Annotated in this window: 222 protein-coding genes, 4 tRNA genes and 2 pseudogenes (2 of these 228 running past the window's edge); 115 read left to right on the plus strand and 113 right to left on the minus strand. The window is 37.8% G+C overall.

The window, feature by feature from the left end; translation table 11 throughout:
* From N0B29_RS05950 to N0B29_RS05985, 8 genes are all read left to right on the plus strand, one after another.
* On the plus strand, window positions 1-812 hold the 3' portion of the coding sequence (locus N0B29_RS05950) for an NADP-dependent isocitrate dehydrogenase (RefSeq protein WP_263832787.1). 1,426 nt of this gene lie to the left of the window's left edge; the window shows 812 of its 2,238 coding nt (coding positions 1,427-2,238); its start codon lies beyond the left edge, outside the window; it ends in the stop codon at window positions 810-812.
* Between the two features lie 32 nt (window positions 813-844).
* On the plus strand, window positions 845-1,798 hold the full coding sequence (gene mdh, locus N0B29_RS05955) for a malate dehydrogenase (RefSeq protein ID WP_263832788.1): 954 nt from the start codon (window positions 845-847) through the stop codon (window positions 1,796-1,798).
* A gap of 124 nt (window positions 1,799-1,922) precedes the next feature.
* Window positions 1,923-3,092 (plus strand): ADP-forming succinate--CoA ligase subunit beta, encoded by a 1,170-nt coding sequence (gene sucC / locus N0B29_RS05960; protein ID WP_263832789.1) that lies wholly within the window; start codon window positions 1,923-1,925, stop codon window positions 3,090-3,092.
* Between the two features lie 2 nt (window positions 3,093-3,094).
* Complete coding sequence (sucD, locus tag N0B29_RS05965; RefSeq protein WP_263832790.1) at window positions 3,095-3,967, plus strand: succinate--CoA ligase subunit alpha; 873 nt, start codon at window positions 3,095-3,097, stop codon at window positions 3,965-3,967.
* A 93-nt stretch (window positions 3,968-4,060) separates the two neighbouring features.
* Window positions 4,061-4,378 carry a 4Fe-4S dicluster domain-containing protein gene (locus N0B29_RS05970; RefSeq protein WP_263832791.1) on the plus strand — a complete coding sequence of 106 codons (318 nt, stop codon included), beginning with the start codon at window positions 4,061-4,063 and terminating at the stop codon, window positions 4,376-4,378.
* A gap of 9 nt (window positions 4,379-4,387) precedes the next feature.
* A complete protein-coding gene (locus N0B29_RS05975; RefSeq protein ID WP_263832792.1) occupies window positions 4,388-5,521 on the plus strand; it encodes a 2-oxoglutarate synthase subunit alpha in 1,134 nt (377 codons plus the stop codon).
* The gene (locus tag N0B29_RS05980; RefSeq protein ID WP_263832793.1) at window positions 5,521-6,354 is read left to right on the plus strand and encodes a 2-oxoglutarate ferredoxin oxidoreductase subunit beta; all 834 of its coding nucleotides are present in this window, start codon (window positions 5,521-5,523) and stop codon (window positions 6,352-6,354) included. The genes N0B29_RS05975 and N0B29_RS05980 overlap by 1 nt, the downstream gene beginning before the upstream one ends.
* A gap of 10 nt (window positions 6,355-6,364) precedes the next feature.
* Complete coding sequence (locus N0B29_RS05985; protein ID WP_263832794.1) at window positions 6,365-6,922, plus strand: 2-oxoglutarate:acceptor oxidoreductase subunit OorC; 558 nt, start codon at window positions 6,365-6,367, stop codon at window positions 6,920-6,922.
* A gap of 84 nt (window positions 6,923-7,006) precedes the next feature.
* On the opposite strand, the gene N0B29_RS05990 is transcribed toward N0B29_RS05985, so the two are convergent.
* Window positions 7,007-7,306 carry a hypothetical protein gene (locus N0B29_RS05990; RefSeq protein ID WP_263832795.1) on the minus strand — a complete coding sequence of 100 codons (300 nt, stop codon included), beginning with the start codon at window positions 7,304-7,306 and terminating at the stop codon, window positions 7,007-7,009.
* Window positions 7,307-7,333: 27 nt separating this feature from the next.
* Window positions 7,334-7,408, minus strand: a tRNA-Gly gene (locus tag N0B29_RS05995).
* Between the two features lie 322 nt (window positions 7,409-7,730).
* Between N0B29_RS05995 and fumC the strand changes: the two genes are divergently transcribed.
* From fumC to N0B29_RS06015, 4 genes are all read left to right on the plus strand, one after another.
* Window positions 7,731-9,122 carry a class II fumarate hydratase gene (gene fumC / locus N0B29_RS06000; RefSeq protein ID WP_263832796.1) on the plus strand — a complete coding sequence of 464 codons (1,392 nt, stop codon included), beginning with the start codon at window positions 7,731-7,733 and terminating at the stop codon, window positions 9,120-9,122.
* A 109-nt stretch (window positions 9,123-9,231) separates the two neighbouring features.
* Window positions 9,232-9,729 carry a thioredoxin domain-containing protein gene (locus tag N0B29_RS06005; RefSeq protein WP_263832797.1) on the plus strand — a complete coding sequence of 166 codons (498 nt, stop codon included), beginning with the start codon at window positions 9,232-9,234 and terminating at the stop codon, window positions 9,727-9,729.
* Window positions 9,730-9,881: 152 nt separating this feature from the next.
* Entirely contained in the window at window positions 9,882-10,574 is a 693-nt protein-coding gene (locus tag N0B29_RS06010; protein WP_263832798.1) for a response regulator transcription factor, read from the plus strand.
* A gap of 26 nt (window positions 10,575-10,600) precedes the next feature.
* A complete protein-coding gene (locus tag N0B29_RS06015; RefSeq protein WP_263832799.1) occupies window positions 10,601-12,406 on the plus strand; it encodes a sensor histidine kinase in 1,806 nt (601 codons plus the stop codon).
* A 22-nt stretch (window positions 12,407-12,428) separates the two neighbouring features.
* Here the strand turns inward: N0B29_RS06015 and N0B29_RS06020 are convergent, their stop codons facing one another.
* Window positions 12,429-13,733, minus strand: coding sequence for a TolC family protein (locus N0B29_RS06020; protein ID WP_263832800.1), 1,305 nt, complete (start codon window positions 13,731-13,733; stop codon window positions 12,429-12,431).
* Between the two features lie 129 nt (window positions 13,734-13,862).
* Between N0B29_RS06020 and N0B29_RS06025 the strand changes: the two genes are divergently transcribed.
* From N0B29_RS06025 to N0B29_RS06040, 4 genes are read left to right on the plus strand one after another with little or no spacing between them, the layout of a single operon-like run.
* Window positions 13,863-15,020: an HlyD family secretion protein gene (locus N0B29_RS06025; protein WP_263832801.1), complete on the plus strand. Its 1,158-nt coding sequence runs from the start codon at window positions 13,863-13,865 to the stop codon at window positions 15,018-15,020.
* Window positions 15,021-15,027: 7 nt separating this feature from the next.
* Window positions 15,028-16,641, plus strand: coding sequence for an ATP-binding cassette domain-containing protein (locus N0B29_RS06030; protein WP_263832802.1), 1,614 nt, complete (start codon window positions 15,028-15,030; stop codon window positions 16,639-16,641).
* Complete coding sequence (locus N0B29_RS06035) at window positions 16,638-17,756, plus strand: ABC transporter permease (protein WP_263832803.1); 1,119 nt, start codon at window positions 16,638-16,640, stop codon at window positions 17,754-17,756. Before N0B29_RS06030 ends, N0B29_RS06035 begins: the two co-directional genes overlap by 4 nt.
* Window positions 17,753-18,832 (plus strand): ABC transporter permease, encoded by a 1,080-nt coding sequence (locus tag N0B29_RS06040; protein WP_263832804.1) that lies wholly within the window; start codon window positions 17,753-17,755, stop codon window positions 18,830-18,832. The genes N0B29_RS06035 and N0B29_RS06040 overlap by 4 nt, the downstream gene beginning before the upstream one ends.
* Window positions 18,833-18,937: 105 nt before the next feature.
* Here N0B29_RS06040 and N0B29_RS06045 read toward each other — a convergent pair whose 3' ends face one another.
* Both N0B29_RS06045 and N0B29_RS06050 read right to left on the minus strand, forming a co-directional pair.
* Complete coding sequence (locus tag N0B29_RS06045) at window positions 18,938-19,543, minus strand: MarC family protein (RefSeq protein WP_263832805.1); 606 nt, start codon at window positions 19,541-19,543, stop codon at window positions 18,938-18,940.
* Between the two features lie 71 nt (window positions 19,544-19,614).
* Complete coding sequence (locus tag N0B29_RS06050) at window positions 19,615-20,586, minus strand: HD-GYP domain-containing protein (protein WP_263832806.1); 972 nt, start codon at window positions 20,584-20,586, stop codon at window positions 19,615-19,617.
* 223 nt (window positions 20,587-20,809) lie between these two features.
* Between N0B29_RS06050 and N0B29_RS06055 the strand changes: the two genes are divergently transcribed.
* Both N0B29_RS06055 and N0B29_RS06060 read left to right on the plus strand, forming a co-directional pair.
* Entirely contained in the window at window positions 20,810-21,415 is a 606-nt protein-coding gene (locus tag N0B29_RS06055; protein ID WP_263832807.1) for a hypothetical protein, read from the plus strand.
* Window positions 21,416-21,427: 12 nt separating this feature from the next.
* Window positions 21,428-22,087 (plus strand): DUF1847 domain-containing protein, encoded by a 660-nt coding sequence (locus N0B29_RS06060; RefSeq protein WP_263832808.1) that lies wholly within the window; start codon window positions 21,428-21,430, stop codon window positions 22,085-22,087.
* 44 nt (window positions 22,088-22,131) lie between these two features.
* Here the strand turns inward: N0B29_RS06060 and N0B29_RS06065 are convergent, their stop codons facing one another.
* The 11 genes from N0B29_RS06065 to murJ all read right to left on the minus strand — a co-directional run bounded on the left by N0B29_RS06065 (window position 22,132) and on the right by murJ (window position 34,348).
* A complete protein-coding gene (locus N0B29_RS06065; RefSeq protein WP_263832809.1) occupies window positions 22,132-23,403 on the minus strand; it encodes a 4Fe-4S dicluster domain-containing protein in 1,272 nt (423 codons plus the stop codon).
* A gap of 60 nt (window positions 23,404-23,463) precedes the next feature.
* The gene (locus N0B29_RS06070) at window positions 23,464-24,141 is read right to left on the minus strand and encodes a YggS family pyridoxal phosphate-dependent enzyme (RefSeq protein ID WP_263832810.1); all 678 of its coding nucleotides are present in this window, start codon (window positions 24,139-24,141) and stop codon (window positions 23,464-23,466) included.
* Complete coding sequence (gene rseP / locus N0B29_RS06075; RefSeq protein ID WP_263832811.1) at window positions 24,131-25,189, minus strand: RIP metalloprotease RseP; 1,059 nt, start codon at window positions 25,187-25,189, stop codon at window positions 24,131-24,133. The genes N0B29_RS06070 and rseP overlap by 11 nt, the downstream gene beginning before the upstream one ends.
* A complete protein-coding gene (gene pgsA, locus N0B29_RS06080) occupies window positions 25,189-25,731 on the minus strand; it encodes a CDP-diacylglycerol--glycerol-3-phosphate 3-phosphatidyltransferase (RefSeq protein ID WP_263832812.1) in 543 nt (180 codons plus the stop codon). Before pgsA ends, rseP begins: the two co-directional genes overlap by 1 nt.
* Window positions 25,728-26,495 carry an enoyl-ACP reductase gene (locus tag N0B29_RS06085; protein ID WP_263832813.1) on the minus strand — a complete coding sequence of 256 codons (768 nt, stop codon included), beginning with the start codon at window positions 26,493-26,495 and terminating at the stop codon, window positions 25,728-25,730. Before N0B29_RS06085 ends, pgsA begins: the two co-directional genes overlap by 4 nt.
* Complete coding sequence (gene dapA / locus N0B29_RS06090) at window positions 26,495-27,388, minus strand: 4-hydroxy-tetrahydrodipicolinate synthase (RefSeq protein WP_263832814.1); 894 nt, start codon at window positions 27,386-27,388, stop codon at window positions 26,495-26,497. Before dapA ends, N0B29_RS06085 begins: the two co-directional genes overlap by 1 nt.
* Window position 27,389: 1 nt before the next feature.
* Entirely contained in the window at window positions 27,390-28,649 is a 1,260-nt protein-coding gene (locus N0B29_RS06095) for a M16 family metallopeptidase (RefSeq protein ID WP_263832815.1), read from the minus strand.
* 48 nt (window positions 28,650-28,697) lie between these two features.
* Window positions 28,698-29,762 (minus strand): quinone-dependent dihydroorotate dehydrogenase, encoded by a 1,065-nt coding sequence (locus N0B29_RS06100; RefSeq protein ID WP_263832816.1) that lies wholly within the window; start codon window positions 29,760-29,762, stop codon window positions 28,698-28,700.
* A 74-nt stretch (window positions 29,763-29,836) separates the two neighbouring features.
* Complete coding sequence (locus N0B29_RS06105) at window positions 29,837-31,552, minus strand: ABC transporter ATP-binding protein (RefSeq protein WP_263832817.1); 1,716 nt, start codon at window positions 31,550-31,552, stop codon at window positions 29,837-29,839.
* Window positions 31,553-31,554: 2 nt separating this feature from the next.
* Window positions 31,555-32,952 carry a cysteine--tRNA ligase gene (cysS, locus tag N0B29_RS06110; RefSeq protein ID WP_263832818.1) on the minus strand — a complete coding sequence of 466 codons (1,398 nt, stop codon included), beginning with the start codon at window positions 32,950-32,952 and terminating at the stop codon, window positions 31,555-31,557.
* The gene (gene murJ, locus N0B29_RS06115) at window positions 32,939-34,348 is read right to left on the minus strand and encodes a murein biosynthesis integral membrane protein MurJ (RefSeq protein WP_263832819.1); all 1,410 of its coding nucleotides are present in this window, start codon (window positions 34,346-34,348) and stop codon (window positions 32,939-32,941) included. The genes cysS and murJ overlap by 14 nt, the downstream gene beginning before the upstream one ends.
* Window positions 34,349-34,480: 132 nt before the next feature.
* Here murJ and N0B29_RS06120 point away from each other — a divergent pair, with 132 nt between their 5' ends.
* The 9 genes from N0B29_RS06120 to N0B29_RS06160 all read left to right on the plus strand — a co-directional run bounded on the left by N0B29_RS06120 (window position 34,481) and on the right by N0B29_RS06160 (window position 44,141).
* Window positions 34,481-36,412: a flagellar assembly protein A gene (locus N0B29_RS06120; protein ID WP_263832820.1), complete on the plus strand. Its 1,932-nt coding sequence runs from the start codon at window positions 34,481-34,483 to the stop codon at window positions 36,410-36,412.
* Entirely contained in the window at window positions 36,409-36,966 is a 558-nt protein-coding gene (ruvA, locus tag N0B29_RS06125) for a Holliday junction branch migration protein RuvA (RefSeq protein WP_263832821.1), read from the plus strand. Before N0B29_RS06120 ends, ruvA begins: the two co-directional genes overlap by 4 nt.
* Before the next feature lie 50 nt (window positions 36,967-37,016).
* Window positions 37,017-38,051 carry a D-alanine--D-alanine ligase gene (locus tag N0B29_RS06130; protein WP_263832822.1) on the plus strand — a complete coding sequence of 345 codons (1,035 nt, stop codon included), beginning with the start codon at window positions 37,017-37,019 and terminating at the stop codon, window positions 38,049-38,051.
* A 54-nt stretch (window positions 38,052-38,105) separates the two neighbouring features.
* A complete protein-coding gene (locus tag N0B29_RS06135) occupies window positions 38,106-38,330 on the plus strand; it encodes a type II toxin-antitoxin system Phd/YefM family antitoxin (RefSeq protein ID WP_263832823.1) in 225 nt (74 codons plus the stop codon).
* Window positions 38,323-39,042 (plus strand): EstV family lipase, encoded by a 720-nt coding sequence (gene estV / locus N0B29_RS06140; RefSeq protein WP_263832824.1) that lies wholly within the window; start codon window positions 38,323-38,325, stop codon window positions 39,040-39,042. The genes N0B29_RS06135 and estV overlap by 8 nt, the downstream gene beginning before the upstream one ends.
* A complete protein-coding gene (locus N0B29_RS06145) occupies window positions 39,039-39,308 on the plus strand; it encodes an acylphosphatase (RefSeq protein WP_263832825.1) in 270 nt (89 codons plus the stop codon). The genes estV and N0B29_RS06145 overlap by 4 nt, the downstream gene beginning before the upstream one ends.
* A gap of 6 nt (window positions 39,309-39,314) precedes the next feature.
* Window positions 39,315-40,751, plus strand: coding sequence for a Mur ligase family protein (locus N0B29_RS06150; RefSeq protein ID WP_263832826.1), 1,437 nt, complete (start codon window positions 39,315-39,317; stop codon window positions 40,749-40,751).
* 70 nt (window positions 40,752-40,821) lie between these two features.
* Window positions 40,822-42,930, plus strand: coding sequence for a phosphate acetyltransferase (gene pta / locus N0B29_RS06155; protein WP_263832827.1), 2,109 nt, complete (start codon window positions 40,822-40,824; stop codon window positions 42,928-42,930).
* Window positions 42,927-44,141 (plus strand): acetate/propionate family kinase, encoded by a 1,215-nt coding sequence (locus N0B29_RS06160; protein ID WP_263832828.1) that lies wholly within the window; start codon window positions 42,927-42,929, stop codon window positions 44,139-44,141. Before pta ends, N0B29_RS06160 begins: the two co-directional genes overlap by 4 nt.
* A 45-nt stretch (window positions 44,142-44,186) precedes the next feature.
* Here N0B29_RS06160 and N0B29_RS06165 read toward each other — a convergent pair whose 3' ends face one another.
* Window positions 44,187-44,633: a GatB/YqeY domain-containing protein gene (locus N0B29_RS06165; RefSeq protein ID WP_263832829.1), complete on the minus strand. Its 447-nt coding sequence runs from the start codon at window positions 44,631-44,633 to the stop codon at window positions 44,187-44,189.
* Window positions 44,634-44,717: 84 nt separating this feature from the next.
* Between N0B29_RS06165 and flgH the strand changes: the two genes are divergently transcribed.
* Together flgH and N0B29_RS06175 are read left to right on the plus strand one after the other, a co-directional pair.
* Complete coding sequence (gene flgH / locus N0B29_RS06170; protein WP_263832830.1) at window positions 44,718-45,431, plus strand: flagellar basal body L-ring protein FlgH; 714 nt, start codon at window positions 44,718-44,720, stop codon at window positions 45,429-45,431.
* A 30-nt stretch (window positions 45,432-45,461) separates the two neighbouring features.
* The gene (locus tag N0B29_RS06175; RefSeq protein ID WP_263832831.1) at window positions 45,462-45,905 is read left to right on the plus strand and encodes a hypothetical protein; all 444 of its coding nucleotides are present in this window, start codon (window positions 45,462-45,464) and stop codon (window positions 45,903-45,905) included.
* Between the two features lie 49 nt (window positions 45,906-45,954).
* Here the strand turns inward: N0B29_RS06175 and N0B29_RS06180 are convergent, their stop codons facing one another.
* The 14 genes from N0B29_RS06180 to N0B29_RS06245 form a co-directional block, all read right to left on the minus strand.
* Window positions 45,955-47,196: a type II secretion system F family protein gene (locus N0B29_RS06180; RefSeq protein WP_263832832.1), complete on the minus strand. Its 1,242-nt coding sequence runs from the start codon at window positions 47,194-47,196 to the stop codon at window positions 45,955-45,957.
* Window positions 47,193-48,944, minus strand: coding sequence for a GspE/PulE family protein (locus tag N0B29_RS06185; protein ID WP_263832833.1), 1,752 nt, complete (start codon window positions 48,942-48,944; stop codon window positions 47,193-47,195). Before N0B29_RS06185 ends, N0B29_RS06180 begins: the two co-directional genes overlap by 4 nt.
* Before the next feature lie 68 nt (window positions 48,945-49,012).
* Window positions 49,013-49,894 carry a CDC27 family protein gene (locus N0B29_RS06190; protein WP_263832834.1) on the minus strand — a complete coding sequence of 294 codons (882 nt, stop codon included), beginning with the start codon at window positions 49,892-49,894 and terminating at the stop codon, window positions 49,013-49,015.
* Entirely contained in the window at window positions 49,887-50,696 is an 810-nt protein-coding gene (locus N0B29_RS06195; protein WP_263832835.1) for an ATP-binding protein, read from the minus strand. The genes N0B29_RS06190 and N0B29_RS06195 overlap by 8 nt, the downstream gene beginning before the upstream one ends.
* Complete coding sequence (mshL, locus tag N0B29_RS06200) at window positions 50,689-52,233, minus strand: pilus (MSHA type) biogenesis protein MshL (protein WP_263832836.1); 1,545 nt, start codon at window positions 52,231-52,233, stop codon at window positions 50,689-50,691. Before mshL ends, N0B29_RS06195 begins: the two co-directional genes overlap by 8 nt.
* Complete coding sequence (locus N0B29_RS06205; protein ID WP_263832837.1) at window positions 52,202-52,630, minus strand: hypothetical protein; 429 nt, start codon at window positions 52,628-52,630, stop codon at window positions 52,202-52,204. The genes mshL and N0B29_RS06205 overlap by 32 nt, the downstream gene beginning before the upstream one ends.
* A complete protein-coding gene (locus N0B29_RS06210; RefSeq protein WP_263832838.1) occupies window positions 52,627-53,274 on the minus strand; it encodes a type 4a pilus biogenesis protein PilO in 648 nt (215 codons plus the stop codon). Before N0B29_RS06210 ends, N0B29_RS06205 begins: the two co-directional genes overlap by 4 nt.
* Window positions 53,267-54,793, minus strand: coding sequence for a hypothetical protein (locus N0B29_RS06215; RefSeq protein WP_263832839.1), 1,527 nt, complete (start codon window positions 54,791-54,793; stop codon window positions 53,267-53,269). Before N0B29_RS06215 ends, N0B29_RS06210 begins: the two co-directional genes overlap by 8 nt.
* Before the next feature lie 59 nt (window positions 54,794-54,852).
* Window positions 54,853-55,743 carry a GTPase Era gene (era, locus tag N0B29_RS06220; RefSeq protein WP_263832840.1) on the minus strand — a complete coding sequence of 297 codons (891 nt, stop codon included), beginning with the start codon at window positions 55,741-55,743 and terminating at the stop codon, window positions 54,853-54,855.
* 13 nt (window positions 55,744-55,756) lie between these two features.
* On the minus strand, window positions 55,757-57,082 hold the full coding sequence (hslU, locus tag N0B29_RS06225) for an ATP-dependent protease ATPase subunit HslU (protein ID WP_263832841.1): 1,326 nt from the start codon (window positions 57,080-57,082) through the stop codon (window positions 55,757-55,759).
* Window positions 57,083-57,086: 4 nt separating this feature from the next.
* Window positions 57,087-57,623, minus strand: coding sequence for an ATP-dependent protease subunit HslV (gene hslV / locus N0B29_RS06230; RefSeq protein WP_263832842.1), 537 nt, complete (start codon window positions 57,621-57,623; stop codon window positions 57,087-57,089).
* 5 nt (window positions 57,624-57,628) lie between these two features.
* Window positions 57,629-58,075, minus strand: a complete 447-nt coding sequence (rplI, locus tag N0B29_RS06235) for a 50S ribosomal protein L9 (RefSeq protein WP_263832843.1) — start codon at window positions 58,073-58,075, stop codon at window positions 57,629-57,631.
* Between the two features lie 9 nt (window positions 58,076-58,084).
* Complete coding sequence (locus N0B29_RS06240) at window positions 58,085-58,507, minus strand: rhodanese-like domain-containing protein (RefSeq protein WP_263832844.1); 423 nt, start codon at window positions 58,505-58,507, stop codon at window positions 58,085-58,087.
* A gap of 5 nt (window positions 58,508-58,512) precedes the next feature.
* Entirely contained in the window at window positions 58,513-59,742 is a 1,230-nt protein-coding gene (locus N0B29_RS06245; RefSeq protein ID WP_263832845.1) for an argininosuccinate synthase, read from the minus strand.
* A 156-nt stretch (window positions 59,743-59,898) separates the two neighbouring features.
* Between N0B29_RS06245 and N0B29_RS06250 the strand changes: the two genes are divergently transcribed.
* The 5 genes from N0B29_RS06250 to N0B29_RS06270 are packed head-to-tail and all read left to right on the plus strand — an operon-like array spanning window position 59,899 to window position 63,558.
* Window positions 59,899-60,144, plus strand: a complete 246-nt coding sequence (locus tag N0B29_RS06250; protein WP_263832846.1) for an RNA-binding S4 domain-containing protein — start codon at window positions 59,899-59,901, stop codon at window positions 60,142-60,144.
* Window positions 60,144-61,127 carry an anthranilate phosphoribosyltransferase gene (gene trpD / locus N0B29_RS06255; protein WP_263832847.1) on the plus strand — a complete coding sequence of 328 codons (984 nt, stop codon included), beginning with the start codon at window positions 60,144-60,146 and terminating at the stop codon, window positions 61,125-61,127. Before N0B29_RS06250 ends, trpD begins: the two co-directional genes overlap by 1 nt.
* The gene (tsaE, locus tag N0B29_RS06260; protein ID WP_263832848.1) at window positions 61,124-61,558 is read left to right on the plus strand and encodes a tRNA (adenosine(37)-N6)-threonylcarbamoyltransferase complex ATPase subunit type 1 TsaE; all 435 of its coding nucleotides are present in this window, start codon (window positions 61,124-61,126) and stop codon (window positions 61,556-61,558) included. The genes trpD and tsaE overlap by 4 nt, the downstream gene beginning before the upstream one ends.
* The gene (lptB, locus tag N0B29_RS06265) at window positions 61,545-62,267 is read left to right on the plus strand and encodes an LPS export ABC transporter ATP-binding protein (RefSeq protein WP_263832849.1); all 723 of its coding nucleotides are present in this window, start codon (window positions 61,545-61,547) and stop codon (window positions 62,265-62,267) included. The genes tsaE and lptB overlap by 14 nt, the downstream gene beginning before the upstream one ends.
* A 19-nt stretch (window positions 62,268-62,286) precedes the next feature.
* A complete protein-coding gene (locus N0B29_RS06270) occupies window positions 62,287-63,558 on the plus strand; it encodes an RNA polymerase factor sigma-54 (RefSeq protein ID WP_263832850.1) in 1,272 nt (423 codons plus the stop codon).
* Here N0B29_RS06270 and N0B29_RS06275 read toward each other — a convergent pair.
* The 3 genes from N0B29_RS06275 to N0B29_RS06285 form a co-directional block, all read right to left on the minus strand.
* Window positions 63,555-64,385, minus strand: coding sequence for an adenylosuccinate lyase (locus N0B29_RS06275; protein WP_263832851.1), 831 nt, complete (start codon window positions 64,383-64,385; stop codon window positions 63,555-63,557). The genes N0B29_RS06270 and N0B29_RS06275 overlap by 4 nt on opposite strands.
* A gap of 64 nt (window positions 64,386-64,449) precedes the next feature.
* Window positions 64,450-65,157 (minus strand): arginyltransferase, encoded by a 708-nt coding sequence (locus tag N0B29_RS06280; RefSeq protein ID WP_263833333.1) that lies wholly within the window; start codon window positions 65,155-65,157, stop codon window positions 64,450-64,452.
* A gap of 21 nt (window positions 65,158-65,178) precedes the next feature.
* Window positions 65,179-65,349, minus strand: coding sequence for a hypothetical protein (locus N0B29_RS06285; RefSeq protein WP_263832852.1), 171 nt, complete (start codon window positions 65,347-65,349; stop codon window positions 65,179-65,181).
* Between the two features lie 576 nt (window positions 65,350-65,925).
* Here N0B29_RS06285 and N0B29_RS06290 point away from each other — a divergent pair.
* The 5 genes from N0B29_RS06290 (at window position 65,926) to N0B29_RS06310 (ending at window position 74,546) form a co-directional block, all read left to right on the plus strand.
* Entirely contained in the window at window positions 65,926-67,020 is a 1,095-nt protein-coding gene (locus N0B29_RS06290; RefSeq protein WP_263832853.1) for a protein kinase domain-containing protein, read from the plus strand.
* Window positions 67,020-68,624, plus strand: a complete 1,605-nt coding sequence (locus N0B29_RS06295) for a tetratricopeptide repeat protein (protein WP_263832854.1) — start codon at window positions 67,020-67,022, stop codon at window positions 68,622-68,624. The genes N0B29_RS06290 and N0B29_RS06295 overlap by 1 nt, the downstream gene beginning before the upstream one ends.
* A gap of 285 nt (window positions 68,625-68,909) precedes the next feature.
* Window positions 68,910-72,779, plus strand: a complete 3,870-nt coding sequence (locus N0B29_RS06300) for a YobI family P-loop NTPase (RefSeq protein WP_263832855.1) — start codon at window positions 68,910-68,912, stop codon at window positions 72,777-72,779.
* Between the two features lie 9 nt (window positions 72,780-72,788).
* Window positions 72,789-73,412, plus strand: coding sequence for a hypothetical protein (locus N0B29_RS06305; protein WP_263832856.1), 624 nt, complete (start codon window positions 72,789-72,791; stop codon window positions 73,410-73,412).
* Window positions 73,413-73,421: 9 nt separating this feature from the next.
* Window positions 73,422-74,546, plus strand: coding sequence for a tyrosine-type recombinase/integrase (locus N0B29_RS06310; RefSeq protein ID WP_263832857.1), 1,125 nt, complete (start codon window positions 73,422-73,424; stop codon window positions 74,544-74,546).
* Window positions 74,547-74,563: 17 nt separating this feature from the next.
* On the opposite strand, the gene N0B29_RS06315 is transcribed toward N0B29_RS06310, so the two are convergent.
* Entirely contained in the window at window positions 74,564-74,965 is a 402-nt protein-coding gene (locus N0B29_RS06315; RefSeq protein ID WP_263832858.1) for a hypothetical protein, read from the minus strand.
* Window positions 74,966-75,673, minus strand: a complete 708-nt coding sequence (locus N0B29_RS06320) for a hypothetical protein (RefSeq protein WP_263832859.1) — start codon at window positions 75,671-75,673, stop codon at window positions 74,966-74,968.
* A gap of 144 nt (window positions 75,674-75,817) precedes the next feature.
* On the opposite strand from N0B29_RS06320, the gene N0B29_RS06325 reads away from it, so the two are divergent.
* Genes N0B29_RS06325 through N0B29_RS06380 form a run of 12 tightly spaced genes read left to right on the plus strand, consistent with a single transcriptional unit; the run spans window position 75,818 to window position 86,838 of the window.
* Window positions 75,818-76,060, plus strand: a complete 243-nt coding sequence (locus N0B29_RS06325) for a hypothetical protein (RefSeq protein WP_263832860.1) — start codon at window positions 75,818-75,820, stop codon at window positions 76,058-76,060.
* A gap of 2 nt (window positions 76,061-76,062) precedes the next feature.
* Entirely contained in the window at window positions 76,063-76,749 is a 687-nt protein-coding gene (locus N0B29_RS06330) for a hypothetical protein (RefSeq protein WP_263832861.1), read from the plus strand.
* A complete protein-coding gene (locus tag N0B29_RS06335) occupies window positions 76,746-79,805 on the plus strand; it encodes a hypothetical protein (protein ID WP_263832862.1) in 3,060 nt (1,019 codons plus the stop codon). Before N0B29_RS06330 ends, N0B29_RS06335 begins: the two co-directional genes overlap by 4 nt.
* 34 nt (window positions 79,806-79,839) lie before the next feature.
* The gene (locus tag N0B29_RS06340) at window positions 79,840-80,097 is read left to right on the plus strand and encodes a hypothetical protein (protein ID WP_263832863.1); all 258 of its coding nucleotides are present in this window, start codon (window positions 79,840-79,842) and stop codon (window positions 80,095-80,097) included.
* A 3-nt stretch (window positions 80,098-80,100) separates the two neighbouring features.
* Window positions 80,101-80,523, plus strand: coding sequence for a septation ring formation regulator EzrA (locus N0B29_RS06345; protein WP_263832864.1), 423 nt, complete (start codon window positions 80,101-80,103; stop codon window positions 80,521-80,523).
* Window positions 80,524-80,533: 10 nt separating this feature from the next.
* Complete coding sequence (locus N0B29_RS06350; protein ID WP_263832865.1) at window positions 80,534-81,313, plus strand: nucleotide-binding protein; 780 nt, start codon at window positions 80,534-80,536, stop codon at window positions 81,311-81,313.
* A complete protein-coding gene (locus N0B29_RS06355; RefSeq protein WP_263832866.1) occupies window positions 81,310-81,582 on the plus strand; it encodes a hypothetical protein in 273 nt (90 codons plus the stop codon). Before N0B29_RS06350 ends, N0B29_RS06355 begins: the two co-directional genes overlap by 4 nt.
* 17 nt (window positions 81,583-81,599) lie before the next feature.
* Window positions 81,600-81,755: a hypothetical protein gene (locus tag N0B29_RS06360; protein WP_263832867.1), complete on the plus strand. Its 156-nt coding sequence runs from the start codon at window positions 81,600-81,602 to the stop codon at window positions 81,753-81,755.
* Window positions 81,756-81,779: 24 nt separating this feature from the next.
* Window positions 81,780-84,647, plus strand: a complete 2,868-nt coding sequence (mobF, locus tag N0B29_RS06365; protein WP_263832868.1) for a MobF family relaxase — start codon at window positions 81,780-81,782, stop codon at window positions 84,645-84,647.
* On the plus strand, window positions 84,647-85,048 hold the full coding sequence (locus N0B29_RS06370) for a hypothetical protein (protein ID WP_263832869.1): 402 nt from the start codon (window positions 84,647-84,649) through the stop codon (window positions 85,046-85,048). The genes mobF and N0B29_RS06370 overlap by 1 nt, the downstream gene beginning before the upstream one ends.
* A 3-nt stretch (window positions 85,049-85,051) precedes the next feature.
* On the plus strand, window positions 85,052-85,270 hold the full coding sequence (locus N0B29_RS06375) for a hypothetical protein (RefSeq protein WP_263832870.1): 219 nt from the start codon (window positions 85,052-85,054) through the stop codon (window positions 85,268-85,270).
* A 2-nt stretch (window positions 85,271-85,272) separates the two neighbouring features.
* Complete coding sequence (locus N0B29_RS06380) at window positions 85,273-86,838, plus strand: type IV secretion system DNA-binding domain-containing protein (protein ID WP_263832871.1); 1,566 nt, start codon at window positions 85,273-85,275, stop codon at window positions 86,836-86,838.
* A 21-nt stretch (window positions 86,839-86,859) separates the two neighbouring features.
* On the opposite strand, the gene N0B29_RS06385 is transcribed toward N0B29_RS06380, so the two are convergent.
* The 3 genes from N0B29_RS06385 to N0B29_RS06395 all read right to left on the minus strand — a co-directional run bounded on the left by N0B29_RS06385 (window position 86,860) and on the right by N0B29_RS06395 (window position 88,149).
* Entirely contained in the window at window positions 86,860-87,540 is a 681-nt protein-coding gene (locus N0B29_RS06385) for a hypothetical protein (RefSeq protein WP_263832872.1), read from the minus strand.
* A gap of 162 nt (window positions 87,541-87,702) precedes the next feature.
* Window positions 87,703-87,787, minus strand: a tRNA-Leu gene (locus N0B29_RS06390).
* Between the two features lie 83 nt (window positions 87,788-87,870).
* Entirely contained in the window at window positions 87,871-88,149 is a 279-nt protein-coding gene (locus N0B29_RS06395) for an HU family DNA-binding protein (protein WP_263832873.1), read from the minus strand.
* 164 nt (window positions 88,150-88,313) lie between these two features.
* Between N0B29_RS06395 and N0B29_RS06400 the strand changes: the two genes are divergently transcribed.
* From N0B29_RS06400 to N0B29_RS06415, 4 genes are all read left to right on the plus strand, one after another.
* Window positions 88,314-90,953 (plus strand): flagellin N-terminal helical domain-containing protein, encoded by a 2,640-nt coding sequence (locus N0B29_RS06400; RefSeq protein WP_263832874.1) that lies wholly within the window; start codon window positions 88,314-88,316, stop codon window positions 90,951-90,953.
* A gap of 103 nt (window positions 90,954-91,056) precedes the next feature.
* Window positions 91,057-93,150, plus strand: a complete 2,094-nt coding sequence (locus N0B29_RS06405) for an FtsK/SpoIIIE family DNA translocase (RefSeq protein ID WP_263832875.1) — start codon at window positions 91,057-91,059, stop codon at window positions 93,148-93,150.
* 27 nt (window positions 93,151-93,177) lie between these two features.
* A complete protein-coding gene (acnB, locus tag N0B29_RS06410; RefSeq protein ID WP_263832876.1) occupies window positions 93,178-95,736 on the plus strand; it encodes a bifunctional aconitate hydratase 2/2-methylisocitrate dehydratase in 2,559 nt (852 codons plus the stop codon).
* 56 nt (window positions 95,737-95,792) lie between these two features.
* Entirely contained in the window at window positions 95,793-96,290 is a 498-nt protein-coding gene (locus N0B29_RS06415; protein WP_263832877.1) for an FKBP-type peptidyl-prolyl cis-trans isomerase, read from the plus strand.
* On the opposite strand, the gene ppsA is transcribed toward N0B29_RS06415, so the two are convergent.
* Both ppsA and N0B29_RS06425 read right to left on the minus strand, forming a co-directional pair.
* A complete protein-coding gene (gene ppsA, locus N0B29_RS06420; protein WP_263832878.1) occupies window positions 96,287-98,668 on the minus strand; it encodes a phosphoenolpyruvate synthase in 2,382 nt (793 codons plus the stop codon). The genes N0B29_RS06415 and ppsA overlap by 4 nt on opposite strands.
* Window positions 98,669-98,808: 140 nt before the next feature.
* Window positions 98,809-99,549 carry a MipA/OmpV family protein gene (locus N0B29_RS06425; protein ID WP_263832879.1) on the minus strand — a complete coding sequence of 247 codons (741 nt, stop codon included), beginning with the start codon at window positions 99,547-99,549 and terminating at the stop codon, window positions 98,809-98,811.
* Window positions 99,550-99,685: 136 nt separating this feature from the next.
* Here N0B29_RS06425 and N0B29_RS06430 point away from each other — a divergent pair, with 136 nt between their 5' ends.
* Window positions 99,686-100,570: a helix-turn-helix domain-containing protein gene (locus N0B29_RS06430; RefSeq protein ID WP_263832880.1), complete on the plus strand. Its 885-nt coding sequence runs from the start codon at window positions 99,686-99,688 to the stop codon at window positions 100,568-100,570.
* 18 nt (window positions 100,571-100,588) lie between these two features.
* Here the strand turns inward: N0B29_RS06430 and N0B29_RS06435 are convergent.
* A tRNA-Pro gene (locus N0B29_RS06435) sits at window positions 100,589-100,666 on the minus strand.
* A 115-nt stretch (window positions 100,667-100,781) separates the two neighbouring features.
* Between N0B29_RS06435 and N0B29_RS06440 the strand changes: the two genes are divergently transcribed.
* The 3 genes from N0B29_RS06440 to trmA all read left to right on the plus strand — a co-directional run bounded on the left by N0B29_RS06440 (window position 100,782) and on the right by trmA (window position 104,218).
* On the plus strand, window positions 100,782-102,296 hold the full coding sequence (locus N0B29_RS06440) for a B12-binding domain-containing radical SAM protein (RefSeq protein WP_263832881.1): 1,515 nt from the start codon (window positions 100,782-100,784) through the stop codon (window positions 102,294-102,296).
* Between the two features lie 24 nt (window positions 102,297-102,320).
* Window positions 102,321-103,031 carry a DUF445 domain-containing protein gene (locus N0B29_RS06445; RefSeq protein ID WP_263832882.1) on the plus strand — a complete coding sequence of 237 codons (711 nt, stop codon included), beginning with the start codon at window positions 102,321-102,323 and terminating at the stop codon, window positions 103,029-103,031.
* Between the two features lie 83 nt (window positions 103,032-103,114).
* Window positions 103,115-104,218 (plus strand): tRNA (uridine(54)-C5)-methyltransferase TrmA, encoded by a 1,104-nt coding sequence (gene trmA, locus N0B29_RS06450; protein ID WP_263832883.1) that lies wholly within the window; start codon window positions 103,115-103,117, stop codon window positions 104,216-104,218.
* A 19-nt stretch (window positions 104,219-104,237) separates the two neighbouring features.
* On the opposite strand, the gene N0B29_RS06455 is transcribed toward trmA, so the two are convergent.
* Window positions 104,238-105,419 (minus strand): methyl-accepting chemotaxis protein, encoded by a 1,182-nt coding sequence (locus tag N0B29_RS06455; RefSeq protein WP_263832884.1) that lies wholly within the window; start codon window positions 105,417-105,419, stop codon window positions 104,238-104,240.
* A gap of 166 nt (window positions 105,420-105,585) precedes the next feature.
* On the opposite strand from N0B29_RS06455, the gene N0B29_RS06460 reads away from it, so the two are divergent.
* The gene (locus N0B29_RS06460) at window positions 105,586-106,020 is read left to right on the plus strand and encodes a CoA-binding protein (protein WP_263832885.1); all 435 of its coding nucleotides are present in this window, start codon (window positions 105,586-105,588) and stop codon (window positions 106,018-106,020) included.
* Window positions 106,020-107,231, plus strand: a complete 1,212-nt coding sequence (gene ilvA, locus N0B29_RS06465; protein ID WP_263832886.1) for a threonine ammonia-lyase — start codon at window positions 106,020-106,022, stop codon at window positions 107,229-107,231. Before N0B29_RS06460 ends, ilvA begins: the two co-directional genes overlap by 1 nt.
* A gap of 31 nt (window positions 107,232-107,262) precedes the next feature.
* Here ilvA and N0B29_RS06470 read toward each other — a convergent pair whose 3' ends face one another.
* The 5 genes from N0B29_RS06470 to N0B29_RS06490 all read right to left on the minus strand — a co-directional run bounded on the left by N0B29_RS06470 (window position 107,263) and on the right by N0B29_RS06490 (window position 111,835).
* Complete coding sequence (locus tag N0B29_RS06470; protein WP_263832887.1) at window positions 107,263-107,712, minus strand: hypothetical protein; 450 nt, start codon at window positions 107,710-107,712, stop codon at window positions 107,263-107,265.
* 26 nt (window positions 107,713-107,738) lie between these two features.
* A complete protein-coding gene (locus N0B29_RS06475) occupies window positions 107,739-108,485 on the minus strand; it encodes an amino acid ABC transporter ATP-binding protein (RefSeq protein ID WP_318526695.1) in 747 nt (248 codons plus the stop codon).
* Between the two features lie 8 nt (window positions 108,486-108,493).
* Entirely contained in the window at window positions 108,494-109,579 is a 1,086-nt protein-coding gene (locus tag N0B29_RS06480) for an amino acid ABC transporter permease (protein WP_263832888.1), read from the minus strand.
* Between the two features lies 1 nt (window position 109,580).
* Window positions 109,581-110,735, minus strand: a complete 1,155-nt coding sequence (locus N0B29_RS06485) for an amino acid ABC transporter permease (protein WP_263832889.1) — start codon at window positions 110,733-110,735, stop codon at window positions 109,581-109,583.
* Between the two features lie 74 nt (window positions 110,736-110,809).
* Window positions 110,810-111,835, minus strand: a complete 1,026-nt coding sequence (locus N0B29_RS06490; protein WP_263832890.1) for an amino acid ABC transporter substrate-binding protein — start codon at window positions 111,833-111,835, stop codon at window positions 110,810-110,812.
* Between the two features lie 403 nt (window positions 111,836-112,238).
* Between N0B29_RS06490 and N0B29_RS06495 the strand changes: the two genes are divergently transcribed.
* Both N0B29_RS06495 and N0B29_RS06500 read left to right on the plus strand, forming a co-directional pair.
* Window positions 112,239-114,350 (plus strand): methyl-accepting chemotaxis protein, encoded by a 2,112-nt coding sequence (locus N0B29_RS06495; protein WP_263832891.1) that lies wholly within the window; start codon window positions 112,239-112,241, stop codon window positions 114,348-114,350.
* Window positions 114,351-114,423: 73 nt separating this feature from the next.
* A complete protein-coding gene (locus tag N0B29_RS06500) occupies window positions 114,424-115,788 on the plus strand; it encodes a class II 3-deoxy-7-phosphoheptulonate synthase (RefSeq protein ID WP_263832892.1) in 1,365 nt (454 codons plus the stop codon).
* A gap of 45 nt (window positions 115,789-115,833) precedes the next feature.
* Here N0B29_RS06500 and N0B29_RS06505 read toward each other — a convergent pair whose 3' ends face one another.
* From N0B29_RS06505 to N0B29_RS06520, 4 genes are read right to left on the minus strand one after another with little or no spacing between them, the layout of a single operon-like run.
* Entirely contained in the window at window positions 115,834-116,112 is a 279-nt protein-coding gene (locus N0B29_RS06505; RefSeq protein ID WP_263832893.1) for a DnaJ domain-containing protein, read from the minus strand.
* A gap of 14 nt (window positions 116,113-116,126) precedes the next feature.
* On the minus strand, window positions 116,127-116,747 hold the full coding sequence (locus tag N0B29_RS06510) for a DedA family protein (protein WP_263832894.1): 621 nt from the start codon (window positions 116,745-116,747) through the stop codon (window positions 116,127-116,129).
* Window positions 116,748-116,759: 12 nt separating this feature from the next.
* Complete coding sequence (locus N0B29_RS06515) at window positions 116,760-117,338, minus strand: ATP-binding cassette domain-containing protein (protein ID WP_263832895.1); 579 nt, start codon at window positions 117,336-117,338, stop codon at window positions 116,760-116,762.
* Window positions 117,335-118,570 carry a glutamate-5-semialdehyde dehydrogenase gene (locus tag N0B29_RS06520; protein WP_438874159.1) on the minus strand — a complete coding sequence of 412 codons (1,236 nt, stop codon included), beginning with the start codon at window positions 118,568-118,570 and terminating at the stop codon, window positions 117,335-117,337. The genes N0B29_RS06515 and N0B29_RS06520 overlap by 4 nt, the downstream gene beginning before the upstream one ends.
* Before the next feature lie 117 nt (window positions 118,571-118,687).
* Here N0B29_RS06520 and N0B29_RS06525 point away from each other — a divergent pair, with 117 nt between their 5' ends.
* The 8 genes from N0B29_RS06525 to mnmH are packed head-to-tail and all read left to right on the plus strand — an operon-like array spanning window position 118,688 to window position 127,349.
* On the plus strand, window positions 118,688-119,641 hold the full coding sequence (locus N0B29_RS06525; protein ID WP_263832896.1) for an NAD(P)-binding domain-containing protein: 954 nt from the start codon (window positions 118,688-118,690) through the stop codon (window positions 119,639-119,641).
* 16 nt (window positions 119,642-119,657) lie between these two features.
* Window positions 119,658-122,750, plus strand: a complete 3,093-nt coding sequence (locus N0B29_RS06530; protein ID WP_263832897.1) for a coiled-coil domain-containing protein — start codon at window positions 119,658-119,660, stop codon at window positions 122,748-122,750.
* Window positions 122,751-122,752: 2 nt separating this feature from the next.
* Entirely contained in the window at window positions 122,753-123,451 is a 699-nt protein-coding gene (locus tag N0B29_RS06535; RefSeq protein ID WP_263832898.1) for a tRNA1(Val) (adenine(37)-N6)-methyltransferase, read from the plus strand.
* Window positions 123,439-123,819 carry a YkgJ family cysteine cluster protein gene (locus N0B29_RS06540; protein ID WP_263832899.1) on the plus strand — a complete coding sequence of 127 codons (381 nt, stop codon included), beginning with the start codon at window positions 123,439-123,441 and terminating at the stop codon, window positions 123,817-123,819. Before N0B29_RS06535 ends, N0B29_RS06540 begins: the two co-directional genes overlap by 13 nt.
* The gene (locus N0B29_RS06545; protein WP_263832900.1) at window positions 123,795-125,066 is read left to right on the plus strand and encodes a tetratricopeptide repeat protein; all 1,272 of its coding nucleotides are present in this window, start codon (window positions 123,795-123,797) and stop codon (window positions 125,064-125,066) included. Before N0B29_RS06540 ends, N0B29_RS06545 begins: the two co-directional genes overlap by 25 nt.
* Entirely contained in the window at window positions 125,063-125,851 is a 789-nt protein-coding gene (gene trpC / locus N0B29_RS06550) for an indole-3-glycerol phosphate synthase TrpC (protein WP_263832901.1), read from the plus strand. Before N0B29_RS06545 ends, trpC begins: the two co-directional genes overlap by 4 nt.
* Window positions 125,851-126,342 carry an HIT family protein gene (locus N0B29_RS06555; RefSeq protein ID WP_263832902.1) on the plus strand — a complete coding sequence of 164 codons (492 nt, stop codon included), beginning with the start codon at window positions 125,851-125,853 and terminating at the stop codon, window positions 126,340-126,342. The genes trpC and N0B29_RS06555 overlap by 1 nt, the downstream gene beginning before the upstream one ends.
* Window positions 126,336-127,349 carry a tRNA 2-selenouridine(34) synthase MnmH gene (gene mnmH / locus N0B29_RS06560; protein ID WP_263832903.1) on the plus strand — a complete coding sequence of 338 codons (1,014 nt, stop codon included), beginning with the start codon at window positions 126,336-126,338 and terminating at the stop codon, window positions 127,347-127,349. The genes N0B29_RS06555 and mnmH overlap by 7 nt, the downstream gene beginning before the upstream one ends.
* On the opposite strand, the gene N0B29_RS06565 is transcribed toward mnmH, so the two are convergent.
* From N0B29_RS06565 to N0B29_RS06610, 10 genes are all read right to left on the minus strand, one after another.
* Complete coding sequence (locus N0B29_RS06565; protein WP_263832904.1) at window positions 127,346-128,098, minus strand: energy-coupling factor ABC transporter ATP-binding protein; 753 nt, start codon at window positions 128,096-128,098, stop codon at window positions 127,346-127,348. The genes mnmH and N0B29_RS06565 overlap by 4 nt on opposite strands.
* Window positions 128,085-128,639: an energy-coupling factor transporter transmembrane component T family protein gene (locus tag N0B29_RS06570; protein ID WP_263832905.1), complete on the minus strand. Its 555-nt coding sequence runs from the start codon at window positions 128,637-128,639 to the stop codon at window positions 128,085-128,087. Before N0B29_RS06570 ends, N0B29_RS06565 begins: the two co-directional genes overlap by 14 nt.
* On the minus strand, window positions 128,629-128,910 hold the full coding sequence (locus tag N0B29_RS06575; protein WP_263832906.1) for a PDGLE domain-containing protein: 282 nt from the start codon (window positions 128,908-128,910) through the stop codon (window positions 128,629-128,631). Before N0B29_RS06575 ends, N0B29_RS06570 begins: the two co-directional genes overlap by 11 nt.
* Window positions 128,907-129,554 carry a cobalt transporter CbiM gene (gene cbiM, locus N0B29_RS06580; RefSeq protein WP_263832907.1) on the minus strand — a complete coding sequence of 216 codons (648 nt, stop codon included), beginning with the start codon at window positions 129,552-129,554 and terminating at the stop codon, window positions 128,907-128,909. The genes N0B29_RS06575 and cbiM overlap by 4 nt, the downstream gene beginning before the upstream one ends.
* Window positions 129,555-129,665: 111 nt before the next feature.
* Window positions 129,666-130,601, minus strand: coding sequence for a 4-hydroxythreonine-4-phosphate dehydrogenase (gene pdxA, locus N0B29_RS06585; protein ID WP_263832908.1), 936 nt, complete (start codon window positions 130,599-130,601; stop codon window positions 129,666-129,668).
* Entirely contained in the window at window positions 130,598-131,377 is a 780-nt protein-coding gene (locus tag N0B29_RS06590; RefSeq protein WP_263832909.1) for a pyridoxine 5'-phosphate synthase, read from the minus strand. The genes pdxA and N0B29_RS06590 overlap by 4 nt, the downstream gene beginning before the upstream one ends.
* 75 nt (window positions 131,378-131,452) lie before the next feature.
* Entirely contained in the window at window positions 131,453-131,860 is a 408-nt protein-coding gene (locus N0B29_RS06595; RefSeq protein ID WP_263832910.1) for an SEL1-like repeat protein, read from the minus strand.
* A 75-nt stretch (window positions 131,861-131,935) separates the two neighbouring features.
* Window positions 131,936-133,066, minus strand: a complete 1,131-nt coding sequence (locus N0B29_RS06600; RefSeq protein ID WP_263832911.1) for a cytochrome b/b6 domain-containing protein — start codon at window positions 133,064-133,066, stop codon at window positions 131,936-131,938.
* A 60-nt stretch (window positions 133,067-133,126) separates the two neighbouring features.
* Entirely contained in the window at window positions 133,127-133,498 is a 372-nt protein-coding gene (locus N0B29_RS06605) for a c-type cytochrome (protein ID WP_263832912.1), read from the minus strand.
* A gap of 32 nt (window positions 133,499-133,530) precedes the next feature.
* Complete coding sequence (locus N0B29_RS06610; RefSeq protein WP_263832913.1) at window positions 133,531-135,003, minus strand: NAD(P)/FAD-dependent oxidoreductase; 1,473 nt, start codon at window positions 135,001-135,003, stop codon at window positions 133,531-133,533.
* 202 nt (window positions 135,004-135,205) lie between these two features.
* On the opposite strand from N0B29_RS06610, the gene N0B29_RS06615 reads away from it, so the two are divergent.
* The 6 genes from N0B29_RS06615 (at window position 135,206) to N0B29_RS06640 (ending at window position 139,907) form a co-directional block, all read left to right on the plus strand.
* The gene (locus N0B29_RS06615; protein ID WP_263832914.1) at window positions 135,206-135,427 is read left to right on the plus strand and encodes a hypothetical protein; all 222 of its coding nucleotides are present in this window, start codon (window positions 135,206-135,208) and stop codon (window positions 135,425-135,427) included.
* 6 nt (window positions 135,428-135,433) lie between these two features.
* Window positions 135,434-136,339 (plus strand): Ppx/GppA phosphatase family protein, encoded by a 906-nt coding sequence (locus N0B29_RS06620; RefSeq protein ID WP_263832915.1) that lies wholly within the window; start codon window positions 135,434-135,436, stop codon window positions 136,337-136,339.
* Between the two features lie 194 nt (window positions 136,340-136,533).
* On the plus strand, window positions 136,534-138,225 hold the full coding sequence (locus tag N0B29_RS06625) for an acetolactate synthase large subunit (protein WP_263832916.1): 1,692 nt from the start codon (window positions 136,534-136,536) through the stop codon (window positions 138,223-138,225).
* A 12-nt stretch (window positions 138,226-138,237) separates the two neighbouring features.
* Window positions 138,238-138,699: an acetolactate synthase small subunit gene (ilvN, locus tag N0B29_RS06630; protein WP_025344773.1), complete on the plus strand. Its 462-nt coding sequence runs from the start codon at window positions 138,238-138,240 to the stop codon at window positions 138,697-138,699.
* Complete coding sequence (lpxD, locus tag N0B29_RS06635; RefSeq protein ID WP_263832917.1) at window positions 138,699-139,649, plus strand: UDP-3-O-(3-hydroxymyristoyl)glucosamine N-acyltransferase; 951 nt, start codon at window positions 138,699-138,701, stop codon at window positions 139,647-139,649. The genes ilvN and lpxD overlap by 1 nt, the downstream gene beginning before the upstream one ends.
* A 12-nt stretch (window positions 139,650-139,661) precedes the next feature.
* Window positions 139,662-139,907 (plus strand): hypothetical protein, encoded by a 246-nt coding sequence (locus N0B29_RS06640; protein WP_263832918.1) that lies wholly within the window; start codon window positions 139,662-139,664, stop codon window positions 139,905-139,907.
* Window positions 139,908-139,958: 51 nt separating this feature from the next.
* Here the strand turns inward: N0B29_RS06640 and N0B29_RS06645 are convergent, their stop codons facing one another.
* From N0B29_RS06645 to murA, 13 genes are all read right to left on the minus strand, one after another.
* Window positions 139,959-141,155: an NAD(P)-dependent oxidoreductase gene (locus N0B29_RS06645; RefSeq protein ID WP_263832919.1), complete on the minus strand. Its 1,197-nt coding sequence runs from the start codon at window positions 141,153-141,155 to the stop codon at window positions 139,959-139,961.
* A 123-nt stretch (window positions 141,156-141,278) separates the two neighbouring features.
* Window positions 141,279-142,448: a pyridoxal phosphate-dependent aminotransferase gene (locus N0B29_RS06650; RefSeq protein ID WP_263832920.1), complete on the minus strand. Its 1,170-nt coding sequence runs from the start codon at window positions 142,446-142,448 to the stop codon at window positions 141,279-141,281.
* 69 nt (window positions 142,449-142,517) lie between these two features.
* Window positions 142,518-143,231, minus strand: a complete 714-nt coding sequence (gene cysE, locus N0B29_RS06655) for a serine O-acetyltransferase (RefSeq protein ID WP_263832921.1) — start codon at window positions 143,229-143,231, stop codon at window positions 142,518-142,520.
* The gene (speA, locus tag N0B29_RS06660; protein ID WP_263832922.1) at window positions 143,228-145,072 is read right to left on the minus strand and encodes a biosynthetic arginine decarboxylase; all 1,845 of its coding nucleotides are present in this window, start codon (window positions 145,070-145,072) and stop codon (window positions 143,228-143,230) included. Before speA ends, cysE begins: the two co-directional genes overlap by 4 nt.
* Window positions 145,073-145,083: 11 nt before the next feature.
* Complete coding sequence (hisS, locus tag N0B29_RS06665) at window positions 145,084-146,292, minus strand: histidine--tRNA ligase (protein ID WP_263832923.1); 1,209 nt, start codon at window positions 146,290-146,292, stop codon at window positions 145,084-145,086.
* The gene (gene tmk, locus N0B29_RS06670; protein ID WP_263832924.1) at window positions 146,285-146,869 is read right to left on the minus strand and encodes a dTMP kinase; all 585 of its coding nucleotides are present in this window, start codon (window positions 146,867-146,869) and stop codon (window positions 146,285-146,287) included. The genes hisS and tmk overlap by 8 nt, the downstream gene beginning before the upstream one ends.
* Complete coding sequence (gene coaD / locus N0B29_RS06675) at window positions 146,860-147,342, minus strand: pantetheine-phosphate adenylyltransferase (protein ID WP_263832925.1); 483 nt, start codon at window positions 147,340-147,342, stop codon at window positions 146,860-146,862. The genes tmk and coaD overlap by 10 nt, the downstream gene beginning before the upstream one ends.
* Window positions 147,339-147,866, minus strand: coding sequence for a UbiX family flavin prenyltransferase (locus tag N0B29_RS06680; protein WP_263832926.1), 528 nt, complete (start codon window positions 147,864-147,866; stop codon window positions 147,339-147,341). The genes coaD and N0B29_RS06680 overlap by 4 nt, the downstream gene beginning before the upstream one ends.
* Complete coding sequence (gene flgA / locus N0B29_RS06685; RefSeq protein ID WP_263832927.1) at window positions 147,863-148,600, minus strand: flagellar basal body P-ring formation chaperone FlgA; 738 nt, start codon at window positions 148,598-148,600, stop codon at window positions 147,863-147,865. Before flgA ends, N0B29_RS06680 begins: the two co-directional genes overlap by 4 nt.
* A gap of 155 nt (window positions 148,601-148,755) precedes the next feature.
* Window positions 148,756-148,830, minus strand: a tRNA-Gly gene (locus N0B29_RS06690).
* A 97-nt stretch (window positions 148,831-148,927) separates the two neighbouring features.
* Window positions 148,928-150,553, minus strand: coding sequence for a methyl-accepting chemotaxis protein (locus tag N0B29_RS13015; protein ID WP_318526696.1), 1,626 nt, complete (start codon window positions 150,551-150,553; stop codon window positions 148,928-148,930).
* Window positions 150,554-150,673: 120 nt separating this feature from the next.
* A complete protein-coding gene (locus N0B29_RS06700; RefSeq protein WP_263832928.1) occupies window positions 150,674-151,870 on the minus strand; it encodes a molybdopterin molybdotransferase MoeA in 1,197 nt (398 codons plus the stop codon).
* A 3-nt stretch (window positions 151,871-151,873) separates the two neighbouring features.
* On the minus strand, window positions 151,874-153,142 hold the full coding sequence (gene murA / locus N0B29_RS06705; RefSeq protein WP_263832929.1) for a UDP-N-acetylglucosamine 1-carboxyvinyltransferase: 1,269 nt from the start codon (window positions 153,140-153,142) through the stop codon (window positions 151,874-151,876).
* Between the two features lie 102 nt (window positions 153,143-153,244).
* Here murA and N0B29_RS06710 point away from each other — a divergent pair, with 102 nt between their 5' ends.
* Window positions 153,245-155,152 (plus strand): pilus assembly protein PilZ, encoded by a 1,908-nt coding sequence (locus N0B29_RS06710; RefSeq protein ID WP_263832930.1) that lies wholly within the window; start codon window positions 153,245-153,247, stop codon window positions 155,150-155,152.
* Between the two features lie 60 nt (window positions 155,153-155,212).
* On the opposite strand, the gene larB is transcribed toward N0B29_RS06710, so the two are convergent.
* The 7 genes from larB to N0B29_RS06745 form a co-directional block, all read right to left on the minus strand.
* The gene (larB, locus tag N0B29_RS06715) at window positions 155,213-155,959 is read right to left on the minus strand and encodes a nickel pincer cofactor biosynthesis protein LarB (RefSeq protein WP_263832931.1); all 747 of its coding nucleotides are present in this window, start codon (window positions 155,957-155,959) and stop codon (window positions 155,213-155,215) included.
* 1 nt (window position 155,960) lies between these two features.
* The gene (gene larE / locus N0B29_RS06720) at window positions 155,961-156,755 is read right to left on the minus strand and encodes an ATP-dependent sacrificial sulfur transferase LarE (RefSeq protein ID WP_263832932.1); all 795 of its coding nucleotides are present in this window, start codon (window positions 156,753-156,755) and stop codon (window positions 155,961-155,963) included.
* Entirely contained in the window at window positions 156,748-158,007 is a 1,260-nt protein-coding gene (larC, locus tag N0B29_RS06725) for a nickel pincer cofactor biosynthesis protein LarC (protein WP_263832933.1), read from the minus strand. Before larC ends, larE begins: the two co-directional genes overlap by 8 nt.
* 17 nt (window positions 158,008-158,024) lie before the next feature.
* The gene (locus tag N0B29_RS06730; protein WP_263832934.1) at window positions 158,025-159,284 is read right to left on the minus strand and encodes a lactate racemase domain-containing protein; all 1,260 of its coding nucleotides are present in this window, start codon (window positions 159,282-159,284) and stop codon (window positions 158,025-158,027) included.
* A 259-nt stretch (window positions 159,285-159,543) separates the two neighbouring features.
* The gene (locus N0B29_RS06735; RefSeq protein ID WP_263832935.1) at window positions 159,544-160,104 is read right to left on the minus strand and encodes a Fe-S-containing hydro-lyase; all 561 of its coding nucleotides are present in this window, start codon (window positions 160,102-160,104) and stop codon (window positions 159,544-159,546) included.
* A 10-nt stretch (window positions 160,105-160,114) separates the two neighbouring features.
* Window positions 160,115-160,966 carry a fumarate hydratase gene (locus tag N0B29_RS06740; protein WP_263832936.1) on the minus strand — a complete coding sequence of 284 codons (852 nt, stop codon included), beginning with the start codon at window positions 160,964-160,966 and terminating at the stop codon, window positions 160,115-160,117.
* 161 nt (window positions 160,967-161,127) lie between these two features.
* Window positions 161,128-162,537: a DASS family sodium-coupled anion symporter gene (locus tag N0B29_RS06745; protein WP_263832937.1), complete on the minus strand. Its 1,410-nt coding sequence runs from the start codon at window positions 162,535-162,537 to the stop codon at window positions 161,128-161,130.
* A 128-nt stretch (window positions 162,538-162,665) separates the two neighbouring features.
* On the opposite strand from N0B29_RS06745, the gene N0B29_RS06750 reads away from it, so the two are divergent.
* Genes N0B29_RS06750 through N0B29_RS06770 form a run of 5 tightly spaced genes read left to right on the plus strand, consistent with a single transcriptional unit; the run spans window position 162,666 to window position 167,462 of the window.
* Window positions 162,666-164,852, plus strand: a complete 2,187-nt coding sequence (locus N0B29_RS06750) for a sensor histidine kinase (RefSeq protein ID WP_263832938.1) — start codon at window positions 162,666-162,668, stop codon at window positions 164,850-164,852.
* A complete protein-coding gene (locus N0B29_RS06755; protein WP_263832939.1) occupies window positions 164,849-165,499 on the plus strand; it encodes a response regulator transcription factor in 651 nt (216 codons plus the stop codon). Before N0B29_RS06750 ends, N0B29_RS06755 begins: the two co-directional genes overlap by 4 nt.
* A complete protein-coding gene (locus N0B29_RS06760; protein ID WP_263832940.1) occupies window positions 165,489-166,640 on the plus strand; it encodes an MFS transporter in 1,152 nt (383 codons plus the stop codon). The genes N0B29_RS06755 and N0B29_RS06760 overlap by 11 nt, the downstream gene beginning before the upstream one ends.
* Window positions 166,637-166,915 (plus strand): hypothetical protein, encoded by a 279-nt coding sequence (locus N0B29_RS06765; protein ID WP_263832941.1) that lies wholly within the window; start codon window positions 166,637-166,639, stop codon window positions 166,913-166,915. The genes N0B29_RS06760 and N0B29_RS06765 overlap by 4 nt, the downstream gene beginning before the upstream one ends.
* 46 nt (window positions 166,916-166,961) lie before the next feature.
* The gene (locus tag N0B29_RS06770) at window positions 166,962-167,462 is read left to right on the plus strand and encodes a SixA phosphatase family protein (RefSeq protein ID WP_263832942.1); all 501 of its coding nucleotides are present in this window, start codon (window positions 166,962-166,964) and stop codon (window positions 167,460-167,462) included.
* On the opposite strand, the gene N0B29_RS06775 is transcribed toward N0B29_RS06770, so the two are convergent.
* The 3 genes from N0B29_RS06775 to tgt are packed head-to-tail and all read right to left on the minus strand — an operon-like array spanning window position 167,459 to window position 170,425.
* Window positions 167,459-168,241: a magnesium transporter CorA family protein gene (locus N0B29_RS06775; protein WP_263832943.1), complete on the minus strand. Its 783-nt coding sequence runs from the start codon at window positions 168,239-168,241 to the stop codon at window positions 167,459-167,461. The genes N0B29_RS06770 and N0B29_RS06775 overlap by 4 nt on opposite strands.
* Window positions 168,238-169,302, minus strand: a complete 1,065-nt coding sequence (locus N0B29_RS06780; protein ID WP_263832944.1) for a tyrosine-type recombinase/integrase — start codon at window positions 169,300-169,302, stop codon at window positions 168,238-168,240. Before N0B29_RS06780 ends, N0B29_RS06775 begins: the two co-directional genes overlap by 4 nt.
* Window position 169,303: 1 nt before the next feature.
* Window positions 169,304-170,425 carry a tRNA guanosine(34) transglycosylase Tgt gene (gene tgt, locus N0B29_RS06785; RefSeq protein ID WP_263832945.1) on the minus strand — a complete coding sequence of 374 codons (1,122 nt, stop codon included), beginning with the start codon at window positions 170,423-170,425 and terminating at the stop codon, window positions 169,304-169,306.
* Window positions 170,426-170,467: 42 nt separating this feature from the next.
* Between tgt and N0B29_RS06790 the strand changes: the two genes are divergently transcribed.
* The 10 genes from N0B29_RS06790 (at window position 170,468) to def (ending at window position 180,808) form a co-directional block, all read left to right on the plus strand.
* Window positions 170,468-171,871: a COG3400 family protein gene (locus N0B29_RS06790; RefSeq protein ID WP_263832946.1), complete on the plus strand. Its 1,404-nt coding sequence runs from the start codon at window positions 170,468-170,470 to the stop codon at window positions 171,869-171,871.
* Between the two features lie 216 nt (window positions 171,872-172,087).
* The gene (gene aroB, locus N0B29_RS06795; protein ID WP_263832947.1) at window positions 172,088-173,134 is read left to right on the plus strand and encodes a 3-dehydroquinate synthase; all 1,047 of its coding nucleotides are present in this window, start codon (window positions 172,088-172,090) and stop codon (window positions 173,132-173,134) included.
* Window positions 173,127-174,737 carry a mechanosensitive ion channel domain-containing protein gene (locus N0B29_RS06800; protein ID WP_263832948.1) on the plus strand — a complete coding sequence of 537 codons (1,611 nt, stop codon included), beginning with the start codon at window positions 173,127-173,129 and terminating at the stop codon, window positions 174,735-174,737. The genes aroB and N0B29_RS06800 overlap by 8 nt, the downstream gene beginning before the upstream one ends.
* Window positions 174,718-175,962: a tRNA (N(6)-L-threonylcarbamoyladenosine(37)-C(2))-methylthiotransferase MtaB gene (mtaB, locus tag N0B29_RS06805; RefSeq protein ID WP_263832949.1), complete on the plus strand. Its 1,245-nt coding sequence runs from the start codon at window positions 174,718-174,720 to the stop codon at window positions 175,960-175,962. Before N0B29_RS06800 ends, mtaB begins: the two co-directional genes overlap by 20 nt.
* Complete coding sequence (locus tag N0B29_RS06810) at window positions 175,949-177,610, plus strand: AAA family ATPase (protein WP_263832950.1); 1,662 nt, start codon at window positions 175,949-175,951, stop codon at window positions 177,608-177,610. The genes mtaB and N0B29_RS06810 overlap by 14 nt, the downstream gene beginning before the upstream one ends.
* Window positions 177,597-178,106 carry a pimelyl-ACP methyl ester esterase BioV gene (bioV, locus tag N0B29_RS06815; protein WP_263832951.1) on the plus strand — a complete coding sequence of 170 codons (510 nt, stop codon included), beginning with the start codon at window positions 177,597-177,599 and terminating at the stop codon, window positions 178,104-178,106. Before N0B29_RS06810 ends, bioV begins: the two co-directional genes overlap by 14 nt.
* Window positions 178,103-178,465, plus strand: a complete 363-nt coding sequence (locus tag N0B29_RS06820; protein WP_263832952.1) for a thioredoxin family protein — start codon at window positions 178,103-178,105, stop codon at window positions 178,463-178,465. The genes bioV and N0B29_RS06820 overlap by 4 nt, the downstream gene beginning before the upstream one ends.
* 259 nt (window positions 178,466-178,724) lie before the next feature.
* Window positions 178,725-179,105: a TipAS antibiotic-recognition domain-containing protein gene (locus tag N0B29_RS06825; protein WP_263832953.1), complete on the plus strand. Its 381-nt coding sequence runs from the start codon at window positions 178,725-178,727 to the stop codon at window positions 179,103-179,105.
* Window positions 179,106-179,332: 227 nt separating this feature from the next.
* Window positions 179,333-180,250, plus strand: a complete 918-nt coding sequence (locus N0B29_RS06830) for a glutaminase (protein ID WP_263832954.1) — start codon at window positions 179,333-179,335, stop codon at window positions 180,248-180,250.
* A 9-nt stretch (window positions 180,251-180,259) separates the two neighbouring features.
* On the plus strand, window positions 180,260-180,808 hold the full coding sequence (gene def / locus N0B29_RS06835; RefSeq protein WP_263832955.1) for a peptide deformylase: 549 nt from the start codon (window positions 180,260-180,262) through the stop codon (window positions 180,806-180,808).
* A gap of 1 nt (window position 180,809) precedes the next feature.
* On the opposite strand, the gene N0B29_RS06840 is transcribed toward def, so the two are convergent.
* On the minus strand, window positions 180,810-181,841 hold the full coding sequence (locus tag N0B29_RS06840) for an AraC family transcriptional regulator (RefSeq protein WP_263832956.1): 1,032 nt from the start codon (window positions 181,839-181,841) through the stop codon (window positions 180,810-180,812).
* Between the two features lie 91 nt (window positions 181,842-181,932).
* Here N0B29_RS06840 and N0B29_RS06845 point away from each other — a divergent pair, with 91 nt between their 5' ends.
* Window positions 181,933-182,361: a CopD family protein gene (locus N0B29_RS06845; RefSeq protein ID WP_263832957.1), complete on the plus strand. Its 429-nt coding sequence runs from the start codon at window positions 181,933-181,935 to the stop codon at window positions 182,359-182,361.
* A 50-nt stretch (window positions 182,362-182,411) separates the two neighbouring features.
* Here N0B29_RS06845 and N0B29_RS06850 read toward each other — a convergent pair whose 3' ends face one another.
* Both N0B29_RS06850 and N0B29_RS06855 read right to left on the minus strand, forming a co-directional pair.
* A complete protein-coding gene (locus N0B29_RS06850) occupies window positions 182,412-184,481 on the minus strand; it encodes a bifunctional diguanylate cyclase/phosphodiesterase (protein ID WP_263832958.1) in 2,070 nt (689 codons plus the stop codon).
* Window positions 184,478-185,371: a phosphate/phosphite/phosphonate ABC transporter substrate-binding protein gene (locus N0B29_RS06855; protein ID WP_263832959.1), complete on the minus strand. Its 894-nt coding sequence runs from the start codon at window positions 185,369-185,371 to the stop codon at window positions 184,478-184,480. Before N0B29_RS06855 ends, N0B29_RS06850 begins: the two co-directional genes overlap by 4 nt.
* 154 nt (window positions 185,372-185,525) lie before the next feature.
* Between N0B29_RS06855 and N0B29_RS06860 the strand changes: the two genes are divergently transcribed.
* The 5 genes from N0B29_RS06860 (at window position 185,526) to N0B29_RS06880 (ending at window position 191,838) form a co-directional block, all read left to right on the plus strand.
* Window positions 185,526-186,140, plus strand: a complete 615-nt coding sequence (locus tag N0B29_RS06860; RefSeq protein ID WP_263832960.1) for a TetR/AcrR family transcriptional regulator — start codon at window positions 185,526-185,528, stop codon at window positions 186,138-186,140.
* Window positions 186,137-187,366: a TolC family protein gene (locus N0B29_RS06865; protein WP_263832961.1), complete on the plus strand. Its 1,230-nt coding sequence runs from the start codon at window positions 186,137-186,139 to the stop codon at window positions 187,364-187,366. Before N0B29_RS06860 ends, N0B29_RS06865 begins: the two co-directional genes overlap by 4 nt.
* The gene (locus tag N0B29_RS06870) at window positions 187,363-188,061 is read left to right on the plus strand and encodes an efflux RND transporter periplasmic adaptor subunit (protein ID WP_263832962.1); all 699 of its coding nucleotides are present in this window, start codon (window positions 187,363-187,365) and stop codon (window positions 188,059-188,061) included. Before N0B29_RS06865 ends, N0B29_RS06870 begins: the two co-directional genes overlap by 4 nt.
* A gap of 3 nt (window positions 188,062-188,064) precedes the next feature.
* Window positions 188,065-191,094, plus strand: a complete 3,030-nt coding sequence (locus tag N0B29_RS06875) for an efflux RND transporter permease subunit (protein WP_263832963.1) — start codon at window positions 188,065-188,067, stop codon at window positions 191,092-191,094.
* 261 nt (window positions 191,095-191,355) lie between these two features.
* The gene (locus N0B29_RS06880) at window positions 191,356-191,838 is read left to right on the plus strand and encodes a hypothetical protein (protein ID WP_263832964.1); all 483 of its coding nucleotides are present in this window, start codon (window positions 191,356-191,358) and stop codon (window positions 191,836-191,838) included.
* A 37-nt stretch (window positions 191,839-191,875) separates the two neighbouring features.
* Here N0B29_RS06880 and N0B29_RS06885 read toward each other — a convergent pair whose 3' ends face one another.
* Complete coding sequence (locus N0B29_RS06885) at window positions 191,876-192,088, minus strand: hypothetical protein (RefSeq protein WP_263832965.1); 213 nt, start codon at window positions 192,086-192,088, stop codon at window positions 191,876-191,878.
* 192 nt (window positions 192,089-192,280) lie between these two features.
* Between N0B29_RS06885 and N0B29_RS06890 the strand changes: the two genes are divergently transcribed.
* A complete protein-coding gene (locus N0B29_RS06890) occupies window positions 192,281-192,595 on the plus strand; it encodes a hypothetical protein (RefSeq protein ID WP_263832966.1) in 315 nt (104 codons plus the stop codon).
* 64 nt (window positions 192,596-192,659) lie between these two features.
* Here the strand turns inward: N0B29_RS06890 and N0B29_RS06895 are convergent, their stop codons facing one another.
* The 3 genes and pseudogenes from N0B29_RS06895 to N0B29_RS06905 all read right to left on the minus strand — a co-directional run bounded on the left by N0B29_RS06895 (window position 192,660) and on the right by N0B29_RS06905 (window position 195,953).
* Complete coding sequence (locus N0B29_RS06895) at window positions 192,660-193,313, minus strand: methyl-accepting chemotaxis protein (RefSeq protein WP_318526700.1); 654 nt, start codon at window positions 193,311-193,313, stop codon at window positions 192,660-192,662.
* A gap of 162 nt (window positions 193,314-193,475) precedes the next feature.
* A pseudogene (locus N0B29_RS06900) lies at window positions 193,476-194,669 on the minus strand (FIST signal transduction protein); the annotation flags it as partial.
* 537 nt (window positions 194,670-195,206) lie between these two features.
* On the minus strand, window positions 195,207-195,953 hold the full coding sequence (locus N0B29_RS06905; RefSeq protein WP_263832967.1) for a radical SAM/SPASM domain-containing protein: 747 nt from the start codon (window positions 195,951-195,953) through the stop codon (window positions 195,207-195,209).
* Window positions 195,954-196,314: 361 nt separating this feature from the next.
* Here N0B29_RS06905 and N0B29_RS06910 point away from each other — a divergent pair, with 361 nt between their 5' ends.
* Entirely contained in the window at window positions 196,315-197,166 is an 852-nt protein-coding gene (locus N0B29_RS06910) for a dienelactone hydrolase family protein (protein WP_263832968.1), read from the plus strand.
* Between the two features lie 45 nt (window positions 197,167-197,211).
* Here the strand turns inward: N0B29_RS06910 and N0B29_RS06915 are convergent, their stop codons facing one another.
* From N0B29_RS06915 to N0B29_RS06970, 12 genes are all read right to left on the minus strand, one after another.
* Window positions 197,212-197,862, minus strand: a complete 651-nt coding sequence (locus tag N0B29_RS06915; protein ID WP_263832969.1) for a ferritin family protein — start codon at window positions 197,860-197,862, stop codon at window positions 197,212-197,214.
* 131 nt (window positions 197,863-197,993) lie between these two features.
* Window positions 197,994-198,272, minus strand: a complete 279-nt coding sequence (locus tag N0B29_RS06920; protein ID WP_263832970.1) for a CBU_0592 family membrane protein — start codon at window positions 198,270-198,272, stop codon at window positions 197,994-197,996.
* Between the two features lie 3 nt (window positions 198,273-198,275).
* Entirely contained in the window at window positions 198,276-198,869 is a 594-nt protein-coding gene (locus N0B29_RS06925; RefSeq protein ID WP_263832971.1) for a hypothetical protein, read from the minus strand.
* Between the two features lie 141 nt (window positions 198,870-199,010).
* Window positions 199,011-200,819 (minus strand): menaquinone biosynthesis decarboxylase, encoded by a 1,809-nt coding sequence (locus N0B29_RS06930; protein ID WP_263832972.1) that lies wholly within the window; start codon window positions 200,817-200,819, stop codon window positions 199,011-199,013.
* A 9-nt stretch (window positions 200,820-200,828) separates the two neighbouring features.
* On the minus strand, window positions 200,829-201,773 hold the full coding sequence (hemC, locus tag N0B29_RS06935) for a hydroxymethylbilane synthase (RefSeq protein ID WP_263832973.1): 945 nt from the start codon (window positions 201,771-201,773) through the stop codon (window positions 200,829-200,831).
* Window positions 201,770-202,630, minus strand: a complete 861-nt coding sequence (locus N0B29_RS06940) for a DsbA family protein (protein WP_263832974.1) — start codon at window positions 202,628-202,630, stop codon at window positions 201,770-201,772. The genes hemC and N0B29_RS06940 overlap by 4 nt, the downstream gene beginning before the upstream one ends.
* Window positions 202,581-203,003 (minus strand): FxsA family protein, encoded by a 423-nt coding sequence (locus N0B29_RS06945; RefSeq protein WP_263832975.1) that lies wholly within the window; start codon window positions 203,001-203,003, stop codon window positions 202,581-202,583. Before N0B29_RS06945 ends, N0B29_RS06940 begins: the two co-directional genes overlap by 50 nt.
* On the minus strand, window positions 203,000-204,703 hold the full coding sequence (locus tag N0B29_RS06950; RefSeq protein WP_263832976.1) for a proline--tRNA ligase: 1,704 nt from the start codon (window positions 204,701-204,703) through the stop codon (window positions 203,000-203,002). Before N0B29_RS06950 ends, N0B29_RS06945 begins: the two co-directional genes overlap by 4 nt.
* Window positions 204,703-206,004 carry a glutamyl-tRNA reductase gene (gene hemA, locus N0B29_RS06955; protein WP_263832977.1) on the minus strand — a complete coding sequence of 434 codons (1,302 nt, stop codon included), beginning with the start codon at window positions 206,002-206,004 and terminating at the stop codon, window positions 204,703-204,705. Before hemA ends, N0B29_RS06950 begins: the two co-directional genes overlap by 1 nt.
* Window positions 206,004-206,900 (minus strand): polyprenyl synthetase family protein, encoded by an 897-nt coding sequence (locus N0B29_RS06960; RefSeq protein ID WP_263832978.1) that lies wholly within the window; start codon window positions 206,898-206,900, stop codon window positions 206,004-206,006. Before N0B29_RS06960 ends, hemA begins: the two co-directional genes overlap by 1 nt.
* A gap of 8 nt (window positions 206,901-206,908) precedes the next feature.
* Window positions 206,909-207,373, minus strand: a complete 465-nt coding sequence (locus tag N0B29_RS06965; RefSeq protein WP_263832979.1) for a hypothetical protein — start codon at window positions 207,371-207,373, stop codon at window positions 206,909-206,911.
* Window positions 207,366-207,644, minus strand: a complete 279-nt coding sequence (locus N0B29_RS06970) for a DUF2018 family protein (protein WP_263832980.1) — start codon at window positions 207,642-207,644, stop codon at window positions 207,366-207,368. Before N0B29_RS06970 ends, N0B29_RS06965 begins: the two co-directional genes overlap by 8 nt.
* A gap of 420 nt (window positions 207,645-208,064) precedes the next feature.
* On the opposite strand from N0B29_RS06970, the gene N0B29_RS06975 reads away from it, so the two are divergent.
* From N0B29_RS06975 to N0B29_RS06995, 5 genes are all read left to right on the plus strand, one after another.
* The gene (locus tag N0B29_RS06975) at window positions 208,065-209,327 is read left to right on the plus strand and encodes an O-acetylhomoserine aminocarboxypropyltransferase/cysteine synthase family protein (RefSeq protein ID WP_263832981.1); all 1,263 of its coding nucleotides are present in this window, start codon (window positions 208,065-208,067) and stop codon (window positions 209,325-209,327) included.
* Window positions 209,328-209,336: 9 nt separating this feature from the next.
* Window positions 209,337-209,750 carry an RrF2 family transcriptional regulator gene (locus N0B29_RS06980; RefSeq protein WP_263832982.1) on the plus strand — a complete coding sequence of 138 codons (414 nt, stop codon included), beginning with the start codon at window positions 209,337-209,339 and terminating at the stop codon, window positions 209,748-209,750.
* A 10-nt stretch (window positions 209,751-209,760) separates the two neighbouring features.
* Complete coding sequence (cysK, locus tag N0B29_RS06985; RefSeq protein ID WP_263832983.1) at window positions 209,761-210,690, plus strand: cysteine synthase A; 930 nt, start codon at window positions 209,761-209,763, stop codon at window positions 210,688-210,690.
* A gap of 93 nt (window positions 210,691-210,783) precedes the next feature.
* Window positions 210,784-211,584, plus strand: coding sequence for a GGDEF domain-containing protein (locus N0B29_RS06990; protein WP_263832984.1), 801 nt, complete (start codon window positions 210,784-210,786; stop codon window positions 211,582-211,584).
* A 202-nt stretch (window positions 211,585-211,786) separates the two neighbouring features.
* Window positions 211,787-214,417 carry a valine--tRNA ligase gene (locus N0B29_RS06995; RefSeq protein WP_263832985.1) on the plus strand — a complete coding sequence of 877 codons (2,631 nt, stop codon included), beginning with the start codon at window positions 211,787-211,789 and terminating at the stop codon, window positions 214,415-214,417.
* 56 nt (window positions 214,418-214,473) lie between these two features.
* Here N0B29_RS06995 and mog read toward each other — a convergent pair whose 3' ends face one another.
* The 6 genes from mog to N0B29_RS07025 all read right to left on the minus strand — a co-directional run bounded on the left by mog (window position 214,474) and on the right by N0B29_RS07025 (window position 220,282).
* Window positions 214,474-215,004 carry a molybdopterin adenylyltransferase gene (mog, locus tag N0B29_RS07000; protein WP_263832986.1) on the minus strand — a complete coding sequence of 177 codons (531 nt, stop codon included), beginning with the start codon at window positions 215,002-215,004 and terminating at the stop codon, window positions 214,474-214,476.
* A gap of 2 nt (window positions 215,005-215,006) precedes the next feature.
* Window positions 215,007-215,942: a ketopantoate reductase family protein gene (locus tag N0B29_RS07005; RefSeq protein WP_263832987.1), complete on the minus strand. Its 936-nt coding sequence runs from the start codon at window positions 215,940-215,942 to the stop codon at window positions 215,007-215,009.
* Between the two features lie 5 nt (window positions 215,943-215,947).
* Window positions 215,948-217,240, minus strand: coding sequence for a histidinol dehydrogenase (gene hisD / locus N0B29_RS07010; protein WP_263832988.1), 1,293 nt, complete (start codon window positions 217,238-217,240; stop codon window positions 215,948-215,950).
* Window positions 217,241-217,266: 26 nt separating this feature from the next.
* Window positions 217,267-218,139 carry a 1-aminocyclopropane-1-carboxylate deaminase/D-cysteine desulfhydrase gene (locus N0B29_RS07015; RefSeq protein WP_263832989.1) on the minus strand — a complete coding sequence of 291 codons (873 nt, stop codon included), beginning with the start codon at window positions 218,137-218,139 and terminating at the stop codon, window positions 217,267-217,269.
* Between the two features lie 44 nt (window positions 218,140-218,183).
* Window positions 218,184-219,260 carry a class II fructose-bisphosphate aldolase gene (gene fbaA, locus N0B29_RS07020; protein ID WP_263832990.1) on the minus strand — a complete coding sequence of 359 codons (1,077 nt, stop codon included), beginning with the start codon at window positions 219,258-219,260 and terminating at the stop codon, window positions 218,184-218,186.
* Between the two features lie 209 nt (window positions 219,261-219,469).
* Window positions 219,470-220,282, minus strand: a complete 813-nt coding sequence (locus N0B29_RS07025) for a peptidylprolyl isomerase (RefSeq protein WP_263832991.1) — start codon at window positions 220,280-220,282, stop codon at window positions 219,470-219,472.
* 118 nt (window positions 220,283-220,400) lie between these two features.
* On the opposite strand from N0B29_RS07025, the gene nth reads away from it, so the two are divergent.
* Window positions 220,401-221,042 carry an endonuclease III gene (nth, locus tag N0B29_RS07030; protein ID WP_263832992.1) on the plus strand — a complete coding sequence of 214 codons (642 nt, stop codon included), beginning with the start codon at window positions 220,401-220,403 and terminating at the stop codon, window positions 221,040-221,042.
* 1 nt (window position 221,043) lies between these two features.
* On the opposite strand, the gene N0B29_RS07035 is transcribed toward nth, so the two are convergent.
* Entirely contained in the window at window positions 221,044-221,607 is a 564-nt protein-coding gene (locus tag N0B29_RS07035) for a thioredoxin family protein (RefSeq protein ID WP_263832993.1), read from the minus strand.
* Window positions 221,608-221,610: 3 nt separating this feature from the next.
* Window positions 221,611-222,900 (minus strand): zinc-binding metallopeptidase family protein, encoded by a 1,290-nt coding sequence (locus N0B29_RS07040; RefSeq protein WP_263832994.1) that lies wholly within the window; start codon window positions 222,898-222,900, stop codon window positions 221,611-221,613.
* A gap of 45 nt (window positions 222,901-222,945) precedes the next feature.
* On the opposite strand from N0B29_RS07040, the pseudogene N0B29_RS13020 reads away from it, so the two are divergent.
* The 3 genes and pseudogenes from N0B29_RS13020 to N0B29_RS07055 all read left to right on the plus strand — a co-directional run.
* A pseudogene (locus N0B29_RS13020) lies at window positions 222,946-223,107 on the plus strand (hypothetical protein); the annotation flags it as partial.
* 96 nt (window positions 223,108-223,203) lie between these two features.
* Entirely contained in the window at window positions 223,204-224,103 is a 900-nt protein-coding gene (gene cmoB, locus N0B29_RS07050) for a tRNA 5-methoxyuridine(34)/uridine 5-oxyacetic acid(34) synthase CmoB (RefSeq protein ID WP_263832996.1), read from the plus strand.
* A gap of 110 nt (window positions 224,104-224,213) precedes the next feature.
* Window positions 224,214-224,759 (plus strand): PaaI family thioesterase, encoded by a 546-nt coding sequence (locus N0B29_RS07055; protein WP_263832997.1) that lies wholly within the window; start codon window positions 224,214-224,216, stop codon window positions 224,757-224,759.
* Here the strand turns inward: N0B29_RS07055 and N0B29_RS07060 are convergent.
* Window positions 224,754-225,347, minus strand: coding sequence for an MBL fold metallo-hydrolase (locus N0B29_RS07060; protein WP_263832998.1), 594 nt, complete (start codon window positions 225,345-225,347; stop codon window positions 224,754-224,756). The two genes, N0B29_RS07055 and N0B29_RS07060, sit on opposite strands and share 6 nt — an antisense overlap.
* Window positions 225,348-225,482: 135 nt before the next feature.
* Here N0B29_RS07060 and N0B29_RS07065 point away from each other — a divergent pair, with 135 nt between their 5' ends.
* The 5 genes in view from N0B29_RS07065 to thrC are tightly spaced (at most 33 nt apart) and all read left to right on the plus strand, a layout consistent with a single transcriptional unit that may run on beyond the window.
* Complete coding sequence (locus N0B29_RS07065; protein ID WP_263832999.1) at window positions 225,483-226,250, plus strand: NAD+ synthase; 768 nt, start codon at window positions 225,483-225,485, stop codon at window positions 226,248-226,250.
* A gap of 9 nt (window positions 226,251-226,259) precedes the next feature.
* The gene (locus tag N0B29_RS07070; RefSeq protein ID WP_263833000.1) at window positions 226,260-227,393 is read left to right on the plus strand and encodes a DegT/DnrJ/EryC1/StrS family aminotransferase; all 1,134 of its coding nucleotides are present in this window, start codon (window positions 226,260-226,262) and stop codon (window positions 227,391-227,393) included.
* Complete coding sequence (locus N0B29_RS07075; RefSeq protein WP_263833001.1) at window positions 227,386-228,324, plus strand: tetraacyldisaccharide 4'-kinase; 939 nt, start codon at window positions 227,386-227,388, stop codon at window positions 228,322-228,324. Before N0B29_RS07070 ends, N0B29_RS07075 begins: the two co-directional genes overlap by 8 nt.
* A gap of 33 nt (window positions 228,325-228,357) precedes the next feature.
* Entirely contained in the window at window positions 228,358-229,209 is an 852-nt protein-coding gene (gene argB, locus N0B29_RS07080; protein WP_263833002.1) for an acetylglutamate kinase, read from the plus strand.
* An 8-nt stretch (window positions 229,210-229,217) separates the two neighbouring features.
* Window positions 229,218-230,686: the 5' portion of a threonine synthase gene (gene thrC, locus N0B29_RS07085; protein ID WP_438874160.1), read on the plus strand. The gene runs 28 nt beyond the window's last position; only the first 1,469 of its 1,497 coding nucleotides appear in the window; the start codon lies at window positions 229,218-229,220; its stop codon lies beyond the right edge, outside the window.

The raw sequence follows: 230,686 nt of genomic DNA on the forward strand, positions 1-230,686 counted from the left end.
CTGTTAACAGAGCTCGTTTAAGTCATACACCTGCCATTTTTTGGCTTGATCCCGCACGTGCTCACGATGCAGAAATGATTAAAAAAGTTGAAAAATACCTCAAAGAGTTCGACCTTAAAGATCTTGATATTAAAATTATGACACCCGAAGAGGCAATTCGCGAATCACTCGCACGCATTGTCAAAGGACTCGATACGATTTCAGTTACAGGTAACGTTTTACGTGATTACTTGACGGATCTTTTCCCTATTTTAGAAGTAGGAACATCCGCTAAAATGCTCTCAATTGTTCCATTGATGAGCGGTGGTGGATTGTTTGAAACGGGTGCTGGTGGTTCTGCTCCAAAACACGTTCAGCAATTTATAGAAGAAAATCACTTACGTTGGGATTCCCTCGGTGAATTTATGGCATTAACCGCTTCGTTAGAACACCTTGATAATGTCGTAGGCAATAAAAAAGCTTCTATTTTGGCAAAAACACTCGATGCCGCAACGGGTAAATTCTTAGATAACAACAAATCACCATCATCAAAGGTAGGTGAGTTAGACAATCGTGGAAGCCATTTTTATCTAAGCTTGTATTGGGCAGAAGCCTTAGCCGCACAAAATGAAGATCAAGCACTAGCTGCAGAGTTTAAACCGCTTGCTGAGACACTCAAAGCCAATGAGCAAAAGATCGTTGGTGAGTTAAATGCTGCACAAGGTAACGCTGTTGATATGGGTGGATACTATAAACCTAATTTTGAAAAAACGAGCAAGGCAATGCGTCCAAGTGCTACGTTCAATGCTGCTTTGGATGCACTCAAAGCGTAATTTTTTGATTTACATGTAAAGAAGGAGTCTCTTTGTCACAAGGAAAAAAAGTCTCAATTATTGGAGCAGGAAATGTTGGCGCAACAATTTGTTATTGGCTTGCGATGCGCAAAAGTTGTCGCGAAATTGTGATGATAGACCTCGTTGAGGGCGTTGCTATTGGCAAAGCCCTTGACATTTCTCAAGCTACCAGTCCCGAAGGTAGTCATACGCTCATTAGTGCTTCAAGTGATTATCAACATATCGCTAACAGCGATATTGTGGTGATTACCGCAGGCAGTCCACGAAAGCCTGGTATGAGTAGGGATGATCTTTTGATGATTAATGCCAAGATTACCAAAGGTATCATTGAACAGGTCAAAACTTATGCGCCAGAAGCCATTATTATCACCGTTTCCAATCCTTTAGATGCCATTACTTATGTAGCCATCAAAGCGGGGAATTATCCACGAAATCGCGTTATTGGTATGGCTGGCATTTTAGATAGTTCACGCATGGAGACCTTTATTTCACAAAAGCTTGGATTTGGGTATGGTCAAGTCACAGCGAGTGTTATGGGTGGACATGGAGATGACATGGTTCCGCTTCCTCGTTACTCTTCTGTAAACGGTGTAGCCCTTACAGATTTACTCAGCGATCTTGAAATTGATGAGATTATTGAAAAAACTCGTCATGGTGGAGCAGAAATTGTGGGGTATATGGGAACATCTGCATATTATGCACCTGCGAATTCTACCGTCAAGATGATCGAGGCTATTTTGAGCGACTCTCGCGCTATTTTCCCATGTGCCGTTTTACTAGAGGGTGAGTATGGTTACCATAACACCGTTAACGGTGTACCCGTTGTTTTAGGTGCAAATGGTATTGAAGAAATTGTGGAATTACCGCTTAATTTAAACGAACAACATCAATTTGCAAAAAGCGTAGAATCGGTCAATAAATTATTAGAAACATTGCATAAAAATGAGTTTTTTTTGTCTAATTAGAATCTCGTAACTTAAATTAGAGACAAAAAAAACATATAGTTAGGATTTTTATTGATTATGGTGTGCAGATAACTATACAGTCTTGGGATCGAAAGTTTAATTTAAGTCAATGCAGGGAGGTTTTATGAATATTCATGAGTATCAGGCAAAAGAGATCTTTAAGAGATACAATGTCCCCACACCGAACGGCTATGTAGCCTTTAGTGTTGATGAAGCTGTTGCAAACGCAAAGAAACTTGGTGGCTCAATTTGGGTTGTCAAAGCGCAAATCCATGCAGGTGGACGCGGTCTTGGCGGTGGTGTGAAATTGGCACGTAGTTTAGATGAAGTCAAAACACTTGCAAATGAAATTCTTGGTATGACTTTGGTCACACATCAAACTGGACCTGCGGGCAAACTGGTTCAAAAAGTGTATATTGAAGAGGGTGCAGACATCGCTGATGAGCTTTACCTTGGTGTTGTCTTAGATCGTGCTCGTGAAATGCCTGTCATTATGGCATCCCGTGAAGGCGGTATGGAGATTGAAAAAGTAGCAGCAGAATCTCCTGAAAAGATTATCAAAGTTGCTGTTGATCCTTTTATTGGATTTCAAGCATTTCATGGTCGGGAGTTAGCTTACGGACTAGGTCTTGAAAAAGAAGAGATTAGTAGTTTTATTAAATTTGCAGCAGCACTGTATAAAGTTTATATGGAAAATGATGCAGAGATGATCGAAATCAATCCATTGGTTAAAACAAAAAGCGGTTCATTTATTGCACTTGATGGCAAAATGGGCTTTGATGATAATTCACTCTTCCGCCACCCAGAGATCGAAGCGATGCGCGATGAGAGTGAAGAAAACCCAATTGAGCGTGAAGCTTCAGGTTATGGACTGAGCTACGTTAAACTTGATGGTAATGTTGGTTGTATGGTCAATGGTGCTGGTCTTGCGATGGGTACAATGGATACAATTAACTACGTGGGAGGCACTCCTGCAAACTTCCTAGACGTGGGCGGCGGAGCGAATGCTCAAACCGTTGCTAAAGGCTTTGAGATTATCCTTAAAGATCCAAATGTCAAATCAATCTTTGTCAATATTTTTGGTGGAATTGTAAGATGTGATCGTATTGCGAATGGTATCTTAGAAGCTACCAAACTTGTGGATGTTCACGTTCCTGTGATCGTCAGGCTTGATGGCACAAATGCCAAAGAAGCTGCCGAAATTCTTAAAAATGCCAATATCAAAAATATTATTACTGCAAGCGATCTCAACGATGGTGCTAATAAAGCCGTTGCTGCAGCTAAAGGAAACTAATTATGAGCATATTGATTGATAAAAATACAAAAGTCATCGTTCAAGGTTTTACCGGTAAAGAGGGTAGTTTTCATGCTGAACAATGTTTGGCGTATGGTACAAAAATCGTTGGCGGTGTAACACCGGGCAAAGGTGGCACAGAACATTTGGGTCAACCTGTGTTTAATACCGTTCGTGAAGCAGTTATTGCAACAGGTGCAACGGTTAGTATGGTATTCGTTCCACCTGCCTTCGTAGGAGATGCTGTTTTAGAAGCGGCAGACGCAGGTATAGAGCTCTCTGTCATTATCACAGAAGGTTCACCTGTTCGTGATATGCAAAGAGCCAAAGCGTATGCTGTCAAAAAAGGTATGAAAACCATTGGACCAAATTGTCCAGGAATTATCACGGCTGAAGAGTGTAAAATCGGCATTATGCCTGGCTCCATTTTCAAAAAAGGCAATATTGGCTTGATTAGTAAATCAGGCACATTGACTTATGAAGGTGCAAACCAAGTGTGTAATGAAGGCTTTGGTATTACCACCGCTGTAGGTATTGGCGGTGATCCTATTATTGGACTTTCATACTTGCAACTTCTTCCACTGTTTGAAGCAGATCCTGAGACTGAAGCGATCGTTATGATCGGTGAAATCGGAGGCGATCTTGAAATTCAAGCAGCAAAATTTATTAAAGAGCACATTAAAAAGCCTGTCGTTGCTTTTATTGCGGGTCAAACTGCACCAAAAGGTAAACGTATGGGACATGCCGGTGCAATCGTAAGTGGTAGTGCTGGAACAGCAGCTGAAAAAATGGAAGCGCTTACAAAAGCAGGAGTACATGTCGTCAAATCACCTGCAGAAATAGGAAAAAAGATAGCAGAGGTTTTGAAAAAATAATACATTAAGTCTGCTAGATGTTATAGTAGTGTACAATCTAGCAGTTTGTTTGTTTATAATTCGATAGAGAGCAAAGATAAAGGAGAACGAAGAATGGGTTTAATTACCGCTCCAAGTAATACACCGGTATGGGTTAACGTCTCTAGGTGTAAAGCTTGTGATATTTGTGTCAGTATGTGTCCAGCAGGTGTTTTGGCAATGGTTCAAGCACCAAATTCGACACTAGGATCGATGATAGAGGTTGTTGTTCCAGATGCCTGTATTGGATGTAGGGATTGTGAATTGCATTGTCCTGATTTTGCTATTTACGTAGCAGATAAAAGTGAATTTAAGTTTGCGAAACTTTCAGAAGCCTCTAAAGAGAGAGCAGAAAAAGTAAAGCAAAATAAATTTAGAAAACTGAGCGCATAAGGATCATTGATGGCAAGAGAAGTAATATCAAGCGGCAATGCCTTAGTAGCAAAAGCGGCAGTTGAATGTGGATGTAAATTTTTTGGAGGCTATCCTATTACGCCTTCAAGTGAAATTGCAGAGGATTTAAGCAAACTCCTTCCAAGATATGGTGGAAAATTTATCCAAATGGAAGATGAAATAGCAGGTATTTGTGTCTCTCTTGGCGCTTCTATGAGCGGAACAAAGTCAATGACCGCTTCATCAGGCCCTGGAATTTCTCTCAAATCTGAGCAAATTGGTTACAGCTTCATCACTGAAGTTCCTTTGGTTATCGTTAACGTTATGCGTGGTGGTCCTTCAACGGGTCTTCCAACACGTGTTTCTCAAGCAGACATTGGTCAAGCAAAGTACCCAACACACGGCGATTTTGCTTCTATTTCACTCTGCCCAGGTAGTCTTGAAGAGGCTTACACTGAAACGATTAGAGCGTTTAATATCGCTGAAAAATACATGACACCTGTTTTTGTTCTTTTAGATGAAACTTTAGGACACATGCACGGTAAAGCGATTCTTCCTGATCTTGCAGAGGTTGAGAAGAGTGTTGTTAAACGTGCTGAATTTACAGGTGATCCAAAAGATTATAAACCTTATGCAGCAGCTCCGACAGAGCCAGCAGTTCTTAACCCTTTCTTTAAAGGTTATCACTATCACGTAACAGGTTTGCATCATGGTGACATGGGCTTTCCAACCGAAGATGGTGCTGCATGTGAGTACAACATCGAACGTTTGATGAATAAAATCAATACAAAAACAGATGATCTCGTTCATTACGAAGAGTTTATGTTAGAAGATGCTGATGTCTGTATTATCGCTTATGGAAGTATCAGCCGAGGGGCTAAAGAGGCAGTTATGAAGCTTCGTAAAGATGGCATTAAAGCGGGTCTGTTTAGACCAATCACATTGTGGCCAAGCCCTGCAGCAAAACTGCAAGAAATTGGTAAAAAATTCAAGAAAATCATGGTAACAGAGCTCAATATGGGACAGTACCTAGAAGAGATTCAGCGTGTTATGAAAAGAGATGATTTCGCGACATTGCACAAAGCAAACGGTCGCCCAATCGCTCCACTTGAAATGGTTGCTAAAGTTAAGGAGATGATGTAATGGCATTTAATTACGATAAATATCTACGTGTAGATAAAATGCCAACCTTATGGTGTTGGGGTTGTGGTGATGGCGTTATTTTAAAATCTGTTATTCGTGCAATCGATGCAATGGGTTGGGATATGAACGATGTATGTGTTGTTTCAGGTATCGGTTGTAGTGGACGCTTTAGTTCATATATCGACTGTAACACAGTCCATACAACGCATGGTCGTGCCATTGCTTATGCAACAGGCATCAAGCTTGCGAATCCTGAAAAACATGTTATCGTTGTTACTGGTGATGGCGATGGTCTTGCAATCGGTGGTAACCATACGATTCATGGTTGTCGTAGAAACATTGACCTTAATCATATTTTGATCAACAACTTTATTTATGGTTTGACTAACTCTCAAACCAGCCCAACAACGCCTCAAGGTTTTTGGACAGCAACAGCGAACTACGGTAACGTTGATCCATCATTTGATGCGGCAAAATTAGCGGATGCAGCAGGAGCAACATTTGTTGCGCGTGAGTCTGTACTTGACCCTCAAAAACTTGAAAAAATGTTTGTCGCAGGTTTCTCTCATAAAGGTTACTCTTTCTTTGATGTGTTCTCAAACTGTCACATCAACCTTGGACGTAAAAATAAAATGGGTGAAGCGGTACAAAACCTTGCTTGGATTGAAGGTCGTATTGTAGGTAAGAAAAAGTTTGACCTTTTAAGTGACGAAGAGCGTGTGGGTAAATTCCCAACAGGTATCCTCAAGCAAGAAGAGGGCAAACTCGAATATTGTGACGCGTATGACAAAGTCATTTACGCAGCACAAAATAAAACAACCGTACAGCTATAAGGAGCCCCTGATGAGAAGACAATTACGTTTCGTAGGTGTGGGTGGTCAGGGTGTTATCTTGGCAGGTGAGATTTTAGCGGTTGCAAAAATCAAAGAGGGTGGTTATGGTGTAAAAGCATCTACCTATACCTCTCAAGTACGTGGTGGACCAACAAAAGTTGACATCTTACTTGATGAGAGTGAGATCCTTTTCCCTTATGCAAATGAGGGTGAGATCGAGTTTATGATCGCTACCGCGCAAGTAAGCTTCAATCAATTCAAAAGCGGTGTAAAACCAGATGGTATCATCGTTGTTGAGCCAAATTTGGTTAAAGTAAACGATGAAGATCGTAAAAAATGGAAGATCATTGAGATTCCACTCATTACCATCGCTAAAGAAGAAGTTGGAAATGTTATTACTCAGTCTGTCGTTGCTTTGGCGATTACCGTTGAGATGACACATGTTCTAGCACATGATTTAGTCCGTGATGTCATGCTTTCAAAAGTACCAGAAAAAGTTCACGCAGACAATATTAAAGCGTATGAACTTGGTATAAAATACGCTAAAGAAGCGCTCGCTAAACTTTAATCATTGAGTCATTGACCGTCGGGTTATTATAAGCCCGATGGTCAGTAAACTTTTTTCTACTTCTGCGTTACATGTAAAGCTATTTTAAAAAAACAACCACACCAATAAAACCACTCCAAAGCCAAGATTAAACCAGCTTACGCCATCTTCAAAGAGTTTGATTAAGATTTCATAGTTGTAGCGCTCAAGAGTTGATGGGTGCATTGCCAAGCCATTTTGAGCGTATTGAACAATGTCAACTGAATAGAAATAAGCAACAATTTCAGGCGCAATAAAAAAGAAGATAACACCTAAAATTCCCCAAAGTGATTTTTCAGGTTTCATGTCTGAAAGCACTTTTGTTGTGGCAGGATGGCGTGCAATTTTTTGGAGTTTATCTCTCACGAAGAACCTTTTGGGAAGTTTGAAATGTGGAGCGGGTGACGGGAATCGAACCCGCTACTTTCAGCTTGGGAAGCTAACACTCTACCGATGAGTTACACCCGCATTTTAAAGGAGGCATTATAGCACACTCAGCTATTGATGTCGTCAAAAATAGTTACATGTAAAAGGAAACTTTAGCTTTAGAAGGTAGTTTTCAAAATGCTATTTTTTTCAAACTTGCCTGTGCCATAATGATTAGACTTCTTTCATAACCCATTGAAAAAAGAGTATCGCTTATAGTACATCACTTTTTAAAACTAAAAATATCGCCATAGCTTTGGCTATGACTCAATTTTGAGTTTCAAAAATTAACGCACTCTAAACAAACTCTTTATCTTTTCAAGGGTTATGAAAGAAGTCTATTAAATGCTATAAAGGAGTCATTATGGATTATCGAATTGAAAAAGATACTATGGGCGAGATCAAAGTTCCCAATGAACGTTACTGGGGAGCACAAACTGAGCGTAGTTTGGAAAATTTTAAGATCGGCACAGAAAAAATGCCAAAAGAACTCATCCGCGCCTTTGCACTTTTGAAACGCTCTTTAGCATCCGTCAATCAAAAGCTGGGAAAACTTGATGCTAAAAAAGCAGGAGCAATCATCCAAGCATGCGACGAAATTCTTGCAGGAAAGTTTGACGGTGAATTTCCTCTTGCCATTTGGCAAACAGGCAGTGGCACACAGACCAATATGAACCTTAACGAGGTCATCGCCAATCGCGCGACAGAGATATTGGGAGGCGATTTTAGAAAAGAAAAACTCATTCACCCAAACGATCATGTCAATATGTCTCAAAGCTCCAACGACACGTTTCCAACAGCCATGCATATTGCTAGTGTCATCGAGATCGAAGAGCAACTGCTCCCTTCTTTAGAAAAACTCAAAGAGGCGTTAGAGTCCAAGGAGAAAGAGTTTGGCGGTATTATTAAAATAGGGCGAACCCACTTGCAAGATGCAACACCGCTTACATTGGGGCAAGAGTTTAGCGGTTATCGTAGTATGTTGGAGCACTCTTCTTCGCATATACTCCAAGCACTTGAGTCACTTCGTGAGCTTGCCATCGGTGGAACTGCTGTGGGAACAGGCATAAACGCGCATCCAAAACTCAGCGAGTTTGTCAGTGAAGAGCTGACCAAATTGACAGGCAAAACCTTTGTCTCGTCTCCCAATAAATTTCATGCTTTAACATCACACGATGCACTTGTGTTTGCGAGTGGAGCAAACAAAGGTTTAGCAGCAAACCTCATGAAAATAGCCAATGACATCAGATGGTTGGCTTCGGGTCCCCGTTGTGGTATAGGTGAGCTTTCCATTCCTGAAAATGAGCCTGGAAGCTCTATTATGCCTGGTAAGGTCAATCCAACCCAAGCTGAAGCTGTTACAATGGTTGCATGCCAAGTATTTGGTGCCGATACCGCTATTGCCTTTGGGGCAAGTCAAGGTAACTTTGAGCTCAATGTCTTTAAACCCGTCATCATCCTTAACTTTTTGCAACAAGTTAGGCTTCTTGGCGATGTCATGGAGTCGTTTCGTATTCATTGTGTGGAGGGCATTGAAGCCAATAGTGAGAAGATCGCACACAACCTTCACAACTCGTTGATGCTGGTCACCGCACTCAATCCTTACATCGGTTATGAAAATGCAGCTAAGGTGGCAAAGCTGGCGCATAAAGAGCATTTAAGCCTTAAAGAAGCATGCGTCAAGCTTTCTCTTTTAACGCCTGAGGAGTTTGACCGTTATGTCATTCCTTCCGAGATGATTCACCCTAAAGAGTAAAAAGCAGATACGTAGCGACAAAATAGTGTCGCTACGTTTTACATGTAACATTTTTGAAACTCATGGTATAGCTCTTGCATAAACTCCTTAAAATCTTTAAGGAGTTCTCTTGGAAACCATGGTGAAAGGTGTCAGTAAAATATTGCAGAAAAATGAGCGAAAAATTGGTTCTGAAGCTCCTGCTATCAGCCTTTTAATGCTTGATGGTCAAAGCAAAATCATCGGTATGATGGCAACCAAAGTTCAAGTGATGATTACATTGCCATTTCACAATTCGCTGAGTGATGCGCTTTTAAATATCATCCAAAAATACCAAGATCAAGTATTTATCTATCTCATTAGCGTTCAAGCGTTAGACCAAGAGTTTGATGGATCAAACGCTTCTATAGATTTTGAAGAATTAGCAAAGAAATTTGGTGTGTATGTCGATGAAACACTGTGTGCCAAAGCTATCTTCATCATCAACAAAGATGGTCAATTTGTTTACAAAGAGATTACGCGTGATGTCGAAGATGCGTTTGATCTTGAGATGTTTGAAACAAAACTTCATGAAGCGATTCATTTTAAGAAAAAAGGGCATGTGCATGAGAATTGGATGGGTGCTTGATGTAAGTATTTTTTTTACATGTAAAACAAGAATATGGCTGCATTGTTCGTAAACCAAGCCAATGTGTAGAAACATTTTTTGGATCATTTCAGTCAACTAAAAGTGATATTTGTATGACCGATACGCATCTTTAGATATGCTATAATAAATACATGAACTATGATTTACAGAGACTCAAAAATTTAACAGTGTTGGTAGCAGAAGACGATACGGCAGTTTTAAACGATATGGCACAAATGCTTTCGATCTTTTTTAAAGAGGTATTACAAGCATCTAATGGCGAAGAAGCCTTTAGACTTTTTGATGCGAACAAGCCAGATATGGTTTTAAGTGATATTCAAATGCCTTTAACGGATGGGGTATCATTTGCTAAAAAAATAAGAATGATCGATGCTACAACACCGATACTCTTTATAAGTTCGTATTCTGAAGGTTCAGCACTTATACAAGCTGTCAATTGCGGGGTTGACGGTTATATTGTGAAGCCTATTGAACTGGAAGAAGTACTACAAGCCATTAGCAAAAGTCTAAGACGTACAGAGATACCAAAAAAAAATATAGTTTATTTTAAAAACGCTCTAGTCTATAACTATGCTACAAAAGTGTTGACGCAAAATGGTCTTTGCATTGATCTTGGAGCGAAAGAGCATGCTTTGCTTTCTCTTTTCTTACAGAACCGAAACAGAACGCTTACAAAAAAAGAAATCGTGGATGAGATCTGGTCTTTGGATGAAATATCTGACAGTGCTTTTAAAAGTCTTTTAACCCGTTTGCGTAAAAAAATAGGCGAAGGAAGTATCGAAAATGACAAAAATAATGGTTGGAGATTAGTATTAGACTTATAGCTATTTTGCTAGTGGCATTCTTTCACATGGCATACGCATACGATACGATTGAGGTATTTAATAAAAATATTAATGTTGTGCATTCGGGTTATTATATCTCCGATAAAAATATTTCTGCAAACGAAGCCTATACGCTTTTTACGTCTAATGCTTTTTACGATCTACCACAAAAAGCTAAAAGTTTTGGATTTGATACCAAAAGTTATTGGTATGCTTTTGTTGTTTCCATCGATAGCAATGCTTCAGAGCGATTTTCTTTGGATATTAGAACACCGAGTGTTGATAAGTCAGAACTTTACGCTTTTTCCAACAACGCTTTAATCAAACATGAGCTCAGTAGCGCATTTGCACCAGAGTCAAAACGCACCATTAAGGAGTTTTCAACTCAATTTGAACTTCTTGATACCAACAACACCATTACGTATTTACTCAAAATCGACACGAAAGCGCCACGGTTTTCTGCTTTTGCTTTTGGATCACAAAGTGAAATAAATGAGACATGGTCTATACACGCTTTTATTTTTGCATTGACTACGGGGATCTTTTTATTTGTATCTTTTTTTAGCCTTGTTTTATATGCTAAGTTGCAAGACAGAATCTATCTTTTTTATGTGCTCTATATTTTTGGACTCTATGGCTCTGTTGTTATAACGTCTGGTCATGCCAAGCCTATAGTGCAATTACTTCCTGTCGTAGGACAGTTTTTTGTCATTATGATTTTACAAGCTCAACTTGTCGGGTTAACTTTTTTTAGCGAAAAACTTTTAGAGACAAAATCAAAGATACCAAAAATCGCAAACGTTATAAGATATTTACTGTATATCAATATAGCACTTTCCCTTGCTTTTCCTATCAGTCCATTGTTCAAAGCGCTTAGTTTTGCTATGACTATAGCTCTTTTTATTGCGCTTTTAGTTGCAGCCATCAAAGTATTTACTAGGGAATCCAAAATAGTGCTTTATTATTTAATTGCCACAGGCATAGCATTGGCGCTTATGATTGCTTTTACGCTCATGCATCAAGGCGTTATCTCTTATGGAGTGTTTAGTTCTAATTTTCTAACGCTAGCTTTGATTTGGGATATGACATTTTTATCTTTGGCCATTGTGAATAGAATAGAGTTGTTGCAGCGTGAAAGTATGGAAAATGAACGCATTTTAACGCTTAAATCCAGACAAGAGACTTTAGGAGAACTCACAGGCAATGTCGCACATCAATGGCGAAGCCCCTTGTCTAAAATTGGTGCCATCGTCTCTTCCATGCGTGCAAAACTAATGTTTTCCGAAATATCAAAAGAGGAAACCTTGGATGATCTTACAAGGGTCTCTAAAATTTTAAAACATCTTTCAACAACGATAGAAACCTTTCAGTCTTTCTTAATTGCAAAAGAGAAGCAAGAGAAATTTAATGTCTCACATACCCTTGAAGAAATGATACATTGGGTTCAAACGAAAGAGATAGAACTACGTTATACGTTTGAACCAGAGTGTTTTGTACTTGGTGAACAGAACGAAATTTTACAAGCTATTTTGGCCATTATTCAAAATGCCAAAGAGGCGATCATAGAGTCTCATGTAGAAAATGGGTATATCAGCATAAATCTTAGTAAAAATGAATCAGATGTAATCCTCACCATCAAAGACAATGCGGGTGGCATTAAACTGATACCGATTGAAAAAGTCTTTGCTCCGTATATGAGTACCAAACAAAATGGCACTGGCATAGGACTGCTTTTGGCAAAGACCATTATAGAAAAGCGTCACAAGGGTAAATTATGGGTCAAAAATGACGATGAAGGTGCTGTCTTTACGATTGAGTTGCCAAGTCACTAAAAAGTATTTACATGTAAAGGTTTTACAGATTTTGGGTAAGTGCTTTTTTCTCAAAAACACTCCAACCACACTCTAACCAGAGGCGTGCAGTTTGGTTAAAGAGTTCACTTTGCAGTGTTGCCACTTTAGCTTTTGTCGTCGCTAAGGTGGCGATGGCACGGCTGAGTTCATCGGCACTGATGAGTTGGTTGTCAAAGCGACCTTGTGTGAGGTTGGTGTATGATTCGCTGGCTTTCGCTTCAAGTTTGGCACTTTGTAACTGAGCTTCGAGTGTTTTGATCGTTAACTGGGTATTTTCTACCTCTAAACTCACTTGTTGTTTGTACTCTTCAAGATTGAAAAACGCGGACATTTTGGAAGCACGTGCCGCATCGATGTTGTGCGCATCGCTAAAGCCATTAAAAAGATTCCACGAAGCACTCAGCCCCACATAGCTTTTATCGGCATTGGTGTAACCATCGCCATTTAGTTCAAGTGAGTCACCTTGTCGTTTTAAAACGCCTACCATTGCAAGTGTTGGGTAGTTTTTACTTTTGGCTAACTCTACACTGCTTTGCGCGACATCCATTGCTTTTATCATTACATGTAAATCTTCGCGTTCATTTAAAGCCATCTCTTTAGCGACATTTTCGCTTGGTACTTCAAAAGCGTGAAGCGTGTTGCCTGAAAGTGTTTCTATTTTGGTATTGACAATAAATGAGAGCTGATTGAGAAGCTGATTTTTTTGATTTTGATGGTGAAGCAGTTGTGCTTCAATGTCATACTTTTTAGCCTCAATAGCGTAAAGTTCGCTTTGTGCTAGCAGTCCATTGTCATAAAAACCTTTGGCTTTTTTATAGGATTGATTCATGGCAGACTGTGAACTCAAAAGTGCCTCAATAACGTTTTCTTCTGCAACGATGGTACTGAAAAGTTGGGTGACATGCATGGCAAGATTGCGTTTGAGATTGGTCACTTTGAGGCTTGCTTGCTCACTTTCCAATTTGGCTTTATCGATGGCGGCTGAGATAGCAAAACCCGTAAAAAGTGGATAGCTTAAAACCAGTGCGCCTTCAAGATGTTGCCTTGTTCCAACATCGGCTTTTGTGACAGGAAAAGAGGGAAGGTGTAGGGTCATGTTTGGAATTTCATTAAACTCAATGGCACTCAGTGTTGCATCAAGGGAAGGAAGGTTTTTACTTTGCGCTGCTTGGTAGAGCGACTGAGATGCGCCCTCAAGTTCTTTAGCACTTTTAAAGCTATTGCTTTTTTCCAACAAATTTAAAAGTTCAGTGTAGGTTTGCGCGTTAAGGCACAAAGGGAGTAAAAAGAGAAGTAAAAGTCGCATGAAACGTCCTTGCGAAACATCATGATTGTGAGGTTAATAGTATTGCTTATCCTATTAATCCGCTCTTAATTAGGTCAAAATATAACAAATTAGTTATATAATAGTTTTCTCTTCATCCAAGGAGCGTGAATGTTGGAAAAAATCAAACAGTATCGTTTAGGGGTGGCTATCTTAGCCTTGGTTTTAATGGCTTCGGGACTCATCGTCAATAAACTCAGCGCTCCCAAACTTGCCGAAAATCTCGTTCAAGGATCAGGTCGGATGGATGGTGATTTGGTCAATCTTAATGCCAAGTATGCAGGACGCATCGCTACTTTAAACATTCATGAGGGAGAACACGTTTCTGTTGGGCAAAGCATCGCCGTTCTTGCAAGCCCTGAGTATGAAGCGCAAAAGGCACAGATCGAAGCGCAAATCAATGCTAAAGCGCAGGAGCTTAGTGCAAAAAAGACAGAGCTAGAGATTGCTTCTAAAACCATTCCTGAAACACTTTCAAAAGCCAAAGCAAATTTTTCTATCAAACAACATCAACGTGAAGAACTGGGTAAAAACATCGCTTCTCAAACCAGTGTCCTTGCACAAGATAAACGCGATTTAGAGCGCATTAAAAACCTTTATGAGCAAAATCTCATCGAAAAACGCCAAGTCGAAACGGCAACTTTAAAACACCAAACCAGTGGAGATTTTCTTTCAAGCTTGCACCAAAAACGAGAACAACTTAGCCTTGCGATTAATGTAGCAAATAGCGAGCTGATCGAAGCAACAGCGCATCAAAAAACTTTACATGTAATGTCTCAAGGACTTGAAGCTTTGCGTTCATCCCTCAAAGCCTTAGAAGCTTCCAAAACACAGATCGAAGCGGTCATCAATGAGATGACACTGCGTTCTTCCATTGATGGTGTGGTCGTGGAAAAAATAGCCAACCAAGGTGAAGTCATCGGTGCTGGGAGTGTCGTGGCAACCCTGCTTGATCCAAACTCGCTCTACCTTAAAATCTTTGTCGATACTAAGCAAAACGGAAATCTCAACGTAGGCAATGACGCTGTTATTTTTTTAGATGGAAAACCCAATGAACCCATCCTCGCAAAAGTCGTGCGCATCGAGCAAAAAGCGGAGTTTACGCCTAAAGAGGTGAGCGTTCCGAGTGATCGTATTCAGAGAGTTTTTGCTTTACATGTAAAACCACTCTCAGTTCAGCCCACCTTAAAACTTGGCATTCCTGCTGTGGGTGTTGTCTCAATGGATGGTAAAGGTCTGCCGATGAGTTTGAAAAACGTTCCTGAATGAGCAAATCATGGAATTAAGTGTTGAGAATGTCCGTGTTTATCATAAAAAAAATTTAGGCATTGCTGGGGCTAGTTTTTCCGCCCTTGAGGGTGAGATCATCGGCTTTATTGGAGCAGATGGTGCGGGCAAAAGCTCACTCATTCATGCCATAGCGGGGGTCATCCGTTTTGAAGGTGATGTCACATTTAATGGTGTAACCTACCATTCTCCAAAAGAGGCAGAACCGCTTAAACCTTCCATTGGACTTATGCCTCAGGGCATTGGTTTGGTACTTTATGATCTACTCACCGTCGATGAACACTTACGTTTTTTTGCCAATATTCACAACATCAAACAAGATGCCACTTTTCAAGCGTACAAACTTCGCCTCTTAAAGATGGCAGGACTGGATGCCTTTCAAGACCGACAAGCAGGCAAACTAAGTGGTGGCATGATGCAAAAACTCTCCCTTATCTGCACTCTTTTACACCGTCCTAAACTTTTACTGCTGGATGAGCCTACCACGGGTGTTGATCCGCTGAGTCGCATTGAGCTATGGGAAATTCTTGACGAGATACGTAAAAGTGAAGGGACGATTTCCATCATCAGCACCGCGTACATGCAAGAAGCCGCAAAGATGGATAAAATTTTACTTTTTGATGAACAAGAGATCATCGCACAAGGCACTTCAAGCGAACTTTTAGACTCTGTTCGTGCCATGAGCTATGTCGAAGGGATTAAAACGCAAGAGCCGTGTATTCGCACCCTTCATGCGACCTATTGTCTCACGCCTTTAGAAGCAGAGCACGCAGAGCCAAGCCTTGAAGCACTCTTTTTTGTCAATGCCCTTCAAAAGGGCAAAAAGATGCCACTTATCGAGATTACCAACAAAGAGAAAACCGTTGACTTACCCGATGTCGTTATGGAAGCCAAAGGTTTGACCAAAGTTTTTGGTAGTTTCACTGCCAATGAAAATGTCGATATGACACTGCATAAAGGCGAAATTTTAGGGCTTTTAGGGGCAAATGGCGCAGGTAAAACAACGTTTATCAAGATGCTTTTAGGGCTTCACCCCATCGATGGAGGCGAGCTCACACTGCTTGGAAAGTCGATTCAAACGCAAGAAGATCGTCAGGCGCTTAAAGCCAGCATCGGTTATGTCAGCCAGCACTTTGCACTTTACAATGACATGAGTGTCGAGGAGAATCTGCTCTATTTTGCTTCCATGAGAGGCATCACTATGAATGTTGCGAAGAGTCGCATTGCACGTTATGCCCTAGAATTGGGCTTTGATGAATACCTCAATGCAATGCCTCAAGAGTTACCACTCGGCATCAATCAGCGTTTTTCACTTGCCTCTGCACTCTTGCATGAGCCTGTCATTTTGTTTCTCGATGAGCCAACCTCAGGTGTCGATGCTATCGCACGAGCAAAATTTTGGGAGCTTCTCAGAGCGCTTAAAGAGCGTTGGGAAATCGCCATTTTAATTACCACACACTACATGAGCGAAGCAGAATTTTGCGATCGTGTGGTGTTATTGCGCCAAGGCAAAAAGATCGCCGATCATACCATTGCGGAGTTTTACGCAGAACATCCCAAAGCGCAAAGTTTTGAAGAGATTTTCTTGGAGTACTACCGATGAAACTGGGTGTTGTTAAAGCGTATGTGCTCAAAGAACTCACGGAGATTATAAGATCACGGCTCATCATCATGGTTTATTTGATGCCAACGATGGTGTTGGTTTTGTTTGGCTATGGCATTCGTATGGAAGTAACAAGTGCTCGCACACTCATCATCGACAATGACCAGAGCCACTATTCGCAGCTTCTTGTGAGCAAGTTTGAACACTCCAAATACTTTGATGCTACCATCGAAAAACGAGGCGAAGCTAAGGCTCTTGATGAAATTCACAAAGCAAAAAGCGACATACTCATCATCATTCCTGAAAGCTTTGAAAAACGACTTCTGCACAGGCAAGCCACACAAATTGGCGTGTTTGTCGATGCCGCCTTCCCGATGCGAGGCTCAACGATGGAGAGCTATGTCAAAGGTGTTGTTCTTGATGCTGCTAGCCAGATGTTAGAGCGTTTAGGGGGCAATGTTCCAACGATTAGCATTAACCAGCGTACACTCTTTAACCAAGCGATGCGTGATGAAGATGCCATCGTTCCAGGGCTCATTGGGCTTGTCATGCTTATTGCCCCTGCGATTTTGAGCGCACTATTGATCGTTAAAGAGAAAGAGAGAGGGACTATCTTTAATTTTTATGCCTCACCTGTCTCTAAAGGGGAGTTTATCGCTGCGAAGTTGATTCCTGTTTTTTTGCTGCATTCCATCAATATTTTTATTCTATTTCTCTGGGCAACGTACCTGTTCGAAGTGCCATTTCGAGGCAGTTTTTTGCTCTATTGGCTCACGTCTGAGCTTTACTTGGTGATTAGTCTCTCCATTGGTATGCTCATCTCCATCATCACACGCACGCAGATCGTAGCGGTGGTTCTAACGGTCATTGTCACTATCATCCCAGGGTTTTTGTATTCAGGTATTTTGATGCCAATCTCTTCGATGGTGGGTGTTTCTCGCTATGAAGCACACGTTTTTCCTGTTATGTACTACAACCACATTCTCTACGATGTCTTTTTAGTGGGTGAGGGGTTGGCTTCGTCTAAAACAGTGACGTACATTTTCATCTTGGCGTTGTATGCTTTTTGTATGCTCACCCTTGGTAGTTTTTTGCTCAAAAAGGAGCTACGATGAAGATCTTTTGGGCAGTTGTGGGGAAGGAGTTACTGAGCTTCATACGCTCATGGCAGTTAGTCTTTGTAGTGCTGTATGCCTTTAGTTTTGAAGTGTACATCGCAGGCAGTGGCATCGAGCTTAAACCTCGTAATATCGCCGTGGGTTATATCGATGCAAGCGGAGGAGGGCTAAGTCAGAAATTTTTGAGTTACTTCCACGCCCCTGAGTTTTTAGAACCTATTTTATTTGAATCGCAAGAAAAACTCTCTCAAGCGGTGTTTGATAAAGAGATAATGGTAGGCTTAGTGTTTGATGATACCTTTGAACAAAATTTTCGCAAAAATCATCATACTAGCTTGCATGTTTTACTTGATGCTACAGCCGCTTCGCAAGCCTTTACGGCGCTGAGCTACTTGCAAAACATAGCGATCAATTTTACAGCACGGACTTTTCCAGTCGAACTTGTAACGCACAAACTGTTTAACGAAAATGCAGACAATCATACCTTTATGGCGCTTACGGAACTGCTCTCTATTGTAACGCTTTTATCGGTTATTTTAACAGCGGTTGTGTTTGTAAAAGAGAAAGAAGATGGCACATGGGACATCATGCTTTTAATGCCAGTGAATGCAAAAATCATTATTCTCGCCAAATCTTTCTCGCAGGTTATCGTTGTTATGGTGGGTATTGTTATTTCAGTAGGGTTTGTGATCTTTGGTGTTTTTGATACGCCTATCAATGGCTCATTTTTCGCTTTTATGTTACTGAGTTTTCTCTATGCCTTCACGGGGACTGGCATTGGGCTTTTCATTGCTGCGATTGCCAAAGATGTAATGCAAGTGGCTCAACTTTCCATCGTCATCATGTTACCACTCATTTTTCTCAGTGGGGCATGGACGCCGATTTATGCAATGCATCCGCTATTGCAGAAGTTTTCACTGATCTCTCCACTACGTTATTACATTGAAGGAACGGAGAGTATTTTCTTTAGAGGAACCCCTTTTTTAGAGCTATATCCGTACTTTTTAGGGGTAATATTGGTGGGGAGTGTGGTGTATCTGATAGGATTTCGTAAGATTGGGCGGTTGTTTTGATTTAACAACGCCAAACAAGCCAAACTTGTTTGACTACGTTACACTAGATACTAAAGCTTGCCAACTCACGTTGGCAGAATCGTTTGATGTATTTACATGTAAAGATTAATGTAAAAAGTTTTTGATGCCTGTAAAGATAAGTTGAGCTGAGAGTGCTGCAAGCACAAGTCCCGTGACTTTACTAAAAACAACAAGTCCCGTACGACCAATGAGTCTTTCAATATGCCCTGAAAGATACAGCAACAATCCAATACTAAAAATAGCCGATAAAAGCGCACTTGACCCCAAGAGCAAGTCTTCAACACTGTTCATATCTGCACCCATGACCATTAAAGCACCCACAGTTCCGGGTCCTACAGTGACAGGAATCGCCAAAGGGACGACGGCATGTTTTAAGATGTCTGTTTTGCAGGTAGGTTCTGCGTTAATGTCTTTTTGCACCAAATCAACAGCGGTTAAAAAAAGAAGTGCACCCGCACCAATACGAAAGGCATCAAGGGTAATGCCAAAAAGTTCAAAAATATATTTTCCAAAAAAGAGAATAATCAGACACGTGATTGAAATGGCAAGGGTTACTTTAATTGCAAGGCGCTTTTTGTCGCTCTCATCAATGCCCTTTGTCATCGATAAAAAAATAGTCGTAACAAAAAAGGGTGTCATAATGAAAAAGAATTTAACATAAATCGCAAAAAAAGCTGAGAGGTTACTCATAGGATTCCTATTTATTTTTTGGGATTGTATAGTGTTTTGCGTGAAGAAAAGGTTAAAAGAGTTTTTAATGACTAATTGTGTGTGCAGCTTTTTCCTATGAAGCGTATAAAGTCATAGAAGAGTTTTTCATCAAAATCATTGATCATCTCTTGTTTCATCATTTGAAGAGACTTGAAAGAGCTAAAGGCATTTTTGTAGGAACGCTTTGTTGTTAATGCGCTAAAAATATCACAGAGTGAAATTATTTTTGCAAAATCATTGATCTCATGCAGTTTTAAACCATCTGGGTATCCATTGCCACGAGCTTTTTCATGATGGCTTCGTACACCCATAAGAATATCTTCATTGATTTCATCGTGAAATTTGAGTACATCATAGCTATGGCATGGGTGGCTCTTCATTAGTGAAAATTCTTCATCTGTCAGTTTTCCATTTTTATTTATAATTTCATGTGGAATTTTGTTTTTACCAATATCATGCATCATTGCTGCATATCCAATATTGCGAAGATTTTCAAATGAGAATCCTAAATAATTTGCAAAGCCTATGACAAAAACGCTTACATCGACGGAGTGGGTATAGGTATAGTAATCATGTGAGCCTATACTCATCATGCTTTTAATGGATGTGTCATAATTTAAAATAATGTTTATTGTATGATCGACCAATGTTTTGGTTCGTTCTAAAGATTTTTTAGACTCAGGGTTCTTTAAAAGATCGTTGATGGCGTCTGAAGTACTTTTGTAAACCAAGAGAGATTTTTCATTGAGCGGAATTGTATCATCAGATGAAATTTTTTTTAAATAGGACTCTATGTGGTTATCGTATGATGGTTTTTCGGTAAGATGGATATAAAAATATTCTGATAAATCATTGGTGTTTTTGATGTTATCCGTTAGCTTTTCAGGATATATATCGCCTTTTTCAACAATCAGATGAAACTTATTTTCTCTTTCTAAATAAAGATTGAAATCAAGTTGCATCCCAGGTTTAATAGCACATAATGGTATATTATGAAAAAGCGGTTCACTCAAAACGGACATACATTTAAGCCTTGTTGGACTCGAATTTTAAATACAAACAAATAATCCTATCAAACTTTCAATCACAAATGAGACACATTAAATCAATGATTTGTGACCATTTTATAACTTTATCCATGACATCGGCATTTTGAATAATGAAATACGACTTGTATGGGTACAAAAACTTATAAAGAAGCGCGTAATAAACACTTTTTCAGTTCCTCTTTGGCAGAATGATCACATGAAAAAAGAGATACTTTACCTAATCGAATACTTAGCGAAGAGCGAAAATGAGCAAGAGAGAGCTTTTTATGAACTGTTGGTTCAAAACCTCGCTTCACAAGAACTTTATTCGCCTACAAAATTTACACAAGCGCAAATTGGCTCATTGATGTCTCGACAAGGGTTTTGTGCTCCTTCACATTTTGTTGAGGGCACAAAAGCACTTGATGCCGCTTTTGAAGCTGCTTTGCCTAAACCACTGCAAGAAGCAAAGAAAAGCCTTTTTATGACACTTTTAAGTGTTAACTTTCCTAAAAAGAAAGGATTTTTAAGTGTCTCACTAGACCTTTTTCTCTCTCAACTTGAGCCTGTAGAAAAAAGCATTTATGAAAATCTTTTGGCCTATGTCGCTGGACTCAACCGTGCCCTTGCGCTTTTTTTTATTTTAGGCAAAGAAGATACACAAAACTTTACACCAGAACATTTAGTGACATTTGCGGAATCTTTACATGGTAAGCTTTTGGAGTTTCTTTTTAATGAAGAAGAAAAAGCCTTACTGAGTCAAGGTCTTAAAGAGTTGCTTGGTGTTTACCTTAGCCTATATGGCAAATATCTTTACATGTAAAAGGATTTGCAGATGAAAGAAGATGAAAAAGAGCTCAGTTGTGCCGAGTGTGGAACGCTGAACTGTCATAAGCACGAAAGCCGTTATCCTAAGTTTTGTTTGACGACCAATGTCGATGAGAAGATGCTAGAAGAGTCTCTTGAATGTTATAAAGATGAAGATGGAATTGATCGTAAAATTGCGCTGGCAGCCGCTGACATTGAGGGTAAGTACTATGGACAGCTCACACGCGTTGAAGAGATTTTGGCATTTGCAAGGCGCATTGATGCGAAGAAAATTGGCATTGCCTCATGCGTAGGACTCGCAGCTGAGTCAAAAGTCTTTGCAGAAATTCTCAAAGTTAACGGCTTTGAAGTTTTCATGGCGATCTGTAAAGTAGGCTCACGTGATAAATGTGAAATAGGACTCAAAGAAGAGCAAAAAATTCGCCCCAATACCTTTGAGCCTATGTGCAATCCTATACTTCAAGCTAAGTATCTAAACAAAGCCAAAACAGATCTCAATGTCATTATGGGTTTGTGTGTTGGTCATGACTCGCTTTTCATCAAATACGCCAAAGCAACGACAACGTATCTTGTTGTAAAAGACCGTGTTTTAGGGCACAACCCTGTCGTTGCACTTTACACCACAGGTACATACTACAAAAAACTTTTAAGCCCAAAAGAGTACTAAATTCTTTACATGTAAAGAGCAAGTTCAATAAACTTGGCTTGTTCTTATTTTATATTTGCCAAAAGTTTTGCAAAATAACGCGATTTGATCTGTTCACTTGCCATGATCTGTTTAATTGGTGGCAGTTTGAGCAGGACTCCTAAAATAGCTGCCATAGCGCGGTGGTTCCAAAGTGCTTGATTATCAAAAATGAGATCTTGCAGTTTCCCTCGCTCTATCGCCATCATAACCGTTTTATGTGCGGTATTGATGGGTGTAATGATGCGTTTAGCACGCTCTTTGAGAGAGATAACATGATCTTTGCACGTCGTGACACATACCCCACAACCCAGACAGCGATTTTCATCCAGAGTCGCTTTCATTTTTTTAGGTTTTTGCGGATCGTGTGCTGAAACCATTGAGATAGCCTCCACAGGACAAGCCTGAGCGCATTGGCAACAACCATTACATGTCAGATCAATTTCGGGTAAAAAATTGGTGGTTTCCACAGGATTTAAAAAAGCAAAACGACGAGCGGCGGTGAGAGCTTCACAACAACAACTACAACAGTTGCAGATAAAATTAACTCCGCTTTGAGCATTTTCTCCAAACTGTACCAACTTATGCTCTCTTGCTTTCTCTAGCAGTTCTAACCCTTCACTTTTTTCTACGAGTCTTGTGTAGCCATATTTTGAAAGAGAATGTGCAGTGTTGCCAAATGTCATACAAATATCGATAGGAGCGTCGCAAGCCGTTCCTAGATGTTGTTTTTTATGTCGGCAATAGCACATGCCAACACCCATATATTTGGAACTTTCAATGATATGTGAAGCACGTTCATAATCAAGCACATGTAGGCTATTTTGAGGCGAGAGTGCATTTTCATTGACAAAGGCTCGACCAGGTTTTGTCTCCCCCGTAAAGAGTGCTTTGATGAACTCCTCTTCTACACTAAGGTATTGGTAAAAAAGCTTCGAAATAACGGTTTGATCGACATGCCCACCTGTGCGCATTAAGGTAAACTCAAAAAAACCAGCCATAGGAGGAGGGAGCACATACGTAGAGCTTCCTTCTTGTTCAATGTCAAGAAGTAGTGCTTTTGAGCAGAGCGTATCGAGTGTTTTTTGTGCTTCTAAAACAGTTACTTTCCAAATTTGGGCAGCCGTTTGAGTCTTAAAAGGCTTAATGGGAAGAAGTGAAACTAACTGGGCTTCTTTGGGTGTAAAAAGAAGGCTTAGAATTTCATAGAGGGTTTGTGAAGGAGGCGCACCTAAAGGAAAGCGGTTGAGTCTTTCAATAAGATGCGTATAACCTTCACGGGATGTGAGATGTGACATGGCAAACTCCTTATCACAGAGGTATTTAAAACAATAGTCTCAAAATCCTTATGGAGAGCTTTATTTAAATAGAATGCTTCCTAATCGAACCATATTAGATCCGCAGGCAATGGCAAGTTCAAAATCAGAGCTCATTCCCATAGAGCAGTATTTTGCACCATGAGCTTGCAGTGATTCGTAAATTTTATGTGTCGTTTCAAAGCTTTTTTGGATGATGGCAGTATCTTCACAGTGAGCGCCGATACTCATAACGCCTTTTAGATGAAGATTTTTACATGTAAGCATGATTTGCTCATACACTTCAAATGCAACCTCAGGCATTACACCTGCTTTTTGGTCTTCATACGCACTGTTAATTTGAAGTAACACATTCATCGTTTTATTCTTTACATGTAAACGTTTATCCATCTCTTGAGCAAGCTCTAATGAGCTTAATGAGTGCATTAAAAAAGGATCAAGATCAATGAGTTGATTGATCTTATTGGTTTGTAAGCGTCCGATAAAATGCCATTCTAGAGGCAAATGCGCAAGTGCATGAACTTTATCGCTCATGTCTTGTACTTTGTTTTCACCAAAAGAGCGTTGACCGATGTTGTACATTGCTTCAATCATCAAAGGCGTTGCGCTTTTACTTGCCGCTACGATTTTGACGATGTGATGTTGGCTTACATGTAGGCGCGCTTGCTCAATACGAGTGAGAATTTCATCAAATGTGTTTACAAAATTTTTAGTTTCCATTAGTTAACCTGTAAATGTCATTAAAAATGCTAAAAGCCATGAGGCTCAACAGTAGTACCCAACCAGCCGTTGTCATGTTTATAAGAATACGTTCATTAGGTGCTTTTTTAGTGATTAGCTCGTAAGTATTGAACATAATATGTCCACCATCAAGAGCTGGAATAGGCAAAAGATTGATGACACCAAGATTGACTGAAATAAGAGCAATTAAGGCAAAAAGTGCGACAAGCCCAGCGGCACTTGCTTCTGATGTCACTTGAACAATAGAGATAATGCCACCCAACTCTTTAGGTGAGACAACACCTTCAACAAGTTTTTGCAGACTTGTTAAAATGAGTGTCGTTGCTTTGGCAGTTTGATCATAAGCAAAACCAAAAAGTTCATTGGCGCCATAAACCACTTCAATCGTTTTACCACTTGGTGCAACCCCAATCATTTTCTTTTGCTTTGTTTCGCCAAACATATTTTGATATTCACTAATTTTAGGGGTTAAAAGGAGTGTTTGCACACTTCCTGCACGTTCCACTTTTAGCTCGATTTTATCCATGCTTTTTTGAATGATTGCACTGACTTCATCCCACGCCTCAATCACAATACCATTGATCATGACAATACGGTCATTTTCCTGAAGTCCCGCTTCAAGGGCAGGGGAGTTTTCACTGATTTTACCAATGATAGGCGCGTATTTGCTAACCCCCATTGCTCCGACAGCCATAAAAAGAAGAAACGCTAGTAAAAAATTTGAAAAAGGACCCGCAAAAAGAATGATAATACGCTTCCATGGTGCTTTTGTGTTGTAGCTGTCCGCATCATAGCTTACTTTAGTGGGATCACGGTCGTCTTGCCCTTTCATCTGCACATATCCACCTAGAGGAATCAGCGAGAGGCAATACTCTGTGTTACCGACAATTTTTGTGAAGATTTTTTTACCAAATCCGATGCTAAAAACTTCAACGTGTACACCAAAAAAACGAGCAGCTAAGAAGTGACCCAATTCATGGAAAAAAATAAGAAAAGAGAGAACTAAAATGGAAGTAAGTGTTCCCATTAATGGCTCTCTTTTTTAGTGTATCCGATGATGTATTCATAGCCTGAGTAGAGTGTTAGAGCAACGGCTGCCCAGAGTAAAAGGTTTGCATAAGGCCAGTTCATCATTAAAAAGCCAATGGCGATCATCTGAAGAACGGTTTTGACTTTTCCAGCCATACTTGCCGCAATATCCTTACCTTCGCCCATTGCCGCTACACGAAGACCTGTAATGAAAAATTCGCGTGTAAGGATGAGAAAGATCGCCCATGGATTGGCTCGATCTATCATCATTAGACCAAGAAATGCCGCTAAAGTGAGCATTTTATCAGCTAGGGGATCTAGAATGGCGCCTAATTGTGTCATTTGATTCCAACTGCGCGCAATGTAGCCATCGAAGAAATCGGTAGCGCTTGCGATCACAAAAATCAAAGCCGCAAAAAAGTCTATCCAGCTTGGATGTAAACTTGCAAAAAGAGGCAAGTCACGATTGACCAAGAGGACAAACATGAGTGGTGCTAAACCTATGCGTAAAGAGGCTAAAAGATTAGGAAGGTTCATCATTTAAACGTTGTTCCACCATCAATTAACATGGTATGCCCTGTAATCCATGATGCCTTATCTGAACAGAGAAACAGACATGCGCCCGCTAAGTCTTGTGGTTGACCCATACGACCCAAAGGTGAAAGTTTAGCTGTAATGTCGCGAACTTCTTCATAGTTTGTAAATGCTCTTAAAGCATCTGTTTCAATGGGGCCACCACTCACGGCATTAACGCGAATTCCCATGCAACCAAGTTCAGCCGCAGCGTAACGAACCATGGTTTCAACAGCTGCTTTTGCGGTACCATGACCTGCATAGTTTTCAATGTAAACGAGGTTACCTGTTGATGAAAGAGAGATGATACTTCCTCCACCCACTTTTTCCATACGTTTTGCTGCTTCTTGAGCGCCTACAACAAATGCGTTAACGGTTGCCGTAAAGATGTTATTGATACCACGAGGTTTAAGTTTCATAAACTTGGTATATCCACCTACAACAGGACGACCTGAGATGATCGCATTAGAGATAAAAAAGTCAATACGATCAAAATCTTTGTCGATCTCTAAAAAAAGATCTTTGTAGGTCTCTGGTTCTAAAATATTGAGTGGATAAGCTTTTGCTTTAATGCCATATTTTGTTTCCAAGTCTTTTACTTGCTCTTTTGCTAACTCTTCATTTGAGTTATAGGTAAATGCAACATTCACACCTGCTTGGGCAAATTCATAAACAATGGCTTGACCGATACCTCTAGTACCGCCGCTAATGACAAGTGTTTTCCCCTTCATTAAAATCCTTTAATCGTATATTTTTTGAGTGTATTTTCAATACGTTTCATATTCTCGTTGCTTGGCGCGCAGAGTGGTAGACGATATTCCAATGTTTCAAGCAAGCCTGCGATATACATTGCCGCTTTTATAGGAATAGGGTTACTTTCACAGAAAAGAGTTTTGTTGATCTCATAAAGTGAGTCATTAATGGCTTTTGCTCCATGAAAATCGCCTGCTAGTGCTAAATGCGTAAGCTCCGAGATTTGATCTGGCAAAATGTTTGATGTCACAGAAATAACACCTGACCCTCCATTTGAGAGAATAGGGTAGTTAATCGCATCTTCACCGCTAAAGACAGCCAATTTGGGCTGATGAGCCAGTAAATCAACACAACGATCAATAGAACCCGTTGCTTCTTTAACGCCAAAGATATTTGGGCATGCATCATAGAGTCTAAAGATGGTATCAGGGAGTAAATCACAGCCTGTACGTCCCGGTACATTGTATAAAAGGACGGGAATATCTACAGAGCTTGCAATGGCTTTATAGTGTTGAAAAAGACCTTCTTGCGTTGGTTTGTTGTAGTAGGGTGTAACTGAAAGAATACCGTGTGCGCCATGTGCTTGTGCAAACTTAGCCAATCCAATGGCTTCATGGGTTGCATTGCTTCCAGCCCCTGCAAGGACTTTAACATCACTTTTTGAGCAGACATCAACAGCAATTTCGATACAACGGCGGTGTTCGTCGTGATCAAGTGTTGCACTTTCACCCGTTGTACCCACAGGAACAACAACATCAATGCCATTTTTAATCTGTCTTTCTATCAATTTTGCATAGTGAACTTCATCGAGTTTTCCATTTTTAAATGGTGTAATAAGCGCGGTCATCGCTCCTTGTAACGAGTGGTGCATCTTAATAATCCTTTCTTAATATCACAGTCGTAGAGGACTGTGGGAGTAAATATTTGTTAACAGCTTTGATTATATCTTCTTTTTTGAGCTTATTGATGCCCTCTTCATAATTTAGTAACGGGGTAATGTCCCCCTTGGCATAGTAAGAACCAAACAGTGAGGCTAACTCACTTGAACTTTCTAAATTATGAATAAAATCGGCTTTTGTATTGATCTTTATCTTTTCAATATCTTTATCGCTTACATTGCCTTTTTTTAGACTATCAATAATTTTTAATATCTCTGCTTCAACGCTTTCCGCTTTCACACCGGGGTTACAGACTGCTAAAAACAGAAAGATCGAAGGATCTTTCGCTTCCATAGCGTAGCCGTAGATTTGGTTGACCAATTGTTTTTCATCCACTAAAGTACGGTGGAGCTTACTGCTCTTTCCACTACTTAGAAGTTCACTTAATGCTGAAAGTGCAACTTGATCTTCATGTGTGAAGTTTGGAATCTTATAGGCAATCGCTACCATTTCCACTTCACTCTCTTTTTTAATAAGAAGGCGCTTTGCACCATCTTGTTGTGGTTCAACTTGATGATGTGCGGCAGGAATTGGCATTGTATTTTTTATTTCACCAAAATACTTTGCAACATTGTTAAAAACAACTTCGGGCGTAATATCACCAGCCACAACAACGATGGCATTGGAAGGTTGATAATATTTGGAGTGAAAACTACGAATATCTTCAATGCTCCAGTTTTTAATATCCTCTTTAAATCCTATCGGTGTCCAGTGGTAAGGATGATAGGTAAATGCATTATTAAAAAGTCTAAAATACAAATAGCCAATCGGCGAGTTATCGGTTCTCCAAAGTCTTTCTTCAAGAACAACATTGCGCTCTGGTTGAAACTCTTCATCGGTAAGTTTAAGATTTTGCATGAGTTCTGCAAAAAGCTCTAAAGATTTTGGTAAATTCTTCGAAGAGCTTTTGATGAAATAATGCGTATAATCAAAACCTGTTGAAGCATTATTGACACCACCAAATCCTTTGACGATTTCATCAAATTCACCTGTTTTAAGGTTTTTTGTTGATTTGAAATTGAGGTGCTCCAACATGTGAGCGATGCCGCTTTTTCCCATGATTTCATTGCCGCTTCCGACTTTATAAAAAATGTCTGTGGTAATGACATCACTTTTATTGTTCATAGGAATAACAACAATTTGTAGGCCATTCTCCAACGTTTTGGTAAAGTGCTCAGGAAGAGAGTTAGCCATTAATGCTCCTAAAAATGTTAAAAATAGTAGTAACTGTTTCATGCGTTATCATCTCCTGTCGCTTCCTATAACTTCGCTAATATGACTAAATCCATCTCTTTCCATACGCTCTAAAATGCCTTGATTTATCGCACGGTTGAGTGAAGGACCTTTGAAAATAAATGCGGTATAGATTTGAATCAAACTCGCTCCTGCTTTGAGTCTTCTATACGCTTCATCCGCAGAATCAATACCGCCAACGGAAATCAATGTTGTTTTGCCAAAAAATTCTTTAGCAAGTGCGTCAAACATCGCAAAGCTCTTTTCGGTGAGCACCTTACCACTAATGCCACCAAAATCTTTTGCATTTGGAAGCAAAGAGTAGTCGATGGTTGTATTGGTTGCCACGATTCCCGCTGCACCATTTTCAAGAGCAGTTGAGCTTACATGTAAAGCATCAGACACCGCTAGATCAGGTGCGATTTTAAGCAGAACAGGTTTACATGTAAGCTCTTTTGCCATCACAAAAAGATCTTTAATAAACTGTTCATTTTGTAAATCTCTAAGGCCTGGTGTGTTAGGCGAAGAGATGTTAATGACCAAATAATCGCTCAAGTCTTTAAAACGCTTAATCAGTTTTTCATAGTCTTTAAGCGCATTTTCGGCTGATGTTGTTTTGTTTTTACCAATGTTAGCACCTAATGGTGTGGCAAAAGGGTAGAGTGATTCTAATCGCTTACCGACTTTGTACATGCCTTCATTGTTAAAACCCATAGCATTTTGAATGGACTCTTGCTCAACATAACGAAACAGTCTTGGTTTGGCATTGCCACTTTGAGGCTCAGGTGTAATCGTACCATACTCAATGTGCCCAAATCCAAGGGCTGTAAGCATTTTGATCATGGTAGCATTTTTGTCAAATCCTGCACCAAGACCTAGAGGATTTAAAAATGTTGTTCCCAAAAGTTCTTGTTCAAGGCGTTTGTCATGAATAAAAAACTGTTCTGCTATGGGTTGGAGAATAAAAGGTGTATAGTTTGCGCCATTTTTAAAGAAAAATTCTGCAATATGGTGCGCATTCTCTGGCGAGAAATTAAACATGAATTTTTTCATCAAGCCATAATAATCAAACATCTTTTATTTCCTTCAATATAAAGTACGCGATTATACTCCATAAAAGATAAAAGATGGTTGATTTTAGCCTATTGCTAGTGCTGTAAGCCTTTGAGATTAAGATACTCTTTGGAGTTTGCGAGTAACTCTTCATCGCTTCCAATAGCACAAATTTTGCCATGTTTAAGAAGCGCGATTTTATCTGCTTTTTTGATGGTGCTCAGACGGTGTGCAATGACAAAAGTGATTTTATCTTTGATGAGATTTTCAATCGCTTCGGTAATTTTTTGTTCACTTTGTGTGTCTAGTGCAGAAGTGGCTTCATCTAAAATAAGCACTTGTGGATTAGTGTAAATCGCGCGTGCTATGGCAATGCGTTGCCTTTGTCCGCCTGAGAGATTGGTTCCAAATTCATCTAAATGCGTGTAAATTCCCTCACTTAGGCTTTGTACAAATTCATACGCATTGGCTTTTTGCAATGCATCAATGACTTTAGCCTCATCAATCTCTTTGCCATAAGCAACGTTTGCTGCAATGCTATCGTGAAAAATATAGACGCGTTGGGTTACCATCGCAATATTGTGACGCAAATCGTGCAGATCAAATGATTTTAGATCCATACCATTAATTTGTATAGTGCCAGATTTTGGATCGTAAAAGCGCATCAGCATATTCATTAAAGAACTTTTACCACCACCGCTATCACCGATGAGAGCGATCATTTCGCCTGCTTTCGCTTCAAGTGTTACATCATTTAAAGCTTGTTTCTCTCCATAAAACAGTGAAACATTGTTAAAAGAGATCGTATTGATTTTTTGAGGTAAAGATTCTGTTCCCGATGGAATAGAAGGTCGTTGATCCAGCAAGAAGAAAATACGCTCACTTGCCACTAAGGCGTCTTGCATTCGATTGTAAAGACCAGAAATTCTCTTAATTGGGGTATAAAGCATAAAAAGGGCTGTTAAAAAAGAGAAAAATGCACCTACACTCATGCTTCCTTCTATAACCTCTTTACCGCCCACTAAAATAACAACAGCAACGCCGATAGAACCCAATGTTTCCATGACCGGGCTAACAAGTTCGTTGACTTTAACCGATTTCATGGTGAGTTTAAAAAAGCGTTCATTATCTTTTTGAAAAAGTTCATGCTCATAAGCTTGGGCATTATTGGCTTGAATAATTTCAATGTTATTGAAAATTTCACTTAGTTTTGCCGTAATATCAGATATTTTTTCTTGTGATTGGCGTGAAACTTTCTTCATTTTTTTAGAGAGAATACTCAAAGGATAAACAGCCAAAGGCATAACGACCAGCGCATAAAAAGCAAGTTCATAACTTTGATAAATCACAACACCAATCAGACCAAAAATAGTAAATGTTTCTCGTAAAAACTCAGGAATGAGATTGGAAACAACGGTACGTACACGTTCAACGTCGTTCGTATTACGGCTAATAAGTTCACCTGTTCGGTATTCATGGAAAAATGAGAGGTCAAGTTTTAAAAGATTTTCTAAAATATTTTCACGAAAACGTCTGATAATATCATGCCCAATATAAGCTGTGTAGTAAGCTTGCATATACCTACCAGCCTCTTTGATCGCATAAACGGCAATAATGGCATAAGGCAAAAGCTGTAGCATCTCTTTATCTTTTGCAATAAAAATTTCATCTAAAAGAGGTTTTACAAGATAAGCAGAGTAAGCCGTACCACCACTGGAAAGTCCCATACCAACAATAGCCAAAATAAAATAAGGTATGTAATCTTTAAAAAAAGGAGAAAAACGCTTTAAAACATCTTTAAGGCTATACATTTTTAATTCACCTTTTCCCATTGCGTACCTGTTGCTGTATCCATTAGCTGTATCTGTTTGCTTTCAAGAAGGGAACGAATTTCATCTGCTTTAGCGAAATCTTTCGCTTTTTTAGCCTCGGTTCGCTCTTGTATTAGTGCTTCAATCTCTGCTTTTTCAGCCTCGCTAACACCCATTTGAAAATAGACGTAAGGATTGTAGAGACCGATACCAAGTAACGATTCAATCCAGATCAGATTGGCATGAGTGATGGCTTTAAAAGCTTTATCTTTAGGGTTAGAATCGAGCATTTCATTGGCGTAAGAGATCATTTCATCTAAGCTTGCCAGTGCTTTTGAAATGTTCAAATCATCACTCAGTGCTTCAAGCATGAGTTCTTTAAAGCTTGAAGAAACTTCACTTGGCGTGATTTCAAAAATTCTTTTTTTAAGTCGGTAGAGTTTATCAAGTCGTTTTTTTGTGTTTAAAAGATCCTCTTCCGCAAAGTTAAAGTTAGCCCTATAATGTGTCGCAAGGAGGTAAAATCGAAGCACCTCTCCGCTATAGATAGCAAGAGCATCTTTAAGAAAAAAGCTATTGCCCAATGATTTACTCATTTTTTCACCACTGATCGTGACAAATCCGTTGTGCATCCAGTATTTGGCAAGCTCTTGATCGCTTTTACATCTGGTTTGTGCCGCTTCATTTTCATGGTGAGGAAAGAGAAGGTCAGCACCTCCTGCATGAATATCGATTTGATACGCCCCACTGCTTGCAAGATGTTTTTCTATCATCGCTGAACACTCAATGTGCCACCCTGGACGGCCCACTCCAAAAGGAGCAGGGTAACTTGGTTCATTCGCTTTGGAAAATTTCCAGAGTGCAAAATCTTTTTGATCTTTCTTCTCTTCTTTTTGCTCTACTCTTGCTTGTGTTGCATCTTCTTCAATAGAACGATGACTTAAAGAGAGGTATTTATGATCTTTGGAAGTATCAAAATAGATTCCATCGCTTGTTGCATACGCAACCTTTTTACCGAGCATTGCATCGATAAATGTGATAATCTCCAAAACCGTTTCTGTAGCCTTTGGTTCAATGTCTGCGTCGTTTACATGTAAAGCGTGCATCTCGTTTTTATAGCGTTCGATATAAAAAGAGGTGATCTCTTCAAGTGACTTGCCACTCTCTTTCATTTTGTGAATGATTTTGTCATCAATGTCAGTAAAGTTTTTTACAAAAGTCACGCGATAACCAAGTGCTGTAAAGACACGACGTAAAAGATCAAAAGCGATGGCACTCCTGGCATGTCCTAAGTGTGCATCATCATAGACGGTTGGTCCACAAACATAAATCTTTACTTCGTTTTCCTTAATAGGTACAAACAGTAGTTTTTTCTTCACAACTGAATCATAAATAAACATGAATTATTTCCTTTAACCAACTTAGCACACCCCACTCAAGGAGTAGCACTAAAATCAAAATAAGTAATTTTTTATTATAAAGTATAGCGAAAAATTTTCGAGCACCAAAGGATCGGATCGTAAAAAAGAGTAAAACATAAGCCGCAAGTGAGCCTGCAAGCGCAAGTCCAGCTGCACCCATAGGCTTGATAAGAGCAAATGAAAAGACAAGGTTTGACCCGAGTGAATACATCGCGATAATGGCAGCTTCTCTTTGTCTCATGCCTGCATAAAGCCAAAGTGAGAAGAGTTTTGCAAGTCCAAAAGGAATTAATCCTATCATGTACATGCCCAAAACCCAAGCGGTCGTTAGACTATCTTCGTGTGAAAAAGAGCCGTGTTCAAACAAAAGCTTGACGATCTCGTAACTTAACATGTAACCACCCATCGTAGAGGTTGTCAGTAGAAAAGCCAAGACCCAAAAGCCTTGAGAAAGTAGTTTTGATGCTTCTTCTTCGTTGTTCGCTTTAAGTAATCTCGTGATTTTTGGGAAAATACCCGTGGTGAGGGCAATCGCAAAAAGAGCGAGAGGAAGCTGAAAAATACGGTTTCCATAGTAGAGATAACTGATACTTCCTGTCACTAGAAAACTTGCCAATGTTGTGTCTACAAAAGAGACAATTTGAGGAGTGGAATTACCAATAATTGAGTGCCAAAAGGAGCGATTAAAGCTTTTATTAGCTTCGTTAAGTGCTTCATCTCTTTTATGACGATGTTTAAAAGCAACGACAAAAAGTTTTAAAAAGTTATCTTTTTTTAGGGCAACCACATGGATGGCAACTTGCATTAACCCACCCACTAAAACACCGTAACTTAGAGCATAAACAATGGTTTTACGATCATAATTTTGAAACAGAAGAAGGGCTCCTATCATACCAATATTAAGGAGTGCCGTAGAAAAAGCACTGACGGCAAAATGGTGTTTATACTGTAAGAGTGAGCCAAAAAGCGTGACACAAAAAATGAGGGGAAGATAGTAAAAATTGATTGCAACAAAAGGTGCTGAGAGTGCTACGGTCTCTTCATCAAATCCAAAAGCAATAATTTTTGCAAAAAACTCGCTAAATAGGGTGACGATAAGAGAGAATACGATTAGAAAAAGTAGAAAGCGTACAAAAATAGTATACGTAAAAAGTGATTTACGTGGTGTTTTGATAAAGCTAGGGATGAAGCTCTGTGTAAAAGCACCTTCTGCAAAGATACGGCGGAAAAGATTAGGAAATTTAAACGCCACAAAAAAGATGTCGCTATAGATGTTTGCGCCTAAAATTGAAGCACTCAGCATATCGCGAATAAAGCCAAATATACGAGAGACAAGGGTTCCGATACTGTTTGTAAAAAATGATTTAATAAGCATGGCGTATAGTATCTAAAAATGGTTTAAACAATATTTTTATCTATTTTTTGCTAAGATTTCCTAACATTTTAAGCAACATTGGTCGATATTAACACAGAGTTTAGAACTCAACACAAAAAACAGAGGTGCACATTGGGGCTATTTGATAAGATTAAAGGTAACAATACGGACGGAACAACACAAAGTGATGGTGATACGTCTGAATTTAAATCCATTGTAATAGACACTATCAATGTTATTAAAGAACTTAAAAATGTTGCTGCTGCAAATCACCTCAAACCGACAGAGCTTTCTTTTAAGCTTCTTCGCACCACAACTTATTATAGCGATGAAAAAAGCGAAAATAATGAAATGAATGAAGAAGAGTTAAAGCTTTTACTCGATGATAGCTTTTTGCTCAACCCAAATCTCAAACTTACACAACATTATCGTGTTGAAATTTATAAAATTGCTGATCAAGAAGATGATCACACAATTTTGCCCGATATAACACTCAGTGGCAATAAAAGCCTTACCAAAATCATCGCTATGGTTGCGCAAAGTCATGATGTGAAGTACACTTCAAAACTTGAAGAAAAGATGATTGAAGATATTCAAATCAAAAAGATTAAAGCGGGTATTTTAGTAGGTATTCGCGATCAAAATATGTATAAAGAGGTCAAAAAAATTGTTGCCAATATTAGAGTTAATGGCATCATAGATCAAAACCAAACTTTTGTCGTATGCCAAGGTGTCGATGAAGTGCCTTCCATCAATGATGACCTTATCTATCACTATAAGAAGAAAATCAATGCTAAAAGTTCAGATGGCAAGGTTGATTATTCTAAGAGAGGGTTTGTGCTAGCGGTTGAAAAAGATGAGTGTATTATCGAATACATTAAACCGCAAATGGGCACACCTGGTCGTAATTGCAGGGGCGCTTATATACCTGTAAAAGAGCCTCGTAAAGCTAACGATATTCCTATTGGTATTAGTGCTAATCTGACTAAAAAAGAGAGTGAAACAAGTATCAAATATATTGCCAATCGTGGTGGTTATGTTAATTTCGATAAAGGCAATTATGACATTCAAGACCAGATGGAAATCAACGAAATCAGTTTTAAATCCACAGGTTCAATTGATGCCAATCTTGGCTCAAATATCAAGATCAATATTAAAGAAAGCGATATTCTCAAAGATGCTATAGGTGCAGGTATGAGTGTTGAAACGACCGAAGTGCATGTCCAAGGAAATATCGGTAGTGGCGCAAGAATTAAAGCTAAAATTGCTGAAATTGGCGGACAAACACATCAAACTGCCTATATTGAAGCCGATAAAATCATTATTTCTGTACACCGTGGTGAGGCGAATGGTTCTGATGTCGAAATCGACCGTTTAGAAGGTGGCAAAGTTATCGGTGATACAGTACATGTAAAACAGATGATTGGTGGTGAGATCATCGCTAAGGTTGTTAAAATCGATAATCTTATGTCCAATGCAAAAATCACAGCTTCAGAAATTTTGGAAGTGACGGAGCTTAAAGGAACCAATAATAAATTTATCATTGATCCAAGTGTTACCAAAGAGTTTAATGAACTGATAGAATCTATCAATAAAAAAATTCAAAAACTCGAAGAAGAACTCAAAGCCTTTCCTAGGCAGTTAAGCGCTAAAAAAGAGTTTATTGAAAAAAATAAGCCAATGGCTGAAATGGTAAAAGACAAAATTATGGAGCTCAAACGTACAGGCGTTGAACCTCCTGTAACTCTTTTTGCAAAGATTAAAGATTTTCAAGAAAAAGTGATTGATTACAATACCTTCTTGCAGACATTCAAGGATAAAAAAGAGGAATTGCAAGAATATCGTGATGAGTTAAATAAAGTTCAAAATAAAGTCTTCGCCGCAAAAATTATCAACCATTCGGCATGGAAAGAGTTCAATGAGGTACGCTTCAGACTGATTTCCCCTCCTAAAGATGTGACTTATAACCCTAAAGAGCGTGAAATTGCTCGCGAAATTACCTTGAAAGATATGGGTAATGGAGAGCATAGAATCATTCGCTCAGGTGAGTATAGCAGCAAATGATAGTTGGCATTGAAGGAAAAGTCGTCAAAAAAGAGGTGACGTTTGTTTATATTAAAACGTCCTCTGGGCTTACGTATAAAGTTTTTGTTTCGTTGTCGTGTATTGGAAAAATTAACACAGATGTTATAGCTTTACATGTAACGCAAATTATCAGAGAAGATCAACATAGCTTGTATGGTTTTATAGATGAAAATGAGAAAAAAGTATTTGATACACTCATTAAACTTAATGGCATTGGCCCATCAACAGCCCTTGCCGTTTGCTCAACGCTCAGTCCTGATGATTTTGCACAAGCACTAGTGAGTCAAAATGTTCAAGCTTTTCAAAAAGTTCCTGGCATTGGACCGAAGAGTGCAAAACGCATTTTAGTAGAACTGAGTGATTTTTCATTGCAATTAAGCCTTGATGAGCATAGTTCAGGAAGCATGGTTGAAGCTTCTTTGGCACTTGAAAGTCTTGGATTTAAGAAAGAGATGATCAAAAAAGCACTGAGCAGTTGCCAAGGCTCAGATACCCAAACACTTATCAAAGAAGCTCTTAGAAAATTAAGTTAGGCTCTTTGCAAAAAAGTGTTCTTAAAATTAACGCTAACAAAGGAAAAGAAATGACTGTAGCCGTTTTATTTGGCGCCCAAAGTTTTGAACATGAAATCAGCGTGGTAAGTGCCATTGCTCTAAAAAAAGTACTTAAAAGTGATATCGTTTATATTTTTTGTGATTATCATCGTGATTTTTATTTAATTCCTACGGATAAAATTACCTCAAAACGCTTTAGCAGTGGTGAGTATAAAAAAGACAGATCACTTTATTTAAAGCAAGGTGGTTTTTATGCTAAAAAAATGATTGGTGAAGAAAAAGTTGCTTTTGATGTGATGATCAACCTCGTGCATGGACAAGACGGTGAAGATGGAAAGTTAAGCTCCATGCTTGATTTCTTTGGTGTACCATACATTGGACCTCGAACGGAAGGCAGTTGTATCAGTTACAATAAACTCTTTACTAAGTTGTATGCTAAAGAAGTAGGGGTCAATGTTTTGGATTATCAAGCATTGCGCAAAGGAAGTAATGAGACCATTAGAATTCCTTACCCTTTCATTGTTAAACCTTTGCGACTTGGAAGCTCTATTGGTATTGGTATCGTAAAAGAGGAAAAAGAGCTCTCTTATGCACTTGATGTTGCGTTTGAATTTGACGATACTGTTTTAATTGAGCCCTTTATCAGTGGTGTAAAAGAGTACAATCTTGCAGGATGCAAGACGAATGTATTTCATTTCTCTATTATTGAAGAGCCACAAAAGGAGGAGTTTTTAGACTTTGATAAAAAGTATTTAGACTTTTCGCGTACCAAAAGAGTGAATGAAGCTACACTGGATACTCAAGCAGAAGAGGGCATTCGTGAAGCGTTTGTTAAGCTTTATGATCCACTCTTCTTAGGCGCACTGATTCGTTGTGATTTCTTTGTCATTGATGGTGTCACCTACCTTAATGAAATCAACCCAATCCCTGGTAGTATGGCAAATTACCTCTTTGATGACTTTGATAGTATTATCAACAATCTCTCGAAATGGTTACCAAAAAGTATCTCTATGCCTAAAGAGTACCGCTATATCAACTCTATTCAAGCAGCTAAAGGTAAGTAAAAGTCTTGTTTATGTAGGATATTACATAAAATTTTGCACAAAGGCACTTTCTTGATGACCTATGCTAAGAATGAGATAATGACGGCAACTGACATGGTGCGCAACTTTAGCTCTGTGTTAGGAAGCCTCAGTAAGGGCGAAAACAAGCGTGTTGTTATCGTAAAAAATAACCGTTTTGAGGCGATTATGATTACGGTGGACGAGTATGAAAAAATGAGCGAAGCGGTTAATATTTTGGAGAAAATTTACGCCAGCACAAAAAAGAAGAGTGATGGCTAAGAAAGAGATTGTATTTCAAAATAGTAACTATTCACTCTCTTATGAGATCCTCAACTTTGGGAAACCTCAAACAATCCTCTTTTTGCACGGATGGGGAAGTAACAAAGAGATTATGAAACAAGCGTTCGGGCAGACGTTTTCTTCGTATCAACATCTTTATCTTGACCTTCCTGGTTTTGGGCACTCTTCGATTGAAGCTGTCATCGATACTGGAACTTACTCTGATATTGTTCATGTCTTTTTGAAGGCGTTACATGTAAAACCTTTTATGGTTGTTGGTCACTCCTTTGGAGGCAAAGTTGCGACGCTTTTAAAACCTGAGGTATTGGTTTTACTCTCAAGTGCAGGTATCGTAGCACCAAAGTCATTTAAAGTAAAAGCAAAGATAGCGCTTTTTAAAATGCTCAAACCTTTCTTTCCTAAAAGTTTTTATCGCTTTTTTGCAACGAAAGATGTGGATGGCATGAGTCAGACAATGTATGAAATATTAAAACGTGTTGTTAATGAAGATTTTAGTGAACAATTCCTTACCTGTAAAGCCAAAACATTTATTTTTTGGGGTAAAAATGATGCCGCCACCCCTTTGGCGAGTGGAGAAAAAATGCATACTTTAATAACGGGGAGCCATTTCTTTCCATTAGAAGGAGATCACTTTTTCTTCTTAAAACAGAATAAACAGATTGAAAAAACGCTTTTGGAGATTGGATTTTGAATACGTATAGATTAATGGTTACTGGACGCGTACAGGGTGTTAATTATCGCCGCTTTGTGGTCGATATGGCACATGCTTTGAATTACGTTGGGTATGTTAAAAATAGGAATGATGGAAGCGTTGAAGTGGTTATGAATTGTGAGTATGAGGAAGACTTGGAATTTTTTATAAGTAAGCTCTATGATGGCTCAATGTTTTCAGACGTTCATGATGTTACATGTCAAAAGATTGATTATTTGATCTTTGATGATTTTGAAAAGAGATAAGAAGGCATGGATCAAATTATCACAACGGTGTTTCACCTCTGCTTCATTTTAGGTATGGGGTTTTATTTTATGACGGCGATGCAATGGTACAGTTATAAAGTTGAGCGTATTTTATTTCACTATAATCGCTATGACTGGCATCTCTACTTTTTTGTACTTCCACTTATGGGATACTATTTTCTAGAGGGCATTTTTCTCTACATTTTTGGTGCGCTTTTTCTCGTATTGCTTTTTGTATGGCAGTCAAAGATGGACAAAAAGCTTGTTTGGACAGCGCGAGTTCAACGCTTTTTCCTCTTTTTAGTTTTAGCAACATTGTTTCAAGACCTTCTATGTGGATTTTTTCCATCATGCCTTAAATTGGGTGTGATTATTCCTTTAGCTATAGCACAGCTTGCAAGCATGACTTATGAGAAGATGCTTTTTATGAGCTTTCAAAAAGAAGCGCAAAAGAAACTGATGACAAGCAGTAAACTTAAAGTCGTTGCCATTACGGCAAGTTATGGCAAAACGAGTATCAAAAACTTTTTAGCACAAATTCTCTCATCACACTTTAATGTCTATAAAACACCTCGCAGTGTTAATACCTTAGGCGGAATTATAAAGGACATCAATGAATCTTTGCCTGAAGAATGTGATGTTTATATCGTAGAAGCGGGTGCACGTGCTCGTGGTGATATTGATGAAATCACGCGACTTGTTAATCCCCATATTGCAGTGGTTGGGTGTATTGGTGAACAACATATTGAGTATTTTAAAACATTAGAGAATATTCGCAATACAAAAATGGAGATTATTAACTCTTCGAGGCTTGAGAAAGCTTTTGTGCATGAAAGTGCCAACATTAAAGAGACTGAAACTATTGTCTCTTTTGGTTCAGAACTGAGTGATATTGAAGCAAACTTAAATGGACTTTCTTTTTCTATGATGTTAGATGGTATTAAAGAGCACTTTACATGTAAACTTTTGGGTGATTTTAATGCCATCAATATTGCCGCAGCCATTCATGTGGCTCGCAGCCTTGGTCTTTCTACTGAGCAGATTAAAACAGCAGTATCCAATCTTGTCGGTGTTGAGCATCGTTTACAAAAGATTGAAGCGGGCGGTAAGCTCATTATTGATGATAGCTTTAATGGCAATTTAGAAGGCATGTTAAGTTCTTATGATCTTGTTGCAAAACATGAGGGACGTAAAGTTATCATCACTCCTGGTATTGTCGAGAGTACAGAAGAAGCCAATACGACACTTGCAAAAAAGATTGATGATGTTTTTGATCTTGTGATTATTACAAGTAAAGCTAATGTGAAAATTTTAGATTTACATGTAAAGAAAGCCCAGAAAATTATCCTTTCAGATAAATCCAAACTCCAAGAAACACTTGCGCAGCAGACAAATGTGGGAGATGTGATACTTTTCTCCAACGATGCACCAAGTTTTATCTAAAAAATTTATTTTATTATACGAATGTTATACGATCTAAAGTATTATAAGCGATAAATTTGAAAGGAGTGAGATGAAAACGAAAAGTTTGTATATCTCATCGCTAGCGCCAGCAGCGGGAAGTTTGGTTGTTGCGATGGGTATTATGGAGCTGTTAAAAGGGCGTCTTGGTAAAGTAGCTTTTTTTCGCCCTGTTATTTTAGATGGTAACGAAGTCGATAAAGATATTGATTTTATGTTGGAACATTATGCTTTGGGTATGGATTATAAAGATACCTATGGATATACTGTGCATGAAGTTGAGAGTTTAATTGCCGAAAACAAATACAATCACGTTTTAGAGAATCTCATTGATAAACTCAAAATCCTAGAGAGTCAGTATGATTTTGTTCTCATTGAAGGACTTAATCAGTCTAATTTTTCTCAGACACTTGACTTTGATATTAATCTCTCTATTGCTAAAAATCTTAGCAGTCCTTTTATTAGTGTCCTCAAAGGGAAACACAAAAGTGTTAAAGAAGTATTGGATGAAATTCATATTGAAGCAGAAGCAATCAAAGTTGCTGGATGCCAACACTTTGCAACGTTTGTTAATCGTTTAGGCGAAGCAGAATCTGAAGAGCTTAAAGCGCTTAATAGCGAAAATCCAATTCAAAAATCTCCAGTTTATTTTCTACCTGAAGTCCCAGAACTCGATACGCCAACCGTTGCTGAGATCAAAAAGAAATTAGGCTGTATGCACATATACGGTGAAGAAAAAGACCTTAGACGTGTTGTGAAGCAGAGTAAAATTGCTGCAATGAAGCTCGATAACTTTTTAGAGTACATTGAAGATGGCGACTTGGTTATTACTTCTGGCGATAGATCAGACATTATTGTAGGCTGCCTTAGTACCGTATTTTCCAACAATTATCCAAATATCTCTGGTATTTTACTAACGGCGGGAATGATGCCACATAAGTCTATTAATAAACTCATAGCTGGTTTTAAAGATCTTTCCATTCCTATTTTAAGTGTTGATAATGGTACGTTTGATACAGCGGTCAATGTCGCAAAGGTTCCAGCGACCATTACCCCTCAAAGTGTACGAAAAATAGCCCTTGCCATGGGTATATTTTCATCTAATGTCAATATTGACGAGATAGAAAAATCAATTAATGCTGAACCTTCAACAAGCTCTATTACCCCCATTATGTTTGAGTATGCCTTGTTTGAGCGAGCACGAAGAGATCGTAAAAAAATTGTACTTCCTGAAAGCGATGATGAGCGCATTTTGCGAGCAACCGAGATTTTATTGCGTCGGGATGTTGCTGATATTATTCTTTTAGGTGTTGAGGCAGACGTACGTCGTAAAAGTGCAACACTTGGACTTGATATTAGTAAAGCAACCATTATCGATCCTTTAACATCACCACTGATGGAAGAGTTTGTAAACTCTTTCTATGAAATGCGTAAAGCCAAAGGTTTGGCATTAGATGTTGCACGTGATAGTATGATGCTCAAAAATTACTTTGGAACCATGATGGTCTATCTAGGTTATGCCGATGGAATGGTTTCTGGTGCTATTCACACAACCCAAGAGACGATTCGCCCTGCACTTCAGATTATCAAAACCAAACCTGGTATTTCGATTGTTTCAAGCCTTTTCTTTATGTGTTTAGACACAAGAGTTCTTGTTTATGGTGATTGTGCCGTCAATCAAGACCCGAATGCGGAAGAACTTGCACAAATTGCAATCTCATCAGCCGATACGGCTAAGATGTTTGGAATCGAGCCAAAAATTGCAATGCTTTCTTATTCTACAGGCGATTCAGGTAAAGGTGAAGAGGTTGAAAAAGTACGCTTGGCAACCAAAATTGTCAAAGAGACTCGCCCTGATCTTTTGGTGGAAGGTCCTATTCAATATGACGCCGCTATTGATCCAACCGTTGCTAAAACGAAGCTTCCTAACAGTAAAGTTGCTGGTGAGGCGACTATCTTTATTTTCCCAGATCTTAATACGGGTAATAATACTTATAAAGCCGTTCAAAGAAGTTCAGGTGCTGTGGCAATTGGTCCTGTTTTACAAGGGCTTCGTAAACCTGTAAATGACCTAAGCCGTGGTTGTTTAGTTCCTGATATTGTTAACACCGTAGCCATTACAGCCATTCAAGCACAAACCAACGATGGAGCAAATAAGTGAAAATTCTAGTCTTAAATGCGGGTAGTTCTTCAGTTAAATATCAACTTTTTAATATGACCAATAATGATGTCCTCGCGAGTGGTATCATTGAACAAATTGGCGAAAAAGAGTCGATGGCTAAAATAAAATATAAAGATGCAAGCGGTACTGAGCATAAAAGAGAACAAAAGTGTTCCATCAAAGATCATGATGAGGCTTTACAATGGATGAGTGAAGCTTTGATCCAATCGAATGTGATTAAAGATCTTAACGAACTTGATGGCATTGGGCATCGTGTTGTTCAAGGCGGTGCATCATTTCATGAACCTGCTATGGTCAATGACTACGTTATGTCTGAAATTGAGCGATTGATTCCGCTTGGACCTTTGCACAATCCTGGACATCTTGCTGGTATGAAGGTTTCTGTTCAACAAAGCCCTAATGTGCCGCAAGTTGCTATTTTTGATACAGCTTTTCATGCAACACTACCAAAACATGCTTATATGTACGCTATTCCATATAAGTACTATGAAGATCTACGTATTAGACGTTATGGTTTTCATGGAACATCACATCGCTATATTGTTAAAGAGGCCGCAAAATACCTCAAACAAGATGTAAACACACTTAATGCAATTACACTCCATTTGGGTAACGGTGCGAGTGCAGCGGCGATTGAAAATGGTAAAAGTGTTGATACTTCTATGGGTTTAACGCCACTTGAAGGCTTAGTCATGGGAACCCGCAGTGGTGACATTGATCCTGCGCTTCTTTTCTATCTAGCACGTAAACGTGGGCTTAGTATAGATGATCTTGATAAAATGCTCAACAAAGAGAGTGGATTAAAAGGCATTTGTGGCAATAACGACATGCGTGAGATTACACAAATGGCAGAAGAGGGCGATGAAAGAGCCAAACTTGCATACGATATGTTCAATTATCGTTTGAAAAAGTATATTGGTTCATACAGTGCTGTTCTTGGACGGGTTGATTGTATTGTATTTACCGGTGGCATTGGCGAAAATGCAAGCGGTGTACGTCTTAAATCATGTGAAAACTTAGAAAATTTAGGTATCAAAATTGATCCAGTACTCAATGAAATGCGCTCAAGCGATATTATGCAGATCAGTACACCTGATAGTAAAGTGAAAGTTTTGGTTATTCCAACCAATGAAGAGCTTGAAATTGCAATCGAAACGCTAGAAATGATCGAAGAGCATCATCGTAAATAACAAAAAAATTTACATGTAGAGATTTTCTCTACATGTAAAAACTGTTTAGGCTAAGATCTCTTTTGCAATGGCATTGATTCTTTTTCCATCAGCTACACCTTCACATTCCGCAAGTACACCTGACATGATCTTTCCAATCTCTTTAAGGCTCGTTGCACCAGAGGCTTGAATATGTTTTTGAACAATGATTTTGAGCTCTTCATCGCTTAGTTGCTTTGGCAAATAGCTTTTTAGAATGGTTGCTTCTGCAATTTCTTTATCGTATAAATCAACTCTACCTGCTTCTTTAAACGCCGTTGCTGCATCATCACGTTGCTTGAGTGATTTTTGGATGATTTTAATGATATCTGAATCGCTGAGAACTTTTCGTTCATCCACTTCAATTTGTTTAAGTGCGCTCATCAAAAAGCGGATAGCATCACGTTTAAAATTGTCTTTACTTTTCATCGCCTCTTTAAGATCATCTTGGAGTTTTACTTTGAGTTGTGACATCTTCTTTCCTTGGAACTTAATTTGCTTTAGTAGGAGGGTGTATTTTATAGTATAATAGTAAAAAATAGAATAAAATGGAGTTGTATGAGAGTTATTACATGTAGCTTGGTAACTGCTCTTTTTTTGGCAGGGTGTTCTGTCCACCCCGCTGATCCAAAGATTAGTATGAAAGCACCTGTTTACGTTGACGAGACTCCTTCTCGTGTCAATGAAACGATGCCTGCAAATCCAGGTAGCCTTTTTGGGCAAGGTGACAATCCCTTGTTTTCCGATCTTAAAGCAATGCATGTTAATGATGTTGTCACTGTAACCATTACAGAAAAAACAGCACAAACATCTACAGGCAAAAAAGCTCTTACCAAACAGAGTAGTGATGCTTTGGGTGCGGGAGTCTCTTTATCAACTCCTTTTGGTGGGGATATAGGTGGCGTTGCGAGTAGGGTAATGGACAAAGCGGCTGGAATTGGATTTACAACAAATTCAACAAATTCATTTACGGGTAATGGAAGTAATACTCGAAATGAAAGTTTTGCAACGACTATTTCTGCACGAGTGATTAAAATCTTAAATAATGGTCATTATTTTATTGAAGGTAGTCGAGAGTTGTTAATTAATGGAGAAAAGCAAATTATTCAAGTGAGTGGTGTCATTCGCCCTTATGATATTGATAAAAATAATAATATCGATTCAAAATACATTGCTGATGCTAAAATTCTCTACAAAACAGAAGGCGATATTGATCAAACAACAACGAAGCCATGGGGTAGTAAATTTATGGAAACCATTTGGCCATTTTAGTGCATTATTTATAATTATAAAGGATATTTATTGGAAAGCGCAAACCCACCTAAGTTTATTGAGAGAGACAAGATTTTTAAAGCAAAAGACGTTATTGTAGCGCTTAAATATTTTGGTGCTAGTTTTGATAAACTTAAAACAAATACTCCCAATCGTGCTCGTGCTATTGTTTTAGGTTATAAAGCATGGCGATTAGGGATTAATGAAGAACAGTTACGTTCAGCGATTGGTCGTAAAATTGATGACAAAGAGATTATTGAAGTCTTAGAATATAAAGAGAAAAAAAGTATTCGTAGTTGGAGTATTTTTACAAAAATTAAAGAAGATGACTATAAAATCAAAGTAGAGCGCTTGTGGTGTAAAAAACTAGGTGCTTTGTGTTTGATTGCAAAAATTGGTCAAAAAGAGTTAATTGAACTCTCCCAAGAGAAGTTTAAAGACAGTTTAGATTGTACTATTCCTAAAGAGTTTTAAAAAATAAAGCCTTACCTTTACATGTAAGGCTTTATTCATTCTTCGTGTATTAGGATTTAACGGCCTTTGCCATATCCCACATCGGCATAAAGATTCCAAGTGCCATCAAAAGTACCATAGCTGCGATAAAGCCTAACAAAATAGGTTCAATATAACTTGCAATATTGTCGATAATTTGACTAAAGCGTGATTTGAAATAGAGTGTCACTTTTTCCAGCATTTTATCCAGCGTACCACTTTGCTCGCCTGCTTGAATCATTTGGATAAGCATACCTTCAAAAAGCCCTGTATCTCTGAATGATTCTGTTAGCGAAATACCTCTTTGCACAGAGATTCTAACGGCAGAAAGTCTTTTTTTAAGATGGGTGTTTTCAAGTGTTAATAAAGCAGTATCCAGTGCATCTGCAATGGGTATACCCGCGCGAATAAGCTCTGTAAAAACAAGGCAGAAACGACTGAGAGTAGCATAGAAAATGATATCACCAATAAGATAAACTTTGAGGATATATTGATCAAATGTCTTCTTAAACTCTTCATTATTATTCAATAAATACTTAAATAAAACAATAGTACCAACAATACCTGCGAGGAGATAAAGTCCATAATGATTGATAAGGTTTTCCATAAAAAGAAGAATTTTTGTAGGAAGTGGTAACTCTGCCTTAAGTTGGGCAAAAATTTCTTTAAATTTTGGCACAACGTAAATCATTAAAATAGAAAATGCTATCGCAATCGCTATAACAACAGTAATAGGGTAACGCATTGCTTTTTTAAATTTTTGTCTATTCTCTTCAATTTCTTCAAGAATTTCTGCCAATTTTTCCAAAGACTCTGCCATATTACCAGTACTCTCTCCCAGCTCAACCATTGCTAATGTGACATCTCCAACTTCTTCACGGTATGTCATCAGTGCTTGTGTAAGACTAAGTCCGGAGTTTAGATCATCATTTACGCTGTTAAAAATTTCTTTGAGCGTTTTATCAACAGTAGCATTAGCTACCTCTTTGACGCTATCATGGATTGATATACCAGCATGAGTCATAACACTTAATTGGCTTATTGCTGCAATAAGATTTGGCATTTTAATTTTTTTACGAAAAATAGCTCCAAGGAATTGAGTTTTAAGTTCACTCATTTGATCTTCAAGGGGTGCGGAGGTCTCTTTAACATTTAAAATGACACCAGGTATTTTTACTTTTGCAATAGAAATAGCATCATTTCGATTGGGTGATTTAATAACAGTTTTTTCTTTTTTCCCTTTAGAGAGATAGTTGACCTCAAAATATTTCATACTTTTGCCACCCTTGCAATTTCATCAAGAGAAGTAATACCATTTGCAGCTCTTGTGATGCCATCTTGATACATATCAATAAAACCCTCTTTAATAGCTTGCTCTTTGATATCACTTTTAGAAGCACCTTGTGCAATCATGCTTGAGATTTTTTCACTAACGGGGAGAATCTCAGAGATCATTTCACGTCCCAAATAACCTGTTTGTGAACATTTTTCACAACCATTATTTTTATAAAATTGATAGTTTTCAGGAAGCATTGTATGAATTTCATCATAGGCAGTTTTTGGAAGCGTATACTTCGTTTTACAATAAGGACAAAGCTTGCGCACCAGCCTTTGTGCTTCTATAGCGATCAAGGAGCCGCTAATAAGATAAGGCTCAATTCCCATATCAACAACCCTCGTTACGGCACTAATGGCATCATTGGTGTGGAGTGTTGAAAAAACTAAGTGACCTGTAAGGGCTGCTTGAACTGCAATACGTAATGTTTCAGCATCGCGAACCTCACCAATCATGATAATATCAGGATCTTGTCTTAAAATTGAACGTAAGGCAGTTGCAAACGTAAGATTTGCTTTTTCATTGACTTGTACTTGTTGTGTTAAGTTTAGTTGGTACTCGACAGGATCTTCAACCGTAATAATTTTACTTTGAACACTCTTGATAGCATTTAGAGCAGCATAAAGTGTCGTTGTTTTACCGCTTCCCGTTGGTCCTGTAACAAAAATAATACCATAAGGAGTACGCATAGCTTGTGCAAACTTTGCATACGTTTTAGGTTGCATTCCTAGATCTTCGATTTTAATCATCACTTTGGATTTATCTAAAATACGAATAACAATGGATTCTCCATTAATAGTGGGAAGTGCTGAAATCCTAAAATCGTATTCTCGACCAAGAATTGTTGCTGAGAAACGTCCATCTTGTGGCTTACGCTTTTCAGCAATATCCATATTGGAAAGCAGTTTCATACGTGAAGCAAGTGGTGGATATATGTCTTTATCAAAAATAAATGTTTCAGTGAGCATACCATCAATACGACTACGTACAATACAGTTATTCTCTGTTGGTTCAATATGAATGTCACTTGCTCGTGCCAAAATAGATGTTTTGAGAATAATTTCGATTAGTTTTAAAATACCTGAAGACTCTTGTGGGTTTTCAGCAGCACTTGAAGTAATCTCTTTACGAATTTCTCCAATTAATCCTTTAATGCTCTCACCAAGTTCCATTTTGACAAGATATTTATCAATTTGTGATGGCTCAGAAATAATAATTTTAAGAAGTTTTCTTGGAAAAATCCTCTGAACACCTTCTTGAGCATTGATATCTAAAGGATCTTTGAGTGCCACAAAAATATTAATTTCGTCTTCCTTGATAGGAAGTGCTTTATATTTTTTAAGTTGAGCAAAAGGAAGTTTTGAAGCTAATCGGTAGTCTATATCGATTGAATCAAGATCAAGATACTCATAATTAAGATTTTTTGCTAATGCTTGTAGAAATTTTTCACTATCAATCGCAAAATTTGCATTAACATCTTCTAAGCTTAAATAACCTTTTTTAAAGAATTCAATCACCAAAATAAGCAAATCTTCTTTAGTAAAAAAGTTATTTTCTAAGAGAATTTCTCCTAAAACTTTATGACTATTTTGTTTTGTCTCTTCTTTAATTTTGGCAGCACTATTTTCGTCGATAATACGGTTATGAATAAGATAAGTTAAAAGTGTTGTTGTAATATCGCTCATTTTCTCTACCACTGTGTATAAATTTTTACTATTGTACCATTTCTCAAACGAAGAAACCAAATTCTAATTTAGTCAATAACTTCACCAACATTAATCTGATTGAGTAAGCTTTGTGCCGCTTTTGATTTGTTGTTTTTTAAATAAGCTTTAAGTGCCAAAATAGCATCTTCTTTATGCCCTAATTTGAGTTTTGATTTAGCAAACCATATCCAGCTTTTTTCATTTTCAGGGTCAGTATTATTAGCAATCAATGCCCATTTATTGCTTTCGTTATAGTTCTTTGTTAAATAATATTCCTCTGCGAGCATCAGTGCAAAAGTTATATTATGTGTTTTTTCAAATTTATCTTTTAGGTATTGAATAGAATTGACTTCATGTGTTTCAATTTTAATAACCCCTTTTGGCTTAGGCTCTTCAAGTAGAGGAGGGGGCAGCAGAGATGCATCAATTTTATCTTCTTTTGATCTATAAAAACTTTCTTCATCAATAGTATTAGGTGCTTTTCGCATTAAAATTTTATTTTCAAGTTCTTCTTCTTGTATTCCTGCATTTGTTTTTTTATCTGTCATATCAGGAGTGTATGATGTCTTTTTTTCTACATTACTTTTACCAATAATAGGAAGTTGGAGAAGAAGTGCCTGCTCAGCTTTTTCTTCGATTGCAGGTGTTGGTACATATTTTGTGCTACTATTGATATCAGGAACAATGGGTTGTTGTTCCAGTGTAGTGTGATTAATATCAGCAATTTTTTGTTCAGCTATAGAAAGAACAACGGGTTCTTGTTCTTTTATTTTTGTTTGAGGCGAGAACGTAGGGTAACCATAAAAGAAGAATCCAATAAAACCAATAGACAAAATTAATACAGCACTAATGAGATAATGTAGCCGTTGTTTCAGCCTATATTTTAAAACTTTCTTTTCGAGTTCTGTAATTTCAATTGCACTAAGCATGGATCATTCCTAAGCTTATTCCAGCCATCTCAAGATATTTTACATGTAAAGCATTACTCTTAATTTGTGATGGTTTATGGTGGTCATAGTATTCTAAAATTTCAAAGAGTTTATACATTAATTTATTAATCGTTCTTAAATTGCCTCCTGTGAGTTTAGCAATAAGTTTGTAATGTTTATCTTTAAAAAGGTTCAGGTATTCAAACCGATTGTGAAAAAGAAGCTTTTTTTCGATATATGTTTTAATTTCATTTTGTGAAGCATTATCTATTTCAATTGTTTCCCAAATACGCGTTTGAAAATAATCTTTGGCCAGCACATCTTCTTTTTCTGTTTTATGCACCGTAAACAAAAACTTAAACAAACGAGAGTCTGCCATAAGTCTGATTTTTTCAATTAAGTCTGTCGGATAGAGTTGTGCCTCATCAATTAAAACAGTAATAGCTTGATTTGTGGATGTTATGTGTTTACTGACAAGTGCTAAAAATTCATTGTAATTTGAAAAATCAGGAGAGGTTTTTCCAAAAATATGTTCATAGAGTGCTTTTATAAAGATTTTTTCTTCAAAAAATGGCCGTGGAAAAAAGATAATACGTTTTTTTGATCTTAGATCATTATAGATTTTTTGCAGTAAAAACGTTTTACCAGTTCCTGGCTTTCCATAAAAAAGAATAAGCTTTAAAGGCTTATCCAAAGTCTGTACCAACTTATCATAGGTTGTTGCAGACTTATCTAAGTTTACATAATCAAAAATTTCACCATCTACAAAGATGGTTTTTAGATCGCTGTAATGGCTATTCATATATCTTTTGACTGTAGCCAAGATCTTTAAGTGTAGCTTTATCAGTACCTTTTACGCCCATGATACGAGGCGTAATAACAAAAACAAGCTCATTTGTAGACAGTGTGTCCGCTGAATGCTTAAAAGCTTCTCCTAAAAGAGGTATGCTACTGAGTAAAGGGACACTAGAGTCTTGTTTGCCTTTATTGTTTGTGATAAGACCACCTAAGATAATGGTTGAACCATCTTTAACTTTAACAACTGTTGAAAGTTTTTTCTCTGATGTATCTGGTGCAATTTCACGTGCCGAACCTGTTGCTTGTCTGACATCGTCATCGGTATATTTAAAATTACTAACAGAAGGGTTGATTCTAAGAATAATTTCATTATCTTCAGAAATTTCAGGAGTAATGTTGAGTAATACACCAATAAAAATTGAATAATTAGTATATGTTGTTGCCAATGTTGCCGTACCTGTTGTACTTGCTGCATTGGTGGTTTCTGGTACACGGTAATTAACATTATCACCAATTGTGATAAGTGCTTGTTGATTATTCATTGTCAATACTTTTGGACTTGAAACAACTTTTGTTTCTCCGCTAGAGCCTAAAAAATCGATAAGTCCTGAAATATTAAAAATACCATCATTTACAACTGTTAAATTGTTCAAAAGATTTGGATTTCCAGTCAGTGCAGCATTGGCACCTACTGCAGCATAAGGATCAGCATGATACGCATTTAGTTTATTGCTACTATTATTAAACATAGTTGTGCTATTGAGACTGAGTGAGAATTTACTCCAATCAACACCTGTTTTATTACTACTGCTAAGCGCAACAGAAACAATAGAGACATCAATGAGTACTTGCCTATGAAGTCTTTCTTTAAGAACGTCTATGTATTCACCAACACGATCTAACTGTTTTTTAGTAGCTGTGACAGTGATCATGCCAGCATTGGCATTAATAATTGGAGCTGACGCTTTGTAGCTTTCTGAACCTGTATTAATAACGGATGTTAACTCTGTTGAGATGGTTTTCCAAAAATCAAAAGACTCATTAGATGAAATAGTATTTTGTCCTTGGCTCGTTGTATTTTTGGTTCCAGTTCCACTAGCTTCAGTTGGTGTTGCATCCACTGAAGCATTAATAACCGCTTTTCCTTCACGAATAGATGAGATATAGTCAACCTTGAATGATTTAGTTGAAAGTGCAGAAATTTTTAAATAGTTTTTATCATAAGTATAAAAAAGGTCATTATCTTGGATAACTATTTGAAAGACTTCATCTAAGGAGAGATTTTTAATGTTAATACCATTCAAGTTTTTTGCAAGTGCTTTTTCAGCTTCTGTATCTTTTACAACAATGCTAAAATCACATACCTCTGCTAACTCTGAAAGGAGTTCCAATCCTGTTGCTTTGTTATTAGTTTTAATGTTAAAAGTACGATATTCACATGCTTTATTTTTTTCTGCGGCTTGAACGGGCGAAAGAGCTATAGCTAAGATCGCAGCCAATGCAATAAATTTATTTGGTAAATATTTTAATATTGCTCTCATTTTTTGTCCTTAGTGCAAGTTCTTTTTTTTCAATTTCATTTTGGAGTATAACACTATCACGCGTAATTTTAACAAGTTTATAGGATCCAACTGAATCATTTTTTGCGTACCAATTACCATTAATTTTTGCTTTTTGATCAAATGTCGCTTCTAAGATATAAACAGTTATTTCTGAAGTCGCATTTGAATCACTATTAATTAGCTCTGTATTACTATTGATAAAAGGATTTTCAAGCTTATCAATCATCGTAACATCTGCACCTGACCTTCGCTCAGCGATTTTTTCAAAAATCTTATCGTATTCTTGAACTTCACTACCTAAAGACAAGCCGCTTTTAGCACTACTAATACTAAGCGCTAAAAGTAGTCCCAATGTGGTTCTAAATAAAGTTTTCAATACTTCATCCCCCAAACAGCAATATTGAATTGACCTTCAATATTTTTTTTACCTGTACAATTGAGCTCGTAAATATCGACAACGAGTTCACTCTCTTCAATAGCATTCATAAATTTCATAGTATTCGCAAATGAACCGCTGAAATCAACTTTTAGCGTTAAAATCTGTTCTATTTTTTGAATACTGGGTTCATTGATTTTATTTTCAATCACTTTAATACGAACAGAATTTTTTTGAGCTAATTGAGTAATAGAGTGAAGGAATTTAGCCCAGTTTTCATCATTGAATAGCAAATAAGAAAGTTCTTTAAGCTTATTGTCTACATAGGCATTCGTATAAGTTGTTTTTTCTAAAAGAAGCTTTGCATTTTCAATATCGTTTTTTACTTTTTTAATTAAAAATGTAGTGTCACCATCTCGTGAGACAGATGCTAGATAGGCTTTTTCATCGTGAAGTTTTTTTTCAATTTCTTTAGCATTACGTGAGGATTGGTTAAGCATTTTTTCTGTAATAGGGAAAAGATAACTATAAAATATAAATCCGATAAGTGCAAATACCATCGCAAAAATTAAATACGTTTCACTGCTTTTTTTACCTTGGAAGAAAAGATCAATTTTATCAAAAAGAGTATCGATATTATTCATCGTTCAATCCTATTGAGATTTTACTAGTATAGAGTTTAATTGTGTCATCTTGTAAAATTTTTTCTGTGTTGATCTTATATTTTTTTAAAGCAGTTAAGTCTTGGATAAATTCTGTGATTTTTTTCTCACTTTTATTTCTCACAAAAATATTAAGCTGTTTTTTCTTAAATTCAATTGTTTCAACTTTACAATCATTTTGATTAGAAAGTTGAAATATTTCTAAAAGCATAAGTGCTTTCATTGGATAGGATATTTTTTTATTATAAATTTCACTTAATAATTTTTTTCTAAATTCAAATTTTGTTGTTTCATTGTTAACCAATCCATCAATTTTCTCTTTTTCTGTTTTTAAAAGAGCTAGTTGTTGCCTAATTTCAGACGTTTGTTTGAAAAGGTCATTGTATTCACTTGTTTGCTGTACGATTCGCAAGCTTAAAAAAGAGTGGTAAGCAAATTGATAGGCAGGATAGGCGAGACTAATGATAATACTTGCTGCCATGATTCCAAGAAGTTTTCCTGATGCTCTGTATTTAAGCGGAGGAGGTCTTTTGTAAATCGAGAAATTGAGAGTATCGTCAGGAGTTTCCATATAAAGCTGAGCACTTAACATCATTAAAATATGGATTTGATCAATATACCACTCTTTTGAGTTAATAGCGATACTGAAGTTAAATTCAAATGCTTCTAACCCAAGATAACTTTTACCATACTCTTCTATTCCAGAAAATGAACCAATTTCTGATCCTAGATAGATACGATCAATAAAATCAATATTATAAGAGCGCTTTGTAAAAACTAAAACATCATTGATATAAAGAAAAATCTCGCCAAAAAGTTGCATTAAACTTTGTTGATATTGGCTATTGGTTGCTCTTAATCCCTCATTTACAAGTAGTTTATAAAAATCTTCTTCATCGACTCTTTCGCCAATAAGTTCACAAAATTTTTCATTAATTTCTTTAAGAGAATAGTGTAAAGATTTTGAGTAAATGTATTCTCCACCTTTATAAATTGCTAAAAAAGCATCTGTTTTTTGAAAATAAACAAAACAGTGCGTTCCCTCTGGCTCAATAAAGTTTTTACGGTAAAGTGCTTTAACGAGAAAAGGTGCAGTGGTTACATAATCGATGTAACGTGTTTTTTCTTTGATAGGGGTTAATTTTGTATGTATAAGGCTGGCATCAATAATAAAAATATTAAATGATCTATTTTTGGTATCTTTAGATTCAGTTTCAATGTAACTAATAATATATTCTATAGCTGAATCAAGGGCTAATTCATCATAAACTTTAATTTCTATGGCATCTTTTAAATCGCTATCAGGGATGTTGCGGCTAATGTCAATCGTTGCACTAATAACGTCTCTTGTTTGCAAATATGAGATAAAAAAAGCATCTTTATCGCTTTTTTCAAGCTTATTGAGTTTAATTTCGTTTTTAGAATAGGCATAAGAAACAAGCGACAAAGGGTCTATAGATACAATTTCTGAGCTATAGCGTCTATCCTCAGGTGTGGCCATATTTAAAACCTCTTTATTTTAAAAATTATCGTTATGATAACGATTACAACATAGTAACTTTATTCTACTATATAACCAATTTTCTTCAACATTTCTTTATCTTGGCTCCAGCCTTGTTTAACAATAACGACGAGTTTCAAAAAGACACGTTTTTGGGACAGAGATTCAATCAATTTACGAGCACTTGATCCGATTCGTTTGATGGTTTGACCATCTTTTCCGATAACAATCCCTTTTTGGCTCTTTTTATCGACAATAATAGTAGCATAAATATTATCGATTGTCTCTTTTTCATCGACTTTATCTATAATTACATCAGCAAAATAGGGTATTTCATCACTTGTATTCTCAAAAATTGCTTCACGGATAAGCTCTTTGTAAATATCACGAGAGCGCTCTGTGGTAAGAATTTCAGTATCATAAAGATAAGGATGTTCTGGCATATATTTTGAGATAGCTTCCAAAAGATAGGATTGTGAGATTCCTTTTTTGACAGAAACAGGAATAAGTGCAACAAATCTATCTTGATAGGCTTGATATTCTGTGATTTTATCAAAAAGTGCAGATTGTGAAACGCTATCTGTTTTTGTCAAAAGAACCATATGTGGAATATTTGCTTTATTAAGTCCTAAGAAGTCAATATAGTTTTGAACACTATCACTTGCTGGGGCTAAAAATAGAATCAGATCGCAATCACCCATTGCTTTCATTGCCTCTTCAAGCATGAATTGATTAAGAAGTCTCTCTTGCTCGTGAATACCAGGCGTATCAATAAAAATAATTTGTGTATTTTCATGCATTGCAATAATATTAAGACGTTTTCGTGTGGCATTGGCTTTATGCGAAACCATTGCTAGCTTTTCACCCACTAACCAATTGAGAAGTGAGCTTTTGCCTGCATTGGGTCTGCCAATAACGGCAACATATCCTGTTTTTGTTTTTTCGTTCATTTTGCTTCTTTAATTATAAAATATAGCGACTGCTATCTTCACTCTCGACGATCGCATCGAGTTTTTCATGCACTAGTTCTTTGGTTACATGTAATGTTTCGCCATTGTGTTCATCAGCACTGTAACTGATATCTTCGAGCACTTTTTCGATGATGGTATGCAGTCTTCTAGCACCGATATCTTCGGTTTTTTCATTGGTGATTTGCGCAATTTTAGCAATCGCTTTAATTGCCTCATCTTCAAACATTAATTCCACACCTTCCGTTTTTAACAGCGCTTGATATTGGCGTAGCAAAGAGTTTTTTGGTTGCGTTAAGATCTGATAGAGTACTTCTTCTGTAAGTGAACTCAATTCTACGCGCAATGGAAAACGACCTTGAAGCTCTGGAATCAAATCGCTAGGTTTACTGAGATGAAAAGCACCTGCGGAAATGAAAAGAATGTGGTCAGTTTTAATGCTTCCATATTTGGTGTTGACATCACTGCCTTCAACGATAGGGAGAAGATCTCTTTGAACACCTTCTTTGCTAGGATCACTTCTATGAGATTGTGAAGAATTAACTGCAATTTTATCGATCTCATCGATAAAGATAATGCCACCATTTTGAGCACGTTCTCTCGCTTCACTTTTAACTGCTTCCATATCTAAAAGTTTTTCACTTGCCTCTGCTTTTAAAGCTTCTTTGGCATCCTTGACTTTCATCTCTTTTTTAATGTTGTTTTGTCCGGAACCTAAAATTTTAATGAAAGATTCTTGCACTTTAATCATTTCAGGAGGTAAGGATGAATCTCCTAAATCGCTATTATTTTGAGAAATTTCCACTTCGATTTTAAGCTCATCTAGCTCTCCATCGCGAAGTTTCTGGCGCATTTTTTCAAAACTTTTTTCATAGTCAGCTTTTTTTTCTTCACTCACCCCTTTAGGCAGAGGAGGAAGAAGTTTTTCAACAATCGTTTTTTCTACATGTAAAGCAATATCTTCTTGGTTTTTCTCTTTATGCTCTGCTTTGACAAGGTTGATGGAAGCCATCATAAGATCTCGCACCATGGACTCAACATCGCGTCCAACAAAACCAACTTCGGTGTATTTACTCGCTTCTACTTTAACAAAAGGCAAAGAGAGCATTTTTGCCATACGGCGTGCAATTTCCGTTTTACCCACACCTGTTGAGCCAATCATGAGAATGTTTTTTGGCATAACTTCTTCTGCCATTTCACCCTCAAGCTTAAGTCTTCTATAGCGATTGCGAAGAGCAATAGCAATGGATTTTTTTGCATTAAATTGCCCGATGATATATTCATCCAAGTAGGCGACAGTCTGCTTTGGTGTTAAATTCATGAAGTTATCTCTCTAAAACAAATGTTTTGATGTGATCATTGGTATAAATACACAGTTCACTAGCGATTTTCAAGCTCTCTTTTACAAGGGCTTCTTCATCAAGATTGGCATGACGATCAAGTGCGCGAGCTGCAGAAATGGCGTAGTTCCCGCCACTTCCAATGGCTGCAATTTTACCATCTTCAGGTTCAACCACATCACCTGTGCCACTTAAGATAAAGATATGATCGCATGTTAGAACAATCATCATAGCTTCTAAGCGACGTAACATTTTATCTTTGCGCCACTCTTTAGAAAACTCGATGACTGACTTGTACAAATCGCCTTTCTTTTGCTCCAAAATACTTTCAAACATATCAAAGAGGTTGAAAGCATCTGCCGTACTTCCAGCAAAACCTGCTAAGATTTTGCCATTGTAAAGCTTTCGGATCTTGGTGGCATTGTTCTTAAGCACGGTATTGCCAAAGGTGACTTGTCCATCACCGCCAATAACCGCTTTATCTTTACCTCGACATGCAAGGATGGTGGTTGCTTCAAACATAACGTTTATTCTCCAAGAATAATAAGTTTCAATACAGCGTGAATGCCGTGCCCTAGTTTAATGCTTACGTCAAAATTACCCGTTGTTTTGATCGCATGTTCAATTTCGACTGTTTTTTTGTCGATTTCAATGCCATGTTGTTCTTTAAGTTCATGCGCGATTTCATCTTTAGTCACGGCACCAAAAAGACTACCGTTGGCTCCAAGTTTACGTTTAACGGTAAGTTTCAACTCCGCTAATTTTTTTTCAATAGCTTTCAGATTTGCAATCTCATCAGCTTCGTGTGCTGCTTTTTTGCGTTGGTCTGATTCGTATTTTCTCATGACTTCGTTGGTCGCAAGAAGGGCAAAACCTTTACCAATCAAGAAGTTTTGACCATAACCGTCTTTTACTTCTTTGATCTCACCTTTTTTGCCTAAGTCTTTAACATCTTTAATCAATAAAACTTTCATTTTTTATCCTTAAGAGCGAGTATTTTTGGGAAGTGGGGCATTTTTCAGTTTTTCACCATGAAATGCATCAATGCCCCCACTAAGATGGGCGATATTACTAAAGCCCATCCGTCGTAAAATAAATATCATTTGAGATGTGCGTCCACCGACATGGCAGTAAAAAATCAGAAGCTTACCTGAGAGCTTTTTCAGCTCTTCCATATGTTGATGAATGGTCGAAGTTGGTAAAAGCATGTCAGTGCCTTTGATACTTGATTGCGAGTACTCATGCATTTCTCTAATGTCAATGAGCACAAAATCAAGCTTTTTTTGGGCTCTTAAATTTAGCATTACATGTAACTCTTCACCACTCACTTCACAGCTTCGTGTTACGGTTTTGACTAAATTCATCATTGCTTCATCACTCCATTCATCTTCACACACTTCATCCATAAGGTTTAAGCTTTACCTTGGTTTTTTCTGTTTTTTCCGCTAATAATAAAGCGTAATGCATTAAGCTTTATAAAACCTGCTGCATCTTTTTGGTTATAGACTTCGTCTTCTTCAAACGTACAGAATGCTTCGTTGAAAAGATTATTGGTTTTAGAATCTCTTCCGATAACAGAAACATTACCTTTGTAAAGTTTGAGCTTAACTGTGCCATTTACTGTCTCTTGTGATTTATCGATGGCTGCTTGCATCATCTCACGCTCTGGAGAGAACCAGAATCCATTGTAGATGGTTTTTGCATAACGAGGCATGATTTCATCTTTAAAGTGCGCTGCTTCGCGGTCAAGTGTAATGCTCTCAATCGCTCTGTGAGCACGAAGCATAATCGTACCACCAGGTGTTTCATAGCAACCTCTACTTTTCATACCGACAAAACGGTTTTCAACGATATCAATACGGCCAATGCCATGTTTACAGCCGATTTCATTAAGTTTTGCTAGCATGGTTGCAGGACTTAGTTTAACACCATTAAGTGCAACTGGATCACCTTTTTCATAAGTGATTTCAATGACTTCTGATTGGTCAGGTGCATTTTCCGGGCTTACTGTCCATCGCCACATATCTTCTTCTGGCTCTGCTGCTGGGTTTTCAAGCACGAGTCCCTCATAAGAGATGTGAAGCAAGTTTGCATCCATAGAGTAGGGTGATTTACCCGGTTTTTTCTCAATACTGATGCCATTTTTCTCTGCATAGGCAAGAAGTTTTTCACGAGAGTTTAGATCCCACTCTCTCCAAGGTGCGATGATAACAAGGTCTGAATTCATGCTAAGGTAACCCATCTCAAAACGAACTTGGTCATTTCCTTTACCCGTAGCACCATGACTAACGCCATCAGCGCCTACCATTGCAGCAATTTCTGCTTGGCGTTTTGCAATAAGCGGTCTTGCGATAGAAGTTCCAAGAAGATATTCACCTTCGTAAATTGCGTTTGCTCTAAACATCGGGAATACATAATCTTTTACAAATTCTTCTTTTAAATCTTCAATAAAAATATTTTCAGGTTTAATGCCCAAAGAGATGGCTTTTTTGCGCGCAGGCTCTAGCTCTTCACCCTGACCGATGTCGGCAGTGAACGTTACAACTTCACATTTGTACTCATCTTGGAGCCATTTTAAAATAATACTGGTATCAAGTCCACCGGAGTATGCTAAAACTACTTTTTTGACATTTTTTTTCATAATACGAATCCTCACAGAATTTATAGAATTGCGTGATGGTAGCGCAACTTTGTAAAAACTTTGCTTATACCCTACGGGTGCCTTACATGTAAAGCCTAAAAAAGCAAGTTTAAATATTCTTTTGCTAGAATGAGCGTTAAATCCTAAGGATGGGGTATGAGAGTCGATAAATTTTTAAACAGTGTCAATATTACGAAGCGTCGAGCCGTATCGGAAGATATGTGCAAAAATGGTGTCGTAAGCATCAATAACGTCGTAGTAAAACCTTCTAAAGACGTTAAAGTGGGCGATATTATTACCATTAATTATCTTGAAAAAACAGTCAAATATGAAGTTTTGCAAATTCCTGAGAGCAAAACGATTCCAAAAACGAAACAAAACGAATACGTAAGGGAAATGTGATGAATTACCAAGAGGCCTATAAACAGTTTAATGCGCTCTTTGAAAATGAGCTAAGTCCAGAAGCAGCAGCTCAATTTTTAGTGGAACTCTATGAGCGAGGTGAAAGCTTTGAAGAGATCGCTGCAGCTGCCAAAGTTATGCGCGAGCATAGCGTTAAACTCGATATTCCAGAACATTTGAAAGCAGAAATTATTGACATCGTAGGAACGGGTGGCGATAAAAGCGGTACGTTTAATATTTCGACTACAACGTCTATCGTCCTAGCCTCTCTTGGCTGTAAAGTCGCCAAACATGGTAGTGGTTCTGCAACCTCACTTTCAGGGAGTGCAGATGTCCTTAAAGCACTAGGACTTAACCTTGCATTAACGCCTGAAAAACAGATCAAAATGCTTGAAGAGTGTGGTTTTGTTTTTATGTTTGCGATGAACCATCATCCGTGTATGAAACATATTATGCCAATTCGTAAAAGCCTCTCACACCGTACCATTTTCAATATGTTAGGACCGCTTGCCAATCCCGCAGGTGCTCAAAAACAGATGATTGGTGTTTTCCATGTGGATTATATTGAGCGTTTTAGCAAAGCTTTAAGAGAACTAGGAACACTTAAAAGTATGGTCGTTAGTTCACTCGATGGCTTAGATGAAGTGAGTATTTGCTCACCTACGCGTTACACGATGATTGAGGATCAAATCATCACTGAAGGTGAAATCGACCCGCAAATGTATGGCTTTAAACTAGCGCCGTTAGAAGCCATCAAAGGCGGTGACAGTGTCCAAAATGCTGAGATTACACGTGCCATTTTACGGGGTGACGAAAAAGGGGCAAAATTAGATGTTGTTCTTTTAAATGGAGCATGTGCTTTGATGATTGATGGCAAAGCTAGAGACATGCAAGAGGGCATTGAGATGATGAAAGAATCGATTGCAAGCAAAAAAGCTTGGGATAAGCTCGGCGAGATTATCAAACTCTCTTATCTTGTATGAGTCAAACGTCTTATGAGAAAGTGTGTGACTTAGCACACTTGGAAAGTTTTGCTAAAGAGATACAAACGGAGCTTGGAAGCTCAGGTGTATTACTGCTTCGTGGCAATCTTGCAAGCGGAAAAACGGCTTTTGTGAAAGCATTTGCTAAAGCTTTAGGTATTGATGAGGCTATCTCTTCACCGACATTTTCGATTTTGCATGAATACGCGGGAAAACTTTTTCACTATGACATCTATCAATGTGGAACAGATGGATTTCTCAAAAGTGGATTGATCGAAAAATTTGACTGTGAGGGGTATCATCTCATTGAATGGGGTGATAGTGCATTTGAAAAACTATTGCATCATTTTGGCATAGGTTACAGTACAATTGACATAGAAACAATGGATTTAAAACGCAATTACAAGGTTCATATAAATGCATACGCTTAAAGTTCAAGAATTACAAAAAATGATTAAAAAAACAGAGATTATTAAAGGTGTTTCGCTGGATGTTCAAAGTGGCGAAGTTGTAGGTCTTTTAGGTCCCAATGGTGCGGGTAAAACAACTATGTTTTATATGATCTGTGGGCTTATTGATCCAAGTGCTGGTGCTGTTTATTTTGACGACCACGATGTCACCAAAATACCTTTACATGTAAGAGCAAAACTAGGCATTGGTTACCTTCCTCAAGAATCAAGTATTTTTAAAGACCTCAGTGTTGAAGAGAACATTATGCTTGCGGCTGAAATTGTTTATCCCAATAAAGAAGATGCGATGAAGCGTGTGGAAGAGCTTTTAAATTTGCTCAATATTGAACCGATTCGTAAACGTAACGGTGTAAGTCTAAGCGGAGGAGAACGCCGTCGTTGTGAGATCGCACGCTCTTTAGTTTTACAACCTAAATTTCTTCTCTTGGATGAGCCTTTTGCGGGTGTCGATCCTATCGCGGTGGCAGATATACAAGGCATTGTACAAGAGCTTGCACAGCTTGATATTGGTGTTTTAATTACCGATCATAATGTTCGTGAAACGCTTGCAATTTGTGATAGAGCGTATGTCCTCAAAGATGGTGCATTGCTAGCAAGTGGAAGCAGTGAAGAAGTCGCACAAAATAAACTGGTGAAAACCTATTATCTTGGCGAAGATTTTAGATTTTAGCGCATAGGGGAGATGGGTTTTGAAACTTAGGGTTTCTGGCACACAAACAACCAAACAAAAGTTCTCCTCGACACTTAGAGGTTGGCTTCCAATACTCCAAGCAAATTTGGATAGCCTCGTGGAAACACTGGAGCCTTTTGTTCAAGAAAATCCTTTCATCAGCGTCAAATCAGGCTCAGAAACCCCTGATAAACGCTTTGAAAAGAAAAGCTTTTTCTCTGAAGTGGCTAAAACATCCGTTTCCGATACCATTGAAGCGTTAACACTCGATAAAAAATCTCTTTTTCAAACACTCAGCGAACAGGTCAATCCACCGCTTTTTCCTACGGAAAAATCACAACGTATCGCCTACGAGATTATTGAAAATATCAATTCTGAGGGTTATTTTGAAGTTCAAGCTTTGGCTGAAATCGCAAAAAAATTGGACGTCAAACCAGAAGAAATTGAAAAGATAAGACAGCGTTTTGCTTATCTCGATCCTTTGGGTATTGGTGCTTTAGATGTAAAAGAGACCTTTTTATTTCAACTACAAGATCTCTCTTTGGAAGATGATCTTTATACGATGGTTGAAAAGCTCATCATCAATTTTGAAAACATCGAATCTTTTTGCAAAGAGCCACTCTTTCATGAAGCACTAAATATCATTAAACGCTTCCGAAATCCCCCCGCTATTGATTTTTTAGAAGATGAAAAAGAGGTCATACCTGATATTTTTATCTATGATCTTGAGGGAGCCATTGAAGTAAGGTTGAATGATGCTTACTATCCTGAGGTGATTATTGACACCGATGGACTCGATGAAAATCATAGTTTTGTTTCGCAGAAAATCAAAGATGCTAAAGATCTCATTGATGCTCTTGAAATGCGCAAAGCAACACTTTATAAGATTGGTTTGATGATCGTTGAGTATCAGTATGATTTTTTCTTTGGAAAAGCTATAAAGCCTATGAAGCTCAAAGATTTAGCGGATGATCTAGGGCGCAATCCCTCAACGATTTCGCGAGCGATAGCAGGTAAATACCTCTCATGTTCACGTGGTGTCATACCACTGAAACAGTTTTTTGCAACAGCAGTGGAAGAAGATATTTCTAACAGTGCGATTAAAGAGTATATGATCGAGTTAGTTAAAAACGAGAGTAAACTCAAGCCACTCAGTGACATCAAGCTTCTAGAACTGATTGAGGGAAAATTCAACATCAAAATGGTGCGACGAACCATTACAAAGTACCGTCAGCAGTTTAACATCGCAAGCTCATCAGAGCGCAAAAAACTCTATACTCTTAAATTTTAAGCGCTTTTTGCTTCCAAGTGTTTAAAGTGCATTTTGAGCATTTCATAGGCATTTTGTACTTCTTGAAACTTTGCCACATACTTTACATGTAAATCTCCATCGTACAAACCGCAACTATCTGGATGATACTTCTTAACAAGGGCTAGATAGTTTCTGCGAATAATTTCAAATGAATCTTCAAATTTACAACCTAAAATGCCAAAGTACTCCTCAAGTAAAGAGAAGAGGGCGTTATGGCGACTTCTTTTAGCACGTTTTGCGATAAAACTCTTTTTATACGCTAGAAAATCTTCCATAGCATAAGAAAATTCAACAAAACAGCCAAAAAGCTCTTTTTGTGCCAAAAGTTTTTCCAAAAGACGCACAGTCACATCTGAGTTTGGATAAAGCGTAATCGTGCCATTTTTAGGGCGAATTCTGACCAAATGGTCTTTAAAATAGCTTTTAAGATACGATGCAAAAAGGGTGTTGTGTGATCCCATGTGAAAGACAACAGCGTAATTATCTTCAATGTCAATATTAATGTTCATTTTTTGAAGCACTTGATTGGATTTGAGAAGAGAGATTTTAATGCTTTTATCGAGGGAATTTTCAATTACATGTGATTGCTGTACATTGCCTGTTTTACGAAGATATATTTTACTGATAAGTTTCAAGAAATAACGACGTTGTACTAACTCATCTTGTTCTTTAAAGATAATCATCTTATCTTTACGTCCAATCTTCTTTTGAAAGTTTTTATCAGCAATATTTTGAAGGTAATAAAACGTTTTTGAATCTTCTTCTATCGTAAGGGCAAGCATATCATGTGAAAGTGAAAGGTGCATCGATCCATCCTTTTTGTATCAAGTTATTTACCTTGAAGCAAAAAGAATTCCAAGTTTTAATAAGTTATATCCAGATAGCATCTTCATCTAAGTTTGGATTGCCTTGAAGAATCTGATAAGGCTGATAAGAAGCTTTGTATTTCAGGCTTTGGCAATCTTTGACATAGTAGCCAAGATAGATCCAGTCTAGATCATACTCTTTGGCTACTATGATCTGCTCATAAAGAGAAAGTCTGCCTAAAGAGAGCTTTTCAAAGTCAGGGTCATAGTAAAAATAAATCGAAGAGATACCATCATCGAGAAAATCTATAAGATCAACGCCGATAAGTTTTTCTCCATGAAAATAGAGGACTTCCTTGCCAAAATTATGGGCACCGCTGACATAGAGTTCATGGTAGCTTTGTGGTTTGAGATTGTAGTACTGCCAACCACGTTTATGTTCCATAAATCGGTGGTATTTATCGTAAAGTTCCAAATGCTCAGTGCTAATTGTAGGGGATTGTATGACGTAACGAATGCCCTCGGCCTTTTTAAAAGCACGCTTTGCCGAGTGTGAAAAATCATAATTTTTTACATCAATACGAAGACTTAGACATGATTGGCAGCTCTGACATTGTGGTCTTGAATAATAATGTCCAAAACGTCTCCATCCACGCTCAATAAGAGATTGATTAAGCTCCATTGTTGCATTTTCAATATATTTGTATTCCATGCGCGTTTTACACCCATCTAAATAGGAGCATTTAGTTTCTAAAGTGGAAAATTCAATCATGCGTGAGAAGGATGTCATGGATTAGTGTAGTTTTTTGACTCCAGAATTTTGCATAAATTTTTCAAATTGTACGTGTAGCTTTTTCTCTTTTTCTTCTTTTTGCTCAACAATGAGTTTTTCTTTACTGCTTTTTTCTTCTTGGTTCATTTTTTCTTTAAGAGATTTGAGGTCATCAAATAAATTGCCTTGCATTGCATGCCTTTACATGTAAAGATAAATAGGGTTGGATTATAGCAAATTTTCATACAAATAGGTTTAGGAAGCTAAAGTATTTATGTATTTATAAAAGAAAATAGGAAATAAAAAGGAGGGTGGTACCTGAGGCCGGACTCGAACCGGCATATGTCTCCATACTAGATTTTGAGTCTATATTTTATCTTTTTCTATTTATTCTTAAAAACTATCAAAATACTTCAAGATACCTTATTTATAGGGATCTTAAAACAACTCTATTTTTTATTTCTTTACATTTTTTTACATTAAATAATAAACTTTGTAGTAAAATTGTAGTAAAAATTTTAAAAGAAGCAAATCTTAAACCCCCTTGACATATTTAACCTATTTGATTAATATTTACAAGATATATGAAAGGTACCAATTGGAAAAAAGAGTTGCACATTATGACTTACAATCTATAAAAGAGCTGATTAAAGATAATCAGTTCTTTATAACAGGAAGTGCAAGAAGAAAAAGTAAATCGTATTTCAATGGTAAATAATAGAGAACTTTGTAAAATATATAGATATACTACACATAAGGCACTAATGCATGTTGGATGATGGCGTAGACGTAAGCGGATTAGCAGCATATAATATGGTTGGGCGGACAATTAAAGACAAATGGGAAGTCAAAGAGTTATTGACAAAAAGACCAGAGGATACAGGTTCTTATTTCTCAGTACCATATATCGTCGAAAAAGACGGAGTCAAATACTTCATGAAAGCTTTTGATTTTGGCCGTTTTCTATCCATGGCTCCTCCGAAGCATGATGGATCGCAACAAGAAACATCTGAAATTTTTGCAAAAATGATTAATGCTTATCGATACGAAAGGGATCTGTCGCTTCACTGTCAAAGTAACTATGTAACCAAAGTTGCCTTTGTCGTTGATTTTAGCGAAGAATTCATCGAAGGGTATACAGCAGGTTTTGTGCCGTGCTTAATTTTTGAGGCAGCTGACGGTGATGTGAGAAAAGCACTGCTTGCTTCGGCCAGACTTGATGATGCCTGGAAATTTAAATCCCTCCATGATATTGCCGTAGGCCTTAAACAACTCCACGCAATTGACGTCTCTCACCAAGACTTAAAACCCTCTAATATCTTGATATACAACAAAGAACAAGAAAGCAAACTATGTGATCTCGGACGCTCTGTATGTCATAGCATATCAGGACCTTACAGCAAATTAGATTTTACTGGTGATAGAAACTATGCTCCTCCAGAGATTTGGTACTATTTTTCTGATCAAGATTGGCACAAACGTTCTTTTGCAATTGATTGCTATATGCTTGGTAGCCTCATTGTGTTTTATTTCACAAAAATCAGTATGTCGGCACTTTTAATAAACCACATACCACAATCTTTCCATTTTGCGGTTTGGAAAGGTGATTTTAAAGAGATATTGCCATACTTGGAAAAAGCATTTGCTGAGTCATTGGATGTATTCGAAAAGAGCATAAATGATTCATATTTCAAGAAAAACTTAAGAATACTTGTTGAACAATTATGCGAACCAATGCCAGACAAAAGAGGACATCCTGCCAATATTAAAAAGGGAAGAAACCCCTATAGCATGGAAAGGTTTATTTCGACGCTTGATCTACTAAGGCATAAAGCCGAAATTCGTGTAAAAAAAGAATTGTAATGATTAGTGTTAGCACAGAACATGACAGACATGTAATTCCCAATTGGAGGAGCTTTGGTTCCACTGTGTCCTTGGGGGAATTAGATGCGTATCAAACTGTTGAAAGAAATTTTCCAAAAGTGTACGATATCGACGAATACATCATCGATTTTCAAATTAATAAAACAACCGTTCATGCTTCAGAGCTCATCAGTGCTGCGATCGCAAATAATCGATTAGAAGCAAAAGAAGTTGAAGAAGCAGCATATCTTATTTTAAAAAACAGTGATAAAGTAACAAGCTTACAATTTGATCTTGCAAAACAGATTCTCTCTCCAGAACTTTTACATAAACAGTATATAAATCATCATCATGAAGAGGATTTACTACGATATTTTGAAGATCATGAAACAAGGATTAAAGACAAAATCAAATGTGCACGAGATTCATTAAAACAATTCAACTTTAATCCTGTTTTATATGTTGAACTGTCGCGCTATTATTCAATTATTGGAGAAGAAGCAAAATCAATACACGCAATGAAAATAGCGATGCATCTAGCAAAAAACAATCGTTTTGTTTTTAGATGTGCCACAAGGCTTTTTGTGCACTATCATAGTGAAAAAAACGATTATTTAGAGCAAATGCAACGATATCTGCAAAAAACGCCGATGGTATCCCATGATCCGTGGTTGATGTCCGCAGAAATATCTTTGTCTACACTGTTAGATAGAAGCTCAAAGTTTGTAAAAAAAGGAATAGGAATTATTGACTCAAAGAACTACGCTCCTTTTAGTTTGACTGAGCTTGCAAGCAATATTGCTACGATCGAAATGTTTCATGGTAGCCGCAAAAGAAGCAAAACATTATTCAAAGAAGCGTTAAAAGCTCCAAATGACAATACTCTCGCACAAGTCAAATGGGCTTTACGTAAAGACCCATCGCTGGAGGGATCTTTACAGGTATCGTTGGATAGTTTCGATACCAAGAAAAAATTTGAAGCGCTAACCTATGATTCATATTTTGGAAGAAAAGATTTTAATGAGACACTAACGCAAGCGATTCATTGGCTAATCGATCAGCCCTTTTCAAAAGATGCGGCGATGTTCGGCTCCAATATAGCAGCGACACTAGTGAGCGATCAAGACAAAGCGATCGCACTCGTTAAAGCTGGTCTTTTAAGCCATCCTGATGATCCAGGGTTGATCAATAATTATGCGTACTCTTTATCACTTGATAATCGTCCGGATGAAGCATTGGATATGCTCAATAAAATGAAAGCAAGCAATATTGCAGAAGAAACAAAAATATGTTTAAAAGCGACACGAGGGCTTGCCCTATTTAGAACGAGACAGCATGAGCGAATAGAAGAAGGAAGAGCGCTATACCAAGAAGCGATCTCTGATACAAAGAAAATGAACAATTCTAATCTGAATTGGACGGCGATTATAAACTATGCTCGAGAGGAACTTATCCACGACTCAAAAAACGCTGTTGAGATTGTAAAGTTGCTTGACATGATTCCTTCGGAGACAAAGAACCCTTCAATTGATTTCCTAAAAAGTGATTTGATGGGTCAATGTCTCGATACGATGAAAAGTCTTGTCGCAAATAGCCCTAAATAAGAGCTATAAAAGAGCTGCTTAAAGATAGGCTGGCTGCTTATTATCATTGGGATAATGAACAATGCTTACAACAAGCGATATGGGTTACTCAACAAAATCAAGTAGATATGGAAGCCATTAAGCAATGGTCACTCAAAGAAAAATCAGAACAAAAATATTTAAATTTCTATCACAAACTTAAAATTAAAAATTAACGCAATACTATTTCTGAGCTAGTCACTAGGAAATATAAAGAACATTACACTATGATGTAATCGTTCATTTAAAGTAAATACTGAGGCAACAATGTCAAACAATAGCACTCAAGAAGTGGAAGAAAAAGAACTGAAAAGACACAAATATAAAAGTTTAGCACCAACAATTTTATCATCTAAAGAAATTGCAAAAAAAGAAGAATACTTTAATATACTAGAAGATGCTTTAGATGATGAAAATACAAATAATATAGCCATTACCTCACCATATGGTGGAGGTAAAAGTTCTTTTATTAGAACTTTTATTTCAATACAAGAAGATGAGGGAAAAGCAAAAAAAACAAATACACAAAATTTACCTCTTCTGCTCTTTGAAAAATTACATTTAAAAAAGTATAAATATAAGTTTTTACATATTTCACTTGCCTCATTTGGAGAAAAAGACAAAGAAGGCAATATTATTAACGCCGAGCAAGAGAGAATTGAAAAAAGTATATTAGAGCAAATGTTTTTTGGTGAGAAATGGAGTCACTTAAAACATTCTGGTTTTAAACGAATAAAAAATATCAATCCATTAATAATTATGATGCATTTAACTCTACTTATCTCATGGATTATTGTTTTTTTGTCTTTGTGGAATATAGGTATTTTAAATAGTTTTTATAAAATATTGACGCCTCCAGACATGTTCTTTTTTTCTATAATAATTGGATTTGTCATTCTTTCTTTAGGAGGACTTCGCACATTATCAGAGTTAATTACTTATTTTAAAATCAAAAAACTAGTATTTTTTAAAGATGTTGAAATTGAGATAACTGGTGATGATAAATCCGTTTTAAATAGATATATAGATGAAATATTATATTTCTTTGAAGAAACAGAGTACAACGTAGTTGTCTTTGAAGATCTCGACAGATTTGAGAAACCAGAAATATTTAGAAAACTAAGAGAGATAAATCTTATTATTAATAAATCAAGAGTTCTAAGAAAAAAACTTAAACAAGTTAGTTTCATTTATGCAGTAAAAGATGAAGTTTTTGATACTGAAGCAAGGACTAAATTCTTTGATTACATTATTCCTCTAGTGCCTGTTATCAGTTCCTATAATTCATATATAAAATTGAAAGAAGAACTAGGTACATTCCTTTATGATAAATCTAAAAAAAAGTCCATTTCTATAGACGATAAAAGAACACAAGGTCAAAAATATATTAGTAACCAGTTACTTAAAAAAATATCTTATTATATAACCGATATGAGGCTGTTAATAAATATAACTAATGAATTTAGGCTTTACCATTCGCAATTAGATAGTACAATTATCATGGATCAGCTTCTATCTATTATCGTTTTTAAAAATATTATGTCAAGTGAATTTTCAAAACTGCAAAAAGATGAAGGCACTTTATTTTCTCTATTTAATAAAACAAAAGACTTTATTATTGACAAGCAAATTGAAATAATAGATGCAAAGATTGCGAATCTTAAAAGAGAAATTACTGAAACACAAAATACATTTTTATTTAGTATTCAAGAGTTAAATAGCATTTATCTCATGGCTGTACAACAATCTACTAGAACCCTAAATACTATTTATAAAATCTATATTGAAGATGAAAAAGATTTTATTGACGTAACAGAACTTTTAAAAAATGCTGATTTCTTGCCAATAATATTTAAAAACAAAAATCTTCAATGTCAAGATTTATATAATAATTCTTTTTCAATAAGTCTTGATTTACAACAAATAGAAGAATATATACCATCAAAATTATCATATAGAAGCAGACTTGATCAGATAAATAATCAAACGTCGTTATCTGATATTCGAGATGAAATAGATGAACTAGAAAAACAAAAACAAGAACTAAAAGGATACAAATTAAGCCAAATACTGACTAGTCCTTTTTTCAAAGACTCAATGAATCAAATGACCGAAAAAGAAAAAGAAACACAACTCCTTGAAAATCCTCTTATTAAAATACTTCTTCAAGATGGGCTTTTAAATGAACAATATCACACATTAATATCCTATTTTATGACTACTGAGGGAGAATTACAACTACAAGACAAACAATTTTTAATGTGGGTATTACAAAGAGAGAAGAAAAAACTTTATGATTATCAGCTTACAACACCAAATAAAGTTGCGGAAGAACTTCAAGAAGAAACGGTCATTCACTATAGTGTTTTAAATTTTGATTTATTTAATGAAATTTTATCCAATTTCGCTAAATATTCAAAAATAGAAGCAGAAAATAAATCACTATTTACAAAATTTCTTACTGCTATAAAAGAAACAACAGATGAATATTTTGTGTCTTCCTATTTTGGACATCTTCGAGAACTCAATAAGCAAAACGAAATCAATGAACATATAAAAATATTAGCAGAAAATTGGGATGGATTATGGAACTATTATGTACATGGATATCCTCCGGGAAGCATACATGACTTTTTGTACAAGCTTTTTGAAGTATGTTCAATTGAAACCATTAAAAAACAAGACTACGCTGGTAGAATTAAAAGACATATTGAAAATGATTTAGATTTTGAAGTATTTTATCTTAGGAAGCATGATGATCAAAAAAAAGCTAAAGAGGCACAAGATAGACTTGTCGCTTTTTTGCAAAAAAACAATATTACTTTACTTAATTTAGGAAGATTAGCGGCGGATGAGCGATTACTACAAAAATTTTATGAATCTAACCTGTATATGTTAAATGCAAAAAATGTCTCAGTTATTCTTTCGGGACAAAATGCGACATATACTAATATTTTAAAATCACAAAAACAACAATTGATAGAACGAGTTAACAAAAATTTAAACAATTATCTTAAAAATGAGCTTTTGGAAATAACCGATCCGTATGAAGACGCTAATGTTATGCTTGATCTTATAAATGCAGCTAAGATTACTGGTGGCATTGAGATTGAAAAAGATACCCTAGAATCTCTAATTAAAAAAAAGATTTTTTGTATCGACGATATTAATAAAGTCATGTGGGATGATAAAAAAATTATAGAAATCTTATATGCCAACAACAAAGTTTCATTCTCATGGAAAAATATTGTTTCTTATGCTGACAAAATATCTGATGGGCAAGTAGATGAAACATTATTCAGTTTTCTACAAAATAGTATTGAAAGCGGTACTCTACAAAAATATCCAGATAATGAAAATTTTGATAAAAAATTAGTGGATAAGTTGTTTTATAGTTTAATTAATGAGGAAAGTGACTATGTAGAAGAATATGATTTAACAAAATCATTAATGCTTTTATGCCCTCAATATAAATACCTTAGATCTGATTTTACAAAAATTGATGACAATAATCTTAGATTGATTATTGAACTAGAACGAATAGAATTAACTCCTACTCATTTTGAAAGAATATGGGAAAAAGGAAGTCATAATAATGCAATTGAACTAATAAAAAGGAATTTTGATTATTTTATAAAAAGAATTGATACCTATGATATAAATTCTGAACAATTAAAGAGCTTCCTTGATCAAAGCATCTTAATTGTCGAACAAAAAGAAAAAATACTTCAAAAATTAGATAGTTCTTTAATTAGCAACCAAGATGAAGCGAAATCTATTTATAGATTTTTAACATCAAATAAATTTAATAATTATTATAAATTTCATGCATGGATAATGCAAACGATATCTATGATTAACCATGGCAAGCTAAGCTTACAATTACTACTTTTAGAAATAAAATCTTTAAATGAAAAAGAATTAAGAGATGCTTTGATATTGATAAAACACGAAAAAGATGTTTATTATCATATCGCAACATATGGGAAGGATCTCAGGAGAAATGATATATATTTAGAGATTACTGACAATACAATGTTACTGATAACAGAACTTAAAAAGCGAAATATGATTTTAAATGTTATTGAACGTAAAAATTGTTATCGATTTAGTATTAAAATAAGAAATAAATTATAACTATTTGAAATGAAACAAAAAATAATTAAAAATAAGATTTTAGATATATTTTCATTCCTCCCTTTTGGAGGTGCAAAACAATCAGATAAAGAAGATTTCTTTACCTCTGAATATCTAATAATGGGTCATTTTACTTCATCCTTTTTACTAACTAATATTTTAAAAGAGGGTTTACAACCTCCAAGTGTTACAACTATTTTTAGTAATGCTGAACAAAGTAAACCAGGAGATGAAAAAAACATATATCTTATTGGACATATTGATGATATTTATAGTCAAAATGCTGTAAAAAAATATGGGGGAGAAGAAATATTGATTCTTGTGCAAATTAAAAGAGAAAATATAGAACTTGATGATTTCCTTAACCACTATTCTTCAAGAGGAATAATGACAAATTCACAAGAAGAGATTTATGAAGTTTTTTCACAAACTATAAGCCCAGAATGTTGTACAAAAATAGGCATTAGTCCTAACCAAATCATAGAAGTTTTAGATGTTAATAAAATAAGAAAACATACAAGAAACATAGTCCCGATAAAAAATAGAGTACACATGAACATGAATGATTTGTTACTCCATGGCATTAATATAGAAAAATTAAGATATGCCTACAAACATCATTGCATAGTATAAAGGATATGAATGCTTAAATCTGTAGGCGGAAAATATGAAGGCGTGTGGATAAACGAACTTAAAAATGGAGATGTAAGCTATTATATCAATTATCGAGATGCCGATGGTAAACCTACACGAACATTAGTTGGTAAAAAAACTTCTGCTAGTGATTTTACTGCTAGAGATGCATATGCAAAACTTATTGAAGTTAAATACAAATTACAGCACGAAGAAGCACCGAAAATATCTGCTGGTAGAGTTAAAAAAGTAAAATTTGATGATATTTGGGGTAAATACCTTGAATGGGCTAAAAATAATAAAAAAAGTTGGCAGACTGATTCATGGAATTATGAGAAACACTTAAAGCCATTTTTGGGAAATAGAGCAGTCAAAGAGATTAAAAGTACAGACTTCGAATCATTTAAAACTGAAATGGCTTCTAAAACAAACGCTAAGGGTGTAAAAATCTCAAACGCAACTGTAAAGCATCAGTTAGTGCTAGCTCGCCATATTGTCAACTATGCGCTCAAAAATGACCTAATCAAGGATTATACTAATCCTATCGCAAATGGTCGAGTTAGAATGCCTCAAATTGATAATGCAAGATTAGCTTTTTTAACAAAAGAACAGGCCAAAGAATTACTTGAAATATTGTGGACATTAGATCGACAAACTTATCATCTAACTAAAATTTTACTGCTTACTGGTGCACGTTTAGGCGAAGTCACATCACTTCGATGGCAAGATATTAATTTTGATACAAATACGATTTTCTTTAAGAAGACGAAACGAGGTAATGAAAGGCATATTTATATAAACGATAGTCTTATAGAAACTCTTAAAGAGCTATCAGAAAATCAAAAAAGTGATTTAATCATTAGCACTTCAACGGGAGGTCAATTACTTAAAATGCCAGCTCATTTTGATACGGCGATTGAAGCTGTGATACCAGGTAATAAAAATAAAGAGGCTAAACAAAAAATCACAGCTCATAGCTTGAGACATACTCATGCTAGTTGGCTCGCAATTAGTGGACTTGATATCTTACAAATTAAAGAGCAGTTAGGACATAAAACAATTGAAATGACAATGAGATATGCCCATTTGATACCAAACAAAAGACATGAAGCAACAAAAATGATTAATATCTAAAAATATCTAAAAACTTTTTATCCTAATGTTCGGTCAATAGAGCGTGCAGGTTGCGCTTTAGGACGACGAATATAATTCGATGCTCCATCTTTTGACAGATTATCTTGTTCTACAAAGCCAGAAGCATCAACCACTTGAAAGAAATATTCCCCATTAGGTTGTGTAACCTTCAAAACAAAAAGACCATTAATGGGTCCATCAACAAGGGTATAAGTTGTTTTGTTTTTAAGTAAAATCGCAAATTGTTTTGTGATTTTATAATATTTTTTTTCATATTTATAAGTTATTATTAAAAGCGAATCATAAGGAGTAGTAGAAGAATCATTAAAAACAAGTTCTTCTGCTATAAAGAACGCTATTTGATTTTCATCTAGGTTTGTAACTTCATATTCTTCAATTTCTAAATTTTCATTTTCCATTTACTTTGCTCCATTGGAGAGATGAATTAGCTTATCTAAGATGAGTATAGCATTTTTATCTTCTGTACTATAAACAAAATTATGAAATGCAATCATTTGCTGCTTAAAATATTTATTAAAAATATGCTCATACGAGTTTGCAATGAGAGCCTGATGATAATAATCAAATTCTTGCAAATTGACAACTGTATTAGTATAGTCAAGCATAGAATTGGAAGGATAGTCTTTTAACATATAGTTTTCATCTGATGGCTCTATTAAAACACTTATATTTATAGAGTTTAAAAAATCAAGTAAATGTGTTTGTATAGTTGTTTTGATATATGCATATTCATTAAAATCAAGACAAGAAAAATAAAAATCATGAAAATTTTCTATTTTTTGTAATTCATTGAATAAGTTTAAGTTGTGCGTATAGTTATTAAAACTGTTCTGAATAGATACATTAATATTTTTATGTAAATACAAAAAGACAATATAAGTATCAATAAAATTAATATTTTGTAATTGTTTAATAGTGTTATTATAAAGTAAATCTGCAATTTTTATATTTTCAAGTTTTTGCATTTTACCAGTTTGTATAAATTCTTCTAATTCTTCTTTTTTAAAATATTTTAGGAAAAAACTCAGTCCTCTTTTTTCTTCTTTTTTCCAATTCGAAATTGTATTTTGATGAACATCAAAAAGCTTAGATATTGTCTTTTGCATCAAATTACCTTTATTTGTTATTTTGATATTGTAATTATACAAAAAAATCAAAAAATTTGTTATTAGATATTGACAAATAAAAAATATTGGTATAAAATTCTATTAATAAATACTAAAAATAACAAATATTGTTAAAGGCTAGAGATGAATGATAGACAATTAATTTGTGAAATGCTTGTAAATCGATATGGAATGAGTTTTGACATAGCAACTCTTGCAAAAGCGATAGGTGTAAGTAAATCAAAGTGCGATCAATTTTTTATGAAATTTAGCGACGAGCAAGTTATAAAAAACAATATTCTGCCTCGTTTTAAAAAAATTGGTAGGCGTCGTATTTGGACTGCCATGTCAGTAGCATCTTGGCTTTGTGAAACTGAGAAGGCTTGATGATGACAACTCCAAAAGCTTTTTTGCATCCTACTAATTTTAGACACGAAATACCAGTTAAGCGCTTGATGAATGATTTGCCTGGAGGTATTGGATATGGTGTCGCAATGCTTGTCATCGAAACCCTTGCAGGACAGCCTGACATGAGATACCCAGCCGAAGCAGTTGATCTTCTTGCACATGATATAGGAGTTAGTATACCAATACTAAATACCGTCTTAACGACGTATGGACTTTTCGAAGAAGTTCGCGACGAAAATGGTAAAAGCTATATATGTCCAAGTCTGAATATATGGCAAGAACCATATCTTAAAAAAGTAGAGATAAATAGCTTACGAGGGAAAAAAAGTGCAATAAAAAACCAACTTAGGCTTCAATTGCAAATCGATGAATTAAATCACACTTTGAGTTCAAGCGACTCAAGTCAACAATTAATTAATAAAATAATCAATAAAAAAATAAAAAATAAATCTCTTAACGGCGAAACAAGAGAGTTAAAAGCACACCTAATAGACAAATATAATAATACTAATGCAAAATGGGAAGGTGTAGCAGGTTATAAAAGTCTATCTATAATAAATGGCTACCTGCACAATAACGTAACAGGTAAAGATTTGGCCCCTGAGGCAGCAATTGAGGCGTGGGGAAAGCTTGCACAGCAATACGCAACAGAAGGAGCTAAAAAATGATAAAAACACTCCTTATATTGATAATCTTTTTATCAATTGCAAATGCTGCCGAATGTTCATACCAATATGTTTATCAACAAAAATTAATTTTTGATAAGACTGGAAATTCACAATCAGAATGTGATGCCATTAAAGCTGAAAAAGAAGCTCTTGTTGTACAATATGAAGGGACAGCATCCTCATCTGCAACAAATAGTAGTGATTCAGGAACATCATCTAGCAGTACAACTTCATCTGGTGCATCTAATACGACTACTGCAAAGACTACATCGAGTAGTGCATCTTCATCAAGTGGACAGTCAGTCAATACAACGGGTGGATGCGGAATGCCTCCATCATTCTTAAGGTCATCAGATGCAATGTCTTTTTCTGGAAACACTTTAAACAAGGGACTTAGCTCTGTACAACAAAGCGATTTTGATAATGTTGCTTTTAAAAGTGGTGATTCAGGGAATTTTTCAGGATTTACTTGTCCCCAAGCTTCAGAAATAAAAGATGCAACATTTCCTAAAAATCTTGTTTCTGAAGATGGACAAAAAGCATATTCTGTAAAAATCACAGGTATAAATTTTTACACAGGTGCATATACATGTGAGTATAGCTTTTTAAAATCAAAAACATTTTATACCGTAAAAAGAGTTAATAAAGCATGCGCACAAGACGCCGAAGCAATCAATAAGGCAATTGCAAAAGGTGATATAAACGCCCTTCCTAACCTTACATATAGCCAGAACTATGGTATGCATACTTTCAACGAAGGTACGATCAATGCATCGGATGAGTTTAAACAAACATATTCAAACCTTTTAAAAGGAATTGCTGATTTAAGCAAATCCGAATCACAAGTTGCCCCAGTTGATGTTGGCGGTTCTTTGGATTCTCACAGCAACCACACGAATACATTACCTTCTTTATTCTTGGGTATTTTAACTGGCGATATGGAATTTTTAGACAACCCTGTTATTGATGCTAGCGGTAAAATTAGAATTCGTAATACCTCTGTTAATTCTTCTCCAATAGAAGTTACAGACCTTAATTCACTGCAAGATAAGTTTGTTTCGGTTTTTAAAAGCCTTGATGCTCAATTCTGGGGATTTTATTATTATCTAATTGCCAACATATCTCACGCTTTTAATCATATCGTTACGATGATTTTTGGACTTGGCACAGTAGGAATATTCGGTTACGCGTTTTTTAGACGCTCAATTGATCGAGACAAAGAATCTGGGGCTCAATTTCAATTTGATTTTAAAAACAATTTTATCTCAGCAATAAGTGCACTCATTTTATTTACTGCACCTATTATTCCTGCTGACAAAGGAATCCCAAGCGCATTTCTATATCAGCCTTCTACGGCTCCTTCTGCTGCCCAACAAGAAGAAATCCTAAAAAACGCTACTGTTGTTCAAGTCGGTGTGCGTTATATCTTCCAGCTTGGAACTTATTGGGCAAACTTAATTCATGATTATTCGATGTTTGCTTATTTAAAATTTATTAGTGCTTCGTATGGCTATTACGATGCAAGTGAAATGAAGAAAAACTTTAAAGATGACATGTCAGAGTTTGTAACAAAAAGCGTACTTTTAAAAAAAGAAATGGACTTTTTTGAAAAAAGTTGTGGATCAAATTACTATTCTCATCTCTCAAGCAATCATTCATTGCCAGATTACTATGGTGGTGTTGATACAAACATTAATTATTTAAAAGATAACCCACTTGGGTTTGATAGTGTTGATTATGGCACATGCGCTGCAATGTTTCAAAAAATGCAACAAGCGAGTAGTGATAACTTTGTTAAATACAAAGAAATTATTAAGGGTTATAACGCAGCTTCTGACAATATGCAATCTTTTCTTGATAGTGATATGGAGGAAATTAATGGCTTCCTTACTGCAATTGTTAATATTAGTAATAAGTTAGGATGGGTTAGTGTAGCTCTTGTCCCTAGTATTACAGACATCCTAGAAACAAAAAAAATATTTACATTTTCAAAGCGAAGTGAGAATAATGAAATTATTGATGCTGTTGGAAAGATGGAAGTACAAAAAGTTGATTTGGTAAAACGAAATGAATTAGAAGCAGGAAAAAGCCAAGCAATTAAAGAAGATGTAAATGTTGAAAACAGCAGCGATAACTGGAGATCAATAAAATCTTTTATTGACAAAATCGATGGTATGAGTGGAAAAATTGGAATCGGTGTTGGTTGGACAATGGGGCAAGCTATTTCAGGCTTTGGTTATTTTATGTTTCCAGGTTTTGGTGAACTTTATGCAGGCATTGAAAAAACTACAATACCAATGGCTCTAGCGAGTGCAACAACTAATGCAGCAAGCTCTTTAATCAAATTTATGCCTTCTGGTGCAAATTTAATTATTAGAGGAATCACAAAACTCGAAAAACTTGAAATTATAAAAGAAACAAAAGCACAAGATGGGAAAAATATAGTAACTTTTCTAATTACTTATATAATTTGTCTATTTTTGTATATTACATTATTTTCTATCTTTGCAGTTGCGCTCGTAACACTGTTAACAATCTCAAAAATAATTTACTATTTCATTGAGGTCATTATTGCTGTTTTTATTTCAACGGCAGTAATGCTTTGGGGACTCATTTTTGATAAAACAAGTTCTTCTTCAACAATTGGTGAATTCTTTTATAAAATTGTCTTATTGGCGCTATCTCCTATAAGCATCGTTCTTTCCATTTATGCCTTTTTATTCGCTAAAGGCGCAATGTTATGGCTGTACCGCCTGATTGCAGAATTTATATTGTTTTCATCCAAAAATATTATTCTGAAATTGGACTCAAAAAATGAAGGTATTTCAAATTTTACTGGGATAGATAACATCTTAGCAGGAATACAAGCATATGGTGTCTATAACATGGGTGAGATGCTCTTAGTTTTCTTCTCAATTTTTATTGCTTACACGATTATTATGCATTTTCATGACTGGGTTCTAAGTTATTTTGGTCATAAAGGAGGTAGTGCGGTACAAAAAAGTTTAAATAACGTCTTTAGTGACGTAAAACACAAAGCGACAACAAGAATTTAAAATACACAAAATTATACATAAAAAAGGAGTCAAAGTGAAAAAACTAGAAATAAATCGAAATGATATTATCGAACAAGCTAGGCAATTAATAGTTGCTTGCGCGGCTTTTTTGGCATGGGTAGACACACCATTTATCTTTATTTACGCACTATTTGGTTTTCCTCTTTCGATATATGTATTTACCAAAACGAAAAAAGATAAAAATGAGAATATGCCTAAAAAGTTTTTTATTTTGAGCATGATTGGTCACGCTTGTGGCTTTTTGTTTTTTCGTATTGTGATAGGAATGTAATCTATGAAATTTGAAACAGCAGATCAAACATACGCATTTTTTGAAGAGGCGAGAGTTGTATTAGCAACTCTTGAAGACAAAATAGAAAACTTCAATAAAGCTTCTCAGCGATTTGAAAATGCACAAAATGAATTTTCAAACATTGAAAAAAACATTGAAAATATCGGTAAAAGAATTGCTGAAAAAATACATGTCACTACTATTCAAGAGCATTTAATTAATAGTGTAAAAGTATTAAAAAATGCGGATGATGAGATTATTGAGATAACTAGACTTATTCAGCAAAGAAGAAAAGATGAAAGATCTAATTTGATTATTATACTTGTATCTTCATGTGTAGCTACACTCTTTACATGCGGAATTTTTATAGCGTTTGAAGCGGCGAATAAACCTCTTTTCAATCTTATCTATCAATTCGTTCATTAAGGAGAACACCATGAAAAATATCGCAATTATTAATACCAAAGGTGGCGTAGGTAAAAGCACCCTCGCTTTTCACGTTTTACCGGCCATTTTATCGGATAGAAATTTTGAGATTATCGAGATCGATAACAACAATAAAACGACTACGGCGTTTTTAAATACACAGATTCTCAAAGGGAAAATCATCTCGTTAAATATTCAAGAGGGTACGCAAAAACTTGAGGAACTCGTCGTCACCAATATGCTCGATGAGGACAAGATCAGCGTGATTGATGCCGGTGGTGGTGATGATTCACTGAAAGTAATCCATACATTTATTGATCAAGACTTGATAGCCGATACACTTTTTATCATCCCTTTTATGCCCGATTTCGTTCAGCTTAAAAACCTCGTAGATACATACAACGTTTTACCGTCTGAAGCAAAAATTCTAGTGGTGTTAAATAACGCGGATCTCAGTGATCCTGATCATCTTATGTTCGTCAAAGGTAACGAGGACTTTGAGATCCCTGATATCTCATCTACCTTTACGCACTTTGCTGTTTGTCCGAAAACTCCACTTTTTTCTTATGCCGCTTCACGCAATAAAGAGACGATCAAAGATCTTGCTCTACTCGCAAGCCAATATAACAAAAACGAGATACTTGAGTATGCGAAGACAAAAACAAAAAGCGATAAAGACAAAATGACGAAGATCTATCGCAATTGGAAAATTTCACGTAACGCGAAAGACTATCTCGAGAGTGAAGCGATCGCACAGCTAAAAAGCATTGTTTTGGGAGAGCAAGCATGAAGTACGAAGATTGGATTGCAAAGAACACGCCCTTAAAGCGTGTCTCTTCTCTTGAGCCTTATCGAGATGAAATTCAAAAACTCGTGAATTTAAACTACACGCATAATCAGATCGCTGATTATTTACAAGAAGTAAGAGGCCTTGAGATATCAAGGCAGCAAGTTCAAAAGTTTCTCTCGAAAAAAACAACCAAAGAAAAAGCGGTGCAAGCTGACAAAAGTGAAACACCGAAAGTCAGTTTAGAGGATAAGTTCAAAGGATTCCTCTAGGGCTTAAAAGATAGGTAATGCAACCTCGTGCCACCGTGATGCTACCGAAAGCAATCGTATGCAACCACTTGCTACTCAATGCTATCGAAAAGCTACCAAGTGCCACCAAAGAGCAACTCAAAGGCAACCGAGAAAACATTCACACCCAACGCCACGTTAATGGCACGAGGTGAAAAAAAGACGAAAAAGAGACAAAAATGCTTTCAATTGCAAATATGAATAGCGCGCAAGCGGCTCATTATCATGCAAAAGATCAAAACTACTATCAGCAAAATAAAGAGACAAGCGTTTGGGCTGGCAAAGGTGCTGAACGTTTAGGCTTGAGCGGTGAAATAGATATCAAAAAATTTGAGCGATTATGCTTTGGTATTCATCCTTGCGAAGAACGCACTCTTGTTGATATCAGTGAAAGAGCGGGAACGGATCTAACCTTTTCTGCTCCAAAATCCGCATCGATCTTATGTGAATTAGGTGATGAACGTACCAATCAACTCATACGTGCAGCACATGATCAAGCGGTGCAAACCACACTGTCATTTGTAGAAGATCATTATGCGCAAACAAGAGAACAAAAGGACGGGCATAGAGAAGCAATCTCAACCGGTAATCTCATCATCGCTAAATTTCAACACGATACCAGTAGAGAAAATGACCCATCATTGCATACGCATTGCTTTATCGTCAATGCAACGCAGAAGGAGAACGGTGAATGGAGAGCGTTGCACAATGATAAGCTCTTCACTCACAAGATGTTTTTAGGTCAGACGTATCGCAATGAATTGGCCAAAAATCTTCGAGACCAAGGATTTGCTATTGAGGTTACAAATGCCAAAGAGGGATTCTTTGAAATTCAAGGTGTTTCCAAAGAGCTGATCAGTGAATTTTCACAAAGGCGTGAGCAAGTCCTCGAGAAATACGAGGAGCTAAAAAAGCAATATCCTGGTCTCGAGGGAGAAAAACTCAAAGAGATGGCAACAACCGGCAGCCGAAACGTGAAAGATAAAAACGCTGATCGTAACGTCATTAAATACAACAATATCGAAAGAGCCAAAACCATTGTCACCGGTAAAGATTTGACCTATCTCAATCAGCTTAATAGCTCACATGCCAATCATGAACATCAAAAATTAACGGCTAAAGATGCGGTGGATCTTTCGATTCGTATTCAAAGCGAAAAGACGAGTGTATTTAATCGTGAAGATGTGATGAAAAACGCAATGAAGCTTTCGTTAGGCGAACATTCACTGAGTGCTATGCAGAATGCTTTTGATGATCATGTAAATGAGCGATCGATTGTGCAATTGGATCAAAATGCCTACTCTACACCAGAGCTCTTGCAAAAGGAGTTTGAGATTGTTGCAATGGCAAAAAACCGCACAGATCCTTTAATCTCTGCTCAACGCGTGGAGCAGTATCTAAGCCATACGCCTTATAGCCTCACAAAAGGACAACAAGAAGCGTATGCACACATTCTCTCAAGCAATGAGTCTATTTCAGTGATCCAGGGCGATGCTGGTACGGGTAAAACGTTTATGCTCAAAGCCGTTAGAGAAACGCTTGAAAGTCAAAAACAAAGTAGCAATCTACGAGGACTCGCTTTTACTGGAAAAGCCAGTGAAGAGCTTGAGCGTGAAAGTGGTATCCCCTCTACGACGTTACACGCCTTTTTTGTGAGTCCACCGGCGGAAAAGAATATGGTTTATATCGTAGATGAGGCGTCAATGGTCAGTTCGTTACAGATGCACCACTTATGTGAGATTGCTAAAGAAAACCATTCAAAAATTGTGTTTATCGGTGATCAAAAGCAGTTCCAATCTCTAGGTGCTGGCAATATGTTTTCGCAGCTTCAAAAGCAAAGTGATATTCGTATCGTCGAAATGACTGAGAATAAACGCGCGCAAACAGAATTGATGCGATCGCTTTATTCGTCTATCAAGAGCAAGGATTTAGAAGAGGCGTTTGGCATTTTAGAAAAGCACCAACGCCTTCATGAAACAACGGATCTCGAGAGGATCAAAAACGAATACCTCAAAGATCGTCATGATACGTTACTCTTGGTTGATACAAACGCGAATCGTAAAGCTTTAAATGAGTTAATCAGAGCGGATCTCGTCGCTCAAAATGAAGTCACACAGTCTCAACCGTTATCTATCAAAGAGGCAATCAATCTAAACGAGATTGAAAAACACTACTCGAGCAATTATCAAGTAGGTCAAATTGTTGTCGCACAAAATGCGTTTCAAGGATTTAGTGCCGGGCAAGAAGGGATGATCACCGCGATTGATCATCCATCCAATACGATCACGGTTACCAAAGATGAGCAAAGGATCAAAATTGATCTAAGCAAAGCTCACGCTCAAGCAATTCAAACTTTTGCTATCAAAGAAAAAGCATTTGGTGTCGGCGACAAAATCGTTTTTACAAAAAACAATCGAAACCTCAAGTTTAGAAATGGTGAGGCCGCTGTGATCCAAGCAATTCATGGGAATATCATCAAAGTGCAAAAGGGAAATAAAGAGTTGGCGTTTGATGCTTCCAAGTATCCTTATATTGATCATGGATACGTGATTACAGCGCATAAAAGCCAAGGTCAAACTACTAGTAGGGTTATCGCTTTCACGAATGCACAAATGGCCAATTTAAACCGCTTCTACGTGCAAATTACCAGGGCAAAACGTGATGCCTTGATCTATACCAACAGCATAGCAACACTCAAGGAGAATACACAAAAAACGCAAATCAAAACAAGTACCCTAGATTATTTTAGGTCGGCAATGCAGCATGAGGCACATACAAATCACAATTACGAAAGGACATTCAATGAGCAAAAAGAACGAAGAATATCAAGAGGATCAACTCTTTCAATACTGGGAGACTATTGCACAAAGCTCAAAATTGCACTCGCAGATCTTAGCCGACATTTTGGCATATTTAAAGGAGATCGACGAGAGATTGAAAGCACTCGAGGCAAAGATCAAATGAAAAATATCTTAATTGATAATGTTAAACAAAACAATAAAAATATAAATCGAGAGCAAACTTTGGAGAAAAAAAGGAGCCGCTAATGCACTGCCTATTTTACTATGAAGATTATCTTATAGTGTGCACTGCTACTAAAATTTCAAATACTGATCTATTAAGACAATGTACTTCACTCATATTGTCTAAAACATATTGCGATATCTGTACGTTAAAGCAGGGGAGTGTAAAAAAAATTGCTCTTTTATCAACTACAAAATCTGATATTAAACTTTCTTTTTATCGATTACCAAATGGCTTTCTTGATACATTGCCATATCAAGAAACTGAGTTGATTATAGAATCTATCATTCAGCAACACAAGCTAGCAATTAGTAATAAAGATAACTCTACATCTGTTTTACAGGATAAAGATATTTTTAAAATCTATTTTGACATGTTAAATGTTGTCGATGCAAAATTTATGAAAATCTATACTGGAGAGTGAAACATGATTATGGAAATTCTAAAAACTATTGTAGGTATTATAAACAAGATTAGTGGTATCGGCAAAGAAACAAATCACGAAGTGGCAGAAGATGAAGAAAATGCTGAGAAAAGAGATTGTGAAGAAGAATTAGAAAAAAAGTCAGACAATGAATATAAAAATATTCTCATTGGCAAAAATCAAGCACATTTACAACAAAATCATTCTTTGACAAGGTACTAGACATGAGAATAGAGACAGCAACTTTTTTAATTCTGATAGCTGCTAATACGATAATATCTTACCAAGTTCAAAAAGAATTGGGCATTCATAAAGCTCTTATTTTTACAATACTGAGTTTTTTTGAGTACATTATTTGGCATATGTTCATTAGAGAATACTCAAAAATAAACGATAGACTTTTTGATGTCAAAAGTTGGCTTATGGGCAGCTATGCAAACTTTTATGGGCAGAGTGAGGGCAACAGGTGGACACCTTCATGGTTAGTAAAACAAAAGATGAAAAATGGAGATCTTTTCATTGACAAATTTAGGTTTGATGGAAGTGTATTAAGAAATTTCAAATTTTTTAGTTTCAAAAAATGGTTTAATAATTTTGATTGTTACATGATTCCTTCTGATTTAAAAAAAGGTGGAATTGTTTTCGGAAGCATGGGCGCTGGAAAAACAGAATTGTTTCATTCGATTCTATCTCAACCAGAATTTGATAGAAAATTTATATATGACAGTAAAGGCGATTTTACTCAGAAACATTACAGATCAAATAGAGATATTATTTTGAATCCATATGATGCCAGAGGGCATGTTTGGAATCCGTTTGAAGAAGCCAATACAAGTCCTTTTGTTGTTGGTATATTTATGACAAATCTATTTAACGCAATTGCTGGAGATAAAAAAGATTTCTTTAGTGCAGGTTCACAAGACCGTTACATGGAATTATTTAATAGCATTCAATATATGGATTCTAAACTGACAGCAAAACAAAAATTTGATTTATTTATTAAACTTTTAAAAGAGTATTTTGAAGCACCTCAAACACAATCACGCACAAGTGAAGCAGATATAGCAAGCACGATGAAGCTTTCATTTGAATTTTTTGATTATATGAATTTTTGTATTCAAAATGGAAGTCCAACTTTTACAATTCACAATTATTTATCACAAAAAAATTGTGACCTATTTTTACTGTCAAGAGATGATCAAAAGTCAAAATTAACAGCATTTTTTACTGGATTTTTAGCTGCATTCGTGGCTGTCATGTTGTCTCAAGAAGATAGAGATTCTTTAACCCTTTTAGCTCTCGATGAGTATCTTTCTTTTGTAAGGAATATGGATAGCGAAACAATCGAAAGTTTGCATGTAAGAATTCGAAGTAAAGGTGGTTGTCTTCTGCCTGGAGTTCAATTTTTTCCTGATGATCATTTATCCGACGGTCTTACTCAGAAAATATTAAATTCTACAACTTATTGGTTTTTATTCCAGGGCATTGATGAATACACATTAAATAAAATTGGTTCTACTGTAGGTAAAGTCAGATATAAAAAAGAACAAGCTAAAGATATTCGTGCTGAACGCTTTGCTAATAAAGATTACTCCATTGAAGAATCTGACTTGCTCAATATTAGTATTTTTCATTCATTGGGAGAAAAATACGAACACATCACATTTATACCATCGAGGAAAATTTTATATAAAGGGTATACGCCACAAGTCAAACTGAAAAATAGAAATGAGAGCTTTATTCAGAGTGAGAATATTGCTAAATTTTATCAACAAAAGTCGAGAGCTTGAAGAGCTCGCATAATCTTGACGTTATTGTAATTTTACTGCTGTAGTTGTTGTATGATAATGATGCTTTGTATCTGTTTTTACTGTTTTTGTTGTAACGCTTGAATATGTGTTTGAAGAAACAGAATGATTAGTCGAAAATGCAATAAGGGCATCTGCCCGTAATGAATAAGCTTCTTGAACTAAATCTTCAGGAATACCTTTTTCATTATTGAGACTTGATGATAAAAATCCTAATGATATAAATTTTTCATTATTAATGTTAGTAAGACTAGTAACGTGTAGCATATTTTTATAGAGTAATAGCTCTATTGCTTCAATCGATAACGGCTGAGCTTTTTGATAAAAAAATTCTTTGATAGCTTTAAAAAAACCATTAGAGCCATAAAACAAAATAATTAAGCCAATAATACCTCCTGCAGCAGCTCCACCACCACTTCCACCACTTAAAAGCATGATACCTATAGCAACAAGCATCATTATTAAGGATGTAACAATATATTTAATGAATTCTTTCAATCGCCACTTCGGATCACTTTTAAATTTTTGCTCTATCGTTTCTTGCTGTAATGCATGAATCTTAGATGCCTCTTTTTTAATAAGGTCAAAATCAATCTTTTGAAGAGGAGGGTGAGGAATTTCTTTGGGAACTGGCAAAGGTAATGAAAGTAATTTTTGAGGTTCTAACAACTCTATATCAACCATTTTTTTCCTTCTAAAAACTAATTCAAGAGGCAAATTGTAATGATGACAAATTATAACATAAAATATTACTAAAACTATTGTAGTAAAAATGTAGTAAAAAAAGGATTTTTTTGAAACTTAAAAAGAAAGGAAATAAGCTTTAAAAACTCGATTTAAAGGGGATGGTACCTGAGGCCGGACTCGAACCGGCACATGTCTCCATACTAGATTTTGAGTCTAGCGCGTCTACCAATTTCACCACTCAGGCACAATAATTAAGAGTTGGAATTATACAAAAAAAAGCTTAAACATCAGTAAAACTGTATGTTTAAGCTTTTTGAGGCGAAGAAATTAAGCTTTTGCTACAACGTCTTTAAGTTTTTTACCAACTTTAAATTTAACGGCTGTAGTTTTAGCTACGTCAACGACTCTATTTGTACCAGGAACTCTAGCTTTTCTAGCAGCTCTTGTAGCAGTACTGAATGTACCAAAACCGATAAAGCTTACATCTTTGCCAGCAACTAGTGCTTCAGTGATTGCTTCTAGAGCTGCATCGACAGCTTTTTGACTATCTTTCTTAGAAAGACCTGCTTTCTCAGAGACCGCTTGGATAAATTCCGCTTTTTTCATTGCTCATTCCTTAATATAAAGTGTTTGTGCGAGGATTGTACAATTTTTTTTAAAAAAAGACAATAATATTTTTTAAAAAGTTAAAGAATAGTGCCAAAAAGTCGATATTTTCTACAAGGAATTAAAATTGCTTATGTCAATAAAGAAAATTTTTGGAGTAAATCATGAGAGTTACAAATTCACTTTTATTTAATACATCTCTTCGTAACTATCGCATTTCTACAGAGAAATTGTATGATATAAATCAACAGATATCTACTAAAATGAAAATACAAAATAGTTATGAAGATACAAGTGTGTATGTAGATGCTATGCGTCTTAGTAATGAAATTGATACTCTAGCACAATCTTCTGATAGCAGTAGTAAAGCTAAAACATTCGCTGATAATACGGATTCTACTTTATCAAGTTTTAATACATCACTGGATCAATTTAAAGCAAAACTTGTTCAAGCTTCAAATACTTCAAATTCTTCAACAAGCTTACAAGCACTAGCTAATGACTTACAAGGTATCAAAGATCACTTAATTAACTTGGCCAATACTTCTATAAATGGTCAATTTTTATTTTCAGGTTCAGCATTATCTCAAAAGCCAATTGCCAGTGATGGTACGTATAAAGGTAATGCAGAAAATTTGACAGCAATGATAGGTTCTGGTGTCGAGCTTCCTTATAATATTACAGGTCAATCTCTTTTCTTGGGAAAAGATACAGATTATAACAGAGTGGTTTCTACTAATATATCAATGTACAATCAATCAAAATTACACCCTGATGTTATGACCAGTGATAGTCAAAATGCAGCCTCCTCAAAGGTATATTTGAAAGATACTGATACTATTCGTGATCTTGTTGGTGATACTAACAATAATGCAACAGATGACTCTAAGGCAGTTTTTTATCTCTCTGGTCGAAAAAGTAATGGCTCAACATTTTCTAATGTTATATCTCTTGACACCAGTTCAAAAGTCTCTGATTTGTTAGACAATATAGGAAATTCTTATGGCAATACGGCAACAAATAAAATTGTAGATGTCAGTATGAATGCGCGTGGTCAGATAGAAGTCAAAGATTTGAAATCTGGAAGCCAACTTCTTGATATGAATATTTTTGGTGCTATTGACCGTAATGCTCTCCCTGGTGAAACGGGCAATGCAAAACAAGTGATGAATGTAGATAACCTGTTGACAAAACCAAATGTTGATATTATTGCGTTTAATAAGAGTAACTATGAAACAACTGCTTCTAGCCCTGATTTAACGATGCGCTCTGTTGCTGTCGTTTCAGGCACAGATGCCATAGATTTTCCAATAAAAAATGTATCGAGTTCAAATATTACACCAACAACACTTTTAAATGGCATTTTCCCCTCTGATGTTGATCATATTGATTTTGGAGGAACATCATTCTCAATTAATGGGAAAACGGTGCAAGATTTGATGACAGCTATTGAAACAGAGTATGGGTTAGGTGCAGGAGATGTTACATTATCAGGTGGTCGTATGCTTGTTAATGATCCTACCAATACATTTTCTGCTTTTTTAGAACCTAAAAATGCTTCCAATGCATTAGCACATGGTGATCCGCTTCCTGATGCAATGAACTATGCACGAAGAGGCTTTGAAAAAGATGGCAATACGCTTTCAAGTAATGTTTCACAAGTCGTCAAGAGTACAAGTGATTTTGCAACGGCAAGTACAAAACTTGTTGATGTTGCGGGGGTAGACAGCTTAAATGGTAAGCAAATGGTGCTTAATTATACCGATAAAAATGGTGTCAAAAGAACAGGCACGCTTAATCTAGATATCGCCGATACAACATTTTCTATTGATTTAAATGGAGATGGAAACACGACAGGTGCAAATGAAACTTTTTCTATTTATAATGGTCAAGGAGACCCTTTAAATTTAAAAACGACTGCTGACAAGATGACATACCAACAACTTAATGATCTCATCAGCATGGCAACTTCGGGTAATTTACCAAAACAAGGTGTTTCTACCACGGCTCAAACGGCAATTAACAATGCAATTGCTTTTGGAGTAGCCGCAGATGCTGTCAATCTTGCTGCTCAAACGACAATAGCCAAAGCGGGTGTTTCCACTGAAACGGCTAGTTATATTCAAAAAGCTATTGATGCGGGTATTATAAGAGACAATCCTGCATCAACCGCAGCTGAAGTGGCAAAAGCGACTACTGATTATAACAACGCCATTGGGGACGCTAATATTGCAGAATATAATTATGCTGTTGGAACCGCCAAAAATAGCGTTGAAGTCAATTTAGATTATCAAGGGAAAATGACTATTAAAGATAAAACAACTTCTGAATCTAAAATCGACTTTACCATGTATGACAAAAGTATAACTGATTTTACAGGTGTTGGAAGCTCTACACTCACGTTTATGGCGAATAATGCAGTCACGATTTCTAATCCATCAATCGACATGTTTAAACAAATGGATGAAATGATAGCAGCGGTTCGCACGGGGGCATTTCGTATGGATTCGACATCGGATGATCCGCGAAATATTGGTATCCAAAATTCACTTGCACAACTTGATCATATCGCAGATCATGTCACAAAAGCACAAACAAAAATCGGTGCTCTCACCAATGCATTGAATGATGCTAATACAAGATCTGAAATACTTAGTGTTAATGTTAAAGCAGTACAAGATAATGTCATAGGTGTTGATACAGCAGCAGCTTACTTGGAATATCAATCTATTACAACTTCATATCAAGCAATGTTATCGACGATGTCGAAGATAAATTCAATGTCTCTTTTAGATTACATGTAATAATCTGTTATAATATCAACTCTATATTATTACATGTAAAGGATCTGCTATCTTAAAAGAGACTCTTTTTATCATTTTTATTGCCATTGCATTATTTTTAGGTGTGGCAACTATTTTACCTGATGCTTCTGTTGTTGGAAAATTTGGTGCCTATCTTGGCACATTGAATCAGAGTACATTTGGTTATGTTGCTTTTATCTATCCCTTCTTATTGATTTTTCCTTCTTTCTCACTTTATAAAGAGAGTAAGCTTACTGAACGTCGTATTGGAGTATTTCTTGCCTCAGCAATTTTGATTTTTGCTGTTTTGATGGCTCAGTCGATTCTTGTTAAAAGCGTCTTTATGGGATCATTCGGTCGATCAATAGTGGATATGCTTATTAGCTTTATTGGCATTATGGGCGTTTGGCTTTTTATTATTGCCATTTTCTTACTTTCGATGACTTTGCTTGTCGAGTCAAGCATTAGTGATTTTCTCACGTTCATGAAACCAACATTTACCAAAACAAAAATCAAAGAGTATAAAGCAGAACCAGAAGAAAAGCGTATTCCTGAAAAGACAAAAAAAGAGATGTCGTTGAAAGAACGCATCAAGCTTGAAGACAAAGTCATGTTAGATGATGATACTCCTGATGAGAATCCAGCGATTATAGAGCCGCTTTATCCTGAGAACAATGAACCTAAAAAACCACTCGTTCGTCTTAAAAGTGCTAAAAAAGTTGAGATTTTAAGCGAAGTAGCGGAGAATACGAAGCTTCTTTCTGAGATTGATCAAGGCGAATGTGACAAACCAAAAGACTTTAAACTTCCGCCTCTCTCTTTTTTAGCCAATCCTCCAGCAAAAGCTGTTCATGTCAATGAGAATGAGATTGACCAAAAGATTCAAGATCTTTTAGAAAAACTCAGACGTTTTAAAATTGAAGGCGATGTTGTACGTACCTACTCAGGTCCTGTAGTTACAACCTTTGAGTTTAAGCCGGCGCCTCATGTAAAAGTTTCTCGTATTTTAACGCTTCAAGATGACCTTGCAATGGCATTAAAAGCCAAAACAATTCGTATTCAAGCCCCAATTCCTGGAAAAGATGTTGTGGGTATAGAAGTTCCAAACCAAAAGATAGAGACCATTTATCTCAAAGAAATTTTAGAGAGTGACATCTTTAAAAAGTCTTCTTCTCCACTAACCATTGCTCTTGGAAAAGACATCGTTGGTAACGCATTTGTTACCGATCTTAAAAAACTTCCACATTTATTGGTGGCTGGAACAACAGGTAGTGGTAAAAGTGTAGGAATTAACGCGATGCTACTTTCGTTGCTCTATCGCAACTCACCCGATACATTACGCTTTTTGATGATCGATCCTAAGATGTTGGAGTTTTCGATTTATAATGACATTCCACATCTATTAACACCTGTTATTACAAAACCAAAACAAGCGATTGTTGCACTTGCCAATATGGTAGGAGAAATGGAGCGACGTTATCAGATGATGAGCCGTTCAAAGACAAAAAATATTGAAAATTACAATGAAAAGGCTAAAAGTATTGGTGTTGAGCCACTGCCTTATATTGTGATTATTATTGACGAATTAGCTGACCTTATGATGACCAGCGGTAAAGATGTTGAGTTTTATATAGCACGACTTGCTCAAATGGCAAGAGCAAGCGGAATTCACATCATTGTAGCGACACAAAGGCCTTCTGTTGATGTTGTGACGGGTCTTATTAAAGCAAACTTACCTTCTCGTATTAGTTTTAAAGTAGGGCAAAAAATCGACTCAAAAGTCATTTTAGATGCTATGGGAGCAGATTCTTTGCTTGGAAACGGCGATATGCTTTTTACACCTCCAGGTACTTCTGGACTCATTCGTTTACATGCTCCATACACCTCTGAAGACGAGATTGATAAGGTGGTTGAATACCTCAAGAAACAGCGCCCTGTCGTATATGACGAAAGTTTTTTAAGAGAGAGCGAAGAGGGTTTTTCAGCTGGTGCTGGAAGCAAAGATAGTGGTGATTTAGATGAGCTTTTTGAGGACGCAAAAGCCATTGTCCTTAATGAAAGAAAGAGCTCAATTTCTTATATTCAAAGAAGATTGAATATTGGCTATAATAGAGCTGCGACGATTGTAGAGCAACTGGAAGCGATGGGAATACTTTCATCACAGAATGCAAAAGGTCAACGCGAAATTATTGTTTAACTAATCAACCACAAGGAGTCAGTCACAATGAGTTTTTTCCAAGCGTATGAAGCAGAAGTGAATGAAAGAGCAAAGTTAGGTGTTCCTCCTTTACCTCTTGATGCTAAAAAAACAGCAGAGGTAGTCGAGCTTTTAAAGAAAGAAGAGGGCGATCAAGCCTTTTTAAAAGACTTAATTGCAAATCGTGTTCCACCAGGAGTGGATGAAGCCGCTTACGTAAAAGCAGCTTTTTTGAATGATGTGGCTCAAAAAAAAGTTACATGTAAAGCCATAACTCCCGTTTATGCGATAGAGCTTTTAGGTACTATGTTTGGTGGGTACAATGTTCAACCGCTTGTGGATGCTCTTAGCTCCTCAGATGCCGCTGTGGCTCGTGCAGCATGCGATGCACTGAAAAGTATCGTTCTTGTGTATGGCTCTTTCAACGATATTGAAACACTTGCAAAAACTAACGCTTATGCTAAAGAAGTTCTTCTTTCTTGGGCAAATGCTGAATGGTTTACGACAAAACCAGCTATTCCTGAAAAAATTACCGTAGCCGTTCTAAAAGTAGCGGGTGAAACCAATACCGATGACCTTAGTCCTGCAAGTGAAGCGTTTACAAGAAGTGACATTCCTCTTCATGCCAATGCTATGTTGGTTAAAAGACTTCCAGGTTCTATTGAGAAGATCAAGGAATTGATCGCAAAAGGATACGAAGTTGCTTATGTCGGTGATGTTGTAGGAACGGGAAGTAGCCGAAAATCAGGTATTAACTCGATTCAATGGTTTATGGGAAGAGACATCCCCAATGTTCCTAATAAAAAAACAGGTGGCTTGGTCATTGGAACGACCATCGCTCCAATTTTCTTTAACACAGCAGAAGATAGCGGTGCGCTTCCAATTGAAGTGAATGTTGAAGGCTTAGAAACAGGCGATATTATCGATGTTTATCCACTTGCGGGGAAAATTGAAAAAAATGGCAAAGTGGTGGCAACTTTCAAACTTGCTCCTAACACTTTAGCCGATGAATACCGTGCAGGTGGCAGAATTCCTCTTATCATTGGACGAGGTTTGACAACCAAAGCGAGAGCAAGCCTTGGTATGGGTGCTGAGAATATCTTTGCAAAACCAGAACAACCAGCAGAGCAAAAAGGTGTCGGTTATACGCTTGCTCAAAAAATGGTTGGGCGAGCTTGCGGTGTTGAGGGTGTACGTGCAGGTATGTATGTTGAGCCTCAAACATTAACTGTCGGTAGCCAAGATACAACAGGACCAATGACCAGAGATGAGATCAAAGAGCTTGCCGCTCTTGGCTTTAGTGCTGATCTTGTTATGCAAAGCTTCTGCCATACAGCCGCTTATCCAAAACCGAGCGATGTTAAACTTCATCACACTCTTCCAGCATTTATTACCTCACGTTCAGGTGTCAGTCTTAGAGCAGGGGATGGCGTTATTCACTCATGGTTAAACCGTATGGTGCTTCCTGATAGCGTTGGAACAGGTGGAGACAGTCATACACGTTTTCCTATTGGTATCTCTTTCCCAGCAGGTTCCGGATTGGTCGCTTTTGCTGCTGTTACGGGAAGTATGCCGCTTAATATGCCAGAATCTATTTTGGTACGCTTCAAAGGTGAATTACAACCTGGTATTACCCTTCGCGATCTTGTCAATGCGATTCCGTATTATGCGATTAAAAAAGGTATGTTGACCGTTCCTAAAAAGAATAAAAAAAATATTTTTGCAGGAAAAATCCTTGAGATCGAAGGACTACCAAAACTCAAAGTTGAACAAGCTTTTGAACTGAGCGACGCTTCGGCTGAGAGAAGTGCGGCAGCGTGTGCTGTAGCCTTAGATGTTGAGCCAATCGTTGAGTACCTTAAATCTAACATTACACTGCTTGAATCAATGATTAAAGCGGGCTATGCTGACGCTAAAACATTGCAACGTAGAGCAGATAAGATGAAAGCATGGATCAAAGAGCCTAACCTTCTTAAAGCAGATGCTAATGCACAGTATTCTGAAATCATTGAAATCAATCTTAATGAGATCAAAGAGCCGATTTTGGCATGCCCAAATGATCCTGACGATGTTGCAACACTAAGCGAAATCTTGGCTGATGCAAATCGTCCTAAGAAAATCGATGAAGTTTTTGTAGGAAGTTGTATGACAAACATTGGTCACTACAGAGCATTGGGTGAAGTCCTTCAAGGCGAAGGTAAAGTTCCAACCACACTTTGGATCGCACCTCCTACGAAGATGGATAAAGAGCAATTGACTGCTGAGGGTTATTATGCGCTCTTTGGCGCGGCAGGCGCTCGTATTGAAATTCCAGGCTGTTCACTCTGTATGGGTAATCAAGCAAGTGTTAGAGAAGGTGCTGTCGTCTTTTCAACATCGACCAGAAACTTTGACAACCGCATGGGACCAAACTCAAAAGTTTACCTTGGTAGTGCCGAGCTCGCTGCTCTTTGCGCACTTTTAGGGAGACTTCCAAGCGTGGAAGAGTATATGAGTTTAGTGCCTAAAAAACTTGCAGGTAAGACAGATAAAGTCTACAAATACCTCAATTTTAACCTCATAGAAAACTATCAACTCGGCAATTAATACCCCAAAAGCCACTCAAAAAGAGTGGCTTTTACTTTTTACATGTAAGGACTCTTTTGACTATACAAAAAAATTGTATTGTAACCCTCGACTACACTGTTTTCGACACTGAGAACAACCTTTTGGACAGTGGTGCTCAATCACTTGTCTATCTGCATGGCGGCTATGGCGATATATTTGAAAAAATTGAAAAAGCGTTAGAAGGCAAGAGTGTTGGAGAAAGCATTCACATTCAACTTTCCCCAAAAGAAGCCTTTGGTGAGTATAGACAAGAGTTAGTGCTCATTGAAGATCGTAGCCAGTTTGAAGATGATTTAGAAGTAGGGCAAAATGTTGAAATGGTCTTTAGTGAAGATGATGACGATGAAATTATGCTGGCTTATACGGTTATCGATATTTTAGAAGATCGCGTTATTTTAGATGCAAACCATCCTCTTGCTGGTGTAACAATCATTTTTGATGGAACCGTCATTGGTATAAGAGAAGCTACGAGTGATGAGATTGAGCAAAGACTCCTCACTCAAGAAGAGTCCTTATTTGCAATGCAAAATTAGCGTAAACTCTCTTCCAAATTTTCAACCACTTGGTGCATTTTATAGAGTGAATCAGGGTTGAGAGAGATCGAATCTATCCCATTTTTCACTAAAAACTCTGTAATTTCAGGGTAATCAGAAGGTGCTTGCCCGCAAATACCGATGTATTTTCCTCTAGCTTTGCACGCAGCTATTGCCATTTTAAGCATTATTGTTACTGCATCATTGCGCTCATTAAAAATATGAGCGATTTGTCCGCTCTCCCTATCGACACCTAAAACAAGCTGTGTAAGATCGTTTGAGCCAATGGAATAACCATCAAAGATTTTTAGAAACTGATCGGCGATGATGACATTGGCCGGTATCTCGCACATGGCATAAATTTGTAGCCCATTAATGCCTTGCACTAAGCCTTGAGCATTCATAATGTCAATAACTTTTTGCCCTTCTTCGGGTGTGCGAACAAATGGAATCATAATGATGACGTTGGTAAGCCCCATATCATCTCGTACGCGTTTGAGCGCTTCACATTCCAACGCATACGCCTCTTTATAACTTTCATCATAGTATCTGCTTGCACCTCTGAAGCCTATCATAGGGTTTTCTTCCTCGGCTTCGTAAGCAAGACCTCCAAGCATATTGCGGTATTCGTTGCTTTTAAAATCGCTGGTACGAATGATGACAGGTTTGGGGTAAAATGCTGCGGCAATCATACCAACACCTTCGCTGATCTTTTGAAGAAAAAACTCTTTAGCATCGGTGTAAGGGTTCATAAAAGCCTTAATAGCTTCTTCATCTTGCACAGGGCTTCCCTTGTGCATATTCACGAGTGCCATCGGATGAGCATTAATGGAATGCGTCATTATGAACTCCATCCGTGCAAGCCCTACACCATCATTCGGCATTTTAGCAAGATTAAACGCTTCAGCGGGATTGCCCACATTCATCATCAGTTTGGTCTTTGTATGCTTTAAAGAACTGAGGTCTATCGTTTTACATGTAAAGGCAATTTCACCCTCGTATATGTGTCCTTCATCGCCATCAGCGCAACTAACGGTTACTTTTTGAGTATTGCTCAGTACTTCAGTCGCATTACCACAACCAACCACTGCTGGCACACCGATTTCACGCGCAACAATAGCAGCATGACACGTTCTGCTACCTCGATTTGTAACAACGGCTGAAGCCTTTTTCATGATAGGTTCCCAATCAGGATTGGTCGTATCGGCAACCAAAACATTACCTTCTTTAAAGAGAGCAAATTCTGAGGTATTATGAATGACTTTGACTTCGCCACTGCCTATTTTATCGCCGACGGCACGACCAGAGGTGATAAGCTTCAAATCTTTGGTGCTACTCAAGGCGTATTTTTCGATGGAGATGTTATTTTGGAGTTTACTTTGAACCGTCTCTGGACGTGCTTGGACGATGTAGAGTTTGCCATCAAGGCCATCTTTTGCCCACTCAATATCCATCGGACGTTTATAGTACTCTTCAATAATCAGTGCTTGATGCGCTAAAATCAACACTTCTGTATCACTGATCGAAAAATGTTTTTGCTCTTCTTCTGTTGTGGGCACATTGATAGTATGGGCTTCATCGCTATAAAGCATTTTCTCTTTTTTACTGCCTAGTGAACGTTTTAAAATGGTATTGAGCCCTTTTTTAAGGGTTGGTTTAAAGACGAAGAACTCATCGGCATTAACCTTGCCACTTACCACATTTTCGCCCAGTCCCCAGATAGAATTGATTAAGATGAGATTTTCAGAGCCACTCTCAGTGTCGATGGTAAAGATGACACCACTGCTGGACATATCACTTCGCACCATTTTTTGAACACCGACTGAGAGAGCGACTTTAAAATGGTCAAATCCACGACTTGTTCGATAACTAATGGCACGATCCATAAATAACGAAGCGTAGCAACGCTTTACACACTCTAAAAGCTTCTCTGACGTGTTAATGTTCAAAAAGGTCTCTTGTTGTCCTGCAAAGCTAGCATCGGGTAGATCTTCAGCAGTTCCTGATGAGCGCACGGCAACGTCGATGTTTTCTGAGCTATATTCTTGAGAGAGCATGTGGTAAGCACTTTTTAGCTCTTTGATAAGCTGTTCAGGAAGTGTTGATGCCAAGATAAGTTCACGAATGGCACGACCACGTTCTTGAAGCGAAAGGGTATCGGAAATATCTAAACCTTCTAAAAGCTTTTCGATCTTTTCTTTAATGCCATTTTCTTTGAGTAACAGGTGGTAAGCCTCGCTGGTTGTCGCAAAACCATTGGGGATTTTGATACCTTTGGTCGATAGCTTTTGGTACATTTCACCCAAACTAGCATTTTTGCCGCCAACAAGGGGAATATCGCCGATATGAAGTTCATTGAAGAAACGAATAAAACGCATAATAACCTCCCATACGAAAAGTTATACCTATGGTAGCACAAATTATAATTAAGAGTGCTATAAAAAAGAGATTACATGTAAGAGTGAAAAAGTCCACAACAAAAGCTAGTGGACTTTTTTAGATGAGGGAATAACGTATTTTAGGGCAAGAATGTATACATGATAGACAAATACCCAGCCACTTGGTAATGGTCATCTACAATAGGGCTTTTATAGATCGTTTTGTCAAATTTTTTGTATTCGACATTCGCAATGATTGACCATGTCTCGCTAAAGGCAAAGATTTGTGTTAAACCAATAAAGGGGTTGATCGCACCATCTGCATGGTAGCTTGGTCGTGCAAAGGTTGCCTCTTTTGCTTTAACACCGTAGTAATAATTGCTTTTCTTATCACTGAGGTATTCTGCGCCAGCATAGAGGGATAAACCTGAATTTTCTGTCTCTAAAAGAGTGTAGTTATACGCGGTATTGATAGTGTAGCCATCTGTAGTACCGCTGACATCACGCGAAACCGTACCGCTTAAAAAGCTATTCTCAAAATTGTATTTCATTCGAAGACCGCCTTCTAAGGACATATTGCGATTGTCCATACCTTTTAAGTCATTACTATCTTTACTTTTATAGCCTGCCAGTACGGGAAGTAGGATAACTCCAACTTGTAACGTTTTGGTATCGTAAAAGTTATATCCCATATTAATGCCTTCAATAAAAGCGCTTTTGTACGTAAGCTCAATATCAGGCAAGGGTATCGTAACACTTGAAACGCCTTTATAGGGGCTTGTACTGGTTGAGACACCAACACCTACTTGCAAGGAAGGATCATCTGTTGCATATAAATGTGTGAGTAAAACAGATAGCAATAGAATAAGCTTATTTTTCATTATCAAATCTCCGTCTTAGTTTGAATGCGGAAATTGTATACAATAGCAATGTCTTTTTTATAGTAAAAAAGCGAACTCTTGATGTCAATTTTTAGTATATAATTCGATGATTTTTTGAGCTTTTTGAAGGAATAATATGTTTTTAGATACGGGAATGCCACCGCATGGTGATTACGCCAAAGCATTTCCAAAAAATCCAGCTCTTTTGCCTTATATCCATTCGTATGTCTCTATTATCAGTGAAGTAGAAGATACGAATGAGCAGTATATTACACGCTTTTTCCCATCTTTCATGACGCAGTTTGTTTTTGATTTTTACGGAAGTCTGAATGAAGTTCTTGAAGAAGGAAGTGTCCAACTGGACATTGACAAAGGAACCTATGTTAAAAGTGGCATTGGAACATGGATGGACTTTTTTCAAAAAGAGAGTTTAGCCTCTAAGCGATTGGTGAAAAGCTTTAAAGTGACGCTTTATCCGCATGTTCTCTATGAAGTGTTTGGAATTTCTCCTTTTGAAATTAAAGATGAATCTTTGAGTATCTGTGATATCTGGGGGAAAGAAGAGGGTGAATTTCTTTTTGAAGAGTTAGAGGCAATGGGTACAGCAGAAGCAATGATTGCTGTATTTGAGCGCTACTTTATAAAACAGTTATCGAAGAAACATCTTTTCCCAAAAAATATTTCACCTTATCTTATGGAAGGACACGCCTATCCAACGTTAAAAACATTATCTAAAGAGTGTGGCTATAGTGAACGATGGATACAAAAACAGTATCTTGAAGTCTTTGGTGAATCGTTTAAACATATACAAAACAATGTACGTTTTATCAAAACATTACGATTGATGAATAGCGCTGTTTTAAGAGGAGAAAGTAACCTGAAATTTGCTTCTATAGCGTATCAATGTGATTATTTTGATCAAACTCATTTTATTAAAGAGTTTAAAAAATTTACAGGGCTAACACCCTCGTATTATTTTCATACATTTAGAGAAAAAATTCCACTTTCATGGCTATGGTGAAGTTTTCAAGTAAGAAAATGGTCGGAGTGACAGGACTCGAACCTGCGACCTCTACCACCCCAAGGTAGCGCGCTAGCCAGGCTGCGCTACACCCCGACACATTTAAGAATTTGGATTTTAACCAAGATAACCAAAAAGTTTTATTATAATAGAGAGATCAATATTGAACAGATATATGAATCGTTTTTATACAAATCAACAATGGTACTTCATGAAAGAAATTCTCTTAACCACCTTTAACGCGCGTTATACGCATACTTCCATTGCACAACGTTACCTCTTTGCGAATCTTGAAGAGCTTCAAGGCAGAGCAAAAATCTTAGAGTTTGTCATCAACACTCAAGTTGTCGATGCCGCAGAAGAAATCCTTAGTTATAATCCAAAAATTGTAGGCATTGGAGCGTATATTTGGAATGCGTTGGAAGTGCAAGAGCTTATAACCATTCTTAAAAAAGTAGCACCGCATGTTCTCATCATTTTGGGAGGACCAGAAGCGAGCCATTTTCCTCACAGAGTTGATTTTAGTGGAGCAGACTACATCATCCAAGGGGAGGGTGACATCACCTTTTATGCACTATGCAAAGCACTTCTTGAAGGCAATAAACCGAATGAGCGCGTCATCAAAGCACCTATGGTTGACTTAAATGCCATCAAACTTCCCTATGATTATTACACAGACCACGACATCCAAAATCGTTACTGTTATGTCGAAGCTAGTCGTGGATGTCCCTTTACGTGCGAGTTTTGCCTCTCATCGGCTGATAAAAAAGTACGCGATATAGAGATAACACGTTTCATAGGTGAACTGGAAAAACTTTGGCAAAGAGGAGTTCGAAATTTCAAGTTTATAGACCGAACTTTCAACCTAAGCATTGAAAATGCAACAAAGCTTTTGGACTTTTTTCTCTCAAAAACAGAAGAATACTTTGTCCATTTTGAAGTGATACCTGACCATTTTCCAAGCTCCATTAGAGAGAAAATAGCACAGTTTCCTCCTGCTGCACTGCAGCTTGAAGTGGGCATACAAACGCTTGATGCTGAGATTTCCAAAAACATACATAGACGACTCAATATCCCAAAAATCGAAGACAACCTTGCTTTTTTACAACAGCAAACCCATGCACATTTACATGTAGATTTGATTATCGGTTTACCAGGGGAAAGTTTAGAGGGTTTTGGGTGCAATTTAGACAAGCTCCATTCCCTTACACAGTGTGAAATTCAAATAGGCATCCTCAAAAAGCTCTCTGGTACAACCATCTCAAGGCATGATGAAATCTATGGCATGGTGTACTCAGATAAACCGCCTTATGACATTTTGCAAAATGATCTTATCTCGTTTAAACAGATGCAAAAGATGAAGCGTTTTGCTCGTTTTTGGGATATGGTCTACAACAGCGGTAATTTTAAAAAGAGTGCAACACATATATGGCGTGAAGGAAAAGTATACGAAGGTTTTTATGCGTTTAGTGAATGGCTATACCAACAAACAGAATCCACATGGCAGATTTCACTGGATCGTTTAGCGCAACTCATTTTTCGTTACCTTTGTGAAGAGATGGGGCACGAAGAAGAGCGTATCAAAGCGATGCTGATTGAAGATATTATGACGGTACGTGGTCGCAAGATGCCTTCGTTTTTGCGCGAAAATTATGTGCCTAATGTTGAGCAAAAAGAGGGAAGCGCAAAGCTCAATAAACGTCAGTTAAAACATGCCACAGTATAATGGCGATTTTTTCAAGGAGAGAGAATGAAAATTGATAAAAGTTGGTGGACAGACATTATTAGTGTTTTGTTTATTGTGGTTTCGTTTGTGTTGCCAGAGCCTTATGCGCATTGGTCACTTCTAACAGGACTTTTTGCCTTTTCAGGTGCGATAACGAATCAAATCGCGATTCACATGTTGTTTGAAAAAGTACCTTTTTTGTATGGTAGCGGTGTGATTCAGCTTCAGTTTGAGGCGTTTAAAGCTTCGATTAAAAACTTGATGATGGATCAGTTTTTTACCAAAGAGCAGTTGGATGCTTTTTTTGCCAAAGAGGAAAAAACACTTGATTTAAGCCCAGTGATTGCCGAAGTGGACTTTTCACCTGCCTTTGATGCGCTTACCAAAACCGTTATGGAGTCATCTTTTGGGGGAATGCTTGGTATGTTTGGAGGTGCGAGCGCATTAGAGGGGCTTAGAGCACCTTTTAGTGAGAAACTCAAAGATTCTATCATCGAAATCAGTGAAAGTAATGTATTTCAACAAAAAATAGCACAAACCATACAAAATTCATCACTTAGTGATGATATGCTCATTACCATAGAGCAAATGATTGATGCAAGGCTAAATGAGCTGACGCCTCAAATGGTTAAAGAGATCGTTCAGAATTTTATCAAAGATCATTTAGGCTGGTTAGTGGTTTGGGGTGGATTTTTTGGTGCATTAATTGGTCTTCTTTCAACATTAGTTTTATAAGTACTCAAAAGGGTTGTTTTAACGAATTTAAAAAGTAAAATATATATAATTTTACATAAAATAATACATATTAAAGAGGTTTTATGGAGTGTTCGTATTTTGGAAAGTGTGGCAGTTGTACGCTTTATACAATGGACTATAACGCGCAGTGTGCGCATAAACAAGAGGTTATGCGTACGCTATTTGCACCTTTACATGTAAAAGAGTTTGACTTCTTTGCATCACCCTCAGAACACTACCGTGGACGCTCTGAATTTCGCATTTGGAAAGAGGGCGATACGATCAGTTATGCTATGGGCGCTGTCGATAAAAAAGGTGCTGTGTGTATTGATGTCTGTCCTAAAGTTGAGATGAAAATTTACACTTTGATGCCCAAGCTTTTAAAGCAAATCGAAAGTTCACCATTACTTCGTGAAAAGCTTTTTGCCATAGAATTTTTGGCCTCCTCTGAACATCTTTTAGTGACTCTTATTTATCACAAGCCTTTACATGTAGAATGGGACAATGAAGCTAAAATGCTTGAGCAAATGTTTGGCATTTTTGTCATTGGCAGAAGCCGTGGCATCAAGCGTGTACTGACGCAAGATTTTGTAGAAGATCGTTTTGATATTGCCAGTAAAACTTATCGTTACCACATTATTGAAGGAGGCTTTTCCCAACCCAATCGTTTGATGAATCAAAAGATGATTAGCTGGGTTTTAAGCCATCTTGAAAACTGTGAAGATTTGTTAGAGCTTTACTGCGGTTATGGCAATTTTACCATTCCAATGGCTGAAAACTTCAAAAAGGTTTTAGCTACTGAGATTTCTAAGACGTCTATTGCCTCAGCACTTCAAAACTGCAAGTTAAACGATACTCATAACATCACTTTTTTACGCATGAGTGCTGAAGAACTAACCTCTGCTTTAAAAAAAGAGCGTGAATATAACCGCTTAAAGGGCATTAACCTTGATGATTACACTTTTTCGCATGTCTTTGTTGACCCGCCACGTTCTGGCATGGATGAAGCAAGCTTGGCGTTTATCTCTCAGTTTGAGAATATCATCTACATTTCGTGCAACCCAGAGACGCTCAAGCGAGATTTGGAAATGCTTACATGTAACTATACCATAGAGCATTTTGCATTGTTTGATCAGTTTCCAAATACCGAACATTTGGAGTCTGGCGTCATTTTAAAACGAATCTAACCCTTTTACATGTAAAGGGTTAGATTTTAAATTGATTGAGATTAGAAGAGAGCTCATTGGCTTGATTTAACAAATTTTTTGATGCACTACTTAGTTCTTGAATATTTGTGCTATTTTGCAATGAAACATCATACATGTGTGCAACATTTTGTAAAATTGTTGCTGTGTCATTAGATAGTTTTTGAGTGACACTTGACATATTTGATGACGCGATGGACGCTTGTTTCATAACCGTTTCTGTTGTGCTAATTTGTGTTTGGGCTGTTTCTGAATGGTTGACGATTTTTTCGATAAATGCGTAATTGTCATTCATTTGACCACTCGCATCAATGATATTCTGTACGATAACGCTAATCGTGGTATTAATCTCTGCAAGGCTTTTTTGTGTTCGCTCTGCAAGATTGCGAACTTCATCTGCAACAACTGCAAATCCACGTCCATGTTCTCCTGCGCGTGCTGCTTCAATCGCAGCGTTAAGCGCTAATAAATTGGTCTGATCAGCAATATCAGAAATAACAGTCAAAACACTTTTAACTTGATTAGCGTCAGCACTGAGTTGATTCAGTCTTTGAACCGTTACAGACTCAACCTCAGAAGCTTTTTGAATATCATCTGCCAACTGTTTAATCTCTTTCGTCGTATCATTAAGTGTCTGTGAGGCTTCAAAAATATCGCTACTCGTCTCTTTTGCACTCAGGGTTGACTGCTCTAACTCACCTTTCATTACATCACTTAAACATTTAGTTGTTTGAACAAATTTTAGTTCATTGTCAATGCGTTGTTGAAGTGTTTGGGCAATGCTTGCAAAGTGATCGGCCATTATGCTGCTCTCGTAAGAAGCTTTTGTAGCAGCGATAATTGTCTGATGAATTTTTTCAATAAATTTATTGATATTACCAGAAAGCTCTGCAATTTCATCGCGTGATTGGATGGTAATACGTTTGGTTAAATCACCGCTTCCAAGGGCAAGGTCGAGCGTAATAGCTGAAAGTGCGTCGATAGAACGTGAAATGCTCAATGTCATAATGCGCGTAAAAATAAAAAAGAAAACCATTCCTAAAAGAGAACCCGATACCAAAATGATGCGATTGGTGCCTTCTAACAAAAGAGCAACTAAAACAGTATTTCCCATAAATCCAAAGAGCGTTGCAAGTGCTAAAATCCAACCTTTTGTTTTAATACTAATGGCATTGAGAAACATTATTTTCCTTAGTGTTTAGATGTGAGATGGCTAGATTATAGCACAGGATAAACGACATTGACATGACATATATCAAGGTCATTTGACAATATTATACATCAGGGATAATCACGACAAAAGCTAGGAAGTGCTACACTTTTAGCTTAAATTTTTTAAAGGAGCAATAATGGAATGCGACATTTCAAATATTAGCATGCCTGGTGATGCAGGCATTAAAGACATTTTTTCGATGTGTAAGAGTATTGCCATTATTGGTTTATCTCCTGATCCAACCAAAGATAGCCATAGAGTGGCACGCTACTTGCAAAATCATGGGTTTAAAATCTATCCGATCTACCCCAAAGAAGAGATCATTTTGGGTGAAAAAGTTTACCGAAGTCTTTTAGACATTCCCGAAAAGATTGATATGGTAAATATGTTTCGCAAACCGGAAATTGCGAACAGTCTGATCGAAGAGATTTTAAAAAAAGGTGACGTGAAAGTCTTTTGGTTACAACTGGGCATCATCAATAATCAAGCTTGTGTAAAAGCACAGGAACACGGCATAAAAGCTGTACAAAATCGATGCACCAAAGTAGAATATGAAAGGTTAATGAAATAATGATAGCTCTTAGTGAAATAATAAAAGCAAAACGACAATTAGGCAATATCGTCACAAAAACACCTTGTTCTTTGGCACCTCATTTAAGCGAAGAGGTGGGCGCACAAGTCTTTCTAAAAAAAGAAAATCTCCAAATTACAGGGGCTTATAAACTTAGAGGTGCATACAATAAAATTGCCTCTTTAACCAAAGAAGAGCGTGCAAAAGGCGTTATTGCAGCAAGTGCTGGCAATCATGCCCAAGGTGTCGCATACTCCGCTCGTAGCTTTGGCATCAATGCTACCATCATTATGCCTGAAGCAACACCTCTTTTAAAAGTTACCGGCACAAAAGCGCTTGGGGCTGAAGTCATTTTGAGTGGTGATAATTACGATGAAGCGTATGCTTATGCGCTCACTTATGCCAAAGAGCATGGATTGACGTTTATTCATCCTTTTGAAGATGATGTTGTCATTGCAGGACAGGGAACGGTTGCGCTAGAAATGATTGACGAGATCAATGATCTTGACATTGTGGTTGTTCCCATCGGTGGAGGAGGGCTTATCAGTGGTATGGCTTCAGCTATCAAGCAGATAGACCCAAAAATTAGAGTCATTGGTGTTAATGCTTCGGGTGCGCCTGCGATGTATGAGTCTTTTTATGCCAAAAAAGCGATCAATTCCAAAAGTGTTCGCACCATCGCAGATGGTATAGCAGTTCGAGATGTAAGTGAATCAAACCTTGCTCACATTTTAGAGTGTGTCGATGAAGTCGTTACGGTTGATGATGAAGAGATCGCTGCGGCTATTTTGTTCCTCTTGGAGCGTCAAAAACTCGTAGTTGAAGGCGGCGGAGCGGCAAGTGTTGCAGCCATTATGCATCAAAAATTTGCCTACGATAAAAATATGAAAATAGGGGCAGTTTTGAGTGGCGGAAACATCGATGTTCAAATGCTTTCTATCATTATCGAAAAAGGTCTTATCAAGTCACATCGTAAAATGAAGTTGGTCATTACACTCATCGACAAACCAGGATCACTGATGCGTCTGACAGATCTGTTTAAAAATGCCAATGCCAACATCATTCAAATTGATTATGACCGTTTTTCAACGAAACTTTCGTATGGCGATGCGCAAATTACCATTATGCTTGAAACCAAAGGTATTGAACATCAAGAATCAATCCGTGGACTTTTGAAAGAAGCAGGGTATCCGTTTACAGAAGAGGTTTAGAAGAAGAAAGTGAGGTTTTAAGCCTCACTTTTTAATCAAGTTGTTCGTAAGCTTCCAAAAGGCTTTCACGAAGCGCGTCTGCAAGTGCTTCTCCATCCACACAGTACTCTTTAAGAAAATCATCTAAATGACTCAAGAGTTCAAAAAGATCGGCTTCGATCTCTTTAGAACTCTTCTTCTTAGCCATCATGGTTTCAAAAAAGACCAATTTACGTATAAAGTTTGAAAGAAGCTCAAGTGCTTCTTCTTCATTTTTCCCCTCTAAAAGTTTAAAAGGGCGTTCGGCTGATGTTTTAGAACTATCAAGACTGTGTTTGATTTCACGCACATTCTCTTGGATAATGGCTGAAAATTTGGCATAGCGTTCGTATGAATCTGCATCTGCAAACGTGTCAAGTTTACTTGTCAATTTACCTATCTGCTTAACCAAAACGAACGCAACCATCGCAACTATCATCAAAACCGGAATCAATTGCTCCATTTCTTATCCTTACATGTAAAACAAAATCAGTGCGATAAGATTTGCTCCAAAAAGAGTTTAAGACGATCAGACTCAGGATTTTGGAAAAACTCTTCAGGTGTATTTTCTTCGACAATTTGCCCTGCATCCATAAAGATAATCCTGTCGGCTACCTTTTTTGCAAAGCCCATTTCGTGGGTAACACACACCATCGTTTTATCTTCGCGTGCTAATTCTATCATAACATCCAAAACTTCAGCAACCATTTCAGGATCAAGTGCAGAAGTTGGTTCATCAAAAAGCATGATTTTAGGATTTTTACATAAACTACGTGCTATGGCAACACGTTGTTGTTGTCCACCAGAGAGTTGATTTGGGTATTTGTGTGCTTGATTGGCAATGCCTACACGCTCCAAATATTTCATTGCCATAGCTTCAGCCTCTTTGCGTGGCATTTTTCTAACCCAAACTGGGGCAAGCGTAAGATTATCTAAAATTGTTAAGTGTGGGAAGAGGTTAAAGTGTTGAAACACCATTGCAACTTCTTCTCGAATCGCTTTGATCTTTTTAACATCATTAACAAGCTCGATGCCATCAACAATAATCTGTCCCTCTTGAAATTGCTCAAGATAGTTGATACAACGAATGAGGGTTGATTTACCTGAACCTGATGGTCCACAGACAACTATGATCTCACCTTTTTTAATGGTAAGGTTAATATCTTTTAAAACGTGAAAATCCCCGTACCATTTGTTTAAGTTTTTAATTTCTATGATTTCTTTTCTATCTTTCATCTTCTATCCTATCTCAAATTGGTATTAAATCGTTTTTCAAGCTTTTGGCTAAAGTTAGACATGGAATAACAAAAGAACCAAAAGATAAAGGTAACAAACACATAGCCTTCCGTTTCATAGCCCAACCAATACGAATCAGCAGCACTTAAACGCACCATTGCAAGTAAGTCAAATAGTCCAATAATAAGTACGAGCGTGGTATCTTGGAAGAGGGCAATGGAAACACCTACAAGGTTAGGAATAGCCACTTTTAACGCTTGAGGCAAAATAACCAAAAACATTTTTTGCCAGTAAGAAAGCCCAATAGCATCGGCCGCTTCATATTGACCTTTAGGAATGGACTGAAGACCACCACGTATATTTTCAGCGATATAGGCCGATTCAAACATAGCAATACCAATGAGTGCGCGAAGCAGTTTATCGAAGCTCATACCCTCAGGAAAGAAGAGGGGCAAAATAATAGATGACATAAAAAGAATGGTAATCAATGGTACACCTCGAATAAATTCGATGTAAGTGACACTGATGCTTTTAATAATAGGTAAATGTGATGCACGTCCAAGGGCTAAAATAACACCAAGAGGAAAGGCAGCAGCTATACCAACGGCTGCGACCATAATGGTAAGCATCAAGCCACCCCATTTATCGGTAGGCACAGCTTCCATGCCAAAGAATCCACCGTGTACTAAGAAAAAGCCAACAATAAAATAAAGATGCGCTAAGACAAGCTTAATCGATGGACTTTTTAAGTACTTAAAAGATGCTGCTAAAACAAAGAAAAGCCCATAAATAGTATTGACTCTCCATCGAAGTTCAGAAGGGTAAAAACCATACATAAACATATCGATCTTCATGCGAATAAAAACCCAACATGCTCCTCCGCTGACGCAATCTTCACGCGTAGTACCTGCAAAATTAGCATTAATGTATGCCCATTTAATAAAAGGAGGAATGACCCAAAAAAGAATCATTACACCAAGAAAAGTGAGTGCAACATTCAATGGCGATGAAAAAAGATTTTCACGCACCCAATGTGTTGCTCCTTTTGTACTTGAAGGAGCTTTTCGTTCTTGTTTTTTTTCATATATTGCCATATTAACGCTCCTGAATCTTCATTTTATGGTTAAACCAGTTGAGTATGGCAGAGACAACCAAACTGATGATGAGATAAACGAGCATCGTCATCGAAATAATCTCAATGGCTTGTCCTACTTGGTTAAGTGAAGTACCCGCAAAGACTGTAACAATCTCAGGATACCCAACAGCAGTTGCAAGTGAGGAGTTCTTAATTAGATTGAGATATTGATTAATAATTGGAGGAATCGCGATACGTATAGCTTGTGGCAAAACAACAAGCTTCAACGATTGATAAGGGCTAAAACCCATAGAAGCTGCCGCTTCTTTTTGTCCATGACTCACGGCTTCAATACCTGAACGTACCGCTTCAGCAATAAACGTAGCCGTATAAATAGTAAGCGCAAAAGTTAGCGCTAGAAATTCAGGCGAGAGTGTTTTTCCCCCTTTAAAGTTAAACCCGCGAAGTTCTGGAAAACTAAAATCAAGATGAGCTCCGCTGACAAAATAAGCTACTATTGGGAAAAGAATGAACATTCCTAGAGCATAAGGGAGTACTAAAAAATCGTCTCCGGTTGTTTCTTTGCGTTTATTTGCCCATGAGTTAAGCGCAATCGCACCAAATAACGCACAAAGCAAACTTGCAAGTATTGCAAAAAAGGTTGTATTGTAGTCAGGAAGCGGGAAGTAAAGACCTCGATTATTAATAAAGATGATTTCAAAAAAGCTATAACTCTGCTTGGGACTTGGCATGGCGCGCAGTACGACGTTGTACCAAAAGAGTATTTGAAGAAGAAGTGGAATATTTCTAAAAAAGTCGATATATGCTTTTGCCAACTTTGCGATAAGCCAGTTTTTTGAAAGCCTTAAAATACCAATAATAAGTCCTACTATCGTAGCACAAATAATACCAACAAATGCAATAATAAGAGTATTAAGCAATCCAACAATGAAAACGCGCCCATGCGTATCTTCTTCAGTGTAGGAAATAGGGGATTGATCAATACCAAATCCTGATGTACCATTCAAAAAGCCAAAGCCTGTTTGAATGCCTCTTTGTTCTATATTGGCGACAGTGTTGGTGCCAATATACCACAAAAAAGCAACCAAGCCAATAACTGTCAATAATTGGAAAAGAATTCCTCGAATCTTTTGATTTCTCAAAAGTGCTAACATACGTGTCCTTTATACGTTAAGATTGAGGGCAGATAATCCTACCCTCAGTGTTTTACTGTTTCTTAAATTATTTACTATCTAAAAGGAGGAGCGTATTGTAAGCCACCTTGGTTCCAAAGAGCGTTATAACCTCTTTTAATTTTAAGAGGAGACTCTTGTCCAACTGTTTTTTCAAATGATTCACCGTAGTTACCAACTTGCTTGATAATGTTATAAGCAAAATCTTTTTTCAGACCTAAGTTTTCACCCATTTGACCTTCAACACCTAAAAGACGTTTGATGTCTGGATTATCAGATTTAAGCATTGCATCAACATTTTTACTTGTTACACCTGATTCTTCAGCTGTTAGCATTGCATAAGATGTCCATCTAACGATGTCAAACCATTTACCATCGCCTTTACGTACCACTGAACCTAATGGCTCTTTAGAGATAACTTCTGGAAGAACAATAGACTCATCAGGTTTTAAAAGTTTAATTCTCAAACCGTAAAGTTGTGATTGATCAGAGGTAAGTACATCACATCTTCCACTCTCATAACCTTTTAAAACTTGGTCATTAGTATCATAAGAGACGAGTTTGTATTTCATTTTGTTTGTTCTAAAGTAGTCAGCTACATTTAGCTCAGTAGTAGTTCCTGTTTGAAGACAAATAGAAGCACCATCAAGTTCTTTTGCACTTTTAACACCTAGCTTTTTGTTAACCATAAAGCCTTGACCATCATAATACGTTACACCTGTAAAGTTAAGACCTAAAGAAGTATCTCTTGTTTCTGTCCACGTTGTATTGCGTGAGAGCATATCGATCTCACCTGATTGAAGTGCTGTAAGTCTCTCTTTTGCGTTAAGAGCAATATATTTAACTTTCTTAGCATCACCAAAAATAGCAGCAGCAACTGCACGACATTGATCAACATCGATACCTTTATAAATACCATCACTACCTACTTCAGAAAATCCTGGTAAGCCACCATCAACACCACACTTAACAAAACCTTGTTTTTGTACTTCGCTGAGTGTATCAGCACTTAGTGTTGAGCCTAAGCTCAAAACAGCAATTGTTGCTAAAGAGATTTTAGCGAATTTAGAACGTAACATCATTATCTTCCTTTCTAAGTTGATATGCATAGAATTCTAACACTAAATTTCCAATTTTGGCGAAAAAATTGCCTATTTATTAATCAACATGCTCATGTGTGTAAAATCTCTATATTTTTCGGCAATATTCCATTTTTGCATAGTAATTGGTTATTTTTTAATCACCTACTAGATTGACAATTATTTTTTATTTTTTGTATAGTACAGCGTTATTTTTTTAAATATATAAAGCTTGAAACTCCCTATTATAGGAGGTTTTATTTTTTAACTTTGAGAGGTACACTGAAAGACTTTATGTTTTTTTATTGCTACTATGCAGAGATCAAGATTAATGAACTGCATAAATATCAAAAATAAATCACTTTATATGATTAATAAATAATCAAATTTACCAAGGAGTTTCCCTTTGTTGTCATTCAAAGATAAATGTATTATCCTGCCAAAGTGGCTTAGAAATAAAGCGATGCTCAGTGCTATTGAAACAGCATTTGAGGGAATTGCACAGACGCGTAAGCGCATTATGATTGAATGGGCGAATGAAATATGGCGCGAAGTGGAGAATACAACAATTCTTCTAGAGCAAGAAGAGAATGATGTCATCTCAATATTAAAAGAGCAAGAGAAACTAAGTGAATCAATCTTGGAGTATTATGTTTTAAACAGTGCTAAAAAAATGCTCTTTAGCTCAAGCAATCGTTTACTGAAAGAATACCGATACGATGAAAGCGCCTTTTGTGAAGCTATTGACTCTGTTTTTCTTAGCTCAACACAGCTCTTTTTTGGACCCTATGTTGATGATGACACACTTACATTTAAGCCTAAAGCTTCGTCTTTTCACGATCGTGTAACACTTGCATTTATCAAAAATTATAAGGTAAGAGATGAAAATTTTGTTTTGATTGCACGTGTTTCAAACGACACTCTAAGTGATCTTATTCAGCGGGAAGCAGGGCATATTTTCAAAGAATCGGGCGACAACTATCTTTTCATGACAGAGCCTTATTTTAATAAAAATATTAAATTAGGCACAGCTCTTTCTCGCTCGCGGTTTGAAGATAACACGTTTAGCTTTGGTGAAAACCTTAAAGAAGGTGTCCATACAGAACAGGGTATTATTTCTATTAAACAACATACAGAATTTGAAATTGTCTTTAATGATCCAGCAACGGGATTATTACACCTAGGCGTTGCCAATACAATCAAAAAAGGCACCAATCTTTTCTGTGCCTATCCTGGTTATCCTGATTATCGAGGTATTCCTGTTATTGGAAAAGGTATCACTTTCAGTTTGCCTTATAGTTTAGATAAATGGGGTATGATGTGTGAAGGTGACCTTTTAGAAGTCTATGACATCATGCAATTTCGCCACAAGATTTACGCAAAAATGGCGCTTTTAATTGGTATTCTCATTCCTAGCAGTTATCTTTTAGTCTCCACCTTCCTACCATTTTTGAGCCGTTTTGAAGAAGTAAGTGTTATTACAGTGGCCTCATTATTTATGATCCTAGGAACAATGGGAAATGAATTATCTGACTTTTTTAGTAAATATGCCTCCTTACGTGTGCTGTTGCAAGGCTTTGTTGAAGGTGATGGCGATATTACAAAGCGAGCAGATCTCACAAAATTTAATAAAGATGAGAACAGACGTACCGCTATCTGGATCAATAGTGTCATCGATATCTTTGATACAATTCTAAAGAAGACAAAAACATCACTTCTTAACCTACTCAATCTTAATCAACACCTTACAAACACCATCGTAGTCACGGGCAAAAAAATTGAACAGATTGGTGTGAGTATTCAAAATATCGTTTCACACATACAAACGCAAAACAACTCCATACAAAACTCGGTTAATAAAGCTGATGCAATGAGTCACAAAATTGCTCAAACACAAACACAAGTAGCAGCAAGCCTTGGCAATGTAGAGTCTTCCATCAGCAATATTAAATCAATTGCAGGAGAGACAACACAAATTATCTTTACATTAGAGCAAAATGTAGCCGAAGTTTCATCGATGATAGAAACGATCAAAGATATCACCGATAAAACCAATCTTCTCTCTTTAAATGCAGCAGTTGAAGCAAGCCGCGCAGGTGAGCAAGGACGCGGTTTTGCTGTTGTTGCAGAAGAAGTGCGAAAGCTTGCAGATATGACCGATAAAGCAACCGTACGTATTGAAACTATCGTCCATAGCATCAATGAAAATGTCAATGAAGCACTTTCCAGTATGCAAAACGTCAATAATACAGTTGATAAAGGCATAGAAATTTCAACCCAATCCCTTCATAGTATTGATGCAATTTTATTAGATCAAAAAGAGGTCATTTTAGAGATGAAAGATGATGTCTATAAAATTTATGAAGATTCAAAAAATACAATGTCACATGCCAATGCTATCAGCAGTGAAGTTCGTGAACTTACACATCTAAATCATCAAGTTAAAACCATTTCAGATAGTGTGACACATCATGTTAATTCACTCAGTAAAACTGTAGGGCAGTTTAAAACTTCATGAAAGCTCATATTCCTTCAATTGTCTTTAAAGCCAATATCATTATAATAAGACAAAATTCAATTAAGGGTCGTTTATGAGTTCTTGGACGCGTGCATCATGGAGAGAAAAACCAATTAAGCAACAACCATTGTATACTAATCAAGAAATGCTGAAAAGTGTTGAGCAAGAACTAAGTAAATATCCTCCGCTTGTCTTTGCGGGTGAAGTAAGACAACTTAAAGCTTCTTTGGCTGACGTTGTAGCAGGTAAAGCTTTCTTGCTTCAAGGTGGAGATTGTGCTGAGAGTTTTGCAGAGTTTAATGCTGTCAACATTCGCGATATGTTCAAAGTTATGCTTCAAATGGCTGTTGTTTTAACCTTTGCTGGAGGTTGTCCTATCGTTAAAGTAGGGCGTCTTGCAGGTCAGTTTGCCAAACCACGTTCATCTGATTATGAAGAGATGGATGGCGTTTCACTTCCAAGTTACCGTGGTGACATCATTAATGACATCGAATTTACCGAAGATTCACGTGTTCCAAACCCAAAACGTATGCTTAAAGCCTACAACCAATCAGCCGCAACAATGAACCTTCTACGCGCATTTTCACGCGGTGGTTTGGCTGACCTTCACCAAGTCCATAAATGGACACTAGGCTTTGTTTCTGAGAGTCCTTTAGGTGAGCGTTACCAACATCTTTGTGACCGTATCTCTGAAACATTGGCGTTTATGGAAGCGTGTGGCATCACTTCTTCTAACACACCAAATATCAACGAAACGGTCGTTTATACTTCACATGAAGCGTTACTCTTAAATTACGAAGAGGCGCTTACGCGTCAAGATAGCCTTACAAATGACTGGTACGACTGTTCGGCACACATGCTCTGGATCGGAGATCGCACACGTGATGTTGATGATGCGCATGTTGAGTTCCTTAGAGGTGTAAAAAATCCTATCGGCATTAAAGCAGGACCTACCATGACGGCTGAGAGTTTAATGAAGCTTATCAACAAACTCAACCCTGAAAATGAACCAGGACGTCTCAATATTATTGTGAGAATGGGTGCAGACAAAATCGAAAAAGAGTTCCCAAAACTTGTACGTGCTGTCAAAGAAGCAGGCGCAGAGGTTCTTTGGAGTATTGACCCAATGCATGGCAATACCATTAAAGCATCCAATAACTACAAAACACGCTCATTTGATGAAGTATTACGTGAAGTCAAAGGCTTCTTTAAAGTTCATGAAGAAGAGGGCACTTTCCCTGGTGGCGTTCACTTAGAAATGACAGGTCAAGATGTTACTGAGTGCATCGGTGGCGCACAAGATATTACCGAAGAAAAACTAGCACACCGCTATCATACACAGTGTGATCCTCGCCTCAACGCTAACCAAGCTTTAGAGCTTGCTTTCCTCATCGCAGACTCGCTTAAAGCAGCACGTCAAAGATTTCTAGCACACTAAAAACTTCTTTGCATGTAAAGGTTAATAAAACCTTTACATGCAAACTTATCTTCCACACAACCAATCGCTCTTAGAATATGGATATTGCTTTTTAAACTCTTCCTCATCAAAATCAAACCGATAATTTTCCATATATGCTTTAACTAATTGATACGCATCGTTAATCTCTTGAAACTTTGCTGTATCACCATTGGGTGAGTCTGGGTGAAACTCTTTTGAAAGAGCAAGGTAGAGTTTATGAAGGGTTTTTTTATCGGTTTTGGCGACAACGCCCAAGGTTGAGAGTGCTTTTTCAAAATCATTATACTCTAAACCTTGAATCATGGTCTTTCCTTATTTTACAACTTTTTTAAGCGATGCTTTCGAGCTTTTCTTTTATGAAGCCATATATAAATCACCGCAGTAATTACAATAAAAATAACCACCGCAATGGTTATAGTATGCAAATGCTCATTAAGTAGCGCCTCATTTTGACCGAAAAAATAGCCTAAAAAGGTCAAAATACTCACCCAAATTCCAGCACCAAAGCCAGTGTAAAAACAAAAAAGCCCTAGATTCATTCGAGCCAAGCCTGCGGGCAAAGAGATGTAATGGCGGATGACGGGAATCAATCTTCCGGTAAAAGTTGAGAATGAGCCATGTGTTTTAAAAAAAAGTTCTACTTTTTCCAAGGTTTCAGGTGTAAAAAAGACGTAATGCCCGTACTTTAAAATGAGTTTTCGCCCAAGCTTTACAGCTAAAAAGTAGTTAATGAGTGCTCCAGCAATACTGCCTAAAATACCAAGCAAAATGACAATCCATAATGTCATCTCACCTTTGGCACACAAATACCCAGCAGGTATCATGACTACTTCGCTTGGAAGCGGAAAAATGCTACTTTCAATCAGCATCATAAAAAAGATACCCAAATAACCTAAAGCGCCAACAGTTTGAACAATCCAATCAATAATAACGTGCATTCTAGTCCTAATTTAAGATTTTAACTCAATGGTGCTATCACTGCACCATGATGCTAAATTTTTATCGTGGGTGATGAGCAAAATGCCCACTTGGTCTAAAAACTGCATCAAAAGTTGCATGACATGTAAGCCTGTGATGTTATCGAGTGCAGAAGTGGGTTCATCGGCTAAAAGAAGTGAGGGTTTCATCAACAAAGCCCTTAAAATAGAACACCTTTGAAGCTGACCACCGCTGAGTTGATGTGGCTTTTGTGTCAGGACATCTGTATCAAGATCGAGGGAATGACAGAGTTGGCGTAAATCATGCAAAGGGGCAACATCACTGATTTGATTGATGATCGTGTAGGTCGGATGAAACGACGTATAAGGGTCTTGGAAAATTTGCGAGAGTTTTGAAGCGGTGATAGTACCGCTTTTGGCTTTCAGATTTCCTGCAATCAACTCAAAAAGTGTACTTTTTCCACTACCACTCTCACCCAAGATGGAAACAACTTCTCCCACCTTTACATGTAAAGAGAAATTGTCGTATAAAAGCTTGGAATTGGGGTAAGCGAAGCTTAGGTTTTCAATGCGTAAAACCTCTTGGCTCATGCGCGAATCTGCCCTTTACCATAGACTTTAAACTTGTAGGTTGTAAGGTCATTGATGCCCATAGGTCCACGGGCATGAAGCTTGTTGGTACTGATGCCTACTTCTGCGCCAAAACCAAATTCACCACCATCGGTAAAGCGTGTAGAAGCGTTCGCATAAACACAGGCTGCGTCAACTTCGTTTAAAAAACACTCAACCATACTGTAGTTTTCACTCAAAATGGCTTCGGAATGAGAAGATCCAAACTCGGCAATATGCGCAATGGCTTCATCCATATTCTCAACAATCTTGATGTTAAGGGCGTTACAAAGATGTTCTGTATGGTAATCTTCATCGCTTGCAAGCGTTACATGTAAAAGTCTTTGCGTTTTCTCGCACCCCTTAATCTGCGCACCGGTAAGTTCAAGCGCCTCTTTCATGCGAGGTAAAAAGCTTTTTGCAATTGCTTCATGCACCAAAAGCGTTTCGAGTGAATTACACGCACTTGGACGTTGGCATTTGGCATTCAGTACAATCTCAATAGCTTGCTCTAAATTTGCCTCTTTGTCCACATACGTATGGCAAACACCTTTGTCGTGTTTGACCACAGGAACGGTAGCATTTTCACTGACAAAGCGAATGAGCGCTTCACCACCACGAGGAATGATGAGATCAACGAATTTGTCCATCTTAATGAGTTTTGCAACACCTTCGCGACTGGCATCGGGTAGAAGTGAGATAATCTCTCTTGGAAGGTGGAATTTTTCCAAAACATCTTGCAAAAGTGAAGCGATGATAGCATTGCTGTAAAACGCCTCTTTACCACCTTTAAGCACGCAGGCATTGCCACTTTTAAAGCAGAGTGCAGCGGTGTCACTGGTGACATTAGGACGACTTTCATAGATGATACCCACCACACCAATAGGAATACTGACTTTTTCGATTCTGATGCCACTAGGAACAACCCAGCCCTCAAGTACACGACCGACTGGCTCTTTAAGCGCTGCGATTTCGCGGATCGCTTTTGCCATTTCAGCAATTCTTTTGGTATTGAGTAAAAGCCTATCAACAAGAGCGGAGCTTAGATTATTTTTCTTTGCTTCTTCTAAATCTTTTTCGTTTTCCGTTATGATGATGTCACTGTGTGCTTCCAAAGCATCTGCCATGTGCGCCAAAACATCTATTTTTGTTTTGGGATCAAGCGTCGCAATAATACGACTAGCAGATTTGGCACGTTTGAGAAAAGTTTGCACGTTTCTTCCCTTAGAATGGTATTTAATAGAGATTTTACCACTTTTGTATTTAATATGCCATAAGTATGTTTGGAGTATAATAATTAGCATTAGAAGAGAATAATACAAGGACATAAAATGCAACAGATTTACGACTTAGTCATTATTGGCGGTGGACCTGGTGGTATTGGTGCAGCAGTTGAAGCTAAGGTACTGGGCATCCAACATATTATGATGATCGAAAAAGGCGAAAACCATTCCCAAACGATCCGTAAATTTTACAAAGATAATAAACGCGTTGATAAAAACTACAAAGGTCAAGAGATCGAGCTTAAAGGATCTATTGATTTTCGTGATGGAACCAAAGAGAGCACATTAAACTATTTTGACTCGCTTCTCGATAAAGGTGAAATTGACTCAGCATTTAACAGCGAAGTAGAGAGCATTACCAAGGAAGAGGGTGAATTTCACATCGTAACAACCAAAGCAGGTTATAGGGCAAAACATGTCATTGTCGCTATTGGCACAATGGGCAAGCCCAATAAACCCGATTATACACTCCCCATTTCACTCAAAGATCGCATCAACTTTAACTTAGACAAGTGTTCTCAAGGCGAAAAGCTTCTTATCGTCGGTGGCGGAAATTCAGCCATTGAATATGCGATTGAGCTTTCTAAAACCAACAATGTTACGGTCAACTACCGCCGTGACACCTTTAGCAGACTCAATGAGATCAACCTAAAAATGATTCACGAATACAATGGTCAAGAAAAACTTCGTCTGCGCCTTGGTATGGACATTGTTTCAATCGAAAATGAAAATGGCTTGGTAAAAGTCAATTTTACCGATGGCTATTATACGATTTACGATCGTGTTGTTTATGCCATTGGTGGTACAACACCGGTTGATTTTCTCAGAAAATGCGGTATTTCCATGGATAGCGAGGGGAAACCAGAGTTTGATGAGAATTTTGAGACCAAAACAAAAGGGCTATATTTAGCAGGTGATATTGCCGTAAAAAGTGGTGGAAGTATCGCTATTGCCCTTAATCATGCATATCACATAGTGTCACATATCTTAAATTCAAAATAATTAAGGCATTTCAGTAATGGCAAAAATTGCTCTCTCTTCTTCGCAGATTTTAAATATTGCACTTGGTATGGTTATCGTTGTAGGGGGCTTTACCACCTATCAATACGGAAATTTTGGTGGAGTCTCTTTTGATGAACTAGGCGAAAAATACATCAGTAAAAGTGATGTCAAATTCAGTGATTTACCACTGGGTATGCAAAAGCGTTATATTGATAAAGAAGCTACCATTGAGCAGAGTAAAGAGGGCAATTTACTGGAAGATGAGTACCTTGACGAGCAAGGCAAGCCAATTCCAGAATCAGAGATTACCAAGCAAGATTACAAACGGATGATCAACAAACTTCAAAAGACACTTCTCTTCCTACAACACGATAATCTTTTGATGGCAAATGAAAAAAATGAACTTTCCAAAAAGCTTGAAGAAGAACAGAGCGATCTTGAGGAACAACGCAATCAATGGACCAACAAAAACACTGAACGTCTCAATGAAGCTGAACAACAGCATTATCGAAACATTAGCGATCTGACGATGAAAATCAATGAACTTCAAAAAGAAAATGTTGTTATTTCACAAAAAGCCAACATCGAAGCCAATACCTTAAGAGGGCAAATTGAAGAGTTAAAAGCTAAAGCTGTTGAAGATGAAGAGAAAAAACATGTAGCCATCAAAAAAGCACGTGAAGAAGAACAGGCAAAACTAGGCGACTACAAAGAGAAAATCAAGCTCTTAAATGACCAAATATCACTTCTTAATGAGCAGATCAATACCAACAACGAAACAGCAAAAAATGCCTTTGCTCGCAAACAAGAAGAGATTAACAAACTTAAAGATGAGATTGTGTTAGGTGCAAAAGAGAAAAATGAACTTATGAACAAACAGACTCAAACACTCCTTGCTTCGGATCAAAAGCATAAAGAAGAGATAGCCCAATATGCTAAAACGACGGAACAACTCAAAGTCGATACCGAAAAGTTAATTGCTAAAAATCGCCAAGATATGGCAGCTCAAGAGGAAGATCATCTTAAAAAGATGGCACTTCAAGAAGAGAAAATCAAAGGGTTAAATAACGAAATAGCAAGCTCTAAAAAGCATATTGATGCGTTGATGCTTGAAAACGAAAAAGACTTTAATAAATTCAGAACGTATCTTGAAGATGAGAAAAAACTCAATAAAGAATTAACCGCAGCCAATAAAAAATTGGAAGAAAATGCTCAAAATATTGAAAAAAATCTCAATGCTTCGATCTTAAAACTTAATGAGGAGATCGCAAAAAGAGAGATTACGATTAAAGAATTGAGCAATAAAATCGTGGCTTTAAATAACGAGAAACTCAACTTTGATGCTGAAGTTAAAAAACGCGTGGATGAAAATGACAAAATCCATAATAAAAACTACAAAGTTTTCAATGAAAAAATTGCTCATTTTGATGCCTCTAAAAAAGAGTTGGTTGACAAGCTTGATCAACAGCTTAACGAATACAAAGCAACGGTTAAAGAAAACAGTGATCGTATGCAATTTCACGTCAATGAGCTTACAGCATCCAATAACGATCTAAAGCTCAAATACGATGAAAAAGATAAAGAGCTTCAAACGTTAAAAACTCAGATCATCGCTTCCAAAACAGAAAGTCAAAAAGCTAAAGAAAGTGATGAAAAAAAGCTAGGAGAACTTCGTGCTACTTTGGATGAGCTAAAAGCAAGTAGCAAGGCAAAAGAGGGCGATTATAGTGCTAAAATTCAATTACTTCAAGCAGATATAAAAGAAAAAGAGACAGCCATTGTCAGCAATAGAAAAGATGAAACACTCAAAATTGCTGCTTTGGAAAAAGAGATCAAAAGTAAAGCACTCGAAATCCAATCCATTCGTGATGAAAATGCACGTAATGAGACCTCCATCAAAACCTTACAAGTCAAGCTAAAAGATGCGGAAGACAACGCAACCAAAGCAACCAATAAAAACGTCGAAGAACTTAGAGCTAAACTTGCTACCATTGAAAAAAATCGTGTAAGTGAAGATTCTAAAATGGTCGCACTCAAAGATGAGCTACGCCGTAGAGAGATTGAGTATTTAGATGCAATTAAAGAGAAAGAAAAAGAACTCAAAGCGAAAGAAGCAACGATTGTTGCAAATAAAGAAGCGACTAAAAAAGTAGAAGCACTGAAAGCTTCAACAGATGAAAATCTTACAAAATTCAAAGAAGAGTTTAAACAAAAAGAGCTTCAACATTTAGCTGAGATTAAAGCACTTCAAGGTGAAATCAAATCTAAAGAGAGTCAGTTGAGTGCTTCAAATAAAGAAGAAACGCTTAAAAGTATCGCTTTAGAAAAGGAGCTCAAAGCAAAAGATGCGCAGCTTTTAGTGGTTAAGGAAGAGATCAAAAAGATTGAAGCACAAAAAGGTGCAAGCGAAGAGAAACTCGCAAAACTCAAAGAGGAATTCAAACAGCAACAACTTCAAAGTATCGAAGCTGCAAAAGCATTACAGGCTGACTTGAAGAGCAAAGAGACCCAGCTAGGTTCAAGTAAAAAAGATGAAACGCTTAAAATTATTTCGCTCGAAAAAGAGTTAAAACAAAAAGAGAGTGTTTTAGCGCAACAGCAAGATGAATATACAAAACGCATTGCATCTAATGAGCAAACTATTAAAACCTTGAATGAAAAGATTAAACTCTTAGAAACAGCGACACCAAAAGCAGTTGTGGCAAAAACTTCAACACCTGCACCAAAAGGGAATAAACCTGTGATGATCGACAAGGTAACCTGCACCGATATGGGAACAGGGGTTAATGCTATCTCTGAAACGTGTAAAAAAGAGGTTCAAACCTTCCTTGCCAAATATGACAGTTCATATTTCTTTGAAGTTGCTCCAATAGTTGACAATGGAGGTTTTGCTTCACTCAAACTGATTAAAAGTAAAAAAGTGGGCGTAGAAGATACAGAGATTGATCGTATTAGTGGACTTGCCAATATTGGTCTTGGAAAAGCAAGAGCAAAAGCCGGTGGAGAACTCGTTGAAAGCTATGTAGGTGAGGGTGCAAAAATCAGCTATGCACTTTCTAATATAGAGCAAGACAAGGCACGAGGCTTCCAGATTAGGGTTTACCACTAAAAATGAACTTATTTCAACCTGAACGAGGCTACCGCTACAACAGCGATACACTTTTACTTTATGATTTTATTAGCTCCTTTCATCCAAAAGGTCAACTCCTTGATGTTGGGTGTGGTTGTGGTATTTTGGGATTGCTACTTAAACGCGATTTTCCAAGCATCACGATGCATCTTTTAGACATTCAAGAACAAAACTGTATGATAGCTCATGCTAATGCAGAGCAAAACCATATCGAGATTGCAAGCTTTACATGTAAAGATTTTTTAGAAACAAAATTCGAGCATAAATTTGACATGATTGTCTCAAATCCACCTTTTTATCACAAAGGTGGCGTTAAAAGCGAGGATGATGCACTTTCACTCAGCCGACATAGTAGCGCACTTCCTTTTGCCGCCTTTGCCTCAAAAGTAACCAAAACACTTTCCAATCGTGGTTATTTTTGCTTTTGCTACGATGCTAAACAGTTAGATCATTTAATGGCAACGCTGCTTGCCAATGGGCTCAATGTTGAAGATCTTTGTTTTGTGTACCCAAAAGAGGAGAAAGAAGCTTCTTTGGTGCTGATTCGTGCGCGCAAAAACTCAAAAACGCTGTGTAAAATTCATCCACCGCTTTTTATCTACACAGGAGAGACATTTAGCCCTCGTGTTCAAGCAATTTTTGAGCGATCCCAAACAAAGAGTCTAACATGGAAAAGCTAATGAAAGAAGAAGGTTATCCATACGCTTTTGATCCAAAAGCATGCCAAAGTTGCTCTGGTAAATGCTGCATAGGAGAGAGTGGATATATCTGGATAACTCAAGAAGAAATAAGTGCTATTGCAGGCAAACTTTCTTTATCAAAAGAGGCGTTTATCAATAACTATTTACTAAAAATTCGCTATCGTTTCACGATTAAAGAAATCGCGTACGAAGGCGGCTATGGTTGCGTCTTTTTTGATATGGAAAAGAAGATGTGTCGTATCTATGACGTACGCCCACAACAGTGCCGTACATTCCCATTTTGGGAGTATTTTAAAGAAAACATTGACGAGGTAGTTACAGAATGTCCCGGTATTATTCGCTTATAGTCGTTCTTTTTTTATTGGTGGGATGTACCACCAAAGAAGTTGTTGTCACCAATGAGACGACAAAAAAGGTTTTTGAAGAAGAAGATAATTTGATCTTGCAAGCATTAGATTACCAACAAAATGGCGATTATGTTAATGCCCGTAAAATTTACCATTCACTTTATGAACAGAGTCAAAAAAAAGTTTACCTCACAGAAGATGCTGGTCTTGCGTTTGTTTTGGGTGATCCAGATGCCAGAGATCTCATTATGCAAGGCATTCGTAAATATCCTGATGAAAAAAACTTTAACCGTTTATTGGTAGGGCAACTTGTTAAAGAGAAGCGTTATGAAGAGGCAGAAAAAGAGATACTTAAACTCATTGAATACGATAAAACTGTACAACATTTAAGTATTGCAGGCAATCTTTATTTGCAAATGAAATCGTATGATTTAGCGCTCAAATATTTTGAAAGTGCCTATAAACAAGAGCAATCGGAAGATCTCTTGCTCAACATTGTCGAACTTCTATACCGCTTTTTAGGTCGTAAAGATGACGCTGTTGCCTACTTGGAAACGTATGCCAATATAGAAGGTTGCGGTGAAAATGCGTGTTTTAAACTGGTTGAAATTTATGGACGTGACCGTAATGTTCAAGGACTCATTGCAACCTATAAAAAACTTTACAAAGAGCGACAAAGCGAAGAGATTGCCAAAAAAATAGTCGAGCTGCTAATGTACATTAAAGATGTCAAAGGTGCAACAACATTTTTGGAGAAAACAGGCTTTAATCAAGATATTTTGCTTCAAATCTATGCGACACAGAAAAAATTTACCGAAGCGTATGCGCTGGCTTCAAAACTCTATGAAGAGAGTAGCAACCTTGATTATCTGGGGAAAATGGCTATTTATGAGTTCGAGCTCAATAAAAACAAACTCTCTCCTGAAATCTTGCAGTCGATCTCTAAAAAATTCGAAGAAGTGACGAGCTTGCTCAAAGACTCGGTTTATATGAATTACTATGGTTATTTATTGATTGACCATGATATTGATATCAAAAAAGGCATTGCATTGGTGCAAGAGGCACTTCGCTTAGAGCCTAATTCGCCTTATTATTTAGACTCTCTTGCATGGGGGCTTTTCAAACAAGGTAAGTGCGACGAAGCCTATGCTATTATGAAGTATTTTGGTGAAAATGTGATTGAAGAAGAAGTAAACGCACATATTGAAGCCATTAAAAAATGTTTGAAAGAGAAGAATCCACAATGATTTTAGATGAAATTATCAAAAAAACGCGTGAAGATTTAGAAAAAAAGAAAAAAGAGTATACGATTGACTGGTTAGGCAGAAGTCTCGCCTTTAACCCTTTCATGCCTCGTGATGTCAAACCTTATCTGAAAGCAACACCCGAAAATCCGTACCGCATTATTGCAGAAGTGAAAAAAGCAAGCCCAAGTAAAGGTATTATCAAAGCTGATTTTGATCCACTTGCTATTGCCAAGGCGTATGAATTAGGAGGAGCAGATGCGATCTCTGTTCTGACAGAGCCTCACTATTTTCAAGGAAATTTAGAGTATTTAACCCAAATTCGTCGCTATGTGCCGACACCTTTGTTACGTAAAGATTTTATTGTTGATGAGTATCAGATACTTGAAGCCCTTGTTTACGGGGCTGATTTTATATTATTGATCGCAAAAGCGCTTTCAAAAGCCGAATTGAAACATCTTTTAGAGTATGCTTTACGACTTGGACTTGAAGTTTTAGTCGAAATACATGACAAAGAAGATCTCGTCAAAGCGATCTTTGCTGGAGCAAACATTATAGGCATTAACCATCGTAATCTAGAGACCTTTGAGATGGATATGAGTTTAACAGAAAAGCTTATGCCACTGATTCCACAAGGAAAAATCATTGTTGCGGAGAGTGGGCTGAATGATAAAGAGACCATTAAACATTTAAGTAAAATTGGAGCCGATGCCTTTTTAATTGGTGAGTATTTTATGCGTGAGCCTGATATTCAAGCCTCACTTGAAGCGATTAAAAAGGTCGATTGATGAATTACATGTATGCTCCTTGGCGTGATGCTTATTTTACAGAAAAAACAGAAGGATGTGTTTTCTGTCACATTAGCGAAAATTCAAAACTTGATGAAAAACACCATGTTTTATATCGCGATGAGCTTTGTTTCATCGTGATGAATCGTTATCCTTACTCGCCAGGGCATTTCATGGTTATCCCTCACTTTCACACCGATGCGATAGAAGAGCTTGAGCCTGAAGTGTGGTTGCATATCTCTTTTATTGTTCAGCGTTGTGTGAAAATGCTCAAAGAAGGCATTGGCGCGCAAGGCGTTAACCTTGGCATGAATCTTGGTAAAAGTGGCGGTGCTGGTATTGCGGAGCATATACACTACCATTTGATTCCAAGGTGGATTGGCGATACCAATTTTATTACTACGATCGCTGATACACGGGTTTATGGAACGGATTTTGAAAAAATCTACCATCATCTTAAAGGGCTTGTTCCTGAGTATATTTCATGTTAACTGATTTGGACATTGAACCCTTCATTGCACAAAAATCCTCTTTTGATCTCTTAATAGATGCAAGAAGTCCCAACGAATATAACGAATCGCATATTCCCAATGCTCAAAATTTTTATGCCCTGAATGATGCAGAACATCAAGAAGTAGGAACACTTTACAAACAAGTCTCTCGCAATGATGCCAAAATTTTGGGAGCACGTTATATCTGTCAAAATGTGGCGCATCATCTTCAAGAAATTGCAAAAACCTATAAAATAGGCTCTAAAATAGGTATTTATTGCGCTAGAGGAGGGCTACGATCTAGCTCAATCGCCATTATCCTCTCGCATATTGGATACCAAGTGTACAGACTAAGCGGGGGCTATAAGAACTACCGTTTACATGTACTCACCTATCTTGAAAATCTTCCGCACCATCGTTTTATTGTCTTAGGGGGGAACACAGGTTGTGGCAAAAGTGAACTTTTACAAACCCTCCAACCCTCCATCGATCTTGAAAAACTGGCTAACCATCTAGGATCAAGTTTTGGAAGCATCAAAGGTGCACAGCCAAGTCAAAAAGCATTTGAAAATATTTTATGCGAAATTTTATGTAAAATCGATCCAAATGCCCTTATTTTCATAGAAGCAGAGAGCAAAAGGATGGGTAAACTTACCTTACCAGCTCTTTTACATGCAAGAATGAAAGAGAGTTTTCGCATCGAAATCACAGCACCTCTGATACAGCGTGTTGAGCGCATTTTAAAAGACTATCACTGCATTACACCGCTTTTCTTTGACCAAGCCATGCAGATGATTGCGCCTTACATTAAAAAAAGTGCCAAAGAGGCTGCCATGCTTGCTTATGAGCATCACCAGCTTGATGAAGTGGCTAAAATACTTTTAGTTGAGTATTATGATCTTGTTTATAAAAAACCACCTCATATTGATATGGTTTTAGAAAATACGGAGCCAAATGCGACTATTGAGACACTTCAAGCCTTACATGTAAAGCTGTCCAACGCCTAAAAATGGTGCATGTGATAATGCGAGTGTTGAAAGTCTTTATGCTTATGCACATGAAGATGGAGTAAATTGCCTTCAATTAAGGTCTTTTTATCACGCATCAGTGCTTCAATTTCTCCATTGTAAATGAGTTGGTGTTTGTCGTTTAAAACCAACGCTTTATCGCCAAGTTCATAGGCTAAAGAGATATTGTGTGTTGAAATAAGTGTTGTTATATTCATCTCAGAGAGCAGATCCACAAACCATCCCGTTGTTTTAGGGTCCATATTAGCCGTTGGCTCATCTAAAAGTAAAAACTGCGGCTCTAAGGCTAAAATAGCGCATAGCATCACTTTTTGTTTTTCACCACCACTGAGTTTAAGCGGTGAGCTTTGAAGATGTTTGGTGAGTCTAAACTTCTCGGCTATGGTATGGACGCGCTCATCGACATTAGGGACATCAAACTCTCTAAGCCCAAAAGCAATCTCATCATACACCGTAGGATTAAAGATCATTGTTTCTGGATTTTGAAATAAGATGCCTACCTCTTTACGAAAGTTTTTACCAACACTTTTTTGGGTGATTCGTTCATCTTTAAAGAAGTAGTTTCCCTCGCCAAAATAAAGCCCTGCAAGAATCCGAAGGAGGGTACTTTTGCCACTGCCATTGTTACCGAGTAAAACAACTTTTTCACCGGCTTTAATCTCAAATGAGAGTTTATCTAAAACGCATTTTGTTTCGTACTGATACGCTAAATCTTCAACTTTTATCAAAAAATCCCCTTGCTTTGAGTGCCAAACTTTTTTCCTCGCTATCATACAACGCTTTGGTAAAAAAATAACCAAATACAGAGGTAATAAACTCTTTTCGAGCACGTTCACTCATTTTTTTAATCAGTCTGCTTTTGAGGGCTAACATGAAGTTTTCATAACTCTTTTGATAGCTGTAGATTTGGGAAAGTGCGATAGTCATAAGAAAACTAAGCGTTTTAGAAAAAGAGAGAGCAAGTGCAATGTTGACATAATGGGAGAAAAGCATCGTTGTCAATGTTAAATCAAAAACACGTAAGTTGAAAAGAAGTAAATATTCCATCCAAGGCTTTTGGTGCAAAAGGGCAATAATCACGAAACCTATACTAATGGCAATGTTAAAAAAGAAAATGGATTTGAGTGCTTTTTTAAGCATTTTAAACCACTCAGAACGCGCAAGTAAGAGCAATAAAACGGCAAAAAAACCCAAAATATAAAAAGAGTGGCTAGCCAAAATAAGAGCTAGCCCTAGAAGATAGAAACCAAAGAGGATTCTATCGCGCAAGTTTTTTTCCAAGCAGGTAAAAAATCCCAAAAATCAGAGCAACACCAAGCATTCCTGAAAGGTAGTAAGCGAGAACATCGTTGAGTCCGTCTATCGTATAATCAGGCGCGAGAGCTTTGATTTTAAAAGCATTTTCGATCCCTTTGGGAATAAAACCTAACACCTCTTGGTAATATTCATTCTCCCATTCCGCCCAAGCAGGATTTTCACTAATCAATCCCAAGGGAATAAGTACAAATAAAATGAGCATAGGATAAAAAATCTTTTTCATACATTTGCTCCTTTGTAGATACGGTTTTTCACAATATAACGGTACGCGATACCTGTAAAAATAGCTTCAACTACGCCAAAAAAGAGCATGTGAGAGCCCACAACGGCAGGAAAGGTGAGTGCAAAGCCAAAAGGAAAATACAGAGGCTGACCATCCGCTACTGCAATGATAGGTTGAATGCCAAGAAATAAAGTAAGAACAATAGACGCACAAACAACCCCAACCCAACCACTGACATAAGGTGCAAATGTTCTGGTTTTCAGTGCTTCAAAAACATAATAAGACGAAAAAGAGGCTGCAAATGCCATCAAAAGTGCATTAGCACCAAACGTGGTAACACCGCCATCTCCAAAAATAAGCGCTTGAATCAATAAAACAAGACTCACACATAATGAAGCAACCCACGGTCCAAATAAAATAGCAATCAATGAAGCACCAACGGCATGTCCGCTTGTACCGCCTGGGATGGGGATATTAAACATCATAATAATAAAGCTAAGAGCACTTAAAGATGCTATAAGAGGAAGCGTTGTCTCATCAAGCTGACTTTTGAGTTTTTTAAACGCAATGACCCACAGTGGCAAAGCAGCAGCATACGTTGCAATACATGTCAGAGGGGAAAGATAACCATCTGGGATATGCATAATTGTAACCTCCAAGAAATGTCAATTCAAAATAATAATTGAGCAATATATAAATATTACGCAATCAAATCTAGTATTATTATTACATTTCTATTCTTAGCGTTACATGAATTAGAATGTAAGAAGTGTTTTTCCCGTTGCTAATTTAACCGCTTCTTTTACAGCATTGACGTAACTCAGTGTAGAAGGATTTTCATCTTTATAGGCAATGTCAAATGCCGTACCATGGTCAACTGAAGTGCGAACAATGCCCGCATTTAGGCTTACATTGATACTCTCTTCAAAGTAGAGTGTTTTAAGAGGAATCAAACCTTGATCGTGATACATACAGACAAAATAACGGAATTTTTCGCGATTGCCTTTAGCGAAAGCCATATCAGGAACAAAAGGTCCCACAAAGACTTCACGCTCTAAAAAGTGGTTGGCTTTTAAAATCGCTTTTTCGATCTCTTCATCTTCATCGCCAATGACACCATGATCTCCAGCATGAGGATTAAGCCCTAAAACAGCAATACGCTCTTCACCAATCTCTTCATAGACTTTCAGTAAAAATGGTTTAAGTTTTTTAGCTTTGATTTCGTGAGGAACATCACGAAGGGGAATATGATGTGTGTAGAGGATGGTAAACATCTCCTCACAACCTAACATCATAATGGCTTCGCAACCTAACAGATCACTGAGCGCATCAGTGTGTCCTTTGTACTCAAGTCCAGCCATGGACCATGCTTCTTTATTGATCGGAAGCGTGACGATGCCACTGACTTCATTGCTTTTAGCCAATGCAACTGCTGTGATGAACGAATCATAAGAACTCTCCCCCGCATCCGCAGAACAGAGACCTGGTTGAATCTCAAAGACCTTACCACAATCACGTATATCAAAGTCACTTGGGACATCAAGCCCTAGAAGTGCAGCACCCCAGCCAAGCATATTTTCATTAATGCAATAAATAGGATAGCAATGCTTTTTGACCTCTTCATGCGCACGAAGGGCTATCTCTAAGCCTATACCGTTTAAATCACCAATACTAATCGCTATTTTTTTCATCGTATCAACCCTAACATCTCTTTAACTGCTTGCTCAAAACCAACAAAGACAGAGCGTGCAATAATGCTCTGCCCAATGTTCAGCTCACTAATCTCTTTAATCTCTAAAATACGTTTGACATTATGGTAGTTTAGTCCATGTCCCGCGGCAACTTTGAGCCCCAATTGCAAGGCTTGTTTGGAAGAGCGTTCAAGTTCATGGGTTGCTTCAAGGAGCTTTACATGTAAAGATTCACGATCTAACTCAAGCGCTTTAATGCTATGACGTGAACGAGAAAGATTGGAGTAGAGCATCGCATAAATATTGGCATACAAGCCTGTATGAAGTTCAATCCACTCTGCATTAATTTCATGTGATGCTTCGATCATAGCACTATTTGGATCAATAAATAAAGAAAGTTCAATATGCTCTTTTTTAAGTCTTTTTGCAATTTCTTTAATCACTTCTTTGTTTTTAATCACATCAAGACCACCCTCCGTGGTGACTTCTTCGCGCTTTTCAGGCACAAGTGTCGCACGATGAGGACGAAGTTCTATGACTTTATCAATAATTTCTGGCGTAATGGAACACTCTAAATTAACAGGAAGCTGCGAATTTTCAATAATCTTTTGAGCGTCTTCATCATTAATATGTCGTCTATCTTCTCTTAAATGAATGGTTATTTGGTCAGCTCCCGCGCGTTTTACGAGAGAGATAGCATCCAAAGGATCAGGATCATTGATCTTTCGCGCTTCTCGTAATACTGCAATATGATCGATATTTACGCCTAGAAGCATTATAGTATCCTTCGTTTTTTGGGTGTATTATAACTAAAATATGGTTTCGAAAAAATTTCAGTTAAATGGTTTGAGTTAAAAATTGGTATAAGATAGATAGCGTATTAGCATTTTTTGGCAATGCGGTATCTTTTGGGCAAGCCCCTTCATCAAGCCATTGGCAATATAACTGGTATTGGTCTTAGAGGTCATATAAGCTTCGCTCAGGTAGCAGCCAGCTGGTACATTGCCATTCTCACGTGCAAATTCTAAAAGTTCAATCGATTTAGGATAATCAACATTGACACCTTCGCCATAAAGGTACATTTTCCCTAACATATAGGCAGCATTAGCCGAGTCTTCTTTGCTGATGGCAAGTTCAAAAAATGTCTTTGCTGAAGCGTAGGATTTTTGATTGTAAGCTAAGACACCTTCCCTGAGATAGTTATCAGCCCCTAAAAGCGTTAAAACACTTACCATACAAAGTAGAAATAACGTTTTCACAATCAACACCTTTCAATTAAAATGGATATAAATGATTATAGTCCATTATATTAAAACTTATTTAAACTTTTAAAATTAACGTGGTATATGAATGCGCGCTATATCAAAGATGCCATATTCAAAATCTTCATGACAGGCAAAACAGTTGGAAGCATCTTTTACATGTAAAGATTTAAAGGTGCTTTTTTCGATAGTTTGATGTGCTTCACGCCAATAAGGAACCTTGCTCATGGAAATAGGGCGCATGTCGCCTAAAGATTCTAACGTTTTAAAAGCAATCTTATGGGTTGAAGTCTCTGCACTGTGGGCTAAGAGATACTCTTTAATGCTATTTTGCTCACTTTTAGTAATGTTGTTTTCAGTGATTTTCTCACCAAAATGGTTATCCAATCCATCCATTAAACGCACCCAAGAGTTAGATGGTAACATAAAAGGAGGGTAGTTTTTATGACATTTGCCACATTTTTCAAAAAAAGCACTGTTTTCACTCTTATAATCTCTTTTTTCAAATCTGCTTTTTGTGAAAAATGTTTCATTTGAACTTGCTACAAAATAGAGTACCCCTAAAGACAGCACGATAACAGCATACGAAAAAAGATGTCGCACCAGAGAGATCGTTGTATCTTTTCCTTCTGCTTTTTTATACCCTGTAAGCATTGCAAAAACCATGTTGGTTTTATGATAAAACTGTTCAATTAAAACACCCACAATATGAATACTTGCCCAAAAAAAGAGAAGGTATGAAAGGAGGGCATGAAAAATGAATACCGCAGGCGAAAGCCTATAATAATGCTCATTTAAACCCGACAAAAGTCCACTGGCTTCTTGAATACCTTGAAGAATAAGTCCACTAAGCACTATCAAACTTCCAAGTCCTAGAACAATGAGCGTGAACCAACTGGATGCAGCATTGTGTCCTGCGTATATTTTGCGCCACCTATTTGTCATTTTTTCGATGAAATAATGTTGCAAAGCATTCAGGCTTAACTTGAATGTTTTAAACGTTGCATAATTTGGTCCAATAAATCCCCAAATAAGCCTAAAAAGTAACACTATGCCAAAGATAAGACCAAATGCGAGATGCCATCTAAAAAGACTATGATGAAAAGAAGTAACAAAAGAGAAGAAAAAAGAGGTTGCAATAATCCAATGAATAATGCGCGTACAAAGAGGCCAGACAAAAACTTCATAGGGTCTTTTATTCATTCGTAACTTTCAGATGTTTTTTGATGTGCTGCCACACCAAAAAACATCATACTCAAATTTTTATTTAGCAACGCTAAACGTATTATGAAGGTAATTTGCCATCATCTTAATATCGTAGTCATACCCTTTTTCAGCCAATTTTTTCATATTATGTTCCATAACATCATGCTCTGATGCAGTGGATTGGCCAAGGCCACCATTTTTAATGTCAAAGAGAGACATTTCAAGTTCTTGAACACTTTGTTTGGTCAGCGCAGGAGCTTTTTTCTCAGCTAAACCTTCACCTTTGAGACCATGGCAATGTGAACAGGTATCTTGGTAAACTTGCGCAGGAGTGTATTTGTACTTAACAATTTCAGATTTCGGTTTATCGCCGCATCCGCTTAAAACAACTAGGGCAACTAGAGAGAGTGCTAAATTCATTTTTTTCATAAGTTTTTCCTTTTTATTTATTCTAAACGAAACTAGGCTCTACCAGAGAGCATGCCGTAAATTGTCATAGGTTTAAGTGCATAGACTTTGAGTAACCACCAAATCCATCTCTCTTGCGTTGGGTCAAGTGGGAATGAAGGCGTAGGCTTAGCTGTCCAGTTAAACTCTGCAAGCATAACCGTTCCAATACTTGTAATCAAAGGACAAACGGTATAACCATCGTATGCTGCTGGCAATTTCTCTTGTTTTTCCATAACGGCAATCAAGTTTTCCGCGACAACGGCATATTGTTTACGCGCACTACCACCTGTTTTACCCATAGGTACAGCGGCAACATCGCCTAAAGAGAAGACATTTTTGTACGTAACATGTTGAAGTGTCTCTTTAACCACTGGTACCCAGCCTTTGCTTGATCCAATTGGCGATTTTCCAACAACATCAGGCGCTTTTTGAGGAGGGGTAATATGAATAAAATCATATTTTTTCTCAACATTTTTACTCATAGAGATCATGGTGTATTCTTTGAGGTCCTCATCGTATTCACCTTTTTCTAGCCATTTTTTCTCAAAAGTAGCCATCTTTTTCTCAGTATCAATAGCGACTAAATTGGTTTTAAATTCCCATTTAAAGTCTCTTACTTTAAATTGCTCAAAAATGGCTGTATTGTATTCAGGTACACCAAACATCTTGTCACCCGATGGACAGAATGTCATTTCAACTTTGTCACGAACACCTGCTTTTGTAAGTAAATCGTGGGTAATATACATGATTTTTTTAGGAGCGCCACCACACTTTATAGCAGTGTCTGGATCAGTAAAGAGAGCTTGAAGCTTCTCAGCACCTTTATGGGCTTTTGCTTTTGCAATTAACTCTTGAATACCTTTGTACGTATCAACAGCGCCATCTGCAAAATAGATAGAATAAACACCATCTTTACCCACTTTTTTACGAACAACTTCGTTGGCTCCGCTTGAGGTAATTTCGCCCTCCAGTCCTTTAATAGCACCATAATTAAGCATAAGTCCTGTTGCAACGACGAGATAGTCGTATCCAACTTCTGTACCATTGGCTGTTTTGACTTTATTGTTTTGTGGATCAAAACTAACAACAGAATCTTTAATCCATTTAACACCTTTAGGGATAAAATTCTCTGTTTCATACGTAATATCACTCTTTTGCCATACGCCACCCGCTATCAAAGTTTGACCTGGTTGATATGAAACTGATTTTGGATTTGGCTCAATAATCGTAATATCAGGGTTAGAGAGTCGATTCGTAAGTTTTGCAGCCGTTGCTACGCCTGCAAGCCCTCCACCTACAATGACAATTTTACCTGTTGCACTTGAAGATGCAGCGTGTACTTCTGTTGCAATAGTTGCACTTGCCAAGACACTCGCAGCGATTGGAGATGCTGCTAAAAACTTCATCGCATTACGGCGTGACATTCCACCTTCATGCTTTTCAATCTCGCAGAGAATCTCTTCGATGATTTTGTCTGATTTCATAATTTGCCCATCCTTTTTGTTGTATGTACTCCCCATTTTACTTCCAACAATCTGAGGCTTTCCTTGGTTTAAAATATTATACTTGATTATTTTAGTTGTTTATAATATTCTAAAATTGTCTTCATAATGTAATCTTATTCAAACCTATAATTAAGTTTTTTTTCTCTAAAATCATCTATTCATTTTAAATCAAGCAGGATCAATGTTTAAAAAAGAAGTTCTTGTTTTTATCGTCATTTTTTTAGTTCTAGCATTGGGAATGCACATTAACCAATGGCTTACCCATCCTATTGAGCATTTTAACCATCTCAGTACACACAAAATGCCCTATCATCCGCTTCTTTACACCTCAATAGTTTATATTTTTATTGGGCTAATACGCATAATTATACGTATTATTATGAAGCCTTTTCGTAAAAGATAGACAGCAATGATTGGTTGTGATTTAGGCTCTAATACACTGCGCATTGTACAAATAGAGTGTCAAAGTAAGACGCGTATTCAGGCTTTTGAACGTATTGTACGAACCGCTAAAGACTTACATGTAACGGGTAAGATTAGTGAAACTTCAAAGCAAAACATCTTTAATGCCTTATTTGAAGCCTCACAAATTTTTGATTTTAAAAACGAACGCTGTTTTTGTGTGACAACCGAAGCAATGCGTGTCGCATCAAATTCAAAAGAAATTTTACAAAAGATTGAAGCAACATTTGGACTAAAATTTGAGATTATTTCAGGAGAAAAAGAGGCTTATTTGACCTCTTTAGCGATTGAAAATGCCCTTTCTCGAGAAGGTTACAATCATCAAACCTATGCCTTATTTGACCTCGGTGGTGGTTCAACGGAACTGACTTTTTGTAAAAATGGCACTAAAAAAAGCCAAAGTTTTCCTTTTGGTATTATCAATGTTGCAGAACGGTATACAGAAGATCGTGAATTACATGTAACACATATTGTCAATTCCATTGACACTTTTGTGAATCAGCAAGATCCAATTCCTTCCACTTTTTTACAATTAGTAACAACAGCAGGAACGCCAACAACGGTCGCTGCTTTTTTAAAAGGCCTTGATTATGCCCATTACGATGCAAATGTTGTTAATGGAACTGTCTTACATGTAAAACAGTTTGAAGAAGCGTATGAGCGTTTATCTGCCATGAATGAAGAGGACGCTGAACGTTATACAGGAACAAATCGCCGTGATTTGGTTGTGGTTGGCATTTTAATTGTAAAAGCTATTATGCAAAAGCTTGGTTTTGAGAGCTGCATTGTCATTGATGATGGGCTAAGAGAAGGTGTAGCGCTTGAGCAATGTTACAATTTGAACAAATCGTAAAATACGCCCTAAGAAAGAGCCTTGTTTAATCTTTATTTGCTATAATAACCCACTTTTTTGCAGAGTTTATGCCTAATAATGCATACTTTGTAAAATAAATTCTGCCTCGTCAGAGGCAAGCTTTAGCGCCAAGTCGCAACGTAGGTGGTTGGGCTTTGCCCAAATACTGTATAAAAAATATGAAAGGAGAGGTCATGGAGTTAAGCGGTTCCCAAATGGTCATAGAAGCACTACGTAAGGAGAATGTCAGCGTCGTCTTTGGCTATCCTGGTGGTGCTATAATGAATGTTTATGACGAAGTTTATAAACAAAATTATTTTAAACATATCCTTACACGACACGAACAAGCCGCTCTGCATGCAGCAGATGGCTACGCACGAGCAACGGGTGAAGTCGGTGTTGCATTCGTTACCAGTGGTCCTGGTTTCACCAATGCAGTAACGGGACTTGCAACAGCGTATATGGATTCTATTCCTATGGTTGTGATCAGCGGTCAAGTTCCTATTAGTATGATAGGTACAGATGCGTTTCAAGAAATTGATGCTGTAGGCATTAGCCGTCCTTGTGTCAAACACAACTATTTGGTTAAAGATGTTAAAGATTTGCCACGTATTTTAAAAGAGGCATTTTACATTGCACGAAGTGGCAGACCAGGTCCCGTTCATGTCGATATTCCTAAAGATGTTACGGCACAAATTGGTCATTTTGCATATCCTAGTGAAATTAAAATGCAAACCTATAAACCAACCTATAAAGGCAATCCACGCCAAATTAAAAAAGCGATTGAAGCCATTGTTGCGGCAAAACGCCCTGTTTTATACATCGGTGGTGGTGCGATTAACTCAAATGCGAGTGCTGAAGTAAGAGAATTTGCCAAAATTTGTGGTATTCCAGCGGTTGAGACTTTGATGGCACGCGGCGTCATGGGTGATGAAAACCCATTGCTTCTTGGAATGTTGGGAATGCACGGCTGTTACAGTGCCAATATGGCAATGAGTGAAGCCGATCTTATGATAGCCTTTGGTCCACGTTTTGATGACAGAGTTACTGGAAAACTAAGTGAATTTGCTAAACACGCCAAAATTATTCATGTTGATATTGATCCAAGTAGCATTGGCAAAATCGTTCCAATTGATTACCCAATCGTAGGAGATCTTAAAAACGTTGTAGAAGCAATGATTCCTCTTGCAAAAGAGCATGTTGATGCTGATAAATACAAACCTTGGCGTGATCTTTTAAAACGTTACAATGAGATTCATCCTCTAAAATACGAAGATTCAAATGAAGTCCTTAAGCCACAATGGGCGATTGAGCGCGTAGGGCAATTGCTAGGCGATAAAGCGATTATCTGTACCGATGTTGGTCAACATCAAATGTGGGCAGCACAGTTTTATCCTTTTTCTTATCCTCGTCAATGGCTCAGTAGCGGTGGACTCGGAACAATGGGTTATGGTCTTCCAGCAGCAATCGGCGCTAAAGTGGCTATACCTTCTAAAACGGTCATTAACTTTACAGGTGATGGCTCGATTTTAATGAATATTCAAGAGTTGATGACTGCGGTTGAAAATAAAGTAGCCGTTGTTAATATCATCTTAAATAACCAATTTTTGGGAATGGTTCGTCAATGGCAAACCTTTTTCTACAATAAACGCTACTCATCAACCGATCTTTCAGTCCAACCAGATTTTGTTAAATTGGTTGAAAGTTTTGGGGGACGTGGTTTTAGAGTTAAAACCAAAGATGAGTTTGATAAAGCACTTAAAGAAGCCATTGAAAGTAATACTGTTTGTATGATTGACGTTCAGGTTGATCGTTTTGAAAACGTTTTACCAATGGTTCCAGCCGGTGGAACGCTCTACAATATGATGCTTGAGTATAAGGAGTAAGCGATGGAACATATCAGAAGAGTTTTATCGGTTATCGTTTTGAACGAAGATGGCGTTTTATCGCGTATATCAGGACTTTTTGCTGGACGTGGTTACAATATTGACTCGCTCACGGTTGCTCCAATACCTAAAACAAATTTGTCACGATTAACCATCGTAACATCAGGAAGCACTCCTGTTTTAGAGCAGATTGTTAAACAGTTGCATAAATTGATTCCAACCTATAAAGTCATTGAATCAGGTCAGTTTGTTGAAAAAGAGATGGCTCTTGTCAAAATTCCTTTAAGTGAAGATTTTAATGGCCTTGATGCCATGCTTAAAGCTTATAATGGAACCATTGCAAGCAGTGGTGAAGATTTTATTGTCGTAATGGTTGCTGATGACTACGATCGCATTGATAACTTTTTAAAAGCGGTTAAAAAATACAACCCAACAGACATCGTAAGAAGCGGCTCAGTCGCAATGGATATTTAATGAAACTCAGCCTTCTTGCTCAAGCAATTTCGCTTGAATTTTCTGGTTCCGATATGGAAGTTACCTCTTTTGCGACACTCAAAGAGGCAACTTCTTCTCAGATTGCTTTTTTTGAAAATCCAAAGCTTTTAGCTGATTTAGAAAATACTAAAGCGGGTGTCGTCATCCTTGCACCCACCTACAAAGAGCATCTTCCCAAAAGTTCTCAAGCACTTTTAAGTGACAATCCTCATCTAAGTATGGCGTACGCCAGTGCCTATTTTGCTAAAAAAGCCTTTGATACGTCCAAGCCTGCTACGATTTCAGACAAAAGTAGCATTGCGCCTCATGTTGTTATTGGTAGCGGAACTGTCATAGAAGAGGGCACTTATATTATGCCTAATGTCACCATTGGAGCGAATGTACGTATCGGAAAAAATGTACATATCTTCCCTAATGTTGTCATTTACGATGATGCAATCATCAAAGATAACTGCATCATTCAAGCAGGTGCTATTATAGGCAGTGATGGTTTTGGCTATGCTCATACAAAGATGGGTGAGCATATTAAAATTCATCATAGTGGCAATGTCATTCTTGAAGAGGATGTTGAAGTAGGATCTAACACAACGATTGATCGTGCTGTTTTTGGATCAACCATTATCAAAAAAGGAACAAAAATAGACAACCTTGTTCAAATCGGACATAATTGCGAAATTGGACAGGCGTGTATTTTAGTTGCTCAAACGGGTATTTCAGGTTCGACAAAACTTGGACGCAATGTTGTTATGGGTGGGCAGAGTGCTACGGCAGGACATTTAGAAATTGGTGATTTTGCAACCGTTGCTGCACGCGGTGGCGTTTCAAAATCAATTCAAGGCGGCAAAATTTACGGTGGTTTTCCACTTACTTTACAAACAGAGTGGTTAAAGACGCAAGCGAAACTCGCAAGATTTTTTACAAAGAATTAAAAGGATTACATTATGGGCGGAAAAAACACTATACTTACTAAGTTTCCATTAGCAGGAACAAAAAATGGAATTATCTCTATTTCTCATTTGGAAGAGCCTTATGGAAGTGGATCATTTCCTGTTGTTAGTATTGGTATTGCACTCAAGAAAAGTGGTAATGAGCCTGATTGGAAAGCGCATATCCCTTACGAAAATCTTGATGAGCTTATTAATGCTCTTCAAGATGCGAAAGCACGTTTTGGAACAGAGTCAAAATAATCTTTTTGAGTTTTACATGTAATATCTTTACATGTAAAACTCATTTTAACTTTAGAGTGTATCAATATACTCTTCAATGGCAACGGCGACACGTTTTGAAAACGCTACAGCTTCGACAACTGTCCTAGCGCCTGTTACAACATCTCCTGAAGCAAAAACACCCTCCATCGTTGTACGTCCACTCTCATCTGTAATCACTAACCCCTTACCATCAACTTCAATTTGTCGTGCAGATTGAATAATATGGTCATTTGGGTTCTGACTGATTGCGATTAGGACAGAATTTGCCTCTAACAATCCTTTTTCATCGCTTCCATCTGTACTACTGTAAATAACACCTTGTTCCGTAATTTCAATGGGCTGTTTATAGAGGTCAAACTTTACACCATCTATTTTGGCACATTCAACTTCATGTTTTGAGGCAGGAATATCATCCATTCCTTTTCGATACATAATAATAACCTCATGTGCGCCATGACGAACTGCCGTTCTTGCCACATCCATTGCAACATTGCCCGCACCCAAAACGACTACGGTATGTCCTAAATGATACACAGAAGGATTTTTGAGATAATCAATAGCAAAATGAACATGGCCTAAACTTTCGCCTTTAATCCCAAGTTTTTTAGGAGACCAAACACCTGTACTAATAAATATCGCTTTAAAATCATCACGGAAAAGGTCACTCACAGTAATGTTTTTACCAATCGTGATATTAGGTCTAATCGTGACATCAAGCTGACCAAGCTTTGTTTCAATGGTATCTAAAATCGTTTTACTCAATCTAAATTCAGGAATGCCGTAGCGCAAGACACCGCCGATTTTATCGTGGGCATCATACATCGTAATTTCATAACCCTTTGCGCCTAAAATAAATGCCAGCGCAATTCCAGCAGGACCGCTTCCAATAATAGCAACTTTTTTACCATTTCTAAGAGGCTTCTCAAACTGAAGGTCATTCATATAAAGATCAGAAATATAATTTTCAATGCTCCCTACACTAACCGCTGTTCCTTTTTTATTGAGAACACAATGCCCTTCACAATGTTTTTCATGAGGACAAACCATAGAACAGATAACAGAAAGTGGATTATTTTCAAAAAGCATTTTTCCCGCTTTTTTAATATCTCCTGCTAAAAAGAGGCTGATCATCTCAGGAATTGGAGTTCCCACTGGACAGCCTGATCGACATGATGGTTTTTTACAACCTAAGCATGTTTTAGCAAGTGTGATGACATATTTATTCATGTCTAGCCTTTGTAATTTATATATATGTAAAAATTATGTCAGAATTGTACCAAAACCATATGACTTTTTTGTTATTTTTTAAAAGAGGAGGGCATTTCATAAAAAAATGCCCTTATTTAAGACTTATTTGTAGTTTTCAACAAACGCTTTAATGCGTCCAATTCCATCTTTGATCGTTGCATCATCGGTTGCAAACGAGAGTCTAAAGTACCCTTCTGTTCCAAAACCAAGACCAGGAACAACCGCAACACCGGTTTCTTCAAGGAGTTTTGAGCAAAACTTCATTGAATCATTCTCAACGGCTTTGGTATTGACATAGAGATAAAAAGCACCATCTGGTTTAACAACAGAAAGTCCTTTAATGCTACTGAGCAATTCATACGCCATATTGCGACGACGCTCAAAAGCAACACGCATACTCTCAATATCATCATCAACAAGACCTTCGAGTGCTGGAATAGCCGCTTTTTGGGTAATAGAGTTGATATTGGAAGTACTTTGACCTTGAAGATCAACAATCGCATCAACAATCTCTTTGATAGGGCAGGCAAGATAGCCAAAACGCCAACCTGGCATAGCCACAGATTTACTTAAGCCATTAACGGTAATGGTGCGATTAAACATATCCTCACTAATAGAGGCTACTGAGGTAAATTTTAGATTATCAAATAAAATCTTTTCATACATCTCATCAGAAACCACTAAAACATTTGTACCTTTAAGAACTTCAGCTAAACCTTCAAGCTCTGCTTTTGAATAAACAGATCCCGTTGGGTTTGAAGGCGTATTAAATAAGAGCACTCTTGTTTTAGGTGTAATGGCAGCTTTAAGTTGCGCCGGTGTAATTTTAAAACCAGTTGTTTCATCCGTTTCAATATAAACAGGTGTACCACCAGAATACTTAACAATTTCAGGGTAGGTTACCCAATAAGGTGAAGGGATGATGACTTCATCGCCCTCGTCAATAATTGCTTGAAAAATGTTGAACAAAGAGTGTTTTGCTCCAACATTGACTACAATTTGCGAAGGTTTGTAATCGAGGTTATTTTCACGCTTAAGTTTGCCAGCAACTGCTTTAAGCACTTCAGGCGTACCTGCAACAGCAGTATATTTTGAACAACCTTTTTGAATGGCTTCAATAGCAGCATCTTTCACACGTTGCGGTGTGTCAAAATCGGGTTCTCCTGCAGAAAAGCTAAGGATGTCTTTTCCCTGAGCTTTAAGGTCTCTTGCTAAAGCTGTAATGGCTAAAGTCAAAGAGGGTGATAATACTTGGATTCTTTTTGATAGCATGAAACATTCCCCTATAAAAATATCGTGCAGATTATAGCGAAATATTAATCATTTCTTCCCAAAAAAAATTTATTCTTTGACCGATTCCAAATAGCATTTGTAAAGCACTTCTAATTCATCATCTTTAATTTTAAGATCTTTATGAGTACTTAGAACCGCTTCCTCTAAAAGTTTAATACGTTTGAACATATAGATAAAAAGCTCTTTGTTGATATCTGGGATTTTATTGTGTGCCATAGGGTTTTTGTCACGCCCTTTTTCGATAATACGAGCAGGAATTCCAACCGCTGTTGAATCATTAGGAATACTCTTTACGACAACCGAATTTGATCCAACGCGACAATTCTCACCAATCGTAATATCGCCCAAAATCTTAGCTCCAGAGCCAATAACCGTATGATTTCCAATGGTTGGATGGCGCTTCACACCACGCTCCAAACTCACACCACCAAGCGTTACACCTTGATAAATTAAAACATCATCACCGACAATCGCCGTTTCACCAATAACCACGCCAAAGGCATGATCAAAGAAAACACGACGACCAATCGTACAGGCGGGATGAATATCCATATTTGTAATAATCTGAGAAATACCCATAATAGCGCGGGCAAGGGTACGAAAGCCCTTTACATGTAAAGCATGTGCAATGCGATAGTTTACCAAAGCCCATACACCTGGGTAGTTAAAAAAAAGCTCTATTTTAGAGTTTATGGCTGGGTCATGCAGAATCGGTTGGGAAAAATCTTCTTTAATTTTTTCCCACAAAGAGACGGAGTTCATTGCGCATTATCCTCATTGTTAATCGTTTTGAGATAACCATTGTCATTTAAGAAGAGATAAATTTCACCTAAAATATGTTTTTTCTCTTTCTCGCTGATGATGTCCGAAGCCTCAATACGATCATTAAGATTTTCTTGAACCTCTTTAATGTCATAATCAAGATCTTCCAAAATATCACTAATACTTTGTGATTCTAAAATATTTTCAATTTCATAACCATCATCGTCAATAATAATAGTAGCTTCTGTTGGATGAGTAAAAAGATTGTGTTTCATACCCAATACTTCCTGATAAGCGCCCACTAAGAAAAAGCCTAGAAAATAGTCACGATTTTTAATGTCTACGTCGTGTAAAAAGAGTGGTGTTTCCGTGTTAAAACCAATTTCGCCATCACTATCACAGGTAATATCCCAAAGTGATGCTGAACGCGTTGGTACTTCATCCAAACGATCCAGTGGCATAACAGGAAACGTCTGACCAATTCCCCAAAAATCAGGTAAGCTCTGGAAGAGCGAAAAGTTAACCAAGTAACGCTCTTGCACACGATCTTGAATATCCAAAATCTCACTAAATTTTTTATCAGCAACCAAACCTACCGCTCTTTTGATGATGAGATTCACCAAAATCTCAGTATTTGAGCGATCTTGAAGATCAATATAACCCAAATCAAAGAGTGTTAACAATGATTCCATGTGGTCAATACTATCATGTAAAAATTCAAGTGCATTTTTACGGTTCATGGTTCCAAGAAGATCGTACAGCTCTTGAACAAGAGGTGGGTTAACTTCTTTGAGTCTGAGCTTTTGGTCGGTATACTCTTGTGAGAAAAGCTCTAGAACAGGAGCAACAAGCACCGCATGGTGTGCTGCGACAAAACGACCTGACTCGATAAAGATGTCTGGTTCATGAACCCCTTTTTGTGTTGCAATATCTTTAAGAAGATAGACAACGTCATTCGCATACTCGCTTAGGGTATAGTTTTTATGAAGTGTGGTTTTATGTTGAGAATACTCTACCGCCAAACCACCACCAAGATTAATCGCTTTAAGATGCGTTGCACCCATACGACAAAGCTCTGCGTAAATATTTCCCGCCTCACGAAGGGCTTTTTTCAAAGGTGCAATGTCGGTAATTTGGGAACCAATATGAAAATGAATCATTGTAAATTTTTCAAGTAAATTGGCATCGCGGAGCATATTGACCGCTTCTAAAAGTTCTGTAGAAGTCAAACCAAATTTGGAGTTAATACCACCACTTTTTGCCCAAATACCAATACCTGAGCTATGAAGACGAATGCGAAGACCAATGTTTGGGACACAACCAAAACGATCTTTTGCAATCGAAATAATGCTCTCAAGCTCATTCAGACCTTCAATCGTTAGGGTAATATCATGCCCCATCTCCGCAGCAATAAAGCCTAAAGAGATCATCTCGTTATCTTTAAAACCATTGACCGTAATAGGCGCATGTGGATTGTTGTATGCCATCGCTAAAATTAGCTCTGCTTTACTACCAGCCTCAAGACCATAGTGATATTTTTGCCCTAAAGTAACAAGGTTCTTAACAAAATTTGGAAATTGATTCACTTTAAGAGGATAAACGGCACTAAAATTACCTTCGTAACCAAACTCTCTTTTCGCATCAGCAAAACTTTTATAAATCATACGAATCTGTTTTTGGATCAGATGAGGAAATCTTAAAAGAATAGGACCACGGATACCATCTTTGCGTATCTTTTGTATAATCTCTATCAGAGAAGGCTCGCAGCCTGTGTTAACTTTTACCTTACCATCTTCGATAAAGAAGTTATCGTTTCCCCATGTTTTAATTCCGTAATCCAATGTTTTGCTCCTTAAAAATGCGCAATATTAATAATTTTTTCTTCTTTACTCACAAGATCTTTGATCCAAACAGTCTGCTTTTCAAGCTCGTCTTCACCGATACATACACAAAATTTCACATTGTTTTTGTCAGCTATTTTAAGATGATTTTTGAGTGATTTTGCATCGTAATCGGTTAAAACTTTGGCTGTTTTTCGTTTACGATCGACCAGTTCAAAAACAACATCTAACGCTTCATTACACAAGGCACCAATATAATACCCTTCGCGTTCCAATTCAGGCATTTTCACGAGTTCCATCAAACGCTCAATACCCATTGCAAAACCAACCGCAGGTGTTGATTTTCCATCCAAAAACTCAACCAAGCGATCATAGCGTCCCCCGCCAGCAATAGCGCTTTGTGCACCGATTTCGGAGCTTACAAATTCAAAAGCTGTTTTGGAGTAATAATCAAGTCCGCGAACCAATTTTGGATTGACCACGTAGGAGACATCAAACTGGTCTAAAATACCTTTGAGTATGGCAAAATCTTCTTTACATGTAACGCATAAATGATCCACAATCAATGGAGCCTTTGAGAGCAATGTTTTACACTGCTCGTTCTTACAATCAAGCACGCGAATAGGGTTAGTCAGCTTTCTTCTTTCACAGTCCTCGCACAATCCTTCACACGTTTCAAGAAACTTCACAAGAGTAGCTCGGTATTGTGGCATACATGAAGGACAGCCCAGTGAATTAATCTCTAAGCTAAACCCAATGCCTAAAGCTTCAAATATGGCTCTAAGCATCAAAATAATCGTTGCATCTTCTCTGACATCGCTTTCGCCAAAACTCTCAGCACCAAATTGGTGAAATTGACGTAAGCGGCCTTTTTGAGGTCTTTCATAACGGAACATTGGTCCATGATAAAAAAAGCGTCTATTACCGCCGGCTTTATCAAACTTTTGTTGAATAAAAGCTCTTACAACACCTGCTGTTCCCTCTGGACGCAAACAGACATCGTTCTCACCCTTGTCGACAAACTGATACATCTCTTTGCCTACAATGTCACTACTTTCACCCACACTGCGTTTAAACAAGGCTGTCTCTTCTAAAATAGGTGTTTCAATAAACGAAAACCCATAATTCTGTGCAATACGTGTGCACGTCTCAATAATATGCTGATAGACTTCACTTTGCGGAGATAGCGTATCTTTCATTCCACGTAACGCATTAATCATTTAAAAATTCCTCAATCTGTTGATAAATTGCTTCAATTTCCAAGGAAGCATCCACTTCTAAAACCTTAATTGGCAAGGTTTTTACAACGCGACGCATTATATCTTGAATCTGTAACAAATAGCTTACACCGCGCTCTTCAATGGCATCATGTTCTTTGCTACCCAGTCTTGATCTCATCAGCGTTTCATTCGTGAGAAAAAGCACCATTTTTTCAGGATAATTCTCCTCAAGTGCTAAACGGTTCATTTGGAGTAAAAATTCACCATCGACATCGTTATGATTAGCACACGCATACGCAATGCCCGATAAAAAACCGCGATCGCTAATGACCAAACGCTCATGACGAGCGGGCTTCACAACGCTGTCGTAATGCAAAGCGCGATCGGCTAAAAAAAGAAAAAGCTCTGCATTGAAAGAGCCCTTTAACGCACCACCTAACAACATTTCGCGAAGTTTTAATCCTGTTGGCGTACCACCAGGCTCTTTCGTTGCTAGAACATTTTTATGACGTTTGGCAAAAAGTGCGACTTGTGTACTTTTGCCTGTGGTATCAATTCCTTCAAAAATCACATACATGTAAATCTACTTTGTAAATAAGGTAAAACCGTTGGTGGGACTAAATGTGAAACATCACCACCATGTTTGGCAATGGATCGCACAACAGATGAGCTAATAAAGGCATTTTTCAAACTGGGCATCAAATAAACTGTCTCGATTTCGCTCCAAAGTGAAGCATTGGCATACCCCATTTGAAGTTCAAACTCAAAGTCGCTGACCGCTCTAAGTCCACGTATCATCACACGAATATCTTTTTCTTTCGAAAAATTCACCAAAAGATTATCAAATGGTTCTACTTCAACGCCATCCAAATGTTGAATCGCTGCTTGCACCATTTCAACACGCGTTTCTATGTCAAACATGGGACGTTTTTCTTCTGAAATGGCTACAGCAATAAGCACTTTATCAAAAAGTTTTTTAGCCCGTTTTATAACATCCATGTGACCATTGGTAATAGGATCAAATGTCCCTGGATAAATAGCGACTCTCATGCTCCCTCCCAACGTTGAAATAGATTGTGCTCAATGCCTAGAAGATCAAACCATTTACCAATCAAGAAATTTTCCATCTCTTCAAGATTTGAGGCTTTGGCATAGTATCCCAAAATAGGAGGTGCAATATGTATGCCAAGCATAGAGAGTTTAAGCATATTCTCTAAAGCAATTGCCGAAAAAGGCATCTCACGAGGAGCCAATAGAAGAGGGCGTTTTTCTTTGATCATGACACTTGCAGTTCGTGTTAAAAGATTGTCTGCGATTCCATGCGTAATTTTAGCCAACGTATTCATACTGCATGGAATAATTGCCATAGCATCACATTTAAAAGAGCCCGAAGCCGTTACGGCTCCAATGTTTTCATCGTCAAGTAAAAATGTATTGCTTTCTTTGGCAAAAACAACTTTTGCATGATCGGAGATAATAATATATTTTTCAATTTCAGCAGGAAGTGCTTTAATAAAAGAGAGCCCAAGTTCAACACCACTGGCACCGCTAATGCCTACAATAATGCGCTTCATTCGAGTATAATCACTTCATGAGCTGATACGATTTTTGCATTCAATGTTTTGCCTTGATCTGTTTTTATTTTAACAACATCACCAATATCGCCATCCTCTAAGAGTGTTGCTTGAACTTCTATGACCAATCCTTCTTCTTTGAGTAGGGCTTTTACACTCTCTTTTTTACTCAGCGTTTTCTTTACATCAAAATGATAATCCGTTAAAATCTGTCCCTCTTTTATGACCGTTTTCGTCGTGGCATTTTGAGGAATTTCATTGATAACAGCTCTTATTGGAAGAGCTTCTAAACTCACCAAAAAGCTCTCGTAGTCATCGTTTGTAAGGATTTTACCGTTAAGCAAATTACGTTTTGCTTTAAACACCATAACCTTGGCATTCATCTCATACGAAAAATAAAGTTTTCGCTCTTTATCGCCTACTTTGAAAATAGCCACAAACGTCCCATTACTTTTTTTCAACATGGTATCGGGAATGTGTATCCCCACTAATTGATACCGTTTAAAATCAACAGGGAGAGAAGATTTTGCAGAAATACGAGGTTTCTCTTCGATCAAAACAAATGGGGAAACCTCTTGAAATTTCTTCAAAAAAGCATTTTCAATGGCATCTGATTTGCCCATAAGCGTACAATTTTGTTTGAAAATGACAATACCATCGCTACTGTCAATAACATTCATATTACGATCAGATAAAGCAGAAATAAGTACATTGGAATTGATAGAATACTGCATACGATCTTTAGGAATTTGGACAAGTACAGAGTCATCTTTGCCTTGGTAGCCAAAAAATGAAGCTTTGATCGCATCTTGTTCAACACAGTATGTTTTGTCAATATAGATTGGTTCTGATGAAAAAAGGGAAGATAAAAAAAGAAGTAAAAATAAAATGGAGCGGGAAACGAGGTTCGAACTCGCGACCCCAACCTTGGCAAGGTTGTGCTCTACCACTGAGCTATTCCCGCAAAACGGACGGAATTCTACCAAAAAAAACCCTTTATGTCAATCTATTTGGATTACAATTGTAGCACAAATAGATTTTAAAGGGCTTAGATTGATTTTTTAAACTTTAAAAATAGTGATTTCTTTCTCTAATTCAGCCGTTGATGCATTAAGATTGGTTGAGACATTCATTAGATTATCGGCAATCTTTTTGTTTTCATGGGCAAGCCCTGTGGCTTCCTCAACACCTTGTGTTAAAAGATCAATCTCTTTGGAGATACTCAACGCTTTTTCATAGGCGACATTGGTAATTTCTAAGCTTTTCGCTGTTTTTTCTTTGGTTTCATTTGCCATCGACGATATTTTAATAGCATTCTCGTTCAGATCAACGACTTTTTGGCTGTTTTCTTTGATATTTTCACTCGCACTTGAAACACTTTGAACCACAACGCTGATCGTAACATCAATCTCTGAGAGTGATTTTTGTGTACGTTCCGCTAGTTTTCGTACTTCATCGGCAACCACAGCAAAACCGCGTCCATGTTCACCTGCACGTGCTGCTTCTATGGCAGCATTAAGCGCTAAAAGATTTGTTTGATCGGCAATATCTTTAATCATTTCAAGAACTGAGCGTATCTGAGTTGTTTGTTCTGCGAGATCATGCATCTGCGAAGAGATATGCTGTTCATCTTGACTCACGCGATTGATGCTATCAACAATTTGATCGAGTGTATCGATCATTTGATCAAGCATCACATAATCTTCTTTCATGTACGTAGCAGATGTTTCAGAAATATCGCGTGATTCTTGTAATTCTCGATTGATTTTAGAAGTCAGTTTTTTGACGTTATCGACAATACCATCCTGATCTTCTGCAATGCTGGTTATTTTATGCGAAAAGCTTTGCATACTTTTGTTGATTTCAGAGTTTGATATCATCGTCACTTTAGCCTTAATCAAGGCTTGTTGCAATGTAGCAAGTAAGATATTGAGATTTTCACTGATATGTCCTATTTCATCATGATTGACAACAACAAGAGGGCGATTGAGAGCTAAATCTTGCGTAATCTCAGATAAGTGAACACCGATGCGATCAATGCGTCTGACAATATAACGACTAATGGCAAGTAGAAGGCTGGAAGTAATCGCTAAAATCAATAAAGAAATACCAATAACGAGATAAAGGTTTTTATCGAGTTTGGCACTGATTTCAACGCTGATGTCTTTGACTCTCTGATTGGTAAACTTTGAGATATTATCAAAACGCTTTGAGATGTATTTGCAGTCTGATTCAATTTCAACCGCCATATCACCAATATCTTCGCGGTTATCTTTTACATAAAGTGCATAAATGCGTTCGTATTTTGGTGCTATCTTTTGGCTATAACGCTCATACGCTTCATTGAGGTTTTGTTTGAGCGTTGGTTCAGCGTAAAAGTCACTTTTCAGTGCTTTATCAAAAAATTCTTTCATCTGTTTTTCAATCAGTGGAAGACGATCTTTTGCTTGACCGGTAGGAAGAAATTCACTGGTAACGTGAATAAGGTCGTTTAAAATCAGCTCAAATTTATCACGAGCTGCTGTAATTTCACTATCAGGGACAACATTTTTTTCATAAATGGTCTCTAAAGAGTTTTTACCAATAATACTAGAGTTAATACTCACATAACATAGAATTACTAAACCAAGAACTGTCACAATCGATATAAAAAGCAATTTCGTCGAGATCTTTATTTCGTTAAACATTCCATTCCCTTGTCTTTTCACTTTGTCATTTTCTGACACAATGTTATCCAAAAAGGAATGAAAAGGTCAAGTTTTTTAAACTATTTTTTAAAAAAGAGATGTGAATGTTAAAAATAAATATTATAGTAATAAAATTTTAATCTCTTCACCTGCTTCTACATGGGTACTTATTTCGTCACTTACCCATAATGCATTACTATTTATAAGAGGTTTTACCATACCTGAGCCATATTTATTTTTATCAAAAACATGAAATGTGCCTTCTGAGAAATGACCTAAGACAAGGTTGACACGACCTGATTTAACCGTAAAATGTTCACTATTTTGAGCATTTATTTCTTCAAAGTTAAATTTAATTTGACCTTGTAGCTTTTTAAGTAAAGGAATTAAAAATAAAAAGGTATTGGTATACGCTGCGAGTGGATTGCCAGGCATTGAAGCTACAATCGTCTCACCCATTTTACCCATCATTGTCGGTTTTCCTGGCTTTATATTGATGCCATGATATGAGGCTACAAAGCCATTGGCAAGTAATGCACGTTCAACAAAATCTGCCTCGCCCATGCTAACACCACCACTGGTAAGTAACACATCATACTGCTTCATGCGTTCAAAATAGACAATCGCAGCACCTAAATTATCAGGGATAACACCACAATAGTGTGCTTCAAAACCATGTTCGGCTAGCAAAGAAATTAAAGCAAGGGCATTAATGTCATATATCTCATCTTCACTCGCAAGTTCCCAGGGCGATTTAAGCTCATCACCTGTTGAAAAAACAGCGATGTGAAGCTTTTTATAGACTTGCACCATACTGATACCTTGTGAGGCAAGAAGGGCGATTTCACGAGAACTAAGGCATATTCCTTTTTCCAATAAAAGAGAACCAACACGCTCCTCTTCACCTTTTAGACGCACGGCATTGCCCTTTTTCATAAAAGAAGAAAGGACCACTTGCGTTTCATCGTACGAAGAACAATCTTCAAAAGGAACAATCGTATCGGCATCGTCAGGAATTTTTGCTCCTGTCATAATTTTATAGCACTCATTTTCGCCTAAACTTGGCTCAACAACCATGCCTGCAAGAATCGTTGTTTTAATATGAAGTTCACTTAAATCTTCTTGGTATTTAAAAGCAAAACCATCCAATGCAGCGTTATTGTAAGAAGGGAGGTTTTTCTTACATGTAATCTCGCAAGCAAGGGTACGCCCAAGAGCATCAAAAAGACTTACCCATTCTAAGTGTGGCTTTGTCGTAACAAGCGAAAAACCCAAATTGATTGCTTCATCAAAACCAACGGAGTAATTTTTGTTCATTTTCTATTCCTCTAGTCTTTCAATATGAGCGCCGAGTTTTGAAAATTTACCTTCCAAATCTTCATAACCTCGATCAAGATGATAGATTCTGTGAATTTTAGTGGTTCCATCTGCCACAAGAGCCGCTAAAATAAGCGCTGAACTGGCTCTAAGATCGGTAGCCATAACATCAGCGGCATTGAGCTTCATTTTACCCTCAACCGTTGCACTATGACCTTTAAGTTTTATGTTTGCACCCATACGAGAGAGTTCACTCACGTGCATAAAGCGGTTTTCAAACAAACGCTCATCGATAATGCTTGTCCCCTTAGCTTGTGTGCAGAGCGCCATAAACTGAGCTTGAAGGTCGGTTGGGAAGCCTGGGTATTCGGTTGTTTCGATATCAGAAGGAAGGATTTTTTCTGCGGGATGAATGGTTAGAGTATCGTCTTTTTCGTCAATTTTAAAACCCATCTGCTCTAATTTTAAAATAACAGCATCAAGATGGCGTGGATTGACATTTTTTAATGTAATTTTTGACTTGGTAATCGCACCAGCACACAAGTATGTACCCGCTTCAATACGATCTGGAATCACGCTAAAATCTGGAATATCTAACAGCGTTCCGCCACTTCCTTTGATAACGAGTTTGGATGTTCCAATCCCTTCAATGCTAACCCCAGCTTCCGCTAAGACTTCACACACTTGTACCACTTCAGGCTCTTTTGCAACATTGACAAGCGTTGTAACACCATGTGCTAGAGCCGCCGCCATGATGATATTCTCACTACCTGTCACCGTTACTTTATCAAAAATAATGGTTGCACCTTTGAGTCCTTTAGGTGCTTTGGCTAAAACATAACCTTGTTTGATCTCGATGACAGCACCCATTTGCTCTAACGCTTTTAAGTGCAAATCAATCGGACGCTGTCCAATCGCACACCCACCAGGCAAAGAGACTTCACAATGTCCAAAACGTGCGAGCAATGGTCCAAGTGTTAAGATAGATGCACGCATTTTTCGAACAATGTCATAATTTGCACAAGCAGAATTAACCGTTGTAGAGTCAACTTCAACAACATTTTTTTCTTTACATGTAAAGGTTGCGCCCAAATTTGAAAGCAGTTGCAACAATGTTTTTACATCAGCAACTTGAGGCATATTAGAAATAGTAATTTTTCGTTTTGAGAGAAGCGTTAACGCTAAAAGAGGAAGTGCGGCATTTTTGGCTCCAGAAATAGAGACCGATCCGCTAAGTTTTTGTTTCCCTTTGATCGCTAAATAATACATCATTCGTCGTTTCCTTTTAAAAGATAAGTTATTGTAGTTAAAAAATGATTAAAATTTCTATGAATTTTGGTAGAATTTGAATTACTAAGATTGTGAGGAATTTGAATGCTTTTAGAACAATTTTTGCATGAAACGCGCTATCTTTCGATTGCTCATCTCTATTTTGATGAAGAAAAACTCTTTATTTTCAATCGTGCAAAAAATGAACATCCGAAATTTCAATCCTTTGATCTGCAAAAAGATATTAAGATTATTCCACCTGCTGATATTTTATTGATCGAAATAGGCGAAAGCACCAAAGAAAAACTCAAAGTGCTCGTAAGCCTTTTTGCCAAACATAAACCCATTGTCTCTTACCTTTTTGCAGATGATGTCGAAAACAGGCTTTTACTGAAGTTTGCTCTGCACTTCGGTATCACCGATGTACTGCCTTTAAAGAATGAAGAGAGTTTACTGTTTTCCATTTTTACCAAAAATGCCAACAAACTTGATGATAAACTCTATACGTTCCAAAAAATTGAACTTGAAAAAAAGATAGAACACTTTTTCCCTTTCCTTGTCTTTCAAGGAGAAACGCTTACCTATGCCAATGCCAAAGCAAAAATGCTTTATGAAACCAACGATTTAACAGCACTTCAAGCACAAATAAATCGTGACGAAGAGTTATGTGAAGCACTCAAAGAAAATGGAGATGCACAAGGAAGCATCGTCATTGAAACTTCTGATGGAGAGCCTAACGTTTATCTGTGCGTCATCAAATCATTTCCTCAAAGTAGTGAAAAAATCGTCACATTGATCAATTATGACGGAGAAAGTGAACCTAAGCACCATAATACTCCTTCCATTCTCAATCGTTTTGATTTCGTGGATATACTCAAAGACCGCCTTGCACAACAAAGTGTTACAAAGTCGCCTATCTCACTTATTTTTATTAATATCTCAAACCTAGATAAACTCAACAAAACATTTACCAGCACAACACTTTATGATGCCTTTAAAAACTTGATGCTCAAACTCTTTCAGCTTAAGGAAGAGGGACAAGAGATCATTCAGTGGAGCCCAAATTTATACATCATTATGGGCGAAAAAGATACCTTTGAGCACGCATGCGATCAAACGAGACATATCCAACAAGAGCTTATACATGCAACCGCCAATGAAAAAATAACACCCATCATTCTCACCTCAGCCTTTCACGTCGAATCCGATGATCTCAATGTTGTTATCGACTATATTGAAAAAATTAATACCAAAAATTTACTCCCGCATGACATCGAAAAAATTAAGTATTTTGAATTAGAGTATTTGGATAACGTCATTGAAGAGCAAGAGCAAATTGCTTATTTGATGCATAATTGCGTCAACAATAAAATCCCTATTAAACTACTCAATATCTATAAAGGTCTTTGCATCAATACCAATTCATTTATTTTGAAAATGACAGAAGATAGCTATCAAATGAGCTGTGAAAACCTTCAAGGCTACGCAATGCAATTAGAAGGAGAGACGGTTTTACAAGCTCCTAATTTCTCAAAAGACATTAAAGCAGAGGTCTCGTTGGTAGATATTAAACGCTCTCTGGTTATCATCAAAAATCTCAAGTTTATGCCCTCAAGTGCAAACAATAGACAACATACACGTGTGCAGACCAGTGTACGAACACCTGTCCTCATAAAATACGCCCATCGCTCTTCCGCACAAGGCGATATTCTCGATATTTCAGTCAATTCCATTGCTATGAAAGTAGGTAAATCATTTCGAGAAGAAGAGATGCTGAACCAAAAAGTACGGCTCAATTTTTCACTGCCAAACGAAGAGGGCGAAAATGGCTACGTGATTATGGATATTGAAGCAACTGTAACCTACATCGCACAAAGGGATGATTTTACAAAAATTGTCGTGATGTTAGGAAACCTTCCAAAACCTTACGATGATTACTTGCTACGGTACATGTACAACCGTCAAAAAGAGCTAATTACTGAGATACGAAGGGCAACCAAAGCGTATAACTAAATCTTTACATGTAAAGATTTTTTGGATTAAAAAAAAACTTACATGTAAAGCTACAAATCGTCAAAGATGGTTAATAATACTCGCGTTATACGCCGCGCCAAAACCATTGTCAATGTTGACAACACTCACACCACTTGCACAGCTGTTGAGCATGGAAAGTAGGGCAGCAACGCCTCCAAAACTTGCACCGTATCCAACACTTGTGGGTACAGCGATGACGGGCTTGTCGACCAATCCGCCAATGACGCTTGCAAGTGCTCCTTCCATACCAGCGATGACAATGACCACTTTGGCATTTTGGATGACATCTAAGTGTGCAAAAAGACGGTGAATTCCCGCAACACCTACATCGACCACTTTTTTAACATGATTGCCTAAAATACGAGCCGTCTCGTATGCTTCTTCCACCACGTAAAGATCGGATGTTCCAGCCGCAATAATGGCAATGTAACTATCTGGTGGTGTTGTAATCTCGCGCTCGATGGTAATGGTACGACCTAGCACATTGTATTTTGCCTCAGGGGCAATTTCTCGGACAGCTTTGTATGCTTTTTCATTCGCGCGAGTGATGAGAATGTTGTTTTCTTTATCAAGAAGTTTTTGGGTAATTTGAGCAATCTGCTCAGGCGTTTTACTTTCTCCATAGATGACTTCTGGATAACCCAAACGAACACCTCGATGATGATCTATTTTGGCAAAGTCCAACTCTTCAAAAGGTTGTCCTTTTATTTTTTGCATCGCATCGGCAATGCTGACATCACCCTTTTTAACCGCTTCTAAAAGTTTCTCGATTCCTTGTCCACACATATTACAGGCTCTTTTCTGCGACAGAACCTTGACGGTAACCTTCTAAATCAAGCGTTACATACACAAAACCTAATGACTTGAGATGATCTCTCATTTCTCTCATACGAGCATCATTAATAAATCGAATCATCTCGCTCTCTGGCATCTCTATACGTACCAACCCATCAACATAGCGCACACGAATATGTCCATATCCTTGGGTTATCATGTACCCCTCAGCATTGCCAACACAAGTGAGAGCTACGTCATTGATGGTTTGATTGTAAGGGAAACGGGTGAGCAAACATGCGTAGGAGGGCTTATCCCATGTACTTAGACCAAATTCTTTTGAAAGAGCACGAATTTCACTTTTGGTCAGTCCTGCATCTAACAAAGGTGTTTTGATGCCCAGTTCGCCAAGAGCAACACGCCCTGGACGAACTTCTTTCGTGTCATCCACATTACTCCCTTCAGCAACTGCACTAAAACCTTTTTGCTGTGCAAAATCAAGAAGCGAAGAGAAGAGAGCATGTTTGCATATGTAACAACGATTGTCAGGATTGCTCTTAACCGCTTCTATCCACGGCTTTTTCACCACTTCATGATGTACACCAATCTCTTTGGCGATACGCACAGCATCAGTGATCTCCCAATCTGCAATATACGGCGTAGAAGCAGTAATCCCAATGGCTTTGTTTCCTAAAACATCGTAAGCAGTTTTGAGTAAAAAACTACTATCAACACCGCCTGAAAAGGCAACCAAAAGGCTGTCATAGGAAGCAATAATCTCTTTTAAATGTTCATATTTTTTATACATCTCTTTTTCTCTCTTTCATAGCGACGGTAACACTCTCGTAAACTCTTAAAATGGGCAGCTGGTGTTTAAGTGCTGCTTGTTTACACTCTTCGTATTCGGCTTTGTATTTGAGCATCTTTCCGCTCATAAAAACGCATTTGACATGAATATCACCGTAAGGCGTTGTAACGCTGATAATCTCACGATCTAAGGCCACTTTTTCAACACGTTGACGTCTAAGCCCTATGGAAGTTGTTTCTGAAAAGATCACCTCCATCGCTTCAGCTTCTTTCTCAGCACTGACTAAAACACTAAGCTTCACACCCAAGCGATTTTTCTTCGTCGTAATGGCTGTGGTATAGACATCTTTAACGCCTATTGAAAACAACCTCTCTTGCACGTAAGAGAGTATTTCAGGGCTCATATCATCAATGTTTGTCTCTAAAACGATCTCTTCATCCATCGTCGATACGATATCTTCTTCGATTTCACCTAAAAGCACACGTAACACGTTTGGAATTGTAAACTCTTTGTGCCCAATGCCATAACCAATCTTCTCAATCATTAAAGATGGCTTCTCACAAAATTCATCCACATTGGCTTTAATGATCGCCGCACCTGTTGGTGTTGTGGTCTCAGAAGGTACACGACCCAATGTCACGGGTACATTTTTTAAGATCTCAAGCGTGGCAGGAGCTGGGACGGGCAATGTACCATGTTCGCAGTTCACAAACCCACCACCCAGCTCAATCTTAGTAGCGATAATTTTCTGGACATTTAAAGCCTCTAAACAGATAGCAGAGCCCACAATATCGACAATCGAATCAACAGCTCCCACTTCATGAAAGCCTACATCTTGAGGCTCTTTACCGTGTATTTTCCCCTCAGCCAATGCCACACACCAAAACATTTTCAAGCTTCGCGCTTTAATGGCATCACTCAAAGCACTTTTTAAAATCAACGCTTCAATCGTCGCATACGTACGATGTTCATGATGGTGGTGTTCATGTGCATGAGAGTGTGGATGAACATGCCAGCCACTTTGAGGCGCATGATGATGCTCATGCACTTGCTTCGTAAGCTTCACATCAACTTTTGTCCCACTAATGCCCATTTTACTGGCTTTTTGTATATCAATACTAAATTCAGTGTCCAAAGAAAGCTTGGAGAGCTCTTGCTTTAGGTAATCACTATCTACACCCAAGTCTATCATCGCGCCAAGGTGCATATCGCCGCTAATACCGCTAAAACAGTCATAATATAAAACTCTCACAAGGCCTCTTTTTTACGTTATTTTGTCACAAGTTTTGGAACAGTAATTGAACCAAATGGAAGCACGATGATACTCGCATCTTCACCTTTTTCTTTGATAGCATCTGCAAGCGCTACATGCAAATCATGGTAAGGTTTAAGATGCACTGCCTTCATCTCTTCATCAGTGAGTTCACTCACTGCCCAACTTTGCGCCCAAAGGTTAATTTCAGCCATTTTAGCCGCTTTATGGTAACCCAGTTTATAACCGCATTTGATTTTATTAAGCACTTCTTGCGCACAGTGTGCCGAACTCATGAGTTTAAAAAAGCCTTCCTCACCAATACCCGTACGACATTTTGCCACCATAATGAGAATACCTTTGTCTTTGAGAGCCAGCTTGCCATTGTCAAGTGCTTTTTGAGATTGGTAAAGGTCGATGTCCATAGGATACGGAGCAACAGAGATAACAATGTCCGCTTTTTTAGGAATATTCACACAAAAAACTTCATCAGCTTTATCAATACCTGCATAAAATGAATCACTAAGATCGCCCGCAGTTACGGCGCAAATATCGTGGTCACTGTCTAAAACGGTCATAATGGCAAAGACATCAATGTGTTTTAGCACACCCATTGCATCCATCATATCTTCATGCACAGGATTGCCTTTTAAGCTGAGTGCTTGAGCGTTTGGATCAAGGGCTAAAAGATGGTTTTGCTGGATCGTCTCATACGCTGCAACTCCTGGTAAAAATGCTTTTCGTCCACCCGTGTAACCTGCAAAGTAGTGCGGTTCAACCGAACCAATCGCACAGACTTTTTTAGCCTCTGCTACGATTTTATTGAGGTACATTTCTGTACCGTTGGTCGATTTGCCAAGGTAGACCATCTCGTCTTTATGAGAATCATGGCTCCATAGGCGATTTTTAGTTTTAAGGTCTTCGTATATCTCTTTGCCTAAGATAAAATGCCACTCTTCCTCTGTGGGTGCTCTATGACAACCCGTCGCTACGATAAAGAAAATATCTTTATCTTTAATCTTTGGATAGATGCGAGCAAGCACTTTACGCGTTGGAGTAGGGCGAGTGCCATCATTGACAATAAAAACAATACGCTCATTGGTATCGCTAAAATGATCAAAACTCTCTTTGCCAATAGGGTTTGCCAAGGCTTCATCAATCGCTTTATTGTAATCAATTTTTGCAACACTGTTTGGATTATAAACGCCTATTAGCTGTTTATCGTTAATGTCCAACTCAAATTTTTCATCTTTTCCATAACCAACTGTAACTTTCATACATTATCCTTCATCACCATTTATAGAGTTTTTAACTTAGAACACTAAGTTGTAATTATCAGCAAGCTTCATTTCTGTGCGCTCACACCAATCTTGATTTTTTATAAGTGATATTTTATCACCGATAAAAAATGCTAATAAAATTTTTATCGAAAAAAATGACTCAAGCAACAAAGCCAAAAAGATTTTGATAAAGATTTTACACTAAAGAACGCGATAGAGCTTAAAAGACTCTATCGCTAAATTTTAAAGAAGTGTATTAAAATACTTCGTATTGTGCGCGACCAATTTTATAAAGGTCAGCACCATAAGTGTCATTAATAACAGTCAAAGGAAAATCCACAACTTCAAGTCTTCTAATCGCTTCAGGACCTAGTTCTGGATAAGCGATAACTTCAGCACTTTTAATTTGACGTGCAAGTAAAGCACCTGCACCGCCTGTTGCACCAAAGTAAATTGCTTTAGATTTTACACAGGCATCAATAACATCTTGATTACGTTTACCTTTACCAATCATACCTTTGAGACCTTGCTCATTGATAAGTCTTGGAGAGTATGAGTCCATTCTATAACTTGTTGTAGGACCTGCACTACCAATTGGATCGCCCGGTTTTGGAGGAGTTGGTCCAACAAAATAAATAACCGCGCCTTTCATATCAAAAGGAAGAGGCTGTCCTGCATCTAAAAGATCAACCAATTTTTTATGTGCTGCATCACGTGCTGTATAAACAACACCTGTTAAATAAACAATGTCACCTGCTTTAAGTTGTACTACATCTGCTTCACTAAGTGGTGCTGTTAAATGATAAGTTTTGCTCATTATATTCTCCTTATAGCTTGATATGCATGTGTCTAGAACTATGGCATTGAACGTTAACGCTCACTGGCAAGCTCGCAATATGACATGGGTTTTTCTCAATATGAACACCAAGAACTGTGTTTGTACCACCCATACCCATAGCACCGATACCGAGGTTATTAAGGAGTACCATCAACTCTTCTTCCATTGATTCCAAAACTGGATCTGGATTTTTGCTTCCAAGTTCTCTAAAGAGTGCATGTTTAGAAGAGATAACCGCTTTTTCAAATGTTCCACCAATACCAACACCAACAGTAAGTGGAGGACATGGATTTGGACCCGCATCAGAAATGACTTGTTTAACGTATTCAATAATACCTTTTCTTCCTTTTGCAGGAGGAAATACAGTAGCACGTGAGACATTCTCAGAACCGCCACCTTTTGCAGCATATTCAATATCTAAGCCATCACCTTCAACAATATCAAAGTGAATGATCGCTGGAAGGTTGTAGCCCACTTCATCTTTAAGATTGGCACGAGTGTCCCAATGACAAGTAGATGCTCTTAAATAACCTTCTTTATAACCTTGTTCCGTTCCCTCGTTGATTGCTTTTTTCAAGCTTCCACCAACAACTTTGAGATCTTCGCCCACTTTAACAAAGAAAACAGCTAAACCTGTGTCTTGGCATAGAGGTCTTGCTTCATTTTTTGCGATATCCGCATTTTCTAAAATCTGCTTTAACACTTGTTTACATACTTCACTTTTTTCAGTTTTGTATGCATTTTCTAATGCAGTATAAGCATCTTTTGGCAAGTTGGTTGCACTATAAAGGATCATATCCTTTACACTTTTGACGATCTCTTCGTACTTGATTTCTCTCATTTTTCCTCTCCGAAAAAGTTAGTTTTGGTCACACACACATAGTACTAAGCGTAGAGGTGCAATGCTTAAGTTTACATTTAAAAGGAGGGCACCTCTACAAATCTTTACATGTAAAGATTTGTAAAAGTGTACATCCCAAAGAATGGGATGTACCTTTTTTATTATACAAAAATAAACACACCTGCAAGAAGAACTGCAAGGTAAAGACCACCAAAAACTGCACCAAGTGCCCACCAACGTGCTTGGCTGATATAACCAGCACCATACCAAATTGGAGAAGGACCTGTACCATAAGGAGTGATAATACCCATAATACCAAGGCTACCTGCAAAAAGAATCATAAACGCTGGCAATTGCTCAGGAGCAATAAATTTAACAGCGATCAATGCAAAAACAGGAACCAATGCAGAAACGTGCGCAGTAACGCTTGCAAAGAAATAGTGTAGCAAGAAGAATACAATCAACATAGCAACCATCAATGTAGTTGGGCTAAGACCTGTTAAAGAAGATTCTGCCAAAGTACCAATCCATTTCAAGATACCCACTTTTGCTAAACCACCTGCAAGTGCAACAAGAGTTGAGAACCACACTAAAACGTTCCAAGCACCTTTGTTTCCGACAACATCATCCCAAGAGATAACATTACAAAGAACCATAAGTGAAACAATTGTAATCGCAGCCATAGTTGCATCAACACCAAGATCTTTACCAAAAATCCAAAGAACAAGTGCAAGAACAGCAAAGAGTAACATCATGATCTCTTTAAATGTAATTGATCCCATTTTTTTAAGCTCATTAGCAGCCCAGATAGGTGCTTCTGGAGATTGTTTTTGTGTTGGAGGATATACAATGTACGCTAAAAATGGAGTCAATAAGAAAAGTGGTAACATCAAAGGAATCATGATTTGTGCCCATGCACCCCATTCAATCGTTACTTTAGCACTTTTAGCAATAAGATCAACGGCTAATAAGTTTGGTGCAAGTGCTGTAAGGAACATTGAACTGGTGACACATGTTGCAGCCATCGCTACCCATGAAAGATAAGAACCTAGTTTTCTTGGCTCATTTTCTGGAGTAGAGTTAAAGATTTGTGGAATATTGATCGCAATTGGGAAGATTGTACCACCGCTTCTTGCTGTGTTTGATGGCATAAATGGCGCAAGAAGTAGGTCAGCAAATGCAACCGCATAACCAAGACCCAATGAGCTTTTACCCATAAATTTAACCATGATAAGAGAAATTCTTTTACCAAGCCCTGTTCTTTGATAACCTGCTGCAAACATAAACGCTGCAAAGATTAACCAAATTGTTGCATTAGAAAAACCAGAAAGTGCCCATTTAACACTCTCAGCAGGTTTTGGATCGATAATACCCATCAAGGCAATCAAACAAACACCTATCAAACCAACAAGCGCAGCAGGAACTGGCTCAATAATAAGACCGACGACAACTCCAAGAAAGATTGCCATAAAATGCCATGCATTAGCACTCAATCCCTCAGGAGCAGGGATAAACCAAACAACCAACATTACCAATACTGGGACCAGCATGGATATTGCTTTTTTCGACATCGCGAAACCTCCATCAATAAATTTTACTCAACATCTCATAATTAAGACTGATGTAATTATATGGCGATACAAAGAGATATAAATGAGACTTTTTTGATAGAATTACAAAAAAACTAGACGGAAACCTTATGAAAATCTTAAAAATTATAATTGTACTCTTTTTTTACAGCTCAATTTTATATAGTAATGAAATTTTATTACTGCATTCATACAATAAAGGACTCAAGTGGAGTGATGGAATTTCACGTGGTATTGAAGATATTATGCTAAAACATCCACAGTATGAGCTAACAACAGAGTATATGGATAGCAAGAAAATAGAATCTGAAAACTATTTTGAGGAACTCCTTGATCTTTACAAGAAAAAATTCCGTAATCGACACTATAGTGCCATCATCGTTGCAGATAATTACGCGTATGAATTTGCTCTGAAGTACCATCGTGTACTTTTCCCTAATACCCCTATTGTTTTTTGCGGTGTTGAGAACTTCAATCCTAAAGAGTTGGACACTTATCTCAAACAGTATGTAACCGGTGTTATCGAATACAAAGATATACGCGTCAATTTAGAACTGATCTATCAGCTTTTCCCTGCAACAAAGATGGTCTATATTATCAGCGATGATGCGTATTCATCTTTGGTCATTAAAGATCAGATTATTGAAGAGTCGAATAATTTTAAAGATAAATTTCGTGTTGTTTTTGATAACCAAATCGATATCAATACAATTGACGAAAAAATAGAAAAACTTCCAAAGCATAGTGCCATTCTTTTTACCAGTTTTTACCGAGATATGTACGGAACGTATGTCCCTTATTATAAACTCCGATCTTTTTTCCAACGCTCTAAATTTCCGGTTTTTGCACTCAACCATATTCATGTCGGCGAAGGTGTCATTGGTGGTTATATGGTCAACCCTTATGAGCAGGGCACACGCGCTGCTAAAAAAGCGTTTGAACTTATTAATGGTAAAAAAATCGCTTCAGTTCCAGTTGAAACACCTGCTGGGAACTATTTTTTTGATAACAACATTTTACGTAAATTTGGCATACCCCTTAGCGATATACCAAGCCCCGCTGAAGTTCTTAATGGTGTTGAAAGCTTTTATGAAAAACACCGTAAATTTGTTGAAAATGCCTTTGCGCTTATGCCTCTATTATTGCTACTTACGACCATTTTAGTCCTCAATATTATTAAACGTATTTCATTAGAGAAAGAGCTTTTGCGACAAGGAAAATTGGACTATGTTCTTTTAAATAACATCCAAAGTGCTATTTTTTGGAAAGCCAATGATGGGAAAATACTTGGGTGCAATGATCTTTTATGTGAAATTTTAGAACGAGATAAAATTGATATTATCGGTAAACACGTTAAAGAAATCATGCCAGGAATGTGTGACAAAATCCAAGAAGTACCTCTAGATTGCCCCAATAGTGCAGAAGTTGAAATGAATATGCCTTATAAAGATAAGCGTATTTTTGCCGTTAGACGAACGTATTATACCGATGAAAACAACCAAGAAGCAGGCGTTGTTACCATTTTAACCGATGTAACAGAAAAAAGACGCATTGATACAGAACGAAAACGCCATGAACAGTTTGTTATTCAACGATCCAAACAATCCGAAGTGGGTGAGATGATCGCCAGTATTGCACATCAATGGAAAACACCTCTTGTCGAAATCTCTGCCATTGCGCAAGAGCTCATCTACAAACGTCGAAGAAAGCCGCTGGACGAAGAGGATACTCAAAAATTTGTTGATGACATCATGACACAAGTAAAGTACATGTCCAATACGATCGATGATTTTAGACAATTCATTAAACCTTCTTCCATGCAAACAGCCTTTGATGTTCGTGAAGCCATTGATACACTCCTAAGCGTTGTCAATCATAATGTTAAGTACAATTACATTACCATCAACATTACACAATCCTCACCAGAGCAACTCTTAGCTTTTGGTTACCCTAATGAATTTAAACAGTGCGTTTTAAACATCATTAATAATGCAAAAGATAGTATTGTGAAAAAAAGAGAGAGTAAGAAGACGGATGGTATTATTGATATTGAAATAGGAAGCGATGATTCGCATATCTATCTCTCCATCAGCGATGATGGTTGTGGTATTGAAAAAAGTAAACTCGAATCCATTTTCGATCCATTTATGAGCACCAAAGAACATGGGGACGGTTTTGGGCTTTATATGGCTCGCTTGATTATTGAAGATAAAATGGGTGGAAAAATTATTGCAAAACAAAAAAACGGTGGTGCGCAAATTTGCATTACCATTAAAAAAGCTAAGGGAGCTGCATGAAAATATTGATACTCGAAGATAATGAACGCCTAGCTAACCTCATTGTGGAAGCACTTGAGCAAAAAAAGTATCATGCTGACCTTTTTAAAGATGGAAAACGTGCCCTTGAAGCGATTGATAACGGCTATGACTGTTTTATCTTAGACATCAACGTTCCAGGCATTGATGGGCTCAGTCTTCTTAAAGAGATACGCGTTATGGATGCCACAACGCCTGCTATTATCATCAGTGCCAATGTTGAACTTGACACCATCCAAGAAGCTTACAGCAAAGGGTGCGACGAATACCTCAAAAAACCTTTTTACATGTATGAATTAGAAATGAAAATCGAAAAACTGTGTAAACCTAAAGTTTGTGTCGTCTCATTGCCTGAAGGTTTTAGCTACTCGATGGAGCAAGAAATCCTCCTTGATGGCGAAGGCGAAGAGGTCAAACTCGCTAAAAAAGAGATTTTACTGCTCAATCTCTTTACAAAAAATCTCAATAAAAATATCTCTTTTGAGCGCATAGAACAGTATGTTTGGGGCGGAGAGCTTACAACAACTGAAAATATACGAGCCTTAGTGAAACGTCTGCGTAAAAAACTCCCTGAAGACACTATCGAAAACCAAGGCGGCATAGGGTATCGCCTGCATTATGAACATTAAATCCATACTTTTTGCCTCGCGTGAGCAGCTTCTCTATCTTTTTGCAGCAGCTGTGCCCATTGCATTTACGGCTTGGTCATCCTTGCTTAACAACTTTGTCATTGAAGTAGCGCATTTTGATGGCGAAAAGATAGGTTTGCTTCAAAGCATTCGTGAAGTTCCAGGTCTTTTGGCGTTTACCATTGTTTTTATTTTGATGTTTTTACGACAACAAAACGCCGCGTATCTTTCGCTCTTTCTTTTGGGCTTTGGTACTTTAATAACAGGCTTTTTCCCTTCAACGTTTGGGCTCTATACCACAACACTGATTATGTCCGTTGGATTTCACTACCTTGAAACACTGCACAATTCACTCTCCTTGCAATGGATTGACAAAAGTAGTGCTCCCTCTTTTTTAGGCAAGCTTTCTGCCATTCGCTCTTTTGTGGGGCTGGGTGTTTTAGGGGCACTCTATGTGCTTATGAAATTTTTTGATGTCGGATACATGGGAATTTATCTGCTCAGTGGTGGGGCAACGATATTTTTAGCGTTTGTGGCATGGCTAGGGTTTGAGCATTTTAAAGATGATGTTGTGCAAGAAACCAAACTATTTTTACGCAAAAAGTATTGGCTTTTTTATCTGCTTACCTTTCTAGCGGGTGCAAGACGTCAGATCGTTGTCGTTTTTGCAGGCTTTTTACTGGTTGAACGGTTTCATTTTAGCGTTGAGAACATGGTACTTTTACTTATTACCAATACTGTTTTAAACATGATCTGCGCGCCTTATGCGGGAAAACTTATTGAGCGTTTTGGTGAAAATCTCTCTTTAAAACTCGAATATATCTCTATTGTTCTCATTTTTATCCTTTATGGTTTGGTACAATCTCAAGCGATGGCAGTGTCATTGTATATTTTGGACAATCTTTTCTTTACAATAGCCATTGCCTTAAAAACCTATTTTCAAAAAATAGCCGATCCTAAAGATATTGCAGTAACCTCTGGTGTTGGTTTTGCGATCAACCACATTGCAGCGGTTTTTCTGCCCTTTACTTTGGGTATCGTTTGGATTTATTCGGCAAGTGCTGTCTTTTTTATAGGAGCGACCATAGCATTTGTTTCGTTTTTACTGACATTTTTAATACCTAAAAAGGAGCCTGCATGAGTTTACATGTAAAGGAAGATTTTTTACAACTTGACTATATACAAGATCATACCATCTACGATGAAAAGCGTTATTTTGAAGAAGAGAGTGGCGAACCGTTTGATAAACACTCAGCAAAACAGATGCTTCTTATGATGAACCGCGTTGCTTACGATTTGCGCCTTGATGAATACTCAATGAAAAAGCTCGAAATAGTCTTAAGAGAAGAGTTGCCATTTTTTGCAGTGAACCGAAGATTGGTCTTAAACTGGATCAATGAGAACTTTTTATTTTAATCTCATCCTTTGTCGTCTATAATGCAGCATTCACAAAAGAGGATACATGAAAAAGATTTATTTGATAAGACATGCAAAATCAAGCTGGAAAGACGAAACACTCAATGATTTTGAAAGACCACTCAATGGTCGTGGAAAACGTGATGTTGTTTTTATGGGAAAACGTCTTAAAATGTTTGATGTTAAACCTGATGTTATTTATACCAGTCCTGCGAAAAGAGCTTTGAAAACGGCTAAAGAGATTGGTGAAGAGATTGATTGTGACAAAAAGAAGATCAAAAGCGTTGATGCGCTTTATGAAAGTTCTTATGAGCAGTATATAGAGCTTATCCATAACATCGATGATAAATGCTCCTCGGTATTTATCATTGCGCATAACCCAACGATTACCGAAGTAGGGGAACGCCTAAGTGGTGCCATTTTGAGTAATATTCCCACCTGCGCGATTGTTTGCATTAGCTTTGATGTTGAGAGCTTCAAAGAGATTACCGAAGAGAGTGGGCACATCCTCTTTTTTGACTACCCCAAAAAACATCTAAAAGATTAAAGCCTCTTTTTAAAAAATAAAATCAACCCTATCATGGTTACTGCACACGTTGCCATTATCAAGCTTACCAAGCTTGTTCCATAAGGGATTTCATTAAAGGGAAGCCCTTGGCTGTTCATGCCAAAGTAGCCTGCAAGAAAGTGAAGTGGTAGAAAAATGCCTGACAAAATTGTCAAAAGATAGATGGTTTTATTCATGCGCTCGTTATTGCGACTGGTATAGAAGTTATAGAGGTTGTTTAATTTATCCATTGCAAGCAAAGTAGAGCGATTGGTACGGCTTAAGTGTTCATGAATATCTTTAAAGTGGATTGCTAAAAAGTCCTCTTCTTTAAGATACGTTTGTATGAAACTCTCCAAAACTTCTTCACTCAGTGTTAAAAGACGATTGATACGACTGAGATCTTTTTTATTGCCGAGCCAATAGCGCATAAAAGAGCTAAAATAAGCATTTTCATAAAGATTTTCTTCCATCCAATCAATGCTTTCATGCAATGAAACCAGCATTTTCATTGTGATGTTTGTTTTTTCATTTAAAAGTTCATACACTTTTTCCATTGTTTCAAAATCGATGAATTCATGTGTGTTTTTATCGAAGTAATAGCACGACGTATCGTCAAAAACAAACGCATACGAGTCAATTTTAAGCTCTTTATCTTTTGAGGGAAGGGCTAAAATCAAAATATCATAGGTTGCTTCTTCCACGAACATCGAAGGATGGGTAGGATTTTTAAGATCTAAAAGGTGAAAGCGATCAATTTGTTCATATAAGTGTGTCATTGTACATCATCCATCGTGTTAGCTGCAATTTTAAGACGCTCTTTATCAAAGTGAGTATAAATGCGAGAAGTGTTCAAATCTGAGTGTCCAAGGGCTTCTTGTACCAAAATGAGGTCTCTATTTTTTTGATAAAGCAGTGTTGCAAAAGTATGGCGCAACATGTGCGCACCGTTTTTCTCTTTCCTGATTCCTGCACTCATTAAGATTTTATCCATAACATAACTGACATACGCTTGCGTCAATGGCTTTCCTGTTCGACTTTGAAATAAGAGGGCATTCTCGCCATTTCGGTACTCCATCCACTCTTTTAAGTCGTGCTCAATCTGTTCTGTTTTAATCATCGCCGTACGGGGTTTATTGCCTTTTCCACGGATCTGAAAGACGTAATAGTCACCATCTCGAACCATATCTTTTAACCTTAAACCTAAAGCCTCACTGACACGCATTCCTGTGAAGATAATCATCTTGATAAGAAGCCTATTTTTAGCCTGAACATAGGGTTTAAATTCTGTCTCTTCGATGGCTTTAAAAAAGCGTGAAAGCTCCTCTTTGTACATGTGAGCAGGGAGTTTTTCACCCTTCCTTCCACCAAGACCTCCCCAGTTTTTAAGCTCAATGCGAAACTGATGCGAATTGCCTTTGTCATCTTCATTTTGTTTGTCGATGAATTTAAAGAGTGAAACAACTGCCATACGGTAGTTTTTCTTTGTGGCATCGGAGAGTGAGCCAGTTTGTGAGGCTAAAAACTCACTAATGAGCTCCTCATCAATCTCCTTGAGGCTCTCAAGTCCCATAGGAGCGATGTAATAGTAAAATTTTTCCAATGGGTTGATAAAAAGATTGATGCCAATCAGCCCGATATTGCGGGCTTCTTTAGCAAGATTTTTCAGTTCATCCATACTTTTTGAGCCATGATTGAGTGCGCCAATAATGGCGGAGAGTTTGGCATTTTCTTCAACATGGCGATTGGAAAGGGAAGTGAGCTTGGACTTAATAAATTTATCAAGCCAAAAAAGCAAGCTTTGCTCAAAATTCTCCTTTGCATCCACCGCATAGCGCATCTTATTTGGCTCGCTTTGCGTAAAATTCCGCTTTAAAAGAGGCAAAACGTCCCTCTAAAATAGCATGACGCATCTGTTTCATCAAGTTTAGGTAGTAGTGCAAATTGTGAATGGAGGCAAGTCTAAAGTAGGTGAGCTCTTTTGAGCGGAAAAGATGGTGCAAATAACCACGTGAGTAATGTTTACATGTAAAGCACTCACACTCTGGATCTATGGGGTTTTCATCTCTTTGAAACTTCGCATTTTTGATGCTTACTTTACCAAAAGAGGTAAAAAGTGAACCGTTACGAGCATTACGTGTTGGCATAACACAGTCAAACATATCCACGCCACGTTCTACGTTTTCCACCAAATCTTCGGGTGTTCCAACGCCCATCAAATAGCGAGGTTTGTCTTTTGGCATCAAAGGGGTGACAAATTCCACTGTTTCATACATATCAGCATTGGCTTCACCCACACTCAACCCGCCAATGGCAAAACCATCAAAGGGTAGGGCGCAAAGTTCATTAGCACTGATACGACGGAACTCTTTATCGGTTCCACCTTGAATAATCGCAAAAATATTTTGATGAAGACCAATTCCCTCAGACTGCTTTTGCTTATGATACGTAATAGCACGCTGTGCCCAATCGGTTGTACGTTTAATCGAAAGCGCGATGCGCTCTTTGGTGGCGGGCAGAGCTACTAGATCGTCTAGTATCATCATAATGTCAGAATTAAAGTTGTACTGAATATCAAGCACTTTCTCAGGCGTAAAGTAATGAGAAGAACCATCAATATGGCTTTTGAACATAATGCCATTGACATCGGCTTTTGAAATGTCACTTAAGCTAAACGCTTGAAAACCACCGCTATCAGTCAAAAAGCTGTTTGGAAATTTGGTAAAACCATGAAGCCCACCAAAATGTTTAATAACTTCATCATTTGGGCGCAAATAAAGGTGGTAAGTATTACCTAAAATAATTTGGGCTCCAAGCATTTCGCTCATATCAACGGCGTCTAAGCTTTTAACACTTCCCACTGTTCCTACTGGCATAAATACGGGTGTTTGAATGGTACTGTGTGCCGTTTTTATCGTACAAGCACGAGCTAATCCATCGGTTTTATCTATCTGAAATTCCATTTTGGTTACAATATCCTCTTTAGTTTATGGGAGTCGCGTATAATGAAAAAGATTTTAATCATCGCTGATGGCATTCTAGCAAAACAATTTTTAGAAAAGGTTATGGAAACCGAAGCAGGCGAAAATAGTTATACTATCGTTACGTATAAAGAAGAGACTTTACCTAAAAAACGCCCTGAAAATTTTAAATTTTTTGAATTTGATCCAACGAGTTACGAAAAACTTGCTATTGTCCTTAACGAGCAATTTTTTCAAGTCATGATTATTATGTCTAATGAGCTTGATGTCAAGGCTACTTATACCAACATCAGACGGGTTGATGGCAAAGTGCGCATCGTCATTATGGACAGATGGGACTTGCAGATTGAAGATAAACGCCTTTTGATGCTCAACTCTCGTGAAATTCTTGCTTCTCGTTTTACCGACCATCTTCCCAATACGCCTATTGTCGCTCAAAACATAGGACTTGGCATTGGTGAAATTATGGAAGTCTCCGTGCCTGTGGGAAGCTCTTATGCTTACCGCCATCTAGCGTCCATTGAGCAGAGCAAATGGAAAATCGCAGCGGTATACCGCTCCAGCACGCTTATTTTACCGCGTCCTGCGCTGATGCTTCTGCCCAATGATCTTTTGCTCCTTGTGGGTGATCCTAAAGTATTGCAAAGTGTCTTTAAAAGCATTAAGCGTGAGCTAGGTCAGTTTCCTTCTCCTTTTGGTAGCAGTATTTACTGCCTTATCGACATGTTGCGCATGAATGACAAAGAGATCGAAGTATTGATTAACGATGCTCTTTTACTGCACTCAAAACTGAATAGCAACAAGTTACATGTAAAGATTATCAATCCAACGTATTCCAAAATATTGGAAAAAATCAAAAGCTACAGCAACCACCATATTAACGTCATTATCGATTACTTTGAAAGCAATCCACGCAAGGTATTGAAAGAAGATACAGAGAAAATGGACATTGGACTTATTGTGGTTATGAACACCTTTTTTCAAAAAAACAAACGTACCCTCTATAAAACAAAACTCCCGATCTTTAAGATGGGAAAACGTGGTTTTGGAAGCCTCAACCAAGGTGTCGTTTTAAGCAACGATGCCCATGAAATTGAGCAAGAGTCTTCCGTTATCTTTGACGTTGCAACACAACTTTCACTAGAGCTCAAACTTTACTCGTACAATCCTGACCATGAAAATGCTAAAAATAGCCTCATTGAGCATTTTGACAACCTTTCAAAGATTTTTGGACGTGAAGTTGATGTGGTTCAAAGCGATAAAAATCCACTGGTAAAACTTCGAAATAAAGACAATATTTTGCAATTTTTACCGTTTAGTCCAAAAATTTTAGACGCAAATTTTCTTTCAATTTTTTCAACCGATATGGAAAAACTTCACTTTAAGCTTGCCAATAATTATCAGCTATTTATCCCAGTCAATGCATAATTAAGTGCTTTTTGAGTATTATATACAAGACTTCTTTCATAACCCATTGAAAAAAGAGTATCGCATATAGCACATCACTTTTTAAAACTAAAAACATCGCCATAGCTTTGGCTATGACTCAATTTTGAGTTTTAAAAATTAACGCACTCTAAGCAAGAGCTCTTTATCTTTTCAAGGGTTACGAAAGAAGTCTAAACAAAAAAATTTGGATAAATAATGCAAGTGAATGTTGTTTTAAGCGAACCCGCTTCAAAAAATTACAGTGTTTATATTGATACATTAGAAAAACTGCACTTTGACACAAAAGTTTTGATCGTCACCAACACTACGGTGGCAGCTTTACACTTAGAAAATCTCACATCACGCATAGAAGCAAAAGAACTTCATACAGTCATCTTGCCTGATGGTGAAATGTATAAAAATTTTGACAGCCTAAACCTCATTTTAAACGCCTGTTTTGAGCATCGACTTGACCGCAAATCACTTTTGATTGCTTTTGGTGGTGGCGTCGTGGGCGATATGACAGGCTTTGCTGCTTCCATTTACCAACGCGGGATTGATTTTATTCAAATTCCAACAACCCTTTTGGCACAAGTGGATGCCAGTGTCGGTGGAAAGACGGGCATTAACAACAGTTATGGCAAAAATCTCATTGGCTCATTTTGGCAACCTCGCGCGGTTTACTGTGAAAGTAAATTTCTCAAAACATTACCCAAGCGTGAATTTTCAGCAGGCGTTGCTGAGATCATCAAAATGGCAGTCACTTTTGATAAAGCCTTTTTTGAGTGGCTTGAAACGCATGATCTTCACGATGAAAAGAACCTCAAAATCGCCATTCATAAAAGCATCTCCATTAAAGCCGATGTCGTTTCGCAAGATGAAACAGAGAAGGGTATACGCGCCGTTTTAAATTACGGACATACCTTCGCACACGTCATCGAAAACCAAACAAAATACAGCACTTACTTGCACGGTGAAGCTGTAGCCATAGGCATAGTCAAGGCAAATGCTTTGGCTCAAAAATTAGGGCTTTTAAGGAAAGATGAGGCTAAAAGAGTTCAAGCTCTTTTGGAAAAGTATAACCTTCCAACACACTACCATATCGACTCGCTCGAAGCTTTTTACGATGCTTTTTTCTTAGATAAAAAAAGTGCCAATGACAAAATCACTTTTATCTTGGCAAAAGAAATTGGTGGCAATGAAATGCGTAAAGATATTCCAAAAGAGGTCGTTTTGGAAGCTTTAGGAGACGCCAATGTTTAAAAAAATTCTTTGGCTTATCTTTCTTACATGTAATCTTCTTTTAGCAGAAACCAACAGTGCTTCTAAGCTTGAAGATTCTATTAAAACCGATGCGCTTCGCCAAAAAGTTACCACCATTGACGAAACCATTCAAGACAACTTGTGGTACAAGCGTTATGGCAATTATCTCAGCTATCAAAAACTGATTGAAGAGCTCTCTACGGTTGATGCGGAAGTTAAAAAACTTAGAAATGCCAAAGATAAAGTCTCTGTTGAAAAGCGCGAAAGACTCTCAAGCAAACAAGAATCACTTGAGAAACAAATCGAGCTATTGCAAGAGTACAAAAACTCGCCTTTTAGCAAGATGGTTGAGTCAACCGATTTAGAGACATACCCTAAAATTACCAACCCGTTTGGCATTATTTCAGCACTTTCATACATCAAAAAAATCAAACAAGACAGTATGGATTATAAAGCGCGCATTGATCGCTTGGACATTTTAATCAACAAACTAAAAGAAAAACTCTCCTTGCTTGAGGAAATTTATCAGATTGAGCCGATTATGACCAACGAAGATTTGGTCTATGAAGCGCAAAAAGAACTCAACGCTTTTATAGCCGCGCAAGAGGTTGCAAGTACGAGTTACTCTTTACATGTAAAAAAAGTGGAAGAGGCGAGTATTCGCATTACCCAAGATATTACATTGCAAATGAAACGTGCCTTTAATATTGGTATTTTCATTGTCGTTGTTATTGTCATTACGCTTCTGCTCAAATTTGTTGCCAAGCGTTACATCAAAGATAATGAGCGTTTTTACACCGCCAATAAAATCATCAACTTTGCAAACGTCACGCTTATTTTGCTTATTTTACTTTTCTCCTACATCGAAAACGTCTCCTACCTTGTCACGGTTTTAGGATTTGCTTCTGCGGGTATTGCCATTGCGATGAAAGACTGGTTTATGAGCATTCTTGGTTGGATGGTCATCATTTTCGGTGGAAGCTTTCACGTTGGCGATCGCATCAAAGTCAAAAAAGATGGGCTTTCGTACGTGGGTGACATCGTTGACATCTCTTTGCTTCGTATGACCGTCTTTGAAGATATTACATTAACATCGTATGTTGAGAACATTCGTGCAGGACGTATTTTCTTTGTTCCTAATAACCTTATTTTTTCTTCGGTGATTTCCAACTATACCCACGGCACGATGCGTACCGTTTGGGATGGCATAAACATCTATATTACTTTTGAGTCAAACCATAAAAAAGCGGTGCATATTGCCCGTGAAATTACTAAAAAATACTCAAAAGGCTACACAGACATTGCCCGTAAACAACTCAATTTACTTCGCAATCAGTACAGCCTCAAAAATACTAACGTCGAGCCACGTGTCTTCTCGTTTGTTGAGCCACAGGGTTTTTGTATCAGCACATGGTATATGACCAACTCTTACGCAGCACTTACGCTTCGTGGAACGATTGGCTGTGAGATTATCGATGCGTTTAACCAAGAAGATGACATCACCATTGCATACCAAACACACAATATCAACGTGGGCAAGCAACAAAAACCTTCCATGCCATCCGATGAAACAAAGAATTTTGATGAAAAAAGTCTTTTTTAAAACGTTCGGCTGTCGCACCAACATCTACGATACCCAAGTGATGATGGCAAACCTTACAGATTTTGAAGTGACAGAAGATGAAAAAGAGGCTGAGATCATCGTTGTCAACTCCTGCACCGTCACCAATGGAGCCGATACGGGTGTACGAAGCTACATCAACCATGCAACAAAAGAGGGTAAAAAAGTCATTGTTGCGGGGTGTGGCGCGATTAGCAAGGGAGAGAGTCTTTTTAACCAAAAAAAGGTTTTTGGCGTTATGGGACACTCCGAAAAAGCTCACATCAACACACTTTTGAAACAAGAGAGACCTTTTTATGAAATTGGCGATCTTACCTCTTTAGATGAAACAATTGTCCACGAGTACACAGGCAAAACCAAAGCGTTTATCAAGATCCAAGAAGGGTGCAATTTTAGATGTTCTTACTGCATTATTCCCTATGTGAGAGGCAATGCGCGAAGTCAAGACGAGAGCAAGATCATTGAGCAAGTGCAAAAGTTAGCTCTTAATGGCTATGGTGAATTTGTCCTCACAGGCACGAATATCGGAAGTTATGGCAAAGATAAAGGAAGCTCACTGGGTAAACTGGTTCAACAACTAGGCTCCATTAGAGGCGTTAGGCGTATTCGTCTTGGCAGCATTGAGCCTGTTCAGATCGATGAGAGTTTTAGAGAAATTCTAAGCGAGCCATGGCTTGAGCGACATTTACATGTAGCTTTACAACACACCTCTGAGCGCATGTTGGAGTTGATGCGAAGACGCAATAACGTTAAGCGTGATTTAGAGCTTTTTCAAGAACTAAGTGAAAAAGGCTTTGCTTTGGGAACCGACTATATCACAGGGCATCCAGGCGAAAGTGAAGCGATTTGGCAAGAGGCATACAGCACATTAGAGCAGTTTCCACTCACACATCTGCACGCATTTACCTACTCAAAACGTGATGGTACACCCTCAAGTACGATGAAACCAGAGGTAAAAGGCGATGTAGCCAAAGAACGCCTCAAAAGTATAGAAGCGCTTGTAGAGTCGAAAAACATTACTTTTAGACAAAAAAATAATGCAATACCTTTAAATGTCTTAGTCGAAGAGTACAAAGATGACCGCTACATCGGATACGACCAGTTTTTCAATAAAGTCATCATTCAAAGCAAACGCGACCTGCTCAAAGAGTGGGTCAGCATCGAACATTATGAAATAAAACAGGAGGCAAACTATGCGCATTTTTAAATCCCAAAAGCTCATGCTTTCCATCATGGCACTGAGTATTTTTGCTGTATTACTTGCATTTGGGTATTTACGCATAACGCCTAAGATTATTGATCTACCGACCTATCATGCGCTTTTAGAGAGCGGCAGCATCAAAAAAGCCAAAGTCGAAGAAAATGAAGTATGGTTGTATGGTCTTAATGACCAGTTTGTCATCATAAAAGATGGTATAGATATACAAGCCTTACTTAAAAAAGTACCGATAGAGGTGCAAAAATCCAATCCTTTTTTTGAAGACCTCATTATCTTAGGAATGCTAGGAAGCTTGCTCTTTGCACTGCTTGTTTATGCGCGTAGAAAACGAGCTGAAGATGTCAAAAGAGAGCAAGAGACGAACCAAAAAGCTTATGCAAGCTACGATCCTTTTATGAGCAGCATCATACGACCAGTACGTGCCAATGTCAGCTTCAAAGACGTTGCAGGCATCAAAGATGTCAAAGAAGAGCTCGAAGAGATCGTTGATTTTCTCAAAAATCCTGCACGTTACAAACGCTATGGCATTACGCTTCCCAAAGGTGTGCTTTTAGTAGGTCCCCCAGGTGTGGGTAAAACGATGATCGCTAAAGCCGTCGCAGGCGAGGCGAGTGTGCCGTTTTTCTACCAAAGTGGCGCGACCTTTGTGCAGATTTATGTGGGTATGGGCGCAAAGAGGGTTAAAGAGCTTTTCTCGCAAGCTAAAGCCAATGCCCCATCCATTATCTTCATTGACGAGATCGATGCCGTAGGGCGTGCGCGTGGTGGCATGCGTAACGATGAGCGTGAATCGACTCTCAACCAGCTCCTTACTGAAATGGACGGCTTTGAGGACAGCAGTGGCGTTATTGTCATCGCAGCAACCAATAAAATCGACATCATCGATGAAGCGTTGCTTCGTTCTGGTCGTTTTGATAGACGTATATTTATTCCTCTTCCCGATAAAAACGATCGCTTGGAAATTTTGAAAACCTATATGCGCAATAAACCAACCGAAGTCAATTTGGAAGAACTTGCCAACATGAGTGTAGGCTTTAGTGGCGCAGCACTGGCAACCTTTGTCAACGAAGCCGCCATCAATGCGCTTCGCCGAGGTTCTACCATCCTTGAACTCGCTGATTTTGTAGCGGTGCGCCAAAAAGTGTTGATGGGTAAGAAAAAAGTGCTCAGTTTCTCTGATGAAGAGAAGAAAATCCAAGCGCTCTATCAAGCCGCAAAAGCGCTGTGCGCGTACTGGTTTGAGATAGACTTTGATAAAATCAGCATCGTCAATGACCGCCTAAAAGACATAGATCGAGAAATCGAGTCTAAAACACAAATGCTCTCAAAAATCAAAGTGTACCTTGCGGGCATGGTCGCAACCAAACTCGCGTACAATGAAAAATTTACCAACGCCACCGAAGATTTAGAACGCGCTACGACCATTGCCAAAGAGATGGTCGAAGTCTACGGCATGGGCGAAAAACTCATTCCATACGAGAATGATGTGCTCATCATCTTAGAAAATGCACACAAAGAACTTGAGCACTTTTTGGAAGGCATGAACACCGTACTGACCAAAATTTCCGATGAGCTTTACAGTGTAGAGAGCATCTCAAAAGTGCGTTTAAAAGCCATCATCGATGAAGTTCTTTAGTGGATTTTGCCTTGCAAACGAGCAAGAACTCTTCGCTCCCTATCTAAACCAAAGCGATTTTACCGTCGCTGGGTTTAGTTACGGGGCGATCAAAGCTTTTGAATACGCTCTTACATGTAAAGAGCGCATCGACACCCTTCAACTCTTTTCTCCTGCGTTTTTCCAAGACAAAGATGCTAAATTTAAAAAGCTTCAAACCCTCTCTTTTTCCAAAAATAGTGAAGCTTATACACAAAATTTTATGCAAAATATTACATATCCATCTAGCTTTGACATGCAACCTTTTTTCAAACAAGGAAGTTTAGAAGAGCTAAATGAGCTGTTAAACTACACATGGGATGAAATACATTTGCAAGCTCTGAAAGAGCGTGGCGTAGTCATCGAAGTCTATGTAGGCGAGCAAGACACTATCATTGATCCTTTACATGTAAAGGATTTTTTTGTGCCTTATGCGAGTGTTTACTACTTTAAAAGAGTAGGGCATATCTTGAAATGATGCAACCTTTAGATGAAACAGCCGTTTTCAAACGCTTTGAGAAGCCATCTTCTCGTGCCTTTTTTTTTCTGTTCTACACCACCCACTGCGCGCAATGTAAAATCGCCAATGCAAGAATAGAACGCGTCATGCAAAACGGCACATTTGAAGTCGATTTTTTCAAATGTAATCTGGATGAAGCGCCCAAAGTAAGTGAGCATTTTGGCATTCGCTCTGTGCCCGTGTGCATGACCTACAACCAAAAAGGCGAGCAACAAAGGGTCGAATACGCTCTCAAATCTGAAGCGGTTTATGAGAGTATGGTACTGAGTGTGAATACGCGAAAAGGTGATCCAAAATTGCGGTTACTTGGGTTTTAGAGGTTTTATATGTAAAAAAAGGTAAAAGTTTATCTTTGCTTCACTTTTCATTAGATTATTTTATATAGACCAAATGTTCGTTAAATAAATAGTTATATTAAACAGTAGTAGCAAAAAATAAGATAGTTAAATATTATAATAGGAGGTGAATGATGATTGTAGGTAGGAATAAGATATAAATCTTATGTTTAAGACAGTCTTTGTAGATGTATAAGACATCAATATTAAATTTTATTGACATAAATAAGGTACAAAAATTATGATTAAAAATGCAAGTGAAGAGTATTTAAACTCTTGTCGAGAAGCTCTTCAAGAAGAACAAAACAAAAGTCTTTCCAAAACAAATAATTGGGAACATGTTGATAGAGCTAAAGTACATAGTAAATGGGATCTTTTGTATAAAGAAATTGCCCAACATATAGACAATACGAAGCCAGATGATATAAAAATTCAAGAATTGATTGCTAAGCATTATGCTATAGCATGCCAGTTTTATATACCAACAAAAAAAGCTTATATTGCAATGGGTTTATTTTATGAAGATAACCAAGATATGAAAAATTATCATAATGCTTATCATCCTAAAATGGCTGAGTTTTTGGGTAATGCGATGTACTTCTATGCAAAAGCTAATTTATAAAAAAGATAAGCTTTATAAAGCGTTATAAGTGCTTAATATAACGAAATAAAGGAGATAGTCCACTTTAAAAATCTTTAAATAAAGGGAAGAATATAAAAAGTAGCCTGACAATTAAAAGTGACAGGCTACTTTAAATAATTTCTATTTTTCTCCATCCAATTTTTTTACATGTAAAGCTATTCTCTACTTGCTATAATGGTACATTTTAAAAAGTAAGGGCAAATGTGATGTTAGATTATCAAGCGATTCTTGACGAAATTTTGCATGAGATTACGCCTTATTTGGGCGAGGGGAGTGTGGCTTCGTACATTCCAGAGCTTGCACGTGTTGAGCCAAACTCTTTTGCGATGTCGCTTATGTGCGTTGATGGAAGAGAGTTTCATGTAGGCACACACGAAAAACGCTTTTCAATTCAGAGTATTTCCAAGCTTTTTACACTCACTTTAGCGATGCGACTTGCTAATGATTCGCTTTGGGAGCGCATCGGCAAAGAGCCCTCTGGCACATCTTTTAACTCACTCATTCAGCTCGAATACGAAAATGGCATCCCACGAAATCCTTTTATTAACGCAGGTGCCCTTGTTGTCACCGATGTGATTTTAAGTCACCTTCAAGACGCACACCAGAGTGTTTTGGAGCTTATGCGTACACTGAGTGCTAAAGACGACATCAATTTTGATTTTAGTGTCGCAAAATCTGAAGCGCAAACAGGTTTTCGTAACCACGCTATGGCAAATTTTCTCAAAAGCTTTAACAACTTAGACCACGATCCAGCGCGTGTTCTGAACGCTTACTTTCATCACTGTTCCATCGCTATGAGTACGCAAGAGTTAGCCGCATCAGGACTATTTTTAGCCAATGGCGGCAAACAGCTGTGGATAGATGAGCCTATCTTAAATGCACGCCAAACTAAGCGCATCAATGCCTTGATGTTGACATGCGGAACATACGACTCAGTGGGGGATTTTGCTTATCGTGTAGGATTGCCCGCCAAAAGTGGGGTAGGTGGGGGCATTTTAGCCACACTTCCTGGGAAATTTAGCCTTTGTGTCTGGTCACCACGTCTCAATGAAAAAGGAAACTCCTTTGCAGGCACGAAAGCGCTAGAGCTTTTTACAACCAAAACCAAACTCTCTATTTTTTAGGAGCAATCCATGTCCCAACGCTTAGAAATCTCACAACTAGGTTCACCCATCATTCGCACTGTCGCGAAAAAAGTCATAGGTATTCGTTCGCCTGAAATTCAAACGCTGATTGACGATCTGATCTTTACATGTAAAGAGTCTAAAGGTATGGGTATTGCCGCTCCACAAGTTGGATACTCTTTGAGCATTCTCATTATGGCTTCAGCTCCAAATCAACGCTATCCTTTTGCTCCGCTAATGGAGCCAACCGCACTTATCAACCCAAGAGTCATTGATTATTCTGAAGAGCAAGTAAAAGACTGGGAAGGGTGTTTGAGTCTTCCCGGTATCAGGGCGCTTGTACCACGACACACAACGATTGAAGTGATGTACTTGGATAGAGAGGGTAAAGAGCAAACCGTCATCTTTAGAGACTTTCTTGCACGTCTTTTCCAACATGAGTATGACCATCTTATCGGCAAAGTGTTTATCGACAGAGTCGAGAGCACAAAAGATATTATTACGGAAAAAGAGTACCAACGCATCATGAAAGAGAAGGAAGAGATTCAAATACTCTAAGTTAACCTACATTCTTTACATGTAAAGACAACCACGTTTTAGGGCTTACACCATACCACTTCTTAAAAGCCCTTAAAAAGGGGCTTGGTTCAGCATAACCCAGATAGGAAGCAATCGTAGGCGTATCAAGTCCTTTTTGTAAATAATGTACTACTAATTTCTGACGTACTTCGCCTAAGAGCAATACAAAACTACTTCCTTCCTTTTTGAGTTTTTTTTGAAGTGTTCTAGGATGTATGCCCACTTTGTGTGCAACACTTTCTAGTGAGACATCAAGCTCACCTATGGCAATGAGTATGTAGCCTAAGACTTGATCCTTGAGGCTTCCATGCACGCTCATGCCTAAGCTTTGCTCCGCCTCTTTTTCAAAAACACTGAGCAGATAAGGATTGTCATAACTTGTTCTCATCTCCAGTTGTGCTTTGTCGAAGAAAAGGGCGTTTTCAACCTCATCAAAAAGAATCGTCTCGCCAAATATGTTCTGATACGCTTTTACATGTAAAGGTTTCGTGTGCCTAAATGTCGTCTGTTTAGGGAAAATTGGCTGAGGAATAATTTTGTTAATAAGGTGCAAAAGCGCACTTAGATGAATCTCTGCACTATACTTTTCAAGATGTGTTACTTCATTCTCTTTGTGAATGAGTAAACTCAGTTTATAGTTTTCCTTTTCAGTGACAAAGAGAGGTTTGAGTGTTTTACCAATGAGCGGATAGTAGCGACACAGTTTGATAATCGCCTCTTCAACATTACGTGAATGGAGCATCAAATAGCCCAAAATTCCTAAATTATTAGGGCTTACAGCCTCAGCAAACTTAAAAAGGAGACCATCATCACCAGAGATCGTAATGGCTTCTTCGATCAGTTCATTGACATACGATGCTCTCACCTTTACACCTTTAACGTGTAAAGTCTGCATCGTCATATCGCGAGCATTCATAAACGTCGTCGCATCAAACGCATAGTGTTTGGTTAGAAATGAGAGGATAAATAAAAATGCCTCCGCAGGGGCTTGTTTAACTGTGTCTAGTCGCAAAATGTCATACCTTGAGTCGTAAAATGTCACTAAGAATTTCTAGGCAGATTATATACTAACGAGCATTAACCCCGCTTATTAAGGAAGCCAAATGAACACTTACAGCCTAGTACTCGCATTTCACGTTATCTCCATTGCGACATGGATGATAATGCTTGTGTATTTGCCCAAACTCTTTGTCTATCACATTAATGCGCCACATAATGCACAAGTGGTCATTGTACTGCAAGAGAAAAGCCTTTTCAAAGTCGGCACAGTCGCTATGATCTTTTCGATCAAATTTGGGCTCATTTTACTCTACCTCAATCCTCATCTTTTAAACAGTGGTAGCTGGTTACATGTAAAGTTTTTTCTTGTTGCTCTTATGGTGATTTATCACTTTACATGTAAAAAATTCATCATTCAATTATCGAAAAATAGAATAGTACTACAGAACCTTTTGTTTTTTAAAATCTTTAGAATTATTCCCGAGATTACGACTTCGATCATTATTCTTCTTACGATTATCAAGCCACTTTAATGCTAAAAAGAGTGGTATTCAACTTTTAACTTTTTTAGGAAATAGCGGCTTTAGGATGACAATTCTTCTAATAATTTCTCAATAAAAAATGGCTTTTGAATACCATAGCCTTGCCCATAATCGATATTCATTGTTTTAAGTACATCTAAAATCGCCTCATTTTCAACATATTCAGCAACGGTTTTAAGATGAAGAAGTGTTGAAATCTGAGCGATAGACTCCACCATGACTTTATCGATAGGATCTTCTAAAATACTACGAACGAAACTGCCATCAATTTTAAGATAATCCACCCTAAAGTTTTTCAAATAAGCAAACGATGAAAGACCTGTTCCAAAATCATCTAACGAAAACTTACAACCAAGGGCTTTAAAATGGTTAATAAACTGGGTCACGCGCTTAAAATTGGACATCGCTGATGTCTCGGTAATCTCAAAAATAATCTTATGCCCATCGGTATGGTACTTATCAAAAAGCGCTTCAACGTGCCCTTCAAAATCGTCTTTCATCAAGGACTGCCCTGAAAGATTGATCGCAAAAGTGATGGAGGCGAGCGTTTTATTGTCACGCAACAATCTAAACAATGTCTCAATGACCCACAAGTCAATTTTAGGCATCAAAGAGTAGCGCGCTGCTGAGGGCAAGAACGAGTCAGGGTAAAAAACATCTCCCTCATCATTTTTCATTCGAATCAATACTTCATAATGATCGTCCTCACCTTTTAAACTTTGAATCTTTTGTATGTAGAGCACAAATAAATTGTGATTGATCGCATCGTATATCTTTGAAATCCAGTCCATTTCATGGTGCAAACGCACAAACGATTCGCTTTTGGCATCCATAATGTGAAGATTGTTGACACCATTTTCTTTGGCAATGTAACACGCCGTATCTGAAAGGCTCAAAAGCTCTAATGCCGTACCAATCAAGCCATCAATCATCACAATACCAATGCTCACACCAACTTTATAGCGTTTATTTGTCCATGTAAAGTTAAATTTTTCGACATTAATGATAATTTCCCGTGCTTTGATTTGCGCACAGGCAAGATCACAATTGCGTAGAACAATGCCAAATTCATCCCCGCCAAACCTTGCTAATAAATCATTTTCCCCGATACTCGACTCAAACAAAGAAGCAATCTGTTGCAACAAGGTATCACCTGCTAAATGCCCAACACTGTCATTGATCACTTTGAATTTATCCAAATCTAAAAAGAGAAGGGCATGCGTTGTCCCTTTTTCACGTACTTCGTTAATACTCTCTTCGATTTTTTGCTCGAACATTCTGCGATTGAAAAGCCCAGTGAGGCTATCATGTTGCGCGAGCCATTTGGTTTTCATCTCACGCTCAAGCAACTCTGCTATATAAGATTTTATGGAGGTTATCATGACACGAAACGCTCTAGAGACTTTAGCAACTTCATCATTACCTTCAACGACAGGCAGAGTAATATCAAACTTTTGATCGGCTATGCTGGAGGCAACATCGGCTATTTCATTGAGATTTTCCGTTGTTGAGCGAATGGAAAACCATGCAAACAGTGCGCCTGTAAAAATGGCAAGAAAAATATAAAAAAGCCCCTTGTTCGTAATGACAGACAACTCATCTTCAAGGCTTTGACTGTTTAAAATGATACGTGCATAGCCAATCGTTGTATTCTTTACTTTGATACAATGCGCAGAGTCTATCAATGTTGTATGTCTGATTTGCGCGGTATCGTCTTGAGTGCTATTATTTGCCATTTCAAGCAATTTAACACTTTTATCATCATCTAATGTTTGATTGAAATAACTTTTATCGGTACTGGCTTTAACTTTTCCACGTGCATCAAGCAAAAATACCATGTAGATATTTTTGTTTTCGCGAAAACTATGCAACAGTTCATCAAGGGCAATAAGATCGTTGTTGAGCAGAGGTGTTGCAGCATTAATGGCAAGAAGCGTTGCAAACTCCCTACCTTGATTTTCAAGCTGTTTTTCCATAAATTCCGACTGTCTTTCCACGAGATCATAGACAACAAAACCCATAAGGACAGCATGAATCAAAATGACATTGGTAATGAGTTTATGCTTGATAGAACCATAAAAGAAGTGAACGATTTTTTTTATAATATTCATTTAGGAAGTCCTATCTCTTTATCGTATTGCTCTAAAAATTGTACGACTTTATCGTATGTTTCATTACTGGCTAATTCAAATCCAGAAAAACCAGCGTCGTGAAGTAGTTTTTTCCCCTCGTTATGCGTATCAAGTGTAGCAAGTAAAATAGCTATGCGTTCGGCTAAAAAGAGAGGAACTCGTTCATGCACAATAAAACCATTATTGACAAGTATTTCAGTTTCCCATACGACTTCCATCTCTTGGGCTTTTTGAGCGTTTTGTTTACACCAATCCTCATACGAAGTAGGCCAAGTCGCTCCTACTATGGTGTCACCACTATACGCATTCATAATAGATGAAAATTGCGAGCCCACATAAACTTTTTTAATATCTTTATCAATATCTAAACCATGTGTTTTTAAAAAATAAAGCGGCATCATGGCAGCGGCGAGGGCAGTTGGAGCTGGAAAGCTTATTTTTTGATTTTTAAGTTGTTCAAACGTACGCAAATGCGAACTTTTACGGGCTACAAAAATACCTTTAAATGCAGAATCTGGCTTCATTTTAGCAATGACATGGTATCCATAATTAAAACTTGTAACTGTTTGATAGGGATTGGGAAGCGAAAAGTCAAAGACGCGTGCTTGAAGCTTTTGATTGTACTGTGCATAATTTTCGGAAGTTTCTAAAACAAAAAGTGTATTGGGAATATTTTTTTCTAAATAATCCAAAATAGGGCGATAGGAAAGAAACATTTGCTGGGTATTGATATAAGGATGTATTCCAACAATATAAATATTAGAGGCGATCTCTTTTGATGTTGGTCGATACAATGCTTCTTTAGCAAAAATTTCGCATTTTGAAAAAAGCAATATGACGCTTAAAAAAGCGTAAAGAACTGTTTTCACATTCATCCTTGTATCGCTTTAGAACATTTTCTTATTATATACAAAATTTGTGTGTTAATCCGTTAATTTATCGCTTAAAGTCATTGACATGTGTCACAAAATGTAGTACTATTTCACAAAATGAATGACCGTCAGTCATTTAAAAAGGTGCGCTATGGCAAGAATTATTGATAAGGAAGAGAAACGGTGCGACATTGCACGTGCATCTATTGAGCTTTTTTGCGACAAAGGTATTCAGCAAACAAGCATTGATGAGATTGCAAAGAGTGCAGGAGTCGCCAAAGGAACGGTCTATCTCTACTTTAAAAACAAAGAAGAGATTATCTTTACAATTTGGGATATTATCGCTCAAAATCATCGTGATACCTTTCAAAAACGCGTCAAAGAAGAGATGAGTGCTAAAGAGAAAATTTTAGACTTCTATAACTTTAGTGAGTGTGATAAAGAAGAAAACAAAGAGCAGATTCTAAAACTCTATCAACACTTTGTAAGCTCCATGCTTATCGATAAAACAGGGCTTTATACAGCCTATTTTGAGAGTTTTTTTCAAGAAGATTATGATTTTATTACCAATACTTTAAAAGAGGGTATGGCAAAAGGTGAGTTCTATGTCGACAATATAGATATACTGGCCTATACCATCATCATGCTCCTCAAAGGTGCTTTAGTCAGAGCAAAAGCCAGTAACATGGACTTCTATGAAGCCCAAAATACACTTACGCAACATATTAAGTATCTACTCGATCAATGTACAAGGACGGAACCATGAAAAAATTAACTCTTTTATGCCTCGTTCCACTGTTTGCCTTTTCTGGAAATTTGCCTGAACTACTAGGTCTTGCAGAACAAAACAAACACGTGGAAGCTTCACGTTATAACCTAGAAGCAGCTAAAGAGCAAGAATACGCAATGAAAAGTGGATACATGCCTAGCCTCTCTTTGGGTGCCAATCAGACCTATAACCAACAAGAAAACATGTTTACACCCGAAAAAAGTCGTACAGGTGCTGCCACGCTCTCCTTTATCCTTTACGATGGTGGGAAAAGAGAAGCGATGTTTGACCAGCAACAAGCTCTCGTTAAAGCAGCTACATTCTCACTCTCATCTGTACAAAACAATGTTTCACTGAATGTTATCTATTATTATTACAACTACATCAGTACGCTTGCAAGTAAAGAATCAACATTACAGAAGATGGAACAACTCGAAGCAGAGCGTTATCGCTTAGAAAAATTCCTCTCTGTTGGCTCTGCAACAGCCGACGAGATCCAAAAGATCATTTCGACCATCGAACAAACGAAGGTCGACCTTTTAACCCTAGACAACACATTAAACAACATCTCCAATACGCTTGAATATCTAACCGGCAAAGCCGTAAGTGTTGAAGCAGGCTCAACTATCACGCTCAAAGAGGGCAAAGTGGAAGATGCAACACGATTTGACATCTTAGCGTTAGAACAGAGCGTACAAAGCGCCCGTGCTGAAGCACAAGCCGCTAAAGCACCTCATCTTCCAACGATTAAACTCGAAGATACCTACTCACGTTTCAAATACGACTACTCCAACCCTGCGTGGGAGTCTGACAATAACCACCAAAACACCGTTCAACTCTCTATGCAGTGGAAAATTTTTGACTTTGGCTCTACTTCAGCAAGTGCAGAAGCCGCGCAAAAAAATTACCTCTCTAAAAGCAGCGATTTAGCGTATGAAAAACATAAAGCTAAAGCGAGCTTTAAAAGTGCCCAGAACAGTTATGAAACAGCTCTTGCGAAGATTGAAGCGGCTAAAGCCAGACTTACAGCCTCAGAGATGACCTATGAGCTGGTTAAAAAGAAATTCCAACAAGGCATCGTCAATAACGTTACGTATCTTGACGCCCTTAGCGATAAATTCAATGCAAGGTCTCAGCTTCAAACAGCCCTCAACGAAGTTGAATACCAAAAAGCCGTTCTACTCTACGAAATGGGTAAAGAAATAAAAGGAGCTATCCAATGAGAAAAATTTTTGTAGTCACACTATTTATGTTTCAAGCACTAGTTGCAGCAGATGTTTATGCAACCTTTGATGTTGTTAGCGAAAAAAGCTCCGAGCTAGGACTTTCGATTTCAGGTGTCGTAGGTACTTTACATGTAGACGTTGGCGATCGTGTCAAAAAAGGTGATTTACTCCTTTCTTTGCAAAATGCACAAGAAAAAAACGAGTATGAAATTGCACGAAAAAATGCCGAACATTCGGTTAAAACGTATGATAGATACGCCAAAATATCTGATGTGATTGACAAAGAGAAGATGGAAAACTACCTCTATGACAAAGACATTCAGCTCTTAAATGCACAAAACAGAGAGATTATTTTCAAAAAAACAGAACTTCGCGCACCTTATGATTTGGTCGTAACGAAGAAAAATACGGAACTAGGTGACATCGTACTAGGCTCCCAAACAAAACTTTTAACCGTTGCCAGCACACGCGATGTAAAGCTCGTACTCAAACTGGATGAAAAGTACTGGAACAGTGTTAAAGTAGGGCAAAAATTTACCTATAAAGTCGATGGTAGCGATAAAAAGTATGAGGGTGTGATCAGTAAAATCTATCCAACCATTCTTCCAAGTACGCGCGAAATGCAAGCCGAAGTTAAAGCAGTCGACCTTATGCCAGGTCTTTTTGGCAATGGCATGATAAGTGCGGAATAAATCATGTATAAATTAGCCATAAATCGTCCCATAACCACCCTTATGGGTGTTTTAACTTTTATAGTTTTTGGTTTGATGTCTTACAACACCATGCCCATCAATCTTTTCCCCAATGTCGACTTTCCTATTGTTACCGTACAAACGACCTACAATGGCGCAGATCCAGCCACGGTGGAAACAAAAGTAACCGACAAAATCGAAGAGGCAGTCTCTGGCGTTGATGGCATCGATAAACTGATGTCAACCAGCTACGAAGGCTTTAGTGTTGTGACCATTCAGTTTAAACTGACTAAAAATATTGATATCGCAACCAATGACGTACGTGATAAAATCGGTGCGCTTAACCTTCCAACAGAAGTTGAAAAACCTGTGGTCAAAAAACTGGGTGCAACGGGAGGTGTCATCAACCTTTTTGTTGCCAGTGATGGAAAAAATGACATCGCATTGATGCGTCTTGCCGATGAAAAACTCAAACCAAAACTCCAGCGTGTTAAGGGTGTTGGTGAGGTGAATATCATTGGTTTTCAAGAGCGTGAGATTCGCATCTTTATAGACCCTTTTTTACTGAACAAATACAACCTAAGTGCCTCAGATCTTAGTGGTATCATCTCAAAGCAGAACATCAAGCAAGGTGCTGGAAAGATGATCAATCAAAACCAAGAGATCATCATTAAAGCAGAGGGCGATGCTGCCAATATTCAAGAGATCGAAGAACTTTTGGTCAAACCGGGTGTACGCCTAAAAGATGTTGCAACCGTTGTTGATGGACTCAGTGATGCTAAGAGTTTTTCTTCTTACAATGGTCAAAGAGGTGTCACACTTGAAGTTAAAAAAATTGCAGGTGAGAATGTTCTGAACATCATTAAAGGTGTTAAAAAGATCATGCCTGACCTTCAACTTTTAGCGGGTAAAAACAATGAGATCAAAATCTTACAAGACCAATCTGAAAAAATTATGGTCAACATCAACAATGTTCGTTTTGACCTTATTTTTGGTGCATTTCTTGCTATTATCATCGTTTTTGCCTTCTTGCGTAACTTTACAGCCACCATTGTTTCAGCCCTTGCTATTCCAACGTCTGTTATTGGTACATTTGCCATTATGAACGCTCTAGGCTACGACCTTAACCGTTTAACACTCATTGGTCTTACCCTTGCTATTGGTATTTTTATTGATGATGCGATTGTTGTTATTGAAAATATCATGAAAAAAATGGAAGAGGGTATGAAACCTTTTCAAGCCTCTTTTGAAGGTATCAAAGAAGTTGCCTTTTCTATTCTAGCGATCTCTTCTGTTCTTTTAGCGGTCTTTATTCCTGTTGCTTTTATGGACGGAATCGTAGGTATGTTCTTTAACTCTTTTGCGATGACCGTAGCTTCGGGTATTGTTATCTCTTACCTTGTTGCTGTTATGTTTGTCCCATCTATCGGTGCGCGTCTTTTAAGTGCGAAAGAGAGTAAATTTTACTACGCTACTGAGCCTATTTTAAAAGCAATTGATAAAGGTTATGTATCGCTTTTAAAGCCACTTATTCGCTTTAAGACCATTACCGTTCTTGCGACATTTGGACTTTTGTTTGCTTCTATGACACTTAAAGTGGGTATGGACTTTCTTCCAATGCAAGACAACAGTGAGTTTCAAGTTACCATTAAAGCTCCTGTGGGTATCAATTTAGAGACAATGAAGCAAAAGGTGATTCCTGTTGATGAGATGCTAAAGGGTGATCCATCCATCGCATATTCTATCATCTCAGTCGGATATGATGCGGCTAAAAGTCTTCATAAAGCACGTATTTATGTCAAATTAAAACCTGTTAAAGAGCGAACCGTTTCTCAAATTAAACTTATTCAACAATACCGAGAGAAAATGAAAGGTATTGAAGGGCTTGTTATTGCTGTTGAAAAAGTGGATGACTTTGATACAGGTGGCACGACAGCACCGCTTCAAATTGTTCTTACCGGCGATAAATTTGAAACTTTAGATGAAACCTCTACCAAGCTTATGGAGTATTTGAAATCAACGCAAGGTATCGTTGATGTCGATAGAGACTATGAGAGCGGCAAGCCAGAGATGAAACTAAGTATTCTTCGTGAAAATGCCCAAAGAGTAGGGGTAAGCGTTAAAGAGATTGCCGCCGTTCTTGGGTCTGCTTATTCAAGCGATAGTGCCATCTCTTATTATGAAGACAACGGCAAACAGTTTGACATCACGATTCGTTTTAGAGATGATTATCGAATGTCACTTGAAGATATGAAAAAACTCCAAGTTAGAAACGCCAATGGCGAGTTTGTAGCACTTGAAGGACTCATTGCCTTTGAAGACTCACTAGGAACTGCATCCATCAACCGTTTTGATCGTGAGCGTAAAATCCTTGTAACCGCCAATATAGTGGGTACATCTCTTGATAAAGTGGTTGTTCTTGTTGAGGATAAAATGAAAGAGATTCTTCCTGAGGGGTATCATTACCGTTTTACAGGCGATGTTGAGAATATGAACGATACGGGTAAAGCTTTTGGAGCAGCGGTTCTTTTAGCGGTTATCTTAATCTACTTGATCCTAGCAGCCCTTTATGAGTCACTCATTCAGCCGTTCATCATTATGATCTCTATGCCACTTTCCTTAACGGGAATCATGGTGGCGTTGTATCTCACAGACAATACGTTTAGTCTTTTTGTTATGATTGGTATTATCTTACTTCTGGGAATGGTGGGTAAAAATGCTATTCTCGTTGTTGACTTTGCCAACCGTGCGATCAAAGAGGGCAAAAGTATTGACGATGCGCTTCTAGAAGCGGGTGAAAAACGCCTTCGCCCAATTTTGATGACAACCTTTGCGATGATAGGTGCGATGATGCCTCTAGCCTTTGGAAGCGGAGCAGGGCATGAAGCGAATGCTCCTATGGCACTTGCTATCATTGGTGGACTTCTCAGCTCTACTGTTTTAACCCTGCTCGTTGTTCCTGCCATCTATAAGTTCATGTACCCAATGGACAGATGGTTACGTTCATGGTACGAAAAAGGTACTGTTAAATAATCTTTACATGTAAAGAGGCTGTTAAAAAAACAGCCTCTTTATCTCTCTTTTTCTTCATTTACATCCGCAGTAGGTACACTTTTTGCTTTTGACCTATATAGATTTTCGGTTTTATTTTACACTGAGTTTCTATGTTCAGTTCACAGGTTCTCTCTGAAAGAGTTAATACAAGAGCAAAGCTCTTTAACGCGATGTGATTGCATTTGCTTTCACGCAAAATTCCGTTGATTCGGATATGTAAATGCTTTTTAAGGACAAGTAATGAAAAGAACAGTATGTCTCATTTCAGTAGCCGCAGTGCTTGGAATGAATGCTTACGCAAAAGACTATGTTGAAGATGTACATGGTGGCATCTCCCGTGCAACGATTGATGGAGAGCACAAGGCTGCTTTTGACATTGGCTATGGTATGACAAAAACATTGGATAACAAAGTGCTTTTTGGTGTTGCTTTTAATGGTGAATATTCAAATCTACGCGATGGCTCAATGTATGGCGCTGGTACGGATTTTAAACTGGGTTACAACGTTTGGGAGAAGATGAACGCTTATGGCATTGTTGGCGCAAAGCTACAATCCGTTGATGGTAATGCAGGTTATGGTTTGGGTTATGGTTTAGGTGTTGACTATCCTATTACAAGAGCAATTTCAGCAGCAGTTGAATATAAAAACTACAATATGAATGCAAGCAATATTCCTGATTATGACTATAAAACTTTAGGACTTAATCTCAAATACGCTTTTTAATCTACAAAAACAAAGAGATAGCTTAAAAACTATCTCTTTACTTATTTCTTTTTCTATCTTTTTTGGCTTGTTTCGCTTTGGCTTTGGCTTGTGCTTTACGCGCATCGCTCATTTTAGCTTTATCAGAGTTAACCTCACCTACATTTGTTTGTTTCCCTACATACGGTACTGTATGCTTTTGCTGTGTTGAAAGAGCTGCTAATTTATAGCCTTTTTCCATTTTAACGCTATTGTTAAGTAATCCACCCATTATATGTCCTTAGTATTTTTAGAAATGTGATTGGAGAAAAATCGTTGAGAGTTTTGTAACGATATATCTTTTAATTATACTTTATCCTTGCTTTAACCCATGTAAAAGAATTTACATGTAAAGAATTTTGCTTTTATTTCAGCCTACTTGATTAAAATACCACCAAATGTTTTTACATGTAAAAGGAAAAATATGCTTGAGCAAAACCTTATGACCATCCAACAATACGCCATAAAACACAAAATGAGTACCTTTGCAGTTCTAAAACTCGTCAATGCAAAGAAACTCAAAACAATCAAAAAAAGAGTTGACAATCAAGAGCATGAATATATTATTGATGAGACGATTTCATCAAATAAACCAGCGGTAATAAATCAAGAGTTAGAGGCACTAGAATCGCCAGAGCAGGGCAAAAGCATCGACTATGAAATCGAATTTCATAAGCTTTTGGCTAAATACATTGACCTTCAAGAAAAATACGCCAAACTTATCGAAGAAACAAAGTAAATTTGGAATCAGTGTTATTTACATGTAAATAAGAGGGCATCTTTGAAATGATGCCCCATAAGTATTAATGATTTAAAATATCGAGCGTTTTTTCATAAACACTAAGCTTTCTAAGCTCATTATTGAGCTCCTCAGTCAATTTTGATTGAGATTTTAGTTCAGCAGAGATAACTTGGCTCTTGCCAGCTAGATTTTCCATATCAGAAGAGAGGGCATTGCTTTTTGACGAGACCTCTAAAAGTCCACTGCTCACACCTGTCATTGTTTTACTGATATTTTCAACCGCCTGAATGATCGTACTAACCGATACATTGGTCTCTGAAAGGCTTTTTTGTGTACGTTCAGCAAGTTTTCTAACTTCATCAGCAACAACCGCAAATCCCCTTCCATGCTCTCCCGCACGCGCCGCTTCAATCGCCGCATTGAGCGCTAAAAGATTGGTTTGGTCAGCAATATCGGAAATAACGCTTAAAACAACGCGTATATCACGAACATTATTCGTAAGGTTTTCCACTTCGATAACAAGGTTGGCATTATCAACACTGCCTCGCTCCATGCTTGAAGAGAAGACAACAAACTCTTTTTCAACGCCACTAAGTTGTGTCTCAATCGCATCGATTGCGCTAATTGCATTTTGAAGGGTATTTCCAATACTTTCAAGTACAGGCATACTCTGTTTCATTTGCCCTAACATTGCTTTATTAATGTTATTGATCATATTTTGACGGTTGATCTTACGCAATAAGAAGTAACTCTGAAATCCAGCGTATTTTTGTACAAAATTATCGATGTAATCATCTTCAAAGTTTGCTTGATCAACCTGATAGAAAAAGATTGCCGTCAAGGTTTGATTAATGTTGACGCCCAAAAGCTCGCCAAAAGTCGAAAAGCCCACAACAGGAATCTCTTTAAAGGTAAGAAGCTGATTGATCTCCTTGCCATTGCACAGACGTCTTAAAATACAATCATTGAAAATCGCTCCAATCGCTTTTGGTTTGTTGCGACTAAACTCTGCAAAATCATGGTTTGTAGTCTGGACAAAGTCTGTTTTTTCAAGCAAAAGAAGTTCTTCACCTGCTTCTATATCACAATAAAAATTAATTCTATCGTTTGTGACATCAATAGCAGCAACCGAGCGAATATAAATCTCTCCATTGATTTCAATACCAAATGTATAATTGGCAAGTTTATTATTTAACTCATTAGCAGAACATCTAAAATGACTTGTAAGCGCTGCTACGACACCTAGCCCCATGTTGGTATTACGATCTAAAAAGGCGCTAACAGTACGCGTAATCGGATTTGCTTCTAATACAGTAAACGATGTCGATGTTTTTCTAAAATTTTGACTTTTAAAGACACCAAAACGGTACTGTGGTGTCAATTTGATAAATGTAACGACTGCATGATGACGCAAAGTACGTGTTCCATCATAGATATAGGTATTTTGAAAATCTAATTTACCACCAGCACTGCCACCAATGAGTAAACAGGGGAATTTAGCCACATTGTAAACAGCTTCCATAAAAAAGCTCTCACTCGCACTAAGACCATCAATGAGCGTATAACCAAGCGTGTCATCTGAGCGCATTTTAAAAGGAACGCGTACTTTTTTGACTTCTTCAGCAATCATAGCAGAGCGTTCAGCGGCTGTTTTCTTACTTGTAGCCATATCTTCGCTTTTTAGCGCAATAGATGCCACATAGACATCGCTGACCATTTCAGGAGAAAAAAGCATCAAAACAATGTTATCGCCTTCACCAGCTCCAGCAGAAGAATAGAGTGAGGGAAGGGGATTTGAACGATCCAAACTGCACAATTCACCTGCAGTAGTCGAAAGTATCAAAGTCGTATCAGTTGGAAGTGTTTGCTTGAGTTTTGATGCAATAGAAGGAAAATCAAGCGCAGGAGAGACAAAACCTAAAACAACTTTAGGTTTAAAAGGGAGATTTTCAAGTCCTGTTGTAATCGTTCTTTCTTGAAGCGTCAAAGTAACAATAGCTTGATTTGGGAAAGTACGATTGGATGAGCTAAAAGTCTGGTCTTGCGTTGATGATCGAAAAAAATTCAACATGACAGGATTTCCTTTAGAATGAAATTTATAACACCAAGATTACAATGTTGTGCCACAATTATAACAATTATACTCAAAGCATAGAAAGCAAATAGCCATAAATATATAGACAATATATGACCATACTATGACCTTTGTATTTATGCTAGCTCACAAAAAATAAAGATGTACTTAAAACATCTTTGCCCAAAGACGTGACCTATGAACAATCAAAGAATAGTAACTTTTCTATTTTATTAATTATTGAAAACTTAAATTTTCATAGTTAATACTCAATAGTATATTCAAAAATACTACATTAAATTCGTAGCATGAAAATAGCTTATAACCGTATCGTTTTCATTTTCTCTCTTTTATTGCCTTAACATGTAAAAAAGCTACTTGTCGTAACAAAATATGTTACTATTTGTATATTAAAGGTAAAAGTTTAGCTCCGATTCCTTTTCTTCTAAGCACTAAGAAAAAAATCTTATTTTTAAGACCCATTTTGATGCCCCTTCCCTTTATTTTATTATTGATTTTTTCATCCTTTTAGCCTTACATGTAAAGTCGTTTAACACCAGTCAATTCACCGCATTGTGTACAACAAGAAGGGACATTATTCTTTTGTGCTAAGTGTTGTTGTATCTGTTTAGTTGGTAAAACCTTTGTAGCATCTATCATAAAGCAACATGGGGCTTTTGTTCCATCGACAAAGTAATAACGCATCTTTTCGTTCTCTAAGTATGAGCACTGAAATGTTGTATAAGGTAAAGGTTCAGTAGTGTAATGTACTTGGTAACTCTTTTTTGGTTGTATCTGCTGAATCGCAAGAGCAATTCCATGTTCTTGTGCAAAAGCTTTAAGTGGTGCTAGGTCTTGCCCATAATTTAGAGCATAAATTTTGATCTTTTTAGGTGCTAAAGCATGGCAGGCTAAAAGATGCTTGAGAGCTTTTGAAGGTGATGTTCTGCCACTTCGTTTAGCCAGTGCTTCATCTAAGGTATCAAGCGAAAAACCAATGTGATCAAGTAGTACACTGTGTGTTGCAGATAAAGCAATAGTACCATTAGTAATAGTACTAACACGATGGCCTTTACCTTTAGCATGAGCAACCATTTCCCAGAAAAAAGGGTGCAATAGTGGTTCACCTGTTCCATAAAGTAAAAGCATTGTAGGGGATTTTTCGGCTTGAAGAATGCGTTCAAAACATTCCCAAGACATGTGTTTATGTTCTAGTGTACCATTGGGGCAATAGAAACATTTGGCATTACATGCGGTAGTGATTTCGATTTGAGTGAACATTTTATATACTTTCTACAAAACTTGATTCTGCATTTTGAGCATATTTCTAACTTTGTTAATACCATCATAACGGAAATTAAGCATTTTGATCCTTGTCATATTGTTTTATAATTTAGGCTTCGATGACAGATAAAATATCAATGTCATCACGAATATATTTACATGTAACAAATTTACCAGTATAAAATATGTTTAATGAAGACATTTTAACCTAATGGTGTCACAATTCGCGTCACAAAAAATGATTTTTTATACAAATATTTAGAAAAAATGAAATTAGATAGGTAGATCTTTATGGGATTGAAAGTAATATGTTACTATTTTATTGCATTAATAAAAATCAAGCCTTTAGGAAATAATGGTGAGTGATTTTCGTTTGATTCCTCTACTTATTGCTTTTGCATTTAGCCTATCTCAAGCTGCAATTATCGAAGACACTGTTGAAATAAAAATCCCCGTCAAAACAACTTTGAGCACATCAACAGAGAAAATTGTCGTTACGATTTGGCACGACGACACCAAAACAAATACTCCTTTTGTTCTGATCAATCACGGAAGATCCGCGTCACCTACGGATAGAGAAAAATTTGGTAGAGGAAGATACGTCAAAGAATCAAAACGCCTTGTAGAACTAGGTTTTACAGTACTTGTTCCAACACGCATCGGATATGGCGTATCGGGTGGCCCTGATTTGGAGTATACCCCTACAAAACTTTCTCATGCTAATTATCAACACGCTTTTGAAGTCATGGCAACAGAAGGCGTTCATGTTGTAAAACTTGCACAAACTTTGCCGTATGTCAATCCCGAGAATGGCGCGCTTATTGGTATATCGTATGGCGGAGCAATGGTCATAGCGATGAGTACAAAAAATATCCCTAGCATTAAAGCCATCCTCAATCTTTCAGGAGGTGTTGGTGGCGACCCCATCAAAAATCCTGGCAATCCAAGAGATCCACAAAACGCAGAAGATATTTTTCGAGCCTATGGCAAACTCTCTAAAATTCCAACCGTATGGGTTTATGCAAAAAATGATGAATATTGGGGTAAGGAAATTCCTATACAATGGTTTAAGGCTTTTGCTGAGGGTGGGAGTAAGACGGTTATGTACCATTTGGGAACTTCGACTGCTGGGCATTCTGTATTTCGGAAAGATTTTGACACATGGTTTCCAATTTTTACAAAATTAGCCAAAGAACACAATATACTGTAAAAGCAGAAACCCCGAGTTAGGTAGCTTCTGCTTTTTTGATTTAACTTAGATGCCTAGTTCTTGTCTTTTAAAGTACTCTTTACCCACTTTACACAATGGACAAGCATTGGGTGCTTTTTTTCCTCTGTGAATATGTCCACACACCTCGCACACCCAAATCTCTTCTTCTTCATCCTCAAAGAAACCATCTTCTTTCATCGCATCTTGCAATGCTTTATACTCGCGTTCATGTTCGATTTCTACTTTACCGATGGCATTGAAAAGTCGTGCAAGCTCTTTGTGCCCCTCTTCTTCCGCAATTTTTGCAAAACCTGGATACATTGTTGTATGCTCATAGTTTTCACCTGCCATTGCTGCATCAAGGTTTTTGAGTGTTACTTCAGTCTCAGCACCATCAACCAATTTATGGTAGGCTTTAAACTCAGCTCTTGCGTGCCATTTTTCATTTTCTGCCGCTTCTCTAAAGTGGCGTGAAACGGCATGCCAGCCCTCTTCTAGCGCAATGTCAGCAAATAAATCGTATTTGTTACGCGCTTGTGACTCACCAGCAAATGCTTTCATAAGATTGACCGCTGTCAAATCTGTTGTCACACACTCCATTTCTTGACCACAACAGGTAAGCTTACCACCACCTACATTTTGAACTTCAACTTCGTTACCACATTTATTACATTTGTATGTTTCATACTGTCTCATTTTTTCTCCTCAAGTTTTTATGATGTAATTATAGAGAAATAAGCTTAAAAGATAATAAATACTAAACAATAAAATTTATTATTTGTTTCTTCTTCTTTTGATTCACAAAATTATAGGCAAATAGATCTATTTTAGGCTATTTTAGTACGTTTTGCTATTTTCTTTCTAAGGTTTTTACCAATACCATAGAGTGTAATTGCTATCCAAAATACCTCTATCAAAAAAGATCCTAAGTTAAAATGAACCAATAAAGAGACGATCAATGCCAAAGCACCTACAAGATTTAAAATCTGATAAGCTAAGGAGTGTATGTCGCATCGTGCAATTTGAAGTAGAAAATAAGCCAAGACAATGCACAACATCCCTACAAAACCGAGCCATTGGAAAAGATCCATCTCTATATTCATCATTAACTACAAAATTCCTTTTTTACTAAAAAACTCTTCAATAGCTTTGGAGCAAAACGCTTTGTCATACATGTAGAGCTCTTGCCATGTTTTACCCTCTAAAAAACTCTTTGTCTCAATCTGATATTTATGTTTGATAAAATGTACAAACTCCAAAACGGAACTAAACAAAAGTGCATATTGCGCCGCTGTAAACTTTTTGAGAAGATCAAATAAACGATAGTAATTCACCATCTTTTTACTCGACTCTTCACCCATACGAAGCGACCAGATGCGTCCAGCAAAATCGTGTTGATACTCAACGCCAGTGCGAATTTCTAACGAAAACTCTCGCAAATTCTGTAAAAATGTCTCTTTGGGGATAAAATCTGTGGTATTGTGGAAAAAAAGATAGATACTAAAAAGAAAAAGGTCTTCGACGCAAGGCGCAAACGCTTTGATCTCACTATACGTCTCTTTTTCAACACTCAACTGCATCCTAAGATAAGCAAGGTGCTTTACGCGCCAGTTATCTTTTTGCTCTGCCCTCTTCTGCCACTCAATCAATGTAGGTCTAGGTATATCGTAACGCTCAACTAAAGGCTTGTAAGATGTCTGCATCGCTTACTCCCAAGTCAGAATAGGCTATTCTATTACTTTTTTTGAAATATTTCAATACGAAAAGTTGATTTGGGATTTATAGAGAGAAAATGTATACCATTTGTTATTTTTCTAAACAAATGGTATACATAAAAAAAGATATTAGATATGAAAGTGTTTTAAAAACTCTGGGTTGTTATCAACTAAACCACGCGCAATCAAGTTTTTGATAACAGTTTGATCGCAGTCGGTATCTTTTGGCCACTCTCTGGTGTATCCATCAAGTGCATTTTTTGTCGTTGCATCAATACCGATAAATTCATCTTCAATAAAAATATCGCGAAGCGCATCAATATTATTGACCACACGCCAGATTAGCATATACGCATTATCCACATCATTACCTTCACAATCAACAACGATCAAGAGCTTCATGTACTCTTTTAAAGGTTTGAGTGCTTCATACACCTCTTTGCCTGCCCTCTTTTTATTGATGGTTATAACGGTAATCGGTGTTTTTGTATCTGTTTTATACTGTTTAAGAGCCTTCACTTCTGGAACCAATGTCGTTACTTTAAAAAGAAGATCTCTATCGCTCAAAATAGTCTTAGAAGGCGCATCAATGACACCTCCTGTACAATCCACCCCAAGCTTACCACCAAAGAGTGCATTCGGAGAAGCATGGTCGAGCGCATCGCATACGCCCTCACTAATGAGTAAACGCTTTGCACTGACACGATTCAAAATGTAATCGCTCAGTTTTTCATAATCATCTAGTTCTGGTGCATTTTCATCTACAAAAATCGCATGCTTCACAAAGCTCATCTGCCCTACACCCCAAAAAGCATGCATAAACTGTTTCGCATGCCCTGGGTAAAGTACATTCATTTTCGCCAAAATAAAATTATGGAAAACCCCATTTTCAGGCATATTATAATCAATCAAATCGGGTGCTGTTGTTTTTAAAAGTGGTAAAAAGATGCGTTCTGTCGCCCAGCCCATGTATTTATCTTCCAATGGAGGTTTGCCTACAACCGTGGCTTGATACACTGGTTTTTCTTTACATGTAATGCAGGTCACATCCATCACAGGATACGGCTCTTTAAGTGTGTAATAGCCAGTATGGTCACCAAAAGGTCCTTCGATCTCACTCAAAGCAGGATCAACCCATCCCTCAATGACAATGTCCACGTCTTCAGGCACGTAGATAGGATTGGTCAGTGACTTCACAAGACGAGCACTTTTATCTTTGATGAAACCGTAGAGTAAAAGCTCAAACATACCGATCGGCATTGGCGCTTGTCCACACCAAATATAAAGTGGATCGCCACCAATTCCAATGCTTACAGGCATCTTTTTACCCGCTTTTTGGTACTCATGGAAAAAATGCGCACTGTCTTTGTGAATTTGCCAGTGCATACCAAGGCGGTTCTTATCGTACACTTGCAAGCGGTACATGCCTAGGTTTTGTTTTGTGCCATCCAAACTTTGCGTATAGACTTGTCCCATCGTGATGAAAGGTCCACCATCTTCGCTCCATGTCGTTAAAATGGGAAAATCATAAAGATTTGGCTCTGTGTAGACTTTCGTTTGACAGACACCCTTGCTTTTAAGTCGTTTTGGCAGAGCATTTTTAAGATTAAAAAGAGTTCCAAGCATCCCCATTTTATCCATAAAGGAGGTTGGCGGTTTCATGTGCATTAAAGATTCTATCTGGTTTGCCACAACATTAGGATTTTTGCCAAATATAAGCTCTGTGGCTTTGGTTGAGCCAAACACATTCATGAGGACGGGCATATCAAAGCTTTTACCCAGTCTTTTGCTCACAGGTTTTGTAAATAAAAGTGCTTTAGAGTCCTCTTTTTTAACTTCAATGTAAGCAAGATGCGGAATTTCAAGGTCTATATCCAACTCTTCATCAATGACACGTAAAAGATCATTTTGGCGTAAAAGATCAATGATTTTCTGCATCCCTACCCTTTAAAAAATTTCATTAAGTGCGATATGTTCAGCGCGTTCTAAAAGAGCTTTTGCACCACGGTCGAGTACTTTTTGAGCGAGGGCTTTTCCCACAGTTGCATATTCCAAACGTGTGACACTTATCTCTTCAGTGAGCATTTCTGAGCCATCAGGAAGACCAAGAATAGCTCTTACATGTAAAGCATTTCCATTAATCTGCGCATTCACGCCAATAGGCACTTGACAACCACCTTGAAGCACAGTGATGAAATCTCGTTCAACACGCGTTTCGATGATCGCATCTTCATCGTTAAGTACCGAAACCAAGCGTTCAACTTCTGCATCACAGACAATTTCAATACCAAGAGCCGCTTGACCAGACGCTGGAATCATCACCTCTTTTGAAATAGGCGTAAAGTAAGTCACTTCCGAGCTCAGACCTAAACGATTTATACCAGCACTTGCCAAAATGATAGCATCGAACTCGCCCTCTTTAAGCTTGCGAATCCGTGTATTGACATTGCCACGTAAGTTTTTGATCACAAAATCAGGGCGCAGTTTCAAAAGTTGCATTCGGCGTCTCAAACTCGTTGTACCAACCACAGCCCCTTGAGGAAGTGCTTCTAATGAAGCGTATTTTTCAGAAAGCATAGCATCACGAACATCTTCACGCTTTGTTATGACACCAAGTTTTAGTCCCTCTGGAAACTCCATCGGAACATCTTTAAGACTATGCACCGCAATGTGTGCTTCACCTCTTAGCATTGCCTCTTCAAGTTCCTTTGTGAAAAGTCCTTTACCACCAATTTTTGCCAGAGCAACATCTAAAATTTTATCACCTTTGGTCATCATAACAGAAAGCTCCACTTCCAAACCAGGGTGCGCCTTTTCAAGTTCAGCTTTAACATGTTCTGACTGCCAAAGGGCTAGTTTACTACCACGAGTTGCAATAATTAGTTTTTTCATTTAGACTCTTTTATAAATTTTCTATACGCGCGTTTTGTGTCATCTTTTTTGCCATCAAGGTAGATCGTAGGTGTACCATTGACCATCATAGCATTTGCTAATTCTTGGTCATTGTTGAGTTGTTTGAGAATAGGCGCTTGATTGATCTGCTCAACGGTAAAGTTTTTGCCTAGAGCTTTGTTGAAAATATCAAGTATCGCTTTTTCATCGGTCTCTTTAATGTCAAAAAACTCTTTATAAACCTTATAAACAATCTCTTTATCGCCCAATTCTTCGGCTAAAATCATTGCTTTAACTAGCGTTGGTGATGCTGGATGGATATTGAGCGGAAAGTGATAATAAAAAAGGGCAAACGTTTCAGGATATTTTTTAACATCCGCAATCACTTCGGGCACAAAGTCCATACAGAAAGGACAGAGGGGGTCGCTAAAAACAACGATTTTATGCGGTGCGTTTATGTTACCAAGAAGAAGATGCTCTTTGTTATACGCAGAAGCTTCCATGTCAAGTGAATAATTGCCTTTCATACTTCGACCGCTACTTAAATCTGCAAAATCTTTACTCAAAATTTTTCCATTTGTAAAGACAATGTCATTGACCGAGATTTTTTTACCCTCTTGTTTCACCAAGTTTAAGTCAATACGTACAAAATAAACCATCCAACCCGAAAGATCTTTCATCTCTTCTTTTTTAAGAATAACGACTTTGTCAAATGTATAGTTTTCATTCGGTGCTATCGCTTTTTGTAAAAATGTTGTAACTTTAGCATCAAGTCCCACAGAACTCTCTGCTGCGAAAAGCGAAACACTACTTAATGCGATGATTGTCGTCAATAACTTCAACATCAATGATTTCATCTTCATTTCCTTGTTTAAAATGATGTGGAGGATTTTCCTCTTTTACATGTAAAAATTTTGAAGCAAGCAGTGTCACGATAGAGCTAAATTGCAACAAAAGCCCTATAATATCACCTAAAAAGCCGGGCAAAATGAAAAGGATTGCTCCTACAATTGCCCAAAGATTAAGTCTTTGAAACGACTCAATGCTGATTTCTCCTTGCATGAGGGCATTTAGATTTTGCATCAGCGTGACACGCATATTTGCAAGTAAAATAAACCCAACAACTGCAGATAAGATAAGCTCAACAAATGTTGCAACGGCACCGATAGCTGAAGCGATGTTGACACTTACCATTACCTCTAAGAAGAGATAGATCAAAAAGTATTTCACGCGAGTAGTTCCTTAAGTTTTGAAAGAGCTTCCTCTTTTTTAACAACAGTTTTTTCTAAAGTTTTTCGCTCAACAATCTCAACAAAGCCCTCTTCAAGCTCTTTACCAACGATAAGCGCATAAGGAAGACCAATGAGTTCATAATCTTTCATTTTAAAACCAAAACGCTCATTACGATCATCCAAAAGCACACTCAAACGCTCTTTTTTCAAAGCATTGTATATCTCTTCAGCATAAGCACTTTGAGCCTCATCTTTACCATTAGAGACGATGATGTCAAGCAGATATGGAGCCGTTTGCTTGTTCCAGATACATCCTTTATCATCGTGGCTTGCTTCGATCATAACTGCAACCAAACGACTCACACCGACACCATAGCATCCCATGTAAAACGGTTGTGCTTTGCCATTTTTATCTAAAAAGGTTGCGCCCATAGCTTTGGCGTATTTTTGTCCTAATTGGAAAATATGCCCTACTTCAATGCCTTTCGTCACACCTAGTTCGCCACCACAACAAGCACAACGATCTCCTGCTTTAACGCTCACAAGGTCTTTATAACGATCTTCGTTGAAGTTAAACATGGAAACACCGACCATGTGAAAGTCTATTTCATTGGCACCACAGATAAGATTTTTAGCCTCTTTCAGTTCAAAATCTATGTAAAATTTTACACATTCTAATCCAACAGGTCCAATAAAGCCCGCTTTGAGCCCTGCACGCTCAACCTCTTCAAGGCTTGCATCGACAAGATCGAGTGCGCCACACGCATTTTGCGCTTTGGTCTCTTGAAGCTCATCGTTTCCTCTTACAAAAAAGACAACGACTTCTTCTTTGTCAACATAGATTGCTTTTTTAACAACGGCTTTAATACTATAAAAAGGATCGACTTTAAAAAAGTCGCACACGTCGTCAATTGTTTTCATATCGGGAGTTTTGAATTTGGAAAGATTGGCTTCTGGTGCTTCTGCATTCGTTGTTTTAGGAGCACGTTTGGCTGCTTCAATATTCGCGGCATAAGAGCACTTCTCACATACAACGATGTCATCTTCGCCATTTTGTGCCAACACCATAAACTCTTTGCTACCACTTCCGCCGATGGCGCCACTATCGGCTTCCACCGCTCTAAAGTTTAGACCTAAACGTGTAAAGATTTTGGTGTAGGTTTTTTCCATAACATCAAACTCTTTTTTCATACATGCTTCATCTTCATGAAAGCTGTAACCATCTTTCATTGTAAACTCACGACCTCTTAAAAGTCCAAAGCGAGGACGTGCCTCATCACGGAATTTTGTCGTAATTTGGTACAAATGCAGTGGTAATTGCTTATAACTGTTGATGCGGTTGCGAACGATGTCTACAACAACCTCTTCATGCGTTGGTCCTAAAACAAATTCATTCTCTTTTCGATCTTTAAAACGGCACAACTCTTTGCCAAAAACATCATAACGTCCACTTTGTCTCCAAAGTTCTGCAGGTGTAACGACATCCATCTGGATCTCTTGTGCACCCGTTTCATCCATCTCTTCTTTAACGACATTTTTGATTTTATCAAATACGATTTTTCCCATAGGCAAAAAGTTATACAATCCACTACCTACTTGTGAGATAAAACCGCCACGCACCAAATATTGATGGCTTGGAAGCGTTGCATCTTTAGGCGCATCTTTTGTTGTTGGTGCATATAATTTTGAAAACTTCATTACTTAACTCCCATTTGGTATTCACATTTATACATATTCATTCGTTTTGTTTGATCTTCGTTAATATTAAAAATATATTGAACCGCTTGTACAATGGTATCGGATTCTGGTTTTTCAGCGACTTCTTTAAGGTTTTTTGTTGGCGTGTGTAAAAAGGAGTTAAAAGCATGGTGAAGGACTTTTGAAACTTGATCTTGTATCTCTTCAGGAATATACCCTTTTTTCACCGCTTTTTCTAACTCTTGCAACGAGCACTCTTTTGCATGATCGCGTATCTCTTTAATGATAGGATCAACACACATGCTCTGCAACCATTTGAAGAAATCCATCGTTGAACGCCCTACAATAGAATAGGCAATCTTAGCTTGTTCTTCACGAAGTGACATGTTCTTATTGACAATCTCTTCAAGATCATCCACCGCGTATACATGTAAGTCTTTATGCTCTTTTACATCAATGTCGCGAGGTACTGCAATGTCGAACCAATAGCGTGAAAACTCCCTCTCTTCAACCATATCATCGGTAATCACACTGTGAGGTGCGCCTGTGGCAGTAAAAACAAGGCGATAACGGTTGATATACTCGGTCAGTTTTGCATAAGGAGCTGTCGTTGCAAGCTCCCCTAGTTCGGTGGCTAATGCCTGAGCATGCTCTAAATTGCGGTTAATAATAATAACATTAACCCCATTAGCAATAAGATGTTTTGCCGCCAATTGGCTCATCTCTCCTGCTCCTACAACCAATGCACTCAAACCACCAATTGTGCCAAAAATATCTTTGGCTTTATTGACAGCGACACTAGAGACCGAAACGGGGCTTTTTGAGATGTCCGTACGACTGCGTACTTCTGCGGCACAGCGAAACGCATGATGCATCGCACGTCCTAGTTTTTGTCCACAATAGTTATTTTCAAAGGCAAATTTAAACGCCTCTTTCAGCTGCCCTGCAATTTGTGTCTCACCAATTACCAAACTGTCCAGAGAAGAACAGACGGTAAAGAGATGATGAATCGCACCATTGTCTTCATAAATATCAGCTCTACCCTCTAGCTCTTCGCGTGGAACGCTTGAAACATGGCTTATAAGATCAAACGTATCACTTAACGCTGATGCACATTCTGTTACACTCATGATCACTTCAACACGATTACACGTTGAAAGTAAAATGACCTCATTGATCGCAGCACAAGAGATCAATGTGCCCATGAAATGGCGGCTTTTTTCTTCCGAATTAAACGCTAATTTTTCGCGAATGCTAATATCGGTGTTCTTGTGTGTAAAACTAATGGTGAGATAATGCATTAAAAATTCCTCTCAATCATATCTTTAATAATGGAGCTAAGACCTACATCTTCTTCTTTTTCGATAACCGCTAAAGCTTCCAAGCCTAACTTTCTTGCATAAGCAATTGAATCTTCCAGCGCATTTGTTTCGTTCATTTTAGTTTTGATCCACTCTTTTTGTGCATCGTCAAGCTCTTGTTGAAAGAAGGAAAGAAGTTTAGTTTGATCATCTTTGCAGAGTTTGCGGTACATGTAAAGATAAGGGAGTGTTGTTTTTCCCTCTTTAAAATCGTTCAAAGAAGGCTTTCCAAGGGTTTCGCTGCTTTGGGTAATGTCTAATATGTCATCGATGATTTGAAAAGCAAGCCCCAAATTTTTGCCATAGAGTGCATAAATTTCACCATTTTTTCCAGCAAGCAATGCAGCCGCTTTGGCTGATGCTTCAATCAATGAAGCGGTTTTTTTATAAATCATGTCAAAATAGCGCTCTTCGCTGTCGTTAAAAGCACTAGAGAGTTCAACATCTAAAAGTTCACCCACAGAGAGGAGTGCTACGGCATGAGAGATACTATAGGCAACATCATCCGGCATTCGCGTGAGTTCGCTAAAGCCTTTGGAGTAGAGAATATCGCCTAACATAATGGCTGTTTTGTTGCCAAAAAGAGCGTTTATAGAATCTTCACCGCGCCTTGTGTAAGCGTCATCGATCACATCATCGTGAAGCAAACTTGCCGCATGAATAAGCTCGACAATAGCTGCTAGTTTGAGTGAGTCTTCACTCACTCCTGCAATCTTCAAAATAAGTTTTGCTCGTAACCGCTTACCTTTAGGAACTCTGTGAAAGAGCTCAACACTGCGTGCGTCACCTAAAGAGGCAACCATCTCAACCATCAAATTTTCAACTTTTTCTAGCACCTGTTATCCTACCGTGGTTTCTTTTTTGGTTTAAACTCAACTTCTACGCGTTGTAAATTATCTTCTATAAATATATCTAAAATTGCCTCTTTATTCCTTTGATCGAAGTCATTAAAGACGATAAAGAGATAGGTTCTTGAATTCATTTTGTTTTCACCATCAGGCAACAAAGGTATCATCACCCGTTGCAATGGGTATTTTTTTTCTAAAATGTACTGTGTCGGGTACCCTCTATAGTTGACTAAAAGAGTCAACATATTGTTTGTAAAGAGTGTCCAGCGAAGCTTTAACAGATACTCATTATTCGGATTTTCAGCTGTTGGCTTCTTTGTGACCTCTTTATGATTGATAAAAACCAATCCAGGTTCATCCTTTTTAAGGATAAATTGATGCGAATATTCATATTCTACCACAGCAAAAAGCGTGTGCGAACTAAAAATAAGCCAACACAATCCACACCATATTTTATTCATTTTTAGTTAATATATCCCCAACAGCGGTTATAAAAAGATCATTACTATGTTCCATCACAGCATCCATATCTTCCATTAAAACCGTACCAATCATGTTCTCTAGGGCATCTGCATCCATCTGCTTTTCCAGTAAAATTTCCATAGCACTGTAACGATCAACCAGTTCTAAAAGTCTTGTTTTAACAAGCTCTTGGTTAGCATTAAAGAGAATATCGAAAAATTTGCTTCGAGGACTCCCCATAAAAAAGTCATCTTCATCTTCATATAACATCGTTTCTCCTCTGCTTTATAAAGAAAAGATTATAGCACACTAAAGCTTGTCTCATCTGAAATAAAGAAACATTGTTTTGATTTAAAAGAGATTTTAGTGCTAACAAAGTGTTAGCACTAGCCTACTGATCAACCTAAAATCAACAGTATAAGAATGCCTAAATTACAATATTTACATAAAATTATATGTATAATAATCAGCATATTTTATTGTGTTAGTATCATCAAAATCATGAAATGTATTTGTATTATTTGTCTATGAACGTACGTTACATGTAAAGATTTAATGTGACATTTTTCACCCTCCTCTGCCCACAAATGCAATCCCTACTTTTTTAATCATTACTTTTTTTATAAGGTTACTTGACATTGAAAAAAAAATAGTCTATACTTTCAGCAACAAAACAAAAAAGGATTTGAAATGAATCAAGAAACACTCGCTTTACATTACGGATATGATAAACAGCAGTTTGGTACAATGTCAGTTCCTATCTATCAAACTACTGCATACGACTTTGGGAGCGCAGAAACTGCGGCGAACCGTTTTGCACTCAAAGAACTTGGACCTATTTATACACGTCTGAACAATCCTACAACAGATGTCTTAGAAGCACGCATTGCCGCCGTTGAAAATGGTGAAGCAGCGATTGCAACTGCAAGTGGTCAAGCAGCCATCTTTTTTGCCATTGCAAACCTCGCAGAAGCTGGCGATAATATCATTGTTGCAAAGAAGATTTACGGTGGAGCAACAACGCTTTTAACACATACGATTAAACGTTTCGGCATCAAAGCGAAAGTCTTTGATAGTGATAGCGCTGATGATTTGGAAGCACTCATTGATGATAAAACCAAAGCGATTTTCTTTGAAACGCTTTCAAACCCACAGATTGCGATCCCAAACATCGACAAAATCGTCTCTATCGCTAAAAAATACAACATCCTTACCGTCGCTGACAACACTGTAGCAACGCCTATTCTTTTCCAGCCACTTAACCATGGCATTGATGTTAGTGTTCACAGCGCAAGCAAGTATATTAGTGGTCAAGGGAGTGCCATTGGCGGCTTGGTTGTTGAAGCAAAAGGACTTAATGCTAAACTTATTGGAAACCCACGCTATCCACAATTTAATGAGCCAGATGAGAGTTACCATGGTTTAGTCTATGCAACCTTGCCATTCCCGATTTTTTCACTTAGGATTCGCCTTTCTCTGATTCGTGACATTGGAGCAACGATAGCACCGTTTAACTCTTGGTTACTTATTCAAGGGCTTGAGACACTCTCTTTACGTGTTAAAGAGCACTCACGCAATGCGTACAAAGTGGCAAAATTCTTAGCTTCACATCCAAAAGTGAAAAAAGTTTCTTATCCAGGGCTTGAGAGCGATCCTTTACATGTAAGAGCCAAGCAGTACTTTAAAGACGCTCAAACATCAGGTCTTTTAAGCTTTGAAGTGGAAGGCTTAGAGTTTGCAAAACATATTTTAAACTCAACAAAAATCTTCTCTGTTGTGGTTAACATTGGTGATTCTAAGTCTATTATTACCCATCCAGCAAGTACAACACATCAGCAACTCTCACTTAAAGAGTTAGAAAAAGCAGGTGTCAAAGCGGGACTGATTCGTTTAAGTATCGGACTTGAAAATGCGGACGACTTAATTGAAGATCTTAAAATTGCGTTAGGTTAAGGAGTATCAATGTCATTACTCTCAACCAAAGGGATGTATGGTTTAAGTGCCATGTATCAGCTCTTTTTATCAAAGAGTAACAAGCCTTTACAAATCAAAGAGATCTCGGCACGTGCTGAGATCCCTCAGAATTATTTAGAACAACTTTTGATCCTGCTTCGACAAGCAGGCTTAGTGAACAGTGTTCGAGGTGCTTATGGTGGGTATCTTCTTGCGAAAAACGCTGAAGATATTTTGGTCAAAGATATTTTGATCGCACTTGAAGGTAGCCTTGTTGTGACCGATGGAGAGGTAAAAGACCCTGTTTTACGCATTTTTTATGAAGAAAGTAATGCTAAAATACAAGAGATTTTTAACCTACCTCTATCAGAATTCGAAGTTTACGCTCAGCGTCTGAACAACCAACTAAACTATAGTATCTAAGGAGTTTATCATGTATGCACACAATGTAACAGAACTTATTGGCAATACACCCCTTGTAAAACTTAACCATGCATCGAATGCGTCAAACGCTTTGGTTCTTGGCAAATGTGAATTTCTAAATCCTTCGCACTCTGTTAAAGATCGCATTGGATTCAATATGATTAAAACGGCACTTGATAAAGGTTTAATCGATCATAATTCAATTATTATCGAACCAACCAGTGGCAATACAGGTATTGGTTTAGCAACCGTGTGCGCAAGCCTTGGGCTAAAACTCATTCTGACAATGCCTAGTTCTATGAGCTTAGAAAGACGCAAACTTTTGGCTGCACTTGGGGCTGAACTTGTACTTACTGAGCCAACATTGGGCATGAGGGGTGCGGTAGAGAAAGCAACTGAGCTTTCAAAAGAGACGCCAAACTCTTATGTACCACAACAATTTGCCAATGAATCAAATCCAGCCATTCACTATGCCACTACTGCAGAAGAAATTTGGAAAGATACTGACGGAAAAGTGGACATCTTCGTTGCTGCAGTAGGAACAGGTGGAACGATCACAGGAACAGGAAAAAGACTTAAAGAGCTCAATCCAAATATTCAAATTATTGCGGTTGAACCAGAAACATCCCCTGTTCTTTCAGGAGGAGCTCCAGGACCTCATAAAATTCAAGGCATTGGTGCAGGATTTATTCCAGCTGTTTTGGATACAAAAGTGTATGATGAGGTCATCAAGGTAAGCTATGAAAATGCTATTGAAACTTCTCGTAATTTGGCGAAACAAGAAGGACTACTTGTTGGCATTTCCGCTGGTGCAAATGTCTTCGTTGCCTCAGAAATTGCACAAAAAGCAGAAAACAAAGGTAAAACTATTGTTACTATTTTATGCGATACAGGTGAGCGCTATTTAAGTGCAGGTTTATATGAGTATAAAGAGTCGTAAAAACGACTCTTTCTCTTTTTTATCTCTATTTCCTTTGCCTTTAATTGATTTTATGGTACTATTTTCCCAACACAAAAGGGGCATGTGTATACCATGAAAAGAATACCTAGCATTATTCTCAAAAAGCCTATATTACTCGGCTCAATCACTTTTGTTGTTAATCTTTTTATTAGTACAATACCTGTTTTAATCCTCCATGAAAAACATTTAGAGCAATTCAAAAATACATTTGACCTTACAGATTTTCTCAACTCAAACTTACTCCTTGAACAACAAGGAATTGTCCATGGTGCACTTTTTTACTCTTTTTTATTTTCCATTATTCTCTCAACACTTGTAACATTTCTTGCGTTTTTTTTAAAAAAATCTTACCTTGAAGTTGAAAATCTCTCACACTTTGATGGACTCACAGGATTGTATAACCGTTTAATGTTTATGACGATTTTTGAAAAAGAGATTCATAAAGTTAAACGTAACCGTAGCAACCATCTCTTTTTAGTTATTCTTGATATTGATGATTTTAAACCTATTAACGATACTTTTGGACATCTTGTTGGTGATGAAGCCATAAAAACAACAGCACATACACTCCAATACCTCCTTCGTACTTCTGACACAATTGCGCGTTTTGGCGGTGATGAGTTTATTATCTGTATTGTTGACCATGACAAAGACGCAGCTTCGGTTATCGTCAATCGTATTTTAAATGAATTTAACAACAAAACGATTCCAGTGACACGCAATGGCGATAAACATGACCTTCAAATAAACCTAAGCATCGGTTACACTGCCTATAAAAATGAAGATGACTTTAAAACAATGCTTCATCGTGCCGACCAAGCCCTCTATATTTCCAAGGAAGCTGGCAAAAACACCGCTACCTTCTTAGCTTAAAAACATTTCTAAAGTTCTTACAGAACTCTTAACACGTTTTCAAAGCAAAGCTTCTCAAACTACGTTAACACTTGGTTTTGCTCAGCGCAATGCTCGCGCACATACGTGCTTTGACTTCTTCCAGATTGAAAAGTCTATTAATCAAGCTTTTACCCCCATTTTTGTATAATCTCTTAAAAACTTACATAAGGCACACAGACTCATGAGTGAAAAAAGCACCGTTTACAACCCAAAAGAGATCGAAGAGAGTTACTACAAAATTTGGGAAGATAGAGGCTATTTTGAAATTGATGGCAATAAAACAATTCAAGAAGAAGGTAAAAACTTCTGTATTATGATGCCTCCTCCAAATGTCACAGGAAGCCTCCATATCGGTCATGCCCTCACTTTCACACTTCAAGATATTATCACCCGTTTTAAACGAATGGACGGTTTTAAAACCCTTTGGCAGCCGGGAACCGATCATGCAGGTATTGCTACACAAAATGTGGTTGAAAAACAACTCTTAGCACAAGGCATTACAAAAGAAGAGCTAGGACGCGAAGCATTTTTAGAAAAAGTTTGGGAATGGAAAGCTTACAGTGGCGGGCAAATTGTTCATCAGATGCGAAAGCTTGGCGTTTCTCCTGCTTGGAGTAGAGAACGCTTTACGATGGATGATGGACTTAAAAACTCTGTTAAAAAAGCCTTTGTAAAATACTACAATGAAGGCTTAATCGTTCGTGGTAACTACATGGTCAACTGGTGTACCCATGATGGCGCACTTAGTGACATTGAAGTTGAATTTGAAGCCAATAAAGGCAAGCTTTACCACCTCAAATATTTTCTGAAAGACTCTAGTGAGTTCCTCATCGTAGCAACAACACGTCCAGAAACCTACTTTGGCGATACTGCGGTTATGGTTCACCCTGACGATGAGCGTTACAAGCAACTCATAGGCAAAAAAGTGGTTTTACCACTCATTGATCGTGAGATTGAGATCATTGCGGATGAGCATGTCGATATGAGCTTTGGAACAGGGTGTGTTAAAGTCACTCCTGCGCATGACATCAACGACTACGAAGTGGGTAAACGCCACAATTTAGAATTTATCACTATTTTTGATCCAAGCGGTATTTTAAATGAGCAGTGTGGCGAATTTAAAGGTCGTGAGCGCCTTGAAGTCAGAAATGATGTTGTTTCAAAACTCGAAGCTCTTGGCTTTGTCGATAAAATCGAAGATTATGAGAACCAAGTAGGACACTGCTACCGTTGTAAAAATGTGGTTGAGCCTTATATTTCAAAACAGTGGTTTGTTAAAAAAGAGATCGCAGATGGTGCGATTGCAAAAGTCAATGAACACTTAGCCGAATTTTACCCAAGCCACTGGATCAACTCCTATAATGCGTGGATGAAAGAGCTTCGTGATTGGTGTATTTCTCGCCAACTTTGGTGGGGACATCAAATCCCAGTCTTTTACTGTGGTGCTTGTGGTCACGAATGGGCAAGCGAAAAAGAGAATGAGCACGAATGTCCTAAGTGTTACAGCGACATCGTTACTCAAGACCCAGACGTTCTTGATACGTGGTTTAGCTCAGGCTTATGGCCTTTTTCAACGCTGGGTTGGGAAAATGGTGATGTGTTTAAAGGCGAGAAATGGAATGAGAGCGACTTAAAAGACTTTTACCCAAACACCCTACTCATCACAGGTTTTGACATCCTCTTCTTCTGGGTTGCGCGTATGATGTTCTCAGGCGAACACACGCTTGGCGAGCTTCCTTTTAAAGACATTTACCTCCATGCTCTGGTCAAAGATGAGCACGGTCAAAAAATGAGTAAAAGTAAAGGCAATGTCATCGACCCACTCGATACCATAGCCGAATACAGTGCTGATACCTTACGCTTTACACTCGCTATTTTAGCTGTTCAAGGTCGTGACATTAAGCTAAGTGGTGAAAAACTGGAGCAAATTCGTAACTTTACTAACAAACTCTACAACGCTTCACGCTTTTTACTCATGAATGCAAACTCCTTTGAAGATTTAGAAAACATCGAAATCAAAACAGCCCTTGGCGCTTACATGAAAAGCCGTTTGGCAGTGGCTATGGAAGAGGTTCGTGGGCATTTTAGCGATTACCGCTTTAATGATGCAGCAACGACGCTTTACCGCTTCTTGTGGGGTGAGTTCTGTGACTGGGGAATTGAGCTTAGTAAAGCTGACAAAAGTAGTATGGCAGAGCTTGGCGCTATCTTTAAAGAGGCGATGAAGCTGATCCACCCTTTTATGCCATTTATCTCCGAATTTTTGTACCAAGAACTCTCCGACACAACATTGGAATCATGCGAGTCCATCATGGTCAAACGCTACCCTCATGCGCTAGAGCGTGATGAAAAGATTGAAAAAATGTTTGAATTGGTTATCGAAGCGATTGTTGGCATTCGCCGTGCTAAAGCCAATATCGACCTTGGAAACAAAAAAATCGAACATGCCTATATCAAAGTTCCAAATGCTGAAAATCTTAAAGATGCTATTAAATACATCTGTTTATTGGCAAAAGTTGAAAATATCGACTTTACAGAGACTAAAATTCCAAACTCAGCCACTGACGTAGGCGATAACATTGAAGTCTTTATTCCACTTGAAGGTGTCGATTTAAGCCCTATTATCGAGCGTTTGAACAATCAAAAAATCAAACTTGACAAAGAGATTATGAAACTCTCAGGCATGCTTTCCAATGAGCGTTTTGTTGCTAATGCCCCAAAAGAGGTTATTGCAGAAAATCAAAAAGGTTTAGATGACGCCAAGTCAAAAATGGCAAAAATCGAAGCAGAACTTAGCTCACTCGGTGTTTAATCTTTACATGTAAATCCCGTTGGAGTTTTAAAACTCCAACGGAACTTCCTCTTTTCTTATGACTTTGGACGAAAAGGTTTAATAACCTCTTCATGACATGTAAGAAAAGGTCCTTCTAAAAGATCGATACAATACGGTACCGCAGGAAAGACTGCGTCCAAACACTCACGAATAGACTTTGGTTTTCCCGGAAGATTGATAATAAGACTCTTCCCTCGAATACCTGCTGTCTGGCGCGATAAAATCGCCGTTGGAACATACTTTAGGCTTACTTGTCGCATAAGCTCTCCAAAACCTGGCATCATCTTCTCGCACACGGCTTCAGTCGCTTCAGGTGTGACATCACGAAGAGCAGGACCTGTGCCTCCTGTGGTAACAATAAGAGAACATCCATCATGATCTGCCATGTGTTCAAGGGCTGCTTCGATCAATGGTTGCTCATCAGGAATGACTTTATATACCTTTTCCCATTCACAGCTTAAATACTCATTTAATGTTTCAATAATCGCTTTTCCTGAAAGATCTTCATAAATTCCCGCACTTGCACGGTCTGAAATCGTTAGAATACCAATTTTAATCTGACTCATTGTCATTGCTCCATGTTAAATTCTAGTAATGCTTTAATCGTTTTTGTATAAGGTGCATCAACGCCCACTTGATGAAGGGCGCGAATCACAACACCGCAAATCTCTTCTATTTCGAGAGCTCTGCCCTGCTCCAAATCAACCAACATCGAAGGTTTGATTGAGTCAAAATGTTTGATTAAATCAAACATGGCATCAACATCTTCTTGTGAAATCTTTACATGTAAACTTCGAGCAGCAGCAGCTGTCTCTTGCATCAGCCCATAAACTACATCGGCAAGAGAACTTTTTTCAAATAAAATACCTGTTTTAACACGAAGCAATGCACAAAGAGCATTCACACCGTTATTGATCACAAGCTTTTTCCAAAGCTCTTGCTTAATGTCATGTGACGTTTGTGTCGGAATATCCGCGTGTTTAAACGCAAGGGCTAACTCTTCTAAAAAACGCTCATTTTCCATCGTCGAGTGCATCATACCTAAAATGGTCTCAGCCGTGCCAACAGCTTCGATATGAGCAGGAGCAACCACATGAGCACCAATTTTACGCGTCAGCCCACCCATAATATACTCTTCCGCAAAATAGTCACATAAAATCGCCTCATTTTCCACACCATTTTGTAAGGAGAGAATATAAGGTGGTTTCATTTGTGTTCGAAGCCATTGCGCTAGAGACATCGAAATTTCACGCGTTGCAGTTGATTTAGTAGTAAGAATAATAAGATCAAACGAAGCCGCATCCAATTCAACCAAACTTTGCAGATCAAAAGCTTTAACTTTTTGAACAAACTCAAAATCTGGATGCTTTACATGTAAACCCTCACTTTGAAGGGCATCAAGATGAGCGCCTCTGGCAACAAACGCGACATCATGACCATCTTGAAGCAAACGCGCCCCAAAATAGCCACCAACACCACCCGCTCCAAGAATAAGAATATTCATCGTGACTATTTTGAAAGGCGAACGCGCACACTCGCTTCGTGCGCTCCAAGACCTTCAGTGTGCGCAAGAAGTGCACATGCTTCGCCAATCTCATCAATACCCTGTTTGCTCATACTAATAATGGAAGAGCGCTTCAAAAAGTTCTCAACACCCAGAGGTGAGTAAAACTTAGCCGTACCTCCTGTTGGAAGCGTATGATTTGGTCCCGCGATATAATCCCCAATAGGTTCAGGCGTGTAAGAGCCCATAAAAATAGCCCCTGCATGGCGAATTTTTGGAAGTAAATCAAACGGATGTGAGGTAACGACTTCTAAGTGCTCTGGTGCAATTTGATTCATCAAATCCACCGCTTCGTCCATATCAGAAGTCACAATAATTGCACCACGCTCTTTAATGGAGACTTCCGCAATCGCTTTACGATCAAGCTTTTCAAGCCAAGCATAAACTTCTGTACGTGTTTTTTCGGCGATTTCAAGTGAAGGCGTAATCAAAATAGAACTTGCCATCTCATCGTGTTCCGCTTGAGAAAGAAGATCAATGGCTAAAAGATGCGGATCAGCACTGGTGTCAGCTAAAACGCCTATTTCGCTCGGTCCTGCGATCATATCGATATTCACTTCACCAAAAACGAGTTTTTTAGCCGTTGCCACAAAGATATTGCCAGGTCCAGTGATAACATCAACTTTAGGGATGCTCTGTGTACCATATGCCATCGCTGCAATGGCACTAGCACCGCCAACTTTATAGGCTTTCTTAATGCCACAAAGATGCATCGCTGCAAGTAACAGAGGATTAAGTTCATTATTGGGGGCTGGTGTACAGACGACGATCTCTTTTACCCCAGCAACCAGAGCAGGAATGGCATTCATCAAAAGGCTGCTCGGATACGCCGCTTTTCCACCAGGAATGTAAAGACCTGCACGATCGACTGGCGTTACTTTTTGTCCTAAAACCGTGCCATTGTCTTCAAAATCAAGCCATGATTTTGGCATGAGTTTTTCATGGTAGGTATAAATGCGTTTATAGGCAAGCTCCAACGCCTCTTTGAGTTTGGAGTCGAGTGCGTCATACGCTTTTTTCATATCAGCAGTTTTCACTTCAAGTGCTTCATCGTTTGGTACATGCCATTTATCGAATTTTTCAATATGATTTTTTAAAGCGCCATTACCCTCAGCTTTGATTTCTGCAATAATCGTTGAAACAATTTTTGAGACATTTTCCATGTCCATGTGCCCACGACGTAAGAGTTCATCAAATTGGGCTTTAAAATTTGGCTCATTGGTTTTTAAAAGTAACATTCGCATTCCTCTTTAAAAGTTCTTTATTATATCATATTTGCTTTACGCGCATACCGAGCCAACATGGAAACATTGCCCAAAAGCCCTCCTTGATGCACATAAATAGGTGTTCCTTTTAAACGAGGAAGATGCTCAAGTAAAGCCGTCCAGCCTACAGGATCATACACAAGATCAAACTCGACACCCATTTCCAATTTAAGACGTTGCCACAATACATAAAATTCTACATATAATTTTCCATAATGGTACTTTTTATTTGTCTCTAAAATGGTGGGGTAAAAGTTCAAATTTGGTTCAACCATCTTCCACTGCTTTTGCAAATAAGCACTATCCCCAACGGTGTTACATGTAAAGATAGGGAAAGGTAAATGCTTTTGCAAAAAAAGTGCGGTAGTACCCGTTCCAGAGGGTAGAAAAAGATAAGGATCACTCAGTCCATGTGTCTTCACATCATCCACAAGCTCTTTGGCTAAACGTTTAACGCCCTCTTCTGCTTCACATTGCCTACCACCCTCTTCTACATGTAAACTTCTTTCATCGAGCCATCTTTGTACCTCTTCCTCACGCATGGAAGACTCTACAATCTTCATGCCATTTTCCAAAGCTGCTTTATAGTTACCGATGGAATTTTCTTTGAGAAAGCTTGGAATATGATCGCAGACATAAACAAACTCCCAGCCTTTAAGACGCGCTAGAACAGAGAGTGAATACATGGCGTTGGATTGATTGGAGCCAGAACTAACCACACGCGTGATATGAGGGAAATCATGGGTTAAAAAATAATGAAATTTACGAGCTTTATTGCCTGAAAAATCTTTATCTAAAAGATCATCACGTTTGAGGCAAAAAGTCTGCTGGTTGAAAGTGCGTTTTTCAAAAGGAGATGGAGGAAAAAACATTTACATGTAAAGAAAAAGAAGCCTCAAAATGAGGCTTCTCATAATTAGCAACGGTTTAAACAATTAAGATCTTCAAAGGCTTTTAAGAGACGGGCTTTAATAGCCTCTTCACCAGGGCGAAGCCATTTGCGTGGATCATAATATTTTTTATTAGGCTTATCTTCACCCTCTGGGTTACCGATTTGTCCTTGAAGATATGGTGCGTATTTTTCAATATACCCTTTGACACCTTCCCAAAATGCCCATTGTGTATCTGTATCGATGTTCATTTTAATGACACCGTATCCTACGGCTTCACGAATGTCGGAGAGTTCACTTCCGCTTCCACCGTGAAAGACAAAATTCACAGGTTTAGCATCGGTTTTAAATTTATCTTGGATGTATTTTTGAGAATTATCTAAGATTTTTGGTGTCAAGTTAACATTACCTGGTTTGTAGACGCCATGAACATTACCAAAAGATGCCGCAATCGTAAAATTAGGGCTAATTTTCAAAAGCTCCTCATAAGCATACGCTACATCTTGTGGCTGTGTGTAAAGGGCTGCATTATCCATGTGCGTATTATCTACGCCATCTTCTTCACCACCTGTACAACCAAGCTCAATCTCTAACGTCATACCCATTTTACTCATACGTTTAAGGTATGAAGCACATGTGTGTACATTTTGCTCTAATGGCTCTTCTGAGAGATCCAACATGTGTGAGCTAAAAAGTGGTTTGTTTGTTTTGGTAAAATGCATCTCACTTGCACTGAGTAACTCATCAATCCAAGGAAGAAGCTTACGCGCTGCGTGATCCGTATGTAAGATAACAGCAACACCATACGCCTCAGCCAATGTATGCACGTGCAATGCGCCACTGATAGCACCAAGTACACCCGCTTTAAGTCCATTGACACCTTTACCGGCATAAAATTCAGCTCCACCATTGGAGAATTGAACAATGATCGGAGAATTGGCGGCTTTTGCTGCCTCTAAAACAGCATTAATAGAATTCGTTCCCACGACATTGACAGCGGGGATTGCAAAATGGTTTGCTTTTGCAATCGCAAAAACCTTCTGCACATCATCGCCAGTAACAACACCCGGTTTTACAAAATCAAAAATTTTCGCATTCAACATGAAAACGCCTTTTATTTCAATTTTTACACGCCTTAGGGACAAAGCCCTTCAGGCTACGCTGCGCTATGCACTAAAGCTTGCCTCTTTCGAGGTAGAATTAAATTTTTTTAACACACTTTGAGGGCAAAGCCCAAAAAGCTACTCTGTGCTATTACGCACAAAAGGAGAAGCCTTTGCCTCGCAAAAGGCAAGACTTCTTAATTTTTGAGTTATTTGATTGTTACTTTTGCATTTTTTCTAAGAGTTTGCGCTTTATCAGCTACTTGAATACGGAATTTTTCCATTTTCAAGCCATTTTCGATTTGAGCTTTGACCACTTCAAATGTTGCTTTTTCAGCTGGTTTTGTGTCCTCAACTAAGATAACATGGAAACCAAATTGTGTTTGAACAGGCGTTTTAGTAATTTCACCTTTTTTAAGTGCAAATGCTGCATCTGAGAAAGGTTTTACCATTTGATTTGCAGCGAACCAACCAAGTTCACCACCACCTTGACCGCTTGGTCCTGTTGATTTAGTGGTTGCTAATTCAACAAATTTATCATTGAGTTTTTGTCCACTAAGTCCATCAAGTTCTTTGATAACATCTTTAGCTTCTTGCTCAGTTTTAACAAGTACGTGTCTTGCTTTAACCGTTGCTGGTTGCATAAATTTGTCAGCATTTTTGTCATAGTAATCTTTAACGTCTTTTGCATCGACTTTAACAGCGTCATAGATTTTTTTCATCCATACTTCAAGGGCAAGATCTGCTTTGATGCGTTTAAGTGCTTCTGCATAATCTTTATCTTTTTCAACACCACTTTTAGTTGCTTCTGTTGTTAAAAGTTTTCGCTCAACCGCTTGCTCAACGATCTTTTGCTTTGCATCTGCAGGAAGTTCTTCAAACTTTGCACCTTGCATTGCGCGCATAAGCACTGCAATGTCTTGATCATTGACATCTTCACCGTTTACAGTTGCATAAACTGTCGCATTCAAACTTACACCTAGTACTGCAGCTGCAATACCACTTAGAATAACTTTTTTCACTAAAATCCTTTATTGAAGTAATTCGCGTATTGTACCCCAAATCTTATTACTATTTCTTAAATGAAATGTTAATTTCAAAGATTGTCGGTATAATTTTTCAAAAACAGATGAGAATGAAATGAAAAAAGCCACTCAAAAAGAGATTGCAGGGATAAAAGCTCTTTTTTTGGAACATTATCCAACCGCCGTTACCGAACTTCACTATAACTCTTTATACGAGCTTTTAGTCTGCGTCATGCTCTCAGCTCAATGCACTGACAAACGTGTTAACCTCATCACACCCGCACTATTTGAGCGTTATCCTAGCGTTGAAGCACTTTCAAAAGCAAACCTTGATGAAGTCAAATCGTTTATCAATACATGCTCTTTTTTCAATAACAAAGCGCTCAACCTTCTCAAAATGGCTCAAAAAGTGGTTGAACTCTACAACGGCGAAATTCCTTTGGATGAGCATAAACTTATAGGACTTGCAGGTGTTGGGCAAAAAACGGCACATGTTGTGATGATTGAATACGCCAATGCTAATTTAATGGCAGTGGACACCCATGTTTTTCGAGTTGCTCACCGATTGGGACTTTCAAGTGCAAAAACGGCGATTAAAACCGAAGAAGATTTAACGAAGATTTTTAAAAGTGAATTGCACACGCTTCACCAAGCAATGGTACTTTTTGGCAGATATACCTGCAAAGCAGTCCATCCCTTGTGTGAAGCGTGTTTTTTAACAGAATACTGTAAAACCACCCAAACGTTTAAGGTGTGACTTAACCGGTAACGGTATCGATCCATTTAATAGAACAGCCTTGTGAAGGATGTTGAATTTTGGGTGCTTCTTGTTTGCTAAAGAGTAACATCACCGCTTCTCTAAGGTCTTCCTCTTTCACACTGCGAGCATCTTGCCAATTATCATCCAATCTTCCATGATAATAGAGCTTCTCTTCACCATCAAACAAGAAGATATCTGGCGTACAAACGGCACCCAAACTTTTCGCAACACTTTGATTTTCATCAATAAGATAAGGAAACTCGATGTTCATCTCTCTGATTTTATCAAGCATGTGTGCTGGCGAATCTTCTGGGTAATTGGGATGAATGTTAGGATTGATCGCTACTGTGGTTATGTCTAATTTTTTTGCAAACTCAGCAACGGTATTAAATCTCTTCCAAATAGCATTAGAGTATGGGCAATGGTTGCACATCACAGCGATCATAAAACCGCCTTTTCCAAAAAGCTCTCTGCTTTTGAAAATTTTTCCATTTGGATCTTCAAGCTCAAAATGCTCCAGTTTTTTTCCAAGTTCAACAAGGGATGAATGTATCAATGCCATGGCTTAATCCTTATAGGTATTAATGATATTTTGAACAATAAATGCTGTATTTTTTACAGAATTCATATCACACTCTTCTCTTTGAGAATGGGGATAACGAATTGTAGGCCCGATAGAAACAGCTTCTATCTTTTTAGCTTGACGCATGATCAGCTCGCCACACTCTAACCCTGCATGAATCGCTTTAAATGCAGCATGAGGGTAAAACTCTTTCATGACACGTTGTACACTTTGCGCAAACAGAGTCATTTCAGGTCTCCACGCTCCATGCCATCCTTCTTGCACAGCGTCAAAACCAATCCCTCTAAAAAAAGCAATGGTTTCATGTGCTAGTATAGCCAAATTTTCATCATCCATCGCACGCGCTGCACAGTCAAGCCTCAACACACCTTCAAAATCTGAGATAATTCCAAGATTGATACTCATGGAAGGAATATCAAGTGCTCTATCCCACTCACGAATTCCCTGTGCAAAGCCACCTAAAGCCTTTATAATCGAACCTGATTGTGCAATATAACTTGTATATGCACCTTGTTCTAAAGTCTTTACACGTAAACGTTTATCTTCTACATGTAAAGGTGTTTTTGAAGCCACAATGGCTGTTGCATATTTTGGAATAGCGTTGCGCCTTTCTCCGCCATGCAGTGACACTAACAACGCATCATGTTTTAAAAGCTCATAGCCTAAAGCTTTAATTGCGGAAGGGATTTTTTTATCTATATCTACACCGGAATGTCCCCCTGCAAAATCAAACGCACTGACTTCATAAAGTTTTGCTTCCTCATCTAGAGCTACATAATGCAAATCCAAAGAAGCGATAACATCAACACCACCTGCACAACCTATATAAATCTCACCCTCTTCTTCAGCATCTAAATTGAGCAAATATGAAGCTTTTAGAGGCAAACGAAACTGCATAGCACCAATAAGACCAACCTCTTCATCCGCAGTAAAGAGACACTCTAAATGATCGTTGTGCTCCATGGCCCAAAACATAATCGCCATTCCCATGCCGTTGTCTGCGCCCAAAGTAGAATTTTTAGCTTTGATAAGCGTACCTTCAACCATAACTTCTATTTTTTGGGTATCGCCAATGCAGACCATATCATAATGGGCTTGCAAGCATATTTTTGGGGCACCTTTTTGACACAAAATATTGCCTGCATGATCTTCCTGCACTAAAAAACCAAGTGTTTTTGCAAAGGTTATAATGTACTCTTTCATCTTTGTTGTGTGATAGCTACAACGAGGAATGGCTGTAATTGCTTTAAAATGCTCTAAGATTCGCTCCATAAAAGCCCTTGAAAATTTAATAAACGAAATGCTATTATACAACCCATGAAAACAATATTAATTTTACTCACCGCCATACTTTTACAAGGTTGTCTCTATTTTAATGACCGAGGCGTATCTAACCGTTACTACAACGATTGCACAGAATACTACGATGGTATGGGTATCTACCATAAAGACTGTGATCCAAATCTTGTCGAATATAAAACGGTAACAGATGGCGTTAAAAGAGGCGTTAAAAAAGGCGTTGAAGTAACAAAAGATGCTGCACAATCCACTAAAAATATGTTTGAATAATCGCTAATGAATTTAGATGCAATCCGCCAAGAGCGTCTTTCTTGGCTAGAATGGAAAGATATTAAGCCGATGCGAGAAGCATTGACTTCTCTTCCTATCATTGAAAATACCACCTTTTCGTTGAACAACACCATTTCAATCGATTCTTTACATGTAAAGGCGGCTGATCAAGAAACCATCAAACAATGCGCTCTTGCTCTCAAGCCATGGCGCAAAGGTCCTTTTGCAGTTTTTGGCACCTTTATCGACACCGAATGGCAAAGCTTTATCAAATACAACCTTTTAGAGCCCTATTTCAACTTAGAAGGCAAAGTTGTTGGAGATATTGGCTGTAATAACGGCTACTACCTTTTTCGCATGCTCGCACACAAACCAAAAAAACTCGTTGGTTTTGACCCCTCAGCACTCTACAAAACACAATTTGATTTTATCAACCATTTCATTAAAAGCGATATTGTTTATGAAATGCTCGGTGTTGAACACTTGCCAGAGTATGAGCACAAATTTGATACACTTTTTTGCTTAGGCGTTCTTTACCACAGAAGTGATCCTATTCAAACACTCAAAGCCCTCTACCAAGGTCTTAATCCTGATGGTGAGCTTATTTTAGATACCTTTATGATTGATGGAGACACGCCTGTGGCACTCTGTCCCTCAAAAACCTACTCTAAAATTCCCAATGTCTATTTTGTACCAACAATCCCAGCCCTATATAACTGGTTAGAGCGTGCAAAATTCAGAGATATTGAACTCTTAGAAGTTAAAAAAACCAATGCCAATGAACAACGTAAAACTGAGTGGATTTACGGTGAAAGTTTAGAGCATTTTTTAGACCCAAACAACCCTGAACTCACCATTGAAGGGTTTCCAGCACCTAAAAGAGTTTACATTAAAGCAAAACGATAAAATAACCGATTTGCTCATATAAAATTTCAAGAAAACCCAATGTTAACACCCTTATAAAAGTTTTTTTAAAGGCGTGGCAAGAATTAAAATAGAAATAGCAAGGATGCTAAATGTTAAAGAGTAAAGCGGGATTAGTCAAAGAGATGATAGACAGTACGAGTGCTTTTGAGGATGACTTAGACATCGCTGATGACATCTCTTTAGAATCAACCAATTTTTTAAATGACGATCTCAAAACCCATATAAAAATAAAAAGTACGCTTGTTGGAAACCTTACAGAACTCAGTAAAAACAGTGCTAAAGTTGTTCTCCAAACAACCCATGAAATGTGTGTCGATGAATTTGGCTTAATTCACAGTGGCTTTCTCTTTGGATCAGCAGAATATGCGGCTGTCGCGGCTGTTAATGAATCCAATGTCGTGGTTATCGGATGCCGATCTAAATTCTTTGCGCCTGCAAAAGTGGGCGATTTGGTCAATTTTGAAGCCAAAGGTCGCTTTGAAGATGCAAGGAAGCGAGAAATCAAAGTCATTGGAATGATCAACGAAATCAAAGTGTTTGAAGGCATATTCCAAGCTGTTATTCTTGAACGCCATATCCTTCAAACAAAAATTGATGAACTCCAAGCAAGCTTTAATCCTAAAGAGTTCTCATAAAAAATTAAACCAGTACGGCACATTTCGTTGTTCCACTTTAAGTGTCGTACTTCCACCATGTCCTGGGAAAATTTCCCAATCTGCATCAATTTTTTGGAATTTTTCTAAGCTTTGACGCATTTGGTCGCTACTGCTATAAGGAAAATCATACCTTCCAATCGAATTTTTAAAGATAAAATCTCCACTAAAAAGCGCATTTTCAATTAAAATTGTGCTACATCCAGGCGTATGCCCAGGGAAGTGGAAAAACTGCACGTTTATACCCTCTATGACAAAACTCTGGTCGCCCTCGACTCTCACATCAGCATGACTAGACGGAGTACCTTGCCCAAAAGGATCATTTTCTAGCATAAAACAATCATCAACGGGTGCATAGATTGGAATGTTTAACTGAGATGCAAGTTCAGCATTGCTCCAGACATGATCGAAATGCCCATGTGTATTTAAAATAGCAACAGGATGATGCACATTACGTAAAACCCAACTCGTCGCTTCCATTCCTGGATCAATAATAATTTCTTTACCATCAATGGTGATGATGTAACAATTAGTTCCGTAAGCACCACATGCTTTACTTTTTATCTGCATTTATCACTTCTTTTATGTTATTTCTAAAATTTTAACACAACTCTTCTGATTTTGCTTTTGAAGCTTAAAAGATTGCATTAATTTTAAGTTTAGTATAATTGAGTCGTTGCTCAAATTGCTTATGAGGTTACTGTCGTGAACAAATACCAATCCATCGAAAATTTTTTAATTAAGTTTCTTCAAGATGAGGTGCGAAAAGCTGGTTTTTCAAAAGTAGTTTTAGGGATTAGTGGAGGCATAGATTCAGCTGTTGTTGCCATTCTTGCCCATAAAGCTTTCAAAGATAATTTACTTGGAATTATGCTCCCAGCTTCTACTTCAAGCCATGCAAGTCTAGAGCATGCAAATGAACTTTGCCAAAAATTTGGCATTAGAACTGAGAAAATTCCTGTCGGTCCGCTTGTTGATACTTACTTCCATGATAAAAAAGATGCTTCAAAACTTCGCATTGGTAATTTTAGTGCACGGATGCGTATGTCTGTTTTATATGACATTTCAGCGCGTGAAAACGCACTTGTATTAGGAACAGGAAACAAGAGCGAAATTCTTCTTGGATACGGCACTATTTTTGGAGACCTGGCATGCGCCATCAACCCCATTGGTGAGCTTTATAAAACAGAGATTTTTGAATTTGCAGCACACCTTGGTGTTCCAAATTCGATTCTTACCAAGGCACCATCGGCTGATCTTTGGGAAGATCAAAGCGATGAAGGAGAGTTTGGATTTAGTTATGCACACATTGACCAAGTCCTCTATGCTCACATGGAAGAAGGTAAAAATAAAGAAGCACTTCTTGCATCAGGTTATGACCGTGAACTTGTAGAAATGGCGTTAGAACGTATTGCAAGCAATAGATTTAAAGGTAAACTCCCAACCATAGCTGATTTGACAGCGGTAAAATAAAGGATAAACATGAAAGAAATACCATTTTATAAACCATTTATCGACCAAAGAGAAAAAACGCTTATCAATGAAGTTTTGGATTTGGAAAAGGCAAACAAAGTTGAAATGCTTGAAAAAGAGTTTGTAAAATACACAGGTTGTGGCGATGCAATCTCAACAGTAAATGGTACAGCGGCAATGCACCTTGCGATGTGCGCGTTAGATCTTAAACGCGGTGATAAAATCATCTGCTCCGTTAATGCTTTCCCTTCTGTTGCTGAAGTTGTACGTCATTTTGACGCTGAACCTATTTTTGTTGATATTGATAAAGATGATTTTAATATCGACGTCGATCAGTTAGAGAGTGTTCTTAAAAACAATACTGCTAAAAAACTCAAAGGCGCATTCATCAGTCATATTGCAGGTCAGCCTGCCGATATGGCTCGTATCTATGAGTTGGCAAAACAGTATGACATTAAAATCGTTGAAGATGCTACTGCCGCTCTTGGTGCAACCTACAATGGTAAAAAAATTGGCTCACTTGAAGCAGATATTACTGTTTTTCGTTTTAATCCACAGTCCAATAACTCTGTATCAAGTGCTGGTATGATGACTACCAAAGACCCTGAGCTTTCAGCACGTGCTCGCTTACTTCGAAACCATGCGCTCGTTGGGGAGGGTTGGGATAAATTTGGTAACCTTGGTTATGTTTATGATGTTGTTGATATTGGTCTTAAATACGATCTTAATGAACTTAACGCAGCTTTTGCCATTGGTCAGTTAGAAAAAAATGAAAGTTTTATTGAGCGAAGACAAGAAATTGCGGATATTTATAACCGTGAACTTGCCTCTTGCCCACACGTTTCGACACCAATCAAAAAACGTGACCACACTTATGCACAGTACATCATCAAAATTGATAAAAACAGAGATAATTTTGCCAAAGAGCTTAAAGAGCGTGGTATCTATACAGGTCTTCACTATATTCCTTTACACCTTTTAAGCTATTACAAGCACAAGTATAACTTGCGCGTCAATGATTTTCCAAAAGCACTCAGTAATTACCAACAGATTTTATCTCTACCGATCTATTCAAGCCTTAGTGATAAAGATGTTCTACATATTTGTGACCAAATTAAAGAGATCGCTAAAAATCGTGTTTAATCGTTCACGTTTTGTTTTATGGGTAGAAGCGTATCTCTTCTACCCTACTTCCATCTTCCAACGACTCTTGTCGTATTGCTTACTTCCTTTAAGTGCCATTTACTGCACCATCGTTTTGTGGAAACGATTTCAAGGAAAACGAAAAAAACTCTTTTTTACGATTCCTATTGTGAGTATTGGAAATTTGACCGTTGGCGGAAATGGGAAAACACCTTTTTGTATTGCTTTAGCCAAAGAGTATACAGATGTTGCTATTGTTCTTAGAGGCTATGGGCGTAAATCGCATGGGCTTATTTTGGTCTCCGATAATGGGCAAATCATGTGTGATGCAATGGCAAGTGGTGATGAAGCCATGCTTTATGCCAAGTCACTGCCTGAATCTACGGTAATCGTCAGTGAAGATCGAGTTGAAGCCATACGTTTTGCTAAACGTAAAGGGGCAAAAATCATCTTTTTAGATGATGGCTTTTCAAAAAGTTTCATCCAGAAAGTCGACATTTTGGTCAAGCCAAATCCTGAACCCAAAAATAGCTTTTGTCTTCCAAGCGGACCTTACAGAGAACCTCGATTTTTATATCAAAATGCTGATCTTGTCATTTCAGAAGAGAATAATTTTAGACGTCATGTTGAAGTCATTAATCCCAGCGAAAAAATGCTTTTAGTGACAGCTATCTCGAAACCAAGCAGGCTAGATGCCTATTTACCTGAAAATGTCATCGCTAAAATAAACTTCGAAGATCATTACATGTACAATGAAAAAGAGCTCGAAGCATTACTGCATGAACATCAAGCGACGTCTATTCTAACAACACAAAAAGATGCCGTTAAAATGGCAACATTTGATCTTCCTCTTTCTATCCTCAAACTTGAAGTCGAAATCTTCCCTGAAACACTTACAAAAATAAACACACTTTTAGCTCCTAAACGCTAAAATAAGGCTTTAACCTTTACAGAAGGATTTGCTGTGCAACATAAAATACAACAAGCACAAATCTTGATGGACGCACTGCCGTACATTAAACAATTTAGCAAAAAAACCATTGTTATCAAATACGGCGGAGCCGCACAAATCAATCCTGAGCTTAAAGAACAATTTGCAAAAGATATTGTTTTACTCTACCTTGTGGGCATTAAACCTGTTATCGTACATGGTGGTGGTAAAAAAATCAACGCTCTTCTTGATAAATTAGAAGTGAAAAGCAACTTCGTTGATGGGCTTCGTGTGACAGACGAACAGGTCATGGAAGTGGTTGAAATGGTACTCAGCGGTAGCATTAACAAAGAGATAACAACCCTTTTAAATCATCATGGGGCTAAAGCTATTGGCATTACAGGCAAAGATGCTAATTTTATGCGTGCAAAGCCTATGGATGATGGCAAATACGGCTTAGTCGGTGATATTACGAAGATTGATAAGAAAGTACTCAAGCATCTTATTCGTGAAAAATTTATCCCTGTCATTGCGCCTATTGCAGCAGGTGACACGGTTGATCATCCAGGCTATAACATCAATGCTGATTTAGCAGCCAGCAAAATTGCTGTAGCGTTGAAAGCCAAAAAAATCATCTTCCTCACGGACACTCCCGGTGTACTTGATAAAGAAGGCAATCTCATCTCTAGCCTTGACAAAGCAAAAATCAAAGCCCTTAAAAAAGATGGCACGATCACTGGTGGAATGATCCCAAAACTTGATGCCTGCTTAGAAACCATCAGAGGTGGTGTTGAATGCGCCCACATTATTGATGGCAGGGTTGAGCATTCCATATTACTAGAGCTCTTTACCAAAGATGGTATTGGCACAATTATTAAAGAATAAGGACGATTATGTTTATCGAAACTCGTGGAAATGATGGTATTAAACCAAACAAAGTTCCCTTTTCATTTGCTATTTTAAACCCAAGCGCAAGCTTTGGCGGACTTTATGTGCCAGAGAACCTCCCTAAAATTGACACAGCCTTTTTAGAGAAGGCTTCAAAAAAAAGCTATAAAGAGATCACGCTTGATATTTTAAAACTCTTTAACATTGACATTGAAGAAGAAGTCATGCAAAAAGCGGTTGCTTTGTATGACAAATTTGATGATGCAAGCGAGCCTACACCACTGGTTCAAATCGAAGATGATTTGTTTGTCAATGAACTCTATCATGGACCAACACGTGCTTTTAAAGATATGGCATTGCAACCTTTTGGCTACATTCTCTCGCACCTTGCGCAAAAGTTAAACGAGCAATATCTCATTCTTGCAGCAACCAGCGGCGACACAGGACCAGCAACGCTTGATACGTTTGCTAACAAACCAAATATCAAAGTCGTGTGTCTATATCCTGATGGTGGAACAAGTGATGTACAACGCCTACAGATGACCACGCAAAAGAGTCCAAATCTTAAAATCATTGGTATTCATGGCAATTTTGATGATGCTCAAAATGCGCTCAAAAACCTTCTAGCCTCTCCAAGTTTTAAAGAAGCACTAAGTGCCAAAGATATTAAACTAAGTGCCGCAAATTCGGTGAATTTTGGACGTATTATCTTCCAAATCATCTACCATATTTATGCGTATGTGGCACTGTTAAAACACGGCAAAGTTGAGCTTGGAAAGCCTTTTTACACCATCATTCCTAGTGGTAACTTTGGAAATGCTTTGGGCGCGTATTACGCGAAAAAAATGGGTCTTCCAGTTGAAAAAATCCTTATTGCATCCAATATCAATAATATTCTTACAGACCTTATCACTACCGGTGTTTATGATCTAAGAAATCGAAGTCTCCTTCAAACAACATCCCCTGCAATGGATATTTTGATCTCATCCAACGTTGAGCGTGTTTTGTTCGATAAATTTGGTTCAAAGCGCACCAAAGAGCTTATGGAAGCACTTAAAGAGAATAAACTTTATACGTTGACCAAAGAAGAATTAGCCAGTTTACAAGCAGATTTTGAAGCGGTTTACTGTGATGATGCGTTTGGTAAAGAGCAGATCAGTCATTATGCGTCCAAGGGCTACATTATGGACCCGCACACCGCGACATGTCTGAAAGCCTATAAAGAGCTTAAAGCAAAGCCTCTTCCATCTGTTCTTTGCTCAACAGCTGAATGGACAAAATTTGCCCCAACGATGTTCAATGCGATTAATCAAAACAGCATAAAATACAGCGATAAAGAGGCACTTGAAGGCATCAGCAACGCTTTACATGTAAAGATTCCAAACTGCATCAGCACCCTCTTTAACGAGACTGTTATTCACGATAAAGTCGTTGCAAAAGAGAACATTGAAGCAGAAATTTTTGACTTTTTAAA

Source organism: Sulfurospirillum oryzae (assembly GCF_025770725.1).
Taxonomy (GTDB): domain Bacteria; phylum Campylobacterota; class Campylobacteria; order Campylobacterales; family Sulfurospirillaceae; genus Sulfurospirillum; species Sulfurospirillum oryzae.

What these genes read in the sequence shown, in the direction of transcription:
- N0B29_RS06990 (WP_263832984.1), top strand. Translation starts at nt 210,784, where the DNA reads ATGAAAAGAATACCTAGCATTATTCTCAAAAAGCCTATATTACTCGGC.
- N0B29_RS06590 (WP_263832909.1), bottom strand. Translation starts at nt 131,377, where the DNA reads ATGCTTCTAGGCGTAAATATCGATCATATTGCAGTATTACGAGAAGCG.
- N0B29_RS06820 (WP_263832952.1), top strand. Translation starts at nt 178,103, where the DNA reads ATGATGCAACCTTTAGATGAAACAGCCGTTTTCAAACGCTTTGAGAAG.
- N0B29_RS06830 (WP_263832954.1), top strand. Translation starts at nt 179,333, where the DNA reads ATGTTAGATTATCAAGCGATTCTTGACGAAATTTTGCATGAGATTACG.
- trmA (WP_263832883.1), top strand. Translation starts at nt 103,115, where the DNA reads ATGGAGTGTTCGTATTTTGGAAAGTGTGGCAGTTGTACGCTTTATACA.
- N0B29_RS06440 (WP_263832881.1), top strand. Translation starts at nt 100,782, where the DNA reads ATGAAAGAAATTCTCTTAACCACCTTTAACGCGCGTTATACGCATACT.
- N0B29_RS06460 (WP_263832885.1), top strand. Translation starts at nt 105,586, where the DNA reads ATGGAATGCGACATTTCAAATATTAGCATGCCTGGTGATGCAGGCATT.
- N0B29_RS06150 (WP_263832826.1), top strand. Translation starts at nt 39,315, where the DNA reads ATGGATCAAATTATCACAACGGTGTTTCACCTCTGCTTCATTTTAGGT.
- N0B29_RS06710 (WP_263832930.1), top strand. Translation starts at nt 153,245, where the DNA reads ATGCTTTTAGAACAATTTTTGCATGAAACGCGCTATCTTTCGATTGCT.
- pdxA (WP_263832908.1), bottom strand. Translation starts at nt 130,601, where the DNA reads ATGAAAAAAATAGCGATTAGTATTGGTGATTTAAACGGTATAGGCTTA.
- tmk (WP_263832924.1), bottom strand. Translation starts at nt 146,869, where the DNA reads ATGTATGTGATTTTTGAAGGAATTGATACCACAGGCAAAAGTACACAA.
- N0B29_RS06190 (WP_263832834.1), bottom strand. Translation starts at nt 49,894, where the DNA reads ATGCTTAGTGCAATTGAAATTACAGAACTCGAAAAGAAAGTTTTAAAA.
- coaD (WP_263832925.1), bottom strand. Translation starts at nt 147,342, where the DNA reads ATGAGAGTCGCTATTTATCCAGGGACATTTGATCCTATTACCAATGGT.
- N0B29_RS06735 (WP_263832935.1), bottom strand. Translation starts at nt 160,104, where the DNA reads ATGAGCAAAACTTATCATTTAACAGCACCACTTAGTGAAGCAGATGTA.
- N0B29_RS06875 (WP_263832963.1), top strand. Translation starts at nt 188,065, where the DNA reads ATGTATAAATTAGCCATAAATCGTCCCATAACCACCCTTATGGGTGTT.
- N0B29_RS06885 (WP_263832965.1), bottom strand. Translation starts at nt 192,088, where the DNA reads ATGGGTGGATTACTTAACAATAGCGTTAAAATGGAAAAAGGCTATAAA.
- N0B29_RS07060 (WP_263832998.1), bottom strand. Translation starts at nt 225,347, where the DNA reads ATGCAGATAAAAAGTAAAGCATGTGGTGCTTACGGAACTAATTGTTAC.
- N0B29_RS06100 (WP_263832816.1), bottom strand. Translation starts at nt 29,762, where the DNA reads ATGTTTGATTATTATGGCTTGATGAAAAAATTCATGTTTAATTTCTCG.
- N0B29_RS06700 (WP_263832928.1), bottom strand. Translation starts at nt 151,870, where the DNA reads ATGAACAAAAATTACTCCGTTGGTTTTGATGAAGCAATCAATTTGGGT.
- N0B29_RS06485 (WP_263832889.1), bottom strand. Translation starts at nt 110,735, where the DNA reads ATGTTAGCACTTTTGAGAAATCAAAAGATTCGAGGAATTCTTTTCCAA.
- pta (WP_263832827.1), top strand. Translation starts at nt 40,822, where the DNA reads ATGAAAACGAAAAGTTTGTATATCTCATCGCTAGCGCCAGCAGCGGGA.
- N0B29_RS06445 (WP_263832882.1), top strand. Translation starts at nt 102,321, where the DNA reads ATGAAAATTGATAAAAGTTGGTGGACAGACATTATTAGTGTTTTGTTT.
- N0B29_RS06035 (WP_263832803.1), top strand. Translation starts at nt 16,638, where the DNA reads ATGAAACTGGGTGTTGTTAAAGCGTATGTGCTCAAAGAACTCACGGAG.
- N0B29_RS06310 (WP_263832857.1), top strand. Translation starts at nt 73,422, where the DNA reads ATGCTTAAATCTGTAGGCGGAAAATATGAAGGCGTGTGGATAAACGAA.
- N0B29_RS06030 (WP_263832802.1), top strand. Translation starts at nt 15,028, where the DNA reads ATGGAATTAAGTGTTGAGAATGTCCGTGTTTATCATAAAAAAAATTTA.
- N0B29_RS06380 (WP_263832871.1), top strand. Translation starts at nt 85,273, where the DNA reads ATGAGAATAGAGACAGCAACTTTTTTAATTCTGATAGCTGCTAATACG.
- trpD (WP_263832847.1), top strand. Translation starts at nt 60,144, where the DNA reads ATGAATTACCAAGAGGCCTATAAACAGTTTAATGCGCTCTTTGAAAAT.
- N0B29_RS06130 (WP_263832822.1), top strand. Translation starts at nt 37,017, where the DNA reads ATGACTGTAGCCGTTTTATTTGGCGCCCAAAGTTTTGAACATGAAATC.
- N0B29_RS06980 (WP_263832982.1), top strand. Translation starts at nt 209,337, where the DNA reads ATGTCATTACTCTCAACCAAAGGGATGTATGGTTTAAGTGCCATGTAT.
- N0B29_RS07070 (WP_263833000.1), top strand. Translation starts at nt 226,260, where the DNA reads ATGAAAGAAATACCATTTTATAAACCATTTATCGACCAAAGAGAAAAA.
- N0B29_RS06730 (WP_263832934.1), bottom strand. Translation starts at nt 159,284, where the DNA reads ATGAAAGTTACAGTTGGTTATGGAAAAGATGAAAAATTTGAGTTGGAC.
- N0B29_RS06775 (WP_263832943.1), bottom strand. Translation starts at nt 168,241, where the DNA reads ATGACACACTTATATGAACAAATTGATCGCTTTCACCTTTTAGATCTT.
- N0B29_RS06165 (WP_263832829.1), bottom strand. Translation starts at nt 44,633, where the DNA reads ATGTCACAACTCAAAGTAAAACTCCAAGATGATCTTAAAGAGGCGATG.
- murA (WP_263832929.1), bottom strand. Translation starts at nt 153,142, where the DNA reads ATGATGTATTATTTAGCGATCAAAGGGAAACAAAAACTTAGCGGATCG.
- cysS (WP_263832818.1), bottom strand. Translation starts at nt 32,952, where the DNA reads ATGTTTATTTATGATTCAGTTGTGAAGAAAAAACTACTGTTTGTACCT.
- N0B29_RS06755 (WP_263832939.1), top strand. Translation starts at nt 164,849, where the DNA reads ATGAAAATATTGATACTCGAAGATAATGAACGCCTAGCTAACCTCATT.
- N0B29_RS06280 (WP_263833333.1), bottom strand. Translation starts at nt 65,157, where the DNA reads ATGATTGAATTTTCCACTTTAGAAACTAAATGCTCCTATTTAGATGGG.
- dapA (WP_263832814.1), bottom strand. Translation starts at nt 27,388, where the DNA reads ATGCACCACTCGTTACAAGGAGCGATGACCGCGCTTATTACACCATTT.
- N0B29_RS06860 (WP_263832960.1), top strand. Translation starts at nt 185,526, where the DNA reads ATGGCAAGAATTATTGATAAGGAAGAGAAACGGTGCGACATTGCACGT.
- hisD (WP_263832988.1), bottom strand. Translation starts at nt 217,240, where the DNA reads ATGTTACTTTTAAAAACCAATGAGCCAAATTTTAAAGCCCAATTTGAT.
- N0B29_RS06360 (WP_263832867.1), top strand. Translation starts at nt 81,600, where the DNA reads ATGCAACCTCGTGCCACCGTGATGCTACCGAAAGCAATCGTATGCAAC.
- N0B29_RS06350 (WP_263832865.1), top strand. Translation starts at nt 80,534, where the DNA reads ATGAAAAATATCGCAATTATTAATACCAAAGGTGGCGTAGGTAAAAGC.
- N0B29_RS06320 (WP_263832859.1), bottom strand. Translation starts at nt 75,673, where the DNA reads ATGCAAAAGACAATATCTAAGCTTTTTGATGTTCATCAAAATACAATT.
- N0B29_RS06025 (WP_263832801.1), top strand. Translation starts at nt 13,863, where the DNA reads ATGTTGGAAAAAATCAAACAGTATCGTTTAGGGGTGGCTATCTTAGCC.
- N0B29_RS13015 (WP_318526696.1), bottom strand. Translation starts at nt 150,553, where the DNA reads ATGTTTAACGAAATAAAGATCTCGACGAAATTGCTTTTTATATCGATT.
- bioV (WP_263832951.1), top strand. Translation starts at nt 177,597, where the DNA reads ATGAAGTTCTTTAGTGGATTTTGCCTTGCAAACGAGCAAGAACTCTTC.
- N0B29_RS06940 (WP_263832974.1), bottom strand. Translation starts at nt 202,630, where the DNA reads ATGAAATCATTGATGTTGAAGTTATTGACGACAATCATCGCATTAAGT.
- pgsA (WP_263832812.1), bottom strand. Translation starts at nt 25,731, where the DNA reads ATGATGAACCTTCCTAATCTTTTAGCCTCTTTACGCATAGGTTTAGCA.
- cysK (WP_263832983.1), top strand. Translation starts at nt 209,761, where the DNA reads ATGTATGCACACAATGTAACAGAACTTATTGGCAATACACCCCTTGTA.
- cysE (WP_263832921.1), bottom strand. Translation starts at nt 143,231, where the DNA reads ATGAACTCCGTCTCTTTGTGGGAAAAAATTAAAGAAGATTTTTCCCAA.
- N0B29_RS06930 (WP_263832972.1), bottom strand. Translation starts at nt 200,819, where the DNA reads ATGCAGAAAATCATTGATCTTTTACGCCAAAATGATCTTTTACGTGTC.
- N0B29_RS06180 (WP_263832832.1), bottom strand. Translation starts at nt 47,196, where the DNA reads ATGAAATATTTTGAGGTCAACTATCTCTCTAAAGGGAAAAAAGAAAAA.
- N0B29_RS06605 (WP_263832912.1), bottom strand. Translation starts at nt 133,498, where the DNA reads ATGAAAAAAATGAATTTAGCACTCTCTCTAGTTGCCCTAGTTGTTTTA.
- N0B29_RS06305 (WP_263832856.1), top strand. Translation starts at nt 72,789, where the DNA reads ATGAAACAAAAAATAATTAAAAATAAGATTTTAGATATATTTTCATTC.
- N0B29_RS06250 (WP_263832846.1), top strand. Translation starts at nt 59,899, where the DNA reads ATGAGAGTCGATAAATTTTTAAACAGTGTCAATATTACGAAGCGTCGA.
- N0B29_RS06825 (WP_263832953.1), top strand. Translation starts at nt 178,725, where the DNA reads ATGATTAAAAATGCAAGTGAAGAGTATTTAAACTCTTGTCGAGAAGCT.
- N0B29_RS06215 (WP_263832839.1), bottom strand. Translation starts at nt 54,793, where the DNA reads ATGGCCACACCTGAGGATAGACGCTATAGCTCAGAAATTGTATCTATA.
- N0B29_RS06760 (WP_263832940.1), top strand. Translation starts at nt 165,489, where the DNA reads ATGAACATTAAATCCATACTTTTTGCCTCGCGTGAGCAGCTTCTCTAT.
- N0B29_RS06545 (WP_263832900.1), top strand. Translation starts at nt 123,795, where the DNA reads ATGTCCCGGTATTATTCGCTTATAGTCGTTCTTTTTTTATTGGTGGGA.
- sucC (WP_263832789.1), top strand. Translation starts at nt 1,923, where the DNA reads ATGAATATTCATGAGTATCAGGCAAAAGAGATCTTTAAGAGATACAAT.
- mnmH (WP_263832903.1), top strand. Translation starts at nt 126,336, where the DNA reads ATGTTAACTGATTTGGACATTGAACCCTTCATTGCACAAAAATCCTCT.
- N0B29_RS06995 (WP_263832985.1), top strand. Translation starts at nt 211,787, where the DNA reads ATGAGTGAAAAAAGCACCGTTTACAACCCAAAAGAGATCGAAGAGAGT.
- N0B29_RS06515 (WP_263832895.1), bottom strand. Translation starts at nt 117,338, where the DNA reads ATGAGCCAAGAGGTTTTACGCATTGAAAACCTAAGCTTCGCTTACCCC.
- N0B29_RS06765 (WP_263832941.1), top strand. Translation starts at nt 166,637, where the DNA reads ATGAGTTTACATGTAAAGGAAGATTTTTTACAACTTGACTATATACAA.
- N0B29_RS07055 (WP_263832997.1), top strand. Translation starts at nt 224,214, where the DNA reads ATGTTAAAGAGTAAAGCGGGATTAGTCAAAGAGATGATAGACAGTACG.
- N0B29_RS06600 (WP_263832911.1), bottom strand. Translation starts at nt 133,066, where the DNA reads ATGAATAAAAGACCCTATGAAGTTTTTGTCTGGCCTCTTTGTACGCGC.
- N0B29_RS06615 (WP_263832914.1), top strand. Translation starts at nt 135,206, where the DNA reads ATGTTTAAAAAAGAAGTTCTTGTTTTTATCGTCATTTTTTTAGTTCTA.
- N0B29_RS06555 (WP_263832902.1), top strand. Translation starts at nt 125,851, where the DNA reads ATGAATTACATGTATGCTCCTTGGCGTGATGCTTATTTTACAGAAAAA.
- hslU (WP_263832841.1), bottom strand. Translation starts at nt 57,082, where the DNA reads ATGAATTTAACACCAAAGCAGACTGTCGCCTACTTGGATGAATATATC.
- hemC (WP_263832973.1), bottom strand. Translation starts at nt 201,773, where the DNA reads ATGAAAAAACTAATTATTGCAACTCGTGGTAGTAAACTAGCCCTTTGG.
- N0B29_RS06455 (WP_263832884.1), bottom strand. Translation starts at nt 105,419, where the DNA reads ATGTTTCTCAATGCCATTAGTATTAAAACAAAAGGTTGGATTTTAGCA.
- N0B29_RS06625 (WP_263832916.1), top strand. Translation starts at nt 136,534, where the DNA reads ATGGAGTTAAGCGGTTCCCAAATGGTCATAGAAGCACTACGTAAGGAG.
- N0B29_RS06810 (WP_263832950.1), top strand. Translation starts at nt 175,949, where the DNA reads ATGCGCATTTTTAAATCCCAAAAGCTCATGCTTTCCATCATGGCACTG.
- N0B29_RS05980 (WP_263832793.1), top strand. Translation starts at nt 5,521, where the DNA reads ATGGCATTTAATTACGATAAATATCTACGTGTAGATAAAATGCCAACC.
- N0B29_RS06050 (WP_263832806.1), bottom strand. Translation starts at nt 20,586, where the DNA reads ATGTCCGTTTTGAGTGAACCGCTTTTTCATAATATACCATTATGTGCT.
- tsaE (WP_263832848.1), top strand. Translation starts at nt 61,124, where the DNA reads ATGAGTCAAACGTCTTATGAGAAAGTGTGTGACTTAGCACACTTGGAA.
- fbaA (WP_263832990.1), bottom strand. Translation starts at nt 219,260, where the DNA reads ATGTTGAATGCGAAAATTTTTGATTTTGTAAAACCGGGTGTTGTTACT.
- N0B29_RS06335 (WP_263832862.1), top strand. Translation starts at nt 76,746, where the DNA reads ATGATAAAAACACTCCTTATATTGATAATCTTTTTATCAATTGCAAAT.
- N0B29_RS06745 (WP_263832937.1), bottom strand. Translation starts at nt 162,537, where the DNA reads ATGTCGAAAAAAGCAATATCCATGCTGGTCCCAGTATTGGTAATGTTG.
- N0B29_RS06055 (WP_263832807.1), top strand. Translation starts at nt 20,810, where the DNA reads ATGAAAAAAGAGATACTTTACCTAATCGAATACTTAGCGAAGAGCGAA.
- N0B29_RS06475 (WP_318526695.1), bottom strand. Translation starts at nt 108,485, where the DNA reads ATGAAAGATAGAAAAGAAATCATAGAAATTAAAAACTTAAACAAATGG.
- larB (WP_263832931.1), bottom strand. Translation starts at nt 155,959, where the DNA reads ATGTGTGGACAAGGAATCGAGAAACTTTTAGAAGCGGTTAAAAAGGGT.
- N0B29_RS06400 (WP_263832874.1), top strand. Translation starts at nt 88,314, where the DNA reads ATGAGAGTTACAAATTCACTTTTATTTAATACATCTCTTCGTAACTAT.
- aroB (WP_263832947.1), top strand. Translation starts at nt 172,088, where the DNA reads ATGCAAGTGAATGTTGTTTTAAGCGAACCCGCTTCAAAAAATTACAGT.
- N0B29_RS06540 (WP_263832899.1), top strand. Translation starts at nt 123,439, where the DNA reads ATGGAAAAGCTAATGAAAGAAGAAGGTTATCCATACGCTTTTGATCCA.
- N0B29_RS06010 (WP_263832798.1), top strand. Translation starts at nt 9,882, where the DNA reads ATGAACTATGATTTACAGAGACTCAAAAATTTAACAGTGTTGGTAGCA.
- N0B29_RS06610 (WP_263832913.1), bottom strand. Translation starts at nt 135,003, where the DNA reads ATGAAATCAGACAAAATCATCGAAGAGATTCTCTGCGAGATTGAAAAG.
- N0B29_RS06915 (WP_263832969.1), bottom strand. Translation starts at nt 197,862, where the DNA reads ATGAGACAGTATGAAACATACAAATGTAATAAATGTGGTAACGAAGTT.
- N0B29_RS06750 (WP_263832938.1), top strand. Translation starts at nt 162,666, where the DNA reads ATGAAAATCTTAAAAATTATAATTGTACTCTTTTTTTACAGCTCAATT.
- hslV (WP_263832842.1), bottom strand. Translation starts at nt 57,623, where the DNA reads ATGTTTGAAGCAACCACCATCCTTGCATGTCGAGGTAAAGATAAAGCG.
- lpxD (WP_263832917.1), top strand. Translation starts at nt 138,699, where the DNA reads ATGAAACTCAGCCTTCTTGCTCAAGCAATTTCGCTTGAATTTTCTGGT.
- N0B29_RS06470 (WP_263832887.1), bottom strand. Translation starts at nt 107,712, where the DNA reads ATGGAGCAATTGATTCCGGTTTTGATGATAGTTGCGATGGTTGCGTTC.
- N0B29_RS06370 (WP_263832869.1), top strand. Translation starts at nt 84,647, where the DNA reads ATGCACTGCCTATTTTACTATGAAGATTATCTTATAGTGTGCACTGCT.
- N0B29_RS06015 (WP_263832799.1), top strand. Translation starts at nt 10,601, where the DNA reads ATGGCATACGCATACGATACGATTGAGGTATTTAATAAAAATATTAAT.
- N0B29_RS06185 (WP_263832833.1), bottom strand. Translation starts at nt 48,944, where the DNA reads ATGAGCGATATTACAACAACACTTTTAACTTATCTTATTCATAACCGT.
- sucD (WP_263832790.1), top strand. Translation starts at nt 3,095, where the DNA reads ATGAGCATATTGATTGATAAAAATACAAAAGTCATCGTTCAAGGTTTT.
- larE (WP_263832932.1), bottom strand. Translation starts at nt 156,755, where the DNA reads ATGTATAAAAAATATGAACATTTAAAAGAGATTATTGCTTCCTATGAC.
- fumC (WP_263832796.1), top strand. Translation starts at nt 7,731, where the DNA reads ATGGATTATCGAATTGAAAAAGATACTATGGGCGAGATCAAAGTTCCC.
- N0B29_RS06925 (WP_263832971.1), bottom strand. Translation starts at nt 198,869, where the DNA reads ATGCAGACATCTTACAAGCCTTTAGTTGAGCGTTACGATATACCTAGA.
- N0B29_RS06970 (WP_263832980.1), bottom strand. Translation starts at nt 207,644, where the DNA reads ATGTTATATGAAGATGAAGATGACTTTTTTATGGGGAGTCCTCGAAGC.
- N0B29_RS06245 (WP_263832845.1), bottom strand. Translation starts at nt 59,742, where the DNA reads ATGAAAAAAAATGTCAAAAAAGTAGTTTTAGCATACTCCGGTGGACTT.
- N0B29_RS06430 (WP_263832880.1), top strand. Translation starts at nt 99,686, where the DNA reads ATGTTTTTAGATACGGGAATGCCACCGCATGGTGATTACGCCAAAGCA.
- N0B29_RS06480 (WP_263832888.1), bottom strand. Translation starts at nt 109,579, where the DNA reads ATGGCAATATATGAAAAAAAACAAGAACGAAAAGCTCCTTCAAGTACA.
- N0B29_RS06770 (WP_263832942.1), top strand. Translation starts at nt 166,962, where the DNA reads ATGAAAAAGATTTATTTGATAAGACATGCAAAATCAAGCTGGAAAGAC.
- def (WP_263832955.1), top strand. Translation starts at nt 180,260, where the DNA reads ATGTCCCAACGCTTAGAAATCTCACAACTAGGTTCACCCATCATTCGC.
- mshL (WP_263832836.1), bottom strand. Translation starts at nt 52,233, where the DNA reads ATGAGAGCAATATTAAAATATTTACCAAATAAATTTATTGCATTGGCT.
- N0B29_RS06575 (WP_263832906.1), bottom strand. Translation starts at nt 128,910, where the DNA reads ATGAAAAAGATTTTTTATCCTATGCTCATTTTATTTGTACTTATTCCC.
- N0B29_RS06345 (WP_263832864.1), top strand. Translation starts at nt 80,101, where the DNA reads ATGAAATTTGAAACAGCAGATCAAACATACGCATTTTTTGAAGAGGCG.
- N0B29_RS06300 (WP_263832855.1), top strand. Translation starts at nt 68,910, where the DNA reads ATGTCAAACAATAGCACTCAAGAAGTGGAAGAAAAAGAACTGAAAAGA.
- N0B29_RS06890 (WP_263832966.1), top strand. Translation starts at nt 192,281, where the DNA reads ATGCTTGAGCAAAACCTTATGACCATCCAACAATACGCCATAAAACAC.
- N0B29_RS06395 (WP_263832873.1), bottom strand. Translation starts at nt 88,149, where the DNA reads ATGAAAAAAGCGGAATTTATCCAAGCGGTCTCTGAGAAAGCAGGTCTT.
- estV (WP_263832824.1), top strand. Translation starts at nt 38,323, where the DNA reads ATGGCTAAGAAAGAGATTGTATTTCAAAATAGTAACTATTCACTCTCT.
- N0B29_RS06535 (WP_263832898.1), top strand. Translation starts at nt 122,753, where the DNA reads ATGAACTTATTTCAACCTGAACGAGGCTACCGCTACAACAGCGATACA.
- N0B29_RS05975 (WP_263832792.1), top strand. Translation starts at nt 4,388, where the DNA reads ATGGCAAGAGAAGTAATATCAAGCGGCAATGCCTTAGTAGCAAAAGCG.
- cmoB (WP_263832996.1), top strand. Translation starts at nt 223,204, where the DNA reads ATGAATTTAGATGCAATCCGCCAAGAGCGTCTTTCTTGGCTAGAATGG.
- flgH (WP_263832830.1), top strand. Translation starts at nt 44,718, where the DNA reads ATGAGAGTTATTACATGTAGCTTGGTAACTGCTCTTTTTTTGGCAGGG.
- era (WP_263832840.1), bottom strand. Translation starts at nt 55,743, where the DNA reads ATGAACGAAAAAACAAAAACAGGATATGTTGCCGTTATTGGCAGACCC.
- N0B29_RS06680 (WP_263832926.1), bottom strand. Translation starts at nt 147,866, where the DNA reads ATGAAGCGCATTATTGTAGGCATTAGCGGTGCCAGTGGTGTTGAACTT.
- N0B29_RS06850 (WP_263832958.1), bottom strand. Translation starts at nt 184,481, where the DNA reads ATGAATATTATAAAAAAAATCGTTCACTTCTTTTATGGTTCTATCAAG.
- lptB (WP_263832849.1), top strand. Translation starts at nt 61,545, where the DNA reads ATGCATACGCTTAAAGTTCAAGAATTACAAAAAATGATTAAAAAAACA.
- N0B29_RS06510 (WP_263832894.1), bottom strand. Translation starts at nt 116,747, where the DNA reads ATGCACGTTATTATTGATTGGATTGTTCAAACTGTTGGCGCTTTAGGT.
- N0B29_RS06095 (WP_263832815.1), bottom strand. Translation starts at nt 28,649, where the DNA reads ATGGCTAACTCTCTTCCTGAGCACTTTACCAAAACGTTGGAGAATGGC.
- N0B29_RS06375 (WP_263832870.1), top strand. Translation starts at nt 85,052, where the DNA reads ATGATTATGGAAATTCTAAAAACTATTGTAGGTATTATAAACAAGATT.
- N0B29_RS06865 (WP_263832961.1), top strand. Translation starts at nt 186,137, where the DNA reads ATGAAAAAATTAACTCTTTTATGCCTCGTTCCACTGTTTGCCTTTTCT.
- N0B29_RS06195 (WP_263832835.1), bottom strand. Translation starts at nt 50,696, where the DNA reads ATGAATAGCCATTACAGCGATCTAAAAACCATCTTTGTAGATGGTGAA.
- N0B29_RS06330 (WP_263832861.1), top strand. Translation starts at nt 76,063, where the DNA reads ATGACAACTCCAAAAGCTTTTTTGCATCCTACTAATTTTAGACACGAA.
- trpC (WP_263832901.1), top strand. Translation starts at nt 125,063, where the DNA reads ATGATTTTAGATGAAATTATCAAAAAAACGCGTGAAGATTTAGAAAAA.
- N0B29_RS06240 (WP_263832844.1), bottom strand. Translation starts at nt 58,507, where the DNA reads ATGGATGAAGTGTGTGAAGATGAATGGAGTGATGAAGCAATGATGAAT.
- N0B29_RS06070 (WP_263832810.1), bottom strand. Translation starts at nt 24,141, where the DNA reads ATGGAAACTAAAAATTTTGTAAACACATTTGATGAAATTCTCACTCGT.
- N0B29_RS05970 (WP_263832791.1), top strand. Translation starts at nt 4,061, where the DNA reads ATGGGTTTAATTACCGCTCCAAGTAATACACCGGTATGGGTTAACGTC.
- mog (WP_263832986.1), bottom strand. Translation starts at nt 215,004, where the DNA reads ATGAGTCAGATTAAAATTGGTATTCTAACGATTTCAGACCGTGCAAGT.
- N0B29_RS06975 (WP_263832981.1), top strand. Translation starts at nt 208,065, where the DNA reads ATGAATCAAGAAACACTCGCTTTACATTACGGATATGATAAACAGCAG.
- N0B29_RS06325 (WP_263832860.1), top strand. Translation starts at nt 75,818, where the DNA reads ATGAATGATAGACAATTAATTTGTGAAATGCTTGTAAATCGATATGGA.
- mtaB (WP_263832949.1), top strand. Translation starts at nt 174,718, where the DNA reads ATGAAAAAAGTCTTTTTTAAAACGTTCGGCTGTCGCACCAACATCTAC.
- cbiM (WP_263832907.1), bottom strand. Translation starts at nt 129,554, where the DNA reads ATGCATATCCCAGATGGTTATCTTTCCCCTCTGACATGTATTGCAACG.
- N0B29_RS06135 (WP_263832823.1), top strand. Translation starts at nt 38,106, where the DNA reads ATGACCTATGCTAAGAATGAGATAATGACGGCAACTGACATGGTGCGC.
- N0B29_RS06920 (WP_263832970.1), bottom strand. Translation starts at nt 198,272, where the DNA reads ATGATGAATATAGAGATGGATCTTTTCCAATGGCTCGGTTTTGTAGGG.
- ilvA (WP_263832886.1), top strand. Translation starts at nt 106,020, where the DNA reads ATGATAGCTCTTAGTGAAATAATAAAAGCAAAACGACAATTAGGCAAT.
- N0B29_RS05985 (WP_263832794.1), top strand. Translation starts at nt 6,365, where the DNA reads ATGAGAAGACAATTACGTTTCGTAGGTGTGGGTGGTCAGGGTGTTATC.
- N0B29_RS06085 (WP_263832813.1), bottom strand. Translation starts at nt 26,495, where the DNA reads ATGAAGGGGAAAACACTTGTCATTAGCGGCGGTACTAGAGGTATCGGT.
- N0B29_RS06950 (WP_263832976.1), bottom strand. Translation starts at nt 204,703, where the DNA reads ATGAAGTTTTCAAAATTATATGCACCAACAACAAAAGATGCGCCTAAA.
- N0B29_RS06965 (WP_263832979.1), bottom strand. Translation starts at nt 207,373, where the DNA reads ATGAATAAAATATGGTGTGGATTGTGTTGGCTTATTTTTAGTTCGCAC.
- N0B29_RS06905 (WP_263832967.1), bottom strand. Translation starts at nt 195,953, where the DNA reads ATGTTCACTCAAATCGAAATCACTACCGCATGTAATGCCAAATGTTTC.
- N0B29_RS06290 (WP_263832853.1), top strand. Translation starts at nt 65,926, where the DNA reads ATGTTGGATGATGGCGTAGACGTAAGCGGATTAGCAGCATATAATATG.
- N0B29_RS06020 (WP_263832800.1), bottom strand. Translation starts at nt 13,733, where the DNA reads ATGCGACTTTTACTTCTCTTTTTACTCCCTTTGTGCCTTAACGCGCAA.
- flgA (WP_263832927.1), bottom strand. Translation starts at nt 148,600, where the DNA reads ATGCAGTATTCTATCAATTCCAATGTACTTATTTCTGCTTTATCTGAT.
- N0B29_RS06040 (WP_263832804.1), top strand. Translation starts at nt 17,753, where the DNA reads ATGAAGATCTTTTGGGCAGTTGTGGGGAAGGAGTTACTGAGCTTCATA.
- N0B29_RS06780 (WP_263832944.1), bottom strand. Translation starts at nt 169,302, where the DNA reads ATGCGCTATGCGGTGGATGCAAAGGAGAATTTTGAGCAAAGCTTGCTT.
- N0B29_RS06425 (WP_263832879.1), bottom strand. Translation starts at nt 99,549, where the DNA reads ATGAAAAATAAGCTTATTCTATTGCTATCTGTTTTACTCACACATTTA.
- N0B29_RS06315 (WP_263832858.1), bottom strand. Translation starts at nt 74,965, where the DNA reads ATGGAAAATGAAAATTTAGAAATTGAAGAATATGAAGTTACAAACCTA.
- N0B29_RS06500 (WP_263832892.1), top strand. Translation starts at nt 114,424, where the DNA reads ATGAGTTCTTGGACGCGTGCATCATGGAGAGAAAAACCAATTAAGCAA.
- ppsA (WP_263832878.1), bottom strand. Translation starts at nt 98,668, where the DNA reads ATGCGTTTTATTCGTTTCTTCAATGAACTTCATATCGGCGATATTCCC.
- tgt (WP_263832945.1), bottom strand. Translation starts at nt 170,425, where the DNA reads ATGGAATTTCAGATAGATAAAACCGATGGATTAGCTCGTGCTTGTACG.
- rseP (WP_263832811.1), bottom strand. Translation starts at nt 25,189, where the DNA reads ATGGGAACACTTACTTCCATTTTAGTTCTCTCTTTTCTTATTTTTTTC.
- N0B29_RS06740 (WP_263832936.1), bottom strand. Translation starts at nt 160,966, where the DNA reads ATGAGAGAAATCAAGTACGAAGAGATCGTCAAAAGTGTAAAGGATATG.
- nth (WP_263832992.1), top strand. Translation starts at nt 220,401, where the DNA reads ATGAAAAAAGCCACTCAAAAAGAGATTGCAGGGATAAAAGCTCTTTTT.
- murJ (WP_263832819.1), bottom strand. Translation starts at nt 34,348, where the DNA reads ATGCTTATTAAATCATTTTTTACAAACAGTATCGGAACCCTTGTCTCT.
- N0B29_RS06620 (WP_263832915.1), top strand. Translation starts at nt 135,434, where the DNA reads ATGATTGGTTGTGATTTAGGCTCTAATACACTGCGCATTGTACAAATA.
- N0B29_RS07040 (WP_263832994.1), bottom strand. Translation starts at nt 222,900, where the DNA reads ATGGAGCGAATCTTAGAGCATTTTAAAGCAATTACAGCCATTCCTCGT.
- N0B29_RS06295 (WP_263832854.1), top strand. Translation starts at nt 67,020, where the DNA reads ATGATTAGTGTTAGCACAGAACATGACAGACATGTAATTCCCAATTGG.
- rplI (WP_263832843.1), bottom strand. Translation starts at nt 58,075, where the DNA reads ATGAAAGTTTTATTGATTAAAGATGTTAAAGACTTAGGCAAAAAAGGT.
- ruvA (WP_263832821.1), top strand. Translation starts at nt 36,409, where the DNA reads ATGATAGTTGGCATTGAAGGAAAAGTCGTCAAAAAAGAGGTGACGTTT.
- N0B29_RS06645 (WP_263832919.1), bottom strand. Translation starts at nt 141,155, where the DNA reads ATGAATAAATATGTCATCACACTTGCTAAAACATGCTTAGGTTGTAAA.
- N0B29_RS06845 (WP_263832957.1), top strand. Translation starts at nt 181,933, where the DNA reads ATGAACACTTACAGCCTAGTACTCGCATTTCACGTTATCTCCATTGCG.
- N0B29_RS06065 (WP_263832809.1), bottom strand. Translation starts at nt 23,403, where the DNA reads ATGTCACATCTCACATCCCGTGAAGGTTATACGCATCTTATTGAAAGA.
- N0B29_RS06385 (WP_263832872.1), bottom strand. Translation starts at nt 87,540, where the DNA reads ATGGTTGATATAGAGTTGTTAGAACCTCAAAAATTACTTTCATTACCT.
- N0B29_RS06790 (WP_263832946.1), top strand. Translation starts at nt 170,468, where the DNA reads ATGAAAAAGATTTTAATCATCGCTGATGGCATTCTAGCAAAACAATTT.
- N0B29_RS07005 (WP_263832987.1), bottom strand. Translation starts at nt 215,942, where the DNA reads ATGAATATTCTTATTCTTGGAGCGGGTGGTGTTGGTGGCTATTTTGGG.
- acnB (WP_263832876.1), top strand. Translation starts at nt 93,178, where the DNA reads ATGAGTTTTTTCCAAGCGTATGAAGCAGAAGTGAATGAAAGAGCAAAG.
- N0B29_RS06650 (WP_263832920.1), bottom strand. Translation starts at nt 142,448, where the DNA reads ATGCTATCAAAAAGAATCCAAGTATTATCACCCTCTTTGACTTTAGCC.
- N0B29_RS06880 (WP_263832964.1), top strand. Translation starts at nt 191,356, where the DNA reads ATGAAAAGAACAGTATGTCTCATTTCAGTAGCCGCAGTGCTTGGAATG.
- N0B29_RS06525 (WP_263832896.1), top strand. Translation starts at nt 118,688, where the DNA reads ATGCAACAGATTTACGACTTAGTCATTATTGGCGGTGGACCTGGTGGT.
- N0B29_RS06870 (WP_263832962.1), top strand. Translation starts at nt 187,363, where the DNA reads ATGAGAAAAATTTTTGTAGTCACACTATTTATGTTTCAAGCACTAGTT.
- N0B29_RS06045 (WP_263832805.1), bottom strand. Translation starts at nt 19,543, where the DNA reads ATGAGTAACCTCTCAGCTTTTTTTGCGATTTATGTTAAATTCTTTTTC.
- N0B29_RS06105 (WP_263832817.1), bottom strand. Translation starts at nt 31,552, where the DNA reads ATGTATAGCCTTAAAGATGTTTTAAAGCGTTTTTCTCCTTTTTTTAAA.
- N0B29_RS06895 (WP_318526700.1), bottom strand. Translation starts at nt 193,313, where the DNA reads ATGATCAATAACATTAATAAAGCAATGTTAGGGCAAATGAAACAGAGT.
- mobF (WP_263832868.1), top strand. Translation starts at nt 81,780, where the DNA reads ATGCTTTCAATTGCAAATATGAATAGCGCGCAAGCGGCTCATTATCAT.
- N0B29_RS06275 (WP_263832851.1), bottom strand. Translation starts at nt 64,385, where the DNA reads ATGCACCTTTCACTTTCACATGATATGCTTGCCCTTACGATAGAAGAA.
- N0B29_RS06505 (WP_263832893.1), bottom strand. Translation starts at nt 116,112, where the DNA reads ATGATTCAAGGTTTAGAGTATAATGATTTTGAAAAAGCACTCTCAACC.
- hisS (WP_263832923.1), bottom strand. Translation starts at nt 146,292, where the DNA reads ATGATTAATGCGTTACGTGGAATGAAAGATACGCTATCTCCGCAAAGT.
- N0B29_RS06285 (WP_263832852.1), bottom strand. Translation starts at nt 65,349, where the DNA reads ATGCAAGGCAATTTATTTGATGACCTCAAATCTCTTAAAGAAAAAATG.
- N0B29_RS06490 (WP_263832890.1), bottom strand. Translation starts at nt 111,835, where the DNA reads ATGATGTTACGTTCTAAATTCGCTAAAATCTCTTTAGCAACAATTGCT.
- N0B29_RS06800 (WP_263832948.1), top strand. Translation starts at nt 173,127, where the DNA reads ATGTTTAAAAAAATTCTTTGGCTTATCTTTCTTACATGTAATCTTCTT.
- N0B29_RS07015 (WP_263832989.1), bottom strand. Translation starts at nt 218,139, where the DNA reads ATGTTTTTTCCTCCATCTCCTTTTGAAAAACGCACTTTCAACCAGCAG.
- N0B29_RS06530 (WP_263832897.1), top strand. Translation starts at nt 119,658, where the DNA reads ATGGCAAAAATTGCTCTCTCTTCTTCGCAGATTTTAAATATTGCACTT.
- hemA (WP_263832977.1), bottom strand. Translation starts at nt 206,004, where the DNA reads ATGCATTATCTCACCATTAGTTTTACACACAAGAACACCGATATTAGC.
- N0B29_RS06640 (WP_263832918.1), top strand. Translation starts at nt 139,662, where the DNA reads ATGGGCGGAAAAAACACTATACTTACTAAGTTTCCATTAGCAGGAACA.
- N0B29_RS06210 (WP_263832838.1), bottom strand. Translation starts at nt 53,274, where the DNA reads ATGAATAATATCGATACTCTTTTTGATAAAATTGATCTTTTCTTCCAA.
- N0B29_RS07035 (WP_263832993.1), bottom strand. Translation starts at nt 221,607, where the DNA reads ATGGCATTGATACATTCATCCCTTGTTGAACTTGGAAAAAAACTGGAG.
- N0B29_RS06060 (WP_263832808.1), top strand. Translation starts at nt 21,428, where the DNA reads ATGAAAGAAGATGAAAAAGAGCTCAGTTGTGCCGAGTGTGGAACGCTG.
- N0B29_RS06355 (WP_263832866.1), top strand. Translation starts at nt 81,310, where the DNA reads ATGAAGTACGAAGATTGGATTGCAAAGAACACGCCCTTAAAGCGTGTC.